The organism is Paenarthrobacter sp. R1, from assembly GCF_030264015.1.
In the GTDB taxonomy this organism is placed as follows: Bacteria; Actinomycetota; Actinomycetes; order Actinomycetales; family Micrococcaceae; genus Arthrobacter; species Arthrobacter ureafaciens.
The window spans coordinates 511,907-742,592 of sequence record NZ_CP127115.1 but is presented as its reverse complement, the minus strand read 5'-3'; the positions used below and the strand labels follow the sequence as shown (position 1 = coordinate 742,592).

Sequence of the window (230,686 nt, the reverse complement as noted above, 5' to 3'; positions counted from 1 at the left end):
GCAAGCGACACCGCGCTTTTTGTTGAGGCCAGTGCCATCAGCAACTGGCATGCCACGCATACGCATTGTCCGCAGTGCGGCACACCTACCGACGTTGAGGCCGGCGGTTGGGTCAGGCGTTGCCCCGCCGATAACTCGGAACACTACCCGCGCACGGATCCGGCGATCATTGTCACGGTGGTCGGGCCTGATGGCCGCTTGCTCCTGGGCGGTGGCGGTCCGGCGGATGCAAAGAACTATTCAACCTTGGCCGGTTTCGTTGAACCGGGTGAGTCGTTGGAACAGGCAGTCGTCCGGGAGATCGGCGAAGAGGTTGGCGTCCGGGTCACCGCCTGCCAGTACCTGGGTTCGCAGTCATGGCCGTTTCCGGCGTCCTTGATGCTGGGGTTCACTGCCACCACGGACGACGCCGTTGCCCGGCCCGACGGCGTTGAGGTTACCCGCGCCCGGTGGTTCAGTCGCGAAGAACTGCAGGATGCCGTGCTGCGTGGCGAGATCACCATTTCCACGCGGCTGTCCATTGCCCGTTCCCTGATAGAGCACTGGTACGGCGGAGTGATCGAAGACCTCCAACCGTGATCGAAGGAATGACGCCGGCCGACGGGACACTTGAGGCCAGAATCCTTGGCGGCCTGGACGAGGAACAACGCGAGGTAGCCAGCACCCTGACGGGGCCGATCTGTGTCCTGGCCGGTGCCGGCACCGGCAAGACCCGTGCCATTACGCACCGCATCGCGTATGGGGTGCATTCGGGCGTGTACTCACCACAGCGGCTGCTGGCTGTCACCTTCACCGCCCGCGCTGCTGCTGAAATGCGCAGCAGGCTCAGGGACCTTGGCGTACCCAACGTGCAGGCACGCACGTTCCACGCTGCGGCGCTGCGGCAGCTTCAGTTCTTCTGGCCACAAGCCATCGGGGGCACGCTGCCCAGCCTCCTCGACCACAAGGCGAACATGATTGCGGAGGCCTCCCGCCGCCTTCGCCTGACCACCGACCGCGCATCCATCAGGGACCTCGCCGCGGAAATCGAATGGGCGAAGGTCTCCATGCTGACGCCAGCCAATTACCTGGAAAACGCGCAGGGCCGCGGTACTCCTGGCGGCTTGGACCTCACGGCCGTCTCGCGCGTGTTCCAGGCCTATGAGGACATCAAAACGGACCGGAACGTCATTGACTTCGAGGACGTCCTGCTGATTACCGTTGGGATCCTGCAGGAAGATCCCAAGGTGGCCGCTACGGTGCGGGAGCAATACCGCCACTTCGTGGTGGATGAGTACCAGGACGTCTCACCGCTGCAACAACGGCTTCTGGATCTCTGGCTCGGCGAACGCGACGAACTGTGCGTGGTGGGCGATGCCAGCCAGACCATCTACTCCTTCACCGGTGCTTCCCCCCAACACCTCCTGGGTTTCAAGGCGCGGTACCCCAAAGCCACGGTGGTCAAGCTCATCCGCGACTACCGGTCAACGCCCCAAGTGGTCAAGCTGGCCAATGACCTCCTTGGCTCGCGCCGGAGCGGCGGCCCTGCGGCCGATGCAGCCTGGGCGCCGCCGCTCAAACTTGTTGCCCAGCGGCCTGTAGGACCCGATCCCCGGTTCGTGGAGTGCCCTGACGACGAGGCAGAAGCAGCAGTCGTGGCAGGGAAGATCCAGGAGCTGCTCAACGCCGGAGTCAAGGCCAGCGAGATCGCTATCCTGTTCCGGACCAACGGCCAATCCGAAGCCTATGAACAAGCGTTGGCCTCGGCAGGAATCGGCTATCAACTCCGCGGCGGAGAGCGGTTCTTTGCACGCAAGGAAGTCCGTGACGCCATCCTCCAGTTGAGGGCGGCTACCCGGGCAGTGGCGGAGGGCCCGCAGGAGACCCTCGGCCAAGTTGTGCGGGACATCATCGCTTCCCTGGGTTATACGGAGAATGCCCCGCACAGCGGCGGGGCGTTGCGCGAACGGTGGGAGTCCTTGGCGGCGCTGGTGGCATTGGCGGATGAGCTTTCCGCCACCAGGGGAGAGAGCTTCACCCTCGCTGAGTTTGTCAATGAGCTCCAGGAACGTTCCGTGGCCCAACACGCTCCCACGGTGCAGGGCGTTACCCTTGCCTCCCTGCATGCCGCGAAAGGCCTGGAATGGGATGCCGTTTTCCTGGTAGGGCTTAGTGAAGGCCTCATGCCCATTTCTTTTGCCGATTCACCCGAGGACGTGGACGAGGAACGCCGGCTGCTGTATGTCGGGATCACCCGGGCCCGCGAACACCTCAACCTGTCCTGGTCCACTGCCCGGACGCCCGGCGGCAGGGCAAACCGCAAGCCGTCGCGGTTCCTTGACGGCCTTCGTCCTGACTCGGTGGCAACCGCCAACGCCCGGAGCAGCGCCGGTAAGCCGCGGCGAAAAGCGGCTGCCCCGGCGTCGTGCAGGGTTTGCGGCAGCATGCTTGCAACCGGGGCGGAACGGAAGGTCGGACGCTGCAACCAGTGCCCGCCGTCGTACGAGGAACAGACCTTCGAAGCATTGCGCCAGTGGCGCCGCGAGGAGGCACAATCAGCCGATGTGCCTGCATACGTCGTCTTCACCGACGCCACCTTGACAGCTATCGCCGAGGCCCGGCCCGGGTCCTTGGAGCAGTTGGCCGGGCTGGCAGGCGTGGGGCCATCAAAGCTGGAGCGGTATGGGGAAGCAGTACTGCAGGTTATTGAACAGAGTTCCGGACACTGATGGCTGACGACATCCCGCTGCGCACAGAGGAAGGCGCCCCGGTGCTCGTGAGGCGCTCCGCACGTCGGCGAAGGACCGTAGCGGCGTTCTGGGAAGACGGCAATGCAGTGGTGGCCATTCCCGCCTCCTTCAGCAAAGCCCAGGAACGTGAGTGGGTGCGCCGCATGCTGGCCAAGTTGAAGACGCAGGGGGAGCGCCGTGCGGGCGGCTCGGGTAAACGCCGTCCGGCCACCGATGAGGCGCTTGCCCAGCAGGCGGACTATCTATCCCGGACCTACCTGGACGGCAGGGCAGTCCCGACGTCGGTCCGCTGGGTTACCAACCAGAACTCCCGGTGGGGATCGGCGACGCCGGCCGATGGAACCATCCGCCTTTCCCACAAGTTGCAGCCCATGCCCCAGTGGGTCATCGATTACGTCCTTCTTCACGAGCTGGCGCACCTCCTGGTGGCCGGGCACACGGCGGATTTCTGGCGTCTCCTGGAGGCCTATCCGCAAACCCAGCAAGCCAAGGGTTTTCTCGAAGGAGTCGCCTTTGCCACCTCGCGTGGCTTGAACCCGGAGTGATCTAAAGAGCCCCGACGCCGGACAAACAAAAAGCAGTGGCCGCCTACGCAGGGCGGCCACTGCCGTAGCTGTTGGCTCAGGGGTTTCTTCGCGGAGCCGTTACTTCGTTGGTCCGGATTCGGAGTCCGGGTCTCCATCCTCAGGGGCCTTGGGCTCGTCCGGGGCCGCGGCATCATCCGGGGTGTCGTAGCCGCCGCTGAGCAGTTTCTGCAGGGCATCGTCCACTTCGCTGTCGCTTGCCTCAGCAAGCCGGCGCCGTTCGGAGAACCCGTTGGGATCGTCCAGGTCCTCGCCTGTGGGCAGGAGGTCCGGGTGGTGCCAGATGGCGTCCCGGCCCTCTATGCCGCGCTCTTGCTTGAGGGTTGCCCACAGTGTTGCGGCATCCCGAAGACGCCGGGGCCGCAGCTCCAGCCCCACAAGGGAAGAGAAGGCGTGTTCGGCAGGGCCGCCGGTTGCGCGGCGTCGCCGAACCATCTCGCGCAGCGCCGTCGCTGAAGGCAGGACCTTCTCTGTGGCCTCGGCGGTGAGCTCGTCCACCCAGCCCTCGACCAACGCCAGTGCGGTTTCCAGTTTCTCCAGGGCTGCCGTCTGCGCCGGGGTCCGTTCGGGAGTGAAGACGCCTTGCGACAGGGCTTCCTGGATACCCTCCGGGTTGCTCGGATCCAAGTCCCTGGCGAGGTCTTCGACCCGGGACATGTCAATGTGGATGCCGCGGGCGTAGGCCTCGATGGCCCCCAAGAGGTGTCCGCGAAGCCACGGTACCTGGACGAAGAGCCTGGCGTGGGCAGCTTCGCGGACGGCGAGGAATAGCCGGATGTCGTTCTCCGGCAGGCTCAGTCCTTCGCCGAACTTCGCTACGTTGGCAGGCAGGAGCGCCATTTCCAGGTCCGCCAAAGGAACGCCGATGTCCGTTGAGCTGACGACTTCGGCGGAGAGCGCGCCGATTGCCTGTCCAAGCTGCATGCCGAAGATCGCTCCACCCATGTTCTGCAGCATCGAGGAAGCGCCGCCCATCATCGACTTCATTTCCTCGGGCATTTGCTGGCTGAGGGCGTTCGACAGGGCGTTTGCGACGCTGTTGGCAACAGGTTCCGTAAGGCGCTTCCACGTCCCCAACGTCGCCTCGACCCATTCGGCACGGGACCACGCGCGGCCGATCAGTCCGGTTGAGGGAAGGTCGGTCACAGGATCCAGCCACAGTTCCGCCAGTCGAAGGGCTTCATCGATCTCGCGCGCCTGCTGGGAGTTCACCGACGGATCGCCGCCGGCAGCCGCCACCCGCCGGGCATTATCGTGGGCGAGTTGCCAGTTGACAGGACCGTCAGAGGTGGAACTCATCATGGCCTGGACCTGTGCGAACATCTGCTGCAGCAGGTTGGGGTCGTTGGGCAGCCCGGCGGCCTTTGCCAGTTCGGCCGGATCGATGTTTCCCATTCCCTGGCCGCCCATCAGGTTCTGCAGCATTTCCGCTAGCGGATCCTTGGGGGTTTCGTCGTCGTTTGACGGATTGCTGGGGTTTGAAGACATGGTGCCGCCGATCGTCGAACTGGCTGGTGATCACTTTCACCGTACCGCGCGCCGGAGGGGCTGTCTGCCTGCGTGGTGCGCCGTTCGCTGTAGGCAAAGAGGCCTTCCGGGTTTACGAACGCGTAGTGTGGATGCTTGGTATGTTCCCTCTGCCGCCGTAGCGGCAGGAGAGAAAATTGGCCGTCAGGCAGTGGCGGCATAGAGAGGCACCAATGCTTACTTCGCCCAGCCCCGAAGGTTCGGTTGACCCGCGTCAAACGCCCGATGCCGATCCCACGTCCGCGGCGCCCGCGCCTCCGGGCGGCTCCAGCCGATACATGATGATGGTTGTTTCGGGCCTGGTTGCGCTGGGCCTCGGTTTGGGAGCCGCTGCCCTTCCGGTTCCTTACGTGGTGGAGTCCGCAGGCCCGACGTTCAATACCCTTGGCCAGGACGGCGATAAACCTGTCATCACGGTGTCCGGCCATGAAACCTACCCGGCCAAAGGTAACCTCGATCTGACCACTGTCCTGATGGCCGGTGGTCCGAAGAGCCCGGCAAGCATCTACGATCTTTTCCGTGCGTGGCTGGATAAATCGAAGGCTGTCTATCCGGAAGAACTGATTTATCCCAAGGGCACCACCGCGGAACAAACCGTTCAGCAGGGCGAGATCGCCATGGAGACTTCGCAGGAGAATGCTGTTGCTGCGGCACTGCGTGAGCTGGACATTCCCTTTGAGCAACGGTTGACGGTCGCGGGGCTCTCTGACGGGTCTCCTTCATCAGGCAAACTGCAGGAGGGTGATCGCCTCCTTGCCATCAATGGCAAAGCCATCACGTCCATGAGCGTGGTCCAGGCCGAACTCTCCGCCGGGGCCGGGGCGCCGGTGGTCGTCGGGATAGACAGGAACGGATCCACGACGTCGGTCACGGTGACGCCAACCAAGAATGCCAGCGACCGTTACGTCCTGGGAGTTCTGCTGTCCAGCGATTTCACCTTCCCTTTCGACGTGAAGATTTCCCTGGACAACGTGGGTGGCCCCAGCGCGGGCATGATGTTCGCACTGGGCATCGTCGACACCCTTACTCCCGGTGACCTCACCGGCGGCCGGCATGTGGCCGGAACCGGCACCATCACTGCGGACGGGGCTGTTGGGCCCATCGGGGGAGTAGCGCAGAAGATGATCGGGGCCAGGCAGCATGGAGCGACGATGTTCCTCGCCCCCGCAGCGAACTGTGCAGACGTCGTGGGAAACGTCCCGGATGGTCTTCAAGTGGTGAAGGTGGAGACCTTGGCGGATGCCAAGGCCGCCGTGGAGCGGCTCGGCTCGGGCCAGGACACATCGGGCCTCCCCACCTGCGCAAACAACTAGACTGGCCGTGGAACTTAGCTCCGCCGCCACTCGTGGCATATATGACGGCTTCACCTGCACCCAGCTGGGACGGCCGTCGAACACCCGCATACCGACTTTCAACTGACGACCAATGAGGTACAGAGTTTGTCCCGTCCCGCCAGCTCCAGCCCACCCGGAAGATCGCCGCTGAGACGAGGTGCCCTGACCCCGACGCTCATTGTCGTGGCCGTGGCGGTCGTCGGGTTCATTTTCTTCGCCAATGTGTGGACAGATGTCCTGTGGTACCAGCAGTTGGGCTTCTTCGAGGTCTACATCCGCGAGAACCTCGCCAGGATCATCACGTTCATCGTCGGCTTTGCCATGATGTTCGCCGCCGTCTTCTTCGCAATCCGGATCGCCTACCGGTCCAGGCCGGTGTATGCCCCGGATGCCGAAGCCCGCGACAACCTCAACCGCTACCAGGCGCAGCTGGAACCTGTGCGCCGGGTCGTCATGGTCGGCCTGCCTATCCTTTTTGGGCTCTTCGCCGGCAGCGCTGCCGCCAGCCAGTGGCAGAAGATTCTTCTGTTCTTCAACCAGGAACCCTTCGGACAGGCGGATCCCCTATTCAACCTTGACATCAGCTTCTACCTGATGTCATTGCCCTTCCTTGGCTTCGTCACGGGATTCCTGATCAGCATCGCGGTGGTTGCCGGTATTGCCGGCATCCTGACCCATTACCTTTACGGCAGCATCCGGCTCATGGAGCGCGGGGTCTTCACCAGCCGTGCAGCCCAGATCCACATCGCCGTCACCGGCGCACTGTTCCTGCTGCTGCTTGGTGTCAACTTCTGGCTGGACCGTTACACGACGGTTCAGAGTGCCTCCGGCCGCTGGGCCGGTGCGCTCTACACGGACGTCAACGCCGTGGTGCCAACCAAGGCCATCCTGGCCGTGGCGGCAGGCCTGGTAGCTATCCTGTTCATCGTCGCCGCAGTCATCGGCCGTTGGCGCCTGCCGGTCATCGGCACCGCCATGCTGATCATCACCGCGATCCTGGCCGGCGGCGTCTACCCCTGGGTGATCCAGCAGTTCCAGGTACGCCCGTCGGAGAACACGCTGGAACGGGAATTCATTTCCCGCAACATCAATATGACCCGTTCCGCCTACGGTCTGGACAAGATCGAGGTATCGGCCTACAACGCCACGACGACGGCGCAGAGCGGTGCGCTTGCCAAGGACGCCCAAACGGCCGCGAACATCCGCCTCCTGGACCCCAACCTTGTGTCCTCGGCGTTCTCCCAGCTGGAACAGTACCGTCCGTATTACCAGTTCCCGCAGACGTTGAACGTCGACCGTTACACGGTGGACGGAAAGGTTCAGGACACGGTGATTGCCGTGCGCGAACTCAACCCTGATGGTCTGAGCGCCAACCAGCAAACCTGGGTGAACCGGCACATCGTCTACACCCACGGTTACGGCGTAGTAGCGGCCAAGGGCAACAAGTTCACGGTCGACGGCAAGCCGGAGTTCCTGCAGTCCGGTATCCCGTCCAGTGGTGTCCTCGGCAACGACACTTCCTACCAGCCGCGCATCTATTTCGGCGAGAATTCGCCTGAATACTCCATTGTGGGCGCTCCGGAGGGATCACCCCACCGTGAGCAGGACCGGCCGGCCGGGCGTGAAGGCACCGGGGAAACCCAGTACACCTTCACTGGAAACGGCGGACCGAATGTTGGCAACTGGCTTAACCGGATTCTCTACTCCATCAAGTTCCAGTCCTCGGACCTGCTTCTGTCCGACGGCGTCAACGAGAAATCCCAGATCCTGTACGACCGCAACCCGCGCGAACGTGTAGAGAAGCTGGCGCCTTACCTCACGGTGGACGGCAATGCCTACCCGGCTGTGGTGGATGGTCGCGTGAAGTGGATCGTGGACGGTTACACCACGAGCCAGTACTTCCCGTACTCCCAGCCGCAGCAACTGCAGAACGCCACCGCTGACTCCCAAACGACTGCCGGACGAACGGTTGCCTTGCCAAACAGCTCGGTCAACTACATCCGTAACTCGGTCAAGGCGACTGTTGATGCCTACGACGGCTCGGTGACTCTCTACGCATGGGATGAACAGGATCCGCTCCTGAAGGCATGGCAGAAGGTCTTCCCGACCACGCTGAAGCCGTACACGGAGATGTCCGGTGACCTTATGAGCCACGTCCGCTACCCGGAGGACCTGTTCAAGGTCCAGCGTGAACTCCTGGGCCGTTACCACGTGACCGACGCTGACAGCTTCTACCAGAACAACGATGCCTGGAGCGTTCCGAACGATCCCACGGTCTCGGAGCCGGTCAAGCAGCCGCCGTTCTACATGTCGCTGCAAATGCCCGATCAGGACAAGCCAGCGTTCCAGCTCACCTCGTCCTTCATTCCGCAGACCGTCAACGGAAATGCGAGGAACATCCTGTATGGCTTCCTGGCTGCTGATTCCGACGCCGGCAACGTCAAGGGTGTGAAGGCGGACAGCTACGGCAAGTTGAGGCTGTTGCAACTTCCCACTGACACGCAGGTGCCGGGCCCCGGCCAGGCGCAGAACAAGTTCAACTCCGATCCCACCGTGTCCCAGGCATTGAACCTCCTGCGACAAGGAGCCTCGGATGTATTGAACGGCAACCTGCTGACGCTCCCCGTGGGCGGTGGCCTGCTGTATGTGCAGCCGGTCTACCTGAAGTCGACGGGTGAGACGTCGTACCCGACGCTGCAGCGCGTCCTGGTGGCCTTCGGCGACAAGATCGGCTTCGCGCCAACGCTGGATGAGGCGCTGGACCAATTGTTCGGCGGCAATTCCGGTGCGAAGGCCGGGGACTCCGATAACAATGGCCAGACTCCTGCGACTCCGCCGGGTACCACCACGCCTGAGGCTCCGGCGGACGCCAAGGCCGAACTCAAGGCGGCACTGGATGAAGCCAACAAGGCCATCACGGACGGCCAGGCCGCTCTCGCCAAGGGCGACTTCGCCGCTTACGGAACCCAGCAGACCAAGTTGTCGGAGGCCTTGAAGAAGGCACTCGACGCCGAGGCCAGGCTGGGAGCAACTCCCGCACCTTCGGCGACGCCCAGCGCTACGCCGTCGCCCTCCCCAAGTAGCTAGTCCGTATAGCAAGGCCGGTGCCCGCTCCCACCAGGAGCGGGCACCGCTTTTTAAGGAAGCCTGTGCCGATTCTTAAGGAAGCCTGTGCCGAAGCGTTTACAGGAGACTGGCGCTGGGCTCCCGGTCAGGGGAGACGCACATCACGGCTCCAGGATTTGGACTGCCGGTCCGCGGACGGTAATGTTGTTGGTGCGACGCGGGGTGGAGCAGTTCGGTAGCTCGCTGGGCTCATAACCCAGAGGTCACAGGTTCAAATCCTGTCCCCGCAACTGGAGAAGAAAGTCCGGATCAGTTTTACTGATCCGGACTTTCTGTTTTCCCTGGGGGTTTTTTGGACCCCATGTTTGGGGTTAGCGGCCCGCATATTTTCATGAACCCCGAATTATTTTGTGACCGCATATTTTTCGCGGACCCAGATCCGCGACGTGATCTCGGGCACTCCGGGGCTATATGGTCATCAGCACCCTGCCGCTTAGGGTATTGTTGTTTCAGCGACGCGGGGTGGAGCAGTTCGGTAGCTCGCTGGGCTCATAACCCAGAGGTCACAGGTTCAAATCCTGTCCCCGCAACTGGAGAAAAGATCCGGATCAGTAATCACTGGTCCGGATCTTTTGTTTATGCGTGTCCAGCACCGTCCCGATGCGGTGCTAGCATCGATTCCCGAACAGCTGGGCACGCCGATCGCCGGGAAGGGCCAATGGTCGAAGAAGACTTCACACAAAAGCTTGAGGGCCAGGTCCTGGAGCGGAACAGTCCCGTGGCCGTGTACCAACAGGTGGCCGATGTCCTGGCGGACCACGTCAGCCGCCTGGAGCCGGGTGCGAGGATTCCCACGGAGGAGTCGCTGATGGAAGAGTACGGAATCAGCCGGACCACCGTCAGGAAGGCCATGGAAACCCTCGTAGCCAAGGGGCTCCTTGTGCGCCGCCAGGGCAAGGGAACATTCGTCATGGCGCAGCGCCCTGCCCGCATGCTCAACCGGCTGGCCCCCTTCATGGAGACCTTCACGGCTGCCGGGATGAAAACGGTCAAGGGGTTGATCGAGTACAAGTGGATGGAAAAAGACAACACGGTCCCTGCCAAGCTCGTTTCCGCGGACAACCTTGTCCTGGTCATCCGCCGTTCCTACTCCAGTGGAGGATGGCCCTACGCCATAGCGGAAATCTTCATCCCGTCCCATATCGGCCGGCACATCAGCCTTGCTGACGCAGAACGGAACTCCATCTACCAGGTGATCCAGGACAGGACCTTGAAACCCCTGCAACGGGCCGAGATCACCGTGACCATGCACGCACCGCCCGAGCACCTTGCTGACGCCCTGAATGTGCGGGAGTTCCCGGTAGTGCCGCGGCTTGAGAGGACCACCCTGGGTGCCGATGACGAAGTCCTGGAGTGCACTGTGACGTACTTCCATCCCAACGGTTTTGAGATCCGGGCCGAGGTGGCCACCGAAGCGGCCCCGGCCCGGCCCACGACGGACCCGGCAGCGTTTCCGGTTCCCTGAGCACGCGCGGCGGGTAGGGAGCCCAATCATCCCGGCGTTAAGCAAAACTGGCCGGCCCTTAGAGGACCGGCCAGTTACTCGACTCAGTGATCAGTGACCCGAGGCAGTGATCAGAGCTTGTCGAAATCTGCTTCGTCGATGGTTACACCGCTGGAGGCGGGGGCGCCGCTTCCAATGGCAGGCTTGCTGCCACCGGACTTGAGGGCTGCCAGGCGTGCTTCAATCTCAGTCTGCTCTCCCAGATCTTCGAGCTGGTTGAACTGTGCGTCGAGGCTGGAGGCAGCCAGTTCCTGCTGACCGAGGACCTTGGCCTCCTCGCGGCGGATCTTCTCTTCGAAACGGCCCACTTCGCTGGTGGGGTCCATGATGTCGATGCTCTTGAGGGCGTCGTGGACCTGGGACTGTGCGGCTGCGGTTTTGGAACGGGCTACCAACTCGTTGCGCTTGGCGGTGAGCTGGTTCAGCTTGTTCTTCATCTGGTCAAGGCCGCTCTTGAGCTTGTCCACCACCTCGGTCTGCGAAGCGATGCTCGGCTCCGCTGCCTTGGCCTCGGACTCGGCTGCCATCTGGCGCTGGATGGCAACCTTGGCGAGGTTGTCAAACTTCTCGGCATCCACGGTGTCACCGGAAGCGCGGTATTCGTCGGCCTTGCGGGAGGCGGCCAGCGCCTTGTTGCCCCAGTCCTGGGCGTTCTTGACGTCCTCGTTGTAGTCGGCCTGCAGCATCCGGAGATTGCCGATGGTTTGTGCCACTGCGGACTCGGCCTCGGCAATATTGTTCGTGTAGTCGCGGACCATCTGGTCCAGCATTTTCTGCGGATCCTCAGCCTGGTCCAGCAAAGAGTTGATGTTTGCCTTGGCGAGCTGTGCGATCCGACCGAAAATGGACTGCTTAACCATGGTGTTGCCTTTCGTCCTGCTCAGTGGAAGCCACTGAAATCAGTGATCAGTTGTTGTACCGCTTAGGTGAATGGGGCCAGGGGCCCACCTGGTTCGTGGTGGCGGGAACCAGTTTGTGTTGCCTAGAAGCTGCCGGAGTCGCCTCCGCCGAAGTCGCCTCCGCCGCCCCATCCGCCGCCGGAGTCGCCACCGAAGAAGCCTCCTCCGCCGCCGTCGCTGTGGCCACCGCCCCATCCGCCGCCTCCGCCGTTGAGGATGGAGTTGATCAGGATGCCACCCAGGATGGCGCCGCCAAGTCCGCCGCCGCCTCCGCCGCCTCCGAACATGCCGCCACGGCCGTAGCCCTGGTCGGCGTAGCCGAAGTGGTCGACGTCGGCCTGTGCCAACTGTGCCGCCTGCGCCGCGAGCGAGTGTGCCTGCTGTGCGTAGGTCAGTGCAGTGACGGGATCATTGCGGGAGATGGACAATGCGTAATCCAGGTTCCGTTGGGCCTCTGCCAGCCGGGTGCGTGCCTCGGTGCCGACCCCACCGCGGCGTGCGGTGATGTAGTCGCTGGTTGCACTGATCTGGGCTTGGGCAGCCATGATGGTCTGCTGCAACGAGGACTGTGCGCGGCGCGCCTGTTCCTGTTGGTCCCGGATGCCGGAGAGGGCCTGGTCCAGGGCCTGATGCGCCGTTTCCACCCGCGTCAGGGTTGCGATGGGATCGATCTTTCCGCTGCTGATTTCATTCTTGACCTGCGCCAGGGCTGCTTCAACGCCAGCTACCGGTCCGGCGAGCTCGGGGTGCTGTCCGGACTGGATCATTGCCCTTGCCTGCGCCAGGTCCTGGCTGGTTTCGGCCACGGCGCTTTCGAGCGAGTTCCGGGCTTCGTCCAGGCTGCCGGCGGTCTTGGAGATCGCGTCGATCAGCACGTTGGTCTGATGAAGGCTCTCTTCGGCGGCGCGCACCGCAACAGCAGCAAGGCTGTTTTCGCCGGAAGCGAGTTTCTCCTGGGCTGTTGCCGCCGCGTTCTGGACGAACGCGAGCCGCTCCTTGGCCTGCAGGATGTTGTCGGAAACCTGCGCCGACGCGGAGTCCGCGTACTTTGTCCGAAGAGCCTCGAGAGACTGTTCGGCGCTGGCAATTCGTGCGTCCGCTTCCCGTGCCCCGTTCGTTACTGCCGCGAGTGCCTGGGGAGCGTTCTTCTCCAGTTCGCGAAGTGAATCGAAATCGGCTTTCTGGTCACGGAGGGAGGCCAGCGCGGCCTCGGAACGACGGATGATCTCGCCGAGCCAGCTCCGCTGCTGTTCCTCGGTGTCGGGGATATGGTCGTCGAGCTGCTGCTGCAGCTTGAACGACTCCGTCATGTGGTTCTTGGCTTCCTGCAAGGCCTTGCTGAAGTTGCCGATGGCTGCATCGCCATACTGTGCCTGCGCAAAACCGAGTTCCTGCTCGCTGGACTTGATGGCGTCATCCGCCTCGATCAGCAGCGATCCGCTCTTTTGGCGAAGCTCGGGGATGCTGAGGCCTGCCAAGGGGTCCAGCTGCCCGCTCTGGGGCCCATGGCCGGCGTCGGAAGACTGGCCGGCCTTTTTGCGCCGATTCCGCAGGTACAGGTAGGTTCCAGCACCGGCGACGGCCACAGCGCCGACTCCCACCAGGACGCCGGCGCCGCTGTTGCCACTGGGAACGGTGCCGCTTCCGCCGCCGGCGGCGTCGCCGATGGCGGCTGCGGTGTCAATGGCTGCCTGGGCGTAGTCCTTCTTGCCGCCGGCAAGGTTCGCGACAATGGCATTCTGTGTGATGTTGGTGCGCTTGGAGTAGATAGAGCTCTGGGAATTCGGGGCGAAGTAGTACTGGCCGGCAGTCGATATCGCCAGGATGACGTCCGCCTTGCCCATCTGCTTCTTCTCGGCCACGGCCTCGCCCCAGGCCTTGGGATCGGAGGGGTTCTCGAAGGAGTTAACCGTCACCACGTAGAGGTTGTACTTGTGGTCCTTGAGCGTCTTCTGAATGGCGTCCTGGACCTCGCCCTTCCGGCTGCCAAGGACGTTGGCGTCATCGACGATGTTTGTGCCGGATGGAATGGTGACCGGGTCCGCAGCCCAGGCCGAGCCGGCCGGGAGGGCCAGCACTCCAGCCACGCCAATCACGGCGAGTACACGTTTCACTATTGACCGCATGTGCAACCCTTCAGCACGTCTGCGACTGGAACAGGGCGAACCAATCGTCACAGAATGCTCAGCGCCCCCACGCATGGTGTAAAGCCGCAGGTCGCTGTGGCAATTCCTCTTGATTCTATGGTGCACCCCATACCCCGTCCACAGGGCTGAATATGCCACCAGCGAAATACAGGAGAAACCCCGAAGTTCCGCGCGTTGAAGCCTTCAGCGCCGGTGGGGACAGCGTGTTCCCGGGAAGGAAAGTGGCCTTTCAGTAAGCTCCCAGCAAACGTCCGAAATTGTTCCAGTCAACGGGTCCATAGTTGAGGTAGGTCAGAACGAAAGGACACCCCCATGACGGAGAACCCAGCTCAGGGAAATGCACCGGAGAACCGCGAGCCTTCGGCGCCACGGGACGGTACGGGCACTTCCGATGCCAACCCCACCCGGCAGCAACCCGCAGCCGGCTCCGGCTACGGAGCTCCTGCCCAGCCCACTGCCCCCTTGCCGGCGTTCCAGCCGGGCGCCGAGGGAGGCCGCCCCGCCGCCGGCCCGCAGTTCGCCCAGCCCCAATACGGACAGGCTCAGCACGGCCAGCCCCAAACGAGCCAGTCACAGCACAGTCAACCCCAACACGGCCAAGCGCAGCCCGGAGGCTACCAGCATTCGGACCGGGCCCCGTACGGCGGAGGCTACCCAGCTACCGGGCAACGGCCCGAGTACCCCCAGCGCCACCCGTTCTACGGCGCACAGTCCACCGGCGGCCACGACCCAAACAGCAGCCACGCACAGCAGGGCCAAGGCAGTTACCACGCCCCTGGCCAGCAGCCCTCCGGGAAAACGAAGGCCAAGCCGGTCTTCGGCGTCGGGACGCTGGTTGCCAGCATCCTGGCAGCGGGCCTCGTGGGCGGCGGAGTGGTGGCTGGTACCAGTGCGCTGATGGATGAGCCTGCCACGGCGTCCTCCAGCAGCGGCCAGTCCAGCACCCTGATCGTGAACAACAAGGACGACGTCAACGTCATTACGGCTGCTGCCGCAAAGGCGTCACCCAGCGTTGTCACCATCAAGGCCACCAGCGGTAATGAAGGTGGCACGGGCTCAGGCATCATCATTGATGACCAGGGCCACATCCTGACCAACACCCATGTGGTGACGCTGGACGGCGCTACGTCCAACGCCGCGATCGAAGTTCGTACCAGTGACGGCAAGGTCATGAAGGCCACGATCGTGGGCACTGACCCGCTGTCCGATCTCGCGGTCATCAAGGTATCCGACGCCTCCGGGCTGGTGCCGGCCACGCTGGGTGATTCCTCCAAGATCAACGTGGGGGACACCGCCGTCGCGATCGGTTCGCCGCTTGGACTCACCGGCACGGTGACCGACGGTATTGTCTCAACGCTCAACCGGACCATCAGCGTTGCCTCTTCCGCCGTTCCCGAGGACGGGCCGGACAACAGCCAGGGCAACGACGAGGGCTTCCAGTTCGCTCCGCCGAACGGCGGCCAGAGCCAGCGCTCGGCGAACGAGGGATCGATTGCCATCAACGTGATCCAGACGGACGCCGCCATCAATCCGGGCAACTCCGGCGGCGCCTTGGTCAACAGCAAGGGCGAGATCATCGGCGTCAACGTCGCCATCGCCTCGGCTGGCAGCGGCAATTCCGATTCTTCGACCGGCAACATCGGTGTTGGGTTCAGTGTGCCGATCAACCACGCGAAGCGGATTGCCCAGGAAATCATCGACAACGGGAAGGCCAGCCACGGACAGTTTGGCGTGTCGGTCAGGTCAAAGTCGTCCACGGGCGGCAATTCCGGTTTCTCGGTGGGCGCAGAAGTCGCTTCAGTGACCGCGGACTCGGCGGCCGCCAAGGCCGGCATCAAGGTAGGGGACGTCGTCACCAAGTTCGGCGACTACGCCATCAGCGACCCCAACCAGCTGACTGCCGCCGTCCGCGAACAGCCGGCCGGTGCCAAGGTCAAGGTCACCATCGAACGCAACGGCCAGTCACAGGAAGTCGACGTTACGCTCGACGCCGCCAAGTAGGCCGGGCCCAACGTAAAGCTGGACCCAACGTAAAGTACGACGGCGGGGGCACCTGCGGTTGGCAACCAACCCATGGTGCCCTCCCGCTCCGGGCGTCGGCCGCGGGCGAGGACCGATCCTGAAACAGGAGTTAACCCCGCAATGGTTTTTTGCGGGCAATATGCTTAGCTAGGGGGAGCCCACGCGTTTGGGCGTTTCACGGCCACGTTTACTGCGGTTGGCCGTCCACAAGCATGGAAGGCTGCTTCGAAGACAGTGGAAGAGACATTGAAGATTGTCGTTCTGGTCAAGCACGTCCCGGACGCCCAGTTCGACCGGCACATCACAGGACCGGGCAACACCACGGACCGTGACGAAAGTATCTTGTCCGAACTGGATGAATACGCCCTCGAGGCCGCGCTGCAACTTGCTGAGGAACGCGGCGGCGCCAAGGCCGGCAACGAGGTCATCGCACTGAGCATGGGGCCCTCCGGGGCCGTGAACTCCGTCAAGAAGTCGCTGCAGATCGGTGCCTACTCCGGAGTGCACCTGAGCGATGACGCCTTGGCAGGATCCGACGCCGCTGCCACGTCCTTGGCCCTTGCCGCCGCCATCCGCCACATCTCCTCCGACGGACGTCCCGTGGACCTGGTCCTGACGGGCATGGCTTCCACGGACGGGGAGACGTCCTTGGTTCCCGCGCAGCTGGCCGAGCGCCTCGGCCTCCCGCAGCTCACCTTCGCCTCCACATTGGAGGTCAACGGCCGCACTGCCGTGGCACGCCGGGATGCGGGGACGCACTCGGAAACAGTGGAAGCGCAGCTGCCCGCGCTCGTCTCTGTCACCGATCAGATCAACGAGCCCCGGTACCCCAACTTCAAGGGCATCCTGGCCGCCAAGAAGAAGAAGATCGCGTCCCTGACGCTGGCCGACGTTGGAGTTGATGCCTCCCAGGTGGGTCTCGCCGGATCCTGGACCGTGGTGGAAACGGCAGAGGCCCGGCCGCCGCGGACAGCAGGCACCATCATCAATGACGAAGGCGACGCCGGCATCAAGCTGGTCGACTTCCTGGCCGCACAGAAGCTGCTCTAAGAGGACTGCACACATGGCAAACGCACTTGTTTTCATTGACAACCCGGGAGCATCGCTCAAGAAGAGCAGCCTGGAACTCCTGACTCTCGCCCGCCAGCTGGGGGAGACCGCCGTGGCGGTCAACGGTGAACTGAACGACGACGCCGCGGCGACCCTGGGCGCCTATGGCGTCACTGCCGTGTACCAGCCGTCGTCGAACGATCTGGGCGATTACCTTGTGGGGCCCAAGGCCGCTTACCTTGCCGCCGCTGTGGCGGCTTCGGGAGCAACCCGCGTGCTCCTCGAAAACTCGCCCGAGGGCAAGGAGATCGCCGGGCGGCTGGGCATCAAGCTCAGCGCCGGAGTCATCACGGATGTTGTTGGCGTGGAAGCCGATGGGACAGCCCATAAGTCTGTCCTGGCCGGCTCCTACAACACCTCCGCCAAGGCCACGACGCCAGTTGCCGTGCTGACTGTCAAGGCGAACTTGATTGAACCGCAGCCTGCAGATACCGCTACCACGCCGGAGGTTGCCAAGGTGGAAGTTCCGGCCGACGCTACCGCGGCGGCAGCGCGCATCTCATCCCGCGAGGCCAAGCCTGCCTCCGGCCGTCCGGACCTGAGCGAGGCCCGGATCGTGGTGGCAGGTGGCCGCGGTGTTGATGGCGACTTCGGACCGCTGGAGGAACTGGCGGACGTCCTGGGGGCTGCCGTTGGCGCTTCACGAGCCGCAACGGATGCCGGTTGGATCGGCCACGACGCCCAAGTGGGCCAGACCGGCGTCACCGTCTCGCCACAGCTCTACATCTCTGCGGGTATCTCCGGAGCGATCCAGCAGAAGGCCGGCATGCAGACCTCCAAGGTAATCGTGGCCATCAACAAGGATGCCGAATCTCCGGTGTTCGAGATCGCCGACTTCGGGATCGTTGGAGACCTCTTCAAGGTCCTGCCCCAGGCTACAGCCGAGATCAAGAAGCGGAAGGGCTAGTTCCTTGGCTTTTGACGTTTCGTCATCGAAGAGCCCGTTCAATGCCTCCACGGAGCGCGTTGAGCGGGTGCTTTGTTTTACTGCCCACCCGGATGACATCGACTTCGGAGCTGCCGGCACCATTGCTGCCTGGACCGCTGCGGGCGTCCAGGTAAGTTACTGCATCATGACCGACGGTGACGCGGGCGGGTTTGATCCCGTGGACCGTGAGCGCATCATTGAGCTCCGGGCCGAGGAACAACGGCACGCGGCTTCCCTGGTAGGAGTGCAGGATATCCACTACCTGCATGAGCGGGACGGGTACTTGGAGCCGACACACGAGGTCATCAGGCGGGTGGTGGAACTGATCCGCCGGATCCGTCCCCAGATTGTCCTGACGATGCACCCTGAACGGAACTGGGACCGGATCCAGAAGAGCCACCCCGACCATCTGGCAGCGGGCGAGGCCGTGACACGGGCAATCTATCCTGCGGTAGAGAACCCGTTCGCCTACCCGGAACTCGCCGAGGCCGGCCTAGAGGCTTACAAGCTGCCCTGGCTATGGTTCATTTCCAGCCCCGGATCGCTGGAAAACCACTTTGTTGACGTCACGGACCACGTGGACTCGAAGCTGGCGGCCATCCGGATCCATGCGAGCCAGCATCCCGACGTGGCGCACATGGAACGCGTGGTGCGGAACAACCTGATCGCGAACGGAGGACGCGCGGGCTTCCCTGAAGGCCGGAGTGCTGAGGCGTTCCACGTGGTGGCTGTCAACGGAAACAGCACCATAGCAGGGTTCTGATATTGCCCTGATGTAACCCCTGCCATATGCTTGACCTCGGTTAAATCATATTTATTTGAGGAAGGCGGACTTTGATGGCGAAGACTGCACAACAGCCCGTTCTGGTGATCATGGGGGTCTCCGGTTCCGGCAAGTCGACGGTAGCGGGCGTGCTCGCAGGCAAGCTTGGCTGGGACCTGGCCGAGGGCGACGACCTGCATCCGGAAGCAAATGTGGCAAAGATGCACGCGGGACAGGCGCTCACTGACGAGGACCGCTGGCCGTGGCTCGGCACCATCGCGGACTGGATCAAAGCGCACACTGCCGCAGGCACTCCGGCCATCATTACGTGCTCCGCCCTGAAGAAGAAGTACCGGGACGTCCTCCGGGGCGAGGGCGTGGTCTTCGTGTTCCTGCAAGGCAGCAAGGACAGGATCTCGGACCGGCTTGCTTCCCGGCACGGTCATTTCATGCCGACGTCCCTCCTTGAATCGCAGTTCGAAGCGCTCGAAGAACCGACCGAGGACGAGAACTACGTTTCGCTGTGTGTTTCGGCCTCGCCCGCCGAAGAGGCGGACGAGGTCATCGAACGCCTTGGTCTCCACCCGGTTGGCGCCGGCGCGGGCTGACGCGGGCGGGTGCCTGCAATCAAGCGGAGCCGAGCGGTACCACCAGGACCGGGTCGCTGGTGGGGGCCTGCGATCCGCCGGTGGGCTCCACCGTAATTGCCACGGAAGACGCCGCGGAAAGTCCCTTCACCACAGCAGGCTTTGAGAGGGTTTCGGCATCCATGGTGCCTTGCGGGACAGGAGCCGAACCGTCCTTGGGGAGGGTCCACAGCTGATACACCTTGCCTGATGGGGCAGGGGCTACGCCGTCCATAAGGACCACGAAGGAGTCTTTCGCAGACGACGCCGAGATGGTGGCGGTGCCGCCGCCGGGAACGTCGGCCGTCTTCTTCTGCACGTCCTGGGCTTGGAGGACCTGGGCGACGGGATCGTTCTGGCCTGCCATGTAGCCGCCGATGCCGACGCCGGCCACGGCGATGACAGCTGCGGCTGCAGCTCCGATCAACCAGCCACGGGCACCCCCAAGGCGACGTCTTTCGGCGCGTTTGGTCCGTGCTTCGTCAAGATCCGCGACGGCGGCCGGTGCTGCAGGTTTGTCAACCACCACAGCTGCGCCCGGCCCTTGTTCGGCGTCAACTCCCTGGGCGCGGGGCTCGTGGGCGATCTTTTCCATCAAGTCGTGGAACAGGCGGGCCGGGGGCTCTTCTTCGGCGGTAAAACTGATGGCCAATGTTTCCCGGGCCTGCCGGACGCGCTCAAGGAACTCAGGTCCTTCGGGAGCGTCCTTGATGTAGTCATCGATCAAAGCACGTTCGGAATCCGTAACAGCGTCCAAGGCATAGAGTTCTGCCAACTCCAGGACACGGCCTTCGGCCAGGTCGGTTGCGATGTCGTTCGCGAACATTTTGCGGATGAATCCTCCACTGCTTTCGCTCAAGTCAGCCCACCCCCAAGCACGTCTTGAGGCGCAGGAGGCCGTCCCGGATCCGGGACTTGATGGTCGGCACGGCTGCGCCGAGTTTTTCTGCGACTTCCCGATACGTGAGGCCGCCGTAATAGGCCAACCGGACAGACTCCTGCTGGGTTTCGGTCAGTGTTCCCAGGCAGCGGCTCACAGCTTCGGCTTCGAGGTTGGTTCCAACTTCCTCGGCCACGACGTCATGGTCGGGATCCTGGCTTGCCGCACTGTATCTGGCTTCGCGGTCCGAGGCGGCCTGGACTGCCCGGACGCGGTCAATGGCCCGGCGGTGGGCGATGGTCATCAACCAGGCCATGGGGCTTCCCGCCGAGGAATCGAACTTGGCAGCGCCCTGCCACACCTGCATGAAAACTTCCTGGGTGGCATCCTCGCTGAGGTCCGGGTCGATCAGGACGCGTTTGGCCATCCCGTAAACGCGTCGGGAGGTGAGCCGGTAGAAATCCGCAAAGGCCTGCTGGTCGCCGTTGGCAACCAACTCAAGCAAACCGGCCAACTGCGAACCCACGTCAGTTGCCGGGGCGGTTTCAAAAACCGGGGGAGCGGGGTTGTTGGGGGTGTCCATCACGTTCAAGCATATGTTGTCCAAGGGCTGACGTGCAGGCCAACCGGGCCCCGATACTGTCGCTGGAACAGTGCGTGGCGGCATGCCCCTCTCCAGCGTACTCACATGCGTCTCCTTCCCGGCCTTCGGCGGCTTTTTCCCGCATCAGGTATTCGGAGCCGCAGCCGGTCCGGATGGCTACAGTTTGGCTCCGGCGAAGCCGTTCTGGCGCCATGCCTCGAACACGGCGATGGACGCTGCGTTGGCCAGGTTGAGCGAGCGCAGGGAAGGAAGCATGGGCAGCCGGACGCGTGCGGTGACGTGCGGGTCCTGCTTCAACCACTCAGGCAAGCCGACGGATTCGGGCCCGAAGAGCAGTACGTCGCCCTCTTGGTACGCGATATCCGTGTAGGTTGTGTCGCCGTCGGACGTGAATGCGAAGACACGTTGCGGCTGGAGTGCAGCCCAAGCGGCGTCAATGTCCTGATGAACGGTCACGACGGCGAGGTCATGGTAATCGAGGCCGGCACGGCGAAGTTTTGCGTCCGAGAAGTCGAAGCCCAGCGGCTCAACCAGGTGGAGCTCAGCGCCGGTGATGGCGGCAAGGCGGATGGCATTTCCGGTATTGCCGGGAATTTCGGGAGTGTGGAAGAGGATGCGGAACACCGTCCCATCCTAGCGATGCCGGGAGCGGCTGCAGGTCAGTGCATGCCCCGCAGCAAGCGTGCCAGGACCGGCACAACCACGGTGTTCGGCGCCGGCCCGGAACTGAGGAACTGCTTGAGCCCCCGGGCCAGGCCTGCACCGTTGACTATTTCTACTCCGCCTCCGGAACGGGATTTGCCGTAGTGGTCGATCACGGGCTCGTGCAGATTGCCGTCGGGGCTGTGCAGGACAACCCACCCGGTGACGTTGAGCTCGGGAAAAAGGTCCTGCATGTGCCTGACGATGTGGGCCAGTTGCGGGGGAGCGATGGAGCGGCCGCCGTGGCGCAACGATTGGCCGTCCCAGGCATAGGCACCCTTGGGGAGCAGCATCGAGCCGACCAGGGCGAGCCGGTATCCGGACAGCACCGCGTGGTCAATGTGGTTGTTGTCCGACGGGGACCGCAGCCCGTTGATGAGCCTGGCCGCAGGAATAGCTGACAGGACCTGTTTGCTGATGAGCTGGACTGTCCGCGTTTCCCGCTGGATACGGGCTTCTGCCCCGAAGATGCCCCGCCTGCGGGGCATGCCATGCACTTGCTGCACGGCCTCTGCCCGGGAAATGAGGGGAACTTCGTTGGGGTCATCGAACGCGGGAACGTACACCGGGGCGTCCCCGGCGGTGTTGCGGGGGGACTGCGGGCGCCTGACTCCTGCGGAAGTGGCGGACCCGCTGGCAGGTCCCTCGTAAGCTGCTGCTCCGGAACGGCCCGGGGCCGGGGTATTGGCGGCGTACCTGCGGTCGTACTCCGCCCGGCGGCGCGGGTCGATCAGGGTTTCGTAGGCCAAGGTAACCCGGCGGAAGATCTCAGCGTCTCCGCCATGGTCCGGGTGTGCCTTCCTGGCGGCCTTGCGGTAGGCCTGTTTGATCTCCTTGTCCGTCGCGGTGACGGACACGCGAAGGACCTGGTAATGCGAACTGTTGCCCTCGGCCAAGCACAGGCCCTTCTCTAGTCTGGTGCGTCCCTCCTTGCATCCACAGAGGAGGGGCGCGGTTCGGCCAGTTTATCCAGCCAACAGTTGAACGTTCGCAGCGGTGGCTCTGGTTCCCGGCAGGGCGGCTAGACTCAGTCGGGCAGGACAGCGAGTGAGGAGCAACAGTGGTACGCAATGTTCGACGACGGCTGCTTGGCTTGGGTGCCGTGGCATCAGCCGCAGTCCTCGGCGCCTGTAGCGTCAACGTACCTGACCCGGCCGCTCCGAAGCCGTCGCCGGTGGAATCCACGTTATCGACACCGACTATTACGCCCGGCCACGATGCAGCTGCTGTCGCGGCGAAGGATCTGCCGTTGAGCGCCGGGGCCAGCCTGGTACCGGGGGATCCGGTGACCATGGAGTCCAAGTTGCAGGAAGTCCCGGGATGGTCGTTGGTCCATGCAGCAAAGCAGGGCGAGGACGAATATAAGAAGTCCGATGGCTGCGTGGCGGTCACCCGCGTCTCGATCAATCAAGGGCCCCTTGTCGAAGCCGGAAACGACGAGGCCTCCACAAAGGCCGTGTTCCAGTACATGAATCCCGCGATCGACCCCGGCCGGCTGACGCCGGTGACACTTCGTTGGGGGCAGGATACGGACAAGCCGCTGAGGAAAGTGGAACTGCTGGCGCTGGAATCCTCAGCGGCAAATGGTGGTGCTTCCGCAGTGGTTTTGGGTCGGCTGTTCAGCGGCCCGGCCGCGTCCGTTTACGTGTCCATCACGTGCCCCGATGACGCCGCCCTGGCCAAGGCGAGGGCCGACGTCGAATCCGGCGTGGTACTGGTACCACCCGCCTGAGCACCTGCCGGACTACTTCCCGTGCCTTGAAGCAAGCCGGTTCAAGGCCAGGGCGCCAACCAGGAGGCCGAAGTCCCGCAGGGCGACGTCGAAGAAGCTGCCCAACACCAGCAGGTTGACGATGATCCCCAGAAGCCACAAGGCCACAATGACCGAGCCTATCCGTGGCCGCAGGGCGACGATGATGCCGGCAATGACCTCGATGATGCCCACGCCATACATGAAGGTCTGGGCCGGAACCGGGATGACGGTGGTCGCCGCGGGCGCCAGATAGGCGGTCCAGTCCGTGAGCAGGTTGGTGAACTTGTCCAAGCCGAACAGGATGGGCGCCACCGTAAAGATGGTGCGCAGCAGGACGAACGCCTGACGGGATGTGCGGTCCTCCAACACCGTGGTGGTGGAGACGGCGTGTGCAGTTGAAGGTTTCATGGCGATGCTCTCTTTCTATAAATAGGTATCTTGATTTTAGAATCGCCGGGATGATTAATCAACGAATGTTGTTTTTAGAGATAGTCTTGAACCATGAGCAAGCAAAAGGCACCGTGGCTCGGCAGGATTGCGGCGCTGGCTTCCATGGACGACGTGAACCGCCGTGCCCTCTTCAGGTATGTTGGCGACGCGGGCGATGCAGTGGGGCGGGACCAGGCGGCCGAAGCACTGGGTATCCCGCGCAGTACCGCGTCCTTCCACCTGGATCGATTGGTCCGTGACGGAGTGCTGCAGGTTGAGTTCCGGAAAACCTCGGCCAAAAGTGGTCCGGGTTCCGGGCGGCCTTCGAAGTTGTACCGGACGGCCGTGGATGAAGTGGGCGCTTCGGTTCCGGACCGGCACTATGACCTTGCCGGGGACGTCATGGCGCGTGCCATCTCCACATCTCTTGGCAACGGCGGGTCCGTTGCGGAGGCCCTTGAAGCGGCTGCCCACGGCAGGGGACGCGAATCCGGACGGCCCGGAGAATTTTCAGCCGTCCTGGCCGATCTTGGGTACGAACCCGTGGAGGACGGCAGCGGTGGATACAGGCTGCTCAATTGTCCGTTTCACCGGCTGTCCCGCGACCATGCGGAGGTGGTGTGTGCCATGAACGGAGCGTTGCTCAAGGGGGCAGCGGAGTCGTCCGGGCTGCCGGCTGACTCCGTGGTGCCCGATCCGGGGCCCGGCCACTGCTGCGCCCGCATCACCGCAGCTCGATAGAATTGCAGGGTGCCCGTATACCTTGACCACGCCGCCACCACCAGCATGTCGGCCGAAGCGCTCGCCGTCATGACCCGCGAACTTGCCCGGACGGGAAATCCTTCCTCCCTGCACAGTGCGGGACGCCGGGCGCGACGGACGGTGGAAGAGGCCCGTGAAACGCTTGCCGCTGCCGCGGGTGCGCATCCTTCCGAAGTCATCTTCACCTCCGGCGGTACGGAGGCCGACAACCTGGCCGTCAAGGGCTTGTATTGGTCCCGGCGGGACGCGGACCCGAAGCGGACACGGATACTCTGCTCCGCCATCGAGCATCACGCCGTCATGGACGCGGTGGAATGGCTCGAGCGGCACGAAGGTGCCGAGGTTGCCTGGCTTCCTGTTGACGCTCAAGGCGTGGTCCGGTTGGACGCCGTTGAGAGCGAAATTGAGCGTGATCCCGGCTCTGTGGCCTTGGTGACCGTCATGTGGGCCAACAACGAGGTAGGGTCCATCCAGCCCATCCCGGACGTCGTCCGGCTGGCGGCCCGCCACGGAATTCCGGTTCATGCGGATGCCGTCCAGGCTTTCGGCGCCGTGCCTTTGGACTTCCGCTCCTCCGGCCTGGCGGCCATGTCGGTCTCCGGCCACAAGATCGGCGGACCCGTAGGTGTGGGCGCCCTTTTCCTGGGCCGGGCCGTCTCCCTGACGCCCGTGCAGCATGGCGGCGGCCAGGAGCGCGACGTGCGCTCAGGGACGCTGGACACCCCGGCCATTGCGGCCTTCGCTGCTGCCGCTGAGGCCGCCGTCGCCAATCTGGACGGCGAAGCCGGGCGGCTCGGCTCGTTGCGTGACCGCCTCATTGCCGGCGTGCAGAAGGCAATTCCTGAGGCAGTGCTGCGCGGCGCTCCGGCTCAAGCTCGCTTGCCCGGCAATGCCCACTTCACGTTCCCCGGCTGCGAAGGTGATTCGTTGCTGTTCCTGCTTGACCTGGCCGGAGTCGAGTCCTCCACCGGTTCTGCCTGCACCGCGGGAGTTCCCCGGCCCTCCCATGTCCTGCTCGCCATGGGCTTGGACGAAGACACCGCGCGGGGCGCTCAGCGGTTCACTCTGGGCCATTCGTCCACAGACGCTGACGTGGAAGCCCTATTGAAAGCACTGCCGGATGCGTACGCGCGGGCACGCCAGGCGGGTATGGCCGGCCATGAATCGAGCATCCAGACGGCCGCCACCGAAGCCCGGAACGGTATCCGGGCCTAGCTTGCGCGGTCTGCGGATGGGTTGCGGGACCTCCTGCTATGCAGCAGCCGCAAACTCCTCCAAGGGGTTGGCCGGATCCAGGAGTCGCGATACGTCTACGGGGACGCGCCCTGAAATCAACGCCTTGATCGGTTTCTGGACCCGCCTCTGGTTAACGCTCATCCCTGCCACCACCTGACCCGTGCCGCCCTGGGCGTTCCGGATCCAGAATGCGGTAAAGCTCCCGTCCTCCATTGAGCCCCTGATGGCGGGCTCGATGCCGGTAGTGAGTGACGGAAAACCGGAGTATTCCATGCTGAGGGTGAACTGGTCCGTATAGAAGTACGGGACCGCGTCGAGGACGGCGTCCTGGCCCAGCATGGATTTGGCCGCCACCTTTCCCCCGTTGAGGGCGTTGGCCCAGTGCTCGCTGCGGTGGTGCTCACCGGTAAAGGGGTGCAGCGCATTGGCTACGTCTCCGGCTGCGAGGACGTCCGGTGCGCTGGTGCGCAGTGAGGCATCCACTACGACGCCGTTGCGCACCTCAAGGCCCGCCGCTTCGGCCAGTGCCGTGTCGGGAGCGACGCCGACGGCGATGATCGCCAGGTCCGCTGGAATCTCAGCCCCGGTGTTGGTGGTGACGGACGAGGCGTGCCCGCCGCGTCCTTCGATGGAAACCGCACTGGCCGACAGATGGAATCTGACTCCGTTGTCTTCGTGCAGACCCCGGAAGTAGGTGCCCAGTTCGGGGCCGATGGCTGTGCTCAGCGGGATGTCCTCCAGGCCAAGCAGGGTGACCTCGTTGCCGTAGCTCCGTGCCGCCGCCGCGAGTTCCATGCCGATCCATCCTGAACCGATCATGACCACCCGCCGTCCGCCTTGCTCCAGGAGCGAACGCAAGCGGATGCTGTCGTCGAAGGTCCGGAACGTCATCACGCCTTCAAGTTCCGAGCCGGGGAGGGGGATGCGCCGGGGTTGGGCTCCTGTTGCCAGCAGCAACTTGGCGTACTGCCGGAGGCTCCCGTCGTCCAGGGCGACCGAGTGCTCCCTGGTATCAATGGCTGTCGCGGAAGTGCCCGTGAGGAGTTCCACGCCGTTTTCCACGTACCACTGCGAGGGCATGACCGGCACCGATTCCTCATCGGCCTTTCCCAGGAGGAACTCTTTGGAGAGCGGAGGGCGGAGGTAGGGAATCCGGGGCTCGGCCGCAAGGAGGGTTATGGGTCCTTCGAACCCTTCAGTGCGCAGTGTCTTGGCGGCGGTAGCGCCAGCCAGGCCTCCGCCGGCTATGACCATTGGTTCAGTTGCCATGTCAACTCCGATTCTAAAACTGGTCTCTTTGACTTTAGAAGCGTCGGGGACGGCAGTCAAGGAAAACTGTCCGCTCAAATGAATCGGCTAGAATAGATGGGCGCGCCGACTGATCTGAGCCGGATCCGTGCCACCAATCCCCATCACAGAAAGCCAGCATGCGAGTACTTGCAGCAATGAGCGGCGGAGTTGACTCCGCTGTAGCAGCCGCCCGGGCAGTTGAGGCCGGGCATGACGTCGTCGGAGTCCATCTGGCGTTGTCGCGCATGCCTGGAACCCTCCGGACGGGAAGCCGTGGCTGCTGCACCATCGAGGACTCCCGCGATGCCTGGCGCGCCTGCGATGTCCTGGGGATCCCGTACTACGTCTGGGACTTCTCGGAACGCTTCAAGGAAGACGTCGTCCAGGACTTCATTGATGAGTATGCGGCAGGTCGGACGCCGAACCCCTGCATGCGCTGCAACGAACGCATCAAGTTCGCTGCGCTCCTTGAAAAGGCCATCGCCCTGGGCTTTGATGCCGTGTGCACCGGCCATTATGCCAAGGTCATTGAGGATGCGGACGGCAACCGGGAGTTGCATCGTGCCGCGGACTGGGCAAAGGACCAGAGCTACGTCCTGGGCGTCCTTACCCATGAGCAGTTGAAGCATTCCATGTTCCCCCTGGCTGACACCCCCTCCAAGGCCGAGGTGCGGGCCGAAGCGGAACGGCGCGGCCTTTCCGTGGCCAACAAGCCGGACAGCCACGATATCTGCTTCATCTCCGACGGCGACACCCGGGGCTGGCTTGCCGAAAAAATCGAGATGACCACCGGAGACATCGTTGATGAAACCGGCAAGAAGGTCGGCGAGCACCCGGGGGCCAACGCCTTCACAGTAGGGCAGCGCCGTGGTTTGAAGCTGGGTACCCCGGCAGCCGACGGCAAGCCACGGTTCGTCCTTGAAATCCGTCCCAAGGAAAACAAGGTTGTGGTTGGCCCGGAGGCGTTGCTGGCCATCGATGAGATCCGGGGGATCAAGGTGTCGTGGGCAGGCCTGCCGATCGCGGAGGTCGCGACAGGCGAGCAGTTCCCGTGCCACGCCCAGGTCAGGGCCCACGGTGATCCGGTTCCGGCAACGGCCCGGGTCGAGTCGGTCCAGGACGATGCCGGTGTTGAACGGACTGAACTTGTGGTCACCTTGACCGATTCCTTGCGCGGAGTCGCGCCCGGGCAGACGGTGGTCCTGTACCAGGGCAGCCGCGTTCTCGGACAGGCAACCATCGACGTCGCCCGCTCACTGCAGAGGGCCGCCCTCTAGCTGGTTGCCTGACAGGCGGGCGGACGCCCATACTTGCCTCAGCAGCGTATCCGCTGCGGTGGGGTCCGCAATGGGGACGGCGATGGCGGTGGCATTTCCGAAGAAGAGCCCTGGTGACATCAAGGCGGGGCAGACGGTCTCAGTGACCGTCCTCGCGGAAGGGCCCATAGGCGCAGCGGGATCGCCGCCGCTGACCGCCCAGGTCAGGATACCCGTAGAACGTCTTCGCCGCGGTCCGACAGGCAATCGCTACGCCGTCCACATCCGTAAATGGCGGGGCACGACCGTTTCCCCGGTGACCCTGACCAGCAAAGGCGATCCATGGCAGCTGTTGTCCCAGCCTCCGCCGTCGGACCTTCGCGAACTCCTGGATGACACCCGCTTCCTGGCCCAGCACGTTTACGGGGTGGCCATGCACACCCTGGATATTTTCGAGACCACCTTGGGCCGTCGCATGCCGTGGAACCCGGAGGGCAGGCTGATCCTCAAGGCCCGGGACCTGGTCACGGCAACAGACACCGGCTACGAGCGCGGGAGCAACACCATCCGCTTCGGTTCCGTTGACCGTATGGGTTACAAGGTGCCCACGGCCCTCTACCGGGACATCGTGGCCCACGAGGTGACCCACGCGATCCTCGACGGGTTCAGGCCGGCCTGGGCGGACCAACTGGCTACGTTGGAGCAGCTGGCCATGCACGAGGCCTTGGCCGACCTGGTGGCAATATTGTCCGTTTTCTCTTCCCGGGACATCGTGTACCGCCAGCTGGAGGCAGCTGCCGGAGGCTTCGAAGCGGGCCAAGCGGTGGATGATGCCTTATTGCTGCGCTCGCTGTTCGACTTTGCCCGTGACCTGTTCGCGCGCGGGCCGTTGCGGGAGCCGTTTGTCGGCGCAGTTCCGGAGAATTGGCAGCAGTTCCCGGAGCCCCATGCGAGGGGAGCCGTCGTAGTGGGGGCCGTGCTCCGTGCCGTGCAGAAATTGTGGTCCGAGCGGAACAACCGTTTCGGGGAAGCGCAGAGCCTGCACCAAAAAGCGGAGTCCGGTTCTATTGTTGCCACGAGGGTATTGCGGATGGTGATCAGGGGGCTCTCCTATATGCCTCCCGTTGACGTCGGGTGGCGTGACCTACTGCGCGGGATCATCGCGGCGGACCTGGACATGGTGCCCGAGGACCTGCATGGTTACCGCGAAGCGCTGCAGGCCGAGTTTTCGGCCATCGGCATCCGGCGGGTGTCGTTGAACAACATCAGCGGCGTGGAGAATTACCAAGGGCTCCGGTATCCCGTCAGGCTTTCCGCGCTGGGCTCCGACCCCCAGGAAGTGCAGCGTTTCGTCTGGGAAAATCCGAGGCTCCTGGACGCGGCCCGCTTGGAGCGCCGAACTCCGTTGAGTTCCACCCGCGTCCGGACATCGGAAAGGGTCTCTCCGGACGGGTTCATTGTCTCCGAAATCGGCGCCTCGTTCATCCAGACTGTGCGGATGAGCAGGCGCGAAGCATTCGTCCGGCTTGGCCTCAAAACGCGCAGGGAGTATGTGGACATCCGCGGGGGAGGGCTGCTGAGGTTCGACGCCGGCGGGCGCCTCGTCTATGCGGCCCTGAAGCCGGTCATGGACAGGGAACGGCAGGGGCTGCTGTTCGGCTCGGACGAGGAACACGACATCGAGGAAGCCGCTTCCTCCGGAGTCAAGGCCAAGTTCCACTCCACTGGAGAGTAGGCGTCACCGGGAAAACAAGCGCTGGACGGACCTTCGTGAACCGATGTCTGCCCTCCTGCGGCCTGCCCCCAACGTCAGCTTCCCCACGCTGCCTTGCGGGCCGCCGTCGTGCCTTCCAGTTGCGCCACCTGGTCAAAGCCCCCCGCTTTCAGCGCTTTGCTGACGAGTTTGAGGAGGTCTGCACGTCCCAGCGAGCCGTCACTCTGGAGCGACCTTGCCAGATGGTAGGTGAAGGCACCGTTATACCGGCCGTCGAAGTAGGCATCGGCGGCTGTTTGGTCGGACCTGCAAGCTGCCATCAGCACGGGTTTTGAGTGCTTGGCCGCCTTGACCATGTCCCTGAGCGTCCGGACGTCGCTGTTTTCCGAGGCGATGACGGCCCTGGGCGTGGGTGCCGGCAGGAAGCGCGGGCGCCTGCCGGGCAGCAGGTCCAGGGACTTAAGCCCGGTTCCGCTGTGACAGGTATCAAGGATGACGTCCATGAGGACCCCATCGGGCAGGCGTTCAAAAATTGCCGACAGTTCATCGTCGGAGATCACTGTGTCAGGATCCCAGGCATCGCCGGCATTGTTGATGTCGTAGCAGGCGAAGGCCTCATCAAGGCGGTCGGGCTCGTCGCCGCTGGTGTCGGGTATCTGGGTTCCATGGCTGGAGAACGTCAAGACGATGTGGTCTGCGGTCCCGTCCACAGCCTTGTCGACCAGTTGCGAGAGTTCGGCCATGACATTCTTCTTGGTGGCTTTCGCATCCCGGAGGACTACGACTTCCTTCGGGGGAAAACCGTACGCGGAGCCCAAAAGGCCGGACAGATCCTCGGCGTCGTTGACGCAGCCTTGGAGCCAGCTTGATTGGGGCAGGAATTTGAACTGGTTGATGCCTATGCAGAGGGCTGCCTTGCTCATGGGCCAAAGATATTCCCGGGGCGGGAGCCAGGCAATGGTCCCCGCCCTTCCACCTGAGCTACTCGCAGGTAAATTTTGTATCTCGAATCACAAAATTGCCGCTTTTTCGGGTGGGAAGTCTGATTGAATCGTGGAATCAAGAGTGCGCTCCGTCACATTCATCCCTTGGTGGGGCGCCCAATCCATCGAACAGAAGGTTCACAGATGGCAATGAACAAGAAGGCCCTGCATGGCGTTATCGCGCTCGCGGGCGTTTCCGCGCTCGCACTCACTGCATGCACAGGGCCCTCGGGCGGAGGATCTTCTTCCGCGCCGGCGGCAGCCGGACCCATCGCTTATGGCACTACGGACAAAGTCACCTCCTTGGATCCCGCAGGCTCCTACGACAACGGTTCATTCATGGTGATGAACCAGATCTATTCGTTCCTGCTCAACTCCAAACCCGGCGGGGCGGAGCCCGAGCCGGACCTTGCGGAGTCCTCATCCTTTACGGCGCCCACCGAGTACACCGTCAAGCTCAAGCCCAACCTGAAATGGGCCAACGGGCACACCCTCGACTCGAAGGACGTCAAGTTCTCCTTCGACCGGCAGGTGGCGATTGCCGATCCCGCGGGTCCGTCATCTTTGCTGACCAACATCGAGAGCGTCACGGCCCCCGATGCGAACACCGTGGTCTTCAAACTGAAGCTCGCCAACGACCAGACCTTTGCGCAGATCCTGAGCAGCCCCGCCGCGCCGATTGTGGACGACGAAGTCTTCCCGGCAGGCGCTGTGCTTCCTGATGAGGACATCATCAAAGCCAAGGCTTTCCATGGGCAGTACACGATTGACAGCTACAAGAAGAACGAATTGGTGAGTTTCAAGGCTTTCCCGGACTACCAAGGAGTCCTCGGGAAACCGGCCAATGACGAGGCGACCATCAAGTACTACGCCAGCCCCACCAACCTGAAGCTGGATATCCAGCAGGGCAACATCGATGTCGCCTTCCGGAGCCTGAGCGCCACAGACGTCGACGACCTCAAGAAGGACTCCAAGGTCAAGGTAGTCACCGGCCCGGGTGGCGAAATCCGCTACATCACCTTCAACTTCGACACCATGCCTTTCGGCACCAAAGCCGCCGACGCCGACCCCGCCAAGGCCACAGCGGTCCGCCAGGCAATCGCACACCTCGTTGACCGGGAGGCCATTGCCGACCAGGTCTACAAGGGCACCTACCTCCCGCTCTACTCGAACGTCCCCAACGGTTTCCTCGGGGCAAACCAGTCCTTCAAGGATGCTTACGGCGAGGACGGCAAGCCCAGCCTGGACAAGGCCAAGAAGGTGCTTGCCGATGCCGGGATCACCGAGAAGGTGGCACTCAACCTGCAGTACAACCCGGACCACTACGGCGGATCCTCGGGTGACGAATACGCGATGGTCAAGGAACAACTCGAGAAGTCCGGGCTCTTTACCGTCAACCTGCAGTCCACCGAGTGGGTCACGTACAGCAAGGCAAGCCGCGCCGACGAGTACCCCCTGTTCCAGTTCGGCTGGTTCCCCGACTTCAGCGATGCTGACAACTACCTGACGCCGTTCTTCCCCGAGGGCGGGTTCCTCAAGAACCACTACAACAACCCCACGGTGAACGAACTGATCAGCAAGCAGCTCACGGAGGCCGACAAGACAAAGCGCGAGAAGGACATCCAAGAGGTCCAAAACGCTTTGGCGAAGGATATTTCCACGCTGCCACTGCTTCAGGGCGCCCAGGTGGCCATCGCCGGAAGCGGCGTCAACGGCGTCGACAAGACGTTGGACGCTTCCTTCAAGTTCCGCCTCGGAACCGTGTCCAAGTAACCACGCCTCTGCGCTGGGAAGGGGGCGGGACACTTATCCGGTGTCCCGCCCCCTTTGCTGAGCCACCTTCTCCTCGAAGCCCGGCAGGCGCTCCAGCCAAACTCCGCTGAACCAAAGCAGGAATCGCAGGTAGCAAATGACAACACTCGTTGACGTGCCTGACGCCGAACCCGGCGTCGTCACACCCAAAAGCAAATCCAGGTCCGGGGGAGGACTTGGCAGATACATCGTGGTCAGGTTCTTCCTGATCATCCCCACGGTCTTCATCCTGGTGACCCTGGTCTTCTTCCTCATGCGGGTCATCGGCGACCCCATCACCGCTGCCCAAGGTGGGCGGCTCCCACCGGACGTCCTCGCACAGCGTATCCATGAGGCCGGCTACGACAGGCCGGTGTTGGTCCAATACTTCGAGTATCTTGGCCAGCTGATCACCGGAAACTTCGGCACTACCATTACCGATCGCCGTCCCGTGGTCGAGGTACTTTTCACCTTCGGCGCGGCCACCTTGGAATTGAGCATCAACGCCCTGGTCGTGGCCCTCGCTGTCGGCATTCCGTTCGGACTCATCGCGGCCCAGCATCGGGACAAGGCTTCGGACGCGGTCCTGCGGCTCTTCGCGATCCTCTGCTACGCCACGCCCGTCTTCTTCTCGGGCCTTCTCCTCAAACTGACGTTTTCGGTATGGCTCGGCTGGTTCCCGGTGGCGGGCAGGGCCTCCACCCGGACCGAGTTGGCCATGAGCAACCTTGCAGCGCCATCGGGCATCTATTGGCTTGATGCGATCAGGAGCGGAAACTTCACGGCACTGGGCGACATCGTTTCCCACGCCGTACTCCCGGCCATCGCCTTGGGTTTGTTGACCGCCGGTGTGTTCCTCCGCCTGGTGCGGACGAACGTCATCGGAACGCTGGGCAAGGACTACGTCGAAGCCGGGCGTTCACGGGGTGTCAGCGAGTACCGACTGGTCACCAAGCACGCCTACAAGCCCGCGTTGATCCCCATCATTACGGTCATGGGCCTGCAGATCGCGCTCATGCTCGGCGGCGCCATCCTCACCGAAACCACCTTCGAGTGGAAGGGCCTCGGGTACCAGCTGGTGCAGTACCTGAACGCCCGCGACTTCGTAGCCGTCCAGGGCATCGTGGTGCTCTTGGCCGTGATCGTTGCCGTCACCAACTTCATTGTCGACATTATTGCGGCCCTCATCGACCCGCGAGTGAGGTACTGACCTTGAGTACTCCTGAACTTACTGCGCCCAAACAACCGCTCCTGATGCGGCTGCCCGTGGTATCCCACCTGCGTAAGAGCGTCGGCCTCCAACGGGGGATGCTGATTGCCGGTGTCATCCTGAGCGGCCTCTTTGTGCTGACCAGCATCTTCGCCCCCTTGCTGGCCCCCTATGGCTATTCGCAACTCAGTGATGATTCCGGTTCGTTCCCCACCCAGCAGGCACCGAGTGCCAAGCACCTGTGGGGCACCACCGTGGGAGGCTATGACGTCCTTTCACGAGTGGTGTGGGGATCGCAGACCGCTGTGACCGTGATCGTGGTCTCCGTAGCGATGTCTCTGTTCCTTGGGGTGGCCCTTGGGCTGCTGAGCGGCTACTTCGGAGGCTGGCTGGACAGGATCCTGGTGGTGGTGGCTGACGCCATCTACGCTTTCCCCACGCTCTTGCTGGCCATTGTGGTCTCCATTGTGATCAGCCGTGGCCAGTCCAGCTTCTGGGGCGGCATCTTCTCCTGCGCCTTCGCCATCACGGTGGTGTTCGTACCGCAGTACTTCCGGGTGATCCGGGCCGAAACCATTCGCCTGAAAGCCGAGCCGTTTGTGGAGTCGGCCAAGGTGCTGGGGGCCTCCAGCCTGCGGATCATCAGCCGTCACATCTTCAAGAACGCCACCCGGACGCTGCCGCTCATGTTCACCCTCAATGCCTCGGAGGCGATTCTTACCCTGGCCGGCCTTGGCTTCCTGGGCTTTGGCATCGAACCCACTTCGGCTGCTGAATGGGGCTTCGACCTCAACAAGGCCTTGGCGGACACCTCCTCCGGCATCTGGTGGACGGGTGTCTTCCCAGGCTTGGCCATCGTCCTGACAGTGCTTGGACTGACCCTGGTGGGCGAAAGCATCAATGACCTCAACGACCCCCGGATCCGGAGCCGCAAACGGGCCGGCGCCACCAAACCCAACGGTGCACAGTCCGGCACAACCGGGACCGCACCGGCGGAAGGACCCACGCCATGAGCATCAACCTCGGAGAAGTCCAGGACCACGCACCGCAAAGGGAACCGGTCCTGTCCATTGAGAAACTGCAGGTCACCTTTGCTACGGACGGCGGCGACGTCCGGGCGGTCAAAGATGTGAGCCTGGACGTGAGAGCCGGCGAAGTACTTGCCATTGTGGGCGAGTCAGGATCGGGCAAGACCGTCACGGCCAAGACCATTCTTGGGTTGCTTCCCGAAACAGCCATCAGTTCCGGCGCTGTCCTCATCAAGGGCAACAACGTGATCAGCCTCGGCACATCAGCCCTGCGCCGTATCCGCGGACGCGACGTTGCCATGGTCTTCCAGGAGCCTTCCACGGCACTGAATCCGGTCTTTACGGTGGGGTGGCAGATTGCCGAGGGCATCCGGGCCCACAGTACCGACGGGCACCGGGTTTCCGCCAAGGAAGCAAAGGCGCGTGCCACGGAGGCGCTGCGGAAGGTCGGAATCCCCGACCCGGAGACGAGGGTTGACTACTACCCGCATCAGTTTTCGGGCGGACAGAAGCAGCGTGTGGTCATCGCAGCTGCCCTGGCGTTGAACCCCGGGCTGATCGTGGCGGATGAGCCGACCACCGCGTTGGACGTGACCGTCCAAGCCGAAATCCTGCAGCTCCTGCGCGATCTGCGGGACAACTACGGCACCTCGATCGTCCTCATCACCCACAACATGGGAGTGGTGGCCGATCTCGCCGACCGTGTGGTGGTGATGTACCAAGGGGATGTGGTGGAGGAGGCGCCTTCCAAGGTGCTGTTCGCGGAACCCAAAGAGGAGTACACCCGGAAGCTCCTGGCCGCCGTACCCCACCTCGGGCGGAACTCAGCATCCGAGGGAGCCCGGGGACGCTTGCACCAGGACGGCAAGGTCCTGGTTGAGGCGAAGAACCTGGTGATCGAGTATCCCGGACGGTTTGGCAAGCACGGCTTCAAGGCCGTCGATGACGTCAGCTTCACGGTGTCCGAGAACGAAGTCTTTGGCTTGGTAGGCGAGTCGGGGTCCGGCAAATCCACCATCGGTCGGGCCATTGCGGGCCTGACCAGGGTAACCGGGGGCAGCCTGAAGGTCCTCGGCTACGAGATGCTCGACTTCAAGGAGCGCACTTTCCGCCCCCTCAGGAAGGACATCGGCTTCGTCTTCCAGGACCCCGCAGCCTCGTTCAACCCCCACTTGACCATTGGGGAATGCGTCGCGGAACCACTGATGATCCATACCAAGCCAAGCGCTGCCGAGGCGCGCAAGCGGGTAGGTGAGTTGCTCGAATCAGTCCAGTTGCCGGCGTCGTACGCGCAGCGGTACCCGCACGAGTTGTCCGGCGGCCAGCGGCAGCGTGCCTCCCTGGCCCGGTCCCTCGCGCTGAATCCGCGACTGCTCATTGCCGACGAACCTACCTCGGCCTTGGACGTCTCGGTCCAGGCGAAAGTGCTGGACCTCTTCAAGGACATCCAGGAGGAATACGGGTTCGCGGCGCTGTTCATCAGCCACGACCTGGCAGTGGTTGATATGTTGTCGCATTGGGTGGGGGTGCTTTACAAAGGCAAGCTGGTTGAACAGGGGATTGGCAACCACGTCATGGGCTCGCCGCAGCACGACTACACCAAGCGGCTGATCGCCTCGCTGCCGGTGCCGGACCCGGAGGAACAGGCCCGACGGCGGGAGGCCCACCGCGCGCTGCTGGGCGGAGCGACCCCGGGGTAACAACAACGCGGGGCCAAGTGCCACACCCTAGACTGGGAGGCATGACCGAGCAGAACAATGTCCTTCCTGATGACTCCGAATCCTTCGACCCGGCAGCGAGTTCCCTGTCCGGACAAGTGGACCGGGCCATCATGGACGAACTGTTGTCCATCCGCTCCAGCATCGACAACATCGATGCCACGCTCGTGTTCCTGCTCGCCGAGCGGTTCAAGGCCACCCAGAAGGTAGGCATCCTCAAAGCCACGCATAAGCTGCCGGCGGGTGATCCGGGACGGGAAGCCGCCCAGATCGCCCGCTTGCGGCGCTTGGCCGAGGACGCGCACCTTGATCCGGCGTTCGCCGAGAAGTTCCTCAACTTCATCATCAGCGAGGTCATCAGGCATCACGAGGCCATCGCCGAGAACCACCAGACCACCAACCAGCAGGCCTAGGCGTGGCAGAAGTACAGCAACACCGGACCAGCGCAACCGCACTGGGACCGTGGCCGGCGAACGACCCCGGTGAAGCGCTCCGCACCATCCGCGGAGAACTCGGGGACCCGCACGTGCCGTTCCTCCCCGAATTGCCGGACCGGGGCGTCGGCTCGGACCCTATCGGCCGGACGGGGAGCTTGCTGGTTGAGCTCGCGATCGACATCCAGCCACACGGCTGGCGGCTGGTGGACCGCCCGGGAAAGGACCTCCAGCGGGCGCGGTCGGCGCTGGCCTCCGACGTCAATGTGCTGGCCGACGTGGCGGGGGCCGAAGAGAATCCTGCGTCCGCAATCAAGATCCAGTTCGTGGGGCCGCTGAGCCTGGCAGCCGGACTTTACCTCCACAATGGCGAGCGGGCCCTGTTGGATTTCGGTGCGCGGAGGGATATCGCGGAGTCGCTCGCAGCAGGGGTGGCCGATCACCTTGGACGTATTCGTGCGGCCGTTCCTGGCGCAGAAATCGTGGTCCAACTGGATGAGCCGGACATCGCAGCCGTCATGGGCGGGACCATTCCCACCGCCAGCGGGTACCGAACCCTCAGGTCCATTGACGGCGAAGAAGTCACCGCTGCATGGCGGCTGGTCATCGAGGCGATCAAGGCAGCCGGGGCAGTAGAGACCGTCATTTCGGTGCCGGAGATCGAAGCGCCGTTTGAACGGATCATCACTGCCGGGGCTGACGGGATCGCCGTGCCGCTCAAGGCTTTGACCACACGCCAATGGGAACAGCTGGCCGCTGCCGTCGAAGCCGGGAAACGCCTGTGGGCCGGGGCTCTTGGCACGGAGAAGCCGTTGCCGAGGACGGCCGAAGTGGTGGACAGCATTTGGCGGCCTTGGCATCAGCTGGGTCTCCCGGCCGCCGGATTGTCCGGGCTGCGCGTCACGCCCGCCACGGGCCTGGCGCACCTGAAACCTGCCGAAGCGCAGGCGGTCCTCACCAAACTGACACACGTTGCCGACGGACTGGACCAACTGGCCCTCGGCTAGGACGGGAACAACCGGCCCACGGTTTGGGCTGGACCGACTGGCCCGCGGCCAGGTTGTCACCGGCCCGGGATCAGATTCGCTCAGATGCGCTGTTCCCAGCGATCCGGTTCAGCGTACCGGGGCAGCGACTGTCCGGCGGCGCTGCCGGGCAAGTAGGGAACCAGCCGGTAGTCGAACCGGCCGGCGTAAACCAGGACGAGGCCTACCTGGGGTTGGATCACCTTCACCTGGATGCGGTGTTTGCCCTCTTCGGCGTCCCACCACTGTTCGGCATACGCGCGGGCATCCAACGCGCTGGGCAGGGGGATCCGAAGTGGTCCCAGGAACAGCCGGCTGTTTTGTGAAACTCCGCGGAGCTTTCCGTCCGGGGTGACAGAGACCTCGAGGTCGGTGACAAGCCGCCGGTACCTGCCCACGTGGTCCACCAGCCGGTGGGCCCCGGCTTCAGGGATCGCGCTGGTGGTGTCATGAAACAACCGCGTTCCCGAGGGAAAGAAGATCTCTCGCCGTGCTGTCAGCGCGGCACGGTTGAAGGGGTCCACATGGGCGTGGTTTTCGATCCGGAAGGGAATGCCCTCGCCGTACTCCGGGAAGAACGCTTCCTCGCCGGTAGTCAGCGACAGGAAGGGGCGCAACCATTTTTGGCGGCAGCCCACAACATCGAAAACACCCTGTCCTACTCCGTAGTGGCCCGATCCCGCGGAAAGGGAGAAATAGTCCTGAAGCTCCGGAGCCAGCTGTTCGAAGGCATCGCCCAGGGCCAGTTTGTAGATGGGTTGATTCATTGTGCAGTCAGTCCTTCCTAGAGTCGGCCGGCGGCTTTGAGCCGGATGTAGGCATCGGCGAGCATGGGCGGCAGCTCGAGCGGGTGCGCATCAACTACTTCAGCCCCAAGTTGGCGCAGCTGGTTTGAAACGGCAGCCCGTTCCAAGAGGGCCCGTTCAGCTGCGGCGGCGCGGAAAACCTGGCTCGCCGTCGTGCGTTCTTCCTTCATCGCGTCCAAAAGCGGATCACGCACGGATGCCACCACCACCACATGCTGCGTGGCCAGCCGGGCCACCAAGGGCAGGAGGCCCTCCTCGGGGGCACCGCCGTCGAGCGCGGTCAAGAGCACCACCAGGGAGCGATGCGCCGAGACGGCCCGCACCTGGCCGGGTATCTGTTGCCAATCGAGCTCGATGAGTTCGGCGTCCAGCGGTGCCATGGCCTGGACGAGCTGCCCCAACAGGTTCCCCTTCGACGCCGATTCGACCCGGGCGCGCAGCCGCCGGTCATACGCGAGGAAGTCCACCCGGTCGCCGCCCCGTTCAGCCAGGACGGCCAGCAGCAGCGCCGCTTCGATGCCCGTATCAAGCCTGGGCTCATCAGCGATCCGCGCTGCAGCTGTGCGTGAGGTGTCCAGCACGATCACCACCCGCCGGTCCCGCTCCGGACGCCACGTGCGAACCACCACGGAGGTACGCCGGGCTGTGGCCCGCCAATCGATGGATCGGACGTCGTCGCCGCGCACATAGTCCCGCAGGGAGTCGAATTCGGTTCCAGCGCCACGGATCTGGACGGCTGCCCGGCCGTCCAGCTCCCGAAGTTTGCGGAGTTTGGAGGGCAGATGGCGTTTGGAATGGAACGGCGGAAGGACCCTCAGCTTGCCGGGCAGGGGACGGGTCCGTTGCCGGGCGGCGAGCCCCAAGGGGCCAAGGGAACGGATGGTCACGTGCGGCGATTCCAAGTCTCCCCGCCGGCTCGGGCACAACGTCACGGACATTCGACGGCGTTCAGCCGGCGGAACTGCCAGCGACTGGACGGCATTGGCCGCACCTGCCGAGGGTTGCCAGGCATCCCTGACCACGGCGCGGAGCCTGCGCCGGCTTCCGTTAGTCACCGTCAGCGTGGCAGTGACGCTGCTTTCAAGAGTCACATTGGGTGGCTGGCGCCGCTCCAACGTCACTTTGGCCGGTGACGCAGCCAGGACCAGATCGATGACCAGGAAGAGCAGGAGCGCTCCGGTAACGAGCAGCACTGTTGTCCATGCAGGAAAGAGCACCAAGGGAGCCAGCGCGGCGAACGCCAACAGGACAAAACGGCCCGTGATTGCCATTCAGGACGTCCTGGTCATCGGGGCACCGGCACGGAGGCCAGGATGCTGCCCAACACATCATCGACCTTGATACCGTCCATCTGGGCCTCAGGCCGCAACCCCACACGGTGCCGGAGGCACGGCAGGGACAACGCCTTGACGTCATCCGGCGTGACGAACGTCCGGTTCGACAGCCAAGCCCACGCCTTTGCGGAGTTGAGCAAAGCGGTGGCGCCACGGGGCGAGACGCCCAGCTGGAAGGATGGAGCCGATCGGGTGGCGCGGACAACGTCCACGATGTAGGCGAGGATCTCGGGAGCAACGGAAACCGCCGCCACCGCCTCGCGCGCACGGGCAAGCTCGGCGGCTCCCGCCACCGGACGCACTCCGGCCGCGCCGAGGTCGCGAGGATCAAAGCCCGCCGCGTGCCGGCGAATCACCTCAATTTCCTCCATCCGGTCCGGTAACGGCATGGTGAGTTTCAAAAGGAAACGGTCCAACTGGGCCTCGGGGAGGGGATACGTTCCTTCGTACTCCACCGGGTTCTGGGTGGCAGCCACGATGAAGGGTTCGGGCAACCGCCTGGAGACCCCGTCCACGGAAACCTGCCGTTCTTCCATGGCTTCCAGGAGGGAGGCCTGGGTCTTGGGCGGAGTCCTGTTGATCTCGTCGGCGAGGAGGATGTTGGTGAACACCGGACCCTCCCTGAAGGAGAACTCCGAAGAGTGGGAATCGTAGACCAGGGATCCGGTGACATCGCCCGGCATCAGGTCCGGCGTGAACTGGACACGCTTGGTCTCCAGGCTCAAAGCGGTGGAGAGCGCCCTCACCAGCAGGGTCTTGGCCACCCCGGGGACGCCCTCCAGCAAGACGTGGCCGTCACACAGCAGGGCGATGAGCATGCCTGTGACAGTCGGGTCCTGGCCTACGACGGCCTTGCCCACTTCACGACGGACATTCAACAAGGCTTCCCGTGCAGGATCTTCCCGATGGCCTTGGTGCGGGTGCTCCGGGGCGACGGCCGGGGAACCACCCGCTGTAACCGCGTTGTCCGGGTACGCGCCGGTAGTTTCCGCGTAGCTGCTCGGCTGGTTGTTCATCGGCCCATGGCCTCCTGTTCGATTTGTTCCATGCGCTGGGCCCATTGGACCAGGTGTCCTTCAGTCTCCGGATGGGTGCTGAGCAGCAATGCTTGCATCTCCGGTACCGGCCTGCCGAGGCGATACGCCAAGGCATCAACAACCGCATCGGGGGTGGCGTCAGCTCCCAGCTTGAAATGCCTGGCCAGCCTGGTGAGGGTGCCGGCACGCAGGGTGTCCGCAGCGAGCCGCAAAGCCCGTGAGTCCTGGTAAAGGCGCGCCCTGCCTTCGGCTGTCTCAGCCGCTTTCACGACGACCGGCAGGGGCTCAAAAACCAAGGGCCCCAACCGGCGTGCCCGCCACGCAATGGCAAGCAACGCCACAAACCCAAGCCACGGTCCGGCAACGGCCACCCACGGGGGGGCAAGCTCGCTGAGGGTTGGGGCCGAACGATCTGCTTGGATATCGGCCACGGAGGGCAAGTACCAGACCAGCTTCTGCGTGGTACCCAGCGTACGAATCGCCAGGGCGGCGTTCCCTTGATCGGCGAGGTGTTGGTTGTCCAGCAGGTCGGTGCTGCCCAAGACCACGAGCCTGCCCCCTTCGACCGCCGCATACAGTCCCGGTCCGCCGTCACGGATCGGATAGCAGACGGCGGGACCGGAATACACTGCGCCCCGCGCTGCGACTGGACCGGCAGCCTGCGCATCTTCCACTCCGCAGGCGGGATTCAACGTCGTTATGTCCTCAGGGACCACGCCGCCCGGACGGATATCGGCATCGAGGGCGCGCAGAACGGTCAGGCGGGGAGAAACCACCGTCATCCGGTTGGCGGAGTCCCGCAGCCCGGACAGCTGTTCGCCGTCGAGGAAACCCCGGGGATCATAGAGCAGCAAGCTTGCGTCCGGATCGCGTTCCAGCGCGGCTGTGGTCTCCTCCAGGGTGTCGGTGCTGGTGACGTCCACCCCGTGCTGGCTGAGGATTTCAGCCACGGCCATGGCACCTCCCGGACCGGGGTTGTTGGCGGACAACCGCCTGGAGTCCTGGGCGGCTGCTTGCCGATCCACCACCAGGTAGGTGACGAGCCCGGCGAAGAGCAAAGCCAGGATGATCCACAGTGTGTTTCTCCGGAACCACTGTCCGGCCCGGGGGTGCCGGTCGCGGTGTTGCGGCTTATTGGGCTCGGTCGCGGGTTCTCCCGTCCGGGCTTCGGCCAGGGTTTCCGTGCGGCTCATCGAGGCACCGCGAATCCTGTGGCCGCAGGTGCGCCAAACTCCGGTGCCATGCCAAGAAGCTCGGAATCAACGGCGCATACGGCCTCAAAATCGGCTCTGTGCGCAGGCATTCCGCCGTAGAGGACGGCGTCGAAGCTTCTTGCCGCATCCGTCAGGCGCAGCCTTGCGATAGGGAAGACCCCGCCCAGTTGCGCGGCTGCTTCATCGGCCGTGCGGCCGGGCCTCGCCTCAATGATGTCGCGTTCCTCCGAGGACCGGACCACAGCGCGGAACTGTTCGACGACGGCGGCCCGCCAGTCGCCGTCGTCCGCGGCAGCCGCCGCCCGTTGCCGGTATACCGCAGCGTCCACCACCGGCTCATCGCCGAAGACGTCGGGAACAGGTTTCCTGCGACGCGCGTTCAGCCTGGGACGGACCACGATGACGGCCACCACAATGAGCGCAATGGCCAGGGCGATGATGACGGGAACGGCGATTCCGTTGCCCGGCGACCCGGAGTCGCTGCCAAGGGAAGCCAGCCAGTCCAGGAAATCCTGCCATACCTGCTCCAGCCAGCTTGGCTGCGCGTCCGGGTATTTGGGCTTGGACAGTTCTTCCTCCGCCCATCGCCGTGCTTCGTTCCGGTCCGGACTCACCGGTGGTTCCAAGACAGCGATTGCACTGGGAATCCGCAGGAAAGCTCCCGTCATGCCGACGGCCACCCGGCACTTCTCCCTCGCGGGGCACCGGGAATCCCGTCAGGGTCGGCGCCGGACTCCATGAGCCTCATCAACTCGACGTCCAGTCCTTCCCGGCGCATCCGCAGGTCCATATAGATCAGGGCGGAGACGGAAGTCTGGAAGGCGAAGGTTATGGAACCTACCAGCGTTGAAACGACCGTGGAGATAATCGTGGTTACCAGCAGGGCCGAACTCATGGAAGCGAAATCCGGATGCGGCGAGACCACCGAGCCGACCGCGCCCGAAGCCAACTGCACCGGGATCTGGACGACGTAGCCGATAACCCCAACCAAGAGGTTCACGACGATCGTGATGCCGAAAATCCGCCACCAGCTGTTCTTGGTCAACTGCCAGGAGCGCAGCAGGCCCTGGTAGATTCCCACCCGCTCAACCACGATCGCCGCCGGTGCGAACATGAGCTTGATGGCGATCCAGAGGTACAGGACAAACGCCCCAAGCCACAAAGGAATGACCAAAGCAAAAGCGGCAGGGCCCAAATTCATCAGCAGCACCACGGCAATGCCGGCGACGGCTGCCATAGCCAGGAGTGCTGCGAAGGTCAGCAGGGCAGCCACGCCCAGCAACGGCCAAATCCGTGGGGCGGCCAGCTTCCACATGGCCTTGAAGCCTGTCCTCCGGTTCAGCACCGACCGGGATACCGGGACCACCAGCACGCCTTGGAGTACTGACCCCAGGAATGCCATGAGCATGGTGATGCCAAGCGCCCCGGCCATCATCCCGATGAAAGGGCCAAGGAGGCCGTCCAGTTCGGCACGTGATTCCACGGTATCCAGCGAATCGACCGCTTGGAGCAAGCCCAAGGAAACGGCCCCCAGAAGGGTCTGGCTGATGGCTTGGACGATCAACGCTGAACCGACCATGGCCGCGGCATTGCGGCGGATGGTCTGGAACGCGCCGTCGAGTATTTCCCCGAACTGCAGCGGACGCAACGGGATGATGCCTGGTTTGGGAGGTGCTACATATAGGGGTTGTCCATAGGGTGGCTGTCCGGGGGGCATGCCCGGCTGCGGCCAACCCGTTGGCGGCTGGGCCGGCCAAGGCTGTTGTCCGGCCGCCGGCTGGTGTGCCGGCGGGGATACCGGGGGAGTGGGCCACACCGGGGTGCCTCCCCACTGCGGCTGGGCACCCCAACCCGGCTGGGCACCCCAACCCGGCTGGGCACCGGCAGGTGGCTGCTGGCCGTGCTCTGGTTGTGACACGAATTCCTCCCCATCAGACCCGGCCCGCCGCTTATCGACGTCCCCCAAACGGACCTTCGGACCCCAGCCTATAGTCACGGCGCCATACCTCCTAGCATGACCTTCCGGCCTTTCGTGGCGGCCCTGTTGAAGGCTTTGCAGTACGGTGGAAGAGGCCTGTGGGGCGCCATGCCGTGCGCCCGCCCAGCAGGACAAAGGCATGTGGATAAGGGAACATATAACTATGAAGGCACGCATTCTGGTAGTTGACGACGACGAGGCACTCGCGGAAATGATTGGCATTGTGCTGCGCAACGACGGCTTCGAACCGGTGTTCTGCGCAGACGGCGGCCAGGCCCTCGATGTCTTCCGTTCGTCAAAGCCGGACCTCGTGCTCCTGGACCTGATGCTTCCGGGATCCGACGGCATTGAGGTGTGCCGGCAGATCCGTGGGGAATCGGATGTTCCGATCGTCATGCTCACCGCCAAGTCGGACACCTCGGATGTGGTTCGCGGCCTGGAATCCGGCGCGGATGACTACGTGCCGAAGCCATTCAAACCTGCCGAGCTCGTGGCGCGGGTGCGGGCCCGCCTCCGTCCCGGTGAGCAAAAGGCACCTGAAACGCTGCGGATCGCCGATGTCACCATTGACGTGGCCGGACACATGGTCACCCGCGGTGGTGAGAGGATTTCGCTCACGCCCCTCGAATTCGATCTCCTGGTGGCTTTGGCCCGCAAGCCTTGGCAGGTGTTCACGCGTGAGCTGCTCCTGGAACAGGTCTGGGGTTACAGGCACGCCGCGGACACCCGGTTGGTGAATGTTCATGTCCAGCGTTTGCGTTCCAAGATCGAGCGCGATCCCGAAGCGCCTGAGGTTGTATTGACGGTTCGTGGTGTCGGATATAAAGCAGGTTCCTGAGTCGTCCCCCGGTAAGGCCGGCCAAGAGGAAACCGAACAGCCTCCCGCCGGCACCGGTACACAGCCGGACGTCCCGCCTGCGGAACGTCAGACGTCGGAAGGGGCCTCTTCCTCCAGCCACCGCCAAGAGCGGAACGTGCGGTGGCTGATGTCGCGCGCGCGTATCTGGACGCGCCGTGGCCTCATACTGGTGCTCAGGGTGTCGCGGCTGGTTTCCATCGGCATTCGGCAGATCCGGCCGGGACTGCGCTTCCTCTGGCGCTCACTGCTTAAGAGGTGGCGGCGGTCCCTTGAGTTCAGGACTGTCCTCACCACGTTGCTGCTGGCGGTGACGTCCTTTGCCATCGTCGGGGCATACCTCTCGAACCAGATCGCCAACAACCTCTTCCAGGAACGCCTCGCCCAAGCGGAATCGGAGTCCCGTTACAACGTCAAGCAGGTCCAGGACACTTTCGACGGCGCTCAGGTCACGGATCAGTCCAGCGTCATCACGCTGGTGTACGACACCCTCACTGCGGTGGAAGGCCGGGGTTCGGTCATCCAGCGCCGCTACGTCTTCGAAGCCGTCCCGGAACAGACCAAGCCCCGCAACCGATGGGTCGAGTCACGCGCTTCGGACCAATTGACTGTCCGCGTCATCCCTCCTGAACTCCGCAAAGCGGTGCAGGAAGGAGGGAAGCAACAATTCTGGGCTTCGATGGAGTTCCCGGTGGGCAACGAGGACCGTCCCGGCATCGCCGTGGGCAACAAGGTCACGTTCAACGGGACCATGTACGAGCTCTACCTTATTTATGACCTCAACACGGCGCAGAAGACGTTGGATGAGATCCAGAACGTCCTGCTGGCCGGTGGTGCGGCACTGGTGCTCATGATCGGCGCCGTCGCCTGGTACGTCACCCGGAACGTCGTCAGCCCTGTCAGCCATGCCGCCGTCGTTTCCGAAAAGCTCGCGGCAGGCCAACTGCAGGAGCGGATGGTGGTCAAGGGGGAAGACGAGGTGGCCCGCCTCGGAGCATCCTTCAACCACATGGCTGCGAGCCTGCAGGAGCAGATCACCCAGCTTGCCACTCTCTCCCAGATGCAGCAGCGCTTCGTCTCAGACGTTTCGCACGAATTGAGGACCCCGCTGACCACGGTGCGGATGGCCGCGGAAGTCCTGTACGACGCCCGCGAAGACTTCGATCCCATGAACAAGAGATCGGCCGAGCTCCTCTACAACCAGGTGGAACGATTCCAGTCACTGCTTTCGGACCTGCTGGAGATCTCGCGCTTCGACGCGGGGGCGGCCGTCCTGGACGCCGAGCCGCAGGATATATTCCAAGTCCTGGGCCAAGTTATTGAAGGCGCAGCTCCGGTGGCTGAGGAGTATGGTTCCGAGGTCCTCCTGCACGCCCGTGAGAAGAGCATCATCGTGGAAATGGACTCGAGGCGCATCGACCGTATCCTTCGGAACCTGGTACTGAACGCCCTCGAGCACGGGGAAGGCCGGCCGGTCCACATTTCCGTTGCAGCCAACCAGGATGCTGTGGCCATCGCAGTCCGTGACCACGGAATCGGGATGACCCCCACAGAGGCGGCCCGTGTGTTCGACCGCTTCTGGCGGGCCGACCCCGCCCGCGCCAGGACAACCGGGGGAAGCGGCCTGGGCCTGTCCATCGCCGCCGAGGACACCAAGCTGCACAATGGTTGGTTGCAGGCGTGGGGCCGCAAGGGCGTTGGTTCGAACTTCAGGTTGACCTTGCCGCTGCGGCAGGGAGGGACAATCCTCAAATCACCCCTCCAACTTGAACCCGCGGAATTCGCCGTGAGCGGCATAGAGCCGGGGGCAGTGCTCGAACGGCAAGTGCTGTTGCTCAGCGCAGCAGCGGACGACCCCACGGCCGGGCCGGCTTCGGATGAGTTGGGTGCGCCCCTTGGGGACGCCGGCGTGGTACCTGCCGAACATCAAAACCCGGGTGCGGTTGACGGCGCCGGACACGGCACCCGCGCCGACGACGTCGAGGCAGGGAACCATGACGTTCCCGGCGCTGAAGACCGGCCGGAGCAAGGGAAAGGACCGACGTCGTGAATCGCCAACAAGCCCGCAAACGCGCCTTCGTGGCCATGCTGGCGATCCTGATGGTCCTGCTGGCTTCCTGTGCGCAGATTCCCCGGTCCGGACCGGTTGGCAAGAGCAAGGATGAGGGCGCCGGAAACGCCAACGCCCCCGTCTTCTTTCCGGCGGCACCTCGCGCCGGAGCAAGTCCGGAAGCCGTGATCGAGGACTTCTACATGGCGGGCAGCGGCTACGAGGACGACTACCCTGTAGCACGCCAGTACCTCACCCAGGCGCAGTCCGTCACCTGGAAGCCTGACAAACGTGCCTTGGTGTTCCGTGAGGCGCAGGTTGTTAAGACGGCCATTGAAAACGAATACGTCTACCAGCTGGATGTTGCCTATTCCGTGGATGCCGACGGCATAGCAACCCAGTACCCGGCTGGAACCAAGGAATCCATTCCCGTCACCCTGGACCAAGTGGAAGGGGAGTGGCGGATTTCCAAGGTGCCGGACGGGACGGCCATACCCGAGGAAACCTTCAAGGTCATCTACGGTGCCTATCCCATCTACTTCTACGACCCCACCTTCACTTATGCGGTGCCGGACTACCGCTGGTTCATCAAGAAGAAGACCGTCAAGTCGATGACCAGCGCCTTGCTCGCCGGTCCCGCACCCTACTTGCGTGGCGCCGTCGTCAGCGCTTTTCCGTCCGGGATGAAGCTGGCCCGTGAGTCGGTCCCCGTCGTGTCCGGGTCCGCGCAAGTGGACCTCTCGGCGAAGGAGCTTTTTGACGCCTCGGCCGAGGACCGCCAACGCATGCAGAACCAGTTGGCTTTGACATTCAGGAGCCAACCGGACGTGATAAACGTCCAACTGCGTGCAGACCAGGACCTGGTCCGGGTGGACGATGACGGTTCCGTCCTCCCGCCTGTGGTTGACCGAAGCGTTCCCGCCCGCCAAATAGCCATCAACAACGGGGAATTGGTCCGCTACGAGAACAACAGGATCTCACCCTTGCCTGACATTCGGTCGGTGGCGGGCCTGGGGCCGCATGCACCGGCCGAGTCGCCCGTGTCCCAAACCATCGCGTTCCTCAACGGAGACAAGACCACCCTGTACGTCATAGAGCCCGGACAGGAAACGGCCAGGCAACTGACCACCAGGAGCACCCTCACCGGGCCTTCTTTCAGTCCCGGTGATTGGGTTTGGACTGCCGGTCCCGGTGCCAGCGGTGCCACGGAAGTGGTCGCCTTCAAACCCACGGGCATTGCAGCAGGCATGGCTGTGCCGTCAGTGACCATGACCCCGGCCTGGTTGTCGGGCAGGACGGTCAAGGACTTCCGTGTTTCCAGGGAAGGAACCCGGGCGCTGGTTATTTCCGAAGCCAACGGAAAGACAGCGGTACAGGTGACCGGCATAGTGCGCAATCCCGACGGGACTCCGAAGGACCTTACGGTGCCCGTAAACCTGGTCACCTCTTCCGAACCGGACCAGGGCGTGTGGGTCAACGGTTCTTCGGTGGCAGTGATGGCGGGGTCCGCCACGGCAACCGTGGTTCCGGAACTGCTGTCCTTGGCATCAGGGGATCCCCAGCAGCTTGCGCCCTGGGACGGTCTCACGAGCCTGAGCGCCGGCAATGGCCCGGAGCAAATATTCGGCCAATCCGAGGCCGGGGTCTTCCAACGCGTAGGAAACGGTTGGGAGCTACAACTCAAAGGACCTACGGAGCCTTCCTTCCCGGGATGAGGTCCGCCGCTTCAAGGTTATTCACGCTCAAGGTTATTCACATAGCCGCGCGGGTGGCTGCCGACTAAGCCACCCGCGCGTCAGGCTTGGGACATGCTAAACACATACGCCATCCGTGGGCGGTGGCTGCTGTGACGTCCGCGGTCCGCAGTCCCCGCAATCCCCGGAGTCCGGCCACGTCTTTGCTTGCCCGCCGCGACCCTGACCTGGACTCCCGGGATCCCGGAGTTGCCCGCAGGCGCGGCGAATACCGTGCCGTGCCGGCCAGGTGCGCCGCGGCCTTTCAGCGCGCTTGTGGCGAGTTGCTCGTGCTGCTCGTTCCTGTTGAGTGTGTTTGCTGTGGAGTGGAGGACGCCGTCATTTGCGGCGTGTGTGCAAAGAAAATCAGGCTGTTGTGTGCCACGCCCTTCCGTGCGGAGCAACAGGCGCCGGCATTAGTGGACATCGATGGGACCGCGACGTTGGAAGTCGTGGCAGCGGGCCCGTACCGTGAGGAACTCAGCCAGGCGTTGTTGTCGTTCAAACGGCTTGGCCAATGGCGCTTGGCGAATGTCCTGGGCGCGTGCCTGGCACGGGCGGTGGGAGCTGCCGCCGGTGGAAAAGCAAGCTACTGCCTTGTTCCGGTGCCCAGCAGCGGAGCAGCTTTCAGGAAGCGTGGTTTCAGCCCCGTGCAACTCCTCCTGGCCAGTACGCGGCGCCGCCGATTGCTCCCGGACTTTCCGGTAGTGGACGTCCTGCGGAAACGCCCCGAACCTGTGCTGCTTATCCGTAGGGGAGCTTCGCCGCGGAGTATCTACCAGTACCTCGCCGGCGTTCTCGGAAGAAGCGGCGGTATCAGGAAAGCCGGAGGACAGAAGGGCTTGGGGCGCGGAGAACGGGCCAGGAGGGTCGCCGGCTCCATGCAGGTGCCGTCCCGGTCCACGAAGAAGATCAACGGGCAAAAGCTCTTGATCATTGACGATGTTCTGACCACCGGGGCGACGCTCGCCGAATCAGCCAGAGCGCTGTCCGCAGCCGGCGGCATCGTGTGCGGAGCCATCGTGTTGGCGGCCACGAGGCCACCAGCCTACGCCTCCGGGCCGGTCGGCGACGAGTCCCCGGAGTCCTTGTGACCAAATCAAAAAATAAGTTGCCAAAGGATGAATAACTCGTGCCGATGAACTAACGTCGGTTGTGGGTACCAAGAACAGATGTACCTGTCGATAGCGGCTCGGAAAGGGGCTCGACTGTCTGTCAGACCGGCCCCAAGAAGCGTCGTTGTCGTGTCACCTGAGTTATTGGAGGGCACCATGGAGTTCATGATCAGCGGACGAAATCTGACAGTTTCCGACCGCTTCCGCGAATATGCCGGCGAGAAGATCTCAAAGATTGAATCCCTGGGGGACAAGGTCCAGCGGGTTGACGCCAAGGTTTCCAAGGAGACCAATCCCCGGCAGACGCCCGGCCAGCTTACCGTTGAAGTGACAGTCTTGGGCCGAGGCCCTGTTATTCGTGCCGAAGCCACAGCCGCTGACAAATTTGCTGCCTTCGATCTCGCCTACAACAAGCTTCTTGAGCGTCTGCGGCGGGCGAAGGACAGGAAGAAGGTGCACCACGGGCGCCACACGCCCAAGGCCGTTCGCGAAGCAACGGCATCCCTGGAGCCTGCCAGTACAACGGCTCCCATTTACGAGGTGGCCGGTAACAGCGAAACCGCTGCAGCCGAACCCGACGAGCGGTCGCCGTACGAGATCGAAAACGATATTCCCGCCGGTGATTCCCCCGTGCTTATCCGCCGGAAGGTTTTCCCGGCAGCCTCGCTCACGCTCGACGACGCCGTCGACAACATGGAACTCGTGGGTCACAACTTCTACCTGTTCCTTGATAAGGAAACCAACGCACCCTCCGTTGTGTACCGTCGAAGCGGCTGGACCTATGGTGTGATCTCCCTCGATTCCACCTGTGAGCCCGGCCAGGAGGCCGTCGAAGAGAAGATCCACGCGTACCGCTCGGACGACCAAGCAGCAAGCGCACGGTAATCGGCGCGCTGCTTGTAGTGAAAGGACTCCCATGACCGTTTCGCTGAGCCTGTCACAGGCGCGGCGGATGGCTTTGGAGGCCCAAGGATTAGCAAGGGTCCGGCCCACCACCCCCGTAACAGCGAGGGCGGTGGGCCGGACTTTTGCCCAATTGCAGTTGGTGCAGATCGATTCGGTCAATGTCCTTGCCCGCAGTCACTACCTGCCCTTCTTTTCCCGGTTGGGTAACTATGACACCGCGATCCTGCAGACGATGGCAGGGAGGGCGCCTCGAAGAATGATGGAGTACTGGGCCCATGAAGCCAGTTTCATCAGGCCGGAACATTTCCCCGATCTGCTTGCCTGGCAGAAGCGGTACTGGGTGGGCGCCCACTCGTTGGACGAGGAGGTGCGAATTGACATGGAAAACCGCATCCTCGCAGTACTGGCGACGAGCAGGCCGATGACCGCCTCGGAACTGACAGCCAAGTTGGGACATGATGAAGTCCAGGACCGGGCGAACTGGGGTTGGAACTGGAACGTCGTCAAACGCGTTCTTGAACATCTCTTCGAGGAAGGGCGCGTTTCAGCCGCTGCCCGAACCGCCCAGTTTGAACGCCGGTACGCCCTGACGTCCCGTGTGTACCCCGGAGGAACACCGGAGTGGATGGATCCCGACGCATCCATGGACCGCTTGATCGAAGCAGCGGCGAAGGCTCATGGCATTGGTACGGTCCGGTGCTTCGCAGACTACTTTCGTACGCCGGCCAAAGCCGGACAGGCCTCCGTGGAACGGCTCCAGAGGGCCGGCCGACTCGAGCGCGTCACCGTGAAGGGCTGGGACCGCGACGTTTTCCGGCATGTTGACGCAAAAATACCGCGCCGGGCAGAAGGGCGCGCGCTCCTCAGTCCCTTCGATTCGCTGGTTTTCGAACGGCGCCGCCTTGAAGAACTCTTCGGCTTCCACTACCGGATCGAGATCTACACGCCTGCGGCCAAGCGGCGTTTCGGCTACTACGTGTTGCCATTCCTACTTCGCGAAGGGATCGTTGCGCGGGTAGACCTGAAGGCTGACCGGCCAGGGGGCAGGCTGTTGGTTCGCTCTGCCCATGCCGAACCCTCGGCGCCCTCGGATACTGCTGAGGAACTGGCAGCAGAGCTGTGCCTCATGGGGGATTGGCTTGGGCTTCAGGAAGTGGTGGTGTCACCTGTCGGAGACTTGGCCCGGACGCTCAACGAGGCCATAGCGGCCCGTCGCCACTCCCAAGATCCGCTCGGCGGGCGCGTCAATCCGCTGACAGGGGAAACAGGCTACGTGGCCTTGGTCTCTCCCGTAGACTGAAACAGCCAGAATTCGGCAGCATGAGACTGGGAGCAATTTCACGTGGCATCACTAATCGAAAAACTTCTCCGCACGGGTGACAAAAAAACCCTGAAGCAACTGCGGAACTATGCCGATTCCATCAATGCCCTTGAAGACTCATTCAAGACGTTCTCAGATGCCGAACTCCGTGAAGAGACCGACCGGCTCCGCGCCCGTCACCAAGACGGAGAAACCCTCAACGATCTTCTCCCCGAGGCCTTCGCTGCAGTTCGGGAGGCTTCGTCCAGGACCCTGGGAATGCGCCACTTCGACGTACAGCTCATGGGTGGCGCCGCACTCCACCTGGGCAACATTGCCGAAATGAAGACCGGTGAAGGTAAAACACTCGTCGCAACGGCGCCTGCCTACCTGAATGCTTTGACCGGCAAGGGCGTCCATGTTGTGACGGTCAACGATTACCTTGCCGAGTATCAATCCGAACTGATGGGCCGCGTCTACCGCTTCCTGGGCCTCACCAGCGGATGCATCCTGTCCAACCAGGATCCGGCCTTGCGCAGGGAACAGTACGCTGCGGACATCACGTACGGCACCAATAACGAGTTCGGATTCGATTACCTGCGCGACAACATGGCCTGGGATGCCAGCGAGCTCGTGCAACGAGGACACCATTTCGCGATTGTTGATGAAGTCGACTCCATCCTGATCGACGAGGCACGTACACCGCTGATCATCTCCGGCCCCGCCCAGGGGGACACCAACCGCTGGTACAGCGAGTTCGCCAAGGTTGTTCTTCGCCTCCAGCCGGACGTTGACTACGAGGTCGACGAAAAGAAGCGCACGGTAGGCGTGCTGGAATCCGGCATCGAAAAAGTCGAGGACTACCTCGGCATCCAGAACCTGTACGAATCAGCCAACACTCCTTTGATCGGTTTCCTCAACAACGCCATCAAGGCCAAGGAGCTTTTCAAGCGGGATAAGGACTACGTCATCCTGGACGGCGAAGTGCTGATCGTTGACGAACATACCGGACGTATCCTCGCCGGGCGCCGCTACAACGAGGGCATGCACCAAGCGATCGAGGCCAAGGAAAACGTCGAGATCAAGGCAGAGAACCAGACTCTCGCCACCGTCACCCTGCAGAACTACTTCCGCATGTATTCCAAGCTGTCCGGCATGACCGGCACGGCTGAGACGGAAGCCGCAGAGTTCATGAGCACCTACAAGCTGGGCGTAGTAGCCATCCCGACCAACCGGGACATGCAGCGCATCGACCAGCCTGACCTCGTCTACAAGAACGAAATCGTGAAGTTCGACGCGGTGGTCAAGGACATCGCCGAGCGGCATGAGAAGGGCCAGCCCGTCCTTGTGGGCACAACCAGCGTGGAGAAGAGCGAATATCTCTCCAAGTTGCTGGGTAAAGAGGGCATCCGCCACGAGGTACTCAATGCAAAGAACCACGCCCGGGAAGCCTCGATCGTGGCACAAGCGGGTCGTAAAGGCGCAGTGACTGTTGCTACCAACATGGCAGGCCGCGGCACGGACATCATGCTGGGCGGAAACGCCGAGTTCACTGCGATTGCCGAGTTGGCCAAGCGCGGACTCGACCCCGAGGAAAACTCGGACGAGTACGAGGCCGCTTGGCCGGAGGCGCTCGCCGCGGCCAAGCAAGCCGTCAAGGATGAGCATGAGGAAGTGTTGGATCTGGGCGGTCTCTACGTCCTGGGCACTGAGCGCCACGAATCCCGCCGCATCGACAACCAGCTTCGCGGACGGTCCGGCCGTCAAGGTGATCCCGGTGAGTCCCGCTTCTACCTCTCCCTGACCGATGACCTCATGAGGCTGTTCAACTCCGGTGCAGCCGAAAGGCTCATGAACAGTTCGGTCCCGGACGACGTTGCCCTGGAATCGAAGCTCGTGTCCCGAGCCATCGCCTCGGCCCAAAGCCAAGTGGAAGCCCGCAACGCGGAACAGCGCAAGAACGTCCTCAAATACGATGATGTCCTGAACCGCCAGCGCGAGGCTATCTACGGTGACCGCCGTCGGATCCTTGAGGGGGACGATCTCCACGAAAAGGTTCAGTTCTTCCTGGAAGACACCATTAACGCCCTGATTGACGCCGCGACTGCCGAAGGTACCGGCGACGATTGGGACTTCAACCAGCTCTGGTCGAACCTTAAGACCCTTTACCCGGCAACGGTCACCGCCCAGGACATCATTGATGAGGCTGGAGGCAAGTCCAAGGTTACGGTCGAGTTCCTGAGGAATGAGATCCTCTCCGACGCGAAGTTGGTCTACCAGGCACGCGAAGAAGCTATCGGCTCTGAAAGCATGCGTGAGCTTGAACGTCGCGTCGTCCTTTCGGTCTTGGGACGGAAGTGGCAAGAGCACCTTTACGAGATGGATTACCTCAAGGAAGGCATCGGCCTGAGGGCGATGGCGCAGAGGGACCCGTTGGTGGAGTACCAGCGCGAGGGCTATGTCATGTTCCAGAGCATGATGGAGGCCATCCGCGAAGAGAGCATTGGGTTCCTTTATAACCTCGAGGTAGAGGTAACCCCGGCGGAAGACGTTGTGGTGGCCGACGACTCTGTTGGTGGCACGCATACCGAGCACCACGAGCCTCAAATCCGGGCGGCAGGCCTCGAAGCGCCTGAGAAGCCGGCTCAGCTGCAGTACACGGCGCCCGGCGAAGACGGAGGAACCCAGACGCGCATTGAGGGAAGGTCTTCAGGCCGTTCGGGAAACCCGGCGAAGGCAGCCACCCAGGAACCGCGGAAGCCCGCTAAGAAGAAGCGGCGTTAGTTCGGTTCGTTCGAATCGTGAGAGTCCGGGATCGTTCAATGCGAGCGATCCCGGACTTCTTCTTGCCTGATGGCGAGCGAATCATCCAATCTCGAGCGCGGTCACCTGCCACACATCGTCCATCAGTTCCAGCCGGATTGCCAAAGCCCGGCAGCGTTGCTCTTCCGCCACCACGACTGAGGCCTCACAGATGGTGTCGGAAATGCTGCACACACGTACCGAGCGCACCATGGGGCTGAGGTGGATGCGTTGTGATGCGCGCGATTTCGCGGCGTGTTCACGGGTCAAGGCAGCTCTGTGTTGAAGCGAAAAATAGCAGTCATCAGACAAGGAAACTGCCAGCTGTTGTATAGGACGCGTTCCGGCAAGCACCTCCACGACTGCCTGGGCTATGCTGCGGGCAACCAACCGGACATCGATACTGTTGCCGCCGGAGCCGCGGACCGGCAGCCTGCGTTTCGGTTTTGGCCTGGCGCCCAGTCGTGGGGTAGTGCTTACGCTCATGGTCCATCCTCAGAAAGTTGCTTGAGGGAGCCGGGCATGGGGTTTGCCTGGCTCCAGTGCTATCTGGGATGACCCTGAAAGGGGTGAAATTGGATCTAAATGCCCCTGAGCGGGCAGGTTTGCTGGAGTGGGACGAATGGTCAGGTTCGCGGCGGAGGTTTCAGGACCTGTCCGGGATGGAGGACCGCAGGGTCCTCGCCGATCGTTGTTTTGTTGGCCGCGTACCACTTGGGCCACTCGAGGGCGATATCGAGATCACTGGCGAATGGTCCTGACCTGCTGGCCGCGATGGACCATAGGGTGTCGCCCGGCATGACAACAACGCCTTCATCGTCCGAAGCTCGTGGCGTTGCCACGCGTGCAGAAGGCCGACTGAGTAAACCCGGGTCGATGATTGGAGCCTTCGGCTTCCACCCGGGTGTCACGTTCAGGCCTGTCTTCGTCCAAGCGGCATCGGGTGACTGTGCTGTGGACGTGCTTCTCCACCCCGGATCGGGAACAGAAGCGGCGAAGGCCGCGGTGCCTCCTAAGAAGATTCACGCTCAGAACGGCTGCTCCGATGCGAATCATGAAAGCAGGGGTGGCTTTGGAGGCGACTCGCGCGGCAGTACTTTGTCCGGTTCGTTTCAAGACATTCGCCATGAGGCCGAGAACAAAGGATAGTAACCACCAGGACACGACCGCCAGACCCGCGAGGTTCGCGCCGAGGCCGAAGAGCTGGTCAAACGTCAGTGCGTCAATCGGCACCGCTTTTATACGTGGCCAAGGGCCGCCGACAACCACCAAAAGGCAACCGATGAACAAGATGGCAATGGCCAACGCGGCGTCGTTCCGAAGTGGTCTTAGTTCCTGGCTCATCGGACTCGTGCTCCCCACAGCAGTTTGATGTCATTTGATGCAATTAGTTCAGTTTGAACTTCTTTGATGCACTATGTCCAATTGTTACGCGCCGTGGTGTTGCTGCTTGTTTCTTCAGAGCCTAGCCTGAGCAGATGAGATGGGACTCTCTTTTCGGTGACATGGAGGCGCAATTTTTTGCTGACCGCACGTTGGCGCGGGAAGCAGAGGTTGCCGAACGTGCCCGCGTGGAGGTCGCGCAGTTCGAACTCGCCGACAGGCTCCGCGGCGCCCTCGGGCGCGAAGTCTCGATCACGCTAAACAATGGCAGCAAGGAAGCCGGTTCATTGGGGCGGGTCGGGGCGGACTGGTTGGTGCTCAACACTGCCACCCGTCAGTGGCTCATTCCGTTGCATTCCGTGAGCTATTTCGAGAATCTTGGCAGGCTGGCCCGGAAGCCTGTGAATGGGCCCGCTTTGGTATTTCCCTTGGCCAGTGCCCTTCGGGGCCTCGCCCGCGAAAGGCAGAGTGTTGAGGTCCATGTGGCGGCAGGCGCTGCGGGGCGTGTGCTCAGCGGAGTCATCGACAGGGTGGGCAAGGACTTCCTGGAGATCGCTGTCACAGGAGGAGAGGCGCGCCGTGCCACCGCCGTGACTGCTGTAGCTACCGTGGCCTTTAGGTCTCTGCTCGGGGTGCGCTCTGCTTCGCGACGCGAGTATTAGAGGAAGGTGGACCACTGCCGCTTTCAGGCAGATTTGGACCTGGATTTCTCGATCATCCGGCTCGCCTCGGCATAGCGCTCTTCGATGTACTGCTCCAACATCTTTTCTTCGATCCGCCACTGGCCGCGGCCGCCTACTTGTATGGCCTTGAGTTCTCCGCTCCTAACGAGCGCGTAGGCCTGGGGCGAGTTGATCTGGAGTTGTTCGGCAACGTCGGCCAAGGTCAAGAAACGGGGCATGGGACCATTTTGCCATCGAAATGCAGGCTTTGGTGCAGTTATCCACAGTTTCATGCTTTTCATGGCTCTTCGGTTGGGCTTGGTGCTGGAATCCCCGGACAATGAGGTGGCAGAACAGCCGCATGTCACAACTGACGGGGGAGCATGAATGATGGAGCAGGGGTCACCTACCGGAACGGCGCGATTGAAAGCCCCTTCATGGAAGGACCCCAGGCTCCTCATCGGGATTCTGTTGGTCTTGCTGTCCGTGTCAGGAGTCGTGGCCGTTATCGGCTCCGCTGACAAGACCAACAAGCTGTACGCGGCTAAGGAGCCAATCGCTGTGGGCCAGTCCATAAGTGCCGATGACTTCGAAGCGGTTGATGTGCGTTTGGGAGATGTGGAGGCGTTCTACCTAACGGTTTCAGCCGGCCTTGCAGAAGGCGACGTGGCGCTTCAGCGGATCGAAAAGCACCAGTTGGTGCCTCGTCAAAGCCTCGGGCGGGCCGATGCTTTGGACCGCAAACCCGTGGCCATCCCTGTGGAGACAGCGCTGCCGGACCAAGTAGTTCCCGGGGCCAGGGTGGACGTCTGGGTTTCGAAACCGGACTCTGCACGCGGCTTCGACAGGCCGGTCCTGTTGCTCCCCGGGGCGGAAGTGACCGCGGTTGCGCCCGGTTCCAGTGCTTTGGGGGCGTCCAAGTCAACAGTTCTCCTGGTCCTTGTGACAGATCAGCAGATGCCCGAGCTGCTGGGCGCGCAGGCTAACGGCGCAAAGGTATCCGCGGTCTGGAACCCTTCAGGCGTTCGGCAATGAGCATTCCGGTAGTCACCTTCGGCCCCGACCAACAGTTCGTGGTGGGTGGGCTTGAGCGATTGCACGGTCCGGTCACCGTCGTTCGGCGCTGCACGGAACTGACGGAGCTGCTCGCAGCATGCGAAAGTGGCTTGGCCATGGCCGCCGTCATTTCGGCCGACACCTCGGACCTCTCGTCCAGCCTCGTGGAGAGATTGGACGCCGTGGGTGTCTCCGTTGTCGTGCTGACAGATGACGCTGAGGAAATGCTCCGACTGGAAGCGATCGGCGTGCTGCCGGAGCGGGCGGACATAGCCGCCGCCGACCTTGCCGACCGCATTTCCCGTGCGGTTGACCGGCAGAGGGAGAGCCCCCGTGCTGCTGCGGGAACGGCTTTCGCCGGGCTCTTCCCGGATGCGGAGGTGCAGCTGCCTGCAGCTGAGGTGGTCCGGGAGGGCGCAGGGCGGGTCATCGCAGTGTGGGGACCGGTGGGAGCGCCAGGGAGGACCACTGTTGCGGTCAATGTCGCTGCCGAACTGGCTGCCCGGGGAAGCTCAGTCATTCTTGCGGATGCGGACAGCTATGGTGCCAGTGCATCAGCCATGCTGGGTCTGCTTGATGAATCTGCTGGGCTTGCCCAGGCGTGCCGCTTGGCAGATCAGGGTGTCCTTGACGTCGCTGGACTCACCCGCATAGCGGAGGAGGTGCATGTGCGGGGTAACAGCTTCCGTCTCCTTGGGGGCGTTACCCGCGCTGATCGATGGACCGAACTCCGGCCTTCTGCCCTGTCAGCCGTAGTGGAGCGGGCCAAGCAGCTTGCGGACGTTGTGGTGGTGGATGTCGGGTTTTGCCTGGAGGCTGACGAGGAATTGAGCTTCGACTCCATGACCCCGCGCAGGAACGGAGCCGCATTGAAAATCATGGAGCTCGCAGACGAGGTCATTGCAGTCGGAGCGGCGGATGCCGTGGGCATCCCGAGGCTCGTCCGAGGACTTGGGGAGCTGAAGGACACTGCTGAACAGGCCAACATTCGGGTGGTCCTCAATAAGGTCAGGCAATCTTCGGTAGGGCGGGGACCAAGGCAACAACTGCTGCAAGCCTGGGAACGGTTCGGGCCGGGCATGGCCATTTCCGCTTACCTGCCCTCAGACCCTGCTGCCTGCGATGCGGCGCTCCTGTCGGGAACGGTGCTCCTGGAGTCCGCCCCCGACTCCGCACTCCGTAAAGCCATTGCGGAGCTGTCCTGTGCAGATATCCAGCAAAATCGAGAATCCGCTGGACGAAATACCAGAGCCCTTGGGTTCCTTAAGCGCTAGGCTCATTTTGTGGGCTGCAGAGTCGCAGCAATCAACAGGTGATGGAGGCGTTTGTAGATGTCGTCAGGGTCCAGTGTGGAGGATCGGTCCGATGCAGCAGTTGTCCGCGAAGGTTTCTTCGGTGACTACTACGAGCACCTCGCAGAGGAGGATTCCCGAGGCTACTCTCCTGAGGTCCTGATTGCCCGGGCCAACAAGCACAAGGAGCTGGCGTCCTCCCGCCTGCCAGGAAATGCAGTAGTAGAAGTCGTTGGGGAGGCGGATCGAAGCGTCGTCTACATTGTCACGGACGATATGCCTTTCCTCGTCGACTCGGTCAACGCTGAACTGGTGCGGCAGAACTGCGCCATCCGCCTGGTCATGCACCCACTGTTCGTGGCTACCCGCAACCGTGAAACCGGGGATCTGGCCAGCGTTTCGCGCGTCCCCTCCAACGTCGGAATCTCCAGCGGCGACACCGCAGCATTGCCCAGCGTGGCGCACTTGCTGGGGAACGGCGACAACGCCTCGCACATGGAATCCTGGATCGCCGTCGAAATTGACCGCGTGAATGACGACGCGCGGAAAGAGCTGGTCGAGGGCCTGCAGCGCGTCTTGGGGGACGTCCGCGCCGCCGTCGAGGACTGGCCGAAGATGCGGAGCAAAGCCCTGGAACTTGCCGAGGCTTTGGGCACCGTTTCGCACCCGGAGCAAATTGCCGAACTCCGCCAGGCCCAGGACCTCCTGCGATGGTTGGACAAGGGCAACTTCACGTTCCTCGGATACCGGGAGTACGACCTCATCAATGAGGACGGCGAGGATGTCCTGGAGCTTCGCGAGGACAGCGGCCTGGGCTTGCTGCGTGCAGGCGACAATACCCGGCAAATCCAACACCTTACCGACGCCGGCCGTAAGCGTGCGCGGGAGAAGCGGGCGCTGGTCATCACCAAAGCCAACTCCCGATCGACCGTTCACCGTCCGGCATGCCTTGACTACATTGGCGTGAAGAGCTTCGATGCCGCCGGCAACGTCAACGGCGAGCGCCGCTTCATTGGCCTTTTTGCCACGAGTGCGTATACAGGATCCGTTCGGAACATCCCCATCGTCCGGGACAAGGTGGATGCCGTGCTTCGCAACGCGGGGTTCCCCATTGACTCCCATTCGGGCAAGGACCTTTTGGGCATCCTGGAGACCTACCCGCGCGACGAACTCTTCCAGATCGAGGTTCCCGACCTCGCCGCCACAGCGACGGGAATCCAGCGGCTGCAGGAGCGCCGCAGGACCAAGCTCTTCCTGCGCCCCGACATCTACGGCAGATTCATGTCTGCCGTGGTGTACCTGCCGCGCGACCGCTACACCACCAGCGTCCGCCTCAGGATCGAGCAGGAGCTGCGGGAAACCTTCCAGGCCGAAAGCATTGACTACGAGGCAAGGATCACCGAGTCGGCCCTAGCCCGTGTGTTCTTCCGGATCCGGCTACCCCGAACAGCCGAATTGGCAGAAGTGAACGTTGCGGAGCTGGAACACCGGTTGATGCGCGCCTCCCGTTCATGGAGCGAAGGCATAGCCGAAGTCCTCCGCGAGAACCGGCCCGCAGAAGAAGCGGACGTACTGTCAGGGTTGTGGGCCGAAGCTTTCCCTGCCGGCTACCGCGTGGACTACGAGGTGGAGGACGCCCTCGAGGACATCGAACGCTTCGAGAAGTATGGCGCCCAGGCGGAACGCAACGGGGAAACCAACGCGAACCTGCGTCCGGGTGTCCATGTCTACCTTCCGGAGGGGGCGGGAGAGTCCCTTGAAGAAGACGCCCGCGTCAAGCTGTACCTCATGGAGCCTAAGAGCCTCAGTCAGATCCTTCCTTACTTCCACAACCTGGGCTTGGAAGTGCTCGATGAACGGCCCTTCGAAATCGAAACCGCCGACCACCGCGACTTCTTCCTCTATGACCTTGGCCTGAAGTACCCCACAGGTATTGATCCTCTCGCCACGGGCAACCTCTTTGCTGATTCCTTCGGCGCCGCGGTGACGGGTGCAGTCGAGTCCGACGACTTTGACCGCTTGGTGCTCCGGGAAGGGATGCACTGGCGCCAGGTCACGGTGCTTCGCGCGTATGCCAAATACATGCGCCAAATGGGCAACACGAACTCGTTCGGGTTCATTGCCGACACCTTGTTGTCCAACCCTGAAGTCGCCCGCGGACTGACTGTACTCTTTGCTGCACGGTTCGATCCCGAGGTTTCAGACGACGAACGCGAGGAACGCCAGGCTGCCGCCCGCACCGCCCTCGCCGAAGCAATCGAAGACGTTGCGACGCTGGATGCTGACCGTGTCCTGCGGACCTTCGTCAACCTGATCGAGTCGACGCTTCGCACCAATTACTTCCAGAACAAGGGCTACCTCAGCTTCAAACTTGATCCGACGAGCATCGAGGGATTGCCCTTCCCGCGGCCGATGTACGAAATCTGGGTTTACTCGCCACGGGTCGAAGGTGTCCACCTCCGCTTTGGCAAGGTGGCGCGTGGCGGCCTCCGCTGGTCCGACCGCCGGGAAGATTTCCGAACGGAGATCCTCGGTCTCGTCAAAGCCCAGACCGTAAAGAACGCCGTCATCGTGCCCACGGGTGCAAAGGGAGGATTCTTCGCCAAGAAGCTTCCGAATCCCACCGTGGACCGCGCCGCGTGGATGGCAGAAGGTATCGAAAGCTACAAGACCTTCATCCGTGGGCTGTTGGACATCACCGATAACCTCGTCACCTCGCCTGAAGGCGAAAAGCTCGTTCCGCCGTCGGACGTTGTCCGGCACGACGGCGACGACTCCTACCTGGTGGTCGCTGCGGACAAGGGAACCGCGACGTTTTCCGATACCGCCAACGGGCTGGCGGCAGAGTATGGTTTCTGGCTGGGTGACGCCTTCGCTTCCGGAGGTTCGGTTGGATATGACCACAAAGCCATGGGCATCACCGCCCGCGGCGCCTGGGAGTCCGTCAAGCGGCACTTCAGCGAACTGGACCTGGACACGCAGACCGAAGAGTTCACGGTGGTGGGTGTCGGGGATATGTCGGGCGATGTTTTCGGCAACGGCATGCTCCTTTCCCGGCACATCCGCTTGGTGGCTGCCTTCGACCACCGGCACATCTTCCTTGACCCGACGCCGGATGCGGCGGCTTCCTTCGCCGAGCGGCAGCGCCTGTTCGAATTGCCCAGGTCATCGTGGGACGATTACGACCGCGCGCTCATCAGCGAAGGCGGCGGTGTCTTCCCGAGGCAGGCGAAAACGATTCCTGTCTCCGAGCAGGTCCGCCAGTCACTCGGACTGCCCGACGGAACAACCCAGCTGAGCCCGCCCGAGCTGCTCCGAGCCATCCTGTTGGCACCGGCGGATCTGCTGTACAACGGCGGCATCGGCACCTACATCAAGGCGAGCACGGAGACCAACGCGTCCGTAGGGGACAAGGCAAACGATGCCATCCGCGTCGACGGACGGGACCTGCGGGTCAAGGTCGTCGGTGAAGGCGGAAACCTTGGCCTGACGCAGCGTGGCCGCATCGAGGCCGCCTTGCAAGGCGTCATTCTCAATACGGACGCAATCGACAATTCCGCCGGCGTTGACTGCTCCGACCACGAAGTAAACATCAAGATCTTCGTCGACCGGATGGTGTCCGCCGGGAAGTTGGAGGAGTCCGAACGCTCCCGGTTCCTTGCGGACATGACCGAAGAAGTAGGGCGGCTCGTCCTGCAGGACAACATCGACCAAAACATCCTGTTGCTGAACGACCGCACGCGGGTGGCGGAGTGGAGCCCCAGTTACGAACGGCTTATGGACTGGCTGGAGAAGTCGGCCGACCTCAAGCGGGATCTTGAGGCGCTTCCCTCAACGGACACGCTGAGGCAGCGTCTCGACCAGGGACAGGGACTGACTTCTCCCGAGCTTTCGGTCCTTGCTGCTTACGCAAAGATCGAGCTGGCATCCGCGCTGCGTGAGAGCGACCTTTCAGAAGATCCTTGGTTCAAGGACACCATCCGCCAGTACTTCCCCAAGCAACTGCGCGAGCGTTTCGATGCGGAACTGGATACCCATCCTTTGCGTCGGGAAATCATCGCGACTGTGGTGGCAAACGACATCATCAACCTCGGGGGCATCACGTTTGCCTTCCGTGCCATTGAGGAGACGTCCGCTAACGAGGCCGCCGTCGCCAAAGCGTTCGTTGCCCTTCGGGAAATCTATGAGCTCGATTCGATGGTGGACGAGCTGAACGCGTTGCCGGCATCCTTCCCCACGGAGCATTGGAGCGAGATCCACTTGGACATCCGCAGGCTCCTTGACCGGGCCGTTCGCTGGGTGCTGGGGCAAGGTATCGCATCCCAACCGATCGCCGACGTCGTGGATTCCTTCAAGCCGATGATGGTGCCGCTGCGTGCCCGGCTCCTGGACTACCTTCGTGGAGACGACAAGGCCCGCGTGGCCGAGTGGTTGGAGAAGGCCCTGTCCTGGGACCTCCCGGACCACCTGGCACACCGTTGGGCGGAACTGTTCGAGAGCTACGCCCTCCTGGATATCTCCCGTATAGCCACCTCGCGCAGCGCCGACGTCGAGGACGTGGCCAATGTCTACTACACGGTGTTCAACCGGTTCCATGTGGACGCCCTGCTGGAGCGCATCAGCGCCTTGCCCCGGGATGACCGCTGGCAGGCCCTGGCGCGGGCTGCGTTGCGGGATGATCTCTATTCCACAGTTGCGGACATGACGACGTCGGTGCTTGAGTCGACGGAAAAGGGCGCCTCTGCGGAGGACCGGCTGAAGGCCTGGGAAGGGCAGAATGCTGAACAACTCGGGCGGGCGAAGACCATGTTCGACGAAGTGAACGCACTCGAGGCCGATGACATGGCCTCACTGTCGGTAGCATTAAGGCTCTTGAGGTCAATCGTCCGACGCTAGCTGTCAGCCGGCGTCGAAAATGGAGGTGCAGTGGCAATCTTTACGGACCCCATCAGGGAACACGCTGATTTCGGGCCTGGAGATGCCGAATGGCTGCACCTCCTGGTCGGTGACTGGCAAATGGTCGCCGACTTGGCATTCGCGGACCTCGCACTGTGGTTTCCGCATCCGGAGCTGGGCTACATTGCCCTCGCCCACGTCCGTCCTTCGACATCGCATACGGTGTTCCATGCGGACTTCGTGGGTGAGGGCATCCGCTCGGATCTGAGGCCCCTCGTTGAGAAGGCCTGGAACAGCCGCTCGATCGAACGCTCCAGCGAGACCAGCTGGAGCAGCGAGATGGCATTGCGGGTAGAAGCGGTTCCCATGGTCCGGAACGGCAGGACACTTGCTGTGGTTACGTCGCACATGGACCTGTCCAGTTCCAGGATGCCTTCCAGGCTTGAGCTGACGTATCGTCAGTGCGCCTACGACCTCCTGAGGATGGGAACCCTGGGTCTTTGGCCGGATTTCGCATCGCCCACCGGGTCACGGCGTGGCGCGCCGCGCGTGGGCGACGGACTCATCCGACTCGACGCGGACGGAGTGGTCCAGTACGCAAGCCCGAACGGAGTCTCCGCCTTCCGTCGTCTCGGAGAAGTGGAGTCCCTGGAGGGAAGGTCGCTGGCCGAGGTCACGGCAGGGCTGCTCAAGGACCGCCGGATGGTGGACGAGACGCTCCCGCTGGTAGTAACCGGCCGGATGCCTTGGCGGAGTGAGATCGAATCCCGGGGCGTCAGCCTGTCCCTCCGGGCTATCCCTTTGCGGGATGAGCAGCATCGCTTTGGTGCCCTGGTCCTGTGCCGGGACGTCTCGGAATTGAGGCGGCGAGAGATGGAACTCGTCACCAAGGATGCCACCATTCGGGAGATCCATCACCGCGTCAAGAACAACCTCCAGACTGTTGCTGCCCTCCTGCGGATGCAGTCCCGGCGGATGGTCAGTGATGAGGCGAAGCAGGGACTTGAGCAAGCCATGAGGCGCGTAGCCACGATTGCGCTTGTCCACGAGACCTTGTCGCAGGGACTGACCCAGAGTGTCGACTTCGACGAACTGATTGGCAGGCAGTTCCGGCTTTCAGCCGAGGTCGCTTCGCCATCGCAACATGTCCGCACGGAGCGTTCAGGCATGTTCGGGGAGCTTCCGAGCGATTTTGCGACGCCGCTGGCGTTGGTGATCAACGAATTGGTCACCAACGCCGTGGAGCACGGGCTGGAGGGCCGAACCGGTACCGTGTGGCTCTTGGCCGACCGCACTCCCGGCGAAGGCAACGATGAGTTCTTGACGGTGACCGTCGCCGACGACGGTGTTGGACTTCCCGAAGGGCAATACACGGAAGGGCTGGGTTTGCAGATTGTTCGGACACTCGTCACGAGCGAGCTTGGCGGCTCTATCCAGTGGAGCCCGCGGGACGGCGGCGGTACCGCCGTCGAGATCGTGTTGAATCTGGCCAGGGGATAACTGACACCGTTTCCCGAAAAGCACTGATTCCCCACCGTGGTGGGCAAGAGCGGATCAAAAAGGCTCAGGCCGCGGACCATTCGGTCCGCGGCCTGAGCCTTACGTATTTCCTGTGCTTATGAGGCGCGGCGGGCGCGGGCGGCGCGTCGCTTGAGCGCGCGGCGCTCGTCTTCGCTCATGCCTCCCCAGACGCCGGCGTCCTGGCCGGACTCCAAGGCCCACTGCAGACACGTGTCCACCACGGGGCACCTGCGGCAAACGCTCTTTGCTTCCTCAATTTGGAGAAGTGCAGGTCCCGTGTTGCCGACTGGGAAGAAGAGCTCCGGGTCCTTGTCGAGGCAGGCTGCGCGATTACGCCAATCCATGCTGATCAGTCACTCCATTCGTGAGAACTAGGGGGCCCCTTGTGAAAACATTCACGAGAGGCTTCAAAGGAAAGGGGCCCGCATGGGCCCCCTTGGTCGTCTGAGTCAAGCGTTTCATGTTAACGCCTTGTAAACAAGGGGTATTCGTCGTTGAAATGCCCGGAATCCGTGAGCGATGCATCACACCAGCCGCCAGTGCCCTCACTGCTAAACGACTATCTCGGGTAGTGTGCCAGTGTGTCAAGACCTCCCGCTAACCCCGCCCAGCCGTCCCCTGACAGCAACGGAAACGAGGACCGGTCAGCTGCGGCTCCCGTAGGCCGTCCCGCTGATGGTTCCCTCCCGAAAACCAAGCGTCCTCCGGGAATCAAGGTGATTTCCGTTGTTGTACTGCTGGAAGCTCTTGCGTTGCTGACTGCAGCTGCGTGGTACGCGTTCGAGTTGCTGACGGGAGCGCCTGTGCTCACCTTCTGGGGAGCAGTGTTCACTTTGGGTCTGCTGCTGGCCTTCTCAGCATGGCTCTTTGCGGTGGGTCATTTCTTGTTCCGCGGCTACCGTTGGACGAGGGCCGCTGCCTTGGTGGCGCAGTTGTTCGTCCTGACCATTGGGTTTCCCACGGCGACGAGCGGCTTGATCCTGCCGGGACTTGCCATGATTCTGCCTGCCCTTGCTGCCATCCTCTTCCTGTTTCAGCCAAACGTTATTTCGTTCGCGTCCCGGACAGGTGGCACCGAAGGCGCCCTCTAGCCAGTGTTCCGGCCCCTCGGGTCAAGCCCGCCCCTCGAAACGCCCGCCGGCGTAGGCCGCTTGAAAGGGTATTTGGCTGGCCCCCTGGATGAGGATGCCGCGGCCGGCAGGGGGAACAGATGACTCAACGTTCAGCCGTACTCCAAAAACATCGCCATCCAAGGGTGTGCGGGGACTGAGGACAAGGCCCGACCTGGTGGCTTGCACAACCTCGGCGAACGGAAGACGGTGCAGGAGCGTTGGGGAAGTGGTAGCTGTCATGACAATCGCGCCTACTGAACCCGCCAAGCCGGCCAAGGACTGGCGCGCTTGGGGGTTCAAGGTGTCGGCGTTGTCCACCAGCAATACGGTGTCCTTATCCAAGGCTCCAAGCGACGCCGCTTCCGCCAGGTCGGTCCAGAATGCGCCATCTCCGACGTTCTCTACCGGGGAGAGCCACGGCACAGCGGAGTTGACCGACATGAGTGTTCGCAATAGTGAGGTCTTGCCGGAGCCCGGCCCGCCAAGGACCAAGGTAATGCCCCCGCGGCGGAGGGGAATAGCCAGTGGCGCGGCGTCGTCACCGCCTACGCCAAACCATGCTGCCGACACCGCGTCACCGCAGGTAGGCGGCTGCTCCGGTAATTCCTTAGTCCCAAGGAAGGCAGGAAGAGGCTGAAGGCGCAGAGGGGCAGGGGATTTTGCAGCCAGGGGGCCGTACGGCCAGTCCTTCCCGCCAGGTGTGTTTTGGAACTGGGCGACGGCACTCTTCCCCTGAACGAAGCTGCCCAGAGCCACCGCGCGTCCCGGGAGGGGATCGACGGGGGGAAGCTTCGGCCAGTGGAAAGTGGATTCTTCGGTGGCGCCGGCCGGAAAGAAAGCACGGTTCGGGATGGTCGCAAAGAACCGCGAACTGACGAGTTCGCGTTCACCGCAAATCAATACCGTCACGCCCAGAGGCGTTCCGTCCCGGACGATGTCGCGTAAGACGTCTTCTGCCCAGGCGTAAGGGCTGTTTCTGATGGCAGAGACCCACGTGCACCATCCAGCGATGATGAGCAGGATTCCCTGGCTCGCAACGGGCCCGTCGCTTGAACTGCGCCGGTCCGCCATGAAGCTCTTTATCCGCTCAAGGACCCGTACAGCGAACGCCAATTGGTGCAGGTGTGCCACCGCGCCGTACCGGTCGGATTCAGGCAGTCCCTGGAACGTGCCAGTGGCGTCGAGGATGTAGCTGTGGACTGTGGGGTCCGTAGTGACGATCCGTGCCGAGACGGCCCTGAATGCTTCAGGCATGCCGCTGCCCGTACTGCCGATCATCGCGAAGTGCCCATGCACTGACGGCGTCCACGACAACAGCTCAACAGTCTGGGACCCGGGACGGTCGACCAGGCCAAGACCGATGCCATGGCCGGTGCCGTGCTCACTGTGAACATCCTTGGGGGCAGCGGTCACGCCGTCACAGGTAGCGGGCCCCGGGTCCCAGGGAATCTCCGCCGGGAGGGGCGGGGCAATGATTCGGCGGGGAGCGCTGCCAGCGCCCATGGTGGTTGCCGCCGCTCGAATCATTGCCACAAACGCCGGCAGACCCTGCTCCGCCAAACTGCCGCGGGGTGCCCGTTGCGGGGTGTTTCGGCCGACTCCCGGATTGTCCGACCCCGAGGCAGCTTCCTCCCAGGCATCCGAATCATCGCCGTCCCGGGTGTCAGGGCCATCGAGAGCGGGCTGCACGCATGTCTCATCCAAGTGACCGCGATGTGCAACCAGAACGGACGCGGATTGGAATTCTTCCGGCGCACCAAAGGCCCTGGCCAGGAACGCCCGACCCGGGAGGCGCACAGGGATCCCGGCAGCGACCCCTGTCTTGATGATGTCTGTTGACTCCGCCTCTGATTGCACCCGAAGGGCAATGCTTGTGGTTACGTTGGCGCGGATGTCGGCCGTCAGTGCCCCTTGGGGGCGCTGCGTGGCCATGACCAGGTGGAGGCCCAAGGAACGGCCGACGGCTGCTATCCGCATCAGCTCCCGGAGGGCTGCGGGCTCTTCATCCACCAGCATCCGGAACTCGTCTATGACCAGTACCAAACGGGGGATCGGTCCAACGGATCCCGAAGCGGGAGGGCGGTAGTCCTTGATATCGGCAACGCCCCCGGCGTGGAATGCTTCTTCGCGGTACCGGATTTCACTGCGCAGCGATTCCAGGACGCGCTTCATGCCCTGACCGCCAAGGTCGGTGACCAACCCGGCGCAATGCGGCAGGCGTTCCAGCGGCCCCAAGCCGGATCCTCCTTTGAAGTCAATGAAGAGGAACACCAATTCCTGGGGTGGGTAATTCATTGCCAGTGAAAGCGACAGGGTCCGCAAGAGTTCGGACTTGCCGGCGCCAGTGGTCCCGGCTACCAGCAAATGGGGACCGTCCATAAGGAAGTCGAAGGCCACCGGACCGTGGCCGTCCTTACCCAGAACGGCTTTCAATGTGCCGGACCCGCTGTTTTTGTGCCATCTCGAGGCAAGGCTGCGTGGACCCCTTGGGACGATCTCCTCCAAGGAACACTCATCCGGCAGCAGGTGCGGGCCGCCTCGGCTGATGTGGCTTGTCGCGCGGATAACGCCCGGCAGAAGCGGTCAAAGACCGGCTCGGTTACCAGGTCGGGAATGAATCTTTGCCGCGCGCCGGGAGAACCCAGTGTGGCCGATATTCCGGACGGATCCATGTCGATTGTCCACGCACTGGAACCGGCGGGGTGGGCTCTTTCGTGTCTGACCACCTGCCAGTCCGCTCGAACGGCCGCCTCCACCAATGCTTCCACCCCGGAGGAACCGGCGGGAGGGGCGTTGAACACGAAGAGCCTTCCCGGCAGCCTGCCACTGCAGGCATGCAAGCCCGCCAGTGCAGCTTCAGAAGTGGCCGCCACAAGGCAGTCCTTCAGGAACCGGGCAGCAAGAGGCACGTTCGCGCCGCTGCCCAGGATGATCACGGGGACACCAACGGCTGCGGGATACGCGGCAAGCTGCATAAGCATCAAGCGGACCAGACCAGCGAAGTGGAGGGGGTCGCCGGTAACCGGAATCTGCCCCGCGGAAGGAGGCAGAGTCAGGGGAACGCCTGCCAAAGTGGGAGGGCGGAACTGAGGGTCCTCTGGAAGCAGCCGGATGTTGGCCGGAACCGAGGCCAAACCAAGGCGCAGCCAGATACCGGATGTTCTTGGACCGCCGGAACCTGGTTTCGCAACGCGGGCCAGGGCACGGCCTTCACTGTCAGCAGGGGCCGCGGCGCCACAAGCGGAATCGCCGGGACCAGCAGCAGAGGCCGGGGGCCGGGGCGTCTCCAGGAGTATCGCCGTCGCAATCCCGGCAGCGGACGGCGACGAACGATTCCGACGATGCTCCTATAGTCGTCAAAATTGGCGTAGTGGTCGGCGTCAGTCTGACTTGTACCTTTCGAGGATCGCCTTCATCTGGGTGATTTCTTCCTGTTGGGATTTCACGATGGAGTCGCACAGGGTGATGATTTCCGGGTCGGTGATATTCGATTCCTCGCAGACGAGTAATGCCCGGGAATGATGGGGGATCATGGATTTGAGGAACTGTTCGTTGCCGACGAAGGTTTCTGTGCGGCCCAGTGCGAACACGGCGACGAAGAGTACGGCGAAGCCGATCAGCATGGCGATGTTGGCTTTTCTGTTCTTGAACATGGACCACATGCCGATGATCATGACGACGGCCATCGCGGACACCATCAGCAACGCCATCCAAAAATTGCTCAGGTTGAAGTAGAAGTGGTCGATCGAGCGGATCATTGACATCGACAGGACCCACATCAACGCCAGGCTGATCAGCAGTATCAGGGCGAATTTGAGATACATCCTGGATGAGTGGTGGCCGGTTTTGTCGTCTCGGGCGCGTGGGCCGCTGCTGTGGGTTTCTGATTCTCGGTGCTGGTGGCTGGGTTGCTGCTGCTCGTGCCCGGCGGCGCTAACGCGAGGGGAGTCTGGCTGGTTTTGCGGGGTACTCATGTGAGTTTCCTTCATGTGCGTGGCCCCTTCCCTACACAAATCCGGGGGCGGGAAGGGGCGCCAAGGCGTAGGCGGGGCGACTAGCCCAGCGAGGAGAGGAGCTCGTGGCACGCTGTTTCACAGCGGCGGCAGGCTTCGGCGCAGATCTTGCAGTGCTCATGCATTTGGGCGTGGCGTTCACATTCATCTGCGCATGCCTTGCAGGCGGTGCGGCATGCTTCGAGGACTGCCCGGGTGATGTTGGCGTCGTACCCGGTGTGCCGGGACAGGACGTTGCCTGTCGTTGCGCAGATGTCGGCGCAGTCCATATTGGTGCGAATGCACTTGGTCAGCTCGGCCACCATGTCCTCGCTCAGGCAGGCATCGGCGCAGGCCGTGCAGGTCTGTGCGCATTCGAAGCATGCCTGGATGCACTCGGCGAGTTTTTCCTGATCCACTCCGCCCAGGTCCTTGGGGTAGGTTGCGAGCATGGGGGTTACGTGATGCGTCATTGTCTTATCTCCCTGTTTTTAAATACAGCAGTCCGTTACTACTGCTGTGAAGCGATTTATTGGGTCTGCTCTGTGCAGCCCCGGGTTTCCTCAGCCGGCTAATAGCCGCTGATCCGGTTACGGTCGGGTCATCGCTGTACGGAGATTTATGTCCTGCTGATCGATAGGACCGTCAAAGACGGTCTGAGGTGATCGAGTCGTTCCAAAGCGGGGTCAAACCAACCAGGCGGGACGTAATCCGGCCGGTATTCCCCCGTCTCGATCAGTGTGGAGGCCGCAGCCACTTTCTCGGGCAGAAGCCGGAGGGTTTGGGCGACCATCATTTGGGTCCCGTGCTGATCGCTGCAGCAGGCGCGCTGAGACTCCGGCAGGTCAGACGCTGCGGTGACGGCCGTTGCTGCTGAAGCAGTGAGTTCATGGACCTCGGCGGTGACCATCTGATGGGAACTGATTCCCATGGCGTTCGGGTGCTTCATCAGCAGGCAAAGCGCCGCGCACAGGCTGAATGAGAAGACCAGCAACAGCGACACGGTCAGCACCCCGCACAGCATTCGCCTGCTGGGTTGCGTAGCGTCAATTACTGATGCTGAGATAGGTCATCCCCTCCGGTCTTGCCGGTCTAAAGCCACTTTAACCCTAGTAAATGATCAGCATACTTACCAGTGTTGAGGCTCTTTCGGCGAGCTGCTCGGCTACGGCCGTTCGTCTTTTGTTCAGACGGCCGCCGCTGCGGATTGATCCCCTAGCCATTGCCGGTAGGTGGTCGCAAGGGTGTCGTTGCGGAGGAGTCCTCGTTCCAGGAGGGAAATTTTCGAGGGCCATTGGCCGAGTTCGCGGGCTGCGGTTGTGATGGTGCAACCGAGTGTGGTGCGCGTCTGCCGGAGATCGCTGTTGTCCGGTGCTGGCTGGGGGTTGGTGATCTGGCGGTAGATTTCCCGGGCGGCGTAGCGTTTGAGGCAGCGCATGATTTCCCGTTTGCTCTTGCCTTCCGCGGTGCGTTTGGCCACGTACTCCTTCGTCCTTTGGCACGATGCCATCCGGACCAGGACCACTTGATAGAGGGCGTGATTGGCGTTGCGGTCCCCGCCTCGGCTGAGCCGGTGGCGGGTTGTTTTGCCTGACGATGCCGGTACGGGGGCGACCCCGACGAGGGAGGCGAACTGGGCTTCGTTTCCCAACCGGTCCGGGTTGTCTCCGACGGTGACCAGCAGCTGGCTGGCCACGTCGGTGCCGACGCCTGGCAGGTCGCAGAGCATCGGGGCGTAGGCTTCGATGATTTCCTGGAGTGCGGCATCCGCCTCAGCGATCTCTGTGGCCAGGGACTGGCAGCGCGTGGCGAGGGCTTTCAGCGTCAGAAGGGTCACGTACTCCGGGTCAGCCATGTGTCCCGATGGTCTCGTGCGCTGCAGGGCAGTGATCAGGGCGGAAGTGGCCATTGCCCGGTACTTCGCCCGGAGTCTGTCCGGGGCTGAAACGAGGAGTCCCTTGATCTGGTTGATGGCTGCGGTACGTGCCTTGAGCGCGGAGGCGCGCCCAGCGCGCAGGACCCGCAGGCATTCAACGGGGCCGTCCTTGGCTTTCGGGACCGACGTCGCCCGTCCCTCGAGTACCGACTTTGCAGCCTGGTAGGCATCCAGCGGATCGGACTTGCCCCGTAGCCGCCGCGCGGCCCGGTTCGGTCGGTTCACTTCCAGCACCGTCAGCCCGGCGGCCCGGAGGGTCCGGGCGAGCTCGGCGCCGTAGGAGCCGGTTCCTTCGATCCCGACGGCGGTGACCGTTCCATGGCTGGTGATGAAGTCGAGGATTTTCCGGTATCCGGATCCCACGGCCAGGAATTCCTTGTCCGCGAGGGGTTTGCCGTGTTCGTTTATGACGGCTACGTGGTGTGTGTCGGCGTGGGTGTCGATACCCGCGATGACTTTGATTGGTTCGTTTGCCAAGATGGAAATTGCCCCTCAGTCGCGTCGAATGCTGATTGATCGGGCGCGGGCCAGGTGGGCAGACAAAACGGTAATGGGACTGGTCGAATCAGGCTCCTATAAAGTCATGTCCGCCTGGCTCGACACCCTTTGACGGACCTTGAGCCGGCTGACAGATCGTCGGAAAGACAGTGCCGGCAGGCACGTCAGTTTTTGGGTGGGCCACGCCGGCTCAAGGACTTTTCCAGTATTACCGTTTTATGTCCTCACTCACGGCTTGGCCGAGGGCGCGGCGAAACTCGCGGCGGGCTTGTCTTCCGGAGAATGCCGCCACTGACAGGCTGACGGCCGAGATCGCGGTGAAACCCAGGAACATCCATGATCCTGTAGCCAAGGCAAGTCCGACGCCGAGGAGCAAAGGCAGAAGGCCAGTGACAAGGCCCGCCCATCGGTTGCCGCCGCCCGTGGGCCGGTGAACCTCCAATGGCTGGTGCACTGAACAGCCGGCCTCCGTACCGGGCAGTGGCACCGGTGCTTTTGAGGCGAGCAGGGAGAATATCGAATTTCCGCATTGGATGGTTGATGACGTGTTGACGGGGCCGAGGTTCGTGGGTTTCCCGTCGATCATGAGCGATGGTTCCGGGGTGGCCGGGCGGCAATTCGGCTCCGGGGAACGATTCGCCGGCAGGCGGGTCAGCGTCAAGTCCGCAAAAGAGACGTCCAGTGCTGCATGTTCGCGGGAAATGTCAGGATCGGGGACTGAAATGTGGGCCGTGCCGCGGCCTATGAGGTTCCGTCCGCGGAGAACGGGATACATTGCCCCTGCCGCCGGGCCGGAATGCGCCACGAGAAGCATGGCCGGCGGGCTGGCCTGTGCATGACCGCCCTGACCTCCGTCCACAAGGACCGAACCGTTCACCAATGGAGGGACACCAACTACCAAGGTCCTCAAGTCTTCCCCGGCAACATGGATCCTGCCGGTTCCGTGGGTATCGGCGAGCAGCGCCGCCAGCTTCCTTCCCGGCGTCCCCTCCGGAAGGTGGATCGTGAGTTCCTTGGGCGGCCCGTGCGTGGCAGCCAGGGGACCCCGGGCCAAAGTGCACTGCAAGGGCATTGGCCGATCCTTTCGTAGTCCGGAGCAGGTTCGCCTGCTCGTCCCGACGCTACGCGGACAGCCGGCAGGCCACTACGGACGACATCTGCTATGTGGAAAACGAACGGCGGCACCGGCGGAGCTACCTTGATACGAACGCTGTGTACGTCTCCGCTAAGATGAAACTCGTTGTCCCGTGTGCTCAATGAGGAAGGACCTTCACCGGTGATAGTGGTTGCAGAGACCGCCGATGTTTCAGACGAGGCGGTAATTGGTGATGGATCCAAGATCTGGCATCTGGCCCAAGTCCGCGAGAAGGCCGAACTCGGTGCCAACTGCATCGTTGGGCGCGGCGCCTACATTGGTACCGGAGTAAAGATGGGGGATAACTGCAAGGTCCAGAACTATGCGCTGGTTTACGAGCCGGCTGAGCTGGAAGCGGGTGTCTTCATAGGCCCTGCAGTGGTGCTCACCAATGACACCTTTCCGCGCGCAGTCAGCCCGGACGGAAGCCTGAAAAGTGCCCATGACTGGGAACCCGTTGGAGTCACCATCCGTGAGGGTGCCTCCATCGGTGCGCGCGCCGTATGCGTGGCTCCGGTAACCATTGGGCGCTGGGCTACCGTCGCGGCCGGGGCAGTGGTGGCCAAGGATGTCCCCGACTTCGCCCTGGTGGTAGGTGTTCCTGCCAGGCGGCGCGGATGGGTTGGCAAGGCCGGCTTCCCGTTGGAACGCCGCGGTGAAAACTGGGTCTGCCCCGAGACCGGCGCCACGTATGTTGAACAGAACGAAACCCTTCGAGAGGTAGAGGCATGAGCCCCGAATTCATTCCCCCGGCCAAACCGATCATCGGTGACGATGAGGCCAAAGCCGTGCAGGCGGTGCTGGCCTCCGGGCAGCTGGCCCAGGGCTCCGAAGTTGCATCCTTCGAGCAGGAGTTTTCCCAGGTTCTCTTGGACGGGCGGGCGGCCGTAGCGGTCAACTCCGGAACTTCCGGCCTGCACTTGGGACTCCTGGCTGCGGGAATTGGTCCCGGTGACGAGGTAATTGTTCCCTCGTTCACGTTTGCGGCCACCGCCAACTCCGTCGCCCTGACCGGAGCTACTCCGGTTTTCGCGGACGTTGACCCTGACTACTACACCCTGGACGCAGCCTCCGTTGAGTCCAAGATCACCGATCGCACGGCGGCAATCATGCCCGTGCACCTCTACGGCCACCCGTTCAACGTTGATGCCATTGGGGCAGTCGCCGAAAAGCATGGAGTAAAGGTATTCGAGGACGCCGCCCAAGCTCACGGGGCATCGGTGAACGGCCGTAAGGTAGGCACCTTCGGTGACTTCGCCATGTTCAGCCTTTACCCCACCAAGAACATGACCTCCGGGGAAGGCGGCATGGTCAGCACAGGCCTGGCCGACGTCGAACGTCGCCTTCGCCTTCTGCGGAACCAGGGCATGGAACGCCAGTATGAAAACGAGCTGGTGGGCTTCAACTGCCGTATGACCAACATCCACGCAGCGATCGGCCGTGTCCAGCTGACCAAGGTTGACGGCTGGACCAAGACCCGGCAGGACAACGCAGCCTTCTTCGACGCCAATATTGAAGGCGTCACCACGCCGAAGGTCGCCGAAGGATACGCGCACGTCTACCACCAGTACACCATCCGGATTGCCGATGACCGCGACGGTTTCGCCAAGGCCCTTCGCGAGGAGTACCAGGTTGGTTGCGGTGTGTACTACCCCATTCCCAACCACCGCCTTGCGCCGTTCCAGACGTCGGACGACCTCCCGGTCACGGAAGAGGCTGCGTCCCACGTGCTCTCGATCCCCGTGCATCCCTCCCTGAGCCAGGATGACCTGGAACGCATCGTTGCTGCCGTCAACGCTGTGGCGAAGGCAGGCAGCTAGTGGCTAATCTTCGCGCAGGCCTCATTGGCTTGGGCATGATGGGCCGCCATCATGCCCGGGTTATCCGCGAGCTCGAAGGCGTCGACCTCGTCGCGGTGGCAGATTCATATGGCGATCCGCACAACGTAGCCGACGGCTTGACAGTCCATGGCTCGGTCGAGGAACTCATTGCGCAGGGGATCGACATGGCAGTTGCCGCCGTCCCCACGATTTTGCATGAGGAAGTTGCCCTGCAGCTGGCTGAGGCCGGAGTCCACTGCCTCGTCGAGAAGCCGATTGCCAATGACTCGGCGTCCGGACGCAGAATTGCTGAAGCGTTCGAGTCCAAGGGCCTCATCGGTGCCGTTGGTCACATCGAACGCTTCAACCCCTCGTTGCAGAGCCTCCGCGAGCGGCTTGAGAACGGTGACCTGGGCGAGGTTTACCAGATCAGCACGCGCCGGCAGGGACCGTTCCCGGCTCGTATTGCGGATGTTGGCGTCGTGAAGGACCTTGCCACCCACGACATCGACCTCACGGCTTGGCTGGCACAGAGCAACTTCGTCAACGTCGTGGCGCACACAACTTCCCGAAGCGGCCGTGACCATGAAGACATGGTGACCGCGATCGGCCACCTCAAGAGCGGAGTGGTCACCAACCACATCGTGAACTGGCTCTCGCCCATGAAGGAGCGCACCACCGTTGTCCTCGGTGAGCGGGGTGCTTTCATTGCCGATACGATCTCGGCAGACCTGACGTTCGTGGAGAACGGCACGTTCCAGACCGACTGGGATTCCATCGCCGCCTTCCGCGGCGTATCGGAAGGTTCGTCCACGCGCTTTGCGCTTGCCAAGCGCGAGCCGCTGAAGATGGAGCATGAAGCGTTCCGGGACGCTGTTCTGGGCAAGTCCCTGAACATCGTGACCATGGCCGAGGGTCTTGAAACCCTTCGCGTCGCGGAGGCCGTTTTGGACTCCGCAAAGTCGGGTACCGTCGTCGCGCTTTAGCGATTATCCCGGGTTCGGGTTGTGGGGGAGGCCGGCTGTTGCCGGCCTCCCTTTCCCGTTCCGGCACTGCGCCCGTGAGCGGCCGGCAGGGCCGCGGATACGGGGAACCCGCGGCTCGTCGGGTAGCCTTGACCAGTAGACGTGGGCACTTCTGTGCCCGCACGCCAATACACAGGAGAGTTTGTGAACGCTGATCTCGTCGTCGTCGGCTCGGGTTTCTTTGGCCTGACCATTGCAGAACGCGCCGCTACCGAGTTGGGGCTGAAGGTCGCGGTTCTTGATCGCCGCCACCATATTGGAGGAAACGCCTACAGCGAGAACGAAGCCAAGACAGGAATTGAGGTCCACCGCTACGGGGCGCACCTCTTCCACACGTCGAATGAGCGCGTTTGGAACTACGTGAACCAGTTCACCAAGTTCACGAAATACCAGCACAAGGTCTACACCAGCCACAAGGGCGAGGTGTACCCCATGCCGATCAACCTCGGCACGATCAACCAGTTCTTCCGCTCGGCAATGAGCCCGGCCGAGGCCAGGGACCTGATCACGGAACAGGCCGGCGAACTCGCAGGCACCGATCCGCAGAACTTGAACGACAAGGGAATCCAGTTGATTGGACGCCCGCTCTATGAGGCGTTCATCAAGCACTACACGGGCAAGCAGTGGCAGACGGATCCGAAGGACCTGCCGGCTGAAATCATTTCCCGGCTGCCCGTGCGCTACAACTACGACAACCGGTACTTCAACGACACCTACGAGGGCCTTCCCGTGGATGGCTACACGGCGTGGATCGAACGAATGGCGGACCACCCGAATATCGAGGTCATCCTGAAAACGGACTTCTTCGATGACGGAGAGTTCGGCCGCTCGTCCGTGCTGGGACAGGTACCGGTCATCTACACCGGCCCCGTGGACCGTTACTTCGACTATGCCGAAGGTGATCTTTCCTGGCGCACTATCGACCTCGAAGAAGAAGTCCTTCCGATCGAGGACTTCCAGGGTTGTGCCGTCATGAACTACCCCGACGCCGATGTCCCCTACACCCGCATCCACGAGTTCCGTCACTTCCACCCGGAGCGTGACTACACCAAGGACGCCACCGTCATCATGCGCGAGTTCTCCCGGTTTGCGGAGAAGGGCGACGAGCCGTACTACCCGGTAAACACTTCCGATGACCGCAGCAAACTGCTGGCCTACCGTGACTTGGCGCGCGGCGAGAAATCAGTGCTGTTCGGCGGCCGCCTGGGCACGTACAAGTATCTGGACATGCACATGGCCATCGGTTCGGCCCTGTCCATGTTCGACAACAAGATCAAGCCGCACTTCAGCGGCGGCGCAAAGTTGGAAAGCGGTGGAGTGGACGCATGACCGCCACGACGAACGAAAGCCAGGAGACGAACATGACGGCGACGCAAGCCGAGGCTGAAGCAGCACCCCGGGAGAGCGATCTTCGCATCGTCCAGCGGGTGGTTTTTCCTGCTAACCGCGACCTCGATACCTTGCCGCTGTACGTGGACCCGGATACCAATAAGATCCGGAAGCAGGAAGAAAACGGTCCAGCCGTCGTGCAGGCCGTGGGCATGGCCCGCAAACTCCACCCGGAAGACATCCTGGACCGCGGCTCGGTCCAGGTCCGCAGGGGCGAGCGACTCTCCTTCGGCTCCTACTTCAATGCTTTCCCGGCAAGCTACTGGCGCAAGTGGACCATAGCCACCAAAACCGTGCTCCACATCGAGACCGAGGGCGAAGGCACAGTCATCGTCTACCGCTCCAACGCCAGGGGCGCTGCCCAGCGCGTTGATTCGATCCTGGTGGAGGGCAACGCTTCGAACGACTTTGAGCTGACCCTCGCACCGTTCGGTGACGGTGGCTGGTACTGGTTCGACCTGATTGCCGGCGGCGACGGGATGACTCTCAAGAAAGCCCACTGGGCCGTTGCTTCCGAAGGCCGGCCGCAGGGTAAGGTCACGCTCGGCGTGACTACCTTCAACCGTGCCGACTACTGCTTGGAAACCATCAAGGCGATTGACGCCGATTCGGGCTTGCGCGGGATCCTCGCTGAGCTGATCATCGTGGACCAGGGCAACAAGAAGGTTGCCGACGAGGATGGCTTCGACTCGGTGGCAGCCTCAATGGGTGACCAGCTGCGCATCATCAACCAAGGCAACCTGGGCGGTTCCGGCGGCTTTGCACGCAACATGTACGAGATGCTCGTCTCGGACAAGAGCGACTACGTCATGCTCCTCGACGATGACATTGAGCTGGAAACCGAAGGCGTCATGCGCGCGGTCGCCTTCGCGGACCTTTGCCGCAAGCCCACGATTGTGGGCGGCCACATGTTCGACATGTACAACAAGTCCGTCCTGCACGCGTACGCCGAGGTAGTGAACTTCTACAGGTTCCTCTGGGGACCGGTGGAGGGCCTGGGCAACCATGATTTCTCGGCTGAAGGGCTCCGCTCGACGCCGCTCCTGCACCGCAGGTGGGATGCGGACTACAACGGCTGGTGGATGTGCCTCATCCCCAAGGCGGTCGTGGAGGAGATCGGCCTTTCGCTGCCGGTATTCATCAAGTGGGACGACGCAGAATATTCGCTGCGTGCCCGTGCCGCTGGGTACCCCACCGTCACGCTTCCCGGTGCTGCCGTGTGGCACGTCTCCTGGGCAGACAAGGACGACTCGGTTGACTGGCAGGCTTATTACCACGAGCGGAACCGCCTGATCGCCGCACTGCTGCACTCTCCTTTCCCCAAGGGTGGACGGATCTTCCGGGAAAGCCTGAACACGGACATTAAGCATCTTGTGTCCATGCAGTACTACCCCGAGCAGGCACGCATCATGGCCCTGCGCGATGTTCTTGAGGGCCCGTCCAAACTGCATGAGCAGTTGCCCACCACCATGCCCAAGCTCAGGACGATGCGTGAAGACTTCGTCGACTCGCAGGTCAAGACCGATCCCGGTGCATTCCCGGAGGTCTTCAGGAAGCGCCCGCCCAAGAAACCCCAGACGTACAAGCAGCCGGGTGCCCTTGGACTTCTTCCATGGGCAGTAAAGACTGTCCTGAAGCAGACCATCGCACCGGTGCGTGAATCGGCACACAGCAATCCTGAGGCACATGTTGCACACCAGGACGGCAAGTGGTGGAGCCTGGCGCACTTGGATAGCGCAGTGGTCTCAAACGCCGATGGAACGGGCGCATCCTGGTACCGGCGCGATCCGAAACTCGTTCGCAAAATGCTCGCCGAAACGGCACAGTTGCACGCGCAGCTCTTCTCCAATTGGGAAACGCTTCGTGCCCAGTACCGCGATGCCTTGCCGGAGATCACCTCCATGGATTCCTGGCGTGAAACATTTGAAGCTTCGGAGCCCAAACAGTAGCAATGGCCGACTCGACTGATACATATGCTGTTCCCGGGGTTGGTGCCGGGCTGCTGGACGTTTTCCGGCGCCGGTACCTCCTCAAACTGATTGTCCGCAAGGAACTCCGGGTCCGATACCGGGGTTCGGTACTGGGGTTGGCCTGGTCCTACGTCAAGCCACTCGTGCAGTATGTGGTGCTCTTCCTGGCATTGGGCATCGTTCTCCGGGTGGGCGACCAGATCCCGAACTATGCGCTGTATATGTTCTCCGGCGTGATTGTGGTCAACTTCTTCACGGAGGCCTTCTCCAACGCAACGCGTTCAATCGTGTGGAACGCGCCGTTGGTGAAGAAGATCTACCTTCCCCGGGAGCTTTTCCCGGTGGCATCAGTGTGGGTTGCAGCGGTGCACTTCCTGCCTCAGTTGGTCGTCCTGCTTGCCGCGGCCCTGCTCAACGGGTGGCGACCCGACGCGGTCCAGCTGTTCGGGGCCGCTCTGGGCTTTGTGATTGTTGCCGTCACGGCTACGGGCCTTGGCTTGCTGGCAGGTGCCATCAACGTTTTCTTCCGTGATGCCGAAAACATCGTCGACATGCTCATGATGGTGGTTACGTGGACTTCTCCGGTCCTTTACGACTGGACCATGATCCGTCGCCTGGCTCCTGACTGGGCGCTGACGATCTACCAGCTGAACCCGGTGACGGTGGCCGTGGAGCTGTTCCACTGGGCATTCTGGTACCCGACGGTGACCAAGCCTGTAGAGCTGCCTCCGCACCTGTTGCTGACCGGCTTCGCCGGTCTTGGCATGGCGGCCCTGTTCCTTATCATCGGCCAGCTGGTGTTCCGCCGGCTTGAGGGCCACTTCGCGCAGGAGGTCTGAGTGGGCGCCGCAATTATCGTCAAGAACCTGAAGAAAACCTTCAATCTGCGGCACTCGCATTCCATGAAAGAGACGCTGGTGTGGCTCGCCAAGGGGCGCAAGGGGGACCTTTCCAAGAAGTTTGACGCCCTTCACGACGTCAGCTTCGAGATCCAGTCCGGCGAGACAGTGGCACTGTTGGGGTTCAATGGTTCAGGCAAGTCCACGCTGCTGAAGCTGATCTCCGGCGTCATCCTTCCGGACAAGGGCACAGTCCGAACGAAGGGAAGGGTCGCGGGCCTCATTGAGGTCGGCGCTGGATTCCACCCTGATTTGTCCGGTCGCGAGAACGTGTTCCTGAATGCAGCCATCCTTGGGATGACCGAAGACGAAATCAACGCCAAGTTTGATGAAATCGTGGCGTTCTCGGAAATTGAACAATTCATCGACACTGAGGTGAAGTTCTACTCCTCGGGTATGTTCCTCCGCCTCGCGTTTGCGGTGGCGGTGCACACCCAGCCGGATATCTTCCTCGTGGACGAAATTCTGGCCGTCGGTGATGAGCCCTTCCAACGCAAGTGCCTGGCCAAGATCAAGCAGTTATCTGATGAGGGACGCACACTGGTGGTGGTGAGCCACGACCTGGATATGATCTCCCGCATTTGTGACAGGGGAGTGGTCCTTTCTTCCGGTACCGTCCAGTTCGAAGGTCCAGCGGACCAGGCCGTGGCCTGGCTGAGGGATCGTAACTAACCGGCCTCCAAACGCCAAAAGTCGTCTGTCAACGGATGGCTAGTGGAAGCATCTAAGAAAGGCGACCGTAGGAATGGGTATCGGCCCGCTGCTGTTGTGTGTACTCCTGATTGTCGTGTTGTGGTGGGGGCCGGGCTGGCTGCTTGGTGAAGCACTGGGAATTCGTCGCACCGTCCTGCCCGTCGTGGCGCCGTTGCTTGGAATGGGGGCCCTGACAGTCATTGGCGTCACCGGCCATTCCCTGGGAATGAGCTGGCAGCTCCTGCCCGTTGCCGGAGTCCTGCTGCTGTTGGCCGTCGTGCTTTTCGCCCTTCGGATCTTCCTGGAGCGAAGATTCCCGGAAAGGTTCGGCACGCACGATCCGGGTCGCGCCGGGCTCTTCGGGAAGCACCACATCGCCGGGGCCTGGTGGATCCTGCTGGCCGGTCTGGTAGCCGGCGGTACCGTTGCCGCGGTCTCATGGACCGTGGGTACGGAAGGCCTCCTGGGCATCAACCAGGACTGGGACATCCCGTGGCACGCGAACATGATTCGTTTGATTTCGGTAAACCATGAATGGGACCCGGGGATTGCCGGCAACTTCGCCTACTACGACACCTCCATACCGGAGGCTCCGATTCGAAGCTATCCCATAGCTTTCCATGCACTGCTTTCTTTGGTATGGCCGTTTACCGGGGTCAGCCTCCCCGTCTTCCTCAATGTGTTCGTCCTGGTCATGATGGCCGTGCAGTTGCCTTTGAGCACGATGGCGCTGACCATGGTGCTGACCCGGCGGCCGATCGCGGTTGCTGCAGCAGGCGCGGTGTCAGGCTGGTTCACCGTCTACCCGTATGACCTCCTGTGGCGTGGGCCGTTGATTCCTTTCTTTGCCGGAATGGTCCTGGTGGGTCCCTTCGCGTTCCTGGCCATCAAGGGCGCCCTTGAGCGCCGCTACTTCTGGATCCCGGGCATCTCCTTCGGGGCCGTGGGCCTCATTGCGGTCCACCCCTCCTTGGCGTTCGTAGTCCTGCCGCTCCTGATTTTCTGGTTCTTGTCAGCCTTGGTCAGGAGAAAGGGCCGGGTTCTGGGGATCACGGTCTACCTGGCCGTCGCCGGGGTGCTGGCTGTTGTGTTGGGCTTGCCCATCATCCAGCAGATGCTCAAGGAGTCCGAACGCGTTTCCAAGATGATGTGGGCCCCGGATACCGACCGTAATGGCGCCATCCAAAACATCATCTTCCTTCACCACGGCTCCATCGCCATGCCCGTCCTGACTGCACTGGTGGCGTTGGGGTGTCTTGCGGTCGTTTTCAGGATCCGCATGTGGTGGTATTTCGGACCCGTTCTTGCTTTCGCTTTCCTTTCGGTTTACACGATGGGTAGCGAGAGCCCCCGCTTCCTGAACCTGACGGCGCCGTTCTATGACGACCAATGGCGGATCTTCGGGATTCTGGTCATGCTGCTGGTTCCTTTGGCGGGGTTGGGTGTTGCCCAGGCCGCGGAGGCAACTGAGTGGGTGGTCCGCAGGGTCCGCGCTCGCCGGCAGTCCCCTGAGGCCGGACGTGATGCTCGACGGCGGCCCAGTCGCCTCGTGGCTGTGGCAGCGGCGTCGGTGGTCCTGCTGGCAGTAGGTATTGCTGCCATTCCATACTTCAAGCAGAATGCCGAACGTATCAATCTCAACACCAAGGTGGACGGTCCCACGTTGAGCGTCGACGAAGTGGATCTGTTGAGCAGGATGGACCAGTACGTGCCGGAAGAGGCCACTGTCCTCAACGACTCCTGCGACGGCTCCGTGTGGATGTACGCCCTCGGAAACCGGATGCCCATGATCCGGCACTTTGAGATCTTGCCAACCAACCGGCAGTTGCTGGTGCTGCAGAAGCTCCCGGAGCTGGCCACGGATGCAGCAGCGCGTGAGGCTGCGGCTGAACTCGGCATCGAATGGGTCTACATTGCCGATGGCCGGATCCGCGCGTGGGATGAGCCCAAAGAGGGTTTGACCCAGCCGGACTCTATTCCGTACCTGCAGCTCGTTGCCCGCGAGGGCAATGCAGCACTGTACAAGATCGACTGGGCCCAGCTGCCCGGTGGCAAAGAAGCCTTCGATGCGGCCGCCAAGGATCGCGTCCAAGTCGATGGCGTTCCGGGAATCCTTGAGAACCGGAACCCTGACGGCATCGCCCCGCTTGGAAGGATCTGCTGACAATGAAGGCTTTCATCACCAAGTTCTTCACCTCCAGCCTGTTCCGGTTCCTGCTGATCGGCGGGCTCAGCTTCCTGGTTGACCTGGGGCTGCTGGCTCTGTGCTTCCAGGTCTTCGGGTGGCCGCTGTGGCTCGCCACGGGCGCAGGTTTCTGGGGAAGTTTCTTCTTCAATTACTTCTTGCAGCGCCACTTCGCCTTCGGCGGAGGCGGGACGGCCTTGGGCGGGGTGCTCCGGTACTCGGTCCTCTTGGTTTTCAACACCCTGGCCGTCATGGGAATCGTTGAGCTTTTCCAGTTCCTGGGAGCCGGCTACGTCATCGGTAAAGTAGTGGCGACCGCTGTCACCATGGGCTGGAACTACTTCATCTACAAGCACTGGATCTTTCCGCACAAGAAGCCTGTGCCGGATGCCGGCCACAAGTCCGGTGGAGTGTCCGAAACCGACGCACCACCACAGAACCTCACACCAAAGAGCAGCGAAGGATAAGCGATGTATCGAGGCGTTCGAATAGCCGCGGTCGTACCGGCCTACAAAGAAGAGAACCACATCGGGCAGGTCATCAAGACCATGCCGGATTTCGTCGATCACATCGTCATTGTCGATGACTGCAGCCCCGACGACACTTCGGGAGCTGCCCGGCGCGCCGATGACGGACGCGTGACGCTCATCCGCCATGAAGTGAACCAGGGTGTTGGCGGGGCTGTCCTGACGGCCCACAAAGCCGCAATGGAATTGGGCTCGGACATCAACGTGGTCATGGCCGGCGACGCGCAGATGGATCCGGAGTACCTGCCCCAGCTGCTGGACCCGGTGGTTGACGGCTACGGGTTCGCCAAGGCCAACCGCTTCTTCTCCGGCGAGTCCTTTGCCGGAATGCCCGGTTACCGGATCTTCGGCAACATCGTGTTGTCCTTTATGACCAAGTTGGCTTCGGGGTACTGGCACATCTTCGACCCCCAGAACGGTTACACGGCTATCCGGACCGAGGTCCTCCGTCGGCTTCCGATGAATAAAGTGGCGGCCCGCTACAGCTTTGAGAACGACCTCGTGATCCACCTCAACATCCTTGATGTCCCGATCGTCGACGTTCCCATCCCGGCTGTGTATGGAAATGAAGTTTCCAGCATCAAGCTGCGGAAGGTCATTCCCGAACTTCTGGCCATGTTGTTCGGCGGCTTCTGGCGCCGTGTCTGGTGGAAGTATATGGTGTGGTCCTTCTCAGCCGTTGCCTTGCTTCTCATCGCAGGCCTGGCGCTGATCGTCATGGGTCTTGGTGTCGGTGCCTGGGTGCTCGCGGCCAGCGTCGGTTCTCCGACGGCGGGGTCGGTGATGCTTGCTGTGGTGCCCTTTGTGCTGGGTGTCCAGATGTTGCTCGTTTCCTTGCAACTGGACATTCAGGCAAGTCCCGACAGGCCAACGATGCATCCCATGAAGGAACGTGCCTGACGCCCTAACAGGCTCCACGACAGCGAAAGGCCCGGACACACTGTGTGTGTCCGGGCCTTTCGCTATCCGCCGGGTAGTCCCCGCCGGGTTACGGATCGGCGGGAACTGCCTGCCAGGGCGTCATGGAAGGGAAGTAAATCCTCCCCAGCCCCAACCGACCTGGCTCCTTGAGAGCCAGCCGGAGGTTCCATTTCCGGGGTAGAGGAAGAGGCTGCCGCCGGAATCACGGGCCAGGACGTCGTTCTTGCCGTCCCCGTTGAAGTCGCCCGGTCCGAGGATCGCCGTCATGGAATTCCAACCGCTTCCCACTTGTACACGGCTAAGCCAGCCTCCGGTGCCGTTGCCCGGGTAGAGCCACAGCAGTCCGGACGTATCCCTTGCGAGGACGTCGGTTTTGCCGTCCCCGTTGAAGTCACCCGTGCTCAGGATGGCTGACATGACGTTCCATCCCGTGCCCACCTGCGAGACAGTACCGAAACCACCGGTGCCGTTCCCCCTATAGAGCCTCAGAATGCCCGACGAGTCCCTGGCCAGCAGGTCGGCCTTCCCATCGCCGCTGAAATCACCGGGAGCGATGATCATGGTCATTCCGTTCCACGCCGTCCCGGCTTGGACGCGTGGCTGCAGACCGCCGCTGCCGTTGCCGGGGTAGAGCCACAGGACGCCGTTGGAATCCCGCGCCAGGATGTCGCTTCGGCCGTCGCCGTTGACGTCTTTGGTGGGCACAATCGACGTGAGCGAGTTCCAACCGGTCCCGATCGAACGCTGTGTGAGCCAACCGCCGGAGCCGTTTCCGGGGTAGAGCCACAGCGTGCCGCCATTGTCGCGTGCCACGACGTCGTTCTTGGCGTCGCCGTTGTAGTCCTTCCATGTATTGGCGGGAGGCACGGTCACTGTGTAGGCCTGGGTGACGATCGCGGAACTGTTGTTCGCTGGATCAACCGCAAAGTACTTCAGAGTCATCGACGACGTTAGCGTGATGGGGCTGGAGTACTTGTTGGCGGCCGTGGCCGTGGGATTCGTGCCGTTCGTGGTGAAGTAGATGCTCGATCCTGCTTCGTTGGCCGTCAACGTGATCTGCTGGTTTGCCGGGTAGCTTCCAGCAGGTGGGTTGACGGTCACCACGGGAGGCGTGGTATCGAGGACCGTGTAGGTCCGCGTGGCCACCGCTGACGAGTTGCCGAAGGCGTCCACTGCCAAGGCTTTGACCGTTGTGTTCCCGGTGATCGCGAACGGTGCAGTGTAGGCCTTGGTGCTGCCACCTGCCGCCGTTCCTGGGTTGGACCCATCCGTTGTGTAGTAGATGGTGCTGCCGGACTCACCGGCCGTCATGGTGACCAGCTGGCCCGAGGCGTAAGCTCCGTTAGCCGGGGTGATGGTCAACGACGGAGCAGTGTTGTCCAAGACGTAGGCCTGCGTAGCCACTGCTGACGAGTTGCCTGCCGTGTCCCGCGCAAAGTACTTCAGGGTCATGGTGGTCAGGGGGATTGGTCCTGAGTACACGGGACTGGAAGCTGTTGGCGTGCTTCCGTCCGTGGTGACGTAGATGCTCGCGGCTTCGTTGACCGACAGGGTGATGGTCCTGTTGGGACCGTACGTTCCTGCCGAGGGGTCCACCGTGACAACCGGCGCCGCAGTATCCGGCGCGAAGACGGTCACCGTTCGGGTGGCCGTGGAGGTGTTCCCTGCCTGGTCACGGGCTTCGACCGTGAACGTCGCCGGGCCACTCGGAACATCCGTGTACGTCTTGGGCGAGGTGCACTCCGTGAAGGCGTTCGATCCCAGCTTGCACCTGAAGCCTGCCACGTCGCTTGATGTGGAGGCAAAGACGAACGACGGCGAAAGGCCCACCGTTGCTCCCTCTGCCGGCGAGGTGATGCTCACCTGGGGCGCCGTCAGGTCCGCCGTGACCGTCACAGCGGCATCTGCGCTGACGTTGCCGGCCCTGTCCGTCGCCCGGACCCTGATGATGTGCTGGCCGGCAGTGGAGAGGGTCAACGTCTGCGCGTTGGCGCAGGGCGTAAACGTAGTTGTGGAATCGATGGAACAAGTCAGGACGGAGTCAGCTTCCGAGGTGACCCCGAGGACCGGCGATCCATTGACCGTTGCTCCTGCAGCGGGGGATGTGATGACGGGGGCTGCTGGTGCCGTCAGGTCGATGGTGAATGACCTGGAGACCGGCGTCCCCGACGGAGCGGCCCGGACGGAGAACGTGTAGGCGCCTGCCGCCAAGGCGGTAGGGGGCGTAAACGTTCCGTTGGTGCAAACCTGCCAGACCGGGGTGGCAGTGCTCAACTGGAGGCTGCATTCCAGTGCTCCTCCCGGCGGCGTCGAGGCCACAGTGAAGGTAGGCGTGGAGTCGTTGGTGAAGGCCGGGTTCGGTGCCTGGCCGCCGTTTGCGGCGGTCGGACCGCCAACGATGGACGGAACAACGCCGCCAAGGCTCAAGAGCCTGCCTTTTTGGGTCGGCTTGGCCGTCTCCAGCTGACCGGGGTCTTCCATCACCAGCAGCTTCCCGTCACGAATGTGAAGCCCGCCGATCTTGCTGAAGCCCAAAGCCCACTGGTTGTCCACCGTGTCTGTGCTCAGGTCGATCCGGGAGATCGTGTCTTTGCCCGCATCAGCTGTTGTGGTGCCGCCGCCCGTACCGGTGTACAGGACGAGGGGTGACTCCCAGTCGTAGTAGATGGCTGTCGGCTTGCCGACGTTGTACAGCGGCGAGGGGATATAGTTGGTGAGATCCCCGTCATCGGGTGCGGTGAAGACTGTCAGCCCCGAGGTTTCAGCGACATAGACCACGACGTTACCGGCGCTGTTGCGGTGCGTGGCGGCCAGTCCCAAGGCACTTGAGTTAACGGAGGCTATGTTTTCGATACTCGGATGCAGCGCCGTGGGGTCCACGATCTTGAGGATCATCCGGGCGTTGGCGAACGACACGTAGATATTCCCGTCAGGGCCGTCGCTGGCCGCATTCGGGCGAAGGTCGCCGTCGAAAATGGTCAGGCGGCTGTCGTACTCGAAGACACTGCTTCCGGAGTTCCACGAAGCACGCACCACTTCGGAACTTCCGACGGCGGCATCAGGAATGAAAGCGATCTCGTCACCGCTGCCCGGATTCCCCGGCGTCGGGTCCACCATGGCAGGGGCTCCCGGAAGCTTCGGTCCGTCATCGCTTCCGGCCAGGGTGCCTCCAAGGCAGGTGTTGGTTTCCAATCCGCCCGTAACAGCGCCGGAAGTCTCCGTGACACGGCAAAAACCGGCCCTGGCATCGGAGACCCAGATCCGGCCATCCGGATCGACGATGGATCCGGCTGCCTTGGTGAGGCCTACTGCCAGGGTCTGGCGCGCCTGGTCGGCTGCCGCGGGTCCCGCCCCCGCCAAGCCGGCAAGGCTCGCGGTGGCGAGGCTGGCCGCGGCCACCAGAGCGGTGAGCCTGCGACGGCGGTGCCCGTAGCCGCGGTTGGCCCGATCAGGGCGCGGGAGGGTTTTATGAGAGGTTCTTGAGCGACCGGCGAGTGCAAGACATGCCAAACCAAGCTGAAGAACACTGCGATTGCGCGTGTCCACCGAGGGATCCCCACTTCATTCGGATGCTCCCCAGCTCCGCATGCATTGGTTATTCGCCCCACGCCGTTTCCGGCTGCGTCTTAGTACATCTTCGACTCAATTTTCACATTTGTCACTACCGCATTTTCTGTGGACTTCGGTAAGCCCCGTCACGGCCGCGTCTTGACCCCTCGATGTACCGCCACGCACGATGGAGGTGGAGGTCACAATGCGCCGGCTCATGCCACTAACTGCTCTATCCCTTTTGCTGCTGACAGGCTGTGTGGTCCCGTCGCCGCAGCCATCGGAGAGCCCAACGCCGTCGGGATTCACCCAAGGGGAGACGACGACGCCGCCCGCACCGTCGCCGTCGTCCGTACCGCCCCCCGACGGCGACGGAAGCGACGACGGGCCGGGGGAGGATACTCCGGGCCGGTACGCGTACCGGTGCACCAGCCTCGATTCCTCGCCGGAGGTTCAGCTGTCGAGCCTTGCCGAAGTCTGGGCAGCAACGAACTACACCCGTATGGATTCCTGCGAAGTCACTTATCAAGGGCCGCAGCCGTTTCAACCTACGGAGCGTGAAGCCGAAGCAATCCAGGTGGCTTCCCGGGACGTCGCCGCAGAGGACGAAGTGAACGTGATGCTGCGGGTCCTGGGTCTCTGCACCAGGGTCAGCGACGAAGCCGGACCCGACGGTTTTGCCGGAGCTTCCAGGGAATCGCTGAAGGCTGCGGCCGACTTTTGCCCCGACGCACCGCAGGGCAAAATCATCGCCGCGTGGGCAGAGGGCACTCGTGTGGGGGACGGCAGCCACCGCGTTGGGGAGGGCCTGCAATCCGGCACCTACCAAGTGGTCAAGCCCGGTCCTTCTTCGGGGGAATGCGAGTGGTCGGTGAGGACAGACGCCGGCGCATTGACAGCCAGTGGAGGCTCCAGAGACGCGGCGCAAGGGGTGCGGGTGGAGGACGGCCAAAACTTTACTAGTGACAAATGCGGAATTTGGGGGAAGATGTAGGGAGACGCAGCCGGAAACGGCGTGGGGCGAATAACCAATGCATGCGGAGCTGGGGAGCATCCGAATGAAGTGGGGATCCCTCGGTGGACATGCGCAGGCGCAGTGTTCTTCAGCTCGGCGTTGCAACGATTGCTTTGGCCGGTTGCTCAGGAACCAAAATTGATTCGTCCCAAACCTCCGCCCTTGACATGGCACCGGTCGTGGCAGGTGATGACAAAGTTGCCAAGGAGAGACCGGAACCGCTGGTGAGATACCAGTTCACATGCACGGCCGCTGACGGGAGCCTGATCGGCAAGTTCTCCAGCTTGGAAGAGGTGTGGGCGTCTACCCGTTACCTGCGCATCACTGACTGCTTGGTGGCTTACGTCGGTGCTGGGGCCCATGTCCTGACGGCGGAGGAAACTGCGGCAGTTAACGTCGCTGTGGCGGCGGGGGCTCCCGCCGGACAACAGACCGAATTGTGCCTCCGGATCATCCGGGCGTGCACCCGAACTGACCCGCGCACCCTCAATGCGGCACTGGCCGCCTACGGCGTCCCGATAGTGAAAGGTGCCCTGGCCTTGGCTCCTTTGGCGCCGCAGGCTGCCGTCTTTACCAAGTGGCTAAAAGCTGCCGGAGCGAAATAGAGGTAATTCCTGTCAGCGCAAAAGGGCGCGAACCCCTTTCGAGGTGCGCGCCCTTTTAGGCTGCCTGGAATTCAGGCCAATAATGAATTCATTGCATTGATGAGCGTGGTTTCCACCCCGTTGGCTCCTGCCTTGAAATGGGCCAGATGACCGTAAACGGTCATAGAGCCACCGGCAATTCCAGGAAAGTCCGGTTCCCACCCTCCCTCGTAGCTGCCCAAGGGCATAAAGGGCGGAAAGAATTCATTGCTGGGGATGTAGCAGCAGGACTCGTTGGCATAGCCGCCCACGATGATTCCGTTGGTACCGCCGTTCCGGCTTCGGAAATAGGCCGCGTAGCCGCTGACCAGTTCGCCGCCGATCATGGCGATCTTCAGCTGCGGGCTACCGTTGAACTTCCACACTTGGAACGGAGACGGGACCGCCGTCTTGTAGCTGTTGCTGTCGATGCGGCCGATCATCACCTGCGCGTGGCGCTGATACCACTGGGGCTGCCCGTTCGGATTTCCCAGGCGTGCCACATAGGCGGCCCGGACCGCTGCCAGGTTTCCCGCCGTCGCGGTGATGTCCAGCGGCAGCTGGACCTCCTGATATCTGGTCACCATGGGACCGCTGAGGGCCCGGCCTGCCGATTGCATCGCGGAGTTGACGGTAGCGCCCAAAGCGTCGCCGTGCTGGTCCCGCAGTTCCCAGCTGCGGACACCGCCGGGATCCTGGTCCCCGGCCGGTCCCTGGATAAACATGGCGAAGCAGTTGGGGTTGCGGTTCTCGATGTAGTTGCAGGCTCCCGCTGCAAAATCTCCGTCGAAAAGGGTACGCAGGCCGGCGCTGATCGGGTGGCAGCCATAGCTGAAAATGACTGCGGCCGGGGTGCCGTTCCCACGCCGGGCGACGAGGACCGGCACTGCCGTTTCAGTGTAGGGGAGGCCCACCCGGTTGGCGGAGAAATTCTGTGTGGAGACCTTGTAGTCGAAGGTCACTGGCGTTTCATCGGCGTCCAGGGCCTCCTGCGCGAGGTCCACGATGGTGTCCTCAAGGTCGTCGCTGTAAGAACGCACCAAGCCAAGGTCCGACAACCCGTAAGCCATGTAGGGGTGCAGGGTATCAATCAGCGCGGGACCGTTGTGGGTATGCGTGGCCTGGATCAGGATGTCGCTGCTGGACCAGTCGGCCAATGCAAGGATCCTGGTCCTGATCCGCTGGTGCATGGCCCGCGGCAGCGCCAGGACATCCAGGCTGATGATGATGTGCGGGTGCGTGTCTTCCCAGATGAGGATGGCCCGTGCGTACAGGGGTTCGAAAGGGGAGCTGCTGGTGGCTTCCCGTCCGCCGTCCGTTGTCCCGTATCCCGCCATGTACGGATTGGTGCTCAGGGACGGCGTTATGTCAGCGCTGGCAGTTCCTATCCTAAACGCCATAAAAATCACTCCTTGATTGCGCGCTGCGGGATGATCTTCGTTTGCCCCCAAACAAAGCCCGTTTCCCGAATGCACTGAACAGCCAAAACGTGAGACCACCTTTATTAGACCACGCAATACCGGAAATTTGGCGGTTGAAAGGAGATTAATGCCGGGCCCTTGGATGGACCCGCTTTAAAAGGCGAAAGGCCCGTCCTTGGAGCTAATCCCGGGACGGGCCTGCACGCAGCGCCGGTGTTACCTGGCCGCAGCGGAGAAGATCGTCAGGCCATTCCAGCCGGTGCCGATTCTGCTGGGTGTTCCCCAGGAACCTTTGGCTCCGACGGGGTAGTACCGCAGTTCGCCGTCGGTGGTGCGGGCGATGATTCCGGTTGAACCGGCGCCGGCAAAGCTGCGGACCCCGCTGTAGCTGGAGATGATGTCCCAGCCGGTCCCCACGACTCGCGGAGCTTCGGTAACGAAGGCACCGGCGCCGTTGCTCCGGTACAGCTTAAGGTCCCCGCTGGGGGTCTTGGCCAGGAGATCCGCGTTGGAGTCCTTGTCGAAATCCAGCTGTGCAATATCCAGGCCTGACCAGCCGATGCCGATGGAAACGCCCGTGGACACAGTCTTCCCGCCCGGGTTCCTGAAGTAGTGGAGGCGACCGGTCGCGTCGTAGCCGACGATGCCCGGGTAGGGATCGGCCTTCTTCCAACTACCGACGGTCAACGTCCAGTTCTTCCAGTTGCTGCCGAGGGAGATCGGGTCACCGAAACCGCTGCCGTTTCGTCCCGGATAGACGGTCAAACGACCGTCGGACCACTGCGCCACGATGTCCAATGCCCCGTCCTTGTTCCAGTCGGTGACGAAGCCGGCTTTGAGGCCGCTCCATCCCGTCCCTATAAGGTCTTGGGGCGACAGCGCCGTGGAACCGGTTCCTTGGTACCGGTAGAGGTTGGCGTCCGGCCTTACGGCCAGCACGTCTTCTTCGTCGAGGCCCTGGGTTGTCTCAACGTCCAATGCAGCCCCGCTGATGAGGCTCGCATCGTTCCAGCCCAGGCCGATGAGACTGCGAGTGCCCCACGTTCCGGACGACACGGGGTAGTAATAGAGGTCTCCATTGACGGCACGTGCATGCAGGCCCTGGGAACCCGAACCGCTGAAGTTGGTGGCGGAGCTGACGGCACTCATCCCGGACCAGCCGCTTCCGACGACCCTTGCCGTTTCATTGAGGAAGCCGCCGACTCCGTTGGATCGGTATAGCCGGAGGGCGCCATCGGCAGTACGGGTGACCATGTCCTGGCTGCCGTCGCCGTCGAAATCAAGCTGGTTGAGTTGGTGCCCCCTGAAGCCTGTGCCGATCAGCGTTCCGTTGCCAAGCGCGCCGCCCCGGGTGTTCGAGTAGCGGTAGAGGTTTCCCAGATAGTCTTGGCCGATGACTCCGGGATAGGGGTCCTTCAGGTTCCACCAGCCCACCGTGAGTGACATTTCCTCCCAGCCTGAGCCCACCTGGACGGCTCCATAGAAGCCGCCGCCCGGGGCTCCGCGGAAGACCTTCAACGTCCCGTCGGACCACTGGGACAAGATGTCCTGGACGCCGTCCTGGTCCCAGTCCACGACGTATACGGCTGTTGCATCCGACCATCCCGACCCAATGGTGTACGGGCCGGTGATCTTGCCCGTACCGCTTGCCCTGAATGCGTCAAGCCTTCCTGAGGCGTTTGTGGTCAGGATGTCCGCGCCGGACTTGATGGCGGGGTTGGACGGGTAGGAGACACCTCGGGCGTAAGTCCGCAGTTGATCGTAGCTGCCGTTGAAGATGTTGGAGTCGCCCTCGAAAGGCCCGGTGCTGCTGTATTGCCACATCGTGTAATTGCCCCAGCTCAGCGGCATGGAACCGGGAGAGTTGGTGGGGTTGGACCAGTAGGAGGCAATCCACAGCGGGTAGCTGCCGAAGGTGGAATTGCCAACGCACGTATTCCACCAGTCCGTGGTGCTGTAGATGACCGGAAAACGTCCCGTCAGTGCCTTCACCGTATTGCCGAAGTCCGCTGCCCACTGTCCGAGTTGGGCCTTGGACATGTCATAGCAGGTGTTGCCGAAGTAAAAGCCGTTGATGGTCCGGCCTGCGTAGGGGTTGTACTCGATGTCCAGCACCGGCGGAAGCGTGTAACCGTCGGCCGTCCACCCGCCACCGTTCGCCACGAAGTACCTGGCCTGGTCGGCGCCGGAGGACCAGTTGGGGATCGCGAAGTGGTAGGCGCCCCGGACCATGCCAACGTTGCGGGAACCGTTGTATTGCTGTGCGTAATTCTCGTTGAGGTAGTAGTTGCCTTCTGAAGCTTTGACGTAAGCCCAGCGGGAACCCATGTTCCATTGGCTCTGCCAGTTGACGTTGCCTTGGTGGGCGCTGACGTCCTGGCCTTGCACTCCGATCGTTGGACGCCAATGTCCGGGATCCGGAGCCATGGGGACGATGCTGCCGACTCCCCGTGACCCCGATGGGGTTGACGTGCTGCCCTGTTCCTTCGCCGCTGCCACGCGGGGCGATCGCTGGCCCATCTCCGCGCCTCCGGCGGGAATGGCTGCCCGCATGGCCGCTTTCATGGCTTCAGGGTCCACAGGGCCGCCGGGCTGGCCCGGGTTTACTGCCTGCGTCCTCGCGTCCCGCTTGTGTCTGGCGGCAGAGTCCGGGGCTTCAGCGGCAGAAGGTTCGACGGCGGTGGAAGCCGCCGGTTCTCCGCCGACGCTTGCCCCCGGCCGAGGCGCGGCTTGCTCAGGGCTGCCTGGCCCGATGGGCGGATACTCCTGGTTGACTGCGGCCGACTCCGTGGTCTGCGAGGGGGGAGCAGGCCGGGGGCCCGGCTCAACTGCCTTAACGGGGCCCACGAGGAAGGTCCCGGCCACGATGGCCAAAGCGAGGCCTATCCCGGTCCTGGCCAGAGACCTGCGTGGAAAAGAGCGTACTGAGTTACTCGTCATATCCATTTTTCCGGCCTGTACCGCGGTTCCGCGGTAAGTAGTGGCTTTGCCAACAGGCTCCGGGGCGGGCGCCTGCATAAGGGACCAAAGGCCAGCTCCTATCGGGCATTACCCTAACACTCGGGAAACTGGAGTGACTAGTGGGACTGATGCTGCACATGGGACGGCCGCAGCCACTTATCCACAAGCTCCACCACGCCCCTTTTGAGCCGGTCCGCCGCTGCCCTAGCGTAAATATCTCGAGATACGCCTCTCGTTTATACGTTCCTGGTTGATGGGGGTTCCATGGACGCGCTGCGCATTATTGAAGGTGAGGTCCGCGAGCTCGTCCGGAGGCAGGGGCTGGATCCTTTCGAGGAAGCCGGAGAAGTGCGGCTGCTAGTTGACGCGGCCATCAATGACTATGGCCAAAGATCGCTTCTGGCCCCGTTGCCCCATATGGGTCCTGTGGACGTGGCACGCCGCCACATTTTCGATGCCGTGGCAGGATTCGGGCCGCTCCAACCACTGCTGGACGACCCCAGCGTCGAGGAGATCTGGATCAACGCTCCACACGAAGTCTTCGTTGCACGCAACGGTGAATCCGAACTCACTGATATAAGCCTGACCGGGCAGCAGGTCCGGGACCTTGTGGAGCGGATGCTCAAAACCTCCGGGCGCAGGTTGGACGTGTCCTCGCCTTTTGTTGATGCCGCCCTTCCCGACGGCTCGCGGCTGCACGTGGTCATCCCCGACGTCACCAGGAAGCACTGGGCAGTGAATATCCGGAAATTCATTGCCAAGGCGCGCAGGCTCGAACACCTCGTGGAACTGGGCAGCCTTAATTCCCAAGCGGCCAAGTTCCTCGGAGCAGCTGTAGCGAGCGGACTCAACATCCTCGTCTCAGGGGCCACCCAGGCGGGAAAGACGACGATGCTCAATTGCCTGGCCTCCGGCATCGGTCCCCGTGAGCGGGTGATCACGGTGGAGGAGATCTTTGAGCTTCAACTTCCCCTTCGGGATGTCGTCGCCCTCCAGTGCCGGCAGGCGAACCTGGAAGGCGAGGGCGAAATTCCCATGCGGAAGTTGGTCAAGGAAGCCCTGCGGATGCGTCCCGAACGCCTGGTGGTGGGCGAAGTCAGGGAGGCCGAAAGCCTGGACATGTTGATAGCCCTGAATTCCGGCCTTCCCGGAATGTGCACCGTCCATGCCAATTCGGCGCACGATGCCGTGACGAAAATCTGTACCTTGCCACTCCTTGCGGGATCGAACATCTCCAGCGCGTTCGTTGTTCCTACGGTCGCTTCCTGCATTGACCTTGTGGTTCATTGCAGCCGCCACACTACGGGACGCAGGCAAGTGACCGAGATTTTGTCTCTGGGCCGGCGGGTTGAGAACGGCGTGATTGAATCTTCGCCGGTTTTCCAGATGAGCGAGGGACGGTTGCGCCCCAGGGGGACCTCCATGCCCGCGCCGGAAAAGTTCGCGAGAGCAGGCTTCGATGTTGCCGAACTGCTGGAACTGAACTGATGGCGGCGTTGCTGGGGCTGTCATGCGGGGTGGGAGTCTTCCTGATGTGGTGGTCGGCGTGGTCCGTCCCCGGAACCGGAGTAGCCGCCCCCAAGGGGCCGGGTCGATTGGAACTCCTGCTGCTCTCTGCGGGGATTGAGAAGGTTTCGGGAGCAGGCCTCATCATCAGCTGCGCAGGGTTGGGCTTGGTGGTCATGCTCCTGTTCTTCGCAGGGACGGGCTCGCCCGCTGTTGCTGCATGCTTCGGATGTTTTGGCGCATGGCTACCCGTTGCGGTGGTTCGGAGACGGGCCAAGAGGCGGCGATCCAGCCTGCGGCAGGTTTGGCCCGACGTCGTAGACCACCTGCGTTCCGGCATCCGGGCAGGTCTGTCCTTGCCCGACGCCTTGGTTCAACTCGGCTACAAGGGGCCCGAAGAAATACGGCACCTGTTTGTTGATTTCGCCGCAGATTACAGGTCGGGCGGACACTTTGAACCTGCATTGGACAAGCTCAAGGAGCGGCTTGCGGATCCGGTTGCGGACAGGATTGTCGAAGCACTGCGGATGACACGGGAAGTCGGTGGCTCGGACCTGGGCCATATGCTGGGCACCCTTGCTGCTTTCTTGCGCGAAAGCAGCCGGACCCGGGGTGAGCTTGAAGCCAGGCAGTCGTGGACCGTGAACGGAGCAAGGCTCGCCGTGGCGGCTCCTTGGATCGTGCTGGTGGTGATGGCCGGGAGGCCGGAAGCAATGGCGGCGTACAACTCCGGCACCGGAGCCGGAGTGCTTCTGGGCGGACTGGCAGTGTCGGTGGCCTGTTACTCACTCATGCTACGGATCGGTGCCTTGCCAGAAGATGTCAGGGTGCTTCGATGACGGCCGCTTTGGGTCCAGCGGTCGCTCTTGGCTTCCTGTTGGGGGCAGGATCCTGGCTTGTCATGGTGAGGTTGCCTTTCATGCGGAAGCCAACTTTCCAGGACAGGGTGGAGCCGCAACTAAGGGCCCATAATCTCCACTCCCGTCTCCTTCGCCCGATCGGCCGGGATGTTGCACCCTTTGGGCCTTTGGAGCGCATCCTGCGGCCGGTGGTTCGCGAGGGGCTCGGCTTGCTGGCTCGTTTCGATCCCGGCGGGACCGCCCTTGCGCGCAAGCTGGCCCGGGCAGGTGCCGCGAAGTCAGTGGTCGACTTCAGGGCCGAGCAATTGCTGTGGGCGGCCGGCGGAGTCCTGCTTGCGGTGCTCGGGGTCCTGGCGAGCGCGGTTTCCGGAAGGTTCCTCCCCCTCGCAGCGCTGATTGCCGTTGCGGGCAGTGCTGCGGGCGGGTATTTGCTGCGGAGCTTTGTCCTGGACCTGAGGATAAAGAGGCGCGAGGCGGCGTTTTTGGCGGAGTTCCCGGGTGTTGCCGAGCTGTTGGCACTTGCAGTGGCGGCGGGTGAAAGCGCACTCAATGCGATGGAAAGGATCTGCAGGACGTCCAACGGGGAACTCGCCAAGGAGTTCGCTGAGGTGTTGGCCGACGCACGATCCGGCAAACCCTTCACTGAAGCGTTGCAGGCTTTCTCCGCAAGGACCGAGGTGCCGGCGGTAGTCCGCTTTGTGGACGGTCTGGTGGTGGCTGTGGACCGGGGCACGCCTCTGGCCGAGGTTTTGCGGGCCCAAGCGGCCGACGTCCGCGATGCAGCCAAGCGGGAGCTCATGGAGTCGGCCGGGCGCAAGGAAATCGGCATGATGGTCCCCCTGGTCTTTGGCGTCCTGCCCCTGACCGTCATCTTTGCGGCCTTCCCGGCCGTGGTCGCCTTGGACATCAGTCTTTGACGAGGCCCCACGACTCCAGCCGCAGCAAACAGAACTGATCACCATCACAACCAACTCATAGGAGTGACATGAAAAGAATCGAAGAGAACCACGCATCGGACCCTCGTGCACCGTGGACCCCGGCGGCCCGCCTTATGGTTGCGGCTACGACCCTTGGACAAAAGTTGGTCGGGTACGAGGAAGACCATCCCGAACGGGGCGACGTTCCGGGTTGGGTCATGATCACCTTGATGTCAGCGATCTTGGTTGCAGGCCTCCTGGCCTTGGCGTCTCCGGCACTTGAGGGCCTCTTCAACCAGGCCATCGCCAAAGTAGGCAAGTGATGGTTTGGGCGACGGGCGGGTCTCCTCCCACGGACAGCGGAGCACGGGAACGCGGATCCGCCGTCGTCGACTTTGTCCTTGTGGGGGGAGTGCTGACGCTTCTGTTCATGTCGGTCATCCAACTGATGCTGGTCCTGCATGTCCGAAACCTGCTGATTGACGCTGCTGCCTCGGGGGCCAGATATGGCGCACTGGCGGATCGGACCCCGGCTGACGCCGTAGCCAGGACGAACGAACTGATCGGCACGAGCGTCAACAGCGGGTTCGGATCCGATATCAGTATCAGGGAAGTCGACATTGAGGGTCGGTCCACACTCGAGGTGACCGTCAAGGCTCCATTGCCGATCTTCGGCCTGATCGGTCCTGGCCACGCATTACAGGTCACGGGCCATGCGGTCATCACGGCTCCACGTTCCAAGGCGGGGAATGCTGCGGCTGGTTGAGGATGAGACCGGCAGTGCGGCGGTTGAGTTCCTGCTCTTGTCTGTCATGCTCATGGTTCCTGTTGTCTACTTCATTGTCACCATCGGCCAGATACAGGCGGGCATGTTCGCAGTCGTGGCCGCTGCCGACCAAGCGGCCAAGGTCTTTGTGTCCGAACCGGAGCCCGGGCAGGCGCTGGCAGCTGCCGAGGAAGCGGTGGCCGTCGCGTTGGGCGACTATGGCTACACGGCAGAGGCAGTAACTGTGGATGTCTCGTGCGACAGGCCCCAATGCCCCTCGCCCGGGGCAACGGTGTCCGTTTCAGTCCACCTGTCAGTACATCTGCCCATGGTGCCGTTTGGGGATGTCTTGAAACTCGATGCTGCCCACTTGGATGCCTCTGCAACACAGAAGGCCGGCCGCTTCAGATGAGCCGGCAGGAAACCCATCCCAAAGAGGAGGGGCAGATAGCAGTGCTGTCCATTGGATGTGTCCTCCTGGCGCTGTTGACGGCCTCGGTAGTCATGGCCGTTTCCGCGGTCTATATAGAGCACAAGAAGCTTCTGTCCCTGGCCGACGGTGCCGCGCTCGCAGCGTCGGACACTTTCATGGCCGGAGACATGGAAGGTGGCGCCGCGCCTTCCGTGTCATTGGGCGATGAACGGGTGTCCGCTGCTGTCCAGACGTACTTGGCAGCCAGTGACGCCTATGCCCATCATGACCAGCTGCACATCGAACCGGGGACACGAAGCAGTCCTGGAGGAACTGCGCTGGTGACACTGTCCGCTGTAGCCCATCCGCCGGTGGTCAGCTTCCTGCTTCCTGAAGGCATCTACGTGGAAGCCACGTCAGCCGCGAGGTCACGGTTGACACAATGACGCCCGAACCGGGCCCTTCTTCAACCGCACAAGGCGTGAGCCGCCAATAGCGTAGGCTTGAATGACCATGGCTGAGATTGACTTTCCCGCAGAAATCCGCGCGCTCCGCGCCACTTACAGCTCCATCGAAGACGTCAGCGATGTCGAGGGCCTCAAGGCCGAAATCGCGGAGTTGAGCGAGCAAGCCGGAGCCCCGGACCTATGGGACGATCCCGCGTCGGCCCAGGTAGTGACGTCACGCCTGTCCCATCGCCAGTCCGAGGTGGAACGCCTCAGCAAGCTTGCCGCGAGGATTGACGATCTGGAAGTCCTCGTGGAACTGGGCCAGGACGAGGGCGACGAGGCCTCGATGGCCGAAGCGGAAAAGGAGCTCGAATCCATCCGCAAGGCGCTCGCGGAACTCGAGGTCGTGACACTGCTGTCCGGCGAGTATGACGAACGTGAAGCCGTCGTGACCATCCGTGCAGGAGCGGGCGGTGTGGATGCCGCCGACTTTGCCGAGATGCTGTTGCGCATGTACCTGCGGTGGGCAGAGCGCCATGGCTACCCGACCACTGTCATGGACACCTCCTATGCCGAAGAAGCGGGACTGAAGTCGGCCACGTTCGAAGTGAAGGCTCCATATGCTTTCGGGACCCTGAGCGTCGAGGCAGGCACGCACCGCCTGGTCCGCATCAGCCCCTTTGACAACCAAGGCCGGCGGCAAACGTCATTTGCTGCAGTGGAAGTCATCCCGCTGATTGAGCAGACCGACTCGATCGAGATCCCGGACAATGAGATCCGCGTGGATGTCTTCCGCTCTTCCGGCCCGGGCGGACAGTCCGTCAACACTACCGACTCGGCCGTCAGGCTCACCCACATTCCCACCGGAATTGTGGTGTCCATGCAGAACGAGAAGTCACAGCTGCAAAACCGTGCTGCCGCGCTGAGGGTACTCCAGTCGCGTTTGCTGTTGCTCAAGAAAGAGCAGCAGGACGCCGAGAAGAAGGCCCTGGCCGGCGACGTCAAAGCATCCTGGGGTGACCAGATGCGCTCGTACGTACTGAACCCGTACCAGATGGTGAAGGACCTCCGGACCGAGCACGAGGTAGGAAATACGTCCGCGGTGCTCGACGGCGACATCGATGACTTCATCGATGCAGGCATCCGCTGGCGTACCGGCAACCGCAACGCTGCCGAGTAGGTCCGGTCCCCCCTCGCCCGTAGCAGTGCGGCAAACGGGAATTGTCCGTGATGGGGGAGCGCCCCAGTGGGTGCGGTTTTGGCGACACGCCCCTCAAACCGGCCGAATCGCCACCTGCCCCTGCGTATAGTCGAGAGGCCGGTGCTCTCACTTCCCCCATTCGAAAGCCCGCGCTCCGGCTGTTGGACTGGGCCAAAAAGTCATGTCCGGCGGGGTCAAAAGGGTCATGATCAGATTTGAGAATGTCACCAAGGTCTACGAGCAGAACGCGCGACCGGCGCTCGATGCTGTCAGCCTTGAGATCAACCGCGGTGAGTTCACCTTCCTCGTGGGCGCCTCGGGCTCGGGTAAGTCCACTTTCCTGAGGCTGATCCTGAAGGAAGACAAAGCGACGTCCGGCTCTGTCTACGTGGCCGGCCAGAACGTCGCCAACATTTCAAGCTGGCGCGTGCCCAAACTTCGCCGCGGCATCGGGGTGGTCTTCCAGGACTTCCGCCTCCTGCCGCAGAAAAACGTCTTTGCCAACGTGGCTTTCGCCATGCAGGTGATTGGCAAGAGCCGCTCCATCATCCGCGAGACCGTCCCGGAAGTCCTCAAAACCGTGGGCCTCGAAGGCAAGGAGCGCCGCATGCCGCATGAACTGTCCGGCGGTGAGCAACAGCGTGTTGCCATTGCCCGGGCGGTCGTCAACCGGCCTGGAATCCTGCTGGCCGATGAGCCCACCGGCAACCTTGACCCCATCACGTCCATGGGCATCATGGGCGTCCTGGACAAGATCAACCAGAACGGCACCACCGTGGTCATGGCCACCCACGACGACGACATCGTCAACGAGATGCGCCGCCGCGTGGTGGAACTGCAGAACGGCAAGATCATCCGCGATGAAGCCAAGGCCCTTTACACGTCCATGATTCCCGTGGTGGGGGAGTCGCGGAGGCTCCGTGATGCAAGCGACGAAGAAATCAACCGCGCCCAGGGGGCCCAGCTGTGAGGCTTCTGTTTATCCTCGGGGAAATCGGCAGCGGGTTGCGCCGGAACCTGTCCATGGTGATCTCCGTGGTGCTGGTGACCTTCGTGTCGCTGACGTTCGTGGGAGCAGCCGGGATGCTCCAAATGCAGATCAACCAGATGAAGGGCTACTGGTACGACAAAGTCCAGGTTGCCGTCTTCCTGTGCAACGATGGCTCCACCACCGTTGGTTGCGCCTCCGGACCCGCCACGAAAGAGCAGCAGGACAATATCCGGGCAATGCTCGAGTCGCCGGCCGTAAAGCAGTACGTCAACGACTTCCAATTCGAGTCGCAGGCCGAGGCCTACAAGCACTTCAAAGACCAGTTCTCCAACTCGCCGATCGTGGATTCGGTCACCGAGGACCAGTTGCCGGCTTCGTTCCGGATCAACATGAAGAACCCGGAAAAGTACCAGATCATCAGCGAGACCTTCTCATCCCAGCCGGGCGTCGAGACAGTCAGCGACCAGAGGCAGGTCCTGGAGAGGATCTTCTCCTGGATGAACGGTGCTTCCGTGGTGGCGGTTGGTGTCGCAGCCGTGATGATCTTCTGCGCAGTGCTGCTGATCACCACCACCATCAGGCTTTCGGCGTTCAGCAGGCGGCGGGAAACGGGCATCATGCGGCTTGTGGGCGCGTCGAAGACAGTCATCCAGCTGCCGTTCATCCTGGAAGGGGTGATAGCCGCCGTCGTGGGTGCTGTCCTGGCCTCCCTCACGCTGTGGCTGATGGCGCACTTCTGGCTCAACGGCGATCTCTCCAGGCAGTTCTTGAATACACCGTTCATTTCGTCGACGCAGGTTCTGGTACTGGCACCGGTGCTCATTGCACTTGGCGGCGGCCTTGCCGGGATATCCTCGTTGTTGACCCTCCGGCGCTACTTGAAGGTTTAGCCGTGGATCGAGAACAAACCCCCGACGCCGGCAAACGCAAAGGAACCCCCATGAGCACGATGGACCGGACATCTCTTCGCCGGCGCCTCGCGTCCGGACAAGCAAGGATTCTTGGTGCCGTCGTAGCGGCCGGCCTGGCTGCAAGCCTCCTTTCGGGCGTTCCGGCCGCGCAAGCAGACAATCTGGACGACCAGCAGGCAGCCCTTGAGGCTGAATCTGCCCGGGTACAGGCATCCCTCGAATTCGTCGACGCAAAGATCGCGAAGGCGGCCGGGGATCTGGTGATCTACCAGGGCCGCCTTCCCGGTGCCCAGCAAGCGCTCCTGGAAGCCCAGGGCAGAGTAGCCAGTGCCGTCAAGGAAGTCGAGGCATTGGCGGCCAGGGTTGAGCTGGCGCAGCAGAACAAGGCCAAGATCACCGAGCAGCTTGAGAGCGACAAGCAGAAGATCACCGATACCAAGAAGTTGATCGGGCAGATTGCTTCCCAGGCCTACAAGTCAGGCGGGGTGCCGACCAACATTGCCTTGCTCTTCGGCTCGGATGAATCGGGCAGCCTGACAGAGTCCATGGACCTTGCCGATCAGGCAATGCGCAGCCAGAACGCTGCGATGACCAAGCTGACCCAGCAAAACGCCACCAACGTCAACTCGCAGGCGCGGTTGGCAGCAGTGGAAGCTGAGATTCAGGACCTCAAGGCGAAGGCTGACGCAGCCCTCGAGCGCGAAAAGGCCGCTCGGGACGAAGCGGCCAGCAAGAAGGCCGAGGTCGACAAGCTTATTGAGGACACCACCCGGCTCAACAGCCAGCTCCAAGCAGCCAAGCCCGGCATCGAGGCGGACCTAGCACGGGTCAAGGCCGAGCAGAACACCGTGGCAGCCGAAATCGAGGAGCGCGATCGAAAGTTGCGCGAGGCGTGGGAAGCCGAGCAGCGCCGGCTCGCCGCCGAAGCGGCTGCGGCAGCTGCAGCCGCCGCTGCGGCGCAGGGCAAGCCGGCCCCGCCGGAGCCGGTGTACGTTCCGCCGGTAGGGTCGCCGTCGGCCTTTGGCCTGCGACACCCGTTTGCCAACTACGTGCCCATCACTTCCGGCTTCGGCTGGCGAGCGACCCCGCCGGGTACCATCGACTTCTACGGCACGGGAGGCTACATGCACACGGGCATCGACTTCGGTGCATCGTGTGGCACGCCGGTCTATGCCGCGGCGGCCGGCGAGGTGTTCAACTCCGGGTGGAATTCCGCTGATGGTGGCGGTTGGCGCGTCAAGCTCTCCCATGGGGTTGTTCAGGGAAACTCGTTGACCACCATTTACTACCACAACAGCAGCATCGTGGTGGCAAACGGGCAGCGGGTCTCGCAAGGCCAGCTGATCGCCTACTCGGGAAGCACCGGCAACTCAACCGGCTGCCACGCGCACTTTGAGACGTGGCTGAACGGTGCAGCCGTGGATCCCATGACCCTCCTGTAGCGTCTTTTCCCCTGAGCGAACTGATTCCGCCACGGCACAGAGCCGGCTCATCCCTGGCGTACACTGGGTTGGAATCCGCAACCAGCAAGGAGTTCTACCGTGCCCAAAGAAAGTGGCCGTAAGGTAGTGGCCACCAATCGGAAGGCCCGGCACAACTACCTGATCCTCGATACCTACGAGGCAGGCATTGCCCTGATGGGTACCGAGGTGAAGTCCCTCCGTGAAGGCCATGCCTCCATGGTGGACGGCTTTTGCACCTTCTATAACGATGAGTTGTGGATGGAGGGCATCCACATCCCGGAGTACAACCAGGGGAGCTGGACCAACCACGCCGCGCGCCGGCGTCGTAAGCTCTTGCTGCACCGGGAAGAACTGGACAAGATCTCGCACAAAATCCGCGAGTCCGGGTTCACGGTGGTGCCCCTTCAGTTGTACTTCCTGGATGGGCGGGCAAAAGTGGAAATCGCGATCGCCCGCGGTAAGAAGGACTACGACAAGCGCCAAACGCTGCGGGAGCAGCAGGACAAGCGCGAGTCGTTGCGCGAATTGCGGGAACGTAACCGACGCTCGTAGCGGGTCGCGGAACCCGCGCGGGTTCCCGGGAATGATCTTCGGGGAACATGCGTTATGATTGGTAGTCCGGCGGGAGTGATGAGCAAACGCCGGTTTGGTAACAAAATACGGGGATGATCGGTTTCGACGATGTTAGTCGCGACAGGTGAAGCGGGCCGAGGATGCAGAATTATCTCGTTAACGCTGTCTGCAAACCAATAAGTGCCGAATCTAAGCGCACTGACTTCGCTCTTGCTGCCTAAGCAGTAAGACAGTCCGTCAGCCCGGGGTTGCTATCGCCCCGGTTCCTGGCGTCATTTAGATAGCCACTGCTGTTTGCCTTCGTCATTGGGGTAAACAGGACTTTTAGATGACTGGGCCTGGATCAGCCACCTGTTTGCAGGATGGCTGGGGCCGAGAAAATCCGACGCAAACTGCGCCCGGAGAAGCCCTGACAACACGACATCGGACGGGGGTTCAATTCCCCCCATCTCCACCCTTGAAAGCCCTCGGACACTCGTCCGGGGGCTTTCTTTTGCCCTCCTGCAGCCCGGCGGTGCCGTGCTGGGGAAGCCCGGCGCTGGGGCAGGGGCCACACCGCGGCCGGTACATCGCAGCAGGTTCACCCACGGCGTAGCCGGGACAGGACTAGGGGACCCGGCGCATCGGTTGTAGTGGATAGGCCCGCAGGGGCATCGGCCGGGTGGCAGGAGGCAACATGATGGACGTCGGGCGCGAGTTTGCATTCGAAGACAACAATCCGGGAGCGGGCAACGGGACCGAAACCGACGACGACGACGTCCTGGACGCGTACTCGCAAACGGTCATCCGCGTGGCCGGCTCGGTGACGCCGCATGTGGCCGCCATCGAGATGGTCAGCACCCGGCGCAACGGCCGGGTTCGGGTGGGCAGCGGCTCGGCTGTGGTCTTTACCGTCGACGGCTACCTGCTCACCAACGCCCACGTCGTTGCCGGGACCGAGTCCGGCCGGGCCGTCTTCGCCGACGGCAAGCAAAGCGACGTCCAACTGGTGGGTGCCGATCTGTTGTCCGACCTCGCCGTGGTTCGGGGACTGGGCAGAACCCCGCCTCCCGCTGTGTTGGGGAACGCGGAATTCCTGCGGGTGGGCCAGTTGGTCATCGCCGTCGGTAATCCCTTGGGGCTGTCCGGCTCCGTGACGGCGGGTGTTGTCAGCGGGCTCGGAAGGTCCATTCCAGTGCGTGCAGGGGAGCACAGGCGGGTGATCGAAGATGTGATCCAAACCGACGCAGCACTGAACCCCGGGAACTCCGGGGGAGCGCTGGCTGACACCAAGGGACGCATTGTGGGCATCAATACCGCCGTTGCCGGGCTGGGACTTGGCCTGGCGGTTCCCATTAATAGGACAACCCAGCGGATCATCTCATCACTTCTCAAGGATGGTCGCGTCCACCGGGCCTATCTGGGGCTGGTGAGCACACCCATACCGCTCGACGCGAGCGCGGTGGTGCGCACGGGCCAGAAGGAAGGGCTGCGCGTCGTGGAAGTGATCGCCGGTTCCCCGGCCGAGTTGTCCGGGTTGCAGCCGGGGGATGTGGTTCTCCAAGCCCAAGGACGGGCCGTTTCCAGTGCCGAGAGCCTGCAGAAGCTTCTCTTCGAGGAGGCGATCGGTCAGCCGTTCCCCTTGACGGTTCTGCGGGAGGGAAAACTGGTGGGGCTGGTTGCGGTTCCGTCGGAAATGGGCTGAGGCGGCCTTGGCTTCCCGGTCAGATGCCAGGACGACCGGAAGAGGTTATTGGTCTTCGGCGCGGACGTCCACGACGCCCACGAAGCGGCTGCCGATACCCTCATACTCGGTTCGTACGTCCCCGGCGAACAACTCGGGCAGCTCCCTGCTGCGGTGATGCCCGCAGTAGACGAATGAGAACTCCGGCCACCATTTCTTGGGCCTGACTGCCTCGGAATAGTTGCAGACCGCGCAGTCCAGGTGCACCCACACCGGACGTTTGCCGGTACGGTTTGCGCGGGACTGCACCAACCATGGCGGCGGGTTGTCCTGGAGATCTCGAAGGTCCGATTCCGACAGCCGGGGCGGGATGCCGTGGCGCTGGGCCATTTCCATGGAGATATCAAGGGCCAAAGCGGCATCACGTCTGCTGATCACCACTCAACGATACGGCAAGCGTAGGCTGTGCACATGACGGCTGAAGCGGCCCTGCCACCCAGCACACCCTTGCAGCGGCGGGTCTTGGTGGTGGCGATCGTGGCATCTTTCATCGCCATCCTGGATGGCTTTGTGGTCAATCTCGCGCTGCCGGCGATCGGGCGCGAATTGGGCGGCGGCCTGGTGATCCAACAATGGGTGGTGGATGCCTATCTGCTGACCTTGGGTTCCCTCATCCTTGTTGCCGGTTCGCTGTCGGACCATTTTGGCCGGGCGAGGATCCTCGAATGGGGACTGACCGGCTTCGCAGTCACCTCGGTTCTGTGCGGCTTGGCATGGAACGGGGAAATGCTGGTGATCTCCCGCGCCCTGCAGGGGATTGCCGGCGCGCTCCTGGTACCAAGTTCCCTGGCGATGATCGTGACGGTGTTCTCCGGTCCGGCCCAATCCAAGGCCATTGGCCAATGGTCCGGTTGGACGAGTGCGGCGGCGATCGTTGCGCCTTTGATCGGGGGCGTCTCCGTTGACCTGCTGTCCTGGCGTGTCATCTTCTTCATCAACGTCATTCCCGCCGCGGTGATCTGGCCGATGCTGGTGCGGCTGCGAAGTTCCGATGCCGCAAGGGACAAGAGCAAGAAGATCGACTACACCGGAGCTGCCCTGGCGATGGTGGGGCTTGGCGGCCCGGTCTTTGCCTTCATTGAGCAGGGTCGCCTGGGGTGGTCGGCCCCGCAGGTTTGGCTGCCGTTGGTGGTGGGCGTCCTCGCCTTGGTGCTTTTCCTGCTCCATGAGAACAGGACCGCAGAACCCATGCTGCCGCTGCGGCTGTTTGGCATCCGGAATGTCGGCTGGGGCAACCTGGCCACGCTGGCCATCTACGGTGCCATTTCCCAGGGATTCTTCGTCCTGGGCATTTACCTTCAGCAGGTGGGCGGCATGGGTGCCACGACGGCGGGGATCGCCCTGCTGCCCGGAACCGTGATCCTTATGCTGGCTGCCTCGTACTTCGGCGGACTGGCCGGTAAGCACGGGCCCCGGTGGTTCATGACGGCGGGCCCTTTGCTGTGCGGTGCCGGGTTCCTCATGTCGCTATCCATCCAGGAACCGTTGGATTATTGGACGCAGGTCTTCCCCGGCCAAGTGGTGTTCGGCGTGGGGCTCGCCACCTTGGTTGCACCGCTCACCGCAGCCATTCTCGGTGCTGTGCCAACGGAGGAGGCAGGCATAGGATCTGCCGTCAACAACGCAGTGGCCCGCATAGCCGGCCTCATTTGTATTGCCTTCGCAGGTCTCATCGTCGGTCCCGCTTTCACCAGGGAGGGCCTCTATGCCGCTCTCTGGGTCACAGCGGGACTGTTCTTCCTGGGTGGCCTGGCCTCCGCCGTCGGAATCCGGAACGAAGTACCTCCTGCGGGGGGACAGCCGGCGGATGCTTCTGGCAGCGAAGGCGGAAAAGCGGCCGACGACGGCGGCACGGCCCACCAGCCAGGCTGACCGCCAGGTGCCCGCTTGAGTCAGCGCGTGAGGACACAGCCTTCGTGGGTTTCTGTGCTCTGGACCCAGAGTGCTGAGGTTACTTCGTCGGCAAGGTCGAATTCGCGCCGGGCGGACCCGCTGCCCACGCGGACCACCAAGGCCCCTCCGAAGGGCTTGCGCCCCACCACTTCCACGCGGGCATCCAGGGAAATGTCCTCGGCGGCCAAGTAGCGCAGCAAATCGGGATTCTCATCGCTGATGCGGGTGATACGGCCGGAATGGCCCTCGTCGAGTTCGATCAGGCGGTAGGCATGCGGCAACTCCACCGATCCGTCCGACGCGGGGATCGGGTCACCATGCGGGTCCCGCACGGGATGGCCGAGCTTCGCGGACATCCTTTCGATGAAGGTGTCGGAGACGGCATGCTCCAGCATCTCGGCTTCATCGTGGACCTCGTCCCAGCTATAGCCCAGTTCTTCAACGAGGTACGTCTCAATCAGCCGGTGCCGGCGCACCATGGACAGTGCCAGCCGCATGCCTTCAGGGGTCAACCGAATGGCGCTGTAAGGCTGGTGGTCTACCAGGCCCTGGTCCTTGAGCTTGCGGACCATCTCGGACACCGACGAGTTGGCAACCCCCAACCGCTGGGCAAGTTGCGAGGAAGTGATCGGCTTGTCCTGCCACTCCGTGTAGGAGTAGATGACCTTGACGTAGTCCTCGATCGAGGAGGAGGGCGTGCTGGTCTTCACGTTCCAAGCCTACCGTGGCCGCCGGCTCAGGCCTTGCGGGCCCGCCAGGTGTGCGTCACGTACGGCAAGGCGAGGAGCTCGCCGCGGGCATGGTGCAAGTGCTCGTAGAGGTACCACTCCAGGTTGCCCATCACTTTCTCCCGGGTGGCCTGATTGGCGCGCAGGTAGTAGCTGCGGGACTTGGTCAGTTCCATGATGTCCTCGGGGGACACTGCGTCCTGCCAGCTGGTGACGTGGCTTTCGAGGTTCTCGAACTCCGGGCCCACCACTGGCCGGAACCCCGGCTTATGGACATCACCGGCATGCATGATGCGTGAAAGGCGATGAACCCAGGCCACGGAGGTGTCCAGTTGGTTCCAGATGAGGCCGAGCGTTCCGTGCGGACGGAGGATCCGGGCAATCTCGGTACTTGCCTTGAGCGGATCGCACCAGTGCCAGGCCTGGGCGACACTGACGACGTCGAAAACTGAGTCCGCCAGTCCCGTCACTTCGGCAGTACCTTCAACGGCGTGCGCCTGCGGGCAGTTCTTCCGCAGCTGGTCCAGCATGTCCGCGGAAGGGTCGACGGCGCTGACCTGCAGGCCCCGGTCGAGCAGCAGTGCTGTGAATTTGCCTGTCCCTGCGCCAATATCGGCCGCGGTCCGTGCGTTCGGGGGCAGCAGCCAATCGACGGAATCCGCCGGGTACCCGGGGCGGACCCGATCATAATGTTCGCCGCCGTCCTGGAAGCTCTGCCCCAGTTCCCGACGTCGGTGCGCGTGCAGCTTTGGGCCGCCGGCGCGTCCGGCGCGTCCGGCACCTCCGGAAGAAACCGGGAGGCCGGAGGGCAGTGATCCTCCGGATTCGTTGCTTGAACGCGTGGACACGCGGGGGACTCCTTCAGCGGCAGTAGTCAGGGATACCCAAAGAATCTACCGCAGCAACGTGGCGCCAAGGCCGGGAAGGCTCCTAGTCCACGGTGCAGGGAGCGGCCCCGGCGGTTCCGGGCGTATTGGGCGCCCACTCCGGGTAGCTGCGGTGATCGTTTGAGGGGACCCAACGGCCCTCGTCCACGACGTAATCCCAGCCAAGTCCGGTGGTCTTCAGTTGCCGGATGCCGGCCAGCAGCCTGGCAGCGTCCTCAAGCCGGGAGCCGACGCCGAAGCTGGCGCGCAGTGAACCGGACGGCAAGCCGAGGCGCTTCAGGAGCGGGTGGGCGCAGAAACGGCCATCGCGCAGGCCCACGCCGTGCTCGGCGGCCAGGTAAGCCGCCACCAGTCCCGCGTCGAAGCCTTCAACGGAGAAGTTGACGACGCCGATGGTGTCGGTGGAATCACTGAAGATCCGGTGGACGGTGACCCCTTCAATGGATTCCAAGCCCTCAACCAGGAAGGATCGGATTGCCACCTCATGGTTGTGCCAGTCCTGTTGGTCCAAGCCGGCCAGCACCTGGGTAGCCCGCGCCAAGGTGGCTGCCCCCAGGACGTTGGGGGAGCCGCCCTCGTGCCGGGCCGGACCAGTTGCCCAGCTCACCGAATCCAGGCGCGCTTCACGAACGGCGCCGCCGCCGGCAAGGTGTGGGGTTCCGGCGTCGAGCCAATCGGGACGGCCGACCACGACGCCTGCGCCGAAGGGCGCGTAGAGCTTGTGCCCCGAGAAGACGACGTAGTCCACGTCGCTCTCGGAAATGTTGATGCGCCGGTGCGGGGCGAGCTGGGCTGCATCGACGACGATCCGCGCGTCGAACTCATGCGCCAACGCTGCGAGCTCTGCAATCGGCAGGATTTCGCCGGTGACGTTGGAAGCGCCGGTCACAGCGAGCAGGGATATTCCGCCCTGGCTCAATTCATCGCGCAGGTTGGCGATGGTGGCAGACAACGTGGGGGAGGCGATGACGCTGCGGTGCGGTACGCCCTGCCAGGGAAGCAGGTTGGCGTGGTGCTCAATGTCGAGGTACAGCACTTCACCGGCCGGTGCGCCGTCAAGCTGGGGGAGGCATCCGGCGAGGAGGTTCAGCGAATCGGTGGTGTTGCGGGTGAAGATGACTGAATCATCCGGCCGGCCGCCAACGAAGTCCCGCACGATGTTCCGCGAGTTTTCATAGACGGACGTGCTGATTTGGGATGCGTAACCGGCGCCACGGTGCACACTGGCGTAATAGGGCAGGATTTCATTCAAGTAGGCAGAGACGATGGTCAGTGCCGGGGCCGACGCTCCGTAGTCAAGGTTTGCGTACCTGACGTGGCCCCCTTGGATCAGGGGAGCCTGCAGCTCTGCTCCTGTGACGGCGGCCAGCGGTCGCGCTGCGAGGGCTTCGTGGGCCGCGTGGTCATCTCCGAAAGCGGGCAGGACGGTGGAATCGAACGTAACAGTGCTCATGGGACCTCACTCAAGAAGGACCCCTCCAAGGGATCCGCGCTTGCCGTATCCGTTCCGGACCGGCCTGGTCGTCACCCGGGGCACCCCACCGCGAATGGAGGGTTGCCGGCCAGCAAACCGGGGTTTAGCGCTGGCACTCGTGACCTGTAGAAGAGACTAGGACACCTTCCGTGGACGATTCAAAGCGGGAGGAGTTTGTTAAGCGGTTTGTTACGGAGAGAGCCGAATCCCGTTTTGTTCGAATAATCGACGGCGATGGCACCCTGAAGTGGGTTTGTCGCCGTCGATTATTCGCAGCATTACGGTTCGGCTGTTGCCGGAGCGCGCTAAAGGAGATCGTCGATCTCCGGGTTGAGACGCTTCAGGACCTCTGAGTGGAGGATGGAATTGGTGGCCAGCGCGTTGCCGCCGAAGGGGCCGTCTTCGCCCTCAAGCGAGGTGAACCTGCCGCCGGCCTCCGTGACGATCGGCACCAAGGCAGCCATGTCGTACAGGTTTAGTTCCGGTTCGCAGGCGATGTCCACGGCACCTTCGGCCACCAGGCAGTAGGACCAGAAATCCCCGAAGGCGCGGGTCCGCCAGACGTCGTCAGTGAGGGAAAGGAATTCGTCCAGGTTTCCGCGCTCCTTCCATCCCGAAAGGCTCGAGAAGGACAGTGACGCGTCCGCCAACGAAGAGACATTGGAGACTTTCAAACGGGTGGCCGATGCGAGGGACCGCCCTGTGTAGGCTCCCATGCCCTTGGCGGCCCACCAGCGTTTGCCGAGTGCCGGCGCGCTGACCACACCCACCACGGGCTCGTCCTCGTCAACGAGGGCGATCAAGGTCGCCCACACCGGCACCCCTCGAACAAAGTTCTTCGTCCCGTCGATGGGGTCGATGATCCAGCGCCGCGATCCATGGCCGCTGCTGCCGAACTCTTCGCCCAGCACGGCGTCGCGGGGACGCGAACGCGAGAGCTGGCCGCGGATGGCTTCCTCGGCGGCCTTGTCCGCATCGGTGACCGGCGTCAGGTCGGGTTTGGTTTCGATCTGCAGGTCCAGGGCCTTGAACCGGTCCATGGTCTGGGCGTCCACCGAATCGGCCAGGACGTGGGCCAGCCGCAGGTCATCGTTGTAACTGGAAACGGGTTGGGTCATGCCACCAAACTATCGCGAAACAATCCCTGCACCCGGGAAGTGGTGCTTTTCCCGTCTCAGTTGACGGTGCCGAGTTCCTTGGTTTCCTTCGCCTCCAGGCGTGGGTCCGCTCCGAGGAGCCGGCGCAGGGACGCCAGCCTTGCGGTGCCGGAAGGTCCGGCATGCCCTTCGTTGACCCAGGCGTCCAGTCCGCAGTTGACGGCGTTGGCGTCGTGTTTGCAGCCCCGTTCGCAGTCTTCGGTACCGGGCTCGAGGTCCGGGAAGGAGTGCAGGATCCGGTCCGGGTCAACGTGGGCCAATCCGAAGGAACGGATGCCGGGAGTATCGATGATCCAGCTGCCCGAAGGAGCGTCGGCCAGCTTGAGGGCCAGGGCCGACGATGAAGTATGCCGGCCGCGGCCCGTCACGGCGTTGACTCCGCCGGTTGCCCGTTCCGCGCCCGTCAGCGCATTGACCATGGTGGACTTGCCGACGCCGGAGTGCCCCAGCATGACGGTCACTTTTCCATCGAGGTGGTCCCGCAGGCGGGACACCGCTTCGCTGTCGAGCCGGGCGGACAAGCCGTCGTCCGAGCGGGCATCGATGCCGGATGCCTGTGAATCCGCCGTGCGGCTGATGATGACCGGAAAGTCCAGGCTGAGGTAGTTCGAAAGAAGTTCCGCCGGATCCTTGACGTCCGCCTTGGTGATGAGCAGCAGCGGCTCTATGCCGGCGTCGTAGGCTGCCACCAAGGCGCGGTCGATGAAACCTGTACGCGGCTCCGGGTTGGCCGCGGCCACCACCACTACCAGCTGGTCGGCGTTCGCCACCACTACCCGCTCGATCGGGTCCGTGTCATCGGCGCTGCGACGCAACAGGGTCCGGCGTTCTTCGACGCGGACCAGCCGCGCCAGGGTATCGGGGCTGCCGGAGACATCGCCCACCAAGGCAACGAAATCGCCCGGAACCACCGGCGTGCGGCGGAGTTCGCGGGCCCTGGCTGCAATGACTACGCGTTCGTTGTCAGAGTCCTCGCCCACGATCGCCGTGTAGCGCCCGCGGTCGACCGTGATGATTCGTCCCACCACGGCGTCGTCGTGGCTGGGACGGTCCTTGGTGCGGGGCCTGGAACCCTTCTTGTTCGGACGGATGCGGACATCCGATTCGTCCCAGGAGCGTGCGTCGCGGCCCATGGTCAGCGGTTGCCCCCGGTTGTGCCCGCCTGTGGGAATTCGCCGGAATCGTGGGTAGCCTGCCCGAGCATGGCTGCCCACATGTGCGGGAATTCGGGCATCGTTTTGGAAGTCGTGGCGATGTCTTCCACTTCCACCCCTTCCACGGCGAGCCCGAGGATGGCACCCGCCGTAGCCATGCGGTGGTCCGCATAGCTGTGCACGACGCCGCCGTGCAGGGCAGCCGGACGGATGATGAGACCGTCCGCGGTTTCTTCCGCGTCCCCGCCGAGGCGGTTGATCTCGTTCACCAACGCGGCGAGCCGGTCCGTTTCGTGGCCCCTGAGGTGGGCGATCCCGGTCAGGCGGGAGGGTCCGCTGGCCAAAGCGCACAGGGCGGCAACGGTGGGAGCCAGTTCGCTGGTCTCGTCAAAGTCCGCCCCCTTGATGTCGGGACCGCCCGTGACGGTGAGCGTGCCGTCTTCCAGCGTGACGGTTGCCCCCATGGTGGTGAGGATGCTGCGCCAGAGGTCACCCACCTGGGTTGTCCGGAGGGGCCAGTTGGGGATTCTGACGGTGCCGCGGGTGGCCAGCGCGGCGGCCAGGAAGGGACCGGCGTTGGACAGGTCCTGTTCGATGCGCTGGTCGAAGGCACGGATGGGGCCGGGAGCCACGCGCCAATGGTTGGGCACCGAATCGTCCACGCTGACCCCTACGCTGCGGAGCACGGATACTGTCATGCTGATGTGGTCGAGGCTTGGCACCGGCTTGCCGACATGTTCAAGATGCAGGCCTTCGGTGAAGCGCGCGCCCACCAGCAACAACGCCGATACGAACTGCGACGAGGCACTGGCATCTATCACGAGATGCCCGCCGCGGACTTTGCCGGTGCCTTCCACCGCGAAAGGCAGGGCCGACGGCGTCCTGCCGCCTTCGGCGCGAACCGGAACCCCAAGGGCTACGAGCGCCTCGATGATGGTTCCCATGGGGCGCTTGCGGGCATGGGGGTCGCCGTCGAAGACAGCAGTTCCCCGGCGGAGGGCCGCCACAGGGGGAACAAACCTCATGACCGTTCCGGCAAGGCCGCAGTCGATGGAGGTGTCGGAGGGAGTGTCCGTCGAACTGATGGGGCTGATCTCGAGGTCGGGACCGTAGTCCCCGTCGCCCGGCACCTCGGTGACGGTCGCTCCCAAGTGGCGCAAGGCCTGGACCATCAAGGCGGAGTCCCGCGAGTGCAGGGGAGCCCGCAACCTTGACGGCCCATCAGCCAGGGCCGCCAAGATCAGGAACCTGTTGGTTAAGGACTTGGAGCCCGGTACCGTTACCGTGGCATCGACCGGCTGCTTGGCAAAGGGCGCCGGCCAGAGGGATTGTGCTGCGGCGCTTTCCGTGCCGGTGTTTGCTGCGGTGGTACCAGTCATGCTTCCTTATGCTCCAACTGCGTGGTCGACGGCCTTGCGTACTGCTTTGTCTGCGCGCTTGATCTGCTTCCCGGTGACTTTCTTTGCGTCGGCGGCAAGGTGTTCGGCGCGCCATGCCAGGCTGGGGCGTCCGGCAGTGTCCACGGAAGCGAGCAGCACGCCTCCGGTCAGGGAAATGTTCTTCAGCAGCTGGGCACGGCGTGCGTTACGGCCTTCCTTGGTGCTGATATCCGCTGAGCGCCACTCCACGTAGGTGTTTAGCGCCGAGGTCAAAGCGAGCACGGTGGCAGCGAAACGGGACATTTTTCCCAGGCCGAGGAGGGCACCTGCTCCCAACTGCGCGCCACCGATGACGCGGGCCAGGACTTTCTCGTCTGTCTGGAAAGGCAGGGACTCGGAAGCCCGGCGAAGTACCGGCGATAACTGCCTGGCAGTGTCATCCGCGTTCTTCAGTTTGTCCAGCCCGGTAATGACGAAACTTGATGCGAGCATGGGTCGCGCGAGGAAACGGATTACAGACATGTCTTGCCTCCTGGATGATTGGCCACAGGCGTCGTTTGACGTCGTGTTCAAGGGGTGCAGTCTGCTCTAGTCTTGCACCTTTGCGGAATATTTACCCACCGGTGGCCGTTGTGAACAGAAGGCGCGGTGAAGACCGGGCCGCGGCATGGTGTTGCCGCTTCACGAACGGAGTTGGTTTTTTGACCTTGGTGAGGGACCGCACGGATTTACCAGGGCCCACGTCGCCCGCGCAGCTGGATTCACTGCAGCTGACAGTAGACTTGGCATCGATGAGCACCATTGAACCGGCCGCAGCGGCCACGGACCAGGCAGCCGACGACGACGCTCAGGCCCCGGCCGCCGTCGATCCTTCCACCGAAACCGCCGAGCAGCGCCGGGCACGCTTTGAGCGCGACGCCATGCAGTATGTGGACCAGCTTTACTCGGCGGCGATGCGCATGGCGCGCAACCCGTCCGATGCCGAGGACCTGGTCCAGGAGGCTTACACCAAGGCCTTCTCTGCGTTCCACCAATACAAGCCGGGCACGAACCTCAAAGCCTGGCTGTACCGGATCCTGACCAATACCTACATCAACCTCTACCGGAAGCGGCAGCGGGAACCCCTGCAGTCCAACTCGGACACGATCGAGGACTGGCAGCTGGCCAAGGCGGAGTCGCACACGTCCGCGGGACTGCGCTCCGCAGAAGCCGAGGCCCTCGACCATCTCCCGGATTCGGACGTCAAGAATGCCTTGCAGTCCATCCCGGAAGAGTTCCGCCTGGCCGTCTACTTCGCGGATGTCGAGGGGTATGCGTACAAGCAGATATCAGAGATCATGAATACCCCGATCGGCACCGTCATGTCGCGCCTGCACCGCGGCAGGAAGATGCTCCGGGACATGCTGGCGGACTACGCCGCCGAACGGGGCTTCCGGGCCCAGACAGAAGACCAGGCCACGGCCGGTAGCAACAATCAGGAGAAAGAGAAATGAGCGACTGCCAGGGATTGGGCGATTGCGACGATACGCGCATGCAGCGTATCTACGAGTACCTCGACGGCGCACTGACCCGTGAGGACCTCGGCGAGATCAAGCAGCACTTGGACGGTTGCGAGGAGTGCTCCGAGCAGTACGATCTCGAGTGCCTCATCCGCACCATGGTCAAGCGCTCCTGCACCGAATCTGCGCCGGAGAACCTCAAGAACTCCATTCTTGACAGGATCCACTCGATCAAGCCCGTGGAGGCCTGAACCGGCCGCAGGTCCGCTGACCAAAGCCGCTTAAACGCGAAAGGCCCTGGAAACCGCATGGTTTCCGGGGCCTTTGCTTTAAGCCTTGACTCCAAGCCTCTGGCTTAGGTGTTGGGGCGCTTGCCGTGGTTTGCGCCGCCGCGCTTACGGTCACGACGCTTACGTGCACGCTTGCTCATAGCTGGCCTCCTTCAATGATTGATTCACAATAAAGCTGCCCTCCAGTTTCGCACATCCGGGCAGGGCCTCGCGAACCGGGAAGTCCGGACTCAGCTTCGAAGCGAGTTCCGGATGGAGATGCGGGCTTGGTCCAGGACAGTCCGGACTGTCTCCAGAGCCATCGGTGACAAGGGATGCGCCGCGCCTTGTTTCCGCAGCTCCATCCGGATGTCATCGCGGAAGGACTGGACCATGAGTTCGGCTTCCTTGAGGATCCGCTGTCCCTCGGGGGAGTAGGCGTACGTGCTTTCGCCGGCGGTCGGGGTGCGTGCAGAGGTTCGCGCAGTGGTTCGTGCCGCCTCGGCAGTAGCGGCAAGATCAGCCCTGAGTCCGCGCATGTTGCTCCGGATATCAGCCCTCAGTCCGTCAGCCAGCCTCCGGACGGAGGCGGAGATGGTCTCCTCGACGTCGGCCAGTTCCTGGCGTCTGCGGTCAAGTTCGGCACGGCCCGCGTCAGTGATGGAGTATGTGGTCCGCCTGCCCTCTGATTCGGTGGCCACCAGGCCTTCCTCCTCCAGCTTGGCCAACCGCGGATAGATGGTTCCGGCGCTGGGTGAATAGGTTCCACCGAACCGTTCGCCGAGTGCCTTGATGAGTTCGTAGCCGTGTTTCGGCGCGGGCTCGAGCAGCGCCAGCAGGTAAAGCCTGAGCGCCCCGTGGGCGAAGACCGGAGGCATCAGAGCCCCGTTCCGCCGGACACCGGGCTGTCGGTTTCCGGAGCAGGCGCGGGGGCGTGCATGATGTACGTCTTGCCGGAGACGGTGTTGGTGCGCAACAGCATAAGCTTCTCGTCAGGGCCCACAATGGTATGGACGTTGCTTCCCGGCTGCGCGTACAGGCGGTCATCAATGACCACAGAGCCGCTGGCCGACTTGGCCACGACGTCAAGCCCGACGTCGTGCGGCAGCCGGATGGTGAGGTCACCGGAGACGGAATTGGCCCCGAAATCGTTGGTGAAATCCTGGAGCTCAAAGGTGAGGTCCCCGCTGACGGTGGATGCACGGACGTTCGAGAACGTGCCCGAGGCGGTTACTTCACCGGAAACGCTCTTGGCGGTCAGGACGCCGTCGTGGTTTCTGGCGATGACTTCGCCGCTGACGGTGTTGACGTGCAGTTCTCCATTGGTGCCGTCGGCCATGACCGATCCGGAGACCGTATTGAGCCGGATGCGGCCGCTGATACCTGCCACCAGTCCGTCACCGCTGACCGTTCCGGCCTCTACGTCCACTCCGGGAGGCAGCGCTACGCCGACTATCACCGAATTGGTGCTGGTGTTGTTGACGGTCCCCATCAGGTTACGGAACCAACCCTGCGGTCCTTGGAGCTGGTGCCTGATCTCCAAGCGGCCGTTGACCAGGGTTATGGTGAGGGGATCCCCGCTGATTTCGCTCACCTCGATCCGGACGAACGGCTGATCGTGGGTCACCACGTCGAAGCGGCCTTTTACGATTCCAAGCTTGAGCGACCGGACGTCGTCCACCTCGATGGTTTGCGGGCCGGTCACGGTCCATAACTCGTCTGACATGATCCCTCCAATTGCGATATATCGCGTTTGATGAAAACACGATATATCGCGATTTGGCGGATGGCAATGGTTGCCGGGGCCGGAGCCGGGAGACCGCCTACTCGGGCTGCGCGATGTTAAGCCACTGGAACCACCCGCGGTGCAACACGAGCCAGGCGATCAATCCATAGCCGGCCTGTCCGGGCGTGCCTCCGTTTGCTGCGAGGTCGGTACGCCATTGCTCATGATTTAGCAGCGGGGAGAACGTGTCCACGTAGTGATGGTTCCGCCGGGTGGTCACGTCAGCGAAGGCGGTGTTCAACTCGGCCAGGCGCTTGTTACGTGCCGGATCAAGCGTGGGCGGGGGACCAACCACGAAGACTTCCACCCCGCTGTGCGACGCACCGTCAAGGATGTTCGCCAGGTTCAGGCGGCTGCGGGCTGTGGAAAGACCGAACTCAAGGTCCCGTCCCGAGAGGCCGATGACCAGCCGGTTCTCGTGGGTATCGCTGAACCGCCGTCCGGCCTCATCCTGCCACCGCGCCGCCAGGCCCTCAGTGCCCTCCATGGGGCAGGGGAGCGCGAAGGACTCAACCGCAACCGCCTCCTGCGGCGTACGCGCCAGGACCCGGCCCAACCAGCCCAAAGCACGCGGGTCACCGAGCCCCGCCAGCAGTTCGTCTCCCACGGCTGCTATGCGCAGCTTCCTGTCTTCCACGGTTACCTCTTCACACTCGTTACGGTCCATGCCCGGCTTACGACGGCGCCGGTTTGCGAACCGGGTATCTGTCCCATTAAACAGAACTGCCCGGCCTGAGACGCACAAGGCGCCTCGGGCCGGGCAGATTTCCTTCTACTGACGTTCGAACACTTGCTTGATCAGGGCATCCTGTTCAGCAGCGTGACGCTTCATGGAACCGGCCGCGGTGGAAGCCGATGCCGGACGCGACACCAGGCGGACCTTGCGATCCAGCTGCGGTGCCAGGTTCAGGCCCATGAACGGCCACGGACCCTGGTTGGCAGGCTCATCCTGTGCCCACACGATGTCGGCGTTCGGGTACTTGGCGAGCTCAGCTTCGATCTCAGCCATGGGCAGCGGGTAGAGCTGCTCCACGCGGATGATCGCAGTGGACGTGTCGCCGGACTTCTGGCGGTTCGACAGGAGGTCGTAGTACAAGCGGCCGGACACCAGGACTACGCGGTCCACATTGGCCGGCTGGAGCTCGTGCTCGCCGATGACCGGCCGGAATGCACCGGTAGTGAAGTCCTCGACGGCGGACGCGGCGCCCTTGAGGCGCAGCAACTGCTTCGGCGTGAAGATGATCAGCGGCTTGCGGGGCCGGCTGTAGGCCTGGCGGCGAAGCAGGTGGAAGTGCGATGCGGACGTCGTCGGATTCGCGACGATCATGTTGTCCTCAGCGCACAGCTGCAGGAAGCGCTCAATGCGGGCCGAGGAGTGGTCCGGGCCCTGGCCTTCATAGCCGTGCGGCAGCATCAGGACCAGTGAAGAACGCTGGCCCCACTTCTGCTCTGCCGAGGAGATGAACTCGTCAATGATGGTCTGCGCACCGTTGACGAAGTCGCCGAACTGCGCCTCCCACAGCACCAGGGCATCCGGACGCTCCACGGAGTATCCGTATTCGAAGCCCATGGCTGCGTATTCGGACAGGAGGGAGTCGTAGATCCACAGCTTGGCTTGGTCGTCAGAGAGGTTCGCCAGGGGCAGCCACTCGTTGCCGTTGGCGCGGTCGTGGAAGACTGCGTGGCGCTGGACGAACGTGCCACGGCGCGAGTCCTGGCCGGCCAGGCGGACGGGAACGCCTTCCATGATGAGCGATCCAAAGGCTGCGATCTCGCCAAAGCCCCAATCGATGCCGCCCTCACGGGACATCTGCTCGCGCTTCTCCAGCAGCTGCTTGAGCTTGGAGTGCACGGTGAAGCCATCGGGGATCTCCACGTGGGCCTTGCCGATCCGTGCAAGGGTTTCGGCCGAGATGGCCGTGGACGCGGGGGAGTTGGTGCCAAAGTCCGCCTGCTGGGCAATGGGACGCTCGATGTCCGATACAGCTGCAGAGTCCGCAGTGATGATCGGGATAGGCGAGGTCTGCGCTGCATGCGTCTCCGCGAAGACCCGCTCCAGGCGCTCCTGGTAGTCGCGGAGCAACTGCTCGGCTTCTTCCTCGGTGATGTCGCCACGGCCGATCAGGGATTCGGTGTACAGCTTGCGGACGGAGCGCTTGGCCTCGATGAGGTTGTACATCAGCGGCTGCGTCATCGAGGGGTCGTCGCCCTCGTTGTGCCCACGACGGCGGTAGCAGACCATGTCGATGACGACGTCCTTGTGGAAGCGCTGGCGGAACTGGTACGCCAGCTGCGCCACGCGGACAACAGCCTCGGGATCGTCACCGTTCACGTGGAAGACCGGTGCCTGGATCATCTTCGCGACGTCCGTGGAGTACGTGGACGAGCGCGAGGAGGACGGAGCCGTAGTGAAGCCCACCTGGTTGTTCACGATCACGTGGATCGTGCCGCCGGTGCGGTAGCCGCGGAGCTGGGAGAGGTTGAGGGTCTCAGCAACAACACCCTGGCCTGCAAAGGCGGCGTCGCCGTGGACCATGATGGGCAGGACGGGGAAGGACTCGCCCTGGTCCAGGCGGTCCTGCTTCGCGCGGACAATGCCTTCCAGGACCGGGTCGACGGCTTCAAGGTGGGACGGGTTGGCCGCCAGGTACACCTTGGTCTGCTTGCCGTTGTCCGAGGTGAAGGTGCCTTCGGTACCCAAGTGGTACTTGACGTCGCCGGAACCCTGCACGGAGCGCGGATCCTGGGTGCCTTCGAACTCACGGAACACCTGGGCGTAGGTCTTGCCGGCGATGTTGGTCAGCACGTTCAGGCGGCCGCGGTGCGCCATACCGATGGCCACCTCGTCCAGTCCGTCGTCGGCAGCATCGGAGATGATGGCGTCCAGCAGCGGAATCAGGGACTCGCCGCCTTCAAGCGAGAACCGCTTCTGGCCGACGAACTTGGTCTGCAGGAAGGTTTCGAAAGCCTCTGCGGCATTGAGCTTGGAGACGATGCGCAGCTGTTCTTCGCGGCTGGGCTTGGAGTAGGGGTGCTCCAGTTCGTCCTGGAACCACTTGCGCTCGGCAGGTTCCTGGATGTGCATGTACTCGATGCCGGTGGTGCGGCAGTAAGCGTCGCGAAGGACGCCGAGGATGTCACGGAACTTCAGCTGCGGCTTGCCGCCGAAACCGCCCGTGGGCCATTCGCGGTCCAGGTCCCACAGGGTCAGGCCGTAGGTGAGGACGTCAAGGTCCGGGTGCTTGCGCTGGACGTACTCCAGGGGATCGGTGTCGGCCATCAGGTGGCCGCGGACCCGGTAGGAGTGGATGAGCTGCTGGATCCGGGCAACCTTGTTGATTTCGTCTGCCGGATCAACCTGGAGGTCCGGGCTCCAGCGGACGGGTTCGTACGGAATGCGCAGCGCTTCGAAGATCTCGTCGTAGAAGTTCTGGGCGCCCAGGAGGAGCTGGTGGACCAGCTTGAGGAACTCGCCGCTGCCTGCACCCTGGATGACGCGGTGGTCGTAGGTGGAGGTCAGCGTGAGGATCTTGCTGATGGCGTTCTGGGCGATGATCTTCTCGCTCGCGCCCTGGAACTCGGCCGGGTAGTCGAGCGCGCCGACGCCGATGATCGCAGCCTGGCCCTTGGAGAGGCGGGGAACCGAGTGGACAGTGCCGATGCCGCCGGGATTGGTGAGGGACACGGTGGTGCCGGCGTGGTCGTCGGCGGTGAGCTTGCCGTTCCGGGCACGCTTGATGAGGTCCTCATAGGTGTGCCAGAACTCCGCGAAGTCCATGGTCTCCGCCTTCTTGATGTTGGGAACCATCAGGAGGCGGGTGCCGTCGGGCTTGGGCATGTCAATGGCGATGCCGAAGTTGACGTGGGCGGGCTGGACTGCGCTGGGCTTGCCATCGATTTCGTCGTAGTAGACGTTCATCGACGGGAACTGGGAAAGCGCGCGGACCACGGCGTAGCCAATGAGGTGCGTGAAGGACACCTTGCCGCCGCGGGCGCGGGCAAGGTTGGAGTTGATGACTACGCGGTTGTCAATGAGCAACTTGGCCGGTACTGCCCGCACGCTGGTGGCGGTGGGCACTTCGAGGCTGGTGACCATGTTGGAGGCGATGGCCTTTGCGGGGCCGCGGAGGACTGAAACGACGTCCTCTTCCGGCGCCGTGGGCGCCTTGGTGTTCTTGGGCAGCTGGGCCGGGATCGGCTGTGCCGCGTTGCCGCCGGTGGGCTTCTTTGCCCCGTCCCTGGCAACCGTGGCCGGTTCTTTCTTCGCCGGTGCCGGTGCCGGAGCGGCAGCCGCAGGGGCAGGAGCAGCCTTGGGCGCGGCCGGCGCCGGTGCCGGAGCCGCTGCAGCCGGGGCTACTACGGGAAGTACTTGGGTAGGGGGATTGGCAGCCGTGGCGGCTGCAGAATTTCCGTTGGAAGAAGTGCCCTCGCTGGTATTGAAGGACTCGAAAAGCGGCCACCATTTGGCGTCGACCGAATTCTTGTCCTGCTGGTACCGCTCGTACAGTTCGTCAACGAGCCACTCGTTTCCGCCAAATTCCTCTGGTAGACGGTGGCTGGGCTGCTCTGGCACTTGAAATACGCCTCTTCCATGAGTGTTATTTTCCCGCTGGCCACAGTTGCTGTTCCGCAACGATGTGCCAGGGTCCGCGTCCCGCGAACTCAGACCTTTGCCAGTCTAGTTAGGATCATTGGTTAACTGCCAATAGTGGTGACCTAAATCATGTCGGCTTTCGTGAGCGATGCTCAGGCACCTGTGATTGCGGGAAGGAGCGCGGGTCCCGCGGCTTCCCGGGCTGTAGACTAAAACCCTTATGGACAGTAAATCCAGGTGCCGGCCTGGGTACTGCCGGGGGAGCCTGGACGGCACCTCCGCACACCGTACCCAGCACGCCGGCAGCACCCGTTCACATGCCCATCATGAACCGGCGGCCCCTGCCGGTGGACCCGCAGAGTCGTCTCCTGCTGCGCCCGACCAACCTCCGCCGGACCCTCACCCCGCCAATGCGCTGACCGTATTCAGGTCCGCGCTCCGTGGAGGGATGCGGTAGATGGAATGGATTCTCCTCCTGGCCGGTTTTGCCTTGATCCTGGGGACCGGCTTCTTCGTGGCTGTCGAGTTTTCCCTGGTAGCGCTTGACCAAGCCAGCGTGCAGCGGGCCGTGGACGACGGCGACCACGCCGCCGCAGCCCTTCTTAAATGCCTCAAGTCTCTGTCCACGCAGCTGTCCAGCTGCCAACTGGGCATCACGCTCACCACTTTGCTGACGGGTTTCGTCATGGAGCCTTCCGTGGGTCATCTCCTGAGCGGACCGCTGGCACTGCTGGGCCTGAGCCCGGAAGTCGCTGCCTCCGTAGCGTTGGTTGTGGCCATGGCGCTGGCCACGCTTCTGTCCATGCTCCTGGGTGAGCTAGTGCCCAAGAACATGGCCATAGCCCTCGCGTTTCCTTTGGGCAAGCGCCTTGCCCCTGCGCAACTGGTCTTCACCGCGGTCTTCAAGCCGGCCATTGTGGTGTTGAACGGCTTCTCGAACAAGGTCCTCAACGTCTTCGGCCTGGAAGCGAAGGAGGAGATCTCCGGAGCGCGGACGCCCGCGGAGCTCGCTTCCCTGGTCCGCCGGTCAGCCGAACTGGGAACACTTGACGCAGGTACGGCGAACTTCGTGGCCCGAACGCTGAACTTCTCCGGCAGGACCGCGGCGGATGTCATGACCCCGCGTATCCGGATGGAGACGATCGACGCCGACCAGCCCGTGTCGGACATTCTGGATGCCGCCCGGCGGACCGGCTATTCGCGCTTCCCCGTGATCGGCGATTCAGCGGATGACATCCGTGGGGTTGTCCACATCAAGAAGGCGGTAGCTGTCCCGGCCGACCGCCGCGGCAAACTGGAGGCCGGTGCGATCATGACCGACGTCCTGCGTGTCCCTGAGACCATCCACCTCGACTCCCTGCTGGCCGAACTGCGGGAGGGCAACCTCCAACTGGCGGTGGTCCTTGACGAATACGGCGGCACGGCCGGAATCGCCACCTTGGAGGACCTGGTGGAGGAAATTGTGGGCGAGGTTGCCGATGAACATGACAAGGTTCGTCCGGGATTGCTGCAGAGCGCTTCGGGGGATTGGTATTTTCCCGGTCTCCTGCGGCCGGACGAAGTCTCGGAGCAGATTCCTGGGCTGAAAGTTCCTGACGAATCGGCCTACGAGACCGTTGGCGGCTACGTCATGAGCAAGCTGGGACGCATCGCCACGGTGGGAGACACTGTGGAGGTCGACGGCGGAACGCTGACGGTCACGAGGATGGATGGTCGAAGGATCGACAGGATCTGTTTCCATCACATAGCTGAACCGCAGGACAACCCGGCGGGGACCGACGAGCGCAACCATGAGGCAGGTGCCCTGTGAACGATTGGGTTGGCATCATGTGGCTCGTTGTCCTTCTGATCGGCAACGCCTTCTTTGTCGGCGCCGAGTTCGCCGTCATGTCCGCGCGCCGCAGCCAGATCGAGCCGCTGGCCGAAAGCGGCTCCAAGCGCGCTCAAACTACCCTGCTCGCCATGGAAAACGTGTCTCTCATGCTTGCTTGCGCACAGCTAGGCATCACGGTGTGCTCGCTGTTGATCCTGCAGGTGGCAGAGCCGGCTATCCACCACCTGCTGGCCGGGCCCTTGGAAGTGGTGGGTGTTCCGGTCGAACTGGCCGATGTGATCGCTTTTGGGATCGCCTTGTTGTTCGTGACTTTCCTGCACGTGACCTTCGGCGAAATGGTGCCGAAGAACATTTCGGTGTCCGTGGCGGACAAGGCAGCACTGCTGCTGGCGCCGCCGCTGGTGTTCATCGCCAGGATGGTCAAGCCCGTGATCTGGACCTTGAACTGGCTCGCCAACCACATCCTGCGCCTGATGCGGATCGAGCCCAAGGACGAGGTTTCCTCTTCCTTTACCTTGGAGGAAGTGCAGTCGATCGTGCAGGAGTCCACCAGGCACGGCCTGGTGGATGACCAAGCCGGTTTGCTGACCGGCGCGCTTGAGTTCTCCGAACACACCGCTTCCAGCATCATGGTGCCCCTGGACAAGCTGGTGATGCTCAAGACCTCGTCCACTCCCGTGGAGTTGGAAAAAGCGGTCAGCCGTACCGGCTTCTCGCGCTTCCCGATGGTGGACGACGACGGCGAACTCGCCGGGTACCTGCACGTCAAGGACATCCTGTCCATCCCGGAGGAAGGGCGCAGGCACCCCATTGCCGAGGGGCGCATCCGTTCCTTTGCCAACCTCTCGCCCGATGACGAAATCGAAAGGGCCATGTCCGTGATGCAACGGACGGGCTCCCATTTGGCCCGCGTGGTTGGCCCCAAGGGGAATATCCAAGGTGTCCTCTTCCTTGAAGATGTCATTGAGCAGCTCGTGGGCGAGATCCGGGACGCTACGCAGGCCACGGGCATCCGGAGGCTGGGCGGACCGCACCCGCAGCAGTAAGGGATTCAGCATCCCTGTTTTCTAAATAGGAATCATTCCTATTAGCAGCTACACTGGACACATCCATTTGTTGTTGTGCCCCATTCTCGAATGAGTAGATCCGAGGTTTCCGTGCGTCGCTACGCCGCCCGTCTGTCCGTTGCCGCTGTTTCCGCCATCGCTGCCCTGGCCCTTGCGTCCTGCTCCGGAAGTACCGGTGCGGGCGGCGGCGGGGAGTCGCCGTCGGCGTCGTCCGGTGTCCTGCACGTGGTGACTTCCACCAATGTCTACGGGGAGATCGTCAAAGCCGTAGGCGGTGACAGGGTGGACGTGAAGGCGATCATCACCAAGACGAGCCAGGACCCCCACTCCTACGAAGCCAGCGCCCAAGACAAGCTGGTGGTCTCCAAGGCGCAGCTCGTCGTGGAAAACGGAGGAGGCTATGACGGATTCCTCCACAAAATCGCCGACGACACCAACATCGGCCACGAAAACATCGTCAGCGCAGTGGAAGTATCCGGGCTGGCTCCCGAAGGGGAGAACCACAGCGAGGACGCACACGCTGAAGACGGCCATGGCCACGACCACGGCGAGTTCAACGAGCACGTTTGGTACAGCCTGGGCGCCATGGGCAAGCTCGCGGACAAGGTGGCGGAGAAGCTCAGTGCCTTGGATGCCGCTTCTGCTCCCACCTTCAAAGACAACGCCGCCGGCTTCAAAACCGGCCTTTCGGAGTTGGCTGGAAAGCTGGAGTCATTGAAAGCCAGTCAACAGGGCGCCCCGGTAGCCATCACGGAGCCCGTTCCCCTGTACCTCCTTGAAGCCGCAGGGCTGGTCAACAAGACGCCCGAGGCCTACAGCTCGGCGGTGGAAGAGGGGACGGATGTGCCCGCTTCCGTCCTGAAGGAAACCACAGACATCGTGGCCGGAGTCCGCCTGCTGGCCTACAACGGCCAAACGGAAGGTCCACAGACCGAGTCCGTGAAGAAGGCTGCCGAAGCTGCGGGCGTGCCGGTGGTTGACTTCACCGAGACCGTTCCCGAGGGCAAGGACTACCTCCAGTGGATGACCGCCAACGTTGAGGCAATGTCGGCCGCACTGGCGAAATAGCATCGCCTAAGATAATCAGGTGGCTGTCCGTCCAGGACAGATGCCGCCAGGCAAACTGCCCACCACTGACTGAGTTGCGCCCACCCAGGATGCGCATGGATCGAGGACAACTTTTGACACCGGTAGTGAGCCTCCGCGAAGCGAGCCTTCAGTTCGGCAAGCGGACACTCTGGAAGGGCCTTGACCTCGACATCAGCCCCGGCGAGTTCTTCGCGGTCCTGGGGCCGAACGGAAGCGGTAAGACCAGCTTCCTCAAGGTCCTCCTCGGACTCCAGGAACTGCAGTCCGGAACGGTGACCCTTGGCGGACGCCCCGTGGAGCGCGGGAGCCGCACCATCGGGTACATTCCGCAGCAAAAATCTTTTGCTGCCGATACCCCGCTACGTGCCAGGGACCTGGTAGCCCTGGGCATCGACGGCCACCGCTGGGGAGTCCGGCTGGGCTCCGGAAAAGTCAATCGGCGCGTTGATGAACTGCTGGAACTCGTCGGGGCCTCCGACTACGCCAAGGTCCCCGTGGGGCAATTGTCCGGCGGGGAGCAGCAGCGCCTGCGCGTTGCCCAGGCGCTGGCCACCGATCCCGCTGTGCTGCTGTGTGATGAGCCGCTGCTCTCGCTGGACCTGAACCACCAGCAGGGCGTGAGTGCCCTTATTAATGAGCAGTGCCACAAGAGGAACAGTGCCGTGGTGTTCGTGACGCACGAAATCAACCCCGTGATCGACTACGTGGATCGTGTCCTCTACCTGGCCGGTGGACGTTTCCGCGTAGGCACCCCGCAGGAAGTCATGACAACCGACGTGCTCTCCGATCTGTACAACAGCCACGTGGAGGTCATCCAGACCAACGGCAGGTTCGTCGTCGTCGGGCTTCCGGACGCCACCACGCACTTCCACGACGATGCGCACACAGCTGCCGGGGAGGAGTTCTGATGGACCTCGATGGCATCCTGCAGACCATCTTCAATTTCGAGAATTACGGCGAACTGCTGGCACTGGTCCAGAACTCCATCTGGGCCGGAGCGGTCCTGGGCCTGCTCGGCGGCCTGGTGGGCACGTTCGTGATGAAGCGCGATCTCGCCTTCGCGGTCCACGGCATTTCGGAGTTGTCCTTTGCCGGTGCTGCTTTTGCGTTGCTCATTGGAGCCGACATCATCCTGGGCTCCCTGGTGGGCTCGGTGGCAGCGGCGGTTCTACTGGGCTTCATGGGCGTCAGGGCCAGGGACAAAAACTCGACCATCGGCGTCATCATGCCGTTCGGCCTGGGCCTGGGAATTCTTTTCCTGGCCCTCTATGAGGGACGTGCCGCCAACAAGTTCGGACTGCTCACGGGCCAGATAGTGTCCGTGGATACCGTCCAGCTCCAGACCCTGGCGGGAACGGCGGTTGTGGTCATGGCTGCCCTGGTTCTGATCTGGCGTCCCCTGGGCTTTGCGAGCGTGGATCCTGAAATGGCAGAGGCCCGCGGAGTCCCGGTGCGCGGGCTCGCCATCGGCTTCATGGTGTTGTTGGGCATCACCGTGGCACTGTCCATCCAGATCGTGGGAGCCTTGCTGGTGCTGGCCCTGCTGATTACGCCGGCGGCCGCAGCGCTGAGGGTAACGACGTCGCCCAAGCTGATTGTCCTCCTGAGTGTCCTCTTCGCACTCACGGCCACGGTGGGCGGAATTCTCCTGGCGCTGGGCAGCCGCATCCCCATCAGCCCTTACGTCACAACCTTGTCATTCCTGATCTACGTGGTGTGCCGGGTGATCGGCCGGGTCCGGGCCAACCGCGGCCTCAACGGCAGGGTGTCGCGGGACCAGCCTGCACGCGCCGTCTAGGTACAGTTTCCCGCCGGACTGGAGTGTCCCGGCAGCCGCGTAGTGACCCGCCGGACTGGAGTGTCCCGCCGGACTAGAGTGTCCCGGCGGCCTTCCGGGCCGTGCATTCCGGGCAGAGCCCGAAAATCTCCACGGTGTGCGCCACTTCGGTGAACCCGTGTTCCGCCGCGGTCCTGGCGGCCCAGGTCTCCACGGCGGGAGCCTCCACCTCCACGGCCTTGCCGCAGTTGCGGCACAGCAGATGGTGATGGTGGCCGGTAACGGCGCAGCGCCGGTATACGGCCTCGCCGTCGCCATTACGGAGCACGTCGATCAGGCCGTCGTCTGCCAGCGACTGCAGGATCCGGTAGGCCGTGGCCAGCGATACCGAGATGCCCTTGTTTTGGAGCAGCCGGTACAGCTCCTGCGTGCTGACGAAGTCATCCAGTTCATCCAAGGCGGCGCTGACGGCGAGTCGCTGCTTGGTGACACGTTGTTCCTTGACGCCCCCGGTAGTGGGTGTTGACCTGCCACCGGTGGCGGATTGGGTGCCCTGTGGCATTGAAAAACTCACTTCCCTGGGGTGCTGGCCAACCCTGATTTTACCGCAGGGGGTGCTTGGAATCGTTCTACGGCCGCCCCTAGGCTGTGACCATGAAGCTCACCAAGTACACCCACGCCTGTGTCCGCCTGGAGAAAGACGGGAACGTCCTGGTCATCGATCCCGGTATTTATTCGGAATCGAAGGAGGCCTTGGAAGGCGCGCAGGCCGTACTGGTCACCCACGAACACCCGGACCACATCGACCAGGCCGTGCTGTTGGAGGCGCTGACGATGAACGAACGCCTGGTGGTCCATGCACCGGAGGGGGTGGCGCGGACCCTCACCAAGGCAGCCGCTGAGGCATCGGTTGACTCCGTAGAGGAGCGGATTCGGGCCGTGGACCCGGGCTCGGCTGTGGACATTGCCGGGTTTGATGTCAAGACATTCGGGGGGCAGCATGCCCTGATCCACGGGCAGATCCCCGTGGTGGCCAACATCGGCTACCTCATTGACGGCAATGTGTTCCACCCCGGTGATTCCTTCGTGGTGCCGGACGGCATCCAGGTCAAAACCCTCCTCGTTCCGATCCACGCTCCGTGGTCGAAGGTGGGCGAGGTGGTGGACTTTGTCATCTCCGTCCGGGCCCCGCAGGCCTACCCGGTCCATGACGGGTTGCTCAATGAGGTGGGCCGTGGCTTGGTGGAGGGGCATGTGACACGGTTTGGCGCCCGCTACGGCACGACGTATTCCAGCCTCGCGCCCCGGCAGGCCGTGGAGATTTAGCCGTTCCACGTCCCGGTGTCGAGAAAGTTGTCCAGCACCTGCTCATAACCGGCAGGTTCCAGGCCCTGCCGTGCCAGCCAGCCGGCGTCGTAATAGCTGCCCGCGTACCGCTCACCTGAGTCGCACATCAATGACACGATGCTGCCGCGCCGTCCCTCGTCGACCATCCCGGCGATCAGCTGCCAGACCCCCCACAGGTTGGTTCCCGTGGATGGCCCGGCATGAAGGCCTGCGAGCTTCGCCAGATGCCGCATGGCGGCAATCGAAGCGGCATCCGGTACTTGGATCATGTGGTCGATCACCGCCGGAACAAAGCTGGGTTCCGCGCGCGGACGTCCGATTCCTTCGATCCGTGAGGGCAGCCCGCTGGCGGATCCGCAGTCCCCGTCGAGCCAGGCAGGGTAGAACGCCGAATTCTCCGGATCCACCACGGCAAGCCGTGTGCTGTGCCGGTTATAGCGGAGGTAGCGGCCGATCGTCGCACTGGTTCCTCCCGTGCCGGCGCCCACCACGATCCATTCAGGCACGGGGTGCCGTTCCAGCGCCAGCTGCTGGAAGATCGATTCGGCGATGTTGTTGTTGCCGCGCCAGTCCGTGGCCCGCTCGGCGAAGGTGAACTGGTCCATGTAGTAGCCGCCGGAGGTGCGGGCGGTCTCCTCGGCCACTGCGTAGACTTCCGAGGCGTGATCCACCAACAGGCAGGCACCCCCGAAATCTTCGATCAACGCAATCTTCTCCGGACTGGTGGTTTTAGTCATGACGGCGATGAAGGGCAGGCCGATCAGGCGCGCGAAGTATGCCTCGGACACGGCGGTGCTTCCGCTGGATGCTTCGACGATGGTGGTTCCCTCGGTGATCCAGCCATTGACCAAGCCATAGAGGAACAGCGAGCGTGCCAGGCGGTGCTTCAGGCTGCCGGAGCGGTGCGTGGATTCATCTTTGAGATAGAGGTCCACGCCCCAGTGTTCGGGGAGCGGCACCGCGTAGAGGTGGGTGTCCGCGGAGCGGTTGTTCTCCGCCTCGATCTTCCGGATGGCCTCGTGGGCCCATGCCCTGTCCTGAATGCCTGAATTGCTCACCGGACAAGACTACCGGCGCGGCCCGGCAGGCTCTGGAAGGAGGCAGCCGGGCTGCCGCACTAGGCTGGGTGCGGAGCAACGGCAAGGACGCAAGCAAGGGAGAACTGATGGCCATCCTCATGGACGCAGCCGAAGTGAACAGACGACTCGCGGCGGGGGAGCGGCTTGTGCTGCTGGACGTGCGCTGGGTGCTGGGCCGGACCGACGGGCATGAGGAATATCTGTCCGGGCACCTGCCCGGAGCTGTCTTCGTGGACCTCCCGTCCCAGTTGGCCGACCACGCGAAGCCGGACCGGGGCCGGCACCCCCTTCCGTCCACGGCCCGCTTCCAGGAAGCTGCCCGCAGCTGGGGAATCAACGACGGCGACACAGTGGTCGCGTACGACAACAGCGGCAGCATGGCGGCGGCGCGCGCTTGGTGGATGCTGCGGAATGCGGGCCTTGAGGAGGTGTACCTGCTCGACGGCGGACTGGCCGCCTGGCGCGCGGCAGGTTACCCGGAGGAGACAGGCGAGGTGTCCGCCGCCGTCGGAAACGTCTCTTTGGGCGAGGGCCTCTTGCCCACCATCTCCGAGCGTGAGGCCGCGGCGTGGCACGGTGACCGGATTCTCCTCGATGCCCGCGCCAGTGAACGCTACCGGGGCGAGGTTGAGCCGATCGATCCGCGGGCAGGGCACATTCCCGGCGCTGTCAGCGCACCAACCACCGCCAACGTGGACGACGCCGGACACTTCCTGCCGGCCGGGGAACTGCGGCGACGCTTCGGCAGCCTGGGTGTCACCGAGGGCGCGAAGGTTGCCGTCTACTGCGGTTCCGGGGTGACGGCAGCGCACGAAATAGCGGCACTGGGCATCGCCGGCTTCGAGGCAGCCCTGTTCCCCGGCTCGTTCTCCCAGTGGTCCAATAACGGAGCGAATCCCGTGGCAGTGGGCGCCGGGCCCTTCGACGGAGCGGGCCCAAGTGGCACTAGCCGCGTTTCCGGGAGTAGCGTCGAACCATGACCCCTGGACGACCTGTACCCCCGCCCCTTGCCAAGCCGATCACCGTCGAGGAAAGCGGGGCCGCGCCGGTAGGCGGGGCCCTGGCAGCCGCGTACGGGGCTACCTCGCCGGAGAGCGGATTGGTACCCCTGACCGTTGCCAGGCGGGCGCCCAAGGACGACGATGTCGAGATCGCCATTGAGTTCTGCGGCCTCTGCCATTCCGACGTCCACGCCACCCGCGCCGAATGGCGGGTGCCGCACTACCCGTTGGTACCAGGCCACGAAATTGTTGGCCGGGTGACCCGGGTGGGTTCCGCCGTGGCTGATTTCGCTCCCGGCGACCGTGTGGGCGTTGGCTGCCTCGTGGACTCCTGCCGGGAATGCGAAAGCTGCCTTGAGGGCCTTGAACAGTATTGCGAACGCGGCAACGTGGGCACTTACGGTGCGAAGGATCCCCGCAACGGCGATGCCGTGACGCAAGGCGGATACTCAACACTGGTAGTGGTTGACCGCCGCTTCGTGCTCCGCATTCCCGAGGCGCTCGACCCCGCCGCAGCCGCCCCCTTGCTGTGCGCCGGCATCACCACCTACTCGCCCTTGCGATACTTCGAGGTGGAAGAGGGCGATTCCGTCGGCGTCGTAGGGCTTGGCGGATTGGGGCACATGGCCGTCAAGATCGCCAAGGCCATGGGCGCCGAGGTCACCGTGTTCACCACCTCGGAATCCAAATTCGAGGCCGCCCGTGAACTCGGGGCGGACCGTGTGGTGCTTTCGAAGGACCCGGAGGCAATGGAGGCCGCCGACAGGAGCATCGACGTCATCATCGACACCGTCGCGGCCCCGCACGACCTCAATCCCTATTTCCGCACCCTGCGCTTGGAGGGAGCACTGTTCCAGCTGGGCCTGCCGGCTGAGGACATGCCTCCCGTCAGCCCCGGCCAGCTCATCCGCCGGCGCCTCGCCTACGCGGGATCCCTCATCGGGGGCATCGCGGAAACCCAGGAGATGCTCGATTTCTGCGCCGAGCATGGCGTGGCCAGTGACATCGAGATCGTTGAAGCCACCGGACTCAACCAGGCATACGACCGCATGGTGGCCGGCGACGTGAAATACCGTTTTGTCCTGGACACCTCCACTCTTCAGGAACCATCGGAAAGGGCTGACGCATGAGCACGCTGTTCACCAGGATCATCAACGGAGAAATCCCCGGGCGTTTCGTGTGGAAGGACAGTGACGTAGTTGCCTTCCTGACCATCGCGCCCATCACCCCCGGCCACACCCTGGTGGTACCGCGGGAAGAAGTGGATTCGTGGACCCATGCAAGCCCCGAACTGCTGGGCAAGGTCATGGACGTGGCCCAGAAGATCGGCAAGGTCCAGGAAGACCTCTACGACGCCAAGCGTGTAGGCGTGCTCATGGAGGGCTTTGAAGTGGACCACCTGCACGTCCACGTCTGGCCGGCATATTCGATGGCCGACTTCGAGGTGCACAATGTGGACCACAACCCGGATCCGGCGGTCATGGACGCAACAGCCGTGAAGCTTCGGGCGGCACTCCGTTCTGCCGGCCATGCCGGGTTCGTGCCGGAGGACTGAGTCCGGCGGCTAGGCCGGTGCCAGGGCCTGGTTCAGGACCGTCCGGATCCGTTTCTCGGAGACCGAGTAGGCGGTCCCCAATTCCACGGCGAACAGGCTCACCCTCAGCTCCTCGATCATCCAGCGCACCCGGGTTAACTCCGGCCCCACCCGACGGCCGGGCGTCAATGCCGCCACGGCGTCGTCGTAATCGTCCTCGAGGCCTTGGATGACTGCCATGTTGAGGGCATCGCGCTGCACATTGCCGGGCAGCTTGTCCAACCGCTTCTCCATGGCCTGCAGGTAGCGGGGCAGCTGGCTCAGCTGGGCGTAGCCCGTCTGTGCCACAAAGCCGGGGTAGACCAACTGCTCCAGTTGGCTCTTCATGTCGTTGAGCGCGCTGATCAACGGCAGGTTGGTACTGGCCTTAAGCTGCTTCTGGATCCTGCGGGTACTGGAGAGGATGCGTTCGACGACGGCCGTCACCGTGAAGACGGTATCGATCAGTTCCGCGCGGACCAGTTCGTACAAGGCATCGAAAGCAGTTCGGTCCCACGGAAGTTCCGCGGGAGTCAGCTTGTCAATGGCGGCCAGGGCGCAGTCGGCGATCAGCGCACTCACGGAACCATGCGGGTTTTGGCTGAACGTCAACTTCTCGGTGTTGCTGAGGTGCTCCAGCACGTACCGGTCCGGGGACGGGATGCGCAGTGCCAGGAGCCGGATGACGCCGCCACGCATGGCAGCTTCCTGTTCCTGCCGGGTTTGGAACACCCGCAAGGCCACCGACTTTCCCTCGTCCACCACTGCCGGGAAGCCGGTCACTGCGTGGCCTTTGACGGTGCGGGTGACCTGCCGTTCAACGGTTCCGAAGTCCCACTCGGTGATACCCGAACGCTCGGCAATTACTCCGTCACCGGCGGCCGCACCTGCCCCTGCATGATTGCCGTGCGGGGTGTTCTCCAGCGGCGTCTCCGGCACCTTCGCTTTGCGGGTGCTGGCGGGCGTGGCTCCAAGTGATTCTGCGATGGCACGCCGGGTTGCCGGCGCCAGGGTCTCCTGCAGTTGGGCAAGGTTTTTGCCCTCGCCCAGCACTTTGCCCCTGCTGTCCACTACCTTGAAGCTCACGCGGAGGTGCTGGGGGACGGCATCCCAGTTCCAGGAACCGGGCGGAATGATGTGGCCACGCAGCCGGCGCAGAACCAGCTCAAGGGATGGCTCAAGTTCGTCCGTGGCGGGATCAAAGTCCTTCTCCAACGCGGCAGTAGCCTGCCGGGCGACATCCGGAGCCGGGACGAAGTTCTTGCGGATCTGCTTGGGAAGGGACTTGATCAAGGCAGTGACCAGGTCCACGCGTTGGCCGGGGATCTGCCAACGGAAGGGGGCATCATCCATTTGGTTCAGGAACAGGACCGGAACCTCGGCGGTGACGCCGTCGGAGGGGTTGGGCGCCGATCCCGGTGCCACAGGGTGGAACTCGTAGCTCAGCGGCAGTTCGAAGCCTTTGTGGCGCCATACCTTGGGATACGCGGATTCGTCGAGGCCCTCGGCGTCCTCGTTCATGAGGAGAGATTCGTCGAAGTCCAACAGCGCGGGATCGGCCTGGCGGGCCTCTTTCCACCACTTGTCGAAATGGCGCTCGGACACAACGTCCGGACCCACCCGGGCATCGTAGAACTCGAAGAGCGTCTGGTCATCCACCAGGATGTCACGCCGCCTCATGCGGGTCTCCAGCTCTTCGACTTCCTGGAGCAGCGCGCGGTTCCGGTGGAAGAACTTGTGGTGGGTCCGCCACTCACCTTCAACCAAGGCGTGACGGATGAACAGCTCGCGCGAGAGTTCGCGGTCAATGCGGCCGTAGTTGACCCTGCGGTCCGGGATGATCGGCACGCCGTAAAGGGTCACTTTTTCATGGGCCAGAACGGCGCCTTGGCGGGATGACCAGTGCGGTTCGCTGTAGGAGCGTTTGACCAGGTGCGGGGCAACGAGCTCTGCCCACAACGGATCGAACTTCGCCGCGACGCGTGCCCATAGCCTGCTGGTCTCCACCAGTTCGGCCGCCATGACGAAAGCCGGCGACTTCTTGAACAAGGCCGATCCCGGGAAGATGGCGAAGCGGGTGCCGCGGGCCCCGGCGTATTCGCGCTTGCGCTCGTCGAGGAGGCCGATGTGGCTCAACAGACCCGACAGCAAGCTGATGTGGATATCGTCGTGGTGGCCTACGGGATCGGCCTCGCGTTTGGTGTCGAGGGTGATTCCCAACGGTTTCGCCAACTGGCGAAGCTGGGTGAAGAGGTCTTGCCACTCCCGGACCCGCAGGTAGTTGATGAACTCGGTGCGGCACAACCTGCGGAACTGCGTGGAGGACAACTCCCGCTGCTTTTCCTGCACGTAGTTCCACAGATTCAGGTAGCCGGTGAAGTCGGAGTTCTCGTCACGGAAGCGGGCGTGCTTTTCCGCCGCGAGCTGCTGCTTATCGGTGGGGCGCTCGCGGGGATCCTGGATGGTCAGGGCAGCTGCGAGGATCATGACTTCGCGCACGCATCCACGTTTGCCGGCCTCCACGATCATGCGCCCAAGGCGGGGGTCGACCGGGAGCTGCGCAAGCTTTTGCCCGATGGCCGTCAGGCCGCCGCCATCACGGCCCGGGCCGCGTCCGCCCCGGTTCTTGCCTTGCTTTCCGGCTGACGGGGCGGCAGGTCCCTCGGGCTTGGAAACGCTGAGGGCGCCCAGCTCGCGGAGGAGGGTGACGCCGTCGTTGATTGCCCGCGACTCCGGAGGCTCCACGAACGGGAAGTTCTCCACATCCTTGGGGCTGCGGGCAACGCCCATGGCGGTCATCTGAAGGATGACGGCGGCGAGGTTGGTCCGCAGGATCTCCGGGTCCGTGAACTGCGGACGGGACTCGAAGTCCTCTTCCGAGTAGAGCCGGATGGCAATACCTTCGGACACTCGCCCGCAGCGGCCGGACCGCTGGTTGGCCGAGGCCTGCGAAACACGTTCGATCGGCAGGCGTTGAACCTTGGTCCGGTGCGAATAGCGGGAAACTCGCGCTGTTCCGGTGTCGATGACGTACTTGATGCCGGGGACTGTCAGCGATGTCTCGGCGACGTTCGTGGCCAGGATGATGCGCCGTTTGCCACCGGGGTTGAAAACCCTGTGCTGTTCCTGCAGGCTCAACCGCGCATACAACGGCAGTACTTCCGTCCCGGCAAGGCGGCGGTTGCTTTGGATACGGCCGTTGATGGCCTCGGCGGCATCGCGGATCTCGCGCTCGCCGGAGAAGAAGACCAGGATGTCTCCCGGAGCCTCTTGGGCGAGTTCATCCACGGCGTCGCAGACCGCATCCAGCGGATCCCGGTCCTCTTCGAGTTCGTCGTCCGACTCTTCGGCATCGGGGTTCGCCGGCTGGGACAGGGGACGGTAGCGGATTTCGACCGGATACGTCCGCCCGGAAACCTCGATGATCGGGGCGGGGGCGGTGTCGGTGCCAAAGTGGCTCGCGAAGCGTTCGGGATCGATGGTTGCCGAGGTGATGATGACTTTCAGGTCCGGCCGCTGGGGGAGTATCCGCTTGAGGTAGCCGAGAATGAAGTCGATGTTGAGGCTCCGTTCATGGGCCTCGTCAATGATGATCGTGCTGTATTTGCGCAACAGCTTGTCCCGCTGGATCTCCGCGAGCAGGATGCCGTCGGTCATCAGCTTGACCTTGGTGGCGGCACTGACCTCGCCGGTGAACCGGACCTGGAAGCCCACTTCCTGGCCGATCTCCACGCCGAGTTCGGAAGCGATGCGTTCGGCAACCGTCCTGGCCGCGAGGCGCCTGGGCTGTGTGTGACCGATCAGGCCCTGCTCGCCCAAGCCCAGTTCAAGGCACATTTTGGGGATCTGGGTGGTTTTGCCCGAACCGGTCTCGCCGGCAATGATGGTCACCTGGTTTGCGGCGATGGCCGCCATCAGATCCTCGCGGCGCTCGGATACCGGCAGCTCAGCGGGGTAGGAGATATGAATTGTCATGGCTCAGGCCAGTCTACTGCCGGGGGAGAGTGTCCTCTGCGGCGTCAGTCACGTTCCCGGCCGCTGCTTTGAGCCGGCGGGACAGGCGCAGGGCGAACGATGTGAACTCGACGGGTTCGATGATCTCGAAATCCATGTCCAGGGCTGCCAGCTGGGCTACCGGTGCGGCCAGGTTGTCCCAACCGGCGCGAAGGATGGTGCTGGTGGGACTTTCTGCCGTAAGGGAAGCAAGGTGCGGACCGACGACGGCGGCAACCTCGGCGAGCGGCGCATGCAGCCGCACGACGACGTCGAACCTGTACGGCGAACGGGTGATCGACTGCTGGACATAGGCGGCCAAGTCCTCAGCCGGTAGCGGCCGAGGTTCATAGCGCTTGCGTTCGCTGGGCAGGGAGGCAATGCGGTCTGCACGGAAGGTTCGCCAGTCCTCGCGCCCGACGTCCCAGGCTACGAGGTACCAACGGCGTCCCGTGTCAACCAGCCTGTACGGTTCCACCAAGCGGCTGGACGATTCGCCCTCGGACGTGACGTAGTCAAAGGACACCTGGCGGCGGTCGGCAATCGCCGAGGACAGGACCGTCAACTGCTGGGGGTCCACGGAAGCGGCGTTGCTGGGAAGCGCGGTGACGGCGCCCTTGAGCATGGCGAACCTCGAACGGAGCCGGGAGGGCAACACCTGCTCGAGCTTGGTCAGGGCGCGCACCGAGGCTTCGCCGATGCCGGCCACCGGCCCGGCAGCCACGGAGTTCAGGCCAAGGGCAACCGCCAATGCCTCATTGTCGTCAAGGAGCAGTGGAGGCAGTTGCGCACCGGCGCCGAGTTGGTAGCCGCCCGCGATGCCGGGCGAGGCGTGGATGGGATAGCCGAGGTTCCGCAGCTTCTCGATATCCCGGCGCACGGTACGTTCCGTGACGCCCATGCGCTCAGCCAGCGCCGGCCCGGTCCATTCGCGGCGCACCTGCAACAGGGACAACAGTTGGAGGAGCCGGGCGGAGGTTTGGATCATGCTCGTGAATCTAGCCGAAGCCGCGCCGGCCCGCACAAGGGCGTCCCACGCTTAGGGGTGCCGCTGGACATAGGAACGCCCGCCTTCCGGAAGTCTGCAGTACTCCGGCCATGGCGGGCGTTGGGTGGATCGGGCTGTGACCTGTTGCCAGGGACGGCCGGCAGGTCAGTAAATCCGCGGGTTCCAGTAGGGGCTGCTGGGAGCGTCGAAGGCGCTCCAGGGCTCCTTGGAGTTGACCGGAGGATAGTGTCCGCGGCCGTCCCGGAGCAGCGCGCTGACGGTCGCTGCGACTGCGGTAACGAGGACTACGAAGAGGATGATTCCGAAGATTTCCATGACTCAATCCTGCGCTTGGAGAGGACCAAGAAACAGTGGCAGAAATGCCCCAAAAGAACAAATTTCTGCCACACTGGAAATATGTTGAAATCAGTAGCAGTGATCGTGGTTCCCAACTTTTCACTCTTTGAGTTCGGGACTGCATTCGAGGTCTTCGGCATCGACAGGTCGGACCGCGGAGCGGGGGTCCCGGCGTTTGATTTCAGGGTCTGCGCGCCGGAGCCTGGCGATGTGCGGATGAAATCCGGATTGTCGCTGCACGTCAATCTGGGCTTGGAAGCGGCAGCTGATGCGGACCTCGTGATCATGTCGCCCTTTGGTGCGGACCGCGATGTTCCTGAGTCCGTCCATGAGGCGCTCCGTGCGGCACAGGCACGCGGTGCTTGGGTGATGTCGATCTGCTCGGGGGCGTTCGCCCTGGCCAAAGCGGGTCTCCTGGAAGGACGCCGTTGCACCACGCACTGGCGCTACTCGCAGGAGCTCGCTGCGAAGTACCCAGGGGCCAAGGTGGACGAGAACGTCCTTTACGTCCAGGACGGGAACATCATCACCAGCGCGGGAACGGCCGCCGGCATCGACGCGTGCCTGCACCTGGTCCGGGTGGAGCTGGGCGCCAACGTTGCGGCGGCCATCGCCCGGGACATGGTGGTTCCTCCGCACCGTGACGGCGGCCAGGCGCAGTTCATTGACCGGCCCATGCCCACGTGCGGTTCGGCGCCCATGGAGGCGCTCCTGCGCTGGATGGTGCAACACCTTGACCAGGAGCACAGTGTCAATGACCTCGCGGCACGGCTCCACATGTCACCGCGGACTTTTGCCCGTAAGTTCAGGGCTGAGACAGGTGCCACTCCCGCTGCCTGGCTCAACTCCCAAAGGGTTCTCCGGGCCCAGGAACTGTTGGAGACCACGGAGTTGAATATCGACGAAGTTGCCCGCGAAGCAGGGTTCGGCCATTCCGTCCTGCTGCGGCACCACTTCGCCAAGGTGTTGGACACGAGTCCGCAAAGCTATCGCAGGGCCTTCCGCGGCCAGTTGGCAGGGGTTGTCTAACCCGGGGCCGATCAAAGCGCCCGGCCATTCAACTGATTCAGCGGCGGGTACCCCGGTGCCCCGTGGACTCGGAGCCCTCCGCCTTGGCGCATTCCACCAGTTCCTGCCAGGGGCCGGTGACAGCGCCCTCCGGCAGGGTGGCGCGGTGTTGGCCCGCGCGGATTGAGTACATGAAGCGGTCGGGTTCGTTGCTTGTCAGTGCCCGGCTCTTGGCTTCTTCCCACGGGCAGGCTTCCACGATCGGGAGCCAGCGTTCCTTCTGGTCGGGGGAGGCCGCGTTCACGCTCCAGACGCGGGTCATGGCTGCAATGCCCCCACTGCGTTGGACGGTTATCTTCATGTCCGGCTGATCCTGCTCCACGGTCCGGTGGTTGCCCAGGCAAGACTGCCGCAAGGATGGAAGTCCCGCAGACTGGGCTAAACCCTGACCTTCACAGTGTCCCACGCCTTGCGGACGGCGTCATGCTCCGCCGACCCCGCACCGAACAGTTCCTCCGCCGTTGCCAGCGTGGTCCGTGCGAACTTGCCGAAGGTGCAGGCAGGTGGCAGGGTGCCGCTGGTCAGGGTCCCGTACCAGATCTGGCCCGGAGCCTCCCAGGCGTTGCCGCCGAGCTCCGAAGCGACCACGTAGAACGCCTTGTTGGGAATGCCCGAATTGATGTGAACCCCGCCGTTGTCCGCGCTGGTGCGGACGTAGGTGTCCATGGAATCGGGTTGCGGATCCTTGCCCAGAACGTCGTCATCGTATGCGGTGCCGGGAGCCTTCATGGACCGCAGCGCGACGCCCTGTACGTGGTTGGTGAACAGGCCCTCGCCGATCAACCAGTTGGCTTCCGAAGCGCTTTGCTTCTTGAAGTACTGTTCCACCAGGACCCCGAAGACATCCGACATGGACTCGTTCAGGGCACCGGCCTGGTTGCGGTAGGCCAAACCCGCGGTGAACTGGGTGACGCCGTGGGCCAGTTCGTGTCCGATGACGCTGAGGGACTTGGTGAAACGCTGGAAAACCTCCCCGTCACCGTCGCCGAAAACCATCTGCTGCCCGTCCCAGAAGGCGTTGTCATACAGCCTCCCGTAATGGACAGTGGCGTCCAGTGGGAGCCCTGCGCCGTCGATTGAGTCCCGGCCAAAGACGTCCGCATAAAGGCTGTACGTGCTGCCCAGGCCCTCATAGGCTTCGTCCGCCGCTACATCGCCGGTGGCGGCAGCGCCTTCCTTTCGGACCAGCTTTCCCGGCAGCTGCTCCACCCCTTGGGCATCGTAGATCGTCCGGTGGGGACCACCCGGGCGGGCTTGCCGGGCCGCCGGGCGGGCTGCGGGCGCGGGCGCCGACCTGACTGCCTGCAGCTCCTTGATGTGCAGCAGGGATTCCTTGGCTGCCACAGCTACGGCACGCAGCCGCGGTTCATCCTGGGCCGCAAGGCGCCTAAGCAGGTAAGGAGGGACGATGGAACAGATCACGGTATACCCCTTTGTTGTCAGCGGCCCGCGCGAGGCGGTTGGCTACTGTGATCAGCCTAGGTTCGGGCGCTGACATTTTCTTCGGGTGCGCTCCGGCAAGCCTTGAAGTGATAGCGGCCACCCGGGTTGTCTTCCGCCGGGGATCACCGCGGGAAAAGAAAAAATACCCCGCCAGCTGCACTGGCGGGGTATTGATTGTGCCCTCGATAGGATTCGAACCTACGGCCTTCTGCTCCGGAGGCAGACGCTCTATCCCCTGAGCTACGAGGGCAACCGGGGTTCCCTCCGTTGCCGGTGGGACGTCCTAGAGCTTAGCAGTACGCGCGTCGCAAAGGAAAACCGCTGCCCGGCCTCAGTATCCGGCAAAGGAATCCACGTGGATCTTCCTGGCCCCTGCTGCCCGGGCCACCGCCCGCAGGTCCTGGACGTTCTTCGGGGAGCCGGAAATATAGACGGCGCGGTCCCGGATATCCGGAACCAGCTCCTGAAGGCGCCTTGCGTCGATGCGGGGCGTACCGGCGTCGTCCATGAACTCCGGCGGAGCAGAACCGTCCGCAAGCCGCGCAACCACCCGGGCCCCGGACTTTTCCAACTGTTCACAGGCGGCCAGCTCGGCGCGGCTCCGGGCCAAATACAGCACCACGGTATCCCGCTCCCCGCCGGACGCCAGCTGGGACAGGAAAGGGGTGATCCCGATGCCCGCCGCGATCAGGAGGACCGGGGCTCCCGGGTCGCGCGGCAGCAGGAAATCGCCGCCGACGGCGGTGGCGCCCACCGTGTCGCCGGGCTGCAGGCCCAGCAGCGTCTTCTTGGCCGGGGACAGCGGTTCTCCGGTGCCAACGCCGAACGTTACTTCAGGCGCCCCGGGAGGGCTCGTGATGCTGAAGACCCGACGCATGCCCTTCCCATTGCGGTCCGGATGCGGGAGGTTCAGCTCCATGAACTGGCCTGCGGCGTACCGGACGGGACGTTGCGGCTCGAAACGGAACTCGGTGGTGCCCGGAGTCAGCGGTTTGGAACCCTTGAACACCAGTTCCACGCGGCCCCGCTGGCCGAGGAAGAAAGCTGCGAGGTTACCCAACAGCAGCGCCAGTTCCGGAGAGTTGGCCACGAAACCAAGGTTGTAAGGCACAGCGAAAACAATCCCGACGACGGCGGCGAGGCCGAGTTGCTGCCACCGGCGCGGTGGCAGCGTGAGCGGCTCGGAGAGCATGAAACCGGCAAAGAACAGCAGGGGCCGTTGCGCCAGGGGTTGCCACAACGCCTGACCGACGGTCATGCTGCGGCTCACCAATTCCGCAAACACGACGCCTGTTGCCACCACCATGAAAACGCCGGCCATTAACAATTTCCGGATGCGGTACAGAACAGCCAGGACTCCCGGAACCAAGAGCCAGAGCATCGCCGGGGTTGCCGCCCACCACGTGGCGATATTCAGTCCGGTCAGCCCGGTGAGGAACGCACCTGCGGCTGCCGGGTTGAAGATGTGCCGCCCCCGGAACGCCAGGGCGAACTTGGACGCGCTGGCCAGCACGCAGGCGAGCGCAACACCGGCCATGTCCGTGGGGACGAACGTTGGCCAGAAAAGGAAGTAGATCAGCAGCCCGGTAATGAGGGAGGAATCCGGATGGGCCTTCGTCCGGAAAAGGAGCGCGAGCAGGCGGCTGGAGCCGTAGCTCAGGGCCAGGCACAGCACCAGGTGCACCAGCATCTGCGGAAGGCCGAAGGTCAACCATCCCAGCACGTTCAACAGGAGGCTGTACGCCACCAGGATTCCCAGGACCCACAGGATCAGGCGGTACATGGTGAAGCGGCCCAGCCAGGTGTCCAAACGGGCCTTCATGGTGTTCATGTGAACAGTCTCCCCTCGAAACCGGGTGAAAACGTGGCACTCCCGGTGGAGAACACACGGAGCCATTCGAAGTCGAAGGAATCCTCGAGTGTGCCCGGTTCCACCATGAAGAGCGCCGTGGCCAGCGCATCAGCCTCCATGGCCGTTGCTGCGATGGTCCAGGAAGCAACGATGGTCCTGATGGGTTGCCCCGTTCTTCCGTCGAGGACGTGGTGCAGTCCGTCCCCCCAAGCCCTGCGGTTGGCAGCCGAGGCGCAAAGGGCGGCATTGTCCAGTTCCACGGTGCCGATCGCCTGCCTGGGGTTGTATGGATGCTCAAGCGCCACTGTCACGGGCCGGCTTCCGCCGTGCAGCATGTCGCCGCTTCCATCGACCAGGAAATCGGTGCGGCCATGAGAACGCAGGACCCCGGCCAGGAGATCAACCAGCTGTCCCTTTCCCGCCGCACCGATATCCAGGATGACCGGTTCCTTGGCGGTCAGCGAGGTTGCATTCCATTCCAGGAGTTCCTCCCAACCACGGGCGGCAACGGGACTCCCGGAAGGAACCAGGCTGTAGCCGGCGCCATAGCCCAGGCGTTCCAGGCTGGGACCGATGAGGGGAGTCATGGCACCGCGGCTGAGACGATAGAGCTCCGCGTACAGGTCACGAAGCCCGGCGGCATGCCGGGGGAGGGCGATGGTGCCGGGGGCCTGTGCGAGTTGCGACACAAGCGAGTCCGCACGGAACCTCGAATATGTCCGGTCATAAACGGCGACGGTTTCCAGTAATTCGTCCCTGAGCTGCTCCGGCAGATGATCCGGCGTAGCAATCTCCCACGAGGTGCCGATCCCCTCAAAGCGGAAAACGCTCCAGCCAGGGTGTGGCATGGCCCCTACTTGGCCTGGGACTTGATTTGCTGGACGGCGTCGTTGAATCCCCCGGAGGTCAGGGACGAACCGGCCACTTTTGAAACGTTGAGCTTGTCAATGTCCTTGCCGACAATCTGAGCGGCAATCCCGCCGGCGAATTCACCCTGGAACTTCCTGGTGTTGGGGTTGGACGGATGCTCCGTGATGTTGACAGCAGAGACTTTGCCTCCTGCAAGGGTCAGCTCCACACCCACCGTTTCCTGTCCGTTGGGGGAGGTGTACGTCCCGTCGGCCTTGTACGTGCCGTCCTTGTAGGGTGAACCGGCAGTGCCCGCGGAGCTGCCACCGGAACCCGAAGGAGCTGGCGTGCCGGCCTGTCCGCCGTTCTGGGTGGCCGGAGTCTGGGCGGGCGCTTCGGTGGCCGGGGCGCAGGCCGCTGCCGTGCCTGCGATTGAGATACCGGCCAGGCCGACGTAGATGGTCTTGCGGAGGGGCGTGGTCATGGTCTGCTCATTTCGTGTGGACAAGTTCTGGATTCGCGGGACCGCTCGTGCTGCTGGGTGACCCAAAAGGCCACGTGCCTACGGTTTCAACAACGTCGAAATCAGCGTAATGGTTCACGTTGTGCCGCCGCCCTGAAGGAACTGTGTAGCGGCTGTGCGTCGGGTTGCCCACATAAGCGCCCTCGAATTCCGCGACTTTGCGGGCCCCCGGTAGGCTAGATGCGTGACTCCCGAAGAACTCTCTGCTGCCATATCCACTTGCCTGAAGGACGCTGTTGCCGCCGGTGAAATCGCACTGCCCGAATCCGCCGTCCCCGATGGCGTCAGGGTGGAGCGACCCAAGAACCGGGATCACGGAGACTGGGCCACCAACATCGCCCTGCAACTTGCCAAGAAGGCCGGCACGAATCCCCGCGAATTTGCCGGGCTCCTGAGCCGCAGGCTGACTGAGATTCCGGGCGTAACAGCGGTGGAAATCGCGGGCCCGGGGTTCCTGAACATCACAGTGGACGCCGCTGCGGCGGGAGTTTTGGCGAAGGCCATCGTTGAGGCCGGTGCCGAATACGGCACCAACAAGGCGCTCGCAGGCCATGTCATCAACATGGAATTCGTTTCCGCCAACCCCACAGGCCCCCTGCACATCGGGCACACCCGCTGGGCCGCCCTCGGTGATTCGATTGCCCGTGTCCTGCGCGCGTCCGGAGCGGATGTGACGGCTGAGTACTACATCAACGACGCCGGCTCGCAGATGAACGTCTTCGCCCATTCCGTGCTGTCCCGCCTCCACGGCAGGGACGTGCCGGACGGCGGTTACCCGGGCGAGTACATCCGGGAACTTGGCGACGAAGTTCTGAAGGCGCACCCGGGAATCAGGGAGCTCACGGACGAGGCCGCACTGCCCGTTATCCGGGCGGCCGCCTACGAGGCCCAGATGGCTGACATCAAGAGCACCCTTGCCGATTTCGGCGTGGAGTTCGATGTCTACTTCTCCGAGAAGGACCTCCACGACGTCGGTGCGATCGAAGCTGCCGTCGCGCGCCTCCGCGAGCAGGGCCATGTGTTCGACGACGGCGGTGCGGTGTGGCTGCGGACCACTGACTTCGGCGATGATAAGGACCGTGTCATGATCCGCGCCAACGGGGAACCCACGTACTTCGCTGCCGACGCCGCCTACTACCTTTCCAAGAAGGACCGCGGCTTCATTGAGAAGATCTACCTCCTGGGTGCGGACCACCACGGCTACATCAACCGCCTGAAGGCCATTGCCGCCTGCGCAGGGGACAATCCCGACACCAACATCGAGGTCCTGATCGGCCAGTTGGTATCGGTCAACGGCGCCAAGCTGTCCAAGCGTGCAGGCAACATCATCGAACTTAAGGACCTTATTTCCTGGCTTGGAAAGGACGCAGTCCGCTACTCGCTGGCCCGGTTCCCTGCCGATTCGCCGCTGACGCTTGATCCGGAGTTGCTCAAGAAGAACAGCAATGAGAACCCCGTGTTCTACGTCCAGTACGCGCACGCCCGTTCCCGTGGAACAGCCAGGAACGCAGCCGAGGCGGGCGTTGACCGGTCCGTTTTCGATGCCTCGCTGCTGGACCACGCGACCGAGAACGAGTTGCTCTCCTACCTTGGCAGCTACCCTTCGATCGTTGCCAAGGCAGCCGAGTTGCGCGAACCCCACCGCGTAGCACGCCACCTCGAAGTTATTGCCGGCGCCTATCACCGCTGGTACGACGCCTGCCGCGTCTCGCCGCAGGGCGAGGAACCCGTACAGGACGTCAACCGCACCCGTTTGTGGCTCAATGACGCCACGAGCCAGGTGCTGGCCAACGGACTCGAACTGCTGGGCGTTTCGGCGCCGGAACGGATGTAAGCGATGACCACCAAGGCTTCACACGCGTCCCCGCTTGCTCCGGAGTGGCTCGCCGTGCCGGAGGACCTGAACGCCCTGCAGGCACCCCTGTGGGCGGCGGGCGTCGACCGTACTGCGGAAGGCGAGGTTGCCATTGACGGTATTACCGTCAGCGAACTGAAGGAACAGTTCGGCACACCGCTCTTCGTCATGAGCGAAACGGACTTCCGCGTTCGCGCACGCGGGTTCAAGGACGCCTTCGATGCGGCTTTCGCAGACATTTGCGGGGGAGTGGACGTTTACTATGCCGGCAAGTCCTTCCTGTGCACGGCCGTTGCCCAGTGGGTTGCGGAGGAGGGCCTCCGCCTGGATACCTGCTCCGGCGGTGAACTGGCGGTTGCTGCCAGGGCCGGGATTCCCGGCAGCAAGTTGAGCCTGCACGGCAACAACAAATCCGACACCGAGATCAACCGCGCGCTGGACATGAAGGTTGGCCGCATCGTGGTGGACAGCCTCGATGAACTCCAGCGGATCGCGCGGATTGCCTCCGGACGCGGAGAAGCAGCCAAAATCATGCTGCGACTCACTCCCGGGGTGCACGCACACACGCACGAGTTCATTGCCACGGCCCACGAAGACCAGAAATTCGGCTTGTCGATGGCCGGGGACACCACCGGTGAAGCAGGGCTGTCTGCGGCGGAAGAAGCAGTCGCCGCTGCGGTCTCCGCTCCCGGCATTGAGCTGCTGGGCCTGCACTGCCACATCGGTTCGCAGATCTTCGAACCGGACGGATTCGCCCTGGCGGCGCAGAAGCTGCTCGCCTTCCAGGCCGCCATGCAGGGCAAGTACGGCATTGTCATGCCTGAACTTGATCTTGGCGGCGGTTACGGAATCGCCTACACGCCCGTGGACACCCCGCGGCCCGCGGCGGAGATCGCAGAGGCAATGGCCGCCGTCGTCCGCGCTACGTGTGCCGAACTCGGCATGGAAGCCCCGCGGATTTCCATCGAGCCTGGCCGGGCCATCGTTGGCAGCACAACCTTCACCCTGTACGAGGTGGGTACGCTCAAAACCGTCCGGGTCGATTCCGGAAACGGCCAGGACGGGGACGGAAACGTTACGTATCCGCGCCGCTATGTGTCGGTGGACGGGGGCATGAGCGACAACCCCCGCCCGGTGCTGTACGACGCGGATTATTCGGCAGTTTTGGCGTCCCGCGGCTCTGTGGAGGAGCCGCAGCTGTCCCGCGTAGTGGGCAAACATTGCGAGAGCGGCGACATAGTTGTTAGAGATGTATATCTGCCCGCGGACGTGGCAGCCGGTGATTTGCTCGCAGTACCGGGTACCGGCGCCTACTGCTGGGCCCTCTCCAGCAACTACAACTACCTTGCCCGGCCGGGCGTCGTCGCAGTGCGCGATGGAGCCGCCAGGCTGATTGTCCGCGGGGAAACCGAAGAAGATCTCTTGAACCGCGACATGGGAGTGGCGAATGTCTGAAGTGCGAAACCTGAAGGTGGCCCTGCTGGGCTGTGGCAACGTGGGGGCCCAGGTCGCGCGGATTCTTATTGACGACGCCGACGCCCTCGCCGCCCGCAGCGGCGCCCGACTGGAACTGTCCGGTATTGCCGTGCGGAACATCGATACCCCGCGCGACGTCGAGTTGCCGAGGGAGCTCTTCACAACCGACGCAGAGACCCTCGTCAAGGACGCGGACCTTGTCATTGAACTCATGGGCGGGATTGAGCCTGCCCGCTCGCTGATCCTGACTGCCGTCCGCAACGGTGCCTGCGTCGTGACCGGCAACAAGGCACTCCTGGCGCAGGACGGACCTACGCTGTACGAAGAAGCGGACAAGGCAGGCGTCCAGCTTTCCTATGAGGCCGCCGTGGCCGGAGCCATCCCCATCCTGCGGCCCATCCGGGACAGCCTTTCCGGCGATCGCATCACGCGCGTCCTGGGCATCGTCAACGGCACCACCAACTTCATCCTGGACCAGATGGACACCACGGGTGCCCAGTTCGCCGACGCCTTGGCCGAGGCCCAGCGCCTTGGCTACGCCGAGGCCGATCCCACGGCCGACGTCGAAGGGCATGACGCTGCCGCGAAGGCCGCGATCCTTGCATCGTTGTCCTTCCACACCCGCTTCTCGCTGGACGACGTCTATTGCGAAGGCATCACCAAGGTCACGGCCTCGGACATCGCCTCCGCCAAGGAAGCCGGCTTTGTCATCAAGCTCCTGGCCATCGCCGAAAAAATCGAGTCCCCGGACAACGGCAGCGGCATCTCAGTGCGCGTGCACCCCACGCTGCTGCCGCGCGAGCATCCGCTGGCAGCCGTCCGCGGTGCCTTCAATGCGGTATTCATCGAGGCTGAAAACGCTGGAGAGCTGATGTTCTACGGCCAGGGGGCGGGCGGAACGCCAACCGCCTCCGCCGTACTGGGCGACCTAGTGTCGGCCGCGCGCCGCCTCGTCCTGGGCGGCCCGGGCCGCACGGAGACGACAACCGGTTACGTCCAGCCCCTTCCCGTGGAAGCCTCGACTACCAGCTATTACATTGGCCTCGACGTCGCCGACCAACCCGGGGTCCTGGCCCGCATCGCCCACATTTTCGCGGAGAACGGCGTCTCCATCGAGATCATGCGCCAGACGATCCACCGGGACTCTTCGTCCGCTGTGGAGTCGGCTGAGCTGAAGATCGTGACGCACCGTGCATCCGAAGCTGCACTTGCAGCAACCGTCGAGGCCGTGAAGGGCCTTGACGTTATCAATTCTGTGACATCCGTACTGCGGGTAGAAGGGGTCTAAGTGGCTCACCAATGGCGCGGAGTAATCCGCGAATACGCTGATCGTTTGCCTGTAACGGAAGCCACGAAGGTCATTACCCTCGGCGAGGGCGGTACGCCGCTTGTCCACGCGCAGAAGCTTTCCGAGCTCACCGGCTCCGAGGTCTACCTCAAGGTCGAAGGCATGAACCCCACCGGCTCCTTCAAGGACCGTGGCATGACCATGGCCATGACGGCTGCGGTAGAGGCCGGGGCCAAGGCCGTTGTGTGTGCTTCCACCGGCAACACCTCCGCTTCGGCAGCTGCCTACGCTACGGCCGCCGGCCTCAAGTGCGCTGTCCTGGTTCCCGAGGGCAAGATTTCCATGGGCAAGCTGAGCCAGGCCATCGCCCACGGTGCCACGCTGCTGCAGGTTGACGGCAACTTTGACAACTGCCTGGACATCGCACGGAAACTGGGCGAGTCCTACCCGGTGTTCCTGGTGAATTCGGTGAACCCTGCCCGTATCCAGGGCCAGAAGACCGGTGCTTTCGAAGTGGTGGACTCCTTGGGCGACGCACCGGACATCCACGTCCTGCCCGTAGGCAACGCCGGCAACATTAGTGCTTACTGGAAGGGCTACAAGGAGTACTCCGCCCCCTTCGAGACCCCCAACGGCACGCTGGCCGCAGTCTCTACCAAGACCCCTGCCATGTGGGGCTTCCAGGCTGCCGGTGCCGCCCCCTTCGTCGCCGGCCATCCCATCACCGAGCCGGACACCATTGCCACGGCCATCCGCATCGGCAATCCGGCCTCGTGGGAAACCGCTGTTGCGGCCCGCGACGAATCGGGCGGCTTGATCGAGGCCGTGACGGACGAGGAAATCCTCGCCGCCCACCGTTGGCTCTCGTCCAAGGAAGGCGTCTTCGTTGAACCCGGCTCGGCCGCAGGCGTCGCCGGCCTGATCAAGAAGCACGCCGCAGGTGAGGTGCCGTCCGGCAACAAGATCGTCATCACCGTCACCGGCCACGGCCTGAAGGACCCGCAGTGGGCCCTGCGTACCGAGGACGGCAGCGATGTCCAGCCGGTCAAGGTGCCCAACGACGTCGTCACTGTTGCAGCAGAACTGGGACTGGAAGAAAAGTAAGAGTGGAAACAACGCAGCCCACCGCGACTGATCGAACAGAGGTCGCGGCCGGCCAGCGCCTGACGGTCAGGGTGCCCGGTACGAGTGCCAACCTTGGCCCCGGCTACGACAGCCTCGGCCTGGCCTTGTCCATCTACGACACCCTGACCGTGGAAACCCTTTCCTCCGGAGAGCTCGAGTTCGAGCTCTCCGGAGAGGGAGCGGAAACACTTCCCCGGGACTCCTCCCACTTGGTGGTCCGCGCCATCGACCTGGCCCTGGACCGGCTCGGGTTCCAGCGCAACGGGTTGAAGATCATTGCCGAGAACGTCAACCCGCATGGCCGTGGCCTGGGTTCTTCCGCCTCCGCCGTGGTTGCTGCCGTGACCGCTGCCAACGCCATGGTTCCGGACGAGGCCCGCCAGGACCGTGACTGGATCCTGCAGTTGACCAGCGAGATTGAAGGCCACCCTGACAACGTCGCACCCGCAATTTTCGGCGGGTTGGCGCTGTCATGGCAGGACAGCGAGCAGTACAGCAGCACGCGCGCGGACGTCGCGGCATCAGTGGTTCCCGTCGTGGCCGTTCCGGATTTTGAGCTCTCCACCGAAACTGCGCGTGGCCTTCTTCCCGCCTCGGTGGGCCACCATGCCGCAGCCATGAACTCGGGACGGGCAGCGTTGCTGGTCCATGCCCTGACCAGCAAGCCGGAGCTGCTGCTCCCGGGTACTGAGGATTACCTCCACCAGAGCTACCGGGCGGAGGCAATGCGTCCGAGCGCCAACCTGATTTCCTCCTTGCGCTCAGCCGGGTTCGCCGCCGTCGTGTCCGGTGCAGGACCCACTGTCATGGTGCTCGCCAACGGCGAGGCCGAGGCCGCAGCAGTCACCGCCCACATCGACGCCTTTACTTCGGCCAACACACCCGACGTTGCTTGGCGCGTGATGACGCTGGCTGTGGACGTTGAAGGTGCTAGAGTGGAAGTGCACCGGCGGTAAAGCCGCGGGCAGTTCCCTGATTTTGGATCTCGGCAGTATCGCCGTACCCTTTCGTCAACTGCACCAACGTCTGGCGGTGCCGTCTCTTTCCGGCCTGTCTCAGGTGCCGCAGAACTCTCTCTGTTCCCTGATTAAGTCAGCCGGTTGTCCGGGCAACTGGATCCAGTGAAGACGATCAGTATCCGGCCCTGTTGGCCACAATCCATCAGGCACGGCCGAAACCATAGGCTGCAGATCTGAACTGCAGCCCGGAACAAATCATCGCGTCCGGCTCTCGCTCCGGACGCCGTCGAGGGGGAAGGATCCTTCGTGACAGAAACCACTGAGCTGGCTTCAGCTGTGGACACCACATCTTCTGCTGCCGAGTCGTCAACGGCCGCAACCACCAAGAGCAGCGGCCTTGCCGGCTTGAAGCTCGCCCAACTCCAGGCTCTTGCCAGCCAGTTGGGCATTTCCGGGGGATCACGGATGCGCAAGGGTGACCTTGTCAACGCAATTTCCGCCCACCGTGCCGGCACGCCAGCCACCAAGGCGCCTGCCAAGGCACCGTCGAAGGGAAGCGCTGCAGCTGCCCCCAAGGAAGCTCCTGCCGTTGAGCAGCAGCCGGAAAAGTCGGCTCCCGCAGTCGAAACCGCCGGCGAAGCAGCTCCCCAGGAAGCACCGCGACGCGGACGTGGACGCAGCCGCCGGGCAAGCAGCGATGGCGTCGTGGCTGCGGCCGAAGCCGCCGCTGCGGCAACGGCAGAGGCTGGATCGGCTCCCGCCGCTGAAGCCGCACGTACCGAAGAAACGGCCGCTCCTGCGGCCGAAACCGCGGAAGCTCCTGCCGAGCGCCGTCAGCCCCGCACCCGCAATCGCCGTCGTGGTGAAGCCGCCGCTGCAGCCGAGGCGGCAGAGGCACCCGCTGCCGAACCGCGTACGGAGCAGCAGGCCGAGCAGCGGTCCGCTGAACAGCGCACTGAGCGTGAAGGCCGCGACAGCCGTGCAGAGCAGCGTGAAGGCCGCGAAAGCCGCGCCGACCAGCGTGAAGGCCGTGCCGAGCAGCGCGAACAGGCTGAAGCCGGTGAACAGCCGCAGCGTGAACGCCGCGACAACTCCCGCAACCGCCGTGACGACAACGACGGCGAAGACGGCGGCAACCGCCGTAACCGCCGCAACCGTCGCGACCGCAACGAGCAGAACGACCGCCGAGGCCAGGACAGCCGCGACGGCAACAGCCGCAGCGAACGCTTCCGTGACCGCAATGAGCGCCGCCGCGGACGTTCCCAGGGACCGGACGTAGACGACGTCGAGGTCACTGAAGACGACGTGCTGCTGCCCGTCGCAGGCATCCTGGACGTCCTGGAGAACTACGCGTTCATCCGCACCTCCGGCTACCTTCCGGGAGCCAACGATGTTTACGTATCGCTCGCCCAGGTCAAGAAGTACAACCTGCGTAAGGGCGACGCCGTGGTCGGTGCCATCCGTGCGCCGCGCGAAGGCGAAGACCGCAACCAGCAGTCGTCCCGCCAGAAGTTCAACGCCCTGGTCCGGGTCACGTCGGTAAACGGCAAGACTCCCGAGGAGCTCAAGGACCGCGTTGAATTCGCCAAGCTTGTGCCGCTCTACCCCTCGGAGCGACTCCGCCTCGAAACGGACCCGAAGAAGATCGGCCCCCGTGTCATCGACCTCGTGGCTCCCATCGGCAAGGGCCAGCGTGGCCTCATCGTCTCCCCGCCCAAGGCCGGCAAGACGCTGATCCTGCAGTCCATCGCGAATGCCATCACCACCAACAATCCTGAGGTCCACCTCATGATGGTGCTGGTTGACGAACGCCCTGAAGAAGTCACCGACATGCAGCGCACCGTCAAGGGTGAGGTCATTGCCTCCACCTTCGACCGGCCTGCAGACGACCACACCACGGTCGCCGAACTTTCGATCGAACGTGCCAAGCGCCTCGTTGAAATGGGCATGGATGTTGTTGTCCTCCTCGATTCCATGACCCGACTCGGACGTGCGTACAACCTCGCAGCACCGGCCTCCGGACGCATCCTGTCCGGTGGTGTGGATTCCGCAGCCCTGTACCCGCCCAAGCGCTTCTTCGGCGCCGCCCGCAACATCGAAAACGGCGGTTCGCTGACCATCCTGGCAACGGCCCTCGTGGAAACCGGTTCCAAGATGGACGAGGTCATCTTCGAAGAGTTCAAGGGCACGGGCAACATGGAATTGCGCCTGTCCCGCCAGTTGGCTGACAAGCGCATCTTCCCGGCCGTGGACGTCAACGCCTCCGGTACCCGCCGCGAAGAGAACCTGCTCTCCCCGGAAGAGGTCAAGATCATGTGGAAGCTGCGCAGGGTCCTCTCCGGCCTGGAACAGCAGCAGAGCCTTGAACTGCTGACCAACAAGATCCGGGAAACGCAAAGCAACGTCGAGTTCCTCATGCAGGTCCAGAAGACGACGCTTGGAGCGAAGTCGGACAACGACAAATAGCTGCTCCAATGAGCCGCTGATACTGCTGCCCCCGCCCCTTCGCCGGGTGGCTTGCGATCTTCGATCCCAAGCCGCCCGGCTCCGGCAGGCCCGAAGCCACTCCCGGGGCAGCAGAATCAGCGGCTCGTCTGCGTTCGGCCCACCCTCCATGGGCTGTCAGTGACCACACGATGCAGTTATTAGACTTGTACAAGTCGAAAGAGGTTTGAGAATGTTTGAGTCCGTACAGGGACTTCTGGATGAGCATGCTGCCATCCAGGCCCGGTTGAGCGATCCTGCTGTCTACGCCGATCAGTCGCTGGCGCGTAAGTTGGGGCGGCGGTCTGCCCAGCTTCAGGGCATCGTGGAGGCGTACAACAAGTGGCGCGGACTCAATGATGACCTCGAAGCGGCCAAGGAAATGGCTGCCGAGGACCCCGACTTTGCTGCCGAGGTGGACCAGATCGAGGAGCAGATCCCCGCGGCCCAGGAGCGGCTGCGCCGGTTGCTGATTCCCCGCGATCCTGACGACGCCCGCAACGTCATCCTCGAAGTAAAGGGCGGTGAAGGCGGCGACGAGGCAGCGTTGTTCGCCGGGGACCTCCTGCGCATGTACATGCGTTACGCCGAATCCCGAGGCTGGAAGACTGAAATGATTTCCGCCACGGAATCGGACCTGGGCGGCTACAAGGACGTTTCCGTGGCCATCAAGGGCAACTCCAACGATCCCGCTGAGGGTGTCTTTGCCCGCCTCAAGTTCGAGGGCGGCGTCCACCGCGTGCAGCGTGTTCCGGTCACGGAGTCCCAGGGCCGCATCCACACGTCCGCCGCCGGTGTCCTGGTGCTTCCCGAAGTGGACGAGCCCGAGGAAATCGAGATCAACCAAAACGATCTCAAGATCGACGTTTACCGTTCGTCCGGACCGGGTGGACAGTCGGTCAACACCACCGACTCCGCTGTCCGCATCACCCACTTGCCGACGGGCATCGTTGTGGCCATGCAGAACGAGAAATCGCAGTTGCAGAACCGTGAAGCCGCCATGCGCGTGCTCCGTGCCCGCCTCCTGGCCCACCAGCAGGAGCAAATCGACGCCGCCAACTCCGAACAGCGCAAGTCCCAGATCCGCACCATGGACCGTTCCGAGCGCATCCGTACGTACAACTTCCCGGAAAACCGCATTGCCGACCACCGCACCGGCTACAAGGCATACAACCTTGACGCCGTCATGAACGGTGACTTGGAACCGGTCATCCAATCCGCCATTGAGATGGATGAACAGTCGCGCCTGGATGCCATCGGCGAATAGCAGCCGGACGCAGGTAACCATGTCGTTTCACCCTGGCCAGAGCCTCGCGGACGCGGTTCGCGAGGCCACAGCCGTTCTGGCCGATGCCGGAGTCCCCAGTCCGCGCGTCGACGCGGAATTGCTTGCCGACCATCTGCTCGGTGTCGGTTTGGGGCGGCTCCGGGCCATGCTGTTGGGCACCACCCCGGCGCCCGAGGGCTACGCCTCCCTGGTGGCCGAACGTGCCTCGCGCGTCCCGCTGCAGCACATTACCGGCGTCGCCTATTTCCGGCACCTGGAACTGCACGTCGGCCCCGGTGTTTTTGTTCCCCGGCCAGAGACTGAATCCGTGGTGCAGCTGGTCATCGACCGGATCGCCTCTCTTGACCGTCCCAAAGTAGCGGACCTCGGCACCGGCTCAGGTGCCATCGCGGGCTCCATTGCACACGAAGTGCCGGGTTCGGAAGTCCATGCGGTGGAGTTCAGCCACTTGGCTTTTGCCTGGGCCGCAAGGAACCTCGAGCCTTTGGGAGTCATCCTCGTTGAAGGAGACCTGCGGGATGCCTTGGTCGAACATGACGGAACCTTTGACGTCGTCGTCTCCAATCCGCCCTACATACCCGCCGAAGCTATCCCGAATGAACCGGAAGTGGCGTTGCACGATCCCCCTGAGGCCCTGTACGGCGGGGGAGCGGACGGCATGGAACTTCCGACGGCGGCAGCGGCCTCGGCGGCCCGCCTGCTGAAACCAGGGGGGTACTTCGTCATGGAACACGCCGAAGTCCAAGCCGGTTGGATAGCCGGCATGTTGGGGCGTGCCGGCAAGTGGCAGGACATCACCACGCACTTCGACCTCAACGGCAAGGAACGGGCCACGAGCGCGGTGCTGGCGAAGACGGCCACCGAAGAGTGAAAGAATAGCGCTGTGACCACAACCTACAACTGCACTTCCGATGACCAGCGGGCTGAGGGACTTCAGCATGCACAGCGTGCCATCAGCGAGAAGAAGTGCATCGTCCTGCCGACCGACACCGTTTACGGGATCGCAGCGGACGCTTTCTCGCCCCTGGCTGTGACCATGTTGCTTGCTTCCAAGGGCCGCAGCCGCCAGATGCCGCCGCCCGTACTGATACCCAGGATCAACGCCTTGGACGGACTGGCCACCGACGTCCCGGCAGACGCCCGTGCGCTGGCGCAGGCTTTTTGGCCTGGCGGACTGACGCTTATCCTGCACGCACAGCCTTCCCTCGATTGGGACCTCGGGGATACCAAGGGCACGGTAGCCCTCAGGATGCCCGATGATGAGCTCGCCCTGGAGTTGCTTGGGCTGACGGGTCCCTTGGCGGTTTCATCGGCCAACCGCACTGGCCAGGAAGCAGCGCAGACGGCTTCCGAGGCACGAATGCAGCTGGCCGAGTCCGTTGAGGTCTACCTTGAAGGCGGCTTCCGGCCCCTCCAAGGCACAGCCGCAGTTCCGTCCACCATCGTGGACGCAACCCGGACGCCGTTCCGGGTGGTGCGCCAAGGCGCCGTCCCGCTGGAAAGCCTCCGGGAGATTGTGCCTTCCGTGCTGGGCTTCGGCGAAACAGCACCTGAGTCGCCTGCCGAAGCAGAAGCCGGGAGTACGGCGCCGGAGGCGGAGCCTGTAAACGCGGCGCCTGCAGATGCAGAGCCCGTAGAAGCAGCGCCTGTGGACGCAGAGCCCGTAGACGCAGCGCCCGTGGACGCAGCGCGGCCGGACGCTGGATCCGCTGAAGCGGACACCGCGAACGTAGCGCCACCGTCCAATGCAGCCGGCGAAGCCAAGCCCGAATGATCCCGGCCCGTCAGCGCGTCCCCGTCCTCGACGTCGACGCAACACCGCTGCGCGCGGATGACGTCGTCCAAGCACTTGAAGGCCTGATCAGTGACGGCACTACGAGCACGGTGCTCGGCCACAACCTGCACAGCGTCACCCTTTTCCACACGCGCCAGGATTTCCGGACGCTCTATGACGGCAGCGCGGTTGTCCTGCTCGACGGAGCGCCCGTGGCGATGCTCTGGGGAGCGGCGCGCCGGCCGCACTTGAAGTCACGTGGACAGCGGAGCATGGACTATCGGCTGGGTTCCATGGATTGGATTCCGGAGCTCGGCAGGGTCAACAACCTTGAACGCGTCGCCGTGGTTGGCGCAGGACGGGATGCCAATACAAAAGCCGTGGCCCGGATCCGTTCGATCATTCCGACGGCGACTGTCGACGGCATGCCCGGGGAGGACTGGGACCATGCCCTCGAAACTGCCGTGGTGGACTGGCTTGGCGATTTCCGTCCCCAGCTGGTGCTCCTCGGGCTGGGGATGCCCCTGCAGGAAAGCGTCCTCAATCGCAGGCTCCACCAGTTGCCCCCCGCCGTGTACTGCGCGGTGGGCGGGGCGATTGAACAGGTGGCGGGTGTTCAAAAGCTCGCGCCGCGCTGGCTGGGCCGCCTGGGGCTCGAGTGGGCGTGGCGGCTCGTCCTGCATCCCGGACGGGTGGCCTACCGCGTATTTGTCGAACCGTGGAAGTTGGCAGGCATCTTGCTGCGCCGCCGCTTCCAACCGTCCCCGAGCAAAGGGAAGTAATGTCTAATCCCGTTGTGGTGGCCGTCGTGGTCACCTATAACCGGCGAGAGCTCCTTGAGACAACGTTGGCGGGTATCGCTGCCGGCACCCAAGTGCCCGACGTCGTCGTCATTGTGGACAATGCTTCGACGGACGGAACCGCAGAATACCTGCGCGCCTACGGCGGGCCCTTGAAGACGGACCTTGTGACGTTGAGCAGCAACGTCGGCGGCGCCGGAGGGTTCGTTGTTGGCATGGAGCGCGCCGTCCTCGACCACGCTGCGGACCACGTCTGGATCATGGATGACGACACTGAGCCGCAGGCCAACGCACTCCGGGAAGCCCTGGATGTCTCCGAAGGCTACGGCGCCGCGACGGGAGTACTCCCTGCCTTCATCGCGAGCCGCGTGGTCTGGACCGACGGTCGCGACCATCCCATGAACCGGATGCGGCCCCGCATCGGTGCCAGTGAAGCCGCGCGCGCCGCAGCATCCCGCGTCGGGGCGACGCAGATCCGCAGTGCGTCGTTTGTCTCCGTCTTGATCCGGGCCGAAGAGATCAGGCGGCACGGGCTGCCCATTGCGGACTACTTCATCTGGAATGACGATCTTGAGTTCACGGCGCGCATCTCACGGCACGGCGTGGCCCTCGCCAGCGGCGCGTCCGTGGCCAACCATCACACCAAGGTGTTCGGGGACGCCGGAGCAGATCCAGGTCCCCGCTTCTACTACGAGGTCCGGAACAAGCTGTGGGTCTATACCCGGTCGAATGCCTTGACTCCGTGGGAGAAGGTCTTGTTCACCGGAGCTTCGCTGCGCAACTGGGCACGCACCATCGCGTCATCGCCCAACCGCAAGATGCTGTTGGGCGGGTTCGCCAAGGGCGTTCGCGACAGCTACAGGCCGCCGCGCTCCAACGCGTCGGTGCTTGCGGGAATCTACCCGCTGCGGGACGTCCAACAGGACCTCCAGAGCGGCCCCCGCTAAGGGAACAGCGCCGCGGGCGATCCCCGAAAAGTCACCAGGTTCCGGCTGCGTCACGCCGACGCCCGGAGCCGTTGGCATTAGTATCGTCTACTAGAGTCCACGTAAAACCAGCAACATTCGGCACAGCCGGTGCAGGCATGGCGACGGAGTAGTTCCATTTATCCAAAGACAGCAATCCCCACACCGAGCTGCCCCGAACCCCACCATTTTCCGGCGTCGATGACGCTGCGTTCCGGAGCCGCATCATGATTATGTACCTGCTGATGGCCCTCACGGCTGCCGTGGTGGCCTACGCGGGCACCTGGGGTGCGCGGGTCCTGGGCAATAAGCTTCGCCTGTACCAGCCCATCCGCAGCAGGGACATGCACTCGGCGCTGATCTCCAAGCTGGGGGGCCTGGGGATTTTTGCGGGGTTCTTCGCTGCCCTGGTGGTGGCCGGTAACTCCTTCTTCGTCAAGGACATTTTCCGGCAGAACGATGCCCCGTGGGGGATCCTGGCCGGCGCGGTGGTCATCGTGGCGGTCGGAGTTGCCGATGACATCCTGGACATCCGCTGGTGGATCAAGCTGCTGGGCCAGGCCGCGGCCGCTTTGATCGTGGCCATCTGGGGCGTCCGCATGTCCGTGGTTCCCTTCATTCCGGAACCGGTCTTCATCCAGTCCGAACTCGTCCAGATCGCCCTGACGGCCGGACTGATCGTCACCACCATGAACGCGGTGAATTTCATCGACGGACTGGACGGCCTTGCCGCCGGAGTAGCGACGATCGGCGGGGGCGCCTTCTTCCTCACCGCGTACTGGGTCCACCGGAACAACCCCTCCACCGACAACTCCGATCTGGCAACGCTCCTGATGGCCATCCTGGTGGGCAGCTGCATCGGCTTCCTCCCGCATAACTGGTTCCCGGCGAAGATCTTCATGGGCGACTCCGGGGCGATGCTGATCGGGCTCCTGATGGCCTCTGCCGGCGTCGTGGCCACCGGACAGATCGAGTCCGGCCTCTATGACCGGGCCAACGGTATTCCGACCATCATTCCGATCCTGTTGCCGTTCGCCGTGCTGTCATTGCCGCTGCTTGATTTCGGCATGGCCGTGGTGCGCAGGACGGCCCGCGGCCAATCGCCGTGGTCTGCAGACCGCGGGCACCTCCACCACAAGCTGGTGGACCTCGGCTACTCGCACCGCACCGCCGTCGTGATGCTTTACGTCTGGACCTGCATTCTTGCTTTCGGCGGCGTGGCATTCGCCGTCTTTCCCTGGCAGATCGTCCTGATCGTGGACATCGTTGCGGCCCTGGTCATGGCGGCCATTACCGCGTGGCCCTACTTTACCCGTCATACGGCCCGGCCGGGGGAGTAGTCCATGACGTCCGGTTAGGGCCGAAGTTCTATCTCATGTAGAATTCTTGGTGCGGACAGTCACTCGCCCGTATCCCCGCTTTGAGAATCTGGCTCCCTGCCACAAGGATTGGTTTCCCCATGACATCCAACGCCCGATCCGGACATGCGTCCGGCCGCCGCGGCGATGGAATTTTTGGTGGGATCTCCTCTCTTTGGCTTCGGTTGCTGGTGCTGAGCTCCCTGGCTTCCGGCATCGCTGCCGCCGTGACGTTGGTTGTGGCAGCAATGATCGACGGCGGGCAAGGCGCGCTTTCGACGGCGGCCGGTGCCTTGCTGGTGATGCTCTTCTTCGCCATCAGCCTCCTGATAGGGCACTTCGTCGGCCGCGCAAATCCTTCCGGCGCCATTGGCCTTTTTGTTGCGACGTATTTCGTCAAGGTCGTGGGCTTCGCCGTGGTGCTTTTTGCCCTCGGCAGGCCTGACTGGATCATCGGCCGCTGGTTCCTCATCGGGGCCGTCGTGGGCGTAGTGGCATGGCAGGCTGCAGAACTCTACGGATTCAGCAAGGCACGCCTGCAGATTTTCAACGACCCCACAGAACCGAAGGGCGGCCCGGATGCCACTGCGTAAGCGCAAGCCCTCTCCGGACAACACCTCATCCGTTTCCCATGACGCCGGTGACCCGGCGGAAGCCTCGAACGACGGCGGATACAACGCCGGCATCGCGGTCTTCAGCTACATCATTGGCGGGATCATTGTCTGGAGTTTGATAGGCTGGGGACTGGATAATCTGTGGGGGACCCGCTGGATTGTGCTCCTTGGCGCTCTGCTTGGAGCCGCAGGAGGGTTCTATCTTTCCCATATGCACGGCCTCACCAAGCAACGCACTTCTGCTGGCGAGAGTAGCGCAGACCGCGGTCCGTCCAAGGACGGGAACAGTAATGCCAAATAATTTCACATGGAATGGGGATGCATTGAGTGTGTCCGCTTTCCGCCCAATGCCCAATGATGGACACAGCAGAGAGGAAACGCGTTGATCGCGCTTGCGCTCCCAGCCCAGGATTCGGGGTCCTTCACCCCACCCGGAATCGAAGAAATGCACCTGCCGGCAATCCTGCCTTGGGGTGCTGCGGACGGCTTCTCCAAGCAAATGCTGCTGGTGATCCTGTCGGTCGTCATTATCGCCGCCTTCTTTGTGGCCGCCGCGCGGAAGCAGCAGCTGGTCCCCGGCAAGCTGCAGTTCGCAGGCGAGATGGCCTACGGCTTCGTCCGTAACAGCATCGCCAAGGACATCATCGGCGGCAAAGACTTCATCAAGTACGTGCCCCTGCTGTTCAGCTTGTTCTTCTTCATCCTGGTGAACAACATCTACGGCGCCATTCCCGTCATCCAGCTCCCGAGCTTCTCCCACGTCGGCGGCGCCTACGTCCTCGCGGGCATCGTGTACTTCACCTGGATCATCATCGGCATCAAGAAGAACGGCCTGAAGTACTTCAAGCTTGCGACCGTTCCTTCGGGCGTGCCGTGGTACATCCTCCCGATCGTCGTACCGATCGAAATCATCTCCAACTTCCTGGTCCGCCCGGTAACGCACAGCCTCCGTCTGTTTGCCACCATGCTGGCCGGCCACCTCATCGTCATGCTCGCCGGCTCCGGCATCGAGTTCCTCGTCATGCAGGAGAACATCCTGCTCAAGGGAACCTCGGTCCTGGTGCTCGTCGGCGCGATCGCCATGTACATGCTCGAAGCACTGATCATGGCGCTGCAGGCTTACGTGTTCACCCTGCTGACCGCGATCTACATCGAAGGCGCCCTGCACGCCGACAGCCACTAAGGCACACAGTCTTCCCCTGATGGGGATTGAAGTAAACCAAACAACCTGCCACACGGGTGGCATCTTGAAAGGAAAAAAATGGAAGGCAATCTCAACCTCGTAGGTTACGGTCTGTCCGCAATCGGCGGTGGTATCGGTGTGGGTCTCGTGTTCGCGGCTTACATCAACGGTGTTGCTCGTCAGCCGGAAGCTCAGCGCGTGCTGCAGCCGATCGCATTCCTTGGTCTGGCACTGACCGAAGCTCTTGCCATCCTCGGCCTCGTCTTCGCTTTCGTTCTCTAGTTTCAACTTCAGAACAGCGAATTCCGCAACCGAGTAGATAGGACGGGTGAAATATGAATCAGCTGATCATCTCAGCCGCCACTGAAGGCGAAGAGGCAAACCCGCTCGTTCCCAACGTCTGGGAAATGGGCGTTGTCCTCGTCGGCTTCGCAGTCCTTCTGTTCATCGTGGTCAAGTTCATTGTCCCGATGTTCGAGAAGACGTTCGCTGAGCGCGCCGAAGCGATCGAAGGTGGCATCGCAAAGGCGGAGCAGGCCCAGGCCGAGGCTTCCGCAGCTCTTGAGGAGTACAAGCAGCAGCTCACCGATGCCCGTGCCGAGGCCAACCGCATCCGCGAGGAAGCACGCGCCGAAGGTGCCCAGATCCTGGCGGACCTGAAGGCAAAGGCAGCTGCCGAGTCTGCACGCATTACTGAGCAGGCACACGCAGCCATCGAGTCGGAGCGCGCAGCTGCTGTTGTGTCCCTCCGCTCCGAGGTCGGCACATTGGCTACCACGCTGGCAGGTCGCATTGTTGGTGAAGCACTGACGGATGACGAGCGTGCCGCGCGCGTTGTTGACCGCTTCCTGGCTGATCTGGAGACCCAGAACGCAGGTGCAGCTAGCTAATGGCAGGTATATCGAGCGAATCGCTGACCACGGCGCTGGCGGACTTGGAAGCCAAGCTTCCTCTGGCCTCGCTGCAGTTGGCTAAGGACCTCTTCGGAATCCTGGGAACGGTGGACAGCTCGGCTGGCTTGCGCCGCGCCCTGACTGATCCGTCCCGCAGCGGAGACGAGAAGTCGGCGCTGGTCAAGCAGCTGGTTGGCGGAAAAGTCTCCGCTGATGCTGCTGAGATCGCAGGCGGACTGGCCAGCTCACGCTGGGCATCTGCTCGTGATATCGGCGATGCACTCGAGACGCTTGCCGCCACGGTCGTCATTGCCGTAGCTGAAAAGAAGTCGGCCGTTTCTGCCTCCGGAATCACGGGGCTGGAAGAGCTGGAAAACGATCTGTTTGCCTTCAACCAGGTTGTCGCTTCCAGCCACGAAGTACAACGTGCCTTGTCTGAGCCGCAGGCAACGGACGCAGCCAAGCTCGCACTTGTCGGGAAGCTGCTTCCAGGCATCAGCGAGGAGGCCAAGGTCCTCATCGGCCAGGCCGTTACGGCGCCGCGCGGTGTTAAGCCGAGCAAGCTCGTCGAATCCTTCGCGAAGCTTGCAGCCAAGCGTCAGCAGCGCTGGATTGCAACCGTCAGCGTTACCCGTCCGTTGACGGAAACGCAGGCCAGCCGACTGCAGGCCGGGCTGAACGCGCTGTACGGCCGCGAACTGAAGGTCAACGTCAACGTTGAACCGTCGCTGATCGGCGGAATCCGGGTACAGGTGGGAGACGAAGTGCTGGACGCTTCCGTTATCGCCCGCCTGACCGAACTCCGCCGCCAGCTCGCCGGCTAACCAGGCAAAGCACAACTAACTGATATAAAACCCGGTCATCGTGAGCAACGATGATCACGAAAACAGGAGAGCAGGGACTGCAGATGGCCGAATTGACCATCAACGCCGACGACGTCCGTAATGCGTTGAACGAGTTCGCGGCGTCCTACGAACCCGGTAACGCAGAGCGCGTAGAGGTTGGTCGCGTGACCACCGCCAGTGACGGCATCGCCCGTGTTGAGGGTCTTCCCTCGGTCATGGCGAACGAGCTGCTTCGCTTCGAAGACGGCACCCTGGGCCTCGCCCAGAACCTCGACGTCCGCGAAATCGGTGTGATCGTACTCGGTGACTTCACCGGAATTGAAGAAGGCCAGGAAGTTCACCGCACCGGTGAGATCCTGTCCGTGCCCGTTGGCGACGCCTTCCTGGGCCGTGTGGTTGACCCCCTGGGCCAGCCCATTGACGACCTCGGCGAGATCAAGGCCGAAGCCACCCGCGCCCTGGAGCTCCAGGCTCCGGGCGTAACCGAGCGCAAGTCGGTTCACGAACCGATGCAGACCGGCCTCAAGGCTATCGACGCCATGATCCCGATCGGCCGTGGCCAGCGTCAGCTGATCATTGGTGACCGCCAGACCGGCAAGACCGCAATCGCCGTTGACACCATCATCAACCAGAAGGCCAACTGGGCTTCCGGCGATGTCAACAAGCAGGTTCGCTGCGTTTACGTCGGTGTCGGCCAGAAGGCTTCCACCATCGCTGCCGTCCGTCAGACGCTCGAAGACCACGGTGCACTGGAGTACACCACCATCGTGGCTTCCCCGGCATCTGACCCGGCCGGCTTCAAGTACCTGGCACCGTACGCAGGTTCGGCCATTGGCCAGCACTGGATGTACGGCGGCAAGCACGTCCTGGTGATCTTCGATGACCTGTCCAAGCAGGCCGAAGCTTACCGCGCCGTGTCCCTCTTGCTCCGCCGTCCGCCGGGACGTGAAGCATACCCGGGTGACGTCTTCTACTTGCACTCCCGTCTGCTGGAGCGTTGTGCAAAGCTCTCCGACGAGTTGGGCGCAGGCTCCATGACCGGTCTTCCGATCGTCGAGACCAAGGCGAACGACGTTTCCGCCTACATCCCGACCAACGTGATCTCCATCACCGATGGCCAGATCTTCCTCCAGTCGGACCTCTTCAACGCCAACCAGCGTCCCGCTGTTGACGTTGGTGTGTCCGTCTCCCGCGTGGGTGGTTCGGCACAGGTCAAGTCCATGAAGAAGGTCTCCGGTACCTTGAAGCTGGACCTGGCGCAGTACCGCGACATGCAGGCATTCGCCATGTTCGCCTCGGACCTTGACGCTGCTTCCCGTCAGCAGCTGACCCGTGGCGCACGTCTGATGGAGCTCCTCAAGCAGGGCCAGTACTCGCCGTTCCCGGTCGAGGACCAGGTTGTCTCCATCTGGGCCGGTACCAACGGTTACCTGGACGACGTTCCGGTTGAGGACATCAGCCGCTTCGAAGCCGAGTTCCTGGAGCACCTGAGGCACCAGTCCTCCATCCTGACCACGCTGGCCCAGACCAACGTCCTGGATGACGACACCACCGCAGCGCTGAAGGAAGCCATCGTTTCCTTCAAGAAGGGCTTCTTCGGTGAAGGCGACAACCGTCTGGTTGGTGCCGGCCACGAAGAGTACGAAGCGATCTCGGGCGGCGACGTCGACCAGGAAAAGATCGTCAAGCAGAAGCGCTAGTTTCGATGACCTGCTCTGCCGGGGTCCGCAAGGGCCCCGGCAGGGCAGTACGTCGGGAACTTAGGAAAGGATAAGTATGGGAGCCCAGATCCGGGTCTACCGTCAGAAGATCAGCTCGACGACGTCGATGCGCAAGATCTTCAAGGCGATGGAACTGATCGCTACCTCGCGCATTGGCAAGGCCCGTGCCCGCGTAGCAGCTTCACTGCCGTACGCGAACGCCATCACCCGCGCCGTTTCTGCTGTCGCGACTCAGAGCGAAATCGACCACCCGCTGACCACCGAGCCGGAGCAGATCCGTCGGGCCGCAGTCCTGGTTATCACCTCGGACCGTGGCCTTGCAGGATCCTACTCCGCCAGCGTGCTCAAGCAGGCCGAAGGCCTCACCGAGCTGCTTCGCGAAGAAGGCAAGGAAATCAAGTCTTACCTGGTCGGCCGCAAGGCGCAGGCTTACTTCGAATTCCGCAACCGTGAATACGCCCGCGTTTGGACCGGCGGCACGGATGCGCCGGAATTCGGGACCGCCCGTGAAATCGGTGCTGCCCTCCTCGAAGACTTCGCTACCGCGTATGAAGAGGGAGGCGTGGACGAGATCCACGTCGTCTACACCCGCTTCAAGTCCATGGTGACGCAGGAACCGACGGTCATCCGTCTGCTCCCGCTCGAGGTCGTGGAAGAGGAAGCAGCCTCGGAATCCGAGCTGCTGCCGCTGTACGAATTTGAACCGGAAACCGAGCAGGTCCTTGATGCCCTGCTTCCGCGTTACATCGAATCCCGCATCTTCGCAGCCATGCTGCAGGCCGCAGCTTCCGAGCTCGCGGCCCGCCAGCGCGCCATGAAGTCGGCCGGTGACAACGCAACGGAACTGATCAAGAAGTACACGCGCCTTCGCAACACGGCCCGTCAGGCCGAAATCACGCAGGAGCTTTCCGAGATCGTGGCCGGCGCAGACGCCCTCGCGTCCTAGCCGGTAGGGATCCGGCCCGAAGCCGCACCTGCACCAAACAGATAAACTTAACCCACGCCATCTACTGAGTGAAGTGAGAGAGATGACTGCCACTGCTACCGAACACGTAGCAACGGCCGGTGCAACCGGTCGTATTGCCCGTGTTATTGGTCCGGTTGTCGACGTCGAATTCCCGGCTGACGCAATCCCCGAGATCTACAACGCGCTGACCACCGAGGTTACCCTCAACGGCCAGACCAAGACCATCACGTTCGAGACCTCCCAGCACCTGGGTGACAACCTCGTCCGCGCCATCTCCCTGCAGGCAACCGACGGCCTCGTCCGCGGCACCACTGTCCAGGACACCGGCGCTCCGATCTCCGTGCCCGTTGGCGACGGAGTCAAGGGCCACATCTTCAACGTCCTCGGCAAGCCGCTTGACGTCGACGAGTCGGAAATCAAGGCGGACGCCTACTGGCCGATCCACCGCAAGGCTCCGAGCTTCGCTTCGCTCGAGGGCTCCACGGAGATGCTCGAAACCGGCATCAAGGTCATCGACCTCCTGACCCCCTACATCAAGGGTGGAAAGATTGGTCTGTTCGGTGGCGCCGGTGTGGGCAAGACCGTTCTGATCCAGGAAATGATCACCCGTGTTGCCCGTAACTTCGGTGGTACCTCGGTATTCGCCGGTGTTGGCGAGCGTACGCGTGAAGGAAACGACCTCTGGGTTGAAATGGAAGAGGCAGGCGTCCTCAAGGACACCGCCCTTGTCTTCGGCCAGATGGATGAGCCGCCGGGAACGCGCTTGAGGGTCGCACTGTCTGCGCTCACGATGGCGGAGTACTTCCGCGATGTCCAGAACCAGGACGTGCTGCTCTTCATCGACAACATCTTCCGCTTCACGCAGGCAGGTTCGGAAGTTTCCACGCTGCTCGGCCGTATGCCGTCCGCCGTGGGCTACCAGCCCAACCTTGCTGACGAGATGGGTCTGCTCCAGGAGCGCATTACGTCCACCAAGGGCCACTCGATCACGTCCATGCAGGCAATTTACGTGCCCGCTGACGACTACACGGACCCGGCTCCGGCAACGACGTTCGCCCACTTGGATGCCACCACGGAACTTTCCCGTGAAATCGCATCCCGTGGCCTGTACCCGGCTGTCGATCCGCTGACGTCCACGTCCCGTATTCTGGACCCGCAGTACATCGGCAAGGACCACTACAACACGGCTGTTCGTGTTAAGCAGATCCTGCAGAAGAACAAGGAACTCCAGGACATCATCGCCATCCTCGGTGTTGACGAACTGTCCGAAGAGGACAAGATCGTCGTGTCGCGTGCACGCCGTATCCAGCAGTTCCTCTCCCAGAACACCTACACCGCCAAGCAGTTCACCGGCGTCGAGGGCTCCACCGTTTCCATCAAGGACACGGTCGAAGGCTTCACCGCCATCTGCGACGGCGAGCTGGACCACATCGCAGAGCAGGCGTTCTTCAACGTCGGCGGCCTGGATGACGTCGAGCGCAACTGGGCCAAGATCCAGGAACAGACCAAGTAATATGGCTGAGCTTGAGGTTGAGATTGTCGCGGAGGACCACTTCGTGTGGTCCGGCGCGGCCAAGATGGTGAAGGCCCGCACCAGCGATGGTGAAATCGGAATCCTGCCGGGCCACTCGCCCCTTCTGGCCATTTTGGCTGAGGGCGAGTTGGCAATCCAGCCGGTTTCCGGTGACCGGATTGCGGTAGTGGTCGATGGCGGGTTCTTCTCCGTCGACAACGATCGTGTGGTCATTGTTGCTGACAACGCCAACTTGGGCGAAGCGGCTACAGCGGGGATCCGATAGCTAGACCTTGATGGACGATTCCCTTATTCCGTTCATCGCCTTGGCAGCGGCGTTTGCGTTGCTTGTTTTTTCACTGTGCCTTTTCGGGGTGCGCCGCTTCAATCTGCGGCGCGCCCTGGGCACGGTCGACGCCTCCATTTGCATTGCTGGAAACAGCTGGCAGATGGGGGTTTGTCGTTATCAGGACATGGAACTCGAGTGGTTCCGTTTAATGTCCCTCAGCGTGGTACCTAAGTACCGTTTCAAGCGCAGCTCGCTTGAGCTTCTTGGCAGGCGCAAGCCCACTGAAGAAGAGCTTGTCCAAGTACAACCCGATGTGGTGGTGGTCGAGCTTCAGTACGAGGGCAAGAAGTTCCTGCTGGCCATGAAGTTCGAAGCCTACGCGGGGCTTTCTTCCTGGCTGGAGGCCGGTCCGGTCATCGGCGTCGGCACCTGGCGATAGAAGCATGGACTTCCTGTCCGACCTCCGCCTCGTGGATGGTCCGTTCTTCTGGTTTGCATGGTTGTGCGGCCTTGCCGGTGGAATAGTCCTCCTGTGGCGCCGGCAACGTACGTGGCCCGTCGTCGTGCTCGGAGCAGCTGTCCTGGCTGTCGTTATCCTGGCCCTGGTGCACTGGGTTCTTGTCGACCTCCTGGCCACCTTCTCCGAAAATCTTCCCTTTGAGGTGCTGGCGTGGTCCGCGCCCGGAGTGGCGGCCGTCTTGCTGTGTGCAGTACGGCTTCGGCATTCTTCGTGGAAAGGACGCGCGGGAAGTGTCCTGGCTGCCTTGGGCGTGATTCTCCTGAGCGCGGTCCAAGTGAATCAATACTTCGGACTCAACAACACGGTGGCCGACCTTTTGGGCACGGCTGTCGCCCGGATCCAGCCGCTGGAAGCCAGCCTGCAACGAGCGCCCGCCAGCGCACCGGGTCCGTCCGTCACCTCGTGGAAGGCCCCCGACGGCATGCCGGAGGGCGGCATACTTCGTCGCGCGAGCATTCCGGGCACCGAGTCAGGCTTCAACGCGCGCGAGGCCTATATCTATCTACCGCCTGCCTACCTGGCGCCACCCCGTCCAAGCCTTCCTGTACTGGTCCTGTTTTCCGGCCAGCCGGGTGGTCCCTCGGATTGGCTGACGGGCGGTCAGCTACGTGCGCAACTGGACAGGTTTGCGGAGCATCACGGCGGTATCGCGCCGGTGACCATAGTTGTTGATCCCAACGGCTCCGGCAATGCCAACACCATGTGCATGGACAGCCGTATTGCCCAAGCCGATACCTACCTTTCCAAGGATGTCCCTGCATGGATCAGTAAAACCTTGGATGTCTCCACGGCTCCCGGGCAGTGGGCTGTGGGAGGCTTCTCCTTCGGCGGAACCTGCGCCGTCCAAATGGGTACAGCCCATCCGGAACTCTTCACCTCCGTGCTCGGTTTTTCAGCCGAGCAGGAACCGGCCCTTGCCAAGGACCGAAACAAGACGATCGCTGACTCGTTCGACGGCGATGCCGCAGCTTTCGAATCCCGGACGCCTTTGGTACTCATGCAGGAGCGACAGTACGAAGGCAGCGGTATGTACCTCACCGCCGGTGCCACTGACAACGAATTCCTCGGCTACATGCAGGTGCTTGCGGAGGCTGCCCGTTCCGCGGGCTTCGACGTGGAGGACCACTCCATTGAACACGCCGGGCATTCCTGGGACAGTGTTGTCCGCGGGATGCCAGGTGCGCTCGATTTCCTTGCCGGCCGCTGGGGTCTCACCCCGTGAGCCTGGCAGTCCAGGGTGTCCTTCAACCGGTGATCCGTCAAGCGGTGAGGCATGTGCAGTCCACACCGTTTACCTTGTTCGTCGTGGCTGTCTTCCTCACGGTCGCCGCGTTGTCGGGGAGTATACTTTCCGGGCCGCCGGAGTCTTTGCTGCCGATAGCCGGAGTCACCCTGGAGGGTTTGAAAGCGGGGGAGTGGTGGTCCATCTGGACCTCCCTGCTGTTCACGACGAACGTTCCCGCGTTCATCGTGGCGGTGCTCATGGTGTTGATTTTTCTCGGCTTCTCGGAACGCCATCTAGGCTCCCTGCGGACCGCGGGCCTGTTTTTGGGATGCCAGTTCGCGTGTGTCACGGCCTTCCTGCTGGTGACCCAGGTGGCACAGTACGTCAACGACGGTTGGCTCTCGGCAATGGTGGATCATCGGCTCATTGGTCCGTACGGGGCGGTCCTGGCCACCGGCCTCGCCGCGAGTGCCAAGCTCACGGCGCTCTGGCAGCGCCGTTTTCGCACCGTTGCTTTGTCCTTGACGTTGCTGTTGGTCCTGTACGTGGGGCATCCGGAAACTGTGGTGGGGTTCCTGGGCGCGTTGGTGGGCCTGGTGGTTGCCTGGTGGGCCCAAAGCAATGAGGGCAGCCTCCATTTGCACCGTTCCACCGCACGCGAGGTCAGGACCCTGCTCTCGTTGACCACTGCCATCTTCGCTGTCGGACCCCTTCTGACGACGGTAGCGAAGGGTCCGTCCGGTCCGCTGGCGTTGCTGCGGGACGTTATCCTCAACCCTTTGCCCACGCTGAGCCAATTGGAGACCAATTGTGGAGGGAGCATCGATGTTGCCTGCCTTGAACTGGCCCGGCAGGGGTACACGGGGCCTTTTGGATTGGCTTTGGCGGTGGTTCCCATGGCCTTGCTGCTCATCTGTGCCGACGGCATGCGCAGGGGACGTCGGCTGGCCCTGGGCATAGCCATAGGCGTCCAAGTGGTGGTGGTGGCGCTGTCCACGGTCTACCTCGCACTGTTTGCGAGCATGCCCTTGAACATCGCCCGTCCCCGGACCGGGCTGCTGGGGTCAGCGGTGGCGCACATCGTCCCGCTGGTGTTGGTGCCGTTGATCCTCGCTGTCCTCCTCTTTGCCTACCGTGGCCACTTCCGCGTGGACTCTTCCGTGCGGCTCCGCCGCAGGATCTTCTGGGTGGTGGGCGTCACCGGAGGAGTACTTGTGCTTCTCTACGTCGCGGTATGGTTCGCATCCGGCGGGATGACGCGCGACGGCGGCCTGCTGGGTCTGGGTGCCGAGCTCGCACGTCAGTACCTGCCGGTTCCGCTGCCCGGGGTCTACCGGAGGGTTTTTGCCGAGCGCGATGCCCTGGAAGCTTTCCTGTTCTCGTACTCCGGAACAGTCTTTTGGCTGGTGGCTTTGCTGGGCGTGTGGGTTTTGCTGGTCCGGGGACACCACGCCGGTGGCCTGGACCGGGAGTCCCGGGAACGCGCCAGGAAACTGGTGAAAGCAGGCGGCGACTCCCTGTCATGGATGACCCTGTGGGAGCCCAGGAAGTACTGGTTTACTGACGACGGCCATGGGGCTGTGGCCTTCCAGCAACACGGCAATGTGGCTTTGACCCTGGCTGGGCCCATCGGACGGTCGGAGCACCACAGGGATACAGCCCTCGGTTTCCTGGATTATTGCGCGCAGCACGCGTTGGTCCCTTGCCTCTACTCGTGCACGGAGGAGTTGTGGCCTGTGCTGCGGACCAGGGGTTTCCGGCGTGTGGCGGTAGCCCAGGAGACAAGGCTGAGGATCCGGGGCCTGGAGTTCCGCGGCAAGGAATGGCAGAACGTGCGCACGGCCCTCAACAGGGCGGCCAAGATGGGAATTACTGCGGTATGGGGCAGCTACCCGACCCTGCCGCACGGGCTGCGGGCGCAGGTCGGCGAAGTCTCCGAAGAGTGGGCTGCACAGAAGCGGGTGCCTGAAATGGGCTTCACGCTGGGCAGCCTTGACGAGCTGGACGACCCCGAGGTCCTGTGTTGCGTGGCCGTGGATGAAAACGGCCTGGTGTACGGAGTCACCAGCTGGCTGCCCGTGTACGACGACGGAAAGGTGGTGAGCTGGACCCTGGACTTCATGAGGCGCCGTGGCGATGCCTTCCCGGGAGTCATGGAATTCCTTATCGCCTCGGCCGTGCTGCATCTCAGGGATTCCGTGGAGGTTATTTCGCTGTCAGGTTCTCCACTGGCAAGGGAGAAGGAAGAGATGGACCAGCGGCCGGAAGGGCTGGCCGGAATCCTGGACTTGGTCGGACAGGCTTTGGAACCGGTTTATGGCTTCCGTTCCCTGGCTTCCTTCAAATCACGCTTCCAGCCCGACTATCGCACGCTCTACATGTATTACCAGGACCCGTTGCACCTCCCGGCCATGGGAAGGGCACTAAGCCGCGCTTACCTTCCGGGTTTATCAGTGCGGCACACTGCAAGGCTGTTGCGTACTTTGGTTGGTTGAATTGTCAACACCCATTCCCGGTGCGCAAGCTATTCCACGCAGTTTGTGACCAGGTTTGTTGAGATCGGACATATCCGGCATTAAAGGTGCTGTCTTAAAACAGCTTGGCCCCGGTACGAAACCGGGGCCAATCTGGTGTGAAACTGCGTTCGGCCTGTCCTAAAACGGGCCCCGGCAGATTTCGGTGGCTAATTAGACAACGGTAACGCCGGTTGCCTGCGGGCCCTTGGCGCCCTGGCCGATCTCGAACTGAACGCGCTGGTTCTCATCGAGGGTCTTGAAACCACCGGTCTGGATCTCGGAGTAGTGAACGAAAACGTCGCCATCCGCGTCATCCGGGGTAATGAAGCCGAAGCCCTTTTCAGCGTTGAACCACTTAACGGTTCCCAGTGCCATGTATTTCTCCTCATTATGGAACTTCAGTCCGATACACCTCGTACCGGCTTTGTTACTCCGCGAGAAGATCCGCAAACCGACTGGGGCACAGTTGGATTTGCAGGAGCTTCACGCTCGCAACCCGTCTTGCGAGCATGAAAACCACCTACACAAAGACTGCTACAACACTTTCATGAGCGCTGCCGGAGGTCAACGGTCTTTTAGGCAATTTGGCGAAAATTTTCGGTAAAAAGGAGGTAACGCGACACCCTAATTCGCGGGGCGCCGTTTGGCGTCACGACAACCATTCACCATTACGCATCACGCCGGTCAGGCCCAGTTCCTGGTCTGTCGTCACAACGTCGGCACGGAGCCCCCGCCGGAGACCCCCGATCTCGTCGGAAAGGCCCAGGACGGCGGCAGGTACCGAGGTGGCTGAACACACGGCCTCGGGCAAGCCGACCCCGGCGGCGACAGTCCTTCGCACTACACCCAGCAGGGTAGAGGTTCCGCCGGCGATGGACCCGGTGGCATCCAGCGTGGCAACGCCGTTGGTGACGGTCACCGGGGACGGGCCCAGCATGTAGTTGCCGTCCGCCAGCCCCGCAGCGGCCATGGAGTCGGTGACCAGGAGGATGTTCGGAGCGCCGATCAACTGGAAGACCGTGGCCACCATGGCGGGATCAAGGTGGGTGTCGTCGGCAATGAGTTCCACCACCGCTTTGCCTTCCTGCGCCATCCGCAGGCAGGCGGCCACAGGACCCGGCGCGCGGTGGTGCATCGGAGGCATGCCGTTGAAAAGGTGGGTGACGGTGGGCAGCGAGCTGACGCCGTCGAACCCTGCCGACTCCAGGCCTTCCTTGGCCGCGGCGAGGGAAGCGGCCGCAACGGCGTAGTCGCAGTCGGTGTGACCCAGGGATGGGGTCACCCCGTGGGAAGTCATCAGGTCAACCAAGGCAGCAGCGTCGGGGAGTTCCGGCGCGTAGGTCATGGTGGCGAGCTTGCCGGCGGCAGCGAACACCAGTTCCTCCATCAGGTCCAGGTCCGGATCCAGCAGGTAGTCCGGGTTCTGTGCGCCGCACCTGGCATGCGACAGGAAGGGTCCTTCGAGGTGGATGCCGCCAACAAGACCTTCGTCCGCAAGCTTCACGTAAAGCTCTATGCCGCGCAGCAGATCCTCCCGCGGAGCGGTGACCATGCTGGCCAGGAACGTGGTGGTTCCCGAACGGTGGAGGAAAGCGGCTGCCTTCCGGGCGGACTCTTCCTCGCCCGTGGGAAAGTCCCCGCCGTCTCCGCCATGGCAATGGACATCCACCAGGCCTGGAAGGATCAGGTGGCCGGTTGGCACTCCGTGCCGGATCGCGGTGGCGAAGCCGGGGAAATCCTCGGCGTCGAAGTCGGCGGCGGGTCCGGCGTAAGCGATGCGGTCGCCGTCGATGGCCAGGAGGCCGTCCTCGATGACGGAGCCGTCCGTGACCAAAGTTCCCGCGAGAATCTGGAGGCTGGGCGCGGGAGGGGCAGTGTGCTCTGCGGCAGTCATGCTTTCGATTCTAGTGGCCTGCGGCACAGCACCCGGGAAGGGGCGTCAGAAGAGCCGGGACTCACTGTCATCCACGCCGCGCATGGCGTCATAATCCAGGGTGACGCAATCAATGCCGCGGTCGTTGGCCAGGACCTTGGCTTGGGGCTTGATCTGCTGGGCGGCAAAGATGCCCCGTACGGGAGCAAGAAGCGGATCGCGGTTGAGCAGTTCCAGGTAACGGGTCAACTGTTCCACGCCGTCAATATCGCCGCGGCGCTTCAACTCGATGGCTACCGTGCCTCCGTTGGCGTCCCTGGCAAGGATGTCTACAGGCCCGATTGCCGTGAAGTACTCCCGCCGTATCAATGAATAGCCCGGTCCCAACGTCTCGATCTGCTCGGCGAGCAGGCGCTGGAGGTCGGCTTCGACGCCGTCCTTGATGAGGCCCGGGTCCACTCCCAGTTCGTGGGAGGTGTCATGGAGGTGTTCATGGATGTTGATGATGAGGCGGTCATCGGTTTTAGCGGACTGGACCGTCCACTGCTCCACCACGCCTTCCTCCACCTCGGTCTCTTCCGGGGAGATAACCCGGAGGGTGGCCGGCGGGCTCATCCAGTTCAAGGGCTTGTAGGAGCCGCCATCGGAATGCACCAGGACGGAGCCGTCAGCCTTCACCAGCAGGAGCCTTGTGGCCAGCGGCAGATGGGCCTTAAGGCGGCCAACATAATCAACAGAACAACGGGCTATGACAAGTCGCACCCGCCCCACATTACCGCTTGGGTGCCAGCGGCAGGGCAGAATGGATGCATGCCCCGCTCCAACAGGCCCCGTCGCAACGCGTCCGGCATGCGTTCCAGCAAATGGGCCGGCGAGCCTCCTGATCTGGACCTTGAAAGGGCCCGGGCAGGTATCGCGAGGCGGGAAAGCGCACCCGACGGCGACTGGATGGTCCGGACGATGACCGCCCGGAAAGCGGAGAAACAATACATCTGCCCGGGTTGCTCCACCGCCATCATGCCCGGCATCGCGCACCTGGTGGTGTGGTCGGACAGCCACCTGTTCGGTGAAGCTGCGGGCCTGGCCGAGCGGAGGCATTGGCACACCAATTGCTGGACTACCCGGACCTACCGCTACCGCTGATTCCCTTAGGCTGGATGCCATGACTTTCGATCCCGCCAGCTTCGTCTTCACGCCCCAGGATGCTCCATCGGAAATCCGTGCTTCCACTGTGCTTCCCGCCCGTCGGGAGAATGTGGAGTTCACCACAGAGGACGGAAAAGTCTTGGTTGGGGAGTTGGCGCTGCCGGAGTCCGGGGAGATTGCGGCCACGCTCATAACCCTCCACCCGCTGCCCACCCATGGCGGATTCATGGACTCCCACGTGTACCGCAAAGCCTCCTACCGCTTGCCGGCGCTCTCCGGGGTGGCGGTCCTGCGGTTCAACACGCGCGGCACCAGTTCCCCGCGGGGTACCAGCGACGGCGGGTTCGAAGAGGGGATCGGGGAGCGCTACGACGTCGAAGCCGCGGTCCGCTTCGCCGTGGAGCGCGGGCTGCCGAACCGCTGGTTGGTGGGGTGGTCCTTCGGAACCGAGCTGGCGCTGATGTACGGGGCCGTGGAGCCGGTTGCCTCACAGGTGGAAGGGGCAATCCTGTTGTCGCCGCCCCTGCACCGTGCCACCGATGTGCATCTGAAGGAGTGGGCTGCAGCCGGCAAACCGCTGACGGTGCTTGTCCCGGAGCATGACGATTACCTCCAGCCTGCCGAGGCCGCCCGGCGCTTCAGCCTGGTGCCGCAAGCGCGGCTGGTGGGAGTCGACGGCGCCAAGCACCTCTGGGTCGGAGAGAAGTACGCGGCGCGCGTCCTGGATGAAATCGTCGACGACGTCACGGAAGCGGGTGCGGGCGCGGACGGATTGCCGCGGACCTGGGCGGGGCCGGTAGCGCAGGGTTAGGGCCCGGCAGCGCTCAGCGCGACAGTGCCCGTCAGTGCCGGTCTTGCCGGACGATGAACACTTCCTTGATCAGCAGCATGATGGCCGCCGCTGTCGGGATGGCGATCAGGGCGCCCAGGACGCCCAGGAGGCTGCCGCCGGCGATGACGGAGATCACGGCAACGGCCCCCGGCACGGCTACGGCCCGCTGCATGATGCGCGGGGAGATGAAGTATGCCTCGAACTGCAGGTAGGCAAAGTAGGCGATCGCGTAAATCACGGCCGTCTGCCATCCGGCGGTGAGTGCCACCAAGATGACCACGACGGCGGCGATCATGCCGCCGACCAGCGGAATGAACGCCAGCAACGCCACCACAAAGGCCAGCAGGACGCTGAAGGGGATGCCCAGGATAGTCATCACGATGAACGCGAACAGTGCATTCAGGAGTGCGACGCAGGCCTGGCCTATGACGTAGTTGCCCACGGAATCGGTGATGGCCTCCGACAGGGCTTCGACCCGGGGCCGGCGTGAACGCGGAGCCAGGCGGTAGGCCCACCGCTTCATGGAGGGAAGCGCGGCCAGGAAGTAGAGGCTGAGCACCAGGACGATCAGCGTGCCGAACAGGCCGTTGGCCACGGACGAGCCGAAGCCCACTACGCCGCCGAAGATTCCGCCGACTGCCTCGGAGTTTTGGCCGAACTTGTCCAGTTCCGTGGTGATCCTCTCCCGGAGGCCAAACTGGTTGTCCACCGTCCGGAAGAAGTCGGAGTTGAGGAAATCGCGGATCCAGTCGGGAGCCTGGCGCACAATCTCCGATACCTGGCCCACGATGGTGGGGATCAGGGTGGCGAAGAAACCGGCGACGGCGAGGACCAGCACGGATACCGAGATGAGGATTCCGGCAGGGCGGGGAATCTTGCGGGATTCGAGCCAGCGCACCACGGGGTCGAGCCCCAGGGCTATGAACAGTGCGGTGACGATCCACAACAACAACTGCGTCGTATTGCTGGCGATGTAGTACACCAGCAATGCGACCCCGACGCCGGCAGTACCCATGAACCCGACGTACAAGGGATGCTGCGAGGACATCCTGGGGCCGGGGGCCCCGAAGTTGCCTTCGTCCTCTCCCTTTAAGCGCTCCGCGTAGTCATCGGATTCGTCCTCGGGCGGCATTTCGAACCGGACGCGCGTCCGGGCGCCGGGTATGGGCTGGCGCAGCCTACGGCCCAAAGCCGCCCAGCGTCCCGTCCGCACCGGGACCGTCACGGAGGTCCCCTCGGCGGGGGCGTCCACGCCGGGCGTACCGGATCCGTCGACGGGCCGGGGGTCCAAGTGGTCTTTCACGCGGGTCGGGTTCCTTTGCTCGGTAACGACGGTTATGTCATCTCGGCGGCATTTCCGGGCCTAAAAGCAGCCCGGGTACCATGATGATCGCCACACTATCAGGAGCCTGTATTTGCGCTTTGACAGCGCCGTTACGGGGATTCGGGTGTGTCCGGGCCCGAGGCCCGATCTGACTCTTTGATAACAAAACGGTTACCCTTGAAGTTCAACGACCGCTGATGATAGGTGATCCTGTGCGTTTGAAGACTGCAGCCACGCTGGTGCTGCTGGGCCTGCTGACGATGCTGGCCGGCATTGGCCAGCTGACTTTCTGGGCCCCCTCCGAGACCGTGACGGCCTCGGTACCCAGTGACACTAAAGCTGCCCCGTTGACGGTAATCGACCAGAAGTTGATTGCCCTCCACGAGGGTCCGGTGAAGATCAAGATCCAAGGTGAAGGAAACTTCATCGTCGCCACGGGACGGCCCGACGACGTCGAAGCCTGGGTGGGCGAAACCGCCCACAACACCCTCACCGGGGTATCGCAGGACCAGAAGTCGCTGGAAGTCACCGCGGAGGACGGCGAGGCTACGGCCCCCACGCCGGTAGGTTCGGATCTTTGGGTCAACACCGAAGAAGGCAGCGGCGAGCTCGACTACACGTGGAACCCGCCGGCCGGCGGCGAGTGGTCGCTGCTGGTAGCCAGCGACGGAACCAAGCCCGCGCCGTCGTCGATCTCCATGACGTTCCCGAACAACGCCACCACACCGTGGGCTGTTCCGCTCATCGTCCTGGGCATCATCATCATCCTTGTCGGCGCGGCACTGCCGTTTGTCGCCAGGGCACTGGCCGCACGCCGCAAGGACAACGACGACGATGCCCCCCGTGATGGCGGAGAGACCACCGCTCTTCCGGTGCAGTCGCCCGCAGACGGCGCCGACCGCCGTCGTACGCCAGGTACAGAAGGGTCCGCCCTCCGCGTCACTGCCGTTGCCGGCGCCCTCGTGGCCACGCTGGTGGGCGGAACGGCCGTCGCGGCCCAGGCCGTGCCGGCATCGAACCCGGGTTCCCCGAGCGCCCCGGCCGCCGAAGGCGGCGACGCGCAACCCGTCATGCTCGAGTCCCAGCTCCAGCGCATCCTCGAACAGGTGGCCAGCACTGTGGATGCAGCCGATGCCGCCAAGGACGCCGCCAAGCTGGCACCGCGCGTGGACATGATGGAACTCCAGGTCCGCACGGCCAACTACAAGATCCGTTCCGCGGTTTCGGCCTACGAGGCACGCATGCCTGTCCGCGCCACCAAGCTGCAAAGCAGTGTTATCAGCACCAAGCGCGACTGGCCGCGTACGGTCTTCGCACTGACCCAGGGCGACGGCAACGTGGTCCCGCAGGTGCTGACCTTGGTCCAGCTCTCGCCGCGCGAGAACTACAAGCTGTGGGGAACGGCTCCCCTTCAGCCCGGCACCAACTTCCCCTCGTTCCCGGTGCCCCGTGAAGGAACCGCCCCTGCCGCTGCCGATGACAAGACGGGCCTTGCCTACAGCGGCAACGAAGCTTTGGGCATCCTTGGTGAGATGCTGACCACGCCGGACTCGCCCAACCGCAGCAAGCTTGCTGACGGGCAGTCCTCGCCTTACATCGCCGGTGCCCTGACGTACCAGGCGGAGACGGTCAAGAACGGTACCAGCGCCAACTTCAAATTCACCCATACCCCGGTCACCAACCAGACGGTAGTGCTTCGCACGGCCGACGGCGGTGCCTTGGTGGTCGGCCGCCTGGACTTCTCCTTCGAGGGAACTCCCAAGGCCGCCGGTGACAAGCTGATCCTTGAAGACGATTCAGCCGTCTTTGCCGGTGGCAAGGAAACCACGACGGGTATGTCGCTGAACTTCGCAGAGTCGGTGGCGGTCTACATTCCGCCGGCCGGTTCCTCGGATCCGATGAAGCTCGTGGCTGCGACCCGCGGCCTCGTGGGAGCCAGCTTCAAGTAGCCTTCCCACGGCATGGCAGCGGCTAGAGTGGTCGGTATGAGTTCGCCCGGATACCGTCCCACTCCAGCCGCTGCCAGTCAGCTTAACCTTCGTGGCGCCGTCGACCTCTCGTCGTTGCGCCGGCCTCCCGCACCGCCGCAGCCGCCTGTCGCGGCCGCCTCTCCGGAGCCCACGGAGAACGGAGAAGCTGCAGCCGGAGGCCCGTCGCTGCGCGTCGACGCCACGGAAACAAATTTCCAGGACCTGGTGCAGCTGTCCGCCCAGGTGCCTGTGCTCTTCCTTTTGTGGTCGCGCTACGCGGCCGATTCGCCCGGCGTGCTTGCCGCAGCGCAGCGCGTCGTGGAAAGCTTCGGGGGCAGGCTGGTCCTCGCTGCTGCGGACGTAGACACCTTCCCGCAGCTTGCCCAGGCATTTCAGGTACAGGCCGTTCCCACGGCCGTTGCCGTGGTCAAAGGCCAGCCGGTTCCCCTCTTCCAAGGGCCTGCCGACGACGCCCAAATCAAGAGCCTTGTGGAGGAACTCCTCCAAGTGGCAGCCGCCAACGGCGTGACCGGAAGCATCGGCGACGGCACCCAGGGTGCTGAAGCAGAGCCGGAACCCCTTCCGCCGCTGCACCAAGCCGCAATCCACGCGATTGAAGCCGGCGACTACGCCGGTGCAGCCGCCGCCTACAAGCAGGCGCTCCTCGAACAACCGGCTGATGCTGATGCGAAGGCGGGCCTGGCCCAGGTCGAGCTGATGGCCCGACTGGAAAAACTGAGCGCGGCAGATGCCGAAAGCCTCAGGGAACTTGCCGCACAGGAGCCTGATAACGTCCACGCGCAGCTGGGCGTCGCCGATCTTGATTTGTCCGGCGGGCACGTCGAGGACGGCTTCAACCGCATCATTGCCTTCATCGGGCGGAACTTTGGGCAGGAAAGGGAAGCAGCCCGTGTTCGGCTCCTTGAGCTGTTCGAGGTAGTGGGTGTATCCGACGAACGTGTTGCCAAGGCGCGGCAAGGGTTGGCGAGGGTGTTGTTCTAGTGCCCTCCGCGCTGTTCAGCCCGCTCCAGCTGCGTTCGCTCACCATCGCGCATCGCGGCTGGGTTTCTCCCATGTGCCAGTACAGCTGCCTGCCGGAGACGGGGGAGGGGGTGCCCAACGACTGGCACCTGATGCATCTTGGTTCCTTTGCGTCCGGAGGTGCGGCCCTGATCATGAGCGAGGCGGCAGCGGTCAACCCCGCCGGACGGATCAGCCCGCGCGATGCCGGCCTGTACTCTGACGAACAGGCGGCTGCGTGGGAGCGTATCGTCGGATTTGTCCATGCCCACGGGGCCGTGGACTGCAAGATCGGCGCACAGCTGGCCCACGCCGGGCGGAAGGCCTCTACTTACTGGCCCTTCTCCGGGAAATCCGGGACCGTTCCTCCTGCAGACGGTGGTTGGCCAACGGTGGGGCCCACAACGGATGCTTTTGACGGCTACGCAGCGCCGGCGGCGATGACGGAAGAAGAAATTCTTGGCGTTGTGGCCGACTTTGCAGCCGCAGCGCAACGAGCGGTGTCGATCGGCTTCGACACCGTTGAGATCCATGGCGCCCACGGCTACCTCCTGCACCAGTTCCAGAGCCCCCTGATCAATACCCGCTCGGACGCGTGGGGCGGGGACGAAGCCGGCCGCAACCGCCTCATGCTCGCCGTGGTGGACGCCGTCCGGGCTGTGATCCCCGATTCGATGCCGTTGCTCCTGCGGATCTCCGCGTCGGATTGGGCCGACGGGGGAGTCGATGTGGAGGCCTCGGTCCGCCTCGCCCGTGCGGCCGCAGAGCGCGGCGTGGACCTTGTTGACGTTTCCAGCGGCGGCGCGGTTGCCCACCAGTCCATCAAGGCCGTGCCCGGCTACCAGGCCGGCTTCGCCGAGCGGGTAAAGCACGACGCCGGTGTTCCCACCGGAGCTGTGGGGCTGCTGACCAGCCCCACCCAGGCAGAAGACATCGTCGCCAACGGGCGGGCCGACGCCGTGTTCATGGCCCGCGCTGCACTACGCGACCCGCACTGGTGGTTGCGCGCTGCATACGAGATCGGGCACGAAATTTCGTGGGTTCCACAATACGAACGGGCCATTCCGCGCCACGGCTTTTAGCTCTGACGGAGGCGGACAGTGCCCGGCTAGGCTGGAGGCATGAGGGAACCAGACCATGAAAACAGCAGCCAGTCCCTGCCCGCTCAGGAGCCGTCGGTAACGGCCCACCCGCAGGAGGTATTCGGGGCGACACAAACTCCCGGGGTCCAGCAGCCTTCTGCGTTGTCCATCCGCGGACTCGCCAAGCGCTTTGGTGACAAAATCGCCGTCGACGGTGTGAGCCTCGAAGTTCCGGCCGGGTCTTTTTATGGAATGGTTGGCCCCAACGGGGCCGGCAAAACCACCACCTTGTCCATGGCCACCGGACTGCTCCGTCCGGATTTCGGCACCGCACTGGTACACGGGGTGGACGTGTGGGCGCGTCCCTTGGAAGCCAAGAAGCTCATGGGAGTGCTGCCGGACGGTGTCCGCTTGTTTGACAGGCTCACCGGCGAACAATTGGTGACCTACGCAGGTCTGCTGCGCGGTATGGACCGGGACGTGGTTAAGTCCCGGGTGGGTGAGCTGCTGGCAGCCTTCGACCTGCAAGCTGATGCGGGTTCGCTGGTGGTGGACTATTCAGCGGGCATGACCAAGAAGATTGCGCTGTCCTCTGCCTTGATCCATGCGCCCCGGCTCCTCGTCTTGGACGAGCCCTTCGAGTCCGTGGACCCTGTTTCCGCGGCCAACATCAGGGGAATCCTGGACGGCTATGTAGCCTCCGGGGGAACCGTCATCGTCTCCAGCCACGTCATGGACCTCGTGCAGCGCATGTGCAGCCACGTAGCCGTGGTTGCCGGTGGCCGGGTCCTGGCTGCCGGTTCCGTGGACGAGGTCCGCGCAGGCTCCACCCTGGAAGAACGCTTTGTCCAGCTTGTAGGTGGCGGTCACCGGACGGAGGGGCTCGAATGGTTGCGCACCTTCTGAGGCTCAAGTGGCGGCTGCTGCTGAACGGCTTTAGACGCAGCCCGCTTCAATTGATTGGTATGGGCCTTGGCCTGCTTTATGCCCTCGGCATGCTGTCGCTCCTTATCGGAGGCCTGATTGCACTTCGCTGGGCTGATGCCGGGATTGCCCACACCGTGGTGGTGTTGGGAGGTGCGGCGGCCATCCTCGGCTGGGGAATCATCCCGCTGGTGGCTTCCGCTGCGGACATGACGCTGGATCCGGCGCGGTTCAGCAGTTACGCCATACCGCCAAGGCAATTGCTCGCGGGCCTGGCATTGGCCGGGTTCATCGGGATACCGGGACTGGCAACACTGTTGGCAGCCCTGGGCACGGTAGGGACATGGTCCCGGAGTTTTCCGGCTGCCGTGGGAGCCTTGATCGGTGCTCTCCTGGGTGCCCTGACGTGCATAGTGCTGTCCAAGGTCGTCACGACGGCGACGGCCGGGCTGGCGTCTTCGCGCCGGTTCAAGGACGTTAGCAGCATCATCGTCTTCATTCCCCTGGTGCTTTTGGGGCCCATCATGATGGGGATCGTGGAGGGCATCCGTGGCAGTGGGGATTACCTGCAGGCACTTGCCCGCTCCGTCTCCTGGACGCCGTTGGGTGCGGCATGGTCCCTTGGCGGCGACCTGGAAGCCGGGAACTTCGCGGCTGCAGGACTTAAGGCCGTCGTTGCCCTGTCCACCCTTGCGTTGTTGCTGTGGTGCTGGCACGTCCTGTTGCAGCGGGCGCTGGTCACGCCTCCGTATTCCGGCGGCTCCGCAAAGAAGGGCGGCAAACTCGGCCTGTTCGGGGTGCTTCCCGGCACGCCCGCCGGAGCGGTGGCCGCGAGGGCACTGGTGTACTGGTTGAAGGACCCGCGATACGCCGGCTCCTTGGTGGTGATACCGCTGCTTCCGGTGATCTTCTTCTTCAGCGGAAGCCAGACGGGCAGCTATGGCATGCTGATGATCCTCGGCCCGCTGACGGCGTTCATGATGGCTTGGTCCATTTCCGCCGATGTCTCCTACGACAACACGGCTTTTGCCTTGCACCTGGCTTCCGGGGTCCGTGGCGTGGATGACCGACTGGGCCGCGCGCTGGCTTGCCTTGTTATTTCCTTGCCCGTGGTCCTGGTCTTCACCATTGGCCCTATCGCCGTCACCGGAGACTGGATCTGGCTCCCGAATCTTCTGGGCCTCGCTGTGGGAACGTTGTTCTCCGGCCTCGGATTGTCGTCGGTCATTTCTGCCCGCTACAACGTCGCTGTTCCTCTGCCCGGCGACAGCCCGTTCAAGAAGCCGCCTGGCAATGTGGCCCAGACACTCGCGGTGCAGGGCGTGGGCATGCTGGTCCTTACCGTCCTGCTGCTGCCCGAGTTGGCATTGGTACTGGTTCAAGTCATCGCAGGCGGGCCGGAGGCGGGATGGGTCAACCTTGCCATAGGACCGTTGCTGGGGATCGCCCTCTTCATAACAGGTGTGCGGTTGGGCGGGAGATGGCTGGACGTCCGTGGTCCTGAACTGTTCGCGCAATTGAGCGTGAACCGGTGAGCGCATGTCACAACCCTGCCAGCACCATGATTAGTTATAGGACATGGGATATCCTCGAGAGTAGTTTGTAAGCATCCGCAACCGTTGAAAGGCCCGACGATGGAAGTTGTCATTCTCCCCGGCACCAAACAGATAGGCGCTTTGGCTGCCGACGCCATCGAGGCGCTGGTCAGGAGGAAGCCCAACGCGGTGCTGGGCTTGGCCACGGGATCTTCGCCGCTGCCCATCTACGACGAACTTGCCCGACGCTACGAAGCCGGCAACCTGGACTTCAGCCAGGCCCATGGGTTTGCGTTGGACGAATACGTCGGGCTTGAGGCTGGTCACCCGGAGTCTTACCGCGAGGTTATTCGGCGCGAGTTCACCAACCGGGTGAACATCAAGCCTGAGAATGTCCACAGTCCGGACGGTACCGCGGCGGATCTGGTGGCCGCCTGCCAGGCGTACGAGGATGCCATCAAAGCGGCCGGTGGGGTGGATCTGCAGATATTGGGCGTGGGGACTGACGGCCACATCGGGTTCAACGAGCCCGGCTCCTCGCTTGCCTCGCGCACCCGCATCAAGACCCTCATTGAGCAAACCCGTAAGGACAACGCCAGGTTCTTCAGGAACATCGATGAAGTTCCGCACCATGTGGTCACCCAGGGCCTTGGCACCATCATGGACGCCAAGCATGTGATCCTGGTGGCAACGGGTGCCCAAAAAGCCCAAGCCGTGCGGGATTTCGTCGAGGGGCCGGTGGCGGCGATCTGTGCCGCGTCCGTGCTTCAGATGCACCCCCATGCCACCATCCTGGTTGACGAAGCCGCGGCGTCCTCGCTGAAGTTGGCCGATTACTATCGCCACACCTACGACAACAAGCCGGAGTGGCAGGGGCTTTAGCCGGTAGGATGGATGGCATGACTACGCTTCCTCCGGATCCATTCGAGAACGACCCCATGCGAGAGCTTTCCGGAGCCGGAACGTCCACTGCCACCATTGAGCGCGAGGAAACGCGCCAGGAAGTGGAACCCGGCGATCGTGAGCGGTTTGCGCACTATGTGCGGAAAGAAAAGATCATGGAGTCGGCAATGACCGGCGAGCCCGTCATTGCCCTCTGCGGCAAGGTCTGGACGCCGGGCCGTGATCCCAAGAAGTTCCCTGTCTGCCCGGAGTGCAAGGAGATCTATGACGGCCTCCGTCCGGGCAATGACGGCGGCCCGGGCGATTCCAAGTAGTGGCCGGAAAGTCACACCAAGCCCTCTTTGATCACTGCCGCTTAGCGGCTTGCCGCCCCGTTCCGGCCGTGAGGCCGGAAGCGCCGGGCGCTGCCATTTGCCTGGGGGACCTCGCATGACAGAAACACTTTTTGGTGGCCCATCCCTGCCTCCCGCCTATCCGGAACGCGCAGCGTGGGGCACCGCCCCGAAGCTGCGCGCCTGGCAGCAGGAGGCCCTGGACCTCTACATGACCCGCAGCCCCAAGGACTTCCTTGCCGTTGCTACGCCGGGTGCCGGTAAGACGACCTTCGCGCTGCGGATTGCCACCACTTTGCTCGACACCGGCGTGGTCAACCGCGTGACCATCGTGGCGCCGACCGACCACTTGAAGAGGCAGTGGGCAGATGCCGCCGCCCGTGTCGGAATTGCCATTGATCCCAACTTCAAGAATTCCGATGGCCAGCACGGCCGCGGATTCGTTGGTGTTGCCGTGACCTACGCCCAGGTGGCCAGCAAGCCCATGCTGCATCGGGCCAAGACCGAAGCCGCACGCACGCTCGTGATCCTGGACGAGATCCACCACGGCGGCGAGGCGCTGTCCTGGGGTGACGGGCTTCGCGAAGCCTTTGATCCGGCCGCGCGCCGCTTGTCCCTGACGGGTACGCCCTTCCGCTCGGATACTTCCCCGATTCCGTTCGTTGAGTACGCGGAGGACCGGGACGGAATCAGGCGTTCCAAGGCCGACTACACCTACGGGTACGGTGACGCACTCCGCGACCACGTGGTGCGTCCGGTACTCTTCATGGCCTACTCGGGCCAGATGCGCTGGCGCACCAGTGCCGGTGATGAGATGGCGGCCTCGCTCGGCGAAGCGGCGGTCACCAAGGACATCACGTCCCAGGCATGGCGAACAGCACTGAACCCGGCAGGTGAATGGATTCCTGCTGTCCTCGCTGCGGCTGACAAACGCTTGAGCGAGGTCCGCCGGACCGTTCCCGACGCCGGGGCGCTGGTCATTGCCACGGACCACGAGGATGCGCGTGCTTACGCCGGGCAGTTGAAGAAGATCACCGGCGAATCGCCCACGGTGATCCTTTCCGATGATTCCAAGGCATCGAGCAAGATCGAGGAATTCTCCGCAGGAAACCAGCGATGGATGGTTGCGGTCCGCATGGTGTCGGAAGGCGTCGACGTTCCCCGCCTGGCGGTGGGTGTCTATGCGACGTCAACGTCCACGCCGCTCTTTTTCGCCCAGGCAGTAGGTCGCTTCGTGCGTGCCCGCAAGCGGGGCGAGACGGCGTCGGTCTTCCTGCCGTCCGTACCGCCGCTGATGGTCCTCGCGAACTCGATGGAGGCCGAACGGGACCACGCGCTTGACCGGCCGGAGAAGGACGACGACGGCCTTTTCAACCCTGAGGAAAACCTCATGGCGGAGGCCAACCGTGAGGATAAGGCCTCTGACGAACTCACCAAGGGGAAGTTCGAGGCCCTGGACTCCCAGGCCTCGTTTGACCGTGTGCTGTTCGACGGCGGCGAGTTCGGCACCGGGGGAGACATCGGTTCGGACGAGGAGCTCGACTTTCTGGGCATCCCGGGGCTCCTCGACGCCGACCAGGTGGGCATGCTCCTCCGCCAGCGCCAGCACGAACAGCAGTCGCGCAGGAATCGGAAGGCTCCGGCAGCGGAAGCAGCCCCCGCCATACCGGATCACCGCATGCTGATGGATCTGCGGAACGAATTGGCCAAGAATGTCTCCGCCTGGTCCGCGCGGACCGGAACCCCCCATGGCGTGGTGCACACAAAGCTGCGGGAATTGTGTGGCGGCCCGGCCGTGGCGCAAGCGAACGAAGAACAGCTTCAGGCTCGCCTGCGCAAGCTCCAGGACTGGTTCATCGGACGCAAGTAGCCCGCCCGGCGCTTCCTCTATCACGTCCCGACGGGTTGGGGCCCTTCCTCTATCACGTCCCGACGTGTTGGGGGGTTTCCTCTATCACGTCCTGAGGTCTTGGGGGGGCTTCCTCTATCACTGGTGCCTTCAAGAAAATGACGAAACGCTCCCCAAAAGGGGAGCGTTTCGTCGTCTGACAGCTGATAGGCCGGTGATAGGGCGTTGGGGGAGGTGGGGTGGGATGTGATAGAGCGTCAGGGGCGTTCGACTTCGACCCCTGCGGCTTCCAGTTCCTCGAAGACCTCCTCCGGGTCCTCGGCTATCCCCGCTGTCAGCTCCGCAATGACCGTGGTGTTGTACCCCGCCTGCACGGCATCCAATGCCGTGGCCCGGACGCAGTAATCGGTGGCCAGTCCTACCACCACCACGTCTTCCACATCGTGGCTTTGCAACCAGTCATCCAGGCCGATCGCGTCCTCATCCAGCACTTCAGTGACCGCCTGTCCCGCTTTCAAGTCGCCGGAAGGAACGTCGTCTTCCGGGGCGAGCACTCCCTCGAATCCGGAATAGGCGGCGGTGTACTGCCCCTTCCGGAAATACGCTTGGATGAATTCGGGGTCGAGGTCCTCGTGGATTTCGGCGCCCTTGGTCCGCGCGCGGCAGTGCGGTGGCCAGGAGTCCACCATGTCCGGAGTCTCGGAGAAATGGTCGCCGGGCTCGATGTGCCAGTCCTGCGTTGCCACAATGTGGTCGTACTGCTGCTGGTTCGCGTCAAGGTATTCGCTGATGGCGGCCGCCACTGCGGCTCCGCCATTAACAGCCAGTGAGCCGCCCTCGCAGAAGTCGTTCTGGACGTCGACGATGATCAGTGCCTTGGACATCAGTTCTCCTCGTACACGGTGGGGATCGCTGCTTCGCCACGCTGCAGCCGGTTCACGACGGCGGGCAGTTCAGCCATGCTGGCAGCGTGGCGCTCCTTGGCCCGGATGACGCCTTCAGGACCAGTCCAGCCGGGGAGGACCTCGCCGTTTTTCACGAACTGCTGCAGCAGTGAACGGTCGTTTCCGTCATCCTCGGGCCGGTGTCCGATGCCCACGACCTCCTGCGTTGCCTTGCCGCGTTCGTTGAGTTTTCGAAGGGCATATTTGCGTCCGCCCACGCTGGTCTTGTTCTTGGCGGCCTTCGCAACCGAAATGAACTCGCCGGCGTCGTTGGTGCGGCTGACCAATTTGTAGACCATGCTTGCCGTGGGTGCTCCGGAACCGGTGACCAGCGAGGTGCCCACACCGTAGGAGTCCACGGGTGCGGACTGGAGGGCGGCAATGGCGTACTCGTCCAGATCGGAGGTCACCACGATCCGGGTGTTGACGTTCCCCAGGTCATCCAGCAATTGCCGGACCCACTGGGCCTGCGCCACGAGGTCTCCGGAGTCCAGGCGCACGGCGCCCAGTTTGTCGCCCGCGAGCTCGACGGCGGTGCGGACCGCCGTCTCGACGTCGTAGGTATCCACCAGCAGGGATGTTCCCGGGCCGAAAGCCGCGATCTGGGCCTCGAAGGCCTCCCGCTCGGTGTCGTGAAGAAGCGTGAAGGAGTGGGCCGCCGTGCCCACGGTCTTGATCCCGTAGCGCCTGCCGGCTTCCAGGTTGGAGGTGCTGGCAAAGCCGGCGATGACAGCGGCACGTGCTGCCGCCGTCGCCGATTCCTCCTGGGTGCGCCGGGAGCCCATCTCGATGCACGGGCGGTTCCCGGCCGCCGAGGTCATCCTCGAGGCGGCCGAGGCGATGGCGCTGTCGTGGTTGAGGACCGAGAGGATGTAGGTCTCCAGGATGCAGGCTTCGGCGAACGTTGATTCAACAATGAGGATGGGGGAGTTGGGGAAATAGGCGTCTCCCTCCGCGTAACCCCAGATGTCTCCGCTGAATTTGTAGTTGGCGAGGTAATCCAGTGTTTCCGGGTTGACCACCTTGTTCTTCGCCAGGAATTCAAGCTCGGCGTCCCCGAACCGGAAATCGGCGATCCCCTCGAGCAGGCGTCCGGTCCCGCCGACCACGCCGTACCGGCGTCCGTCGGGGAGGCGGCGGGCGAATGCCTCGAATACCGAACGGCGGTGCGCGGCCCCCGAGTGGAGTGCCGCCTGCAGCATCGTCAGTTCGTAATGGTCTGTGTACAAGGAAGTTGCGGGGTGGTCCCACGACGTGGCTCTACTCACGAAATTCACTCTAGTGCGAGCCGCCATAGAATGGACAGATGAGCCCTAGCGTTGCGTTTGGTACGGATATTGATGAACGGACGGAAGCTTCAGAGCTGGCTGCCACTGATGTCCTGACCGCCCCGGACATCCCCTGGAACCTTGTGATCTGGAACGACCCCGTCAACCTCATGAGCTACGTCAGCTATGTTTTCCAGAGCTACTTTGGCTATTCCGAGTCCAAGGCACACAAACTCATGATGGAAGTTCACCGGAAAGGCCGGTCCATTGTGGCCCACGGGAGCAAGGAGCAGGTTGAGCAGCACGCTGTAGCCATGCATGGCTTCGGCTTGTGGGCCACCGTGGAAAAGGCCGCCAGCGGCAACGAAACACCCGGAAAGGGCGGCCGCCAGAGTGGCTAAGGCATTCAAATACGGACTCAAGGGCATCACCGGCTACCTCGAACCGGCCGAACGGGATCTTCTTCGCGGGCTTCTGGACGACGTCATTTCCATGCTCGAGTCTGAGGCCAAGGAGAATGAAGATCCGTTGGCGGCCATGATCGGCCTGGACATGGACGTGAAGAAGCCTGCCGACCGCGCCCTCCTGCGGCTGCTGCCCAACGTGATGAAGGACGACGACGCCGGCTCGCTCGAATTCCGGCAACTCACCGAGCGCTCGGTGCGGGAAAGCAAAATCGGTGCCCTGCGGGCAACGGCAATGGGGTTGGACAAGGACGACCTCGTCCTGACGCCGGCCGATGCCCAGCGTTGGTCCATGGCGCTGAACGATGTCCGCCTTGTCTTGGCCGAGCGCCTCGACATCCGGGACGAGGCTGACGCCGACCATGTCCACAGCATGCAGGACTGGAGCCAGGCCGAGGATGTTGAGAGCTACCTGGCCTTGGTCTACAACTTCACCACGTGGCTCCAGGAGTCGTTGGTTCAGTCGATGTTGGCCGCGCGGCAGGCGAAGCCCTGAGCCGCGCGGACGGACGCTGCCGCCGCTCCCGTGTGACAAATCAGACACGGGCGGGGAGACGCAGCTAATGGCCGCGCACCAAGGGAAGCCTTATTCTCGAATAATCATGACTTCAGCATCGGGCAACTCAACAGGCGTTTCCACTGAGCTTATGGGCGCGCGTCCGATCGGTGTTTTCGATTCCGGTGTTGGTGGCCTGACGGTGGCCCGCTCCATCATCGACCAGCTCCCCAACGAGTCAATCCTGTACGTGGGGGACACCGCCCATGGACCCTACGGGCCGTTGCCTATTGCCGAGGTCCGGGCCAATGCCCTCGGCGTCATGGACGAACTGGTGGATTCGGGCGTCAAGCTGCTCACCATCGCCTGCAATTCCGCCTCGGCCGCGGTGCTTCGGGACGCCCGGGAGCGCTACACGGCCCGTTACGGAATTCCGGTCATCGAGGTGATCCAACCGGCGGTCCGGCGCGCAGTGTCCGCCACCCGGACCGGGCGCATCGGAGTCATCGGGACATCTGCCACCGTGGGTTCCAGGGCCTACGAGGACACCTTTGCCGCGGCTCCGGACCTTTCGATTACGTCCGTGGCCTGCCCCTCGTTCGTAAACTTCGTCGAGGCGGGAATCACCACGGGCCCGGAGCTCCTGGCGGCAGCAAACGAATATCTGGAACCACTCAAGCAGTCCAACGTGGACACCGTAGTCCTGGGCTGCACGCACTATCCCTTGCTCACCGGCGTGATCTCGTTCGTGATGGGTGAGGACGTCACCCTCGTCTCCAGTGCGGAGGAGACCGCCAAGGACGTCTACCGGGCCCTGGCGAACGGCGGCATCCAGCGGACTGAGGCAAGTGCGCCCAGCCATGAGTTCATTGCCACCGGTGACGCAGCCCAATTCGAGACCCTTGCCCGCAGGTTCCTTGGGCCGGAAGTTCTCTCGGTCAAGCATGTCGACCATGTCTCCGCCCAGTATCCAACAGGTAGCCTTGCCCGTATTACGCCGGAGATGCTTGCAGCGGCCAGGGCCGGGGCGGGCTTGGCCCGCCGGTCCTATTTCGTCCAGCCGGACAACGGTACGCGGGCTGCGACGGAGAGTGGACTATGAAGCTGACGATCGTGGGCTGCACGGGCTCATTCCCGGGACCCGGCTCGCCGGCGTCGTGCTATTTGGTGACCGCCCACGACGGTGAGCGCGAGTGGAAAATTGTCATGGATCTCGGCAGTGGCGCCCTGGGGGCCATCCAGCGGTACACCGACCTGGAGGACATCGACGCCATTTTCCTGACCCACCTGCACCCGGACCACTGCATGGACCTCTGTGGCCTGCATGTTGCTGTCCGATGGAAGCCGGGCGGTTGGGGCCGTGACCGTCTTCCCGTGTGGGGTCCCGCTGCGACGGCGGACCGGATGGCAACCGCGTACGGGCTCGACCTTGATCCCGGTATGCACGAGGAATTCGACTTCACCAACTGGGCGGAGCAAAAGCCCGTGACGGTCGGACCCTTCACCGTGACCCCGTACGGCGTGAACCATCCGGTGGAAGAGTGCTACGCATTGCGTGTCACCGCAACAGAGCCGGGCAAGGACGGCACGCCGGTGACCCGGGTGTTGACGTATTCCGGGGACACCGATTCCTGCCAAGGCCTGGAAGACGCGGCGCAGGGGGCGGACCTTTTCCTGTGCGAAGCGGCCTTCGAGGAAGGCCGCGATGACGCCATCAAGGACGTCCACCTCACCGGGAAGCGTGCCGCGGAGGCTGCGGTGAACGCTGGAGCCAAGCGGCTGCTGCTGACCCACATCCCCGTCTGGACGTCCCAGACGAAAGTGATGGCTGAGGCCAAGCCGGTGTTCAGCGGTGACGTCGCTGTGGCTGTTGCAGGGGTCCACTACACGGTCTAGCCCAACTGGGCCGCAGCCCTGCATCCTCGATAGGCTGGGGGCATGACTTCAGAAGCAACAGCCGCCCCCGTTATCCGTGCCGATGGCAGGACCCCCGATCAACTCCGCCCCATCAGCATCACCAGGGGATGGTCCAAGCAGGCCGAAGGGTCCGCGCTTATCGAGTTCGGCAACACGCGTGTGCTGTGCACTGCTTCCCTCACGGAAGGCGTCCCGCGGTGGCTCAAAGGCGAAGGCCGCGGTTGGGTCACCGCCGAGTACGCGATGCTGCCCCGGGCTACGAACACCCGGTCCGACCGTGAATCCGTCAAGGGCAAGATCGGCGGCCGCACCCATGAGATCTCCCGCTTGATCGGGCGGTCGTTGCGCTCCATCATCGACACCAAGGCCTTGGGCGAGAACACCATTGTCCTTGACTGCGATGTCCTCCAAGCCGACGGCGGAACCCGCACCGCGGCGATCACCGGCGCCTACGTTGCGCTTGCCGAAGCCATCCGCTTCGCCCGGGAGAACAAGCTCATCTCCCGGCACGCAGAACCCCTGGTGGACACCATTGCAGCTGTTTCCGTGGGGATCATCGACGGCGTTCCAATGTTGGACCTTCCCTACGTGGAGGATGTCCGCGCAGAGACGGACATGAACGTAGTGGTCACCGGCTCCGGTAAGTTTGTGGAAGTCCAAGGCACTGCCGAAGGCGCTCCTTTTGACCGTGATGAACTCAATGCCCTTCTGGACCTTGCCTTGATCGGGACGGGCCAGCTGGCAGCCATCCAGCGCGAAACCCTGGCGGAGGCGCCGTGAGCGGCACCAACCCGCAGGACGGTGGCCCGGTGCTGGTTCTGGCCACGCACAACAAGGGCAAACTGAGGGAGCTCAGGGAACTGCTCCGCGGGCAGGTGCCCGGCGTGGACGTGGACACCCAAGTGGTGGATGCAGCAGCCGTAGGTGCCCCTGACGTTGCCGAGACGGGCGTTACCTTCGCGGAGAACTCACTCCTGAAGGCCCGGGCCGTTGCCGAAGCCACCGGACTGGTTGCCATTGCCGACGATTCCGGCCTTGCCGTGGACGTCCTGGGCGGGGCGCCGGGGATCTTCTCTGCGCGCTGGTCGGGCAAGCACGGTGATGACGCTGCGAACCTGCAATTGCTGCTTGCCCAACTCTCCGACGTTCCCGATGCCTCCAGGGGCGCTGCGTTTGTCTGTGCAGCAGCGTTGGCAGTGCCCGGCCCGGCCGGGATCTCCCGTGAAACGGTTGAGTACGGCCAGCTTGAAGGGACCCTGCTTCGCGAACCCCGCGGCGACGGTGGTTTTGGTTACGATCCCATCCTGCAGCCCAAGGGCATGGACCGCAGTTGCGCAGAGCTGGGCTTCGAGGAGAAGAACGCGATCAGCCACAGGGGACAGGCGTTCCGCGCCCTTCTTCCTGCGATCGTTGAGGCCCTCTCCGAACCCCGCGGTTAGTTTCAGGGCATAGACAAGAAAGGCGCCCCTCGGGGCGCCTTTCTCGTCTGTACTGCTCTTGTCTGTGCTGCTCGCTTCTGTGCCGGCGAGGCCTGGCTGCCGCTTAGTGCTCGCCGTGCTTTTCGGGTTCGTGTTCTTCGATGAATTCTTCTACAGGGTCCGTGCCCTCGGCTTCGGCCTTGCGCTTTGCGATGAAGCCACGGCCTACTTCGATGAAGACCGGAATCACCGAAATCAGGACGATGACGATGAAGATGATGTCAAGGTTGTCACTGACCCACGGCACGCGGTCGCCGAGGAGGTAGCCCAGGAGCGTCACGCCACCGCCCCAGAGGACGGCGCCAATGACGTTGAAAAGGAAGAACTTCCGCTTGTCCATCTGGGCCACGCCGACGATCACGGGGACGAAGGTCCGGATGATGGGGACGAAACGGGCCAGGATCAGCGCTTTGCCGCCATGCTTTTCGAAGAAGGCATGGGCGCTTTCGACGTTTTCCTTCTTGAAGAGGCGGGAGTCCGGCCGGTTGAAGATTGCCGGGCCCGCTTTGGAGCCTATGAGGTAACCGGTCTGGTTGCCGACGATCGCGGCCACGATGATCAGACCGGCCAGTGCCCAGATATTGAACTTGATGGTGTCCGTTGCCACGAGGAGACCCGCCGTGAAGAGCATGGAGTCTCCGGGCAGGAAAAACCCGACCAGCAACCCGGTCTCGGCAAAGACAATGCCGCACACCAGCAGCACAACCCACGGGGCAAGTGCGGGGTCGGCAAGGAAGATCTGGGGGTTCAGCCAGTCCGGCAGGAATGACGCCATGGGTGGCCGTACCGGTCCCGCGCCTCCAAAAGTGGATACGGCAAAGTCGCTCATCGCAGTAAAGATCACCCATTAAGCCTACTGGAACTGCGGTGGGCTGTTTTTCAGGAAGCCCTTGACGTGTGGTCTCTCGCTTGTATGGTTAGTTACATGAGTAATGAACCAAAGATGGTGTGCCGCCGGTGATCGACGACAGCAAGCCGATCTTCCTGCAGATCGCGGAACTCATCGAGAACGGGATCGTGGACGGAACCATGCCGGAGGAGTCGCAAGTGCCCTCCACCAACGAGTTCGCGGCCTTCCATCGCATCAACCCGGCCACAGCCGCCAAAGGAGTGAATGTGCTGGTGGACTCCGGGATTCTTTACAAACGCAGGGGGATCGGGATGTTCGTTGCCACAGGGGCCCGCGCGCAACTCATTGCGCGGCGGACCGAAGAGTTCTTTGAGCAGTACGTCAGGCCGCTGACCGTTGAGGCCCGCAAATTGGGCATTTCGGCCGAGCAGCTGAACCACATGATTGAACGCGGCGCCAGGCTGGCTCCTGATGCCGGAAACGACAAGGAAAGGAGCGCGGCCCTGTGAACGAGATGATCGTCGAGGCCCGTAACCTGAGCAAGCGCTATAAAGACGTCAACGCGTTGGAGGACGTCAACCTAAGCCTGGCCGCCAACCGGATCTACGGTCTCCTGGGCCGCAACGGCGCTGGGAAGACCACGCTGATGTCCATCCTGACGGCCCAGGCCTTCGCCACTTCCGGGGATGCGCTGGTTTTTGGAAAAGCGGCTTATGAGAACGACGCCGTACTTTCACGGATCTGCTTCATCCGCGAGTCGCAGAAGTACCCTGATGATTTCCAACCCCGCCATGCGTTCCGTTCCGCTGCGCTGTTCTACAAGAACTGGGACCAAGGCTTTGCGGAGCTGCTGGCCGAAGAGTTCCAGCTCCCGATGAAGCGCCGGATCAAGAAGCTGTCCCGCGGCCAGCTCTCTGCCGTGGGGGTCATCATAGGCCTGGCATCACGGGCGGAGCTCACGTTCTTTGATGAGCCCTACCTCGGCCTCGATGCTGTTGCGCGCCAGCTGTTCTACGACCGGCTGGTACAGGATTACGCGGAATTTCCCCGCACGATCATCCTCTCCTCGCATCTGATCGACGAGGTGGCAAACCTCTTGGAGCACGTGGTGGTCATTGACCGCGGACGGATCATCATGGATGCCGACGCCGACGACATCCGTGGTTCGGCCGTCACCGTGTCCGGGTCCGCGGACAAAGTGGACGCTTTCCTCGCCGGCCGCCCCGTCCTGCACAGGGAAACCTTGGGATCCCTCGCCTCGGTCACCGTGGACCAGGCGCTGGACAGGCAGGCAAGGGCAGAAGCGGAGGAATTGGGGCTCGAATTGTCCCCGGTTTCGCTGCAGCAACTGGTGGTACGCAAGACCATGGCCCGCACGGGATCAACGGCTTCACAGCCCCAATCCGAATTCTCAGATGGCACGATGGAGGCAACCCGATGAGCCGGACAATGGCAGTTGCACGAATGCAACTGATCAACAGATGGACGTTTATCGGCTGGCCCTTGGTGATCCTCGCCTCCTCGTTCCTGATGTCATTGGCCATCTTTGCCCTGATTCCTGTCGACGAGGCAAAGTACGGCGGCGGGAGCCAGGCGCCACTGTGGTACTTCATGGTCCTTGGAATCCAGAGCATGACGCTGGTGTTCCCCTTCTCCCAGGGCCTCAGCATCAGCCGCAAGGCCTTCTACGCCGGTTCCTTGGGCCTGTTTGCAGTGATCGCCCTGGGCATGTCGGTGCTGTACCTCCTTGGCGGGGCTATCGAGAAGGCAACCAATGGATGGGGGGTCTCCGGATACTTCTTCAACATCCCGTGGATCACTGACGGGCCTTGGTACTCCACCGCCGCGTTCTTCTTCGTCGTGATGATGCTGATGTTCATCGTCGGTTTCTGGTTCGCCACGATCTTCAAGCGCTGGGGGACCGCCGGAGTGCTGATCTCCACCTTGGGGACGGCCATGGTGCTCGTGGGCTTCGTGGCCCTGGCTACCGTCCAACAATGGTGGGGCTCGGTTGGTGCGTGGTTCGCCCAGCAAAGTCCGTTGAGCATCAGCGGGTGGACGGCCCTGCTGTGTGTAGTCCTGGCAGCCGGTTCCTACTCCACGCTTCGGCGTGCAACGCCCTAAGCCTCCATCGCGCGCTTGATGTAGCGTTCGCCACACTCGCAGGCTGGAAGGGCCGCCCCGCCGGGAAATCGGCGAAAGGGCGGCCCTTCCCGCCTGTACCCTTGTCCAGTGGCATTGGACTTTACGGCGATCGACTTTGAAACGGCCAACGGCTTCAGGGGCTCTCCCTGTTCGGTCGGGCTCAGCAAAGTCCGCAACGGAGTGGTGGTGGAAGAAGCCTCCTGGTTGATGCGGCCGCCGGAGAACCATGACCACTTCGAGTACCACAACACGCGGATCCACGGCATCCGCGCCGAAGACGTAGCCGGCATGCCCAGGTTCGGTGAGTTGTTCCCGGAGATCGGCGCCTTCATCGGCGATGACATCCTCGCAGCGCATAACGCAGCATTTGATCTGGGTGTCATCCGCTCCGGCCTGGAAGTCTCCGGGTTGCCCGGACCAGCGTACGAGTACGTCTGCACGGTGATGTTGTCCCGCCGGTGCTACTCGTTGGTTTCCAACTCCCTGCCCTACGCTGCCGAAGAGGCCGGCGTTCCATTGGTCAACCACCACGACGCCACTGAGGATGCCCGCGCGTGCGCCGGAATCCTCATCGACATTGCACGGCGCAACAGTGCCAACAGCATCGCCGAACTCTACCTTTCGTTGGGCCTGGCACTCCCGCGGCAACCGGCCTTTGACCCGGCCTTCGGACTGTCCAAAGCCACTGCGTCCGCGCTCGCGGCACGTTTGGTGGGAACCGGGGTGTCAGGGCCGGGCTCGCCAAACCCGCCGGCCAAGCGTGCGTGGTCGCCCTGGCCCGAGGAAGGTCCCAACCCGCTGCCCAACCCCGGTGCTGAACCAGGCCACCCGTTGTTCGGCCAGACAGTGGTCTTCACCGGCGATTTGGCAATGCCCCGCCCCGAGGCGAAGGCACGTGCCGCGGACCTGGGTGCCAGTCCCGAGAGCAGGGTGACTGCCCGCACTACGGTGTTGGTGGTGGGGGACGGTTTCGTCGCCGGGGACCTTCGTGCCGGCAGGCTCACGGGCAAGGCAAAGCGCGTCCTGGAACTCCACGCCAAAGGGCAGCAGATCGAAGTGGTGTCCGAGGGAGAATTCCTCCAAATGGTGGGCGGCAACTAGGCGGCAGGCCCGGGCGGGCATTCATACTGCGCAACATTGCTTCCGGCCCGGCAACCGGCGCTCGTAGCCTTGGGGCATGACCTCCAAGCTACCCGTTGCCGCACCGGATGCGCCCCGTGCTTTCACGAAGTCCGGGCAGGGCACTGTTCAAAGGCGGCTCTTCGACTTTCCGAATCCGGTGAACGAATACGCGGCCCGTATCACTGCCGGGCTGGTGGTGGTGCTGGCCGTCGTGACCCTGGTGTCCGGATGGGGGTGGGGCCTGGTTGCCTTGGCCGTCGGTTTCTGGCTCCGGGTCCTGTTTGGTCCCCGTGTCTCTCCGCTGGCACTGCTCTCCGTGAAGGTCCTCGCGCCGCGCCTGGGCCGCACCAAGCTGGTGCCGGGTCCGCCCAAGCGCTTCGCCCAAGGCATCGGAGCGGCGTTGACGACTGCCGCTGTCGTGCTTTTCTTCCTCGGCGCGCAACCGGCTGCCTGGGTCCTGCTGGCGTTGCTGATTGTTGCGGCATCGCTGGAAGCCTTTGCGGGATTCTGCCTCGGCTGCGCCATATTCGGCTTCCTCCAGCGCCGGGGCCTCATCCCCGAAGACGTGTGCGAAGCGTGCAATAACATCGCCCTTCGGCCCGCGGCGGACGCAGTCAGCCGGTAGTAACCGCCAACAGGCGCTCCGCCATGCCCCGGATAACGTCGGGGGCTTCGAGGGCGTGCATCCAATCGGCCGGCAGGCAGCGTTCGCCGTAGAAGGCACCCAGGAGGTTGCCGGCAATGGAGCCGGTGGAGTCGCTGTCGCCGCTGTGGTTGACGGCCAGGGCCACTGCCTCGCGGAAGTGCTCTTCCGGATCGCCGCCCGCAGTGGACAGGACCGCATAGAGCCCGACGGCGAGGGCTTCTTCTGCGATCCAGCCCTCGCCAAGGGCGGTGGTCAGTTCTTCCGGGCCGAGGCCGGGGGCTTCCGTGGAAAGACGGAGGGCGTCCTGGAGCCTGTCCACGAGCTCGGGGGCCTTGAGCGGCAGGCCTTCCACATGACCCAGGGCGTTGGCCGCGGCATCACGGAGTTCCTGTCCGGCCACGAGGTTGTGAATCATGAGGCTGAAGGCGGCGGCGCTCAAGCGGGCCGATGGATGGCCGTGGGTCAGGGATGCCGCGTCCATGCTGAGCTTGGCCACGGCTTCCGGAGCAATGTGGGGTACCAGGCCAAACGGCGCCGACCGCATGACTGTCCCGCACCCTTTCGATTCCGGGTTGATGGGCCGGGCCGCAGTTCCCATTTCACCGGTGGCGAGGCCGCTCAGGCAGGCATTGCCCGGAGCGCGGCGTTGGTGCAGGACGTCCTGCAGGTCGATCCAGCGCGGCTGGGGGACCGGCGCCGAAGGGGAGGCAGCTACCTCCTGGGTTGCCAGCCAGCGCAAATAGGCGAGCCACAAGCAGGCGACCTCATCGGCGGCGACTCCGTCATTGGCCCATTCCAAGGCTTCCACGAGGCCGTCGACCGTGTAGAGCGTCATTTGGGTGTCGTCCGAGAAGTGCGTGCCGCCGTCGAGCTGTCCGAAAGTCTTCAGGCCGCCGTCGCCAAAGCGCGCGCGGATTGCTCCTATGGAGTCGAATTCCACTGCATAGCCAAGGGAATCGCCTAAGGCTCCCCCCAGCAGGGTGGCGTGGACACGGGACTCGAACGAAGGGCCGGCTGCAACACTCATGCCAGTAACTTACCGTGCCCCGTGGTGGCGCGTTGGTATGGTGGGGAAGCTGCGCAGCCTGAGGAAACCTGGAGTACAACGTGCGTGAACCGGATTGGCGACGAACAGGCAAGACGCCTGACTACAGGTTTTCGCTCGCCAACGAGCGCACTTTCCTGGCATGGATCCGGACCTCCCTGGCGCTCTTGGCGGGTGCGGTGGCCATCGACCAACTGGCGCCGAACATCGCACCGCAACCCGTTCGCCTGGTCCTTTGCGTGCTGCTCGCGCTCATAGGAGCCGGCCTGGCGGTCCTGTCCTACCGCCGCTGGAGCCAGATGGAAGCTGCGATGCGCAACGACCAAGCGCTCCCGTTCTCACGCGTCCTCTTGTTCATGACCATCGTGGTGGCCGTGGCAGCGTTCGGCTTCGCCGTCTTGATCCTGGTAGTGCGCTGAGCATGGATGCGGAGGCCGCAGATGTTCGGGACCCCGGCCTGCAGCCGGAACGCACGACCCTTGCCTGGCGGCGGACCTTGTTGTCGCTGGTGGTGGTGGATCTCTTCATCTGGCGGAGCTGGCTGACCAGCGAACCGACGTCCGCCCAGCTTGTGCCCGGCCTGCCCGGGCTCGACTACCAAGGTGTGTGCGCCTTGATGGCCGCCGCGGCCACGATCATCCTGGCGTGCGTCGTGTGGATCCGCTCACGCCAACTCCACACGGGAAATGCCGCGGTGCCGGCGTCTTTGCTTGCGGTGTGCACGGTGGCGGTGGTGGGCCTCGGTGGTACTGCGATCGCGGCCATTGCCGTAGGCGGCTAAGCTCGGAGATAGGCCCCGGGACGCCCGTCATGCCCAGCAACTCCCCAGACTACGTTGGCAAGATACTGAGCGTCTCCATCCCCACAGCGTAAGGACCCTTCAGCCATGACCTCTTCCGTGCAAGCTACCGCCGAGCACCCGCCGGGACTGATTGCGCGGCTCGGGGCTGAGGCATTGGGGACAATGTTCCTGGTCCTCGTGGCAGTGGGCGTCAAGATTTTCTCCACCCAGCAAGGCGGACCCGCGACCGCGTTGGCCATCGGCCTGTCGGTGACCGCAGGCATGATCGCTTTCGGTTACGTCTCGGGCGGCCACTTCAATCCCGCGATTACGCTGGGTAACCTCATAGCCGGCCGTATCCGGGCGGTTGCCGCCCTGGCTTACGTTGTGGCCCAGGTTATCGGCGCCGTGGTTGGTGCAGCCCTGGTCTACTTCGTGGTCCTTGCCTCGCCGGTGCTGGCCGACGCCCGGGCTGCTCTGGGCACGGCCGCGGCCGGCTACGGGGAGCACTCCGCTGCCCAGACCCAGCTGGCCGGCGTGCTGCTGGCGGAAGTAATCGGCACTGCCATCCTGGTGGGCGTCTTCCTGGGTGCAACTGCGGGACGCCGCGCGATTGCAGCCCTCGCACCCATCGCTGTCGGGCTGGCCACCGCGGTGTTGCTGCAGTTCGGCGAGATCGTGGGCAATCTGCCGTTCAACCCGGCCCGTGCCACAGGCCAGGCCTTCTTCAGTCCGTCCTGGGCCCTGGAGGGGCTGTGGTTGTTCTGGGTGGGGCCGTTGCTGGGCGCAGCCCTGGCCGGTTTTGTCTTCCGTGGTTTCAGTAACTTTCCGGCGGCCGCTCCGGTAGCCGGTGATGTGCCGGAAGCCGGCAACGACGGCGGAGCTGCCGCAGCCGGTGCCGTTCAGGCCCCCGCCGTCCCGGCTACTGCCGAGGCGCCCGTTGACAGGAGCCGCACGGCAGACACGGCAGATGAAGCCCGCGACTTTTTTGATGGGAAGAAGGGCCAGTAACGCAACGGGAACGACGACGGGGGGCCCACCTGCCCTTTTTTGTCGGTGCCCGCCGTTAGCTTGAAGATATGCGGTTACTCCACACCTCGGATTGGCATCTCGGCCGGTCCTTCCACGGCGTTGGGATGCTCGATGCCCAGCGCAGCTTCATTGACCAACTCGTCTCCTGCGTTGGCTCGGAGGCCGTGGATATCGTCCTGATCGCCGGTGACGTCTATGATCGCGCCTTGCCCGGACTGGACGTCGTGAAGTTGCTTGACGAGGCTCTGGTCCGCATTACGCAGGCCGGTGCGTCGGTGGTCCTCACCAGCGGCAACCATGACTCCGCCATCCGCTTGGGATTTGCCTCGCGGCTCATGGAACAAGGCGGCGTCCATCTCCGGACGCGCATCGAAGACCTCGATGTTCCCGTGCTGCTTCCCGCCGGGACCAGCGAGGGGAGCGGGCACGTCGCCATCTATGGCATTCCCTATCTGGAACCACGGCTGGTGGCCGAACGGTTGGGCGTTGAAACGGCAAGCCATTTTGCCGTGACCAAGGAAGCCACGGACCGGATCCGGCGGGACGTCGAACGTCGCCGAGAATCCGGACCCGTCCACCCGGTGGTCCTCGCCCACACCTTTGCCAGCGGCGGCATCACCTCGGACAGTGAACGGGACCTGAGCATCGGTGGATTGGGCGCCGTTCCGCTGGACCTCTTCGAGGACTTCTCCTACACGGCTTTGGGCCACCTGCATGGCCGCCAGGAACTTGCCCCGAACGTCCGGTACTCGGGTTCCCCTTTGGCATATTCCTTCTCTGAAGCCAAGCACCGCAAGGGAGCCTGGTTGGTTGAGCTGGACAACGCCGGCATGTGTGAGGTTCGCGAGGTGCTGTGGGAAGCGCCGAGGTCCTTGGCGGTCCTGCGGGGCACCCTGAGCGAGCTCCTGGAATCCCGGGATCATGCCTGGGCTGAATCGTCGTTCTGCCAGATCACACTGACCGATGCCCAACGGCCGACCCAGGCCATGGAGCAACTACGTACCCGGTTCCCGGACACCCTTGTACTGACCTTTGACCCGCAGGGCGCTGCTGCACAAGAGGAATCCAACTACAGCAGCCGTCTTGCCGCGGCCGCGGATGATCTTGACGTGTGCTGCGGGTTCCTCGAACACGTTCGCGGCCGTGGACCGGAAGGCACCGAGGAAGCTGCCCTCCGGGAGGCCCTCGAATCTGTCCGGTTGGAGGAGGCGGAACTGTGAGAATCCACCGCTTGGAAATCGAGGCCTTCGGTCCGTTCGCCCAGCCGCAGCACATTGATTTCGACCAACTCGGCGCCCAGGGGCTTTTCCTGCTCAACGGTGCCACGGGGGCAGGCAAAACCAGCGTGTTGGACGCCATCTGTTTTGCCCTCTACGGGTCTGTTCCCGGTGCCCGGCAGGACGGCAAACGGCTGCGCAGCGACCACGCAGCGCCCACAGCCGAGCCCCGGGTGGTCTGTGAGTTCTCCGCCCGCGGCCGCAGGTTCGAAGTCACCCGGTCTCCCGCGTGGGACCGGCCGAGCGCGCGTGGACGCAAGGGCTTCACCACCCAGCAGGCCAAGACGCTCCTCCGGGAACGGGTGGCCGGTGAGTGGGTGGAGAAGTCGTCGCGGAACGACGAAGCCGGCGCCGAGCTTTCAGAGGTCCTGGGAATGGACCGCGAGCAGTTCACCCGGGTTGTCATGCTGCCGCAGGGCGACTTTGCCGCCTTCCTGCGTTCCAAAGCGTCAGACCGCTTGGACCTCCTTCAGAAGCTCTTTGGTACCCACCGCTTTGAGTCGGTCGAGCGGCAGATCCAGCTTCAAGCGGCGGAAGCTGCCCGGGCAGTCGAGGACAATGCCGCTGAGCTGAAGATGTTGCTGGACCGCGTGTCCGCCGAGGCCGCGCACCTGGGGCTGGAAAGCACCGGGCCTGCAGCCACGGGATCCACCGGCACGCCGGGATCCACCGGCACGCCAGGATCCATGGGAACCCCGGGATCAAGCGTTGCGGTGCCTTCGGAAGAGACCGGACTGGCGCCCGAGGGATGGCTCGAGGCAATAGGCGATGCTATTGCCGCGGAGTGTCGTCGACGCAGGGAACAAGCTGACGCAGCCGAGGCCCGCTCGGCCAGGCTGGCAGCCGCGTTGCAGGAAGAGCAGGACAAAGCGCAGCGGCACGCGCGGTTGGCTGCTGCCACGCAGCGCAGGGTGCTCCTCGAACTGGCAGCCCCGCGCGCACTGGAGGACCGGGACAGGCTCAGCCGGCATCGTCGAGCATCAGTCCTTGGCGGACACCTCGACGCCGTTGAGAATACCGCGCGGAAACACCGGGCCGCCGTCGCGGCCATGGAGTCCCTCCGCGAAAAACTCGCCTCTGCAGGATTTTCCGAAGCAACGCTTGCCGAGGACCTGGAAAAGGTGAAGAAGAACGTGGCCGTGCTGGAAGCCCGGCTTCCGGACGAGCGACGCTTGGAAGACCTTGGAGTCCGGATTCAGGAGAAACTCCGGGAACAGGCTGCCGCAGGGCTGGCCGTGGAATCCTTGGCCCGCTCCTTGGAAACCCTCCGCGCCGAAGATGCCGCCCTCCTGGCGGACATGGAGCCGTTGGAGCCCCTCGCGGGCCGGAGGGAGGTTGCTGAGCGTGAAGCGGCAGCCGCGGCGGAGGTAGTGGACCTCGTCGCCCGGTACCAGGCCGCAGCCCGAGACCGGGATGGCTTGGAAGCCCTTCACGCGGACGCGCGAACAAAGACCCAGGATCTCCGCCAAGCATGGCTGGACCTTCGGGAAGAACGGCTCGCCAATGCCGCGGGAGAACTCGCCGCAGCGCTGGCTGACGGTGATCCATGTCCTGTCTGCGGCAGCCAGGACCACCCGCATCCCGCTGAAGCCGCGCGGAGCGCACTCTCCCTTGCCCAGGATGAAGAGACTGCGGCCCTGCACTTTGAAACGAGCGAAAAAGAACTCACAGGCATTGCGGCGAAGCTGACATCTGCCGGGCAATTGCTGGCCGGTTTGGCTGCCCAAGGCGGAGCGGTGGACCCTGCGCTCGCGGAGGAAGCAGCGGCGAACGCAGCGATGGAGCTTGCAAAAGCACGGGATGCGGCCGCCCGCCTTGATTCCCTGCGTTCCCGGCACGCCGGGCTCACGGCGAGGATGGAGAAGCTGCAGGAAGACCACAATGCCGCTGAGGCAACGGCCGGCGAGGCCGCCACTCTGTCGGGTGTTCTTGGGGAACAGCACGCCGAACTCGAAGCGGACTTGTCCGGACTTCGGGCCGGTTTCACCAGCCTGAAAGCGCGCCTCGAAGAGTTGACCGGACAGCATGGGCTGCTGCAGACGGCAGCAGCCGCCGCACGTGAGGTGGACGGGACAGAGCGGGCCGCGAAGGAGGCCTTGGCTGTTTTGGAGAGGGCCTTGCCGGAAGCAGGGTTCAGCACCGCGGATGAAGCCCGCCGGGACGTGCTGTCAGCGTCGGATGTGGTGGGACTGGAGAAGAGTCTTTCGGATTACGACACCGAGGCTGCCCGGCTGGATGAGTTGTTTGCCGCCGAAGACCTTGTCCTCGCTGCCAAGGAAGCCACTATCGGAGAACTGCCGAAGGACCAGGACCAACTCAAGAACTCGACGGCTGAAGCGCTGGCCGCTGCAAAGTCCGCCAAGGATCTTGCCCTTGCGGTCGGTCTGGCGGATCAAGCTGCGCAAACGGTGACCAGTCTGCGCGGACGTTACCTCAATCTCGCCGCGGACGGCAGGGAACCGCGGGAGCGTTACAGGTTACTCAGTGGATTGGCCGATACCCTCCGCGGCGCCGGTGACAATACCTACCGGATGAGCCTCAACAGTTATGTCCTGGCCGCACGCCTGGAGCAGGTTGCCGCTGCGGCTTCGGAACGGCTCGTTGCCATGAGCGATGGCCGCTACACCCTCCGGCACACTGACGCGAAAGCCGCCCGCGGGGCCAGGTCCGGCCTGGGGCTTGAAGTCGTTGACCAGTGGACGGGCCAGCGACGCGACACCTCCACGTTGTCTGGTGGCGAATCGTTCATGGCCTCGTTGTCATTGGCTCTCGGTCTGGCAGATGTGGTCCAACACGAGGCCGGCGGTGTGGACATCGAAACGTTGTTCGTGGACGAAGGCTTTGGAAGCTTGGACGAGCAGGCCCTGGAACAAGTGATGGATGCTCTGGAGGGCCTGCGTGACGGCGGCAGGGTAGTGGGGTTGGTCAGTCACGTTGCCGAGATGAAGCAGCGCATCAGCAGCCAATTGCAGGTGGTGAAGGGCCGAAGTGGCTCCACCGTGCGGGTGGTCGAAGCGATGCCTGTCTGAGGTCCTATCCTATAGAATTGAAAAGTTATACCGGGTCGCGCGCATCGGGAGGAGGGACGATGCGCACACTTAGCGAACCCGGAATAATGAAAGAAACTTCTTTGGCCTCCCAGCCCACGCCTGTCGCGTCGCCCCAAGCCAGCCCACGGCCCAACCCACGTCGGTCCCGGCTCCCCGGGCGTTTCGCCCGTTTGCCCGAACTGGCAGGCGCCGGATTCCTGCCGATCGGCCTCTTTGCCCGCCTCCCGTTGGCAATGCTCACGGTGGGCACCCTGACCCTGGTCACAGCTGTCAGCCACTCCTACGCCATCGGCGGCATGGCAGCCGGGGCGGTCGGCATCGGATCGGCCCTCGGCGCTCCCGTAGTGGGGTCCCTCGCGGACCGCGCAGGCCAGCGCATCGTCCTGCTGACGGCTGCCGTGGTGAATGCACTCGCGGTGGCAGCGGTGATCGCGGCTGCGTATTGGACCCCCTCCTACACTTCGGGCCTTGACGCCCTGGGTGTGCTGGTTGCCGCCTTCATCGCAGGAGCCAGCTCACCGCAAGTGGGGCCCATGGCCCGCGTTCGCTGGATGGCCCTCACCACGCACAACCTGCGGGCGGGGCAGGGCGGCGGCCGGAGCGTAGCGGCCAACCGGGCCGATCTGGATACGGCATTGTCCTACGAAGGGACCGCGGACGAGATCACGTTCGTACTGGGCCCGGCCCTGGTGGGTCTGTTGGCCAGCCTCATCACTCCTTGGCTTCCGCTGGCGCTGGCGGCGCTGTTGACCTGCATCCTGGTCCCTGCGTTCGCTGTCCATCCCAGCCACCTTGCCGTGGTTCCTGCGCCGCGGAACGCTGCCACCGGCGTCGTACGTCCCGAGGACTCCGGAGACCGGAATCGCTGGGCCGCGGCCGTGGTGGCCGTCCCCGTGGTGGCCATGGTTTGCATGGGGACCTTCTTCGGCGCCACCCAAAATGCCCTCAGTGCCTTCTCGGCGGACTACGCCACCGCCGAGCTGGCCGGCCTGCTGTATGCGGTGATGGGCCTCAGTTCCGCGGTGGCGGCGTTGTCCGTTGCTTTCTGGCCGCAGAGGTTTGGTCTGGCGGCCCGCTGGGTGGTGGCAGCCTTTGCCATGTCGGCGTTGTCGCTGCTGCTGGTGGTTCCGGCCGGCATTTGGCCCATGGTGGCTGTCCTGCTGATCCTGGGCATTCCGGTGGGACCGGTGATGGTGACAGTGTTCAGCATCGGCGGCGTGGTGGCTCCCGCCGGACGCATGGCTACTGTCATGACAGCTTTGGCCAGTGGGATCGTCGCCGGTACGGCCCTGGGCGCGTACCTCGCCGGCCAACTGGCTCAGACCCAAGGGGCGGCAGCCGCCTTCACCGTGGCGATGGGTGCGGCCGCCGGCCTGCTCGTCCTCGGACTGGTGACGTGGCTCGTCATGCGCGGACGGCAGCAGGGGTAGCAGGCCACATCAGGGAAAGTCTCAGGCCAGTTGGCTTTCGATCCGTGCGGCGCTTGCTGCCAGCGCCTGGCCTACCCGGTCTGCGTCCTGGTCCATCCGGATGTAAACCACGGCGATGGCTGCGGGCCTGCCCCCGGGGATGTGGATGGGTGCAGCAAGGGACGACACTCCCGCGATGACTTCGTCATGGCTTGCGGCGTAACCCAGTCGCCTGGCTTCCAGCGCTTCAGGACGGTAGGGGACCCCCGGGCCCAGTTGCTGCCAGCGTTCCTCCGTCATGGCGGACTGGATGGCTATCCCGGGTGCTCCCGACGTGATGGGATGCCGGGTGCCGGGATGCTGGGCTACCGCGGGTCCTGAATGTCGTGGTTCCACCGTCAGGAGGGTGACGCATTCCTGGTGGTCCCATACGGCGATGAAGGCCGTCATGTGCAGCGTGTTGGCCAGTTGCGTGAGTTCGGGCAAGGCGGCACCCTGCAGGTTCCGGGAGACTCCCCGCGCCAGGACGGCCAGTCCCGCGCCCGGTTGGACCCTGCCCGATTCGTCACGGACCACCAGCGAGTGGTCTTCCAAGGTGCGCAGGATCCGGTAGGCGATGGAGCGGTGCACGCCCAGCGCCTCGGCCAGTTCGGCAATGCTCAGGGGGCGATCGGCAGCCGCCAGAATCTCCAGTGCGCGGATGCCCCGGGACAGAGTTTGCGACGGCGGGGCCTGGGTGGGTGCCTCCAAAGGGCCTTTGACACCGCTGCTGGAATTCATGGCTCCAATCCTATGTCCACGGGGGGTGTGCTTTTGATCACAGCGTGTAGTACAGTTTCCTAACTGACCGTTCTGTCGGTAAAGAATGTCGCGCCGAACAGACACCCGCACCTTTGGAGTTTCAATGACCGCAACTTCCTCTGTCGATTCCCTGTCCGGGCCCAGCAGCAAGCGCGAAGAGCGCCGGGTACTGGCGGGAACCCTGGTGGGCACCACCATCGAGTGGTACGACTTCTTCATCTTCGCCCAGCTGACGGCGACGCTGTTGTCGCCGTTGTTCCTGACGCCGCTCGAACAGTCAAACCCCGGCGTGGCGCAGATCCTCTCCTTCGCCACCATTGGCATCAGCTTCCTGTTCCGCCCCCTGGGAGCCACCATTGCCGGCCACCTGGGCGACCGCGTTGGCCGCAAGGCAGTCCTGGTGATGACCTTGGTGATGATGGGAGCCGCTACGGCCCTGATCGGTCTCCTGCCGACCTACGAAACCATCGGATTGTGGGCTCCGATCCTTCTGATCACCCTCCGCGTGGTGCAGGGCTTCTCGGCCGGTGGCGAATGGGGCGGTGCGGCGTTGATGGCTGTTGAGCACGCTCCCATCAACAAGCGCGGCCTCTTTGGCGCCTACCCGCAGATCGGTGTGCCGATCGGCATGATCCTGGCAACGGGCCTGCTGTTCTTCCTGCAGTCGGGAATGTCCAAGCAAGACTTCGCGGCGTGGGGCTGGCGTGTACCCTTCCTGCTCTCCGTCGTCCTGATCGTTGTGGGCTACCTGATCCGTCGGGCTGTCGGCGAAAGCCCCGTCTTCAAGGAAATCGCCCAGCGCAAGGCCGAAAGCAAGGCTCCCCTTGGTGAGCTGTTCCGCCACAACACCAAGGAAGTTGTCTTCGCCGCACTGATCTTCATTGCCAACAACGCCGCGGGCTACCTGCTGATCGCCTTCTTCATCTCTTACGCAACCAAGGCACTGAAGATGCCTGCGCCGCAGATCCTGCTCGCAACCACCGTCGCGTCCTTTGGCTGGCTGATTTTCACCATGGTCGGCGGATGGCTTTCGGACAAGATCGGCCGCGTGAAGACATTCCTGTTCGGCTATGCCCTGGTCTTCGTATGGATGATCCCGCTGTTCGCGCTCATCGATTCCAAGGACATCATTCTCTACGGCGTGGCCCTGTTCGTCCTGACCATCGGCCTTGGCCTGTCCTACGGCCCGATGTCAGCCATGTACGCCGAGATGTTCCCTCCGCAGGTGCGCTACTCCGGTATCTCCATCGGTTATGCACTGGGCGCCATCCTCGGCGGAGCCTTCGCTCCCACCATTGCGCAGGCCTTGCTGGACCAGACCAAATGGTCCGGTTCGGTGGGCATCTACATCATGGTGCTGTGCGTCATCTCCGCCGTGGGCGTGATCCTCGCCAAGGAAACCAAGGGACGTCCGCTCGGTTTCAGCACCCACCACTAAAGAACTCACGCGCACGCCCAGCGGCGCACTGCAGAAGGCTTACGGGTCCGGGGTCCAACCCCGGGCCCGTGGGTTTTAAGCCCGTGGGTCTTTAAGCAGGTCCATGACGTCGGCGTCCGTCAATTGATCGAAGTGCTCGTAGAAGGCCCCGACGGCGTGGAACTTGCCCGGTATATGCAAGCAGAAGACCCAATCACAAACACGGCCCAGCGATGTTGAGGCCTCAAGCGAGGCCACTGGAGCGGCGGCGATGACGGTGGTGGCGCCTGCGGCCCGTACACTCTCGACGGCGGCACGCATGGTTGCGCCGGTGGCCAGGCCGTCGTCCACCAGGATGACGGCCTTGCCCTGCAGATCGTGGTCGATCCCCGGGTACTCCTTGGCCCGCCTGCGCAGTTCGGCCCTTTCCGCAGCCTCCACGTCATCCATGGCAGCTGCACTGATGCCGCGGGACAGAAGAAGCTCCCTCAAGGGCTTGTTGAGGATCCGGACTACCTCGCCCCGGCACCACGCGAGTGCGCCGAAAGCGGTTTCGGCCCGGCCCGGGATGCCCAGTTTGCGGACAAGCACGGCACCGACCGGCACGTAGAGAACAGCTGCAGCTGCGGCGGCCAAGGGGACTCCGCCACGCGCCAGTCCAAGGATGATGGTGTCAGGCCGTTCCCTGAACTGGGGAAGGCCCTCGGCCAGGCGTCGCCCGGCTTCCTCCCTGTCCTTGAAACGCATGCCCATCCGACCCCGTTCCTCCTCAATCCGGCGCTGGTTCCAACCCTACAGTTCAAAGCTTGCCCGGTGGTGCCTCCGCTGCAAGCATTGCCTTGTGAGTAAACCGATCGGGTACTGGGTCAAACGCCTGGATGCAGCACTGGAAGCGCAGTTGGACCACACCTTGGCCAGGGTCCGCTTGAGCCGCCGGCAGTGGCAGGCGCTTAACACGCTAGCGGAAGACCCCCTGCTGCCGGCTGAACTCGAAGAAGCCCTGCGGCCCTTGTGGGGCGGGGATGTACGGCTGCGGGAGCGCGAACTGGCGGCCTTGGTGGGGCACGGGATGATCACCATGGTCGATGACCGGCTCACGCTCAGCGGCAAGGGCAGGGAGACCTACCACCAAGCGCTCCGTTTGGTGGAAGAGACGCGCATTGACCTTTCCATGGGCATCGGCCTGGATGAATACGCCATGGCCGTCAGCGTCCTGGAGCGCATGAGCCGCAACGCGGAGCGACTGTCCAGATAGCCGTGCCTATACGGGTAGCCGGTTACACCGCGAGGAACTCGACGGCGGCTTCCTTGAACGCCCGGCTGGTGACCACGTTCGTGTGCGTGCGCCCGGGAACAACCAGGGTCTCCACCATTGCACCGCGTTTGCCCGCGATCTCCGCCAGCACCGGCATGGTGCCCGCGCGTTCGTCCTTCTCTCCTGCCACCAGGAGCAGCGGCATGTGGGGCGCGGCCTCGGCGGGGTCGAAGGGCTCGCCCTTGATGGCCTCGATGAGGGAAAGCATGGCGAAGAGGTTGTTGCTCGGAATGAGTTGCGCCATTTTCAGCAGCCCGGCCGTCGACTCGTCCTGGATCGGAGTGCCGTCGGCAAGGTATCGCTGCGCGGCTGCAAGATCGAAGGCTGCCAGCGGGTCGGCAGCACTGGGTCCGCCCAGCACCACCCGGTGCACCAGGTCCGGCTGCGTGGCGGCGAACTCCCAGGCCAGCCGCGAACCCAGTGAATACCCGATGATGTCCAGGCCGGAGGCCGGGTTGCCGTCCTGCAGGGGCCGCGCACCGGCGTCGTAGACCATCTGCAGGAGGTCGGCACGGATCCTGCTGGGCGTGTAGGAATCAAGGTCCTCGGGGGCGTGGCTCCGGCCATGCCCGGGGAGGTCAACGGTGATAACCCGGCGGCCGGCGCCCTGAAGCGTGGCAATCCAGCCGCTGTCCACCCAGTTCAGCTTGCTGGAGGAGGAAAAGCCGTGGATCAGGAGGACCGGACGCAGTCCGGCGTCATTGGCAGGCTCATGGACTTCCACGAACAATCCGGGATCGGTGCCTTCCACGGTGTGTCTCTGCTGTTCCACGGTGTGCCTGCCGGTCATCATGTCAGTCCTCATCGAGTACGGCGCTCAGGCGGACCCGGCGCTTGGGTGCTTCGTCTTTTGGAACAGTGCCCACGATCCCGGCCGTTTCATCCGGTACCTCGAACACGATCAGCGGTTCGCCGACGTTGATGGTCCCGCCCGGCTCGCCGTGAATACGCACCACTCTACCCGCCTGCGGGCTGGGCAATTCGAGGGAAGACTTCGTCGTTTCGAGCTCCACCAAGGGCTGGTTCCGTTCCACTTGTTGCCCCGGTTCCACCAGCCACTCCAGCACGGTTGCCTCGATGAGACCTTCGCCCAGATCGGGGAGGGGGAAGGAAATTTCAGCCACGGCGGTACTCCAGTACTCGTTGGATCCCATAGAGGATGCGATCGATGTTGGGAATGTATTCGTCCTCCAGGTCTCCGGAGGGGTAGGGCACGTCAAAACCGGTGACGCGTTCCACGGGCGCCTTCAATGTGTCGAAGCACTGCTGCGTGATGAGTTGCGCGACTTCGGCGCCCAGGCCTGAGGTCAGCGGCGCTTCATGGACGACGACGGCGCGACGCGTCTTGGCAACCGAGGCCGCCAACGCCCCGGCGTCGATGGGCTTGAGCCACCGCAGGTCCAGGACTTCGACGTCGATCCCGTCTTCGGCGGCGAGCTCGGCTACCTGCAGGCACCGGGCAACCATGGCGCCCCACGCGACGAGGGTCAGGTGCCTGCCTTCGCGGGCCACCCGCGCCCCGGTGAGGCTGCCGCCGTCGTCGTCAGTTCCCTGTGCCGGGACCGCGGTGGTGACGTCCACCGGGCCTTTTTGCCAGTAGCGCGACTTCGGCTCCATGAAGATGACCGGGTCCGGACGGGAGGCCGCGTATGTGAGGAGGTGGTAGGCCTCATGGGGCGTGGAGGGGGACACCACCTTGAGCCCGGGCACGTGGGCGAACAGCGCCTCAAGGCTTTCCCCATGATGCTCGGGAGCCCGGATCCCGCCGAAGCTGGGAACCCGCAGGGTGATCGGCATGGGCAGCGTTCCGCGGCTGCGGTAGTTCATCCGGCCGATCTGGCAGACGATCTGGTTGATGGCAGGGTAGGCGAAACCGTCGAACTGGACCTCGGGAATCGGGTGGAAACCGGCCATTGCCAACCCCACGGACATGCCGAGGATGCCGGACTCGGCCAGCGGAGTATCAAAGACGCGGTCTTCGCCATGACGGGCTTGCAGTCCGTCGGTGACCCGGAAGACTCCGCCCAGCCGGCCGCAGTCTTCGCCGAAGACAACGGCTTTGGGGTTTTCCGCCAGGATGCGGTCCAGTGCCCGGTTGAGGGCTTGCTGCATGGACAGGTGCTCCACGGTGCTTGCCGCTTCGGGGCTTGTTTCCATCAGCGTCTCAGACATGGTCGGACTCCTTGCGCCAAGCGGCAGCTTGGGATTGAAGGTCGGGGGTGGGCTCCTGGAACACGTAGCTGAACATCTCCGCACCGGGACGCGGCCCCAACGCTTCGATACCGGCCCGGATGGTTTCCTCTTCCCGTTCAGCGCTACGCTGCGCCTCGGTAAAGAAGGGTTCATCGGCCGTGCCGTCAGCCAGCAGGCGCGTGCGGAACCGGACCAGGGGATCCTCCCCGGCGTCGGTGCGTTCCTCGTCCAGGGTGCGGTAGCGGCCGGGATCGTCGGCCGTGGAATGTGGTCCGCGGCGGTAGGTCATGGCTTCGATGAGGACCGGGCCGCTTCCTGCGCGGCAGTGGGCAAGTGCCCACTGCGTGGCATGCAATACGGCCTCGACGTCGTTGCCGTCTACCTGGCGGGACGCCATGCCGTAGCCGGCGGCCCGCGCAGCTACCGAACCTCCGGCTACCTGCCGCTCCGTGGGAACGGAGATGGCCCAGCCGTTGTTCTGCACGAAGAACACCACCGGCACTTTCATGACGGCGGCGAAGTTCATGGCTTCATGGACATCACCTTGCGACGATGCGCCATCTCCGAAGTAGGTAAGCGCAACGCCGCTTTCGCCGGACAGGGTTTGCCCGTGCGCCCAGCCGACCGCGTGCAGCACGGAGCCGGCCACCACGGCCTGGATGGGGGCGAACCGGGATTCCAAGGGGTTGTACATGCCGCCGTGCCACGTGGCCTTGTGGGTGGCCATGTAGTCCACCATGTCCAGGCCCATGGTCCGGGCCACTCCCATTTCGCGGTACGTGGGGAAGACGAAGTCCCGGCTGCGGTCAACGGCATAGGCGCTGCCCACCTGTGCTGCTTCCTGGCCGAGTTGGGGGGCGTAGCCAGGTATGATGCCTTGCCTCTGCCAGGCTATGGCGGCGGTATCAATGTGGCGGACGGCGGCCATGAGTGTGTACAGCTCGCGCAGCTGCTCAGGCGTGGTTGGGCCTGCGTCAGCGTCGGCGGGGAGAACCGAAGTGGATGTCATGGCTGTGACACTAATCACCAGCAGGGCCCATGCGCAATCAGCAACGTCCAAGCCAAACACTTTGTACAAATTGGCAAGAAAAAGAGGCTCCTTGCAATACAAAATGCAAGGAGCCTCTTTGATGTGCTGAGCAAGCGGCTACATGGCCCTGTCGGCTACACCGCCTGTCGGTTACACGGCGCCGTCAGTTTCTTCGGCCCGGGCTTTTCCCGCCTTGGACCGGGCGTTGAGGTAACAACCCAGCGCAATGACCAGGATCAGCGCGGCAGTGCCGAAGAGCTGGCCCGCGCTCTCCGGGTTGGCAAAGCCGACGGCGAAGATAATGCCCAGGAGCACCAGGCCCACGATGGTCAGGACCGGGAAGCCCTTCATGCGCAAAGGCAGCTCAGTTCCCTCACGGTCCGCCCTGCGGCGCAGGATCAGTTGCGAGACGAGGGCAATGCCCCAGACCACCAGGCAGGTGGAACCAACCAGGTTCAGCAACGCAGGCAGGACCAGGTCGGGGAAGAGCAACTCCAGGACGGTGGCAATGAAGCCGAAAGCGACGGAAACTCCGACGGCGGCCACCGGCACCTTGGCCGGGCTAAGCCGGGACAGGAAGCGCGGAGCCTCACCGCGCCTGGACAGCGAGAACACCATGCGGGACGCGCCGTAGAGGTTGGCGTTCAATGCTGAGAGCAGCGCGACGACTGCCACCAGGGTGATGGCTGCACCTGCCCCGGGAATGCCGGCCAGGTCCAGTACTCCGGCGAACGGGGACTTCAGGCCCTCGGACCCCACGGGCAGGATGGCGGCGATGACGAACACGGAGCCGATGTAGAACACCAGGATCCGCCAGACCACCGTGCGGATGGCCTTGCCTACGCTGTGGGCAGGATCTTCGGTTTCTGCTGCAGCCACACTGACGATTTCCGTGCCGCCAAAGGCGAAGATCACCACGAACAATGCCGCCGCAATGCCGCCGATGCCGTTCGGAGCGAAGTCGCCGAATGCTGACAGTCCGGGGGAGGGGGCGCTCGGGAGCAAGCCGAGCAGCAGTGCTGCGCCAATGAGCAGGAAGATCACGATCGCGGCCACCTTGAGGATGGCGAACCAGAATTCGAACTCGCCAAAGTTGCGCACGCCCACAAGGTTGATGCCGGTAAAGACCACCATGAAGATCAGGGCCAATGCCCAGACCGGCACCACCGGCCACACGGAGAACAGCAGCCCCGCGGCGCCAAGCGCTTCGGCTGCGATCACCACTACAAGCTGCAGCCACCAGAGCCAGCCGATGGTGCCGCCGGCGGTCTTGCCGAGGGCTTTCTCCGCATACACCGAGAATGCGCCGCTGTTGGGATTCGCGGCTGCCATCTCGCCCAGGGCCCACATGACCAGGATGATCAGTGTTCCGGCAACAAGGTAGGAGATCAGGACGGCCGGGCCTGCCGCTTGGACGCCCGCTCCCGAGCCAAGGAAGAGGCCTGCGCCGATAGCGCTGCCCAGGCCCATCATGGTGAGCTGGCGGGGCTTGAGTGAATGGCCGAGGCCGGAAGTTGGAGCAGGAGCCGTCATGGACTTCATTGTCATACGTGTCTACCTTCTATGGGTTTCATCAGGTTTGGCGTGCTTTCCTCTTGGGATGGCACGCAGGCGTCGACGACGCGGCAAGAGCCGTGGAATAATTCTCGCAGTTTGTAAGATACATCACTTTTTGCCGTAGCGAAGTGATGGGTAATGATTCCCCGGGGACAGGAACTTTGATGCTGGTCGATGATCTTGATGCAAAAATTGTACGTTTCTTCACTGACTCGCCGCGATCTTCCGTGCTGGAAGCGTCAAGGGTTCTGAAGGTAGCGAGGGCCACCGTGCAGTCCCGGATCGACCGGATGATCGAGAACGGCGTCATTGGTTCCTGGGTGCCGCAGCCCGATCCGGCCAACTTCGGCTTCCCCGTGGTGGCCTTTTGTTCGGTGACCATCACCCAGGAAATCGGCCATGACGCGATCATCGAGAGCCTCAGTGCCATTCCGGAGATCATCGAGGTTCACACCGTGACCGGAAACTCGGACCTCATGGTGCGCATAGCGGCCCGTTCCAACCCGGACATGCAGCGGGTGCTCGATGCCATGATCGCCACCAAGTCAGTGGTCCGCTGCTCCTCGGTTATCGTGCTGAACAGCCACATCCAAGGCCGCACCCTGCCTCTGATGGAGGCTGCCGCGAAAGCTATGTGACGCAAGGCATTTTGAGCCTGGGCCGGCGAGTCGTACCATTAGTTCTAGTCAATCTGACTTTAACTAAACGGAGCCCGGCTCCGTACGGCGATGAAGCGAGGTGAACGCCGTGAACGTCAACTCCGCGAACGTCGCCGAACGGCGCCTTGCACCGCCGTCGTTGGCTATTTCAACGGTGATTTTTGCGCTGCGGCCCAGCGAAAAGTCCGGACGCCCCACCCTCTGGCTGCCCCTGGTGCGCCGGATCCGCGAACCCTACAAAGGTCAGTGGGCGCTCCCCGGCGGACCCCTCGCCCACGACGAATCCCTCCAGGATGCGGCCTCGCGGAACCTGCGGGAGACCACAGGCCTGGCTCCGCAGTACCTGGAGCAGTTGTACGCGTTCGGGGGGCTGCACCGGTCTCCGAGCCAACGCGTCGTCTCGATTGTCTACTGGGCGCTGGTCCGCCCGACCGAAGCTGCGCTCGCCGACGAATCGGAAAACGTGCGGTGGTTCCGGGCGGACAGGCTCGGGGAACTGGCCTTCGACCACAACGCGATTGTGGACTACGCCCTGTGGCGCCTTCGCAACAAGATGGCCTACGGCTCCATCGCCTACCACCTGCTGGGCGAGTTCTTCACGCTGGCACAAGTCCGCGAGGTCTACGAGGCCGTCCTGGACCGCCAACTTGATCCGGCCAACTTCCGCCGGCAAATCAAAAGCACACCGGACATTGAAGAGACCGGTGAATACCTGCAGGGCGGGAAACACCGCCCACCCCGCCTCTACCGCTTCACCGGAACGCCCGGCCTTGGGCCAGATAACAGGAGTACACCATGAGCAGCGTCAACACTGCCGTCCAGCTGATCACGCGCGAGGAAGCCGAAAAGGGCTCATCGGGCGCAGGAGCCACTTGCAGCCCGGCGTTGGCGAAGGGTCCCTGGGAGTACGACCTCGCCGAATCCCTGGCCGGTGTCCCCGCATACGGCCCGGGTGCCTCCAGCGCCGACGTCGCCCCCTTGGCAACCCCGCGCCAGGGCCAGCTGCCCGAAGAGTACAAGCTGGCCTCCGAGGCCGAGCTGGACCGGCGGATCCGTGCCGCCAAGGAAGCGCTGGGGGACAGGGCAGTGATCCTGGGCCACTTCTACCAGCGTGACGAAGTGGTTCAGTACGCCGACTTCGTGGGCGACTCCTTCCAGCTGGCCAACGCGGCGCTCACCAAGCCGGATGCAGAAGCCATCATCTTCTGTGGCGTCCACTTCATGGCCGAGACCGCGGACATCCTCTCCACGCCTGAACAGGCCGTCATCCTGCCCAATCTTGCTGCCGGTTGCTCCATGGCGGACATGGCGGACGAAGATTCCGTGGAGGAATGCTGGGAACAGCTGGAGGAAATCTTCGGCACCGACACCGACGAACACGGCCGGGTCCCGGTCATCCCTGTGACCTACATGAATTCCTCGGCTGCGCTTAAAGCCTTCTGCGGCCGCAACGGGGGCATCGTCTGCACGTCCTCCAACGCCAAAATCGTGCTGGAGTGGGCCTTCGAGCGGGGTCAGCGTGTCCTGTTCTTCCCGGACCAGCACCTGGGCAGGAACACAGCGAAGGCCCTGGGCGTGCCGCTGGAACAGATGCCCATGTGGAACCCCCGCAAGGAGCTGGGCGGTAACGACGCACAGACGCTCGTGGACTCCCGGGTGATCCTCTGGCACGGTTTCTGCTCCGTGCACAAGCGCTTCAATGTGGCCCAGATCGAGAAGGCGCGCCAGGACTTCCCGGGCGTCAACGTGATCGTCCACCCGGAGTGCCCCATGGAAGTGGTGGACGCCGCCGATTCGGCAGGTTCCACCGACTTCATCAAGAAGGCCATCGCTGCCGCGACCGAACCCACCACGTTCGCGATCGGTACCGAGATCAACATGGTGAACCGGCTCGCAGCGGAAAACCCCCAACACACCATTTTCTGCCTCGACCCCGTCATCTGCCCGTGCTCCACCATGTACCGGATCCACCCCGGCTACCTCGCCTGGGTGCTTGAGGAACTCGTGGCCGGGCGGATCGTCAACCGCATCACCGTGGACGACGCTGTGCAGGACAACGCCAAGATCGCGCTCGAGCGCATGCTGGCAGCCAAGCCGGCCTGACCAGGTGCAGACCACCGGATTCCCGGACTAGCCGAATCGAGACCCGCATGACCTCGAACCCCATCTCCGCCGCGCATCCCGCGGACGCCCGGACGTTGATCGTCCTCGGCAGCGGCATCGCCGGACTCTACGCAGCCCTCCTCGGAGCCGAGGCCGGAGCCCAGGTGACGCTGCTGACCAAAGGCAGGCTGGAGGAAAGCAATACCTGGTTTGCCCAGGGCGGCATCTCAGCCGTCCTGGAGGAGCCTGCCCCCGGAGATACCGTGGCAGCCCACATCGAGGACACCCTCAAGGCCGGTGCCGGGCACTGCGACCCTGAAGCGGTCCGGGTGTTGTGCACCGAGGCGCGGGAAGATATTGCCGGATTGGTCCGGTTCGGCGTGCGCTTCGACAGCGACGACGACGGCGACCCCGCCTTGGGCCTCGAAGCCGCCCACTCCGCGCCGCGCATCCTGCATGCCGGTGGCGACGCGACAGGCGCCCGGGTGGCGGCTGCGCTGATTGGCAGCGTGCTCGAATTCCGGTCTGCCGGGCGGATCCGGGTAGTGAGCCGGGCCCACGCCACCTCCCTGGTCCAAACGGATGGCCGGATCTCCGGTGTGGCCTACGTGCAGGATGGTCAGCCGGTCACCGTCCAAGCCGATGCCGTCCTGCTTGCTACCGGGGGAGCCGGGCAACTGTTCGCCCAGACCACGAATCCGTCCGTGGCTACTGCCGACGGACTTGCGTTGGCGTGGCGGGCCGGAGCAGCCGTGTCCGACCTGGAATTCTTCCAGTTCCACCCCACCTGCCTGGCCCGTCCAGCCGGAGCACCGGGTGGGACGGAGCCGTTGCTGATCTCGGAAGCCGTGCGGGGCGAGGGTGCGCTCCTGCTGGACGCCTTCGGTCAGCGGTTCATGCCCGACTACCATCCCGACGCCGAACTTGCTCCCCGTGACGTTGTCTCCCGCAGCATCGCCCTGCACCTTGCTGCCCTGGGGGACCCCAACGGACACGTGTTCCTTGATGCCACAGTCATCGAAGCCAAACGCGGCAGCGGCTTCCTCGAGAAGCGCTTCCCCACCATCTCCCAACGCACCCGTGAAGCGGGCTTCGATTGGACCAGGGAACCCGTTCCCGTGGGGCCCGCGGCCCACTACTGGATGGGCGGCGTGGTGACGGACCTGCACGGGCAGACCTCTGTTCCCGGTTTGTATGCCGCCGGTGAAGTTGCCTGTACCGGTGTGCAGGGGGCTAATCGCCTGGCAAGTAATTCGTTGCTTGAGGGGCTGGTGTTTGCGCGGCGGGCAGTTAGGGCAGCGGTTGATGCGGTCCCTCTGCGTGCTGGCTCGGCCGCGGGCGGCCTCCCCTTGACGCACGCTGCCGGGACCCCCTCACCCGCGGACGCAGTTCCCGTGACGCACGCTGCCGGAACACCGTCAACCGTGGGCCGTGTTCCGGCGCACGCTGCCGGGACCCCGTCATCCGCGGACGGGGCTCGGCCGCCGTCGGAATATGCGGGGACTGAGCCGTTTTCCCGGGGCGCCTTGCAGCGGCTCATGACGGCCAAGGCCGGGGTTCTTCGCAGCGGAGTGCTGCTGGCCGAGGCGGAGGCCGCCCTGGATGCCTGGGCCGACGGCCCGCTTCCCGCAGCCGGCGTCGCTTCGACCGATGTCCGCGCGCACGAGGATGCCAACCTCCTGTTGGCCGCCCAACTGCTGGTGCGGGCGGCACGGGCACGGCGGCAATCCCTGGGAGCGCACTACCGAAGCGACACAGCGGCCGCACCCGCCGTCGTCGACCATTCTGACAAGCCACACTCCATGAGCCCGAAAGCGAGCCTCGTCCATGACTAACCTCACCCTCCCCGCGGCGGCCGTCCGGGACATCCTGGAGCGTGCCTTCGCCGAGGACGCGCCGAACGGAGACATCACCTCACAGCTGTTGATCCCCGCGGACGCCCGCGCAACCGCAGTCCTCAACGCCCGTGTCCCCGGAGTCTTGAGCGGTGGAACCGTCTTCCGCGACGCGATGAAACTCATCGACCCGGACACTGACGTTCAGCTCCTGCTCGGGGACGGTGACACGTTCGACGCCGGCACCCACCTGGCGCGGGTCAGCGGCAGCGCGCGTTCAGTCCTGATGGCCGAACGGGTGGGACTCAACGTGGTCCAGCGCATGAGCGCAATTGCTACGAAAACCGCCGAATTCGTCCGTCTGGTGGAGGGAACCCGGGCCCGGATCACCGACACCCGCAAGACCACCCCAGGGCTTCGTGTCCTGGAACGGTACGCCGTCCGCTGCGGCGGAGGAGCGAACCACCGTTACAGCCTCTCCGACGCCGTGCTGGCCAAGGACAACCACCTCGCCGTCATGACGGGCGGGGATCCGAAGAAGCTCACCGCACTTCTGGCGGCAGCGAAAGCACAGCTGGGCCACACCACCCACTTCGAAGTGGAGGTAGACCGGGCAGACCAGATTGAGCCCGTCCTGGCAGCGGGTGTGGACACCATCATGCTGGACAACTTCACTCCCGAGGAACTTCGTGCCGGGGTGAAGCAAGTGGACGGACGGGCGATCGTCGAAGCAAGCGGCAACGTCAACCTGCACACGGTGGCGGAAATCGCCGCGACGGGAGTTGACGTCATCTCGATCGGTGGACTCACGCACAGCGTGGCCGCGCTGGACCTGGGGCTGGATGTCGAGCTGGACATCGCGCCGGGAACCGACCCCGTCCGGCCATGATCTTCCTGGACGCAGCCTCCACCACTCCGGTCCGCCGTGAAGTGTTGGAAGCCATGTGGCCCTATCTCAGCGGCGAATTCGGCAACCCATCCAGCCACCACAGCCTGGGTGAAGCCGCTGCCTCCGCGCTCGCAGACGCCAGGTCCGCCGTTGCGAAGGTCCTTGACTGCCGCGCCGGAGAAATCACCTTCACGTCCGGCGGCACTGAAGCGGACAACCTTGCCGTCAAAGGCATCGCCCTGGCACGGCAGGCAGCAGACCCGTCCCTGAACCGCGTGGTCATCAGCGCCGTCGAACATCCGGCAGTGGAGGAATCGGCGCGCTACTTGGAACGCGTCCACGGTTTCACCGTTGACGTGGTCCCGGTGGACGGCGACGGGCTGGTGACCGTGGAAGCCCTCGGCGCGGTCCTCCGCCGGGAGACGGCTTTGGTCAGCATCATGTACGCCAACAACGAGGTGGGCACTGTCCAACCCGTGGCGGACCTTGCCCGGGCGGCTCACGCGTTACATATCCCGTTCCACACGGACGCCGTCCAGGCCGCGGGCTGGTTGCCCCTCGATGTGAAAGCCCTCGGTGTGGATGCCCTCAGCCTGTCCGGGCATAAGCTCGGTGCGCCCAAGGGTTCGGGCGTGCTTTTCACCAAGGGGCGCTTGCGTCTGGAACCGCTGATCCACGGAGGAGGGCAGGAACGGGGCCGGCGTTCGGGAACCGAGAACGTTGCCGGGGCCGTTGCGGTCGCGACAGCATTGAACCTGAGCCACGCCGAAGCCGCTGCCGCATCTGCGGACGTGGCTGCCCTGCGCGACAACTTCATCGCCGCGGTACGGGAAGCAGTGCCCGGAGTCGTCCTCACCGGCCATCCGTCCCGGCGCCTGCCCTCGGTTGCGTCGTTCTGCTTCCCGGGAACCAGCGGGGAATCCGTGCTCCTGGAGCTTGAACGGCTCGGGGTGGTGTGCTCCAGCGGCTCGGCCTGCGCAGCTGGTTCCGATGCTCCGTCATCGGTGTTGCTGGCACTGGGCATCAGCCCTGAAACGGCACAGACTGCCGTACGCTTCAGTTTTACCTCTGCCGTCACCGCTGCCGAACTGGAGCATGCAGCCGCAGCGGTGGCTGCCGCCGTCGGGCGTGTCCGCAACCTGGTAAACCACCCCAAGTAGGTCGCAATTGTGCACGTTTTGACCCGTCAAAACGTGCACAATTGCGACGCAGTTGGGTGCGCTGCTAGACGTGGCGGGCGCGGCGGAAAATCCAGTGCCGCAGGAGGGTGAACCGGACGGCGGTGGCAACAAAGCCGGAGAGCGTCGTTGTCCAAAGTTCCTCGCTGACGGTCGCCTCGGGCCGGAGGAGATGCAGGATGCCGAGGCTCCCGCCGGTGATGAGCAAGGCTACGAGGATCACAATGACGCCGCTCAAATGGTCATTCGCCCGCCGCTTGCTTCCCGTGATCTTGAAGGTCAGCCTGCGGTTCAGCGCCGTATTCAGGAGCGAGGTGAGGACCAGCGCGATTGCGTTGGCGATCTGCGGATCAACCCAGGGACGCAGCATCGCGTAGATGGCCAGCGAACTCGCGGTGCAAATGATCCCGACGCCGGTGAAGCGGATGAGCTGCCGGATCACCGGGTATCGCAGGAGCCCTTTTCGCCTGTTCAGGCGGTGCCGTACCGCGGGGGTTCCGGAGGTGGCGTGCCGCGGCTCAGTGGTTTCCGCGGCAGTCTCCATGGCTTAAGCCTTGCACACTATGCGTGCGGACCTTCCCATCGTGCGGCGATGACAGGGTTCCGGAGCTCCCCGATGCCCTCCACGCGGCACGCCACCGTATCCCCGGGTTGGATGCGGGCGCACTCTGCCGGGAAACCGGTGAGCACCAGGTCGCCCGGCCGCAATGTCATGAAGGACGTCAGGTAGACCATGATCTCCTCCACCTTCCAACCGAGGTCGGCGGAACTGGCCGGCGTCAGTTGGTTGCCGTTGTGGACGATGCTGATTTCCAGGTCCGAGTCGTCGAGTGCGGTGACGATCCACGGGCCGGCAGGAGTGAAGGTGTCCTGGCTCTTGGCGCTGATCCACAATTCATCGGTCTTCTGGAGGTCGCGGGCGGAAACGTCGTTTCCGATGGTGTAGCCCAGGATTGCCGACCTCGCCGTTTCCAGGGTCAGGCCCCGGGCGGTGGAACCCACGACGACGGTCAGCTCGGCTTCGGGGTCGACGTAGCCCACTGTGGAGCTCAGCTGGATGGCATCGCCTGGCCCGATCACGCTGGAAGCCGCCTTATGGAATGCCTGCGGAGGCAAGTCCCGGCCGGGCTGGCCCGTGTTGTGGGCCATGCCGAAAACGTTGACAGGGACGGACGGTGCCAGGAAGCGGAATGATGCTTCCTCCACCACTGCGCCCACTTCCCAGCCGGGCCTTCCGGGACTCGCTGCGTTGGCCCTGGATCCCGGGAACGGGGACTGCACCAGCGTCCAGCGCTTTCCTTCGTCGGAGTCGAAGTCGGGCGCATCGTTGGCGGCGAAGAATTGCTCGTCGGGGCTGTTCGGTTCCAAAGGTTGGATGCGGGCGATGCGCCGGGGAAGCGGGGAAGTCATGAAGACATCCTACGTCCTCTGCGGGGCCGGCCCGAACACTCCCCAACGGGACCCGCACGTGGCGCGTAAAGAAGCCGGCAGCACATGGATAGAATCCAGTTCATGCGCCTCGCGATCATGGGGGCGGCCCTGCTGGCAGCCGGAGCAGTGGCCGTAGTAACAGGGATTCTTCCGTGGTCCGAAGTGCAGGTCCTGGTTGCCCGCGTGGGGCCCATCATGGGTTTCGTCGCGGCGATGACCGTGGTCACCGACCTGGCCAGCGATGCCGGTGTTTTCCAATGGGGTGCTGACCGGATCCGTCGATGGGCCAGCGGCCGCAGTTACGTTTTGTGGCTGCTGTTGGCGGCCATGGCCGTCCTGAGCACCATCTTCCTTTCCATCGATACCACGGCGGTGCTGCTGACTCCCGTGGTGGTCACGGTGACGCGGCAGACAGGATTGCCCGTCCTTCCCTTCGCACTGGCGACCGTATGGCTGGCAAACACAGCGAGCTTGCTCCTGCCGGTATCGAACCTGACCAACCTCTTGGCCCAGCACAACCTTGACGGGATCAGTCCTGCCGGGTTCGCAACGCTGATGTGGGCCCCTTCGCTGGCGGCCATCATCATTCCGCTAGCCTTCATCGCAGTGGTCTTCCGGCGTGACCTGCAACGAAGGTATGCCCCGGGTCCAAAGAAGGTGATCGACCAAGGTTCCCGGACCTCCGTTCCTGGAAAGCCCCGGGCGGACCGCATCCTGCTGCCGGGGACGGCCGCGGTGCTGGTACTGCTGCTACCGGCTTTGGTGTCGGGGCTTCCAGTGTGGCTCCCGGCTTCCATCGCCGCCGTCGCTCTGCTGGCCCTGTTCGGGTTCCGTCGGCCCCGCTCACTCACCATAAATCTGGTCCCGTGGTCCTTGCTGCTCTTTACCTCAGGGCTGTTCCTGGTGATGGCGGCCGCCCGCTACCTTGGATTGCCTGAGCTGGCAGGCCAAGTGGCCGGCAAGGGTGAGGATTTCCCCGAACTGCTGCGGCTTGCTGCCACGGGCGCCCTGGGGTCCAACGTCGTGAACAACCTTCCGGCCTACTTGCTGGTGGAACCGCTCGCGGACACACCACTGCGGACGGCAGCCTTGCTCATTGGGGTCAATGCCGGGCCTCTTATTACTCCGTGGGCCTCGTTGGGCACCCTGCTGTGGCATGACCGCCTGCGCAAGATGAACGTGCTGATCAGTTGGCGGGGCTTTGCGCTGTACGGGATGATCGTCGCACCCGTGACCCTGGTGGCCGCAGTGGCCTTGCTGGCCCTCACGGCTCGAGTGGCATGACTAGGCCGGAAGATATAGCTCGCCCACCGGCACTTCCGCCGCCAACCTGTTCGCCGGTCCCGCCAACGGGCAGGCCCACGCTTCGTTATACGCACACGACGGGTTGTAGGCGAAGTTGAAGTCGAGAATGAATTCCTGCTCCACACCAGCGTGGCGGAGTCCGTGAAAGGACCCCTTGATCGTGTCCAGGAGATAGCGTCCAGCGCCGTAGCTGCCCCCTTCCTTGCCGGCAGTGGCATCACGGAACGGCACGAAGATGCCGCCACCGTAGCTGCGCAGCCGCCAAGCCGCCAATGAACCCAGGCCCGGCAACTCGAACGTGCCGATCCGTACAAACGGGACCACGCCGTCCGTTCCCGTGGAGACGTTCATTTCCTCGCCGACGCCTTCCGGCAGCAACGGGGCGTACATCCGGAAGGAGGGATCATAATCGGCGGTCCGTAGCCCGGCGAAGGAAGCTTTCATCGCGTCCGTCAGCGCCGAGGCGGGATGCGTGGCGAACATGCGGTCACGTTCGTGCCGCCAGTGGTTATGGGCATCGAAAGGGTCCGTCGCTGCAAGCTTCCGGACCTCGTCATACAGGGCGAAGGTCCGCAGCCGCCAGTCCACGATGTCCACAGCGGAGATGGTGGAGACGCCGTCGTCGAATTCTTCGTTTTCTTCGGGAGCCATGACCACAGCCTAGCCCCCGCCGACGGCGGTGAAAGCCCGGTGCCCGGTAGGTGCTACTGTCGCTGGAGGCCAACCCGCAGCCCTGCGTTGGCCCCTGACCCCAACAGCGGCACTACACCCAGCCCGCCGCGACCTTCCGGAGACCAATGGAACGCCACGTATCTGCCCAACTCGTCTTCAAGACAGCAGCCAACACCAAAGTTGCCATGGCCATCGCCGTAGCCGCCAACCCTGGCTATGAGTCGCTGAGCGAGACCCTCGCCATCGAATGCGGGGGGACAGAAGTGCCCTACAAGGAATTGCAGGACCATCACGGCGGGCGGTTCCAATACATGGAATTCAGCGAGCCCAGTGAAGTCACGGTGAACTACAGTGCGGACGTGGTTGGCCGGGGAATAGCGGACAGTGCGGACCCGATGGAACTCATCCGCTATGTCCGTCCCAGCCGCTACGCGGAGTCGGACCGTTTGCTGCCCACTTCCTATGCAGAGTTCGGAACGATGCAAGGTGCCGGATTGCTCGAGGCCGTGCGCAACTGGGTGAACGGTGAATTGCGCTACGTCAGCGGGTCCTCGCGGGGCACGGACGGGGCTGTAGAGACCCTGCTCCACAGGCGCGGCGTGTGCCGGGACTTTGCACACCTCGCCATCGCGCTCCTGCGGTCCAAGGACGTGCCTGCACGCCTGGCCGCCGTCTACGCCCCCGGCCTCAGCCCCATGGACTTCCACGCAGTCGCGGAAGCGTACATCGATGGCGCGTGGCACGTGATCGACCCCACAGGGTTGGCTCCGCGCGAAGCCATGCTGCGCATCACCGCCGGAAGGGACTCCTCGGACACCGCGTTCCTTTCAACGGTCGGCGGCAGCCTCACGCTCAAGACCCTGAAGGTCGCCGCAACCGTGGAAGGTGAGCTGCCCGTGGAAGACCCCGGGCAGCTGATAACCCTCGGCTAGGCCAGCGGCCGGGCGCCCGTGCCGGATTGCTGGTGCCCGGCGACGGATGCCCGCAGCTTGTCCGTCAGGCGAAGCAGCTCGCGTTGCTCTTCGGCCGTGAGCGCCGGTGCTACCAACTGGGCGATTTCCCGCACGTGGTCGCGGCCGATCGACTTCTGCAACTCGCGCCCGGCCTCCGTGAGGGACAGCAGGACTCCGCGGCCGTCGTCGGGGGCTGTTGTCCGCTCCACGAGTCCCCGCTTTTCAAGGCGGTCCACCAAGCGGCTCAGGCTCGACTGGCTCAGCAGCACTTTGTCGTTGATCTCGTTCAGCCGCAGTTGGCCCGAAGGGCAGCGCGATAGCGTGAAAAGGACGTCGTACTCGTTGACCGGCAACGACTTGAACGCCGAACCGGCTTGGAGCTTCCGCATCACCGCCACCTGGGAGCGGAAGAGCGACTCCCAGGTTTCGGCGGCAAGTCGGACTGTGGAGGAAGCCGAAGGGCCGGACATCAGGACTCCCGACCAGCGGTTCCGGCGGCAGCGGACTCGCTGACGTTGGCCTCCAGGGCTGCGGCCACGCGGGAGGCGTGCGTCGGGGCGTCCGGAACGTGGGCCGGCTTCAAGGCAGCGTACTCCTTGCGCAGGACCGGAAGGACTTCCTCTCCGAAGAGGTCCAGTTGCTCCAGGACCGTCTTCAACGGCAGGCCGGCGTGGTCGATCAGGAACAGTTGGCGCTGGTAGTCACCGAAGAACTCACGGAACGTCAGGGTCTTCTCAATGACTTCCTGCGGGCTGCCGACGGTCAACGGCGTTTGCGAGGTGAAGTCCTCCAGCGACGGGCCGTGTCCGTACACGGGTGCGTTGTCGAAGTAAGGGCGGAATTCCTTCACCGCGTCTTGCGAGTTCTTCCGCATGAAGAACTGCCCGCCCAGGCCGACGATCGCCTGGTCTGCCTTGCCGTGCCCGTAGTGCTCGTAGCGCTCGCGGTACAGGCCGATCAGCTGCTGGTAGTGCTCTTTGGGCCAGAAGATGTTGTTGGCGAAGAAGCCGTCTCCGAAGTAGGCAGCCACTTCCGCGATCTGCGGCGTGCGGATGGAGCCGTGCCAGACGAAGGGGGCGACGCCGTCGAGCGGGCGCGGTGTAGACGTGAAGTTCTGCAGCGGGGTGCGGAACTTGCCGGACCAGTTCACCGTGTCCTCGTCCCACAGCTTGCGCAGCAGGCTGTAGTTCTCGATCGCCAGTTCGATCCCGTCCTGGATGTTCTTGCCGAACCAGGGGTAGACGGGGGCGGTGTTGCCCCGGCCCAGGACCAGGTCCACCCTGCCGTCTGCCAGGTGCTGCAGCATCGCGAAGTCCTCGGCGATTTTCACCGGGTCATTCGTGGTGATCAGGGTGGTGGCCGTGGAGAGCGTGATGCGTTCGGTCTGGGCCGCGATGTAGGCCAGGGTGGTGGTGGGGGAGGAGGAGAAGAACGGCCGGTTGTGGTGCTCGCCCAACGCGTAGACGTCCATGCCGATTTCTTCGACCTTCTTGGCAATGGCTACGGAGGCCTTGATGCGCTCGTGTTCGGTGGGGGTGCGGCCCGTGGTGGGGTCAGTGGTGATGTCACTGACGCTGAAGACGCCGATCTGCATGGTGTTGCCTTTCTCCCTGCCCGTGGTTCAGGCCTCCGATTGAGGGGGGCCATATGTCACAGTGTAGCTGAAAATAGATGCATTTGCATGTATCGCTGTGTGTAACAGGGCAGGGCCGGGAAATGTTCCCGGACCTGAGAGATGGGCAGTGAGGCGCTATTCGGCGGGGTTGTGGGCCGCCCGGCGCCCCGAGATCCGGGGCACGGCCCCCGTGGTCCAGTCGGCGAAGGCATCGCTGCCGCCGTTCCCGGCAGGAACATCGGGCCGGACCTGCAGGGCTTTCTGCAGGTCCTTCTTCTCCCTGCGGCCCTCCACGAGCTTGTACAGGACGGGAACCAGGACCAGCGTCAACGCCGTGGAGGAGATCAGCCCGCCGATCACCACGATCGCCAAAGGCTGGGAGATGAACCCGCCGCCGCCGGTCAAACCCAGCGCCATGGGAGTCAGGGCGAACACGGTGGCCAAGGCCGTCATGAGGATGGGGCGCAGGCGCTGGCGGGCACCATGGGTGATCGCCTCGGCAACGCTCATGCCGGCCCTGCCGTCATGCGGTTTGCGGTACTGGTTGATGAGGTCGATCAGGACGATTGCGTTGGTCACCACGATGCCCACGAGCATCAGCATGCCGATCAGGGACGGCAGTCCCAGGGGAACTCCGGTGAGCAACAGCAGTCCCACCGCGCCGGTGGCCGCGAACGGCACCGAAACGAGCAGGATCAGTGGCTGGATGAGGGACTTGAAGGTGGCCACCATGATCACATAGACGATCGCGATGGCAGCCAGGAGCGCCAGGCCAAGTTGCCGGAAGGACTCCGCCTGCTGGGTGGTGGCACCACCGATAGTGGCTGTGACTCCCGCGGGCAGCTCTACGGAGGCGAGACGTTCCTGGACCGCAGTGCTGACGCTGCCGAGGTTTGAGCCCGACGGCGTCACAGTCACCTTGGCCGTGCGCTGGCCGTTGCTGCTGGTGATGGAAACCGGCGTGTCAACCTGCTCGACGGCGGCTATGGACTCCAGCGCGATTGGACCGCGCGCAGTCGGCAGCTGGAGGGCCCGCACCGCAGCGATGCTGGTGAAGCGTGTTCCCTTGCCGATCCGGACCGGATAGTCATTGGTGTCGATCCGCACTGTTCCGGCCGGGATCGGGCTGACTGTGGACGCCAGGAAGCCACCCACCTGTTCCTCGGTGAGGCCGGCGGCCACGGCCTTTGCCCGATCCACGCG

At 63.4% G+C, this 230,686-nt stretch carries 208 protein-coding genes, 3 tRNA genes, 1 other RNA gene and 1 riboswitch (2 of these 213 cut by a window edge); of the genes, 138 read left to right on the top strand and 74 right to left on the bottom strand.

The window, feature by feature from the left end:
* The 3 genes in view from nudC to QN084_RS03560 are tightly spaced (at most 8 nt apart) and all read left to right on the top strand, a layout consistent with a single transcriptional unit that may run on beyond the window.
* Positions 1-579: the 3' portion of an NAD(+) diphosphatase gene (gene nudC, locus QN084_RS03570; protein WP_031216337.1), read on the top strand. The gene continues 408 nt to the left of window position 1, outside the view; only the last 579 of its 987 coding nucleotides appear in the window; the start codon falls outside the window, past its left edge; its stop codon occupies positions 577-579.
* A gap of 8 nt (positions 580-587) precedes the next feature.
* Positions 588-2,708, top strand: coding sequence for an ATP-dependent DNA helicase UvrD2 (locus QN084_RS03565; protein ID WP_069695243.1), 2,121 nt, complete (start codon positions 588-590; stop codon positions 2,706-2,708).
* Complete coding sequence (locus tag QN084_RS03560; RefSeq protein ID WP_021471828.1) at positions 2,708-3,274, top strand: M48 metallopeptidase family protein; 567 nt, start codon at positions 2,708-2,710, stop codon at positions 3,272-3,274. Before QN084_RS03565 ends, QN084_RS03560 begins: the two co-directional genes overlap by 1 nt.
* 99 nt (positions 3,275-3,373) lie before the next feature.
* Here QN084_RS03560 and QN084_RS03555 read toward each other — a convergent pair whose 3' ends face one another.
* Entirely contained in the window at positions 3,374-4,801 is a 1,428-nt protein-coding gene (locus QN084_RS03555; RefSeq protein ID WP_021471829.1) for a zinc-dependent metalloprotease, read from the bottom strand.
* A gap of 212 nt (positions 4,802-5,013) precedes the next feature.
* Here QN084_RS03555 and QN084_RS03550 point away from each other — a divergent pair, with 212 nt between their 5' ends.
* From QN084_RS03550 to QN084_RS03530, 5 genes are all read left to right on the top strand, one after another.
* Entirely contained in the window at positions 5,014-6,153 is a 1,140-nt protein-coding gene (locus tag QN084_RS03550) for a YlbL family protein (RefSeq protein WP_021471830.1), read from the top strand.
* Between the two features lie 126 nt (positions 6,154-6,279).
* A complete protein-coding gene (locus tag QN084_RS03545) occupies positions 6,280-9,261 on the top strand; it encodes a UPF0182 family membrane protein (RefSeq protein ID WP_031216340.1) in 2,982 nt (993 codons plus the stop codon).
* A gap of 195 nt (positions 9,262-9,456) precedes the next feature.
* A tRNA-Met gene (locus tag QN084_RS03540) sits at positions 9,457-9,530 on the top strand.
* Between the two features lie 226 nt (positions 9,531-9,756).
* A tRNA-Met gene (locus QN084_RS03535) sits at positions 9,757-9,830 on the top strand.
* A 128-nt stretch (positions 9,831-9,958) separates the two neighbouring features.
* Complete coding sequence (locus QN084_RS03530; protein WP_062097302.1) at positions 9,959-10,765, top strand: GntR family transcriptional regulator; 807 nt, start codon at positions 9,959-9,961, stop codon at positions 10,763-10,765.
* Between the two features lie 110 nt (positions 10,766-10,875).
* On the opposite strand, the gene QN084_RS03525 is transcribed toward QN084_RS03530, so the two are convergent.
* A complete protein-coding gene (locus tag QN084_RS03525; RefSeq protein ID WP_062097300.1) occupies positions 10,876-11,664 on the bottom strand; it encodes a PspA/IM30 family protein in 789 nt (262 codons plus the stop codon).
* A 122-nt stretch (positions 11,665-11,786) separates the two neighbouring features.
* On the bottom strand, positions 11,787-13,829 hold the full coding sequence (locus QN084_RS03520; RefSeq protein WP_170828550.1) for a TPM domain-containing protein: 2,043 nt from the start codon (positions 13,827-13,829) through the stop codon (positions 11,787-11,789).
* 333 nt (positions 13,830-14,162) lie between these two features.
* On the opposite strand from QN084_RS03520, the gene QN084_RS03515 reads away from it, so the two are divergent.
* The 5 genes from QN084_RS03515 (at position 14,163) to QN084_RS03495 (ending at position 19,281) form a co-directional block, all read left to right on the top strand.
* The gene (locus QN084_RS03515; RefSeq protein ID WP_021471835.1) at positions 14,163-15,851 is read left to right on the top strand and encodes a S1C family serine protease; all 1,689 of its coding nucleotides are present in this window, start codon (positions 14,163-14,165) and stop codon (positions 15,849-15,851) included.
* A gap of 267 nt (positions 15,852-16,118) precedes the next feature.
* Positions 16,119-16,922: an electron transfer flavoprotein subunit beta/FixA family protein gene (locus QN084_RS03510; protein ID WP_021471836.1), complete on the top strand. Its 804-nt coding sequence runs from the start codon at positions 16,119-16,121 to the stop codon at positions 16,920-16,922.
* A gap of 13 nt (positions 16,923-16,935) precedes the next feature.
* Positions 16,936-17,889 carry an electron transfer flavoprotein subunit alpha/FixB family protein gene (locus QN084_RS03505; RefSeq protein WP_069695179.1) on the top strand — a complete coding sequence of 318 codons (954 nt, stop codon included), beginning with the start codon at positions 16,936-16,938 and terminating at the stop codon, positions 17,887-17,889.
* Positions 17,890-17,893: 4 nt separating this feature from the next.
* A complete protein-coding gene (locus QN084_RS03500) occupies positions 17,894-18,673 on the top strand; it encodes a PIG-L deacetylase family protein (protein WP_069695178.1) in 780 nt (259 codons plus the stop codon).
* A gap of 74 nt (positions 18,674-18,747) precedes the next feature.
* Positions 18,748-19,281, top strand: a complete 534-nt coding sequence (locus QN084_RS03495) for a gluconokinase (protein WP_021471839.1) — start codon at positions 18,748-18,750, stop codon at positions 19,279-19,281.
* Positions 19,282-19,300: 19 nt separating this feature from the next.
* Here the strand turns inward: QN084_RS03495 and QN084_RS03490 are convergent, their stop codons facing one another.
* The 4 genes from QN084_RS03490 to QN084_RS03475 all read right to left on the bottom strand — a co-directional run bounded on the left by QN084_RS03490 (position 19,301) and on the right by QN084_RS03475 (position 22,381).
* Positions 19,301-20,125: an anti-sigma factor gene (locus QN084_RS03490; protein WP_021471840.1), complete on the bottom strand. Its 825-nt coding sequence runs from the start codon at positions 20,123-20,125 to the stop codon at positions 19,301-19,303.
* A gap of 34 nt (positions 20,126-20,159) precedes the next feature.
* Positions 20,160-20,762 carry an ECF RNA polymerase sigma factor SigK gene (gene sigK / locus QN084_RS03485; RefSeq protein ID WP_031216344.1) on the bottom strand — a complete coding sequence of 201 codons (603 nt, stop codon included), beginning with the start codon at positions 20,760-20,762 and terminating at the stop codon, positions 20,160-20,162.
* Between the two features lie 177 nt (positions 20,763-20,939).
* Positions 20,940-21,407 carry a tRNA (cytidine(34)-2'-O)-methyltransferase gene (locus tag QN084_RS03480; protein WP_021471842.1) on the bottom strand — a complete coding sequence of 156 codons (468 nt, stop codon included), beginning with the start codon at positions 21,405-21,407 and terminating at the stop codon, positions 20,940-20,942.
* A gap of 35 nt (positions 21,408-21,442) precedes the next feature.
* A complete protein-coding gene (locus tag QN084_RS03475) occupies positions 21,443-22,381 on the bottom strand; it encodes a J domain-containing protein (RefSeq protein ID WP_062097292.1) in 939 nt (312 codons plus the stop codon).
* Between the two features lie 164 nt (positions 22,382-22,545).
* On the opposite strand from QN084_RS03475, the gene QN084_RS03470 reads away from it, so the two are divergent.
* A complete protein-coding gene (locus QN084_RS03470; protein WP_062097290.1) occupies positions 22,546-23,217 on the top strand; it encodes a hypothetical protein in 672 nt (223 codons plus the stop codon).
* Positions 23,218-23,229: 12 nt separating this feature from the next.
* Here the strand turns inward: QN084_RS03470 and QN084_RS03465 are convergent, their stop codons facing one another.
* Positions 23,230-23,646, bottom strand: coding sequence for a hypothetical protein (locus tag QN084_RS03465; protein ID WP_021471845.1), 417 nt, complete (start codon positions 23,644-23,646; stop codon positions 23,230-23,232).
* A 93-nt stretch (positions 23,647-23,739) separates the two neighbouring features.
* Between QN084_RS03465 and QN084_RS03460 the strand changes: the two genes are divergently transcribed.
* Positions 23,740-24,408, top strand: a complete 669-nt coding sequence (locus QN084_RS03460) for a helix-turn-helix transcriptional regulator (protein WP_069695177.1) — start codon at positions 23,740-23,742, stop codon at positions 24,406-24,408.
* A gap of 9 nt (positions 24,409-24,417) precedes the next feature.
* Complete coding sequence (locus QN084_RS03455) at positions 24,418-25,644, top strand: cysteine desulfurase family protein (protein WP_069695176.1); 1,227 nt, start codon at positions 24,418-24,420, stop codon at positions 25,642-25,644.
* Positions 25,645-25,680: 36 nt separating this feature from the next.
* On the opposite strand, the gene QN084_RS03450 is transcribed toward QN084_RS03455, so the two are convergent.
* Complete coding sequence (locus QN084_RS03450) at positions 25,681-26,934, bottom strand: NAD(P)/FAD-dependent oxidoreductase (RefSeq protein ID WP_021471848.1); 1,254 nt, start codon at positions 26,932-26,934, stop codon at positions 25,681-25,683.
* A 176-nt stretch (positions 26,935-27,110) separates the two neighbouring features.
* On the opposite strand from QN084_RS03450, the gene mnmA reads away from it, so the two are divergent.
* On the top strand, positions 27,111-28,232 hold the full coding sequence (gene mnmA / locus QN084_RS03445) for a tRNA 2-thiouridine(34) synthase MnmA (protein WP_021471849.1): 1,122 nt from the start codon (positions 27,111-27,113) through the stop codon (positions 28,230-28,232).
* A gap of 82 nt (positions 28,233-28,314) precedes the next feature.
* Entirely contained in the window at positions 28,315-29,946 is a 1,632-nt protein-coding gene (locus QN084_RS03440; RefSeq protein WP_021471850.1) for a gluzincin family metallopeptidase, read from the top strand.
* Positions 29,947-30,020: 74 nt separating this feature from the next.
* Here the strand turns inward: QN084_RS03440 and QN084_RS03435 are convergent, their stop codons facing one another.
* On the bottom strand, positions 30,021-30,848 hold the full coding sequence (locus QN084_RS03435; protein WP_069695175.1) for a caspase family protein: 828 nt from the start codon (positions 30,846-30,848) through the stop codon (positions 30,021-30,023).
* Between the two features lie 204 nt (positions 30,849-31,052).
* Here QN084_RS03435 and QN084_RS03430 point away from each other — a divergent pair, with 204 nt between their 5' ends.
* The 6 genes from QN084_RS03430 to QN084_RS03405 all read left to right on the top strand — a co-directional run bounded on the left by QN084_RS03430 (position 31,053) and on the right by QN084_RS03405 (position 38,096).
* A complete protein-coding gene (locus QN084_RS03430; protein ID WP_021471852.1) occupies positions 31,053-32,681 on the top strand; it encodes an ABC transporter substrate-binding protein in 1,629 nt (542 codons plus the stop codon).
* 136 nt (positions 32,682-32,817) lie between these two features.
* Positions 32,818-33,909 carry an ABC transporter permease gene (locus QN084_RS03425; protein WP_021471853.1) on the top strand — a complete coding sequence of 364 codons (1,092 nt, stop codon included), beginning with the start codon at positions 32,818-32,820 and terminating at the stop codon, positions 33,907-33,909.
* A gap of 44 nt (positions 33,910-33,953) precedes the next feature.
* Complete coding sequence (locus QN084_RS03420) at positions 33,954-34,922, top strand: ABC transporter permease (protein WP_021471854.1); 969 nt, start codon at positions 33,954-33,956, stop codon at positions 34,920-34,922.
* Positions 34,919-36,637, top strand: a complete 1,719-nt coding sequence (locus QN084_RS03415) for an ABC transporter ATP-binding protein (RefSeq protein ID WP_021471855.1) — start codon at positions 34,919-34,921, stop codon at positions 36,635-36,637. The genes QN084_RS03420 and QN084_RS03415 overlap by 4 nt, the downstream gene beginning before the upstream one ends.
* 41 nt (positions 36,638-36,678) lie before the next feature.
* On the top strand, positions 36,679-37,068 hold the full coding sequence (locus QN084_RS03410; protein ID WP_021471856.1) for a chorismate mutase: 390 nt from the start codon (positions 36,679-36,681) through the stop codon (positions 37,066-37,068).
* Positions 37,069-37,070: 2 nt separating this feature from the next.
* Positions 37,071-38,096, top strand: a complete 1,026-nt coding sequence (locus tag QN084_RS03405) for a uroporphyrinogen decarboxylase/cobalamine-independent methonine synthase family protein (RefSeq protein WP_021471857.1) — start codon at positions 37,071-37,073, stop codon at positions 38,094-38,096.
* 80 nt (positions 38,097-38,176) lie between these two features.
* Here QN084_RS03405 and QN084_RS03400 read toward each other — a convergent pair whose 3' ends face one another.
* Genes QN084_RS03400 through QN084_RS03375 form a run of 6 tightly spaced genes read right to left on the bottom strand, consistent with a single transcriptional unit; the run spans position 38,177 to position 44,423 of the window.
* The gene (locus QN084_RS03400) at positions 38,177-38,881 is read right to left on the bottom strand and encodes a DUF4166 domain-containing protein (protein WP_021471858.1); all 705 of its coding nucleotides are present in this window, start codon (positions 38,879-38,881) and stop codon (positions 38,177-38,179) included.
* 17 nt (positions 38,882-38,898) lie between these two features.
* Entirely contained in the window at positions 38,899-40,191 is a 1,293-nt protein-coding gene (locus QN084_RS03395; RefSeq protein ID WP_021471859.1) for a DUF58 domain-containing protein, read from the bottom strand.
* Positions 40,192-40,205: 14 nt separating this feature from the next.
* Positions 40,206-41,270: an AAA family ATPase gene (locus tag QN084_RS03390; protein ID WP_021471860.1), complete on the bottom strand. Its 1,065-nt coding sequence runs from the start codon at positions 41,268-41,270 to the stop codon at positions 40,206-40,208.
* Positions 41,267-42,484 (bottom strand): DUF4350 domain-containing protein, encoded by a 1,218-nt coding sequence (locus tag QN084_RS03385; RefSeq protein WP_021471861.1) that lies wholly within the window; start codon positions 42,482-42,484, stop codon positions 41,267-41,269. Before QN084_RS03385 ends, QN084_RS03390 begins: the two co-directional genes overlap by 4 nt.
* On the bottom strand, positions 42,481-43,173 hold the full coding sequence (locus QN084_RS03380) for a DUF4129 domain-containing protein (protein ID WP_031216350.1): 693 nt from the start codon (positions 43,171-43,173) through the stop codon (positions 42,481-42,483). The genes QN084_RS03385 and QN084_RS03380 overlap by 4 nt, the downstream gene beginning before the upstream one ends.
* A complete protein-coding gene (locus tag QN084_RS03375; protein ID WP_225740012.1) occupies positions 43,170-44,423 on the bottom strand; it encodes a DUF7847 domain-containing protein in 1,254 nt (417 codons plus the stop codon). Before QN084_RS03375 ends, QN084_RS03380 begins: the two co-directional genes overlap by 4 nt.
* 223 nt (positions 44,424-44,646) lie before the next feature.
* Here QN084_RS03375 and mtrA point away from each other — a divergent pair, with 223 nt between their 5' ends.
* The 7 genes from mtrA to secA all read left to right on the top strand — a co-directional run bounded on the left by mtrA (position 44,647) and on the right by secA (position 55,227).
* Positions 44,647-45,321 carry an MtrAB system response regulator MtrA gene (mtrA, locus tag QN084_RS03370; RefSeq protein ID WP_021471864.1) on the top strand — a complete coding sequence of 225 codons (675 nt, stop codon included), beginning with the start codon at positions 44,647-44,649 and terminating at the stop codon, positions 45,319-45,321.
* Positions 45,322-45,469: 148 nt separating this feature from the next.
* Positions 45,470-47,389, top strand: coding sequence for an MtrAB system histidine kinase MtrB (gene mtrB, locus QN084_RS03365; RefSeq protein ID WP_021471865.1), 1,920 nt, complete (start codon positions 45,470-45,472; stop codon positions 47,387-47,389).
* Positions 47,390-47,424: 35 nt separating this feature from the next.
* Complete coding sequence (locus QN084_RS03360) at positions 47,425-49,104, top strand: LpqB family beta-propeller domain-containing protein (protein WP_069695242.1); 1,680 nt, start codon at positions 47,425-47,427, stop codon at positions 49,102-49,104.
* 437 nt (positions 49,105-49,541) lie between these two features.
* Complete coding sequence (locus tag QN084_RS03355; protein ID WP_021471867.1) at positions 49,542-50,216, top strand: ComF family protein; 675 nt, start codon at positions 49,542-49,544, stop codon at positions 50,214-50,216.
* 177 nt (positions 50,217-50,393) lie between these two features.
* Positions 50,394-51,122, top strand: coding sequence for a ribosome hibernation-promoting factor, HPF/YfiA family (gene hpf, locus QN084_RS03350; protein WP_021471868.1), 729 nt, complete (start codon positions 50,394-50,396; stop codon positions 51,120-51,122).
* A gap of 31 nt (positions 51,123-51,153) precedes the next feature.
* Positions 51,154-52,443 (top strand): winged helix-turn-helix domain-containing protein, encoded by a 1,290-nt coding sequence (locus QN084_RS03345; protein ID WP_021471869.1) that lies wholly within the window; start codon positions 51,154-51,156, stop codon positions 52,441-52,443.
* A gap of 42 nt (positions 52,444-52,485) precedes the next feature.
* On the top strand, positions 52,486-55,227 hold the full coding sequence (secA, locus tag QN084_RS03340) for a preprotein translocase subunit SecA (protein ID WP_021471870.1): 2,742 nt from the start codon (positions 52,486-52,488) through the stop codon (positions 55,225-55,227).
* An 81-nt stretch (positions 55,228-55,308) separates the two neighbouring features.
* On the opposite strand, the gene QN084_RS03335 is transcribed toward secA, so the two are convergent.
* Both QN084_RS03335 and QN084_RS03330 read right to left on the bottom strand, forming a co-directional pair.
* A complete protein-coding gene (locus QN084_RS03335; protein WP_021471871.1) occupies positions 55,309-55,731 on the bottom strand; it encodes an Rv3235 family protein in 423 nt (140 codons plus the stop codon).
* A 140-nt stretch (positions 55,732-55,871) separates the two neighbouring features.
* Positions 55,872-56,087: a LysM peptidoglycan-binding domain-containing protein gene (locus tag QN084_RS03330; RefSeq protein ID WP_236593328.1), complete on the bottom strand. Its 216-nt coding sequence runs from the start codon at positions 56,085-56,087 to the stop codon at positions 55,872-55,874.
* A gap of 636 nt (positions 56,088-56,723) precedes the next feature.
* On the opposite strand from QN084_RS03330, the gene QN084_RS03325 reads away from it, so the two are divergent.
* The gene (locus QN084_RS03325) at positions 56,724-57,290 is read left to right on the top strand and encodes a hypothetical protein (RefSeq protein ID WP_031216357.1); all 567 of its coding nucleotides are present in this window, start codon (positions 56,724-56,726) and stop codon (positions 57,288-57,290) included.
* 23 nt (positions 57,291-57,313) lie between these two features.
* On the opposite strand, the gene QN084_RS03320 is transcribed toward QN084_RS03325, so the two are convergent.
* Positions 57,314-57,529: a helix-turn-helix domain-containing protein gene (locus QN084_RS03320; protein ID WP_021471874.1), complete on the bottom strand. Its 216-nt coding sequence runs from the start codon at positions 57,527-57,529 to the stop codon at positions 57,314-57,316.
* Between the two features lie 151 nt (positions 57,530-57,680).
* Here QN084_RS03320 and QN084_RS03315 point away from each other — a divergent pair, with 151 nt between their 5' ends.
* Genes QN084_RS03315 through QN084_RS03300 form a run of 4 tightly spaced genes read left to right on the top strand, consistent with a single transcriptional unit; the run spans position 57,681 to position 66,034 of the window.
* A complete protein-coding gene (locus tag QN084_RS03315; protein ID WP_031216358.1) occupies positions 57,681-58,325 on the top strand; it encodes a CpaB family protein in 645 nt (214 codons plus the stop codon).
* Positions 58,322-59,620, top strand: coding sequence for a CpaE/TadZ family protein (locus QN084_RS03310; RefSeq protein ID WP_021471876.1), 1,299 nt, complete (start codon positions 58,322-58,324; stop codon positions 59,618-59,620). The genes QN084_RS03315 and QN084_RS03310 overlap by 4 nt, the downstream gene beginning before the upstream one ends.
* A 57-nt stretch (positions 59,621-59,677) precedes the next feature.
* The gene (locus tag QN084_RS03305) at positions 59,678-64,534 is read left to right on the top strand and encodes an NAD-glutamate dehydrogenase (protein ID WP_285751069.1); all 4,857 of its coding nucleotides are present in this window, start codon (positions 59,678-59,680) and stop codon (positions 64,532-64,534) included.
* Between the two features lie 30 nt (positions 64,535-64,564).
* Positions 64,565-66,034 carry a sensor histidine kinase gene (locus QN084_RS03300; protein WP_021471878.1) on the top strand — a complete coding sequence of 490 codons (1,470 nt, stop codon included), beginning with the start codon at positions 64,565-64,567 and terminating at the stop codon, positions 66,032-66,034.
* A 116-nt stretch (positions 66,035-66,150) separates the two neighbouring features.
* Here the strand turns inward: QN084_RS03300 and QN084_RS03295 are convergent, their stop codons facing one another.
* Positions 66,151-66,399 (bottom strand): WhiB family transcriptional regulator, encoded by a 249-nt coding sequence (locus QN084_RS03295; protein WP_003804966.1) that lies wholly within the window; start codon positions 66,397-66,399, stop codon positions 66,151-66,153.
* 237 nt (positions 66,400-66,636) lie between these two features.
* On the opposite strand from QN084_RS03295, the gene QN084_RS03290 reads away from it, so the two are divergent.
* A complete protein-coding gene (locus QN084_RS03290; protein ID WP_031216359.1) occupies positions 66,637-67,146 on the top strand; it encodes a hypothetical protein in 510 nt (169 codons plus the stop codon).
* A 21-nt stretch (positions 67,147-67,167) separates the two neighbouring features.
* Here QN084_RS03290 and QN084_RS03285 read toward each other — a convergent pair whose 3' ends face one another.
* The 6 genes from QN084_RS03285 to QN084_RS03260 all read right to left on the bottom strand — a co-directional run bounded on the left by QN084_RS03285 (position 67,168) and on the right by QN084_RS03260 (position 74,665).
* A complete protein-coding gene (locus tag QN084_RS03285; RefSeq protein ID WP_168529469.1) occupies positions 67,168-69,600 on the bottom strand; it encodes an FtsK/SpoIIIE domain-containing protein in 2,433 nt (810 codons plus the stop codon).
* Positions 69,601-70,547: 947 nt separating this feature from the next.
* A complete protein-coding gene (locus QN084_RS03280) occupies positions 70,548-71,141 on the bottom strand; it encodes a DUF305 domain-containing protein (RefSeq protein ID WP_228145621.1) in 594 nt (197 codons plus the stop codon).
* Between the two features lie 80 nt (positions 71,142-71,221).
* Positions 71,222-71,632 (bottom strand): four-helix bundle copper-binding protein, encoded by a 411-nt coding sequence (locus QN084_RS03275; RefSeq protein ID WP_069695278.1) that lies wholly within the window; start codon positions 71,630-71,632, stop codon positions 71,222-71,224.
* A gap of 146 nt (positions 71,633-71,778) precedes the next feature.
* Positions 71,779-72,171, bottom strand: coding sequence for a hypothetical protein (locus QN084_RS03270; protein WP_139126785.1), 393 nt, complete (start codon positions 72,169-72,171; stop codon positions 71,779-71,781).
* A 174-nt stretch (positions 72,172-72,345) separates the two neighbouring features.
* A complete protein-coding gene (locus tag QN084_RS03265; protein ID WP_069695276.1) occupies positions 72,346-73,572 on the bottom strand; it encodes an IS110 family RNA-guided transposase in 1,227 nt (408 codons plus the stop codon).
* Between the two features lie 229 nt (positions 73,573-73,801).
* The gene (locus tag QN084_RS03260; protein ID WP_285751066.1) at positions 73,802-74,665 is read right to left on the bottom strand and encodes an FHA domain-containing protein; all 864 of its coding nucleotides are present in this window, start codon (positions 74,663-74,665) and stop codon (positions 73,802-73,804) included.
* 177 nt (positions 74,666-74,842) lie between these two features.
* On the opposite strand from QN084_RS03260, the gene QN084_RS03255 reads away from it, so the two are divergent.
* The 10 genes from QN084_RS03255 to QN084_RS03210 all read left to right on the top strand — a co-directional run bounded on the left by QN084_RS03255 (position 74,843) and on the right by QN084_RS03210 (position 86,136).
* On the top strand, positions 74,843-75,460 hold the full coding sequence (locus QN084_RS03255) for an acyltransferase (RefSeq protein ID WP_031216361.1): 618 nt from the start codon (positions 74,843-74,845) through the stop codon (positions 75,458-75,460).
* On the top strand, positions 75,457-76,548 hold the full coding sequence (locus QN084_RS03250) for a DegT/DnrJ/EryC1/StrS family aminotransferase (protein WP_021471882.1): 1,092 nt from the start codon (positions 75,457-75,459) through the stop codon (positions 76,546-76,548). The genes QN084_RS03255 and QN084_RS03250 overlap by 4 nt, the downstream gene beginning before the upstream one ends.
* Positions 76,548-77,534, top strand: coding sequence for a Gfo/Idh/MocA family protein (locus tag QN084_RS03245; protein ID WP_021471883.1), 987 nt, complete (start codon positions 76,548-76,550; stop codon positions 77,532-77,534). Before QN084_RS03250 ends, QN084_RS03245 begins: the two co-directional genes overlap by 1 nt.
* A gap of 183 nt (positions 77,535-77,717) precedes the next feature.
* On the top strand, positions 77,718-78,902 hold the full coding sequence (glf, locus tag QN084_RS03240) for a UDP-galactopyranose mutase (protein ID WP_062097255.1): 1,185 nt from the start codon (positions 77,718-77,720) through the stop codon (positions 78,900-78,902).
* A complete protein-coding gene (locus QN084_RS03235; protein WP_069695173.1) occupies positions 78,899-80,911 on the top strand; it encodes a glycosyltransferase in 2,013 nt (670 codons plus the stop codon). Before glf ends, QN084_RS03235 begins: the two co-directional genes overlap by 4 nt.
* 2 nt (positions 80,912-80,913) lie before the next feature.
* A complete protein-coding gene (locus QN084_RS03230; protein ID WP_021471886.1) occupies positions 80,914-81,771 on the top strand; it encodes an ABC transporter permease in 858 nt (285 codons plus the stop codon).
* Positions 81,772-82,503 carry an ABC transporter ATP-binding protein gene (locus tag QN084_RS03225; RefSeq protein ID WP_021471887.1) on the top strand — a complete coding sequence of 244 codons (732 nt, stop codon included), beginning with the start codon at positions 81,772-81,774 and terminating at the stop codon, positions 82,501-82,503. It abuts the gene before it with no gap.
* A 73-nt stretch (positions 82,504-82,576) separates the two neighbouring features.
* Entirely contained in the window at positions 82,577-84,688 is a 2,112-nt protein-coding gene (locus tag QN084_RS03220; protein WP_069695172.1) for a DUF6541 family protein, read from the top strand.
* 2 nt (positions 84,689-84,690) lie between these two features.
* Positions 84,691-85,176: a GtrA family protein gene (locus QN084_RS03215; RefSeq protein ID WP_062097249.1), complete on the top strand. Its 486-nt coding sequence runs from the start codon at positions 84,691-84,693 to the stop codon at positions 85,174-85,176.
* Positions 85,177-85,179: 3 nt separating this feature from the next.
* Entirely contained in the window at positions 85,180-86,136 is a 957-nt protein-coding gene (locus QN084_RS03210) for a glycosyltransferase family 2 protein (protein ID WP_285751062.1), read from the top strand.
* Between the two features lie 120 nt (positions 86,137-86,256).
* Here QN084_RS03210 and QN084_RS03205 read toward each other — a convergent pair whose 3' ends face one another.
* Entirely contained in the window at positions 86,257-89,556 is a 3,300-nt protein-coding gene (locus QN084_RS03205) for a chitobiase/beta-hexosaminidase C-terminal domain-containing protein (RefSeq protein ID WP_259362628.1), read from the bottom strand.
* 367 nt (positions 89,557-89,923) lie between these two features.
* On the opposite strand from QN084_RS03205, the gene QN084_RS03200 reads away from it, so the two are divergent.
* Both QN084_RS03200 and QN084_RS03195 read left to right on the top strand, forming a co-directional pair.
* The gene (locus QN084_RS03200) at positions 89,924-90,700 is read left to right on the top strand and encodes an Rv1352/Rv1906c domain-containing protein (RefSeq protein WP_168529464.1); all 777 of its coding nucleotides are present in this window, start codon (positions 89,924-89,926) and stop codon (positions 90,698-90,700) included.
* Positions 90,701-90,900: 200 nt separating this feature from the next.
* Complete coding sequence (locus tag QN084_RS03195) at positions 90,901-91,326, top strand: hypothetical protein (protein WP_242703036.1); 426 nt, start codon at positions 90,901-90,903, stop codon at positions 91,324-91,326.
* A 71-nt stretch (positions 91,327-91,397) separates the two neighbouring features.
* Here QN084_RS03195 and QN084_RS03190 read toward each other — a convergent pair whose 3' ends face one another.
* Both QN084_RS03190 and QN084_RS03185 read right to left on the bottom strand, forming a co-directional pair.
* Positions 91,398-92,744 (bottom strand): neutral/alkaline non-lysosomal ceramidase N-terminal domain-containing protein, encoded by a 1,347-nt coding sequence (locus tag QN084_RS03190; RefSeq protein WP_021471894.1) that lies wholly within the window; start codon positions 92,742-92,744, stop codon positions 91,398-91,400.
* Between the two features lie 237 nt (positions 92,745-92,981).
* Positions 92,982-95,705 (bottom strand): GH25 family lysozyme, encoded by a 2,724-nt coding sequence (locus QN084_RS03185; RefSeq protein WP_319641362.1) that lies wholly within the window; start codon positions 95,703-95,705, stop codon positions 92,982-92,984.
* Between the two features lie 285 nt (positions 95,706-95,990).
* Here QN084_RS03185 and QN084_RS03180 point away from each other — a divergent pair, with 285 nt between their 5' ends.
* From QN084_RS03180 to QN084_RS03115, 14 genes are all read left to right on the top strand, one after another.
* The gene (locus QN084_RS03180) at positions 95,991-97,214 is read left to right on the top strand and encodes a TadA family conjugal transfer-associated ATPase (protein ID WP_069695170.1); all 1,224 of its coding nucleotides are present in this window, start codon (positions 95,991-95,993) and stop codon (positions 97,212-97,214) included.
* Positions 97,214-98,071 carry a type II secretion system F family protein gene (locus tag QN084_RS03175; RefSeq protein WP_069695169.1) on the top strand — a complete coding sequence of 286 codons (858 nt, stop codon included), beginning with the start codon at positions 97,214-97,216 and terminating at the stop codon, positions 98,069-98,071. The genes QN084_RS03180 and QN084_RS03175 overlap by 1 nt, the downstream gene beginning before the upstream one ends.
* Positions 98,068-99,009 carry a type II secretion system F family protein gene (locus QN084_RS03170; RefSeq protein WP_062097241.1) on the top strand — a complete coding sequence of 314 codons (942 nt, stop codon included), beginning with the start codon at positions 98,068-98,070 and terminating at the stop codon, positions 99,007-99,009. Before QN084_RS03175 ends, QN084_RS03170 begins: the two co-directional genes overlap by 4 nt.
* A 134-nt stretch (positions 99,010-99,143) precedes the next feature.
* Positions 99,144-99,332: a hypothetical protein gene (locus tag QN084_RS03165; protein ID WP_031216367.1), complete on the top strand. Its 189-nt coding sequence runs from the start codon at positions 99,144-99,146 to the stop codon at positions 99,330-99,332.
* The gene (locus tag QN084_RS03160; RefSeq protein ID WP_069695168.1) at positions 99,332-99,775 is read left to right on the top strand and encodes a TadE/TadG family type IV pilus assembly protein; all 444 of its coding nucleotides are present in this window, start codon (positions 99,332-99,334) and stop codon (positions 99,773-99,775) included. Before QN084_RS03165 ends, QN084_RS03160 begins: the two co-directional genes overlap by 1 nt.
* Entirely contained in the window at positions 99,759-100,187 is a 429-nt protein-coding gene (locus QN084_RS03155; RefSeq protein WP_139126771.1) for a hypothetical protein, read from the top strand. The genes QN084_RS03160 and QN084_RS03155 overlap by 17 nt, the downstream gene beginning before the upstream one ends.
* Complete coding sequence (locus QN084_RS03150; RefSeq protein ID WP_069695166.1) at positions 100,184-100,633, top strand: pilus assembly protein TadG-related protein; 450 nt, start codon at positions 100,184-100,186, stop codon at positions 100,631-100,633. Before QN084_RS03155 ends, QN084_RS03150 begins: the two co-directional genes overlap by 4 nt.
* 67 nt (positions 100,634-100,700) lie before the next feature.
* Positions 100,701-101,816: a peptide chain release factor 2 gene (prfB, locus tag QN084_RS03145; protein WP_031216370.1), complete on the top strand. Its 1,116-nt coding sequence runs from the start codon at positions 100,701-100,703 to the stop codon at positions 101,814-101,816.
* 226 nt (positions 101,817-102,042) lie between these two features.
* On the top strand, positions 102,043-102,807 hold the full coding sequence (ftsE, locus tag QN084_RS03140; protein ID WP_031216372.1) for a cell division ATP-binding protein FtsE: 765 nt from the start codon (positions 102,043-102,045) through the stop codon (positions 102,805-102,807).
* Positions 102,804-103,718, top strand: coding sequence for a permease-like cell division protein FtsX (ftsX, locus tag QN084_RS03135; protein WP_021471905.1), 915 nt, complete (start codon positions 102,804-102,806; stop codon positions 103,716-103,718). Before ftsE ends, ftsX begins: the two co-directional genes overlap by 4 nt.
* A 50-nt stretch (positions 103,719-103,768) precedes the next feature.
* A complete protein-coding gene (locus QN084_RS03130; RefSeq protein ID WP_043426089.1) occupies positions 103,769-105,181 on the top strand; it encodes a M23 family metallopeptidase in 1,413 nt (470 codons plus the stop codon).
* A 99-nt stretch (positions 105,182-105,280) separates the two neighbouring features.
* Complete coding sequence (gene smpB / locus QN084_RS03125; RefSeq protein WP_031216076.1) at positions 105,281-105,754, top strand: SsrA-binding protein SmpB; 474 nt, start codon at positions 105,281-105,283, stop codon at positions 105,752-105,754.
* Between the two features lie 109 nt (positions 105,755-105,863).
* Positions 105,864-106,232, top strand: a transfer-messenger RNA (tmRNA) gene (gene ssrA, locus QN084_RS03120).
* Positions 106,233-106,454: 222 nt separating this feature from the next.
* Positions 106,455-107,459: a S1C family serine protease gene (locus tag QN084_RS03115; RefSeq protein ID WP_083261903.1), complete on the top strand. Its 1,005-nt coding sequence runs from the start codon at positions 106,455-106,457 to the stop codon at positions 107,457-107,459.
* Positions 107,460-107,504: 45 nt separating this feature from the next.
* Here QN084_RS03115 and QN084_RS03110 read toward each other — a convergent pair whose 3' ends face one another.
* Entirely contained in the window at positions 107,505-107,834 is a 330-nt protein-coding gene (locus QN084_RS03110) for a hypothetical protein (protein ID WP_062099247.1), read from the bottom strand.
* Positions 107,835-107,903: 69 nt separating this feature from the next.
* Here QN084_RS03110 and QN084_RS03105 point away from each other — a divergent pair, with 69 nt between their 5' ends.
* Positions 107,904-109,370: an MFS transporter gene (locus tag QN084_RS03105; protein WP_069695164.1), complete on the top strand. Its 1,467-nt coding sequence runs from the start codon at positions 107,904-107,906 to the stop codon at positions 109,368-109,370.
* Between the two features lie 20 nt (positions 109,371-109,390).
* Here QN084_RS03105 and QN084_RS03100 read toward each other — a convergent pair whose 3' ends face one another.
* The 7 genes from QN084_RS03100 to QN084_RS03070 form a co-directional block, all read right to left on the bottom strand.
* A complete protein-coding gene (locus tag QN084_RS03100; RefSeq protein ID WP_069695163.1) occupies positions 109,391-110,101 on the bottom strand; it encodes a metal-dependent transcriptional regulator in 711 nt (236 codons plus the stop codon).
* Between the two features lie 26 nt (positions 110,102-110,127).
* Positions 110,128-110,931, bottom strand: a complete 804-nt coding sequence (locus QN084_RS03095; protein WP_069695238.1) for a class I SAM-dependent methyltransferase — start codon at positions 110,929-110,931, stop codon at positions 110,128-110,130.
* A gap of 118 nt (positions 110,932-111,049) precedes the next feature.
* Positions 111,050-112,459, bottom strand: coding sequence for an aminotransferase class V-fold PLP-dependent enzyme (locus QN084_RS03090; RefSeq protein ID WP_069695162.1), 1,410 nt, complete (start codon positions 112,457-112,459; stop codon positions 111,050-111,052).
* Between the two features lie 31 nt (positions 112,460-112,490).
* Positions 112,491-112,604, bottom strand: a riboswitch (SAM riboswitch).
* A 181-nt stretch (positions 112,605-112,785) separates the two neighbouring features.
* Positions 112,786-113,598, bottom strand: a complete 813-nt coding sequence (gene hisN, locus QN084_RS03085; RefSeq protein WP_021471042.1) for a histidinol-phosphatase — start codon at positions 113,596-113,598, stop codon at positions 112,786-112,788.
* Positions 113,599-113,654: 56 nt separating this feature from the next.
* Positions 113,655-114,770 (bottom strand): ribosome small subunit-dependent GTPase A, encoded by a 1,116-nt coding sequence (rsgA, locus tag QN084_RS03080; RefSeq protein ID WP_062097229.1) that lies wholly within the window; start codon positions 114,768-114,770, stop codon positions 113,655-113,657.
* 2 nt (positions 114,771-114,772) lie between these two features.
* The gene (gene aroA, locus QN084_RS03075) at positions 114,773-116,170 is read right to left on the bottom strand and encodes a 3-phosphoshikimate 1-carboxyvinyltransferase (protein ID WP_069695161.1); all 1,398 of its coding nucleotides are present in this window, start codon (positions 116,168-116,170) and stop codon (positions 114,773-114,775) included.
* A 6-nt stretch (positions 116,171-116,176) separates the two neighbouring features.
* A complete protein-coding gene (locus QN084_RS03070; protein ID WP_021471039.1) occupies positions 116,177-116,692 on the bottom strand; it encodes a DoxX family membrane protein in 516 nt (171 codons plus the stop codon).
* Positions 116,693-116,871: 179 nt separating this feature from the next.
* On the opposite strand from QN084_RS03070, the gene QN084_RS03065 reads away from it, so the two are divergent.
* Entirely contained in the window at positions 116,872-117,663 is a 792-nt protein-coding gene (locus QN084_RS03065; RefSeq protein WP_069695160.1) for a sigma-70 family RNA polymerase sigma factor, read from the top strand.
* A complete protein-coding gene (rsrA, locus tag QN084_RS03060; RefSeq protein ID WP_021471037.1) occupies positions 117,660-117,920 on the top strand; it encodes a mycothiol system anti-sigma-R factor in 261 nt (86 codons plus the stop codon). The genes QN084_RS03065 and rsrA overlap by 4 nt, the downstream gene beginning before the upstream one ends.
* Before the next feature lie 104 nt (positions 117,921-118,024).
* On the opposite strand, the gene QN084_RS24150 is transcribed toward rsrA, so the two are convergent.
* The 5 genes from QN084_RS24150 to QN084_RS03040 all read right to left on the bottom strand — a co-directional run bounded on the left by QN084_RS24150 (position 118,025) and on the right by QN084_RS03040 (position 124,297).
* On the bottom strand, positions 118,025-118,099 hold the full coding sequence (locus tag QN084_RS24150; protein WP_369299106.1) for a 50S ribosomal protein bL37: 75 nt from the start codon (positions 118,097-118,099) through the stop codon (positions 118,025-118,027).
* A gap of 90 nt (positions 118,100-118,189) precedes the next feature.
* Entirely contained in the window at positions 118,190-118,816 is a 627-nt protein-coding gene (locus QN084_RS03055; protein WP_069695159.1) for a PadR family transcriptional regulator, read from the bottom strand.
* Positions 118,816-119,664, bottom strand: coding sequence for a DUF4097 family beta strand repeat-containing protein (locus QN084_RS03050; protein WP_062097221.1), 849 nt, complete (start codon positions 119,662-119,664; stop codon positions 118,816-118,818). The genes QN084_RS03055 and QN084_RS03050 overlap by 1 nt, the downstream gene beginning before the upstream one ends.
* A 97-nt stretch (positions 119,665-119,761) precedes the next feature.
* Positions 119,762-120,361, bottom strand: coding sequence for a GDSL-type esterase/lipase family protein (locus tag QN084_RS03045; protein WP_021471034.1), 600 nt, complete (start codon positions 120,359-120,361; stop codon positions 119,762-119,764).
* Between the two features lie 135 nt (positions 120,362-120,496).
* A complete protein-coding gene (locus QN084_RS03040) occupies positions 120,497-124,297 on the bottom strand; it encodes a multifunctional oxoglutarate decarboxylase/oxoglutarate dehydrogenase thiamine pyrophosphate-binding subunit/dihydrolipoyllysine-residue succinyltransferase subunit (protein ID WP_069695158.1) in 3,801 nt (1,266 codons plus the stop codon).
* 478 nt (positions 124,298-124,775) lie between these two features.
* Between QN084_RS03040 and QN084_RS03035 the strand changes: the two genes are divergently transcribed.
* The 5 genes from QN084_RS03035 to QN084_RS03015 all read left to right on the top strand — a co-directional run bounded on the left by QN084_RS03035 (position 124,776) and on the right by QN084_RS03015 (position 130,106).
* On the top strand, positions 124,776-126,128 hold the full coding sequence (locus QN084_RS03035) for a hemolysin family protein (RefSeq protein ID WP_062097213.1): 1,353 nt from the start codon (positions 124,776-124,778) through the stop codon (positions 126,126-126,128).
* Positions 126,125-127,198: a hemolysin family protein gene (locus QN084_RS03030; RefSeq protein WP_021471031.1), complete on the top strand. Its 1,074-nt coding sequence runs from the start codon at positions 126,125-126,127 to the stop codon at positions 127,196-127,198. Before QN084_RS03035 ends, QN084_RS03030 begins: the two co-directional genes overlap by 4 nt.
* Positions 127,199-127,288: 90 nt before the next feature.
* Positions 127,289-128,287, top strand: coding sequence for a metal ABC transporter solute-binding protein, Zn/Mn family (locus QN084_RS03025; RefSeq protein ID WP_062097212.1), 999 nt, complete (start codon positions 127,289-127,291; stop codon positions 128,285-128,287).
* A gap of 95 nt (positions 128,288-128,382) precedes the next feature.
* Positions 128,383-129,216 (top strand): metal ABC transporter ATP-binding protein, encoded by an 834-nt coding sequence (locus tag QN084_RS03020; RefSeq protein WP_170828549.1) that lies wholly within the window; start codon positions 128,383-128,385, stop codon positions 129,214-129,216.
* Positions 129,216-130,106, top strand: a complete 891-nt coding sequence (locus QN084_RS03015) for a metal ABC transporter permease (protein WP_069695157.1) — start codon at positions 129,216-129,218, stop codon at positions 130,104-130,106. Before QN084_RS03020 ends, QN084_RS03015 begins: the two co-directional genes overlap by 1 nt.
* A gap of 73 nt (positions 130,107-130,179) precedes the next feature.
* Here the strand turns inward: QN084_RS03015 and QN084_RS03010 are convergent, their stop codons facing one another.
* Positions 130,180-130,647: a Fur family transcriptional regulator gene (locus tag QN084_RS03010; protein ID WP_062097209.1), complete on the bottom strand. Its 468-nt coding sequence runs from the start codon at positions 130,645-130,647 to the stop codon at positions 130,180-130,182.
* 92 nt (positions 130,648-130,739) lie between these two features.
* Between QN084_RS03010 and QN084_RS03005 the strand changes: the two genes are divergently transcribed.
* On the top strand, positions 130,740-131,411 hold the full coding sequence (locus tag QN084_RS03005; RefSeq protein WP_069695156.1) for an MBL fold metallo-hydrolase: 672 nt from the start codon (positions 130,740-130,742) through the stop codon (positions 131,409-131,411).
* Here the strand turns inward: QN084_RS03005 and QN084_RS03000 are convergent.
* Positions 131,408-132,490: a PLP-dependent cysteine synthase family protein gene (locus QN084_RS03000; RefSeq protein ID WP_069695155.1), complete on the bottom strand. Its 1,083-nt coding sequence runs from the start codon at positions 132,488-132,490 to the stop codon at positions 131,408-131,410. The genes QN084_RS03005 and QN084_RS03000 overlap by 4 nt on opposite strands.
* Positions 132,491-132,597: 107 nt before the next feature.
* Between QN084_RS03000 and QN084_RS02995 the strand changes: the two genes are divergently transcribed.
* From QN084_RS02995 to QN084_RS02985, 3 genes are read left to right on the top strand one after another with little or no spacing between them, the layout of a single operon-like run.
* The gene (locus QN084_RS02995; protein ID WP_069695237.1) at positions 132,598-133,491 is read left to right on the top strand and encodes a sulfurtransferase; all 894 of its coding nucleotides are present in this window, start codon (positions 132,598-132,600) and stop codon (positions 133,489-133,491) included.
* Entirely contained in the window at positions 133,488-134,642 is a 1,155-nt protein-coding gene (locus tag QN084_RS02990) for an NAD(P)-dependent alcohol dehydrogenase (RefSeq protein WP_062097203.1), read from the top strand. The genes QN084_RS02995 and QN084_RS02990 overlap by 4 nt, the downstream gene beginning before the upstream one ends.
* A complete protein-coding gene (locus QN084_RS02985; protein ID WP_062097201.1) occupies positions 134,639-135,067 on the top strand; it encodes an HIT family protein in 429 nt (142 codons plus the stop codon). The genes QN084_RS02990 and QN084_RS02985 overlap by 4 nt, the downstream gene beginning before the upstream one ends.
* A 9-nt stretch (positions 135,068-135,076) precedes the next feature.
* Here the strand turns inward: QN084_RS02985 and hrpA are convergent, their stop codons facing one another.
* The 3 genes from hrpA to QN084_RS02970 all read right to left on the bottom strand — a co-directional run bounded on the left by hrpA (position 135,077) and on the right by QN084_RS02970 (position 140,402).
* Positions 135,077-139,060: an ATP-dependent RNA helicase HrpA gene (gene hrpA / locus QN084_RS02980; protein ID WP_069695154.1), complete on the bottom strand. Its 3,984-nt coding sequence runs from the start codon at positions 139,058-139,060 to the stop codon at positions 135,077-135,079.
* 13 nt (positions 139,061-139,073) lie between these two features.
* Positions 139,074-140,066, bottom strand: coding sequence for a helix-turn-helix transcriptional regulator (locus QN084_RS02975; protein ID WP_069695153.1), 993 nt, complete (start codon positions 140,064-140,066; stop codon positions 139,074-139,076).
* Between the two features lie 165 nt (positions 140,067-140,231).
* Positions 140,232-140,402, bottom strand: a complete 171-nt coding sequence (locus tag QN084_RS02970) for a hypothetical protein (protein ID WP_021471019.1) — start codon at positions 140,400-140,402, stop codon at positions 140,232-140,234.
* An 81-nt stretch (positions 140,403-140,483) separates the two neighbouring features.
* On the opposite strand from QN084_RS02970, the gene QN084_RS02965 reads away from it, so the two are divergent.
* On the top strand, positions 140,484-141,452 hold the full coding sequence (locus QN084_RS02965) for a GlxA family transcriptional regulator (protein ID WP_021471018.1): 969 nt from the start codon (positions 140,484-140,486) through the stop codon (positions 141,450-141,452).
* 37 nt (positions 141,453-141,489) lie between these two features.
* On the opposite strand, the gene QN084_RS02960 is transcribed toward QN084_RS02965, so the two are convergent.
* From QN084_RS02960 to QN084_RS02935, 6 genes are all read right to left on the bottom strand, one after another.
* Positions 141,490-141,792 carry a protealysin inhibitor emfourin gene (locus tag QN084_RS02960; protein ID WP_062097195.1) on the bottom strand — a complete coding sequence of 101 codons (303 nt, stop codon included), beginning with the start codon at positions 141,790-141,792 and terminating at the stop codon, positions 141,490-141,492.
* Between the two features lie 77 nt (positions 141,793-141,869).
* Positions 141,870-142,913: a M4 family metallopeptidase gene (locus QN084_RS02955; protein WP_241650848.1), complete on the bottom strand. Its 1,044-nt coding sequence runs from the start codon at positions 142,911-142,913 to the stop codon at positions 141,870-141,872.
* A 198-nt stretch (positions 142,914-143,111) separates the two neighbouring features.
* Positions 143,112-143,184: transfer RNA gene (locus QN084_RS02950), tRNA-Arg, on the bottom strand.
* Positions 143,185-143,265: 81 nt separating this feature from the next.
* Positions 143,266-144,765 carry an FAD-dependent oxidoreductase gene (locus QN084_RS02945; protein ID WP_021471015.1) on the bottom strand — a complete coding sequence of 500 codons (1,500 nt, stop codon included), beginning with the start codon at positions 144,763-144,765 and terminating at the stop codon, positions 143,266-143,268.
* The gene (locus QN084_RS02940) at positions 144,762-145,634 is read right to left on the bottom strand and encodes an FAD:protein FMN transferase (RefSeq protein ID WP_062097191.1); all 873 of its coding nucleotides are present in this window, start codon (positions 145,632-145,634) and stop codon (positions 144,762-144,764) included. The genes QN084_RS02945 and QN084_RS02940 overlap by 4 nt, the downstream gene beginning before the upstream one ends.
* Positions 145,635-145,639: 5 nt before the next feature.
* Positions 145,640-146,119, bottom strand: coding sequence for an FMN-binding protein (locus tag QN084_RS02935; protein WP_062097189.1), 480 nt, complete (start codon positions 146,117-146,119; stop codon positions 145,640-145,642).
* 223 nt (positions 146,120-146,342) lie between these two features.
* On the opposite strand from QN084_RS02935, the gene argS reads away from it, so the two are divergent.
* From argS to QN084_RS02810, 25 genes are all read left to right on the top strand, one after another.
* The gene (gene argS / locus QN084_RS02930) at positions 146,343-147,992 is read left to right on the top strand and encodes an arginine--tRNA ligase (protein ID WP_069695152.1); all 1,650 of its coding nucleotides are present in this window, start codon (positions 146,343-146,345) and stop codon (positions 147,990-147,992) included.
* A 3-nt stretch (positions 147,993-147,995) separates the two neighbouring features.
* On the top strand, positions 147,996-149,468 hold the full coding sequence (gene lysA, locus QN084_RS02925) for a diaminopimelate decarboxylase (RefSeq protein ID WP_062097180.1): 1,473 nt from the start codon (positions 147,996-147,998) through the stop codon (positions 149,466-149,468).
* Positions 149,461-150,777, top strand: a complete 1,317-nt coding sequence (locus QN084_RS02920; RefSeq protein WP_069695151.1) for a homoserine dehydrogenase — start codon at positions 149,461-149,463, stop codon at positions 150,775-150,777. The genes lysA and QN084_RS02920 overlap by 8 nt, the downstream gene beginning before the upstream one ends.
* Positions 150,778-151,881: a threonine synthase gene (gene thrC, locus QN084_RS02915; protein WP_069695150.1), complete on the top strand. Its 1,104-nt coding sequence runs from the start codon at positions 150,778-150,780 to the stop codon at positions 151,879-151,881.
* 2 nt (positions 151,882-151,883) lie between these two features.
* Entirely contained in the window at positions 151,884-152,858 is a 975-nt protein-coding gene (thrB, locus tag QN084_RS02910; RefSeq protein WP_021471008.1) for a homoserine kinase, read from the top strand.
* A 309-nt stretch (positions 152,859-153,167) separates the two neighbouring features.
* Positions 153,168-155,327 carry a transcription termination factor Rho gene (rho, locus tag QN084_RS02905; RefSeq protein ID WP_069695149.1) on the top strand — a complete coding sequence of 720 codons (2,160 nt, stop codon included), beginning with the start codon at positions 153,168-153,170 and terminating at the stop codon, positions 155,325-155,327.
* Between the two features lie 211 nt (positions 155,328-155,538).
* A complete protein-coding gene (gene prfA / locus QN084_RS02900; protein WP_021471006.1) occupies positions 155,539-156,612 on the top strand; it encodes a peptide chain release factor 1 in 1,074 nt (357 codons plus the stop codon).
* Positions 156,613-156,631: 19 nt separating this feature from the next.
* Complete coding sequence (gene prmC / locus QN084_RS02895) at positions 156,632-157,504, top strand: peptide chain release factor N(5)-glutamine methyltransferase (RefSeq protein WP_069695148.1); 873 nt, start codon at positions 156,632-156,634, stop codon at positions 157,502-157,504.
* Between the two features lie 12 nt (positions 157,505-157,516).
* Positions 157,517-158,407 carry an L-threonylcarbamoyladenylate synthase gene (locus tag QN084_RS02890; RefSeq protein ID WP_069695147.1) on the top strand — a complete coding sequence of 297 codons (891 nt, stop codon included), beginning with the start codon at positions 157,517-157,519 and terminating at the stop codon, positions 158,405-158,407.
* Complete coding sequence (locus QN084_RS02885) at positions 158,404-159,189, top strand: WecB/TagA/CpsF family glycosyltransferase (RefSeq protein ID WP_021471003.1); 786 nt, start codon at positions 158,404-158,406, stop codon at positions 159,187-159,189. The genes QN084_RS02890 and QN084_RS02885 overlap by 4 nt, the downstream gene beginning before the upstream one ends.
* On the top strand, positions 159,189-160,154 hold the full coding sequence (locus tag QN084_RS02880) for a glycosyltransferase (protein ID WP_069695146.1): 966 nt from the start codon (positions 159,189-159,191) through the stop codon (positions 160,152-160,154). Before QN084_RS02885 ends, QN084_RS02880 begins: the two co-directional genes overlap by 1 nt.
* Positions 160,155-160,399: 245 nt before the next feature.
* A complete protein-coding gene (locus QN084_RS02875; RefSeq protein WP_062097168.1) occupies positions 160,400-161,512 on the top strand; it encodes an MraY family glycosyltransferase in 1,113 nt (370 codons plus the stop codon).
* 119 nt (positions 161,513-161,631) lie between these two features.
* Positions 161,632-162,123 carry a Cg1360 family ATP-synthase-associated protein gene (locus tag QN084_RS02870; RefSeq protein WP_062097166.1) on the top strand — a complete coding sequence of 164 codons (492 nt, stop codon included), beginning with the start codon at positions 161,632-161,634 and terminating at the stop codon, positions 162,121-162,123.
* Positions 162,110-162,445, top strand: a complete 336-nt coding sequence (locus tag QN084_RS02865) for a hypothetical protein (RefSeq protein ID WP_021470999.1) — start codon at positions 162,110-162,112, stop codon at positions 162,443-162,445. The genes QN084_RS02870 and QN084_RS02865 overlap by 14 nt, the downstream gene beginning before the upstream one ends.
* Before the next feature lie 81 nt (positions 162,446-162,526).
* Positions 162,527-163,327, top strand: a complete 801-nt coding sequence (gene atpB, locus QN084_RS02860; RefSeq protein ID WP_021470998.1) for a F0F1 ATP synthase subunit A — start codon at positions 162,527-162,529, stop codon at positions 163,325-163,327.
* Positions 163,328-163,405: 78 nt separating this feature from the next.
* Positions 163,406-163,609, top strand: coding sequence for an ATP synthase F0 subunit C (atpE, locus tag QN084_RS02855; RefSeq protein WP_009356484.1), 204 nt, complete (start codon positions 163,406-163,408; stop codon positions 163,607-163,609).
* Between the two features lie 53 nt (positions 163,610-163,662).
* Complete coding sequence (locus QN084_RS02850; protein WP_021470997.1) at positions 163,663-164,217, top strand: F0F1 ATP synthase subunit B; 555 nt, start codon at positions 163,663-163,665, stop codon at positions 164,215-164,217.
* Positions 164,217-165,044 (top strand): F0F1 ATP synthase subunit delta, encoded by an 828-nt coding sequence (locus tag QN084_RS02845; protein ID WP_021470996.1) that lies wholly within the window; start codon positions 164,217-164,219, stop codon positions 165,042-165,044. Before QN084_RS02850 ends, QN084_RS02845 begins: the two co-directional genes overlap by 1 nt.
* 83 nt (positions 165,045-165,127) lie before the next feature.
* Positions 165,128-166,765 carry a F0F1 ATP synthase subunit alpha gene (gene atpA / locus QN084_RS02840; protein ID WP_021470995.1) on the top strand — a complete coding sequence of 546 codons (1,638 nt, stop codon included), beginning with the start codon at positions 165,128-165,130 and terminating at the stop codon, positions 166,763-166,765.
* 76 nt (positions 166,766-166,841) lie between these two features.
* On the top strand, positions 166,842-167,732 hold the full coding sequence (locus tag QN084_RS02835) for a F0F1 ATP synthase subunit gamma (protein WP_021470994.1): 891 nt from the start codon (positions 166,842-166,844) through the stop codon (positions 167,730-167,732).
* A gap of 82 nt (positions 167,733-167,814) precedes the next feature.
* Complete coding sequence (atpD, locus tag QN084_RS02830) at positions 167,815-169,266, top strand: F0F1 ATP synthase subunit beta (RefSeq protein WP_021470993.1); 1,452 nt, start codon at positions 167,815-167,817, stop codon at positions 169,264-169,266.
* 1 nt (position 169,267) lies between these two features.
* Entirely contained in the window at positions 169,268-169,552 is a 285-nt protein-coding gene (locus QN084_RS02825) for a F0F1 ATP synthase subunit epsilon (RefSeq protein ID WP_021470992.1), read from the top strand.
* 10 nt (positions 169,553-169,562) lie between these two features.
* The gene (locus tag QN084_RS02820; protein WP_021470991.1) at positions 169,563-169,994 is read left to right on the top strand and encodes a DUF2550 domain-containing protein; all 432 of its coding nucleotides are present in this window, start codon (positions 169,563-169,565) and stop codon (positions 169,992-169,994) included.
* A 4-nt stretch (positions 169,995-169,998) separates the two neighbouring features.
* On the top strand, positions 169,999-171,297 hold the full coding sequence (locus tag QN084_RS02815) for an alpha/beta hydrolase (RefSeq protein WP_069695145.1): 1,299 nt from the start codon (positions 169,999-170,001) through the stop codon (positions 171,295-171,297).
* On the top strand, positions 171,279-173,795 hold the full coding sequence (locus QN084_RS02810; RefSeq protein WP_031216066.1) for a bifunctional lysylphosphatidylglycerol flippase/synthetase MprF: 2,517 nt from the start codon (positions 171,279-171,281) through the stop codon (positions 173,793-173,795). The genes QN084_RS02815 and QN084_RS02810 overlap by 19 nt, the downstream gene beginning before the upstream one ends.
* Before the next feature lie 192 nt (positions 173,796-173,987).
* On the opposite strand, the gene QN084_RS02805 is transcribed toward QN084_RS02810, so the two are convergent.
* The 3 genes from QN084_RS02805 to nucS form a co-directional block, all read right to left on the bottom strand.
* Positions 173,988-174,191 (bottom strand): cold-shock protein, encoded by a 204-nt coding sequence (locus QN084_RS02805; protein ID WP_017199737.1) that lies wholly within the window; start codon positions 174,189-174,191, stop codon positions 173,988-173,990.
* 274 nt (positions 174,192-174,465) lie between these two features.
* Positions 174,466-175,710 carry an N-acetylglucosamine-6-phosphate deacetylase gene (locus tag QN084_RS02800; protein WP_021470988.1) on the bottom strand — a complete coding sequence of 415 codons (1,245 nt, stop codon included), beginning with the start codon at positions 175,708-175,710 and terminating at the stop codon, positions 174,466-174,468.
* Between the two features lie 45 nt (positions 175,711-175,755).
* Positions 175,756-176,451, bottom strand: a complete 696-nt coding sequence (nucS, locus tag QN084_RS02795; protein WP_031216065.1) for an endonuclease NucS — start codon at positions 176,449-176,451, stop codon at positions 175,756-175,758.
* Positions 176,452-176,499: 48 nt separating this feature from the next.
* Between nucS and QN084_RS02790 the strand changes: the two genes are divergently transcribed.
* Positions 176,500-176,832, top strand: a complete 333-nt coding sequence (locus QN084_RS02790; RefSeq protein ID WP_021470986.1) for an Rv1322 family protein — start codon at positions 176,500-176,502, stop codon at positions 176,830-176,832.
* Positions 176,833-176,851: 19 nt separating this feature from the next.
* Positions 176,852-177,646 carry an alpha/beta hydrolase gene (locus tag QN084_RS02785; RefSeq protein WP_062097158.1) on the top strand — a complete coding sequence of 265 codons (795 nt, stop codon included), beginning with the start codon at positions 176,852-176,854 and terminating at the stop codon, positions 177,644-177,646.
* A 31-nt stretch (positions 177,647-177,677) separates the two neighbouring features.
* Here QN084_RS02785 and QN084_RS02780 read toward each other — a convergent pair whose 3' ends face one another.
* The gene (locus QN084_RS02780; RefSeq protein ID WP_021470984.1) at positions 177,678-178,970 is read right to left on the bottom strand and encodes an AI-2E family transporter; all 1,293 of its coding nucleotides are present in this window, start codon (positions 178,968-178,970) and stop codon (positions 177,678-177,680) included.
* A gap of 218 nt (positions 178,971-179,188) precedes the next feature.
* Here QN084_RS02780 and QN084_RS02775 point away from each other — a divergent pair, with 218 nt between their 5' ends.
* From QN084_RS02775 to QN084_RS02740, 8 genes are all read left to right on the top strand, one after another.
* Positions 179,189-180,940 (top strand): DUF8094 domain-containing protein, encoded by a 1,752-nt coding sequence (locus QN084_RS02775; protein WP_021470983.1) that lies wholly within the window; start codon positions 179,189-179,191, stop codon positions 180,938-180,940.
* Positions 180,941-180,976: 36 nt separating this feature from the next.
* Positions 180,977-181,963: a tetratricopeptide repeat protein gene (locus QN084_RS02770; RefSeq protein ID WP_069695143.1), complete on the top strand. Its 987-nt coding sequence runs from the start codon at positions 180,977-180,979 to the stop codon at positions 181,961-181,963.
* Positions 181,963-183,063, top strand: a complete 1,101-nt coding sequence (locus tag QN084_RS02765) for an NADH:flavin oxidoreductase/NADH oxidase (protein ID WP_021470981.1) — start codon at positions 181,963-181,965, stop codon at positions 183,061-183,063. Before QN084_RS02770 ends, QN084_RS02765 begins: the two co-directional genes overlap by 1 nt.
* 39 nt (positions 183,064-183,102) lie before the next feature.
* Entirely contained in the window at positions 183,103-183,969 is an 867-nt protein-coding gene (locus QN084_RS02760) for an ABC transporter ATP-binding protein (RefSeq protein ID WP_083261888.1), read from the top strand.
* Complete coding sequence (locus tag QN084_RS02755) at positions 183,951-185,522, top strand: transporter (RefSeq protein WP_069695142.1); 1,572 nt, start codon at positions 183,951-183,953, stop codon at positions 185,520-185,522. The genes QN084_RS02760 and QN084_RS02755 overlap by 19 nt, the downstream gene beginning before the upstream one ends.
* A 99-nt stretch (positions 185,523-185,621) precedes the next feature.
* Complete coding sequence (gene nagB / locus QN084_RS02750; protein ID WP_062097151.1) at positions 185,622-186,404, top strand: glucosamine-6-phosphate deaminase; 783 nt, start codon at positions 185,622-185,624, stop codon at positions 186,402-186,404.
* 8 nt (positions 186,405-186,412) lie between these two features.
* Positions 186,413-186,739: a DUF3039 domain-containing protein gene (locus QN084_RS02745; RefSeq protein WP_062097149.1), complete on the top strand. Its 327-nt coding sequence runs from the start codon at positions 186,413-186,415 to the stop codon at positions 186,737-186,739.
* A 115-nt stretch (positions 186,740-186,854) separates the two neighbouring features.
* On the top strand, positions 186,855-188,627 hold the full coding sequence (locus QN084_RS02740) for a DEAD/DEAH box helicase (protein WP_062097147.1): 1,773 nt from the start codon (positions 186,855-186,857) through the stop codon (positions 188,625-188,627).
* Between the two features lie 236 nt (positions 188,628-188,863).
* On the opposite strand, the gene QN084_RS02735 is transcribed toward QN084_RS02740, so the two are convergent.
* The gene (locus tag QN084_RS02735; protein WP_069695141.1) at positions 188,864-189,490 is read right to left on the bottom strand and encodes an isochorismatase family protein; all 627 of its coding nucleotides are present in this window, start codon (positions 189,488-189,490) and stop codon (positions 188,864-188,866) included.
* The gene (locus QN084_RS02730; protein WP_069695140.1) at positions 189,490-190,779 is read right to left on the bottom strand and encodes a nicotinate phosphoribosyltransferase; all 1,290 of its coding nucleotides are present in this window, start codon (positions 190,777-190,779) and stop codon (positions 189,490-189,492) included. Before QN084_RS02730 ends, QN084_RS02735 begins: the two co-directional genes overlap by 1 nt.
* A 77-nt stretch (positions 190,780-190,856) precedes the next feature.
* On the opposite strand from QN084_RS02730, the gene clpS reads away from it, so the two are divergent.
* The 6 genes from clpS (at position 190,857) to rdgB (ending at position 195,134) form a co-directional block, all read left to right on the top strand.
* Positions 190,857-191,219 (top strand): ATP-dependent Clp protease adapter ClpS, encoded by a 363-nt coding sequence (gene clpS / locus QN084_RS02725; RefSeq protein ID WP_021470973.1) that lies wholly within the window; start codon positions 190,857-190,859, stop codon positions 191,217-191,219.
* Entirely contained in the window at positions 191,212-191,778 is a 567-nt protein-coding gene (locus QN084_RS02720) for a DUF2017 domain-containing protein (protein WP_021470972.1), read from the top strand. Before clpS ends, QN084_RS02720 begins: the two co-directional genes overlap by 8 nt.
* A 106-nt stretch (positions 191,779-191,884) precedes the next feature.
* Positions 191,885-192,880 (top strand): glutamate racemase, encoded by a 996-nt coding sequence (gene murI, locus QN084_RS02715; protein ID WP_021470971.1) that lies wholly within the window; start codon positions 191,885-191,887, stop codon positions 192,878-192,880.
* A complete protein-coding gene (locus QN084_RS02710; RefSeq protein ID WP_021470970.1) occupies positions 192,877-193,674 on the top strand; it encodes an MBL fold metallo-hydrolase in 798 nt (265 codons plus the stop codon). Before murI ends, QN084_RS02710 begins: the two co-directional genes overlap by 4 nt.
* 42 nt (positions 193,675-193,716) lie before the next feature.
* On the top strand, positions 193,717-194,475 hold the full coding sequence (rph, locus tag QN084_RS02705; RefSeq protein WP_021470969.1) for a ribonuclease PH: 759 nt from the start codon (positions 193,717-193,719) through the stop codon (positions 194,473-194,475).
* Entirely contained in the window at positions 194,472-195,134 is a 663-nt protein-coding gene (gene rdgB, locus QN084_RS02700) for an RdgB/HAM1 family non-canonical purine NTP pyrophosphatase (protein WP_021470968.1), read from the top strand. The genes rph and rdgB overlap by 4 nt, the downstream gene beginning before the upstream one ends.
* 103 nt (positions 195,135-195,237) lie before the next feature.
* Here rdgB and QN084_RS02695 read toward each other — a convergent pair whose 3' ends face one another.
* A complete protein-coding gene (locus tag QN084_RS02695) occupies positions 195,238-196,002 on the bottom strand; it encodes a DedA family protein (RefSeq protein ID WP_031216061.1) in 765 nt (254 codons plus the stop codon).
* Between the two features lie 128 nt (positions 196,003-196,130).
* Between QN084_RS02695 and QN084_RS02690 the strand changes: the two genes are divergently transcribed.
* The 5 genes from QN084_RS02690 to QN084_RS02670 all read left to right on the top strand — a co-directional run bounded on the left by QN084_RS02690 (position 196,131) and on the right by QN084_RS02670 (position 199,915).
* Positions 196,131-196,532, top strand: a complete 402-nt coding sequence (locus QN084_RS02690) for a GntR family transcriptional regulator (protein WP_031216060.1) — start codon at positions 196,131-196,133, stop codon at positions 196,530-196,532.
* A 5-nt stretch (positions 196,533-196,537) separates the two neighbouring features.
* The gene (locus QN084_RS02685) at positions 196,538-197,464 is read left to right on the top strand and encodes an ABC transporter ATP-binding protein (protein WP_043427314.1); all 927 of its coding nucleotides are present in this window, start codon (positions 196,538-196,540) and stop codon (positions 197,462-197,464) included.
* Entirely contained in the window at positions 197,461-198,147 is a 687-nt protein-coding gene (locus QN084_RS02680) for a hypothetical protein (RefSeq protein WP_021470964.1), read from the top strand. Before QN084_RS02685 ends, QN084_RS02680 begins: the two co-directional genes overlap by 4 nt.
* A gap of 108 nt (positions 198,148-198,255) precedes the next feature.
* Entirely contained in the window at positions 198,256-199,269 is a 1,014-nt protein-coding gene (locus tag QN084_RS02675) for a 3'-5' exonuclease (RefSeq protein ID WP_069695139.1), read from the top strand.
* 76 nt (positions 199,270-199,345) lie between these two features.
* Entirely contained in the window at positions 199,346-199,915 is a 570-nt protein-coding gene (locus tag QN084_RS02670) for a DUF4395 domain-containing protein (RefSeq protein ID WP_083261887.1), read from the top strand.
* Here the strand turns inward: QN084_RS02670 and QN084_RS02665 are convergent.
* Positions 199,905-200,963 carry an ADP-ribosylglycohydrolase family protein gene (locus tag QN084_RS02665; RefSeq protein WP_069695138.1) on the bottom strand — a complete coding sequence of 353 codons (1,059 nt, stop codon included), beginning with the start codon at positions 200,961-200,963 and terminating at the stop codon, positions 199,905-199,907. The two genes, QN084_RS02670 and QN084_RS02665, sit on opposite strands and share 11 nt — an antisense overlap.
* An 80-nt stretch (positions 200,964-201,043) precedes the next feature.
* Here QN084_RS02665 and QN084_RS02660 point away from each other — a divergent pair, with 80 nt between their 5' ends.
* The 6 genes from QN084_RS02660 to QN084_RS02635 all read left to right on the top strand — a co-directional run bounded on the left by QN084_RS02660 (position 201,044) and on the right by QN084_RS02635 (position 208,551).
* Entirely contained in the window at positions 201,044-201,400 is a 357-nt protein-coding gene (locus QN084_RS02660) for a YidH family protein (RefSeq protein ID WP_021470960.1), read from the top strand.
* 2 nt (positions 201,401-201,402) lie between these two features.
* The gene (locus QN084_RS02655) at positions 201,403-201,762 is read left to right on the top strand and encodes a DUF202 domain-containing protein (RefSeq protein ID WP_021470959.1); all 360 of its coding nucleotides are present in this window, start codon (positions 201,403-201,405) and stop codon (positions 201,760-201,762) included.
* A gap of 105 nt (positions 201,763-201,867) precedes the next feature.
* Positions 201,868-202,773, top strand: a complete 906-nt coding sequence (locus QN084_RS02650; protein ID WP_062097139.1) for an MIP/aquaporin family protein — start codon at positions 201,868-201,870, stop codon at positions 202,771-202,773.
* Between the two features lie 68 nt (positions 202,774-202,841).
* Positions 202,842-204,014: an exonuclease SbcCD subunit D gene (locus QN084_RS02645; protein WP_069695137.1), complete on the top strand. Its 1,173-nt coding sequence runs from the start codon at positions 202,842-202,844 to the stop codon at positions 204,012-204,014.
* Positions 204,011-207,100, top strand: a complete 3,090-nt coding sequence (locus QN084_RS02640) for an AAA family ATPase (RefSeq protein ID WP_069695136.1) — start codon at positions 204,011-204,013, stop codon at positions 207,098-207,100. The genes QN084_RS02645 and QN084_RS02640 overlap by 4 nt, the downstream gene beginning before the upstream one ends.
* Positions 207,101-207,186: 86 nt before the next feature.
* The gene (locus QN084_RS02635) at positions 207,187-208,551 is read left to right on the top strand and encodes an MFS transporter (RefSeq protein ID WP_069695135.1); all 1,365 of its coding nucleotides are present in this window, start codon (positions 207,187-207,189) and stop codon (positions 208,549-208,551) included.
* Between the two features lie 21 nt (positions 208,552-208,572).
* Here QN084_RS02635 and QN084_RS02630 read toward each other — a convergent pair whose 3' ends face one another.
* Positions 208,573-209,310: an IclR family transcriptional regulator gene (locus tag QN084_RS02630; protein ID WP_062097131.1), complete on the bottom strand. Its 738-nt coding sequence runs from the start codon at positions 209,308-209,310 to the stop codon at positions 208,573-208,575.
* Between the two features lie 124 nt (positions 209,311-209,434).
* Between QN084_RS02630 and QN084_RS02625 the strand changes: the two genes are divergently transcribed.
* On the top strand, positions 209,435-210,769 hold the full coding sequence (locus QN084_RS02625; RefSeq protein ID WP_021470953.1) for an MFS transporter: 1,335 nt from the start codon (positions 209,435-209,437) through the stop codon (positions 210,767-210,769).
* 75 nt (positions 210,770-210,844) lie between these two features.
* Here QN084_RS02625 and QN084_RS02620 read toward each other — a convergent pair whose 3' ends face one another.
* A complete protein-coding gene (locus tag QN084_RS02620; protein ID WP_062097126.1) occupies positions 210,845-211,501 on the bottom strand; it encodes a phosphoribosyltransferase in 657 nt (218 codons plus the stop codon).
* 88 nt (positions 211,502-211,589) lie between these two features.
* Between QN084_RS02620 and QN084_RS02615 the strand changes: the two genes are divergently transcribed.
* A complete protein-coding gene (locus QN084_RS02615; protein ID WP_062099238.1) occupies positions 211,590-212,003 on the top strand; it encodes a winged helix DNA-binding protein in 414 nt (137 codons plus the stop codon).
* A 22-nt stretch (positions 212,004-212,025) separates the two neighbouring features.
* Here QN084_RS02615 and QN084_RS02610 read toward each other — a convergent pair whose 3' ends face one another.
* From QN084_RS02610 to QN084_RS02590, 5 genes are all read right to left on the bottom strand, one after another.
* Positions 212,026-212,856: an alpha/beta fold hydrolase gene (locus QN084_RS02610; protein WP_083261886.1), complete on the bottom strand. Its 831-nt coding sequence runs from the start codon at positions 212,854-212,856 to the stop codon at positions 212,026-212,028.
* 1 nt (position 212,857) lies between these two features.
* Positions 212,858-213,187 (bottom strand): biotin/lipoyl-containing protein, encoded by a 330-nt coding sequence (locus QN084_RS02605; RefSeq protein ID WP_062097124.1) that lies wholly within the window; start codon positions 213,185-213,187, stop codon positions 212,858-212,860.
* Complete coding sequence (locus tag QN084_RS02600) at positions 213,180-214,235, bottom strand: alpha-ketoacid dehydrogenase subunit beta (protein WP_062097123.1); 1,056 nt, start codon at positions 214,233-214,235, stop codon at positions 213,180-213,182. Before QN084_RS02600 ends, QN084_RS02605 begins: the two co-directional genes overlap by 8 nt.
* Positions 214,228-215,265 carry a thiamine pyrophosphate-dependent enzyme gene (locus QN084_RS02595; protein WP_062099236.1) on the bottom strand — a complete coding sequence of 346 codons (1,038 nt, stop codon included), beginning with the start codon at positions 215,263-215,265 and terminating at the stop codon, positions 214,228-214,230. The genes QN084_RS02600 and QN084_RS02595 overlap by 8 nt, the downstream gene beginning before the upstream one ends.
* Positions 215,266-215,436: 171 nt before the next feature.
* Entirely contained in the window at positions 215,437-216,834 is a 1,398-nt protein-coding gene (locus QN084_RS02590; protein ID WP_021470946.1) for an amino acid permease, read from the bottom strand.
* 173 nt (positions 216,835-217,007) lie between these two features.
* Between QN084_RS02590 and QN084_RS02585 the strand changes: the two genes are divergently transcribed.
* From QN084_RS02585 to QN084_RS02560, 6 genes are all read left to right on the top strand, one after another.
* A complete protein-coding gene (locus tag QN084_RS02585) occupies positions 217,008-217,481 on the top strand; it encodes an Lrp/AsnC family transcriptional regulator (RefSeq protein ID WP_021470945.1) in 474 nt (157 codons plus the stop codon).
* A 100-nt stretch (positions 217,482-217,581) separates the two neighbouring features.
* Positions 217,582-218,301 (top strand): NUDIX hydrolase, encoded by a 720-nt coding sequence (locus QN084_RS02580; protein ID WP_062097119.1) that lies wholly within the window; start codon positions 217,582-217,584, stop codon positions 218,299-218,301.
* Positions 218,298-219,605: a quinolinate synthase NadA gene (gene nadA, locus QN084_RS02575; protein ID WP_069695134.1), complete on the top strand. Its 1,308-nt coding sequence runs from the start codon at positions 218,298-218,300 to the stop codon at positions 219,603-219,605. Before QN084_RS02580 ends, nadA begins: the two co-directional genes overlap by 4 nt.
* A 47-nt stretch (positions 219,606-219,652) precedes the next feature.
* On the top strand, positions 219,653-221,440 hold the full coding sequence (gene nadB / locus QN084_RS02570) for an L-aspartate oxidase (RefSeq protein WP_069695133.1): 1,788 nt from the start codon (positions 219,653-219,655) through the stop codon (positions 221,438-221,440).
* Positions 221,433-222,329: a carboxylating nicotinate-nucleotide diphosphorylase gene (nadC, locus tag QN084_RS02565; RefSeq protein WP_069695132.1), complete on the top strand. Its 897-nt coding sequence runs from the start codon at positions 221,433-221,435 to the stop codon at positions 222,327-222,329. The genes nadB and nadC overlap by 8 nt, the downstream gene beginning before the upstream one ends.
* Entirely contained in the window at positions 222,326-223,489 is a 1,164-nt protein-coding gene (locus QN084_RS02560; protein ID WP_069695131.1) for a cysteine desulfurase family protein, read from the top strand. The genes nadC and QN084_RS02560 overlap by 4 nt, the downstream gene beginning before the upstream one ends.
* 64 nt (positions 223,490-223,553) lie before the next feature.
* On the opposite strand, the gene QN084_RS02555 is transcribed toward QN084_RS02560, so the two are convergent.
* Positions 223,554-224,051 carry a GtrA family protein gene (locus tag QN084_RS02555; RefSeq protein WP_062097111.1) on the bottom strand — a complete coding sequence of 166 codons (498 nt, stop codon included), beginning with the start codon at positions 224,049-224,051 and terminating at the stop codon, positions 223,554-223,556.
* A gap of 17 nt (positions 224,052-224,068) precedes the next feature.
* Entirely contained in the window at positions 224,069-224,917 is an 849-nt protein-coding gene (locus QN084_RS02550) for a fumarylacetoacetate hydrolase family protein (protein WP_021470938.1), read from the bottom strand.
* A gap of 102 nt (positions 224,918-225,019) precedes the next feature.
* On the opposite strand from QN084_RS02550, the gene QN084_RS02545 reads away from it, so the two are divergent.
* Positions 225,020-226,222 (top strand): SLC13 family permease, encoded by a 1,203-nt coding sequence (locus QN084_RS02545; RefSeq protein ID WP_069695130.1) that lies wholly within the window; start codon positions 225,020-225,022, stop codon positions 226,220-226,222.
* Here QN084_RS02545 and QN084_RS02540 read toward each other — a convergent pair whose 3' ends face one another.
* A complete protein-coding gene (locus tag QN084_RS02540; protein WP_069695129.1) occupies positions 226,223-226,894 on the bottom strand; it encodes a DUF1684 domain-containing protein in 672 nt (223 codons plus the stop codon).
* 146 nt (positions 226,895-227,040) lie between these two features.
* On the opposite strand from QN084_RS02540, the gene QN084_RS02535 reads away from it, so the two are divergent.
* On the top strand, positions 227,041-227,847 hold the full coding sequence (locus QN084_RS02535) for a transglutaminase-like domain-containing protein (protein ID WP_021470935.1): 807 nt from the start codon (positions 227,041-227,043) through the stop codon (positions 227,845-227,847).
* Here QN084_RS02535 and QN084_RS02530 read toward each other — a convergent pair.
* From QN084_RS02530 to QN084_RS02520, 3 genes are all read right to left on the bottom strand, one after another.
* Positions 227,844-228,338 carry a MarR family winged helix-turn-helix transcriptional regulator gene (locus QN084_RS02530; RefSeq protein ID WP_062097106.1) on the bottom strand — a complete coding sequence of 165 codons (495 nt, stop codon included), beginning with the start codon at positions 228,336-228,338 and terminating at the stop codon, positions 227,844-227,846. The two genes, QN084_RS02535 and QN084_RS02530, sit on opposite strands and share 4 nt — an antisense overlap.
* Positions 228,338-229,462 (bottom strand): LLM class flavin-dependent oxidoreductase, encoded by a 1,125-nt coding sequence (locus tag QN084_RS02525; protein WP_021470933.1) that lies wholly within the window; start codon positions 229,460-229,462, stop codon positions 228,338-228,340. Before QN084_RS02525 ends, QN084_RS02530 begins: the two co-directional genes overlap by 1 nt.
* Positions 229,463-229,618: 156 nt before the next feature.
* Positions 229,619-230,686 carry the 3' end of an efflux RND transporter permease subunit gene (locus QN084_RS02520; protein WP_069695128.1) on the bottom strand. Its footprint extends 2,154 nt past the window's final position, so only the last 1,068 of its 3,222 coding nucleotides appear in the window; its start codon lies beyond the right edge, outside the window — the gene reads right to left on this strand; it ends in the stop codon at positions 229,619-229,621.

What these genes read in the sequence shown, in the direction of transcription:
- QN084_RS03325 (WP_031216357.1), top strand. Translation starts at nt 56,724, where the DNA reads ATGAGATGGGACTCTCTTTTCGGTGACATGGAGGCGCAATTTTTTGCT.
- QN084_RS03035 (WP_062097213.1), top strand. Translation starts at nt 124,776, where the DNA reads ATGGAATGGATTCTCCTCCTGGCCGGTTTTGCCTTGATCCTGGGGACC.
- rsgA (WP_062097229.1), bottom strand. Translation starts at nt 114,770, where the DNA reads ATGGGCCGCGACGCACGCTCCTGGGACGAATCGGATGTCCGCATCCGT.
- QN084_RS03310 (WP_021471876.1), top strand. Translation starts at nt 58,322, where the DNA reads ATGAGCATTCCGGTAGTCACCTTCGGCCCCGACCAACAGTTCGTGGTG.
- prfA (WP_021471006.1), top strand. Translation starts at nt 155,539, where the DNA reads ATGTTTGAGTCCGTACAGGGACTTCTGGATGAGCATGCTGCCATCCAG.
- QN084_RS03440 (WP_021471850.1), top strand. Translation starts at nt 28,315, where the DNA reads ATGGCGGTGGCATTTCCGAAGAAGAGCCCTGGTGACATCAAGGCGGGG.
- QN084_RS02940 (WP_062097191.1), bottom strand. Translation starts at nt 145,634, where the DNA reads ATGCCACACCCTGGCTGGAGCGTTTTCCGCTTTGAGGGGATCGGCACC.
- QN084_RS03155 (WP_139126771.1), top strand. Translation starts at nt 99,759, where the DNA reads ATGCTGCGGCTGGTTGAGGATGAGACCGGCAGTGCGGCGGTTGAGTTC.
- nadC (WP_069695132.1), top strand. Translation starts at nt 221,433, where the DNA reads ATGACTAACCTCACCCTCCCCGCGGCGGCCGTCCGGGACATCCTGGAG.
- QN084_RS03170 (WP_062097241.1), top strand. Translation starts at nt 98,068, where the DNA reads ATGACGGCCGCTTTGGGTCCAGCGGTCGCTCTTGGCTTCCTGTTGGGG.
- murI (WP_021470971.1), top strand. Translation starts at nt 191,885, where the DNA reads ATGACTTCAGCATCGGGCAACTCAACAGGCGTTTCCACTGAGCTTATG.
- QN084_RS03320 (WP_021471874.1), bottom strand. Translation starts at nt 57,529, where the DNA reads ATGCCCCGTTTCTTGACCTTGGCCGACGTTGCCGAACAACTCCAGATC.
- QN084_RS02975 (WP_069695153.1), bottom strand. Translation starts at nt 140,066, where the DNA reads ATGATCCAAACCTCCGCCCGGCTCCTCCAACTGTTGTCCCTGTTGCAG.
- QN084_RS02785 (WP_062097158.1), top strand. Translation starts at nt 176,852, where the DNA reads ATGACTTTCGATCCCGCCAGCTTCGTCTTCACGCCCCAGGATGCTCCA.
- QN084_RS03430 (WP_021471852.1), top strand. Translation starts at nt 31,053, where the DNA reads ATGGCAATGAACAAGAAGGCCCTGCATGGCGTTATCGCGCTCGCGGGC.
- QN084_RS03160 (WP_069695168.1), top strand. Translation starts at nt 99,332, where the DNA reads ATGGTTTGGGCGACGGGCGGGTCTCCTCCCACGGACAGCGGAGCACGG.
- QN084_RS03520 (WP_170828550.1), bottom strand. Translation starts at nt 13,829, where the DNA reads ATGCGGTCAATAGTGAAACGTGTACTCGCCGTGATTGGCGTGGCTGGA.
- prmC (WP_069695148.1), top strand. Translation starts at nt 156,632, where the DNA reads ATGTCGTTTCACCCTGGCCAGAGCCTCGCGGACGCGGTTCGCGAGGCC.
- QN084_RS02530 (WP_062097106.1), bottom strand. Translation starts at nt 228,338, where the DNA reads ATGTCCGGCCCTTCGGCTTCCTCCACAGTCCGACTTGCCGCCGAAACC.
- ftsE (WP_031216372.1), top strand. Translation starts at nt 102,043, where the DNA reads ATGATCAGATTTGAGAATGTCACCAAGGTCTACGAGCAGAACGCGCGA.
- QN084_RS02635 (WP_069695135.1), top strand. Translation starts at nt 207,187, where the DNA reads ATGAAAGAAACTTCTTTGGCCTCCCAGCCCACGCCTGTCGCGTCGCCC.
- QN084_RS03565 (WP_069695243.1), top strand. Translation starts at nt 588, where the DNA reads ATGACGCCGGCCGACGGGACACTTGAGGCCAGAATCCTTGGCGGCCTG.
- hpf (WP_021471868.1), top strand. Translation starts at nt 50,394, where the DNA reads ATGGAGTTCATGATCAGCGGACGAAATCTGACAGTTTCCGACCGCTTC.
- QN084_RS02625 (WP_021470953.1), top strand. Translation starts at nt 209,435, where the DNA reads ATGACCGCAACTTCCTCTGTCGATTCCCTGTCCGGGCCCAGCAGCAAG.
- QN084_RS02815 (WP_069695145.1), top strand. Translation starts at nt 169,999, where the DNA reads ATGGACTTCCTGTCCGACCTCCGCCTCGTGGATGGTCCGTTCTTCTGG.
- hisN (WP_021471042.1), bottom strand. Translation starts at nt 113,598, where the DNA reads ATGACCCAACCCGTTTCCAGTTACAACGATGACCTGCGGCTGGCCCAC.
- QN084_RS02845 (WP_021470996.1), top strand. Translation starts at nt 164,217, where the DNA reads ATGGCAGGTATATCGAGCGAATCGCTGACCACGGCGCTGGCGGACTTG.
- QN084_RS02960 (WP_062097195.1), bottom strand. Translation starts at nt 141,792, where the DNA reads ATGAAGATAACCGTCCAACGCAGTGGGGGCATTGCAGCCATGACCCGC.
- QN084_RS03165 (WP_031216367.1), top strand. Translation starts at nt 99,144, where the DNA reads ATGGTTGCGGCTACGACCCTTGGACAAAAGTTGGTCGGGTACGAGGAA.
- QN084_RS03390 (WP_021471860.1), bottom strand. Translation starts at nt 41,270, where the DNA reads ATGAACAACCAGCCGAGCAGCTACGCGGAAACTACCGGCGCGTACCCG.
- QN084_RS02990 (WP_062097203.1), top strand. Translation starts at nt 133,488, where the DNA reads ATGACCCCTGGACGACCTGTACCCCCGCCCCTTGCCAAGCCGATCACC.
- QN084_RS03025 (WP_062097212.1), top strand. Translation starts at nt 127,289, where the DNA reads ATGAGTAGATCCGAGGTTTCCGTGCGTCGCTACGCCGCCCGTCTGTCC.
- QN084_RS02970 (WP_021471019.1), bottom strand. Translation starts at nt 140,402, where the DNA reads ATGGAAATCTTCGGAATCATCCTCTTCGTAGTCCTCGTTACCGCAGTC.
- QN084_RS02680 (WP_021470964.1), top strand. Translation starts at nt 197,461, where the DNA reads ATGAGCCGGACAATGGCAGTTGCACGAATGCAACTGATCAACAGATGG.
- QN084_RS02870 (WP_062097166.1), top strand. Translation starts at nt 161,632, where the DNA reads ATGACATCCAACGCCCGATCCGGACATGCGTCCGGCCGCCGCGGCGAT.
- QN084_RS03435 (WP_069695175.1), bottom strand. Translation starts at nt 30,848, where the DNA reads ATGAGCAAGGCAGCCCTCTGCATAGGCATCAACCAGTTCAAATTCCTG.
- QN084_RS02620 (WP_062097126.1), bottom strand. Translation starts at nt 211,501, where the DNA reads ATGGGCATGCGTTTCAAGGACAGGGAGGAAGCCGGGCGACGCCTGGCC.
- QN084_RS02835 (WP_021470994.1), top strand. Translation starts at nt 166,842, where the DNA reads ATGGGAGCCCAGATCCGGGTCTACCGTCAGAAGATCAGCTCGACGACG.
- QN084_RS03015 (WP_069695157.1), top strand. Translation starts at nt 129,216, where the DNA reads ATGGACCTCGATGGCATCCTGCAGACCATCTTCAATTTCGAGAATTAC.
- QN084_RS03560 (WP_021471828.1), top strand. Translation starts at nt 2,708, where the DNA reads ATGGCTGACGACATCCCGCTGCGCACAGAGGAAGGCGCCCCGGTGCTC.
- QN084_RS02695 (WP_031216061.1), bottom strand. Translation starts at nt 196,002, where the DNA reads ATGAGCGACTTTGCCGTATCCACTTTTGGAGGCGCGGGACCGGTACGG.
- QN084_RS02610 (WP_083261886.1), bottom strand. Translation starts at nt 212,856, where the DNA reads ATGATGACCGGCAGGCACACCGTGGAACAGCAGAGACACACCGTGGAA.
- QN084_RS03115 (WP_083261903.1), top strand. Translation starts at nt 106,455, where the DNA reads ATGGACGTCGGGCGCGAGTTTGCATTCGAAGACAACAATCCGGGAGCG.
- mnmA (WP_021471849.1), top strand. Translation starts at nt 27,111, where the DNA reads ATGAGCGGCGGAGTTGACTCCGCTGTAGCAGCCGCCCGGGCAGTTGAG.
- QN084_RS03555 (WP_021471829.1), bottom strand. Translation starts at nt 4,801, where the DNA reads ATGTCTTCAAACCCCAGCAATCCGTCAAACGACGACGAAACCCCCAAG.
- QN084_RS02555 (WP_062097111.1), bottom strand. Translation starts at nt 224,051, where the DNA reads ATGGAGACTGCCGCGGAAACCACTGAGCCGCGGCACGCCACCTCCGGA.
- QN084_RS03010 (WP_062097209.1), bottom strand. Translation starts at nt 130,647, where the DNA reads ATGCCACAGGGCACCCAATCCGCCACCGGTGGCAGGTCAACACCCACT.
- QN084_RS03175 (WP_069695169.1), top strand. Translation starts at nt 97,214, where the DNA reads ATGGCGGCGTTGCTGGGGCTGTCATGCGGGGTGGGAGTCTTCCTGATG.
- QN084_RS03200 (WP_168529464.1), top strand. Translation starts at nt 89,924, where the DNA reads ATGCCACTAACTGCTCTATCCCTTTTGCTGCTGACAGGCTGTGTGGTC.
- QN084_RS03515 (WP_021471835.1), top strand. Translation starts at nt 14,163, where the DNA reads ATGACGGAGAACCCAGCTCAGGGAAATGCACCGGAGAACCGCGAGCCT.
- QN084_RS02645 (WP_069695137.1), top strand. Translation starts at nt 202,842, where the DNA reads ATGCGGTTACTCCACACCTCGGATTGGCATCTCGGCCGGTCCTTCCAC.
- QN084_RS03345 (WP_021471869.1), top strand. Translation starts at nt 51,154, where the DNA reads ATGACCGTTTCGCTGAGCCTGTCACAGGCGCGGCGGATGGCTTTGGAG.
- QN084_RS03180 (WP_069695170.1), top strand. Translation starts at nt 95,991, where the DNA reads ATGGACGCGCTGCGCATTATTGAAGGTGAGGTCCGCGAGCTCGTCCGG.
- QN084_RS02665 (WP_069695138.1), bottom strand. Translation starts at nt 200,963, where the DNA reads ATGAGTGTTGCAGCCGGCCCTTCGTTCGAGTCCCGTGTCCACGCCACC.
- mtrA (WP_021471864.1), top strand. Translation starts at nt 44,647, where the DNA reads ATGAAGGCACGCATTCTGGTAGTTGACGACGACGAGGCACTCGCGGAA.
- QN084_RS03460 (WP_069695177.1), top strand. Translation starts at nt 23,740, where the DNA reads ATGAGCAAGCAAAAGGCACCGTGGCTCGGCAGGATTGCGGCGCTGGCT.
- QN084_RS03490 (WP_021471840.1), bottom strand. Translation starts at nt 20,125, where the DNA reads ATGTTCGCGAACGACATCGCAACCGACCTGGCCGAAGGCCGTGTCCTG.
- nadA (WP_069695134.1), top strand. Translation starts at nt 218,298, where the DNA reads ATGAGCAGCGTCAACACTGCCGTCCAGCTGATCACGCGCGAGGAAGCC.
- QN084_RS03400 (WP_021471858.1), bottom strand. Translation starts at nt 38,881, where the DNA reads ATGAATCAACCCATCTACAAACTGGCCCTGGGCGATGCCTTCGAACAG.
- QN084_RS03465 (WP_021471845.1), bottom strand. Translation starts at nt 23,646, where the DNA reads ATGAAACCTTCAACTGCACACGCCGTCTCCACCACCACGGTGTTGGAG.
- QN084_RS03260 (WP_285751066.1), bottom strand. Translation starts at nt 74,665, where the DNA reads ATGCCCTTGCAGTGCACTTTGGCCCGGGGTCCCCTGGCTGCCACGCAC.
- mtrB (WP_021471865.1), top strand. Translation starts at nt 45,470, where the DNA reads ATGTCGCGCGCGCGTATCTGGACGCGCCGTGGCCTCATACTGGTGCTC.
- atpE (WP_009356484.1), top strand. Translation starts at nt 163,406, where the DNA reads ATGGAAGGCAATCTCAACCTCGTAGGTTACGGTCTGTCCGCAATCGGC.
- QN084_RS02595 (WP_062099236.1), bottom strand. Translation starts at nt 215,265, where the DNA reads ATGACATCCACTTCGGTTCTCCCCGCCGACGCTGACGCAGGCCCAACC.
- QN084_RS02805 (WP_017199737.1), bottom strand. Translation starts at nt 174,191, where the DNA reads ATGGCACTGGGAACCGTTAAGTGGTTCAACGCTGAAAAGGGCTTCGGC.
- QN084_RS03235 (WP_069695173.1), top strand. Translation starts at nt 78,899, where the DNA reads ATGACCGCCACGACGAACGAAAGCCAGGAGACGAACATGACGGCGACG.
- QN084_RS03055 (WP_069695159.1), bottom strand. Translation starts at nt 118,816, where the DNA reads ATGCCTCCGGTCTTCGCCCACGGGGCGCTCAGGCTTTACCTGCTGGCG.
- QN084_RS02865 (WP_021470999.1), top strand. Translation starts at nt 162,110, where the DNA reads ATGCCACTGCGTAAGCGCAAGCCCTCTCCGGACAACACCTCATCCGTT.
- QN084_RS02590 (WP_021470946.1), bottom strand. Translation starts at nt 216,834, where the DNA reads ATGACAATGAAGTCCATGACGGCTCCTGCTCCAACTTCCGGCCTCGGC.
- QN084_RS02655 (WP_021470959.1), top strand. Translation starts at nt 201,403, where the DNA reads ATGGATGCGGAGGCCGCAGATGTTCGGGACCCCGGCCTGCAGCCGGAA.
- QN084_RS03550 (WP_021471830.1), top strand. Translation starts at nt 5,014, where the DNA reads ATGCTTACTTCGCCCAGCCCCGAAGGTTCGGTTGACCCGCGTCAAACG.
- QN084_RS03190 (WP_021471894.1), bottom strand. Translation starts at nt 92,744, where the DNA reads ATGGCGTTTAGGATAGGAACTGCCAGCGCTGACATAACGCCGTCCCTG.
- lysA (WP_062097180.1), top strand. Translation starts at nt 147,996, where the DNA reads ATGACCACCAAGGCTTCACACGCGTCCCCGCTTGCTCCGGAGTGGCTC.
- QN084_RS02525 (WP_021470933.1), bottom strand. Translation starts at nt 229,462, where the DNA reads ATGCAGATCGGCGTCTTCAGCGTCAGTGACATCACCACTGACCCCACC.
- QN084_RS03295 (WP_003804966.1), bottom strand. Translation starts at nt 66,399, where the DNA reads ATGGATTGGCGTAATCGCGCAGCCTGCCTCGACAAGGACCCGGAGCTC.
- atpD (WP_021470993.1), top strand. Translation starts at nt 167,815, where the DNA reads ATGACTGCCACTGCTACCGAACACGTAGCAACGGCCGGTGCAACCGGT.
- QN084_RS02710 (WP_021470970.1), top strand. Translation starts at nt 192,877, where the DNA reads ATGAAGCTGACGATCGTGGGCTGCACGGGCTCATTCCCGGGACCCGGC.
- QN084_RS03410 (WP_021471856.1), top strand. Translation starts at nt 36,679, where the DNA reads ATGACCGAGCAGAACAATGTCCTTCCTGATGACTCCGAATCCTTCGAC.
- QN084_RS02770 (WP_069695143.1), top strand. Translation starts at nt 180,977, where the DNA reads ATGAGTTCGCCCGGATACCGTCCCACTCCAGCCGCTGCCAGTCAGCTT.
- QN084_RS02985 (WP_062097201.1), top strand. Translation starts at nt 134,639, where the DNA reads ATGAGCACGCTGTTCACCAGGATCATCAACGGAGAAATCCCCGGGCGT.
- QN084_RS03360 (WP_069695242.1), top strand. Translation starts at nt 47,425, where the DNA reads ATGCTGGCGATCCTGATGGTCCTGCTGGCTTCCTGTGCGCAGATTCCC.
- QN084_RS03385 (WP_021471861.1), bottom strand. Translation starts at nt 42,484, where the DNA reads ATGAGCCGCACGGAAACCCTGGCCGAAGCCCGGACGGGAGAACCCGCG.
- QN084_RS03020 (WP_170828549.1), top strand. Translation starts at nt 128,383, where the DNA reads ATGGATCGAGGACAACTTTTGACACCGGTAGTGAGCCTCCGCGAAGCG.
- QN084_RS02735 (WP_069695141.1), bottom strand. Translation starts at nt 189,490, where the DNA reads ATGTCCAAGGCACTGATCATCGTCGACGTCCAGAACGACTTCTGCGAG.
- QN084_RS02920 (WP_069695151.1), top strand. Translation starts at nt 149,461, where the DNA reads ATGTCTGAAGTGCGAAACCTGAAGGTGGCCCTGCTGGGCTGTGGCAAC.
- QN084_RS03070 (WP_021471039.1), bottom strand. Translation starts at nt 116,692, where the DNA reads ATGTCTGTAATCCGTTTCCTCGCGCGACCCATGCTCGCATCAAGTTTC.
- rph (WP_021470969.1), top strand. Translation starts at nt 193,717, where the DNA reads ATGACTTCAGAAGCAACAGCCGCCCCCGTTATCCGTGCCGATGGCAGG.
- QN084_RS02965 (WP_021471018.1), top strand. Translation starts at nt 140,484, where the DNA reads ATGTTGAAATCAGTAGCAGTGATCGTGGTTCCCAACTTTTCACTCTTT.
- QN084_RS03530 (WP_062097302.1), top strand. Translation starts at nt 9,959, where the DNA reads ATGGTCGAAGAAGACTTCACACAAAAGCTTGAGGGCCAGGTCCTGGAG.
- QN084_RS03090 (WP_069695162.1), bottom strand. Translation starts at nt 112,459, where the DNA reads ATGAGCACTGTTACGTTCGATTCCACCGTCCTGCCCGCTTTCGGAGAT.
- QN084_RS03395 (WP_021471859.1), bottom strand. Translation starts at nt 40,191, where the DNA reads ATGGCAATCACGGGCCGTTTTGTCCTGTTGGCGTTCGCCGCGCTGGCT.
- QN084_RS02875 (WP_062097168.1), top strand. Translation starts at nt 160,400, where the DNA reads ATGATTATGTACCTGCTGATGGCCCTCACGGCTGCCGTGGTGGCCTAC.
- QN084_RS02820 (WP_021470991.1), top strand. Translation starts at nt 169,563, where the DNA reads ATGGACGATTCCCTTATTCCGTTCATCGCCTTGGCAGCGGCGTTTGCG.
- QN084_RS03215 (WP_062097249.1), top strand. Translation starts at nt 84,691, where the DNA reads ATGAAGGCTTTCATCACCAAGTTCTTCACCTCCAGCCTGTTCCGGTTC.
- QN084_RS03210 (WP_285751062.1), top strand. Translation starts at nt 85,180, where the DNA reads ATGTATCGAGGCGTTCGAATAGCCGCGGTCGTACCGGCCTACAAAGAA.
- QN084_RS02550 (WP_021470938.1), bottom strand. Translation starts at nt 224,917, where the DNA reads ATGACTTCCCCGCTTCCCCGGCGCATCGCCCGCATCCAACCTTTGGAA.
- QN084_RS02935 (WP_062097189.1), bottom strand. Translation starts at nt 146,119, where the DNA reads ATGACCACGCCCCTCCGCAAGACCATCTACGTCGGCCTGGCCGGTATC.
- QN084_RS03185 (WP_319641362.1), bottom strand. Translation starts at nt 95,705, where the DNA reads ATGACGAGTAACTCAGTACGCTCTTTTCCACGCAGGTCTCTGGCCAGG.
- QN084_RS03315 (WP_031216358.1), top strand. Translation starts at nt 57,681, where the DNA reads ATGGAGCAGGGGTCACCTACCGGAACGGCGCGATTGAAAGCCCCTTCA.
- QN084_RS03250 (WP_021471882.1), top strand. Translation starts at nt 75,457, where the DNA reads ATGAGCCCCGAATTCATTCCCCCGGCCAAACCGATCATCGGTGACGAT.
- QN084_RS02685 (WP_043427314.1), top strand. Translation starts at nt 196,538, where the DNA reads ATGATCGTCGAGGCCCGTAACCTGAGCAAGCGCTATAAAGACGTCAAC.
- QN084_RS03130 (WP_043426089.1), top strand. Translation starts at nt 103,769, where the DNA reads ATGAGCACGATGGACCGGACATCTCTTCGCCGGCGCCTCGCGTCCGGA.
- QN084_RS03505 (WP_069695179.1), top strand. Translation starts at nt 16,936, where the DNA reads ATGGCAAACGCACTTGTTTTCATTGACAACCCGGGAGCATCGCTCAAG.
- QN084_RS02850 (WP_021470997.1), top strand. Translation starts at nt 163,663, where the DNA reads ATGAATCAGCTGATCATCTCAGCCGCCACTGAAGGCGAAGAGGCAAAC.
- QN084_RS03275 (WP_069695278.1), bottom strand. Translation starts at nt 71,632, where the DNA reads ATGACGCATCACGTAACCCCCATGCTCGCAACCTACCCCAAGGACCTG.
- QN084_RS02540 (WP_069695129.1), bottom strand. Translation starts at nt 226,894, where the DNA reads ATGGCTCCCGAAGAAAACGAAGAATTCGACGACGGCGTCTCCACCATC.
- QN084_RS02650 (WP_062097139.1), top strand. Translation starts at nt 201,868, where the DNA reads ATGACCTCTTCCGTGCAAGCTACCGCCGAGCACCCGCCGGGACTGATT.
- QN084_RS03305 (WP_285751069.1), top strand. Translation starts at nt 59,678, where the DNA reads ATGTCGTCAGGGTCCAGTGTGGAGGATCGGTCCGATGCAGCAGTTGTC.
- QN084_RS03335 (WP_021471871.1), bottom strand. Translation starts at nt 55,731, where the DNA reads ATGAGCGTAAGCACTACCCCACGACTGGGCGCCAGGCCAAAACCGAAA.
- QN084_RS03110 (WP_062099247.1), bottom strand. Translation starts at nt 107,834, where the DNA reads ATGGAAATGGCCCAGCGCCACGGCATCCCGCCCCGGCTGTCGGAATCG.
- atpA (WP_021470995.1), top strand. Translation starts at nt 165,128, where the DNA reads ATGGCCGAATTGACCATCAACGCCGACGACGTCCGTAATGCGTTGAAC.
- QN084_RS03380 (WP_031216350.1), bottom strand. Translation starts at nt 43,173, where the DNA reads ATGACGGGAGCTTTCCTGCGGATTCCCAGTGCAATCGCTGTCTTGGAA.
- QN084_RS03230 (WP_021471886.1), top strand. Translation starts at nt 80,914, where the DNA reads ATGGCCGACTCGACTGATACATATGCTGTTCCCGGGGTTGGTGCCGGG.
- QN084_RS03450 (WP_021471848.1), bottom strand. Translation starts at nt 26,934, where the DNA reads ATGGCAACTGAACCAATGGTCATAGCCGGCGGAGGCCTGGCTGGCGCT.
- hrpA (WP_069695154.1), bottom strand. Translation starts at nt 139,060, where the DNA reads ATGACAATTCATATCTCCTACCCCGCTGAGCTGCCGGTATCCGAGCGC.
- QN084_RS02790 (WP_021470986.1), top strand. Translation starts at nt 176,500, where the DNA reads ATGCCCCGCTCCAACAGGCCCCGTCGCAACGCGTCCGGCATGCGTTCC.
- nagB (WP_062097151.1), top strand. Translation starts at nt 185,622, where the DNA reads ATGGAAGTTGTCATTCTCCCCGGCACCAAACAGATAGGCGCTTTGGCT.
- QN084_RS02740 (WP_062097147.1), top strand. Translation starts at nt 186,855, where the DNA reads ATGACAGAAACACTTTTTGGTGGCCCATCCCTGCCTCCCGCCTATCCG.
- QN084_RS02775 (WP_021470983.1), top strand. Translation starts at nt 179,189, where the DNA reads ATGATAGGTGATCCTGTGCGTTTGAAGACTGCAGCCACGCTGGTGCTG.
- rsrA (WP_021471037.1), top strand. Translation starts at nt 117,660, where the DNA reads ATGAGCGACTGCCAGGGATTGGGCGATTGCGACGATACGCGCATGCAG.
- nadB (WP_069695133.1), top strand. Translation starts at nt 219,653, where the DNA reads ATGACCTCGAACCCCATCTCCGCCGCGCATCCCGCGGACGCCCGGACG.
- QN084_RS02600 (WP_062097123.1), bottom strand. Translation starts at nt 214,235, where the DNA reads ATGTCTGAGACGCTGATGGAAACAAGCCCCGAAGCGGCAAGCACCGTG.
- QN084_RS02945 (WP_021471015.1), bottom strand. Translation starts at nt 144,765, where the DNA reads ATGAACACCATGAAGGCCCGTTTGGACACCTGGCTGGGCCGCTTCACC.
- QN084_RS02670 (WP_083261887.1), top strand. Translation starts at nt 199,346, where the DNA reads ATGACCTCCAAGCTACCCGTTGCCGCACCGGATGCGCCCCGTGCTTTC.
- QN084_RS03420 (WP_021471854.1), top strand. Translation starts at nt 33,954, where the DNA reads ATGCGGCTGCCCGTGGTATCCCACCTGCGTAAGAGCGTCGGCCTCCAA.
- QN084_RS02760 (WP_083261888.1), top strand. Translation starts at nt 183,103, where the DNA reads ATGAGGGAACCAGACCATGAAAACAGCAGCCAGTCCCTGCCCGCTCAG.
- clpS (WP_021470973.1), top strand. Translation starts at nt 190,857, where the DNA reads ATGAGCCCTAGCGTTGCGTTTGGTACGGATATTGATGAACGGACGGAA.
- QN084_RS03050 (WP_062097221.1), bottom strand. Translation starts at nt 119,664, where the DNA reads ATGTCAGACGAGTTATGGACCGTGACCGGCCCGCAAACCATCGAGGTG.
- QN084_RS02535 (WP_021470935.1), top strand. Translation starts at nt 227,041, where the DNA reads ATGGAACGCCACGTATCTGCCCAACTCGTCTTCAAGACAGCAGCCAAC.
- QN084_RS03280 (WP_228145621.1), bottom strand. Translation starts at nt 71,141, where the DNA reads ATGAGTACCCCGCAAAACCAGCCAGACTCCCCTCGCGTTAGCGCCGCC.
- QN084_RS02825 (WP_021470992.1), top strand. Translation starts at nt 169,268, where the DNA reads ATGGCTGAGCTTGAGGTTGAGATTGTCGCGGAGGACCACTTCGTGTGG.
- QN084_RS02630 (WP_062097131.1), bottom strand. Translation starts at nt 209,310, where the DNA reads ATGAATTCCAGCAGCGGTGTCAAAGGCCCTTTGGAGGCACCCACCCAG.
- sigK (WP_031216344.1), bottom strand. Translation starts at nt 20,762, where the DNA reads ATGGACACCCCCAACAACCCCGCTCCCCCGGTTTTTGAAACCGCCCCG.
- QN084_RS02585 (WP_021470945.1), top strand. Translation starts at nt 217,008, where the DNA reads ATGCTGGTCGATGATCTTGATGCAAAAATTGTACGTTTCTTCACTGAC.
- aroA (WP_069695161.1), bottom strand. Translation starts at nt 116,170, where the DNA reads ATGACTGGTACCACCGCAGCAAACACCGGCACGGAAAGCGCCGCAGCA.
- QN084_RS03005 (WP_069695156.1), top strand. Translation starts at nt 130,740, where the DNA reads ATGAAGCTCACCAAGTACACCCACGCCTGTGTCCGCCTGGAGAAAGAC.
- QN084_RS03525 (WP_062097300.1), bottom strand. Translation starts at nt 11,664, where the DNA reads ATGGTTAAGCAGTCCATTTTCGGTCGGATCGCACAGCTCGCCAAGGCA.
- prfB (WP_031216370.1), top strand. Translation starts at nt 100,701, where the DNA reads ATGGCTGAGATTGACTTTCCCGCAGAAATCCGCGCGCTCCGCGCCACT.
- QN084_RS02755 (WP_069695142.1), top strand. Translation starts at nt 183,951, where the DNA reads ATGGTTGCGCACCTTCTGAGGCTCAAGTGGCGGCTGCTGCTGAACGGC.
- QN084_RS02745 (WP_062097149.1), top strand. Translation starts at nt 186,413, where the DNA reads ATGGATGGCATGACTACGCTTCCTCCGGATCCATTCGAGAACGACCCC.
- QN084_RS03150 (WP_069695166.1), top strand. Translation starts at nt 100,184, where the DNA reads ATGAGCCGGCAGGAAACCCATCCCAAAGAGGAGGGGCAGATAGCAGTG.
- QN084_RS03415 (WP_021471855.1), top strand. Translation starts at nt 34,919, where the DNA reads ATGAGCATCAACCTCGGAGAAGTCCAGGACCACGCACCGCAAAGGGAA.
- QN084_RS03220 (WP_069695172.1), top strand. Translation starts at nt 82,577, where the DNA reads ATGGGTATCGGCCCGCTGCTGTTGTGTGTACTCCTGATTGTCGTGTTG.
- QN084_RS03425 (WP_021471853.1), top strand. Translation starts at nt 32,818, where the DNA reads ATGACAACACTCGTTGACGTGCCTGACGCCGAACCCGGCGTCGTCACA.
- QN084_RS02545 (WP_069695130.1), top strand. Translation starts at nt 225,020, where the DNA reads ATGCGCCTCGCGATCATGGGGGCGGCCCTGCTGGCAGCCGGAGCAGTG.
- QN084_RS02800 (WP_021470988.1), bottom strand. Translation starts at nt 175,710, where the DNA reads ATGACTGCCGCAGAGCACACTGCCCCTCCCGCGCCCAGCCTCCAGATT.
- QN084_RS02560 (WP_069695131.1), top strand. Translation starts at nt 222,326, where the DNA reads ATGATCTTCCTGGACGCAGCCTCCACCACTCCGGTCCGCCGTGAAGTG.
- QN084_RS02885 (WP_021471003.1), top strand. Translation starts at nt 158,404, where the DNA reads ATGATCCCGGCCCGTCAGCGCGTCCCCGTCCTCGACGTCGACGCAACA.
- QN084_RS03495 (WP_021471839.1), top strand. Translation starts at nt 18,748, where the DNA reads ATGGCGAAGACTGCACAACAGCCCGTTCTGGTGATCATGGGGGTCTCC.
- QN084_RS02995 (WP_069695237.1), top strand. Translation starts at nt 132,598, where the DNA reads ATGGCCATCCTCATGGACGCAGCCGAAGTGAACAGACGACTCGCGGCG.
- QN084_RS02880 (WP_069695146.1), top strand. Translation starts at nt 159,189, where the DNA reads ATGTCTAATCCCGTTGTGGTGGCCGTCGTGGTCACCTATAACCGGCGA.